The organism is Nakamurella antarctica, assembly GCF_003860405.1.
In the GTDB taxonomy this organism is placed as follows: Bacteria; Actinomycetota; Actinomycetes; order Mycobacteriales; family Nakamurellaceae; genus Nakamurella; species Nakamurella antarctica.
Genome location: NZ_CP034170.1, coordinates 400,228 through 630,913 on the forward strand (window position 1 = coordinate 400,228; position 230,686 = coordinate 630,913).

181 protein-coding genes, 8 tRNA genes, 1 other RNA gene and 4 pseudogenes (1 of these 194 cut by a window edge) are annotated in these 230,686 nt (G+C 61.2%); 106 read left to right on the top strand and 88 right to left on the bottom strand.

Annotated features, from left to right (window positions below):
- Positions 1 to 184: 184 nt before the first annotated feature.
- From EH165_RS01820 to EH165_RS01845, 6 genes are all read left to right on the top strand, one after another.
- Entirely contained in the window at positions 185 to 1,228 is a 1,044-nt protein-coding gene (locus tag EH165_RS01820; RefSeq protein ID WP_124797773.1) for a hypothetical protein, read from the top strand.
- A gap of 255 nt (positions 1,229 to 1,483) precedes the next feature.
- Positions 1,484 to 1,915: a hypothetical protein gene (locus EH165_RS01825; protein ID WP_124797774.1), complete on the top strand. Its 432-nt coding sequence runs from the start codon at positions 1,484 to 1,486 to the stop codon at positions 1,913 to 1,915.
- 27 nt (positions 1,916 to 1,942) lie between these two features.
- On the top strand, positions 1,943 to 2,374 hold the full coding sequence (locus tag EH165_RS01830; RefSeq protein WP_124797775.1) for a nitroreductase family deazaflavin-dependent oxidoreductase: 432 nt from the start codon (positions 1,943 to 1,945) through the stop codon (positions 2,372 to 2,374).
- A gap of 43 nt (positions 2,375 to 2,417) precedes the next feature.
- Positions 2,418 to 2,651, top strand: coding sequence for a DUF6480 family protein (locus tag EH165_RS01835; protein WP_124797776.1), 234 nt, complete (start codon positions 2,418 to 2,420; stop codon positions 2,649 to 2,651).
- Positions 2,652 to 2,710: 59 nt separating this feature from the next.
- Positions 2,711 to 3,334: a GOLPH3/VPS74 family protein gene (locus tag EH165_RS01840; protein ID WP_124797777.1), complete on the top strand. Its 624-nt coding sequence runs from the start codon at positions 2,711 to 2,713 to the stop codon at positions 3,332 to 3,334.
- Between the two features lie 75 nt (positions 3,335 to 3,409).
- A complete protein-coding gene (locus EH165_RS01845) occupies positions 3,410 to 5,617 on the top strand; it encodes a RecQ family ATP-dependent DNA helicase (protein ID WP_124797778.1) in 2,208 nt (735 codons plus the stop codon).
- A gap of 89 nt (positions 5,618 to 5,706) precedes the next feature.
- Here EH165_RS01845 and EH165_RS01850 read toward each other — a convergent pair whose 3' ends face one another.
- On the bottom strand, positions 5,707 to 7,041 hold the full coding sequence (locus EH165_RS01850; RefSeq protein WP_124797779.1) for an MFS transporter: 1,335 nt from the start codon (positions 7,039 to 7,041) through the stop codon (positions 5,707 to 5,709).
- A gap of 245 nt (positions 7,042 to 7,286) precedes the next feature.
- Here EH165_RS01850 and EH165_RS01855 point away from each other — a divergent pair, with 245 nt between their 5' ends.
- Positions 7,287 to 8,702, top strand: a complete 1,416-nt coding sequence (locus tag EH165_RS01855) for a neutral zinc metallopeptidase (protein ID WP_124797780.1) — start codon at positions 7,287 to 7,289, stop codon at positions 8,700 to 8,702.
- 3 nt (positions 8,703 to 8,705) lie between these two features.
- Here the strand turns inward: EH165_RS01855 and EH165_RS01860 are convergent, their stop codons facing one another.
- The 6 genes from EH165_RS01860 to EH165_RS01885 all read right to left on the bottom strand — a co-directional run bounded on the left by EH165_RS01860 (position 8,706) and on the right by EH165_RS01885 (position 16,858).
- Positions 8,706 to 10,016: a lysylphosphatidylglycerol synthase transmembrane domain-containing protein gene (locus EH165_RS01860; RefSeq protein ID WP_164479073.1), complete on the bottom strand. Its 1,311-nt coding sequence runs from the start codon at positions 10,014 to 10,016 to the stop codon at positions 8,706 to 8,708.
- A gap of 134 nt (positions 10,017 to 10,150) precedes the next feature.
- A complete protein-coding gene (locus EH165_RS01865) occupies positions 10,151 to 10,978 on the bottom strand; it encodes a YigZ family protein (protein ID WP_164479074.1) in 828 nt (275 codons plus the stop codon).
- On the bottom strand, positions 10,968 to 11,768 hold the full coding sequence (locus tag EH165_RS01870) for an MOSC domain-containing protein (RefSeq protein ID WP_124797783.1): 801 nt from the start codon (positions 11,766 to 11,768) through the stop codon (positions 10,968 to 10,970). The genes EH165_RS01865 and EH165_RS01870 overlap by 11 nt, the downstream gene beginning before the upstream one ends.
- A complete protein-coding gene (locus tag EH165_RS01875) occupies positions 11,765 to 12,790 on the bottom strand; it encodes an alpha/beta hydrolase (RefSeq protein ID WP_124797784.1) in 1,026 nt (341 codons plus the stop codon). The genes EH165_RS01870 and EH165_RS01875 overlap by 4 nt, the downstream gene beginning before the upstream one ends.
- 100 nt (positions 12,791 to 12,890) lie before the next feature.
- The gene (locus tag EH165_RS01880; protein WP_124797785.1) at positions 12,891 to 16,418 is read right to left on the bottom strand and encodes a TM0106 family RecB-like putative nuclease; all 3,528 of its coding nucleotides are present in this window, start codon (positions 16,416 to 16,418) and stop codon (positions 12,891 to 12,893) included.
- 158 nt (positions 16,419 to 16,576) lie between these two features.
- Positions 16,577 to 16,858 (bottom strand): DUF427 domain-containing protein, encoded by a 282-nt coding sequence (locus EH165_RS01885; RefSeq protein ID WP_124797786.1) that lies wholly within the window; start codon positions 16,856 to 16,858, stop codon positions 16,577 to 16,579.
- Positions 16,859 to 17,061: 203 nt separating this feature from the next.
- On the opposite strand from EH165_RS01885, the gene pta reads away from it, so the two are divergent.
- Complete coding sequence (pta, locus tag EH165_RS01890; RefSeq protein ID WP_124797787.1) at positions 17,062 to 19,143, top strand: phosphate acetyltransferase; 2,082 nt, start codon at positions 17,062 to 17,064, stop codon at positions 19,141 to 19,143.
- The gene (locus EH165_RS01895; protein WP_124797788.1) at positions 19,143 to 20,342 is read left to right on the top strand and encodes an acetate kinase; all 1,200 of its coding nucleotides are present in this window, start codon (positions 19,143 to 19,145) and stop codon (positions 20,340 to 20,342) included. The genes pta and EH165_RS01895 overlap by 1 nt, the downstream gene beginning before the upstream one ends.
- Here EH165_RS01895 and EH165_RS01900 read toward each other — a convergent pair whose 3' ends face one another.
- From EH165_RS01900 to EH165_RS01915, 4 genes are all read right to left on the bottom strand, one after another.
- Positions 20,343 to 21,185, bottom strand: a complete 843-nt coding sequence (locus tag EH165_RS01900; RefSeq protein WP_164479075.1) for a phosphatase PAP2 family protein — start codon at positions 21,183 to 21,185, stop codon at positions 20,343 to 20,345. It lies immediately after the preceding gene.
- Between the two features lie 42 nt (positions 21,186 to 21,227).
- Positions 21,228 to 22,211 carry an alpha/beta hydrolase family protein gene (locus EH165_RS01905; RefSeq protein WP_206426055.1) on the bottom strand — a complete coding sequence of 328 codons (984 nt, stop codon included), beginning with the start codon at positions 22,209 to 22,211 and terminating at the stop codon, positions 21,228 to 21,230.
- Positions 22,105 to 23,541, bottom strand: coding sequence for a TPM domain-containing protein (locus tag EH165_RS01910; protein WP_124797790.1), 1,437 nt, complete (start codon positions 23,539 to 23,541; stop codon positions 22,105 to 22,107). The genes EH165_RS01905 and EH165_RS01910 overlap by 107 nt, the downstream gene beginning before the upstream one ends.
- Before the next feature lie 65 nt (positions 23,542 to 23,606).
- Positions 23,607 to 24,818: an alpha-hydroxy acid oxidase gene (locus tag EH165_RS01915; RefSeq protein ID WP_124797791.1), complete on the bottom strand. Its 1,212-nt coding sequence runs from the start codon at positions 24,816 to 24,818 to the stop codon at positions 23,607 to 23,609.
- A gap of 152 nt (positions 24,819 to 24,970) precedes the next feature.
- On the opposite strand from EH165_RS01915, the gene EH165_RS01920 reads away from it, so the two are divergent.
- Positions 24,971 to 26,902 (top strand): sensor domain-containing diguanylate cyclase, encoded by a 1,932-nt coding sequence (locus tag EH165_RS01920; protein ID WP_124797792.1) that lies wholly within the window; start codon positions 24,971 to 24,973, stop codon positions 26,900 to 26,902.
- A gap of 88 nt (positions 26,903 to 26,990) precedes the next feature.
- On the opposite strand, the gene EH165_RS01925 is transcribed toward EH165_RS01920, so the two are convergent.
- Positions 26,991 to 27,078: transfer RNA gene (locus tag EH165_RS01925), tRNA-Ser, on the bottom strand.
- A gap of 111 nt (positions 27,079 to 27,189) precedes the next feature.
- Here EH165_RS01925 and EH165_RS01930 point away from each other — a divergent pair.
- The 6 genes from EH165_RS01930 to EH165_RS01955 all read left to right on the top strand — a co-directional run bounded on the left by EH165_RS01930 (position 27,190) and on the right by EH165_RS01955 (position 32,824).
- On the top strand, positions 27,190 to 28,326 hold the full coding sequence (locus EH165_RS01930; protein WP_164479076.1) for a phosphotransferase: 1,137 nt from the start codon (positions 27,190 to 27,192) through the stop codon (positions 28,324 to 28,326).
- The gene (locus EH165_RS01935; RefSeq protein WP_164479077.1) at positions 28,323 to 28,742 is read left to right on the top strand and encodes an aminotransferase class III-fold pyridoxal phosphate-dependent enzyme; all 420 of its coding nucleotides are present in this window, start codon (positions 28,323 to 28,325) and stop codon (positions 28,740 to 28,742) included. Before EH165_RS01930 ends, EH165_RS01935 begins: the two co-directional genes overlap by 4 nt.
- A gap of 68 nt (positions 28,743 to 28,810) precedes the next feature.
- On the top strand, positions 28,811 to 29,488 hold the full coding sequence (locus EH165_RS01940; RefSeq protein WP_277870541.1) for an aminotransferase class III-fold pyridoxal phosphate-dependent enzyme: 678 nt from the start codon (positions 28,811 to 28,813) through the stop codon (positions 29,486 to 29,488).
- A gap of 83 nt (positions 29,489 to 29,571) precedes the next feature.
- Positions 29,572 to 29,919, top strand: a complete 348-nt coding sequence (locus EH165_RS01945) for a cytoplasmic protein (RefSeq protein ID WP_124797796.1) — start codon at positions 29,572 to 29,574, stop codon at positions 29,917 to 29,919.
- Between the two features lie 137 nt (positions 29,920 to 30,056).
- Positions 30,057 to 30,154, top strand: an RNA gene (gene ffs / locus EH165_RS01950) — signal recognition particle sRNA small type.
- A gap of 51 nt (positions 30,155 to 30,205) precedes the next feature.
- On the top strand, positions 30,206 to 32,824 hold the full coding sequence (locus tag EH165_RS01955) for a DNA polymerase III subunit gamma and tau (RefSeq protein ID WP_124797797.1): 2,619 nt from the start codon (positions 30,206 to 30,208) through the stop codon (positions 32,822 to 32,824).
- A gap of 96 nt (positions 32,825 to 32,920) precedes the next feature.
- On the opposite strand, the gene EH165_RS01960 is transcribed toward EH165_RS01955, so the two are convergent.
- On the bottom strand, positions 32,921 to 33,550 hold the full coding sequence (locus EH165_RS01960; protein WP_124797798.1) for an MBL fold metallo-hydrolase: 630 nt from the start codon (positions 33,548 to 33,550) through the stop codon (positions 32,921 to 32,923).
- Between the two features lie 195 nt (positions 33,551 to 33,745).
- Between EH165_RS01960 and EH165_RS01965 the strand changes: the two genes are divergently transcribed.
- The gene (locus EH165_RS01965; RefSeq protein ID WP_124797799.1) at positions 33,746 to 34,390 is read left to right on the top strand and encodes a hypothetical protein; all 645 of its coding nucleotides are present in this window, start codon (positions 33,746 to 33,748) and stop codon (positions 34,388 to 34,390) included.
- A 101-nt stretch (positions 34,391 to 34,491) separates the two neighbouring features.
- Here EH165_RS01965 and glyA read toward each other — a convergent pair whose 3' ends face one another.
- A complete protein-coding gene (glyA, locus tag EH165_RS01970) occupies positions 34,492 to 35,814 on the bottom strand; it encodes a serine hydroxymethyltransferase (RefSeq protein WP_124797800.1) in 1,323 nt (440 codons plus the stop codon).
- A gap of 417 nt (positions 35,815 to 36,231) precedes the next feature.
- On the opposite strand from glyA, the gene EH165_RS01975 reads away from it, so the two are divergent.
- The 5 genes from EH165_RS01975 to EH165_RS01995 all read left to right on the top strand — a co-directional run bounded on the left by EH165_RS01975 (position 36,232) and on the right by EH165_RS01995 (position 42,478).
- Positions 36,232 to 38,013: an ABC transporter substrate-binding protein gene (locus tag EH165_RS01975; RefSeq protein WP_124797801.1), complete on the top strand. Its 1,782-nt coding sequence runs from the start codon at positions 36,232 to 36,234 to the stop codon at positions 38,011 to 38,013.
- A gap of 265 nt (positions 38,014 to 38,278) precedes the next feature.
- Positions 38,279 to 39,289: an ABC transporter permease gene (locus EH165_RS01980; protein ID WP_124797802.1), complete on the top strand. Its 1,011-nt coding sequence runs from the start codon at positions 38,279 to 38,281 to the stop codon at positions 39,287 to 39,289.
- A gap of 10 nt (positions 39,290 to 39,299) precedes the next feature.
- Positions 39,300 to 40,238: an ABC transporter permease gene (locus EH165_RS01985; protein WP_124797803.1), complete on the top strand. Its 939-nt coding sequence runs from the start codon at positions 39,300 to 39,302 to the stop codon at positions 40,236 to 40,238.
- A 6-nt stretch (positions 40,239 to 40,244) separates the two neighbouring features.
- Complete coding sequence (locus tag EH165_RS01990) at positions 40,245 to 41,273, top strand: ABC transporter ATP-binding protein (protein WP_124797804.1); 1,029 nt, start codon at positions 40,245 to 40,247, stop codon at positions 41,271 to 41,273.
- Entirely contained in the window at positions 41,270 to 42,478 is a 1,209-nt protein-coding gene (locus tag EH165_RS01995; RefSeq protein ID WP_124797805.1) for an ABC transporter ATP-binding protein, read from the top strand. The genes EH165_RS01990 and EH165_RS01995 overlap by 4 nt, the downstream gene beginning before the upstream one ends.
- Positions 42,479 to 42,493: 15 nt before the next feature.
- On the opposite strand, the gene EH165_RS02000 is transcribed toward EH165_RS01995, so the two are convergent.
- On the bottom strand, positions 42,494 to 43,285 hold the full coding sequence (locus tag EH165_RS02000) for an N-acetylmuramoyl-L-alanine amidase (protein WP_206426056.1): 792 nt from the start codon (positions 43,283 to 43,285) through the stop codon (positions 42,494 to 42,496).
- On the opposite strand from EH165_RS02000, the gene EH165_RS15615 reads away from it, so the two are divergent.
- The 6 genes from EH165_RS15615 (at position 43,263) to EH165_RS02025 (ending at position 48,967) form a co-directional block, all read left to right on the top strand.
- A complete protein-coding gene (locus EH165_RS15615; RefSeq protein WP_206426057.1) occupies positions 43,263 to 43,718 on the top strand; it encodes a hypothetical protein in 456 nt (151 codons plus the stop codon). The two genes, EH165_RS02000 and EH165_RS15615, sit on opposite strands and share 23 nt — an antisense overlap.
- 72 nt (positions 43,719 to 43,790) lie before the next feature.
- A complete protein-coding gene (locus EH165_RS02005) occupies positions 43,791 to 44,141 on the top strand; it encodes a YbaB/EbfC family nucleoid-associated protein (RefSeq protein ID WP_124797807.1) in 351 nt (116 codons plus the stop codon).
- Positions 44,142 to 44,149: 8 nt separating this feature from the next.
- Positions 44,150 to 44,749, top strand: coding sequence for a recombination mediator RecR (gene recR / locus EH165_RS02010; protein ID WP_124797808.1), 600 nt, complete (start codon positions 44,150 to 44,152; stop codon positions 44,747 to 44,749).
- A gap of 82 nt (positions 44,750 to 44,831) precedes the next feature.
- Positions 44,832 to 45,401 (top strand): uridine kinase family protein, encoded by a 570-nt coding sequence (locus EH165_RS02015; protein WP_206426058.1) that lies wholly within the window; start codon positions 44,832 to 44,834, stop codon positions 45,399 to 45,401.
- 140 nt (positions 45,402 to 45,541) lie between these two features.
- Entirely contained in the window at positions 45,542 to 47,179 is a 1,638-nt protein-coding gene (locus tag EH165_RS02020) for a TerD family protein (RefSeq protein WP_124797809.1), read from the top strand.
- Between the two features lie 18 nt (positions 47,180 to 47,197).
- The gene (locus tag EH165_RS02025; protein WP_124797810.1) at positions 47,198 to 48,967 is read left to right on the top strand and encodes a TerD family protein; all 1,770 of its coding nucleotides are present in this window, start codon (positions 47,198 to 47,200) and stop codon (positions 48,965 to 48,967) included.
- Here EH165_RS02025 and EH165_RS02030 read toward each other — a convergent pair.
- Entirely contained in the window at positions 48,964 to 49,494 is a 531-nt protein-coding gene (locus EH165_RS02030) for a TetR/AcrR family transcriptional regulator (RefSeq protein ID WP_124797811.1), read from the bottom strand. The genes EH165_RS02025 and EH165_RS02030 overlap by 4 nt on opposite strands.
- A gap of 109 nt (positions 49,495 to 49,603) precedes the next feature.
- Between EH165_RS02030 and EH165_RS02035 the strand changes: the two genes are divergently transcribed.
- Positions 49,604 to 50,809, top strand: coding sequence for an MFS transporter (locus tag EH165_RS02035; protein WP_124797812.1), 1,206 nt, complete (start codon positions 49,604 to 49,606; stop codon positions 50,807 to 50,809).
- A gap of 235 nt (positions 50,810 to 51,044) precedes the next feature.
- Entirely contained in the window at positions 51,045 to 51,668 is a 624-nt protein-coding gene (locus EH165_RS02045; protein ID WP_124797814.1) for a C40 family peptidase, read from the top strand.
- Positions 51,669 to 51,699: 31 nt separating this feature from the next.
- On the opposite strand, the gene EH165_RS02050 is transcribed toward EH165_RS02045, so the two are convergent.
- On the bottom strand, positions 51,700 to 52,878 hold the full coding sequence (locus EH165_RS02050; RefSeq protein WP_124797815.1) for an MFS transporter: 1,179 nt from the start codon (positions 52,876 to 52,878) through the stop codon (positions 51,700 to 51,702).
- A 161-nt stretch (positions 52,879 to 53,039) separates the two neighbouring features.
- The gene (leuA, locus tag EH165_RS02055) at positions 53,040 to 54,842 is read right to left on the bottom strand and encodes a 2-isopropylmalate synthase (RefSeq protein WP_124797816.1); all 1,803 of its coding nucleotides are present in this window, start codon (positions 54,840 to 54,842) and stop codon (positions 53,040 to 53,042) included.
- Between the two features lie 323 nt (positions 54,843 to 55,165).
- Between leuA and EH165_RS15275 the strand changes: the two genes are divergently transcribed.
- The 3 genes from EH165_RS15275 (at position 55,166) to EH165_RS02065 (ending at position 57,022) form a co-directional block, all read left to right on the top strand.
- A complete protein-coding gene (locus tag EH165_RS15275) occupies positions 55,166 to 55,333 on the top strand; it encodes a hypothetical protein (protein ID WP_164479079.1) in 168 nt (55 codons plus the stop codon).
- Positions 55,334 to 55,410: 77 nt separating this feature from the next.
- Positions 55,411 to 55,923 (top strand): LppU/SCO3897 family protein, encoded by a 513-nt coding sequence (locus EH165_RS02060; protein WP_124797817.1) that lies wholly within the window; start codon positions 55,411 to 55,413, stop codon positions 55,921 to 55,923.
- A 292-nt stretch (positions 55,924 to 56,215) separates the two neighbouring features.
- Entirely contained in the window at positions 56,216 to 57,022 is an 807-nt protein-coding gene (locus tag EH165_RS02065; protein WP_124797818.1) for an LppU/SCO3897 family protein, read from the top strand.
- 146 nt (positions 57,023 to 57,168) lie between these two features.
- Here EH165_RS02065 and EH165_RS02070 read toward each other — a convergent pair whose 3' ends face one another.
- A complete protein-coding gene (locus tag EH165_RS02070) occupies positions 57,169 to 57,867 on the bottom strand; it encodes a metal-dependent transcriptional regulator (RefSeq protein ID WP_277870518.1) in 699 nt (232 codons plus the stop codon).
- 86 nt (positions 57,868 to 57,953) lie between these two features.
- Positions 57,954 to 58,151 (bottom strand): hypothetical protein, encoded by a 198-nt coding sequence (locus EH165_RS02075; RefSeq protein ID WP_124797819.1) that lies wholly within the window; start codon positions 58,149 to 58,151, stop codon positions 57,954 to 57,956.
- Between the two features lie 350 nt (positions 58,152 to 58,501).
- On the opposite strand from EH165_RS02075, the gene EH165_RS02080 reads away from it, so the two are divergent.
- The 3 genes from EH165_RS02080 (at position 58,502) to EH165_RS02090 (ending at position 62,170) form a co-directional block, all read left to right on the top strand.
- A complete protein-coding gene (locus EH165_RS02080) occupies positions 58,502 to 59,767 on the top strand; it encodes an aspartate kinase (RefSeq protein WP_124800238.1) in 1,266 nt (421 codons plus the stop codon).
- 2 nt (positions 59,768 to 59,769) lie between these two features.
- Complete coding sequence (locus EH165_RS02085) at positions 59,770 to 60,810, top strand: aspartate-semialdehyde dehydrogenase (RefSeq protein WP_124797820.1); 1,041 nt, start codon at positions 59,770 to 59,772, stop codon at positions 60,808 to 60,810.
- Between the two features lie 61 nt (positions 60,811 to 60,871).
- On the top strand, positions 60,872 to 62,170 hold the full coding sequence (locus tag EH165_RS02090; RefSeq protein ID WP_124797821.1) for a TolB-like translocation protein: 1,299 nt from the start codon (positions 60,872 to 60,874) through the stop codon (positions 62,168 to 62,170).
- A 54-nt stretch (positions 62,171 to 62,224) separates the two neighbouring features.
- Here the strand turns inward: EH165_RS02090 and EH165_RS02095 are convergent, their stop codons facing one another.
- Positions 62,225 to 62,986, bottom strand: a complete 762-nt coding sequence (locus EH165_RS02095; RefSeq protein WP_164479080.1) for a hypothetical protein — start codon at positions 62,984 to 62,986, stop codon at positions 62,225 to 62,227.
- Between the two features lie 427 nt (positions 62,987 to 63,413).
- Here EH165_RS02095 and EH165_RS02100 point away from each other — a divergent pair, with 427 nt between their 5' ends.
- Positions 63,414 to 65,150 (top strand): AMP-binding protein, encoded by a 1,737-nt coding sequence (locus EH165_RS02100; protein WP_124797823.1) that lies wholly within the window; start codon positions 63,414 to 63,416, stop codon positions 65,148 to 65,150.
- 82 nt (positions 65,151 to 65,232) lie between these two features.
- Here the strand turns inward: EH165_RS02100 and EH165_RS02105 are convergent, their stop codons facing one another.
- The 6 genes from EH165_RS02105 to EH165_RS15280 all read right to left on the bottom strand — a co-directional run bounded on the left by EH165_RS02105 (position 65,233) and on the right by EH165_RS15280 (position 87,516).
- Positions 65,233 to 67,128, bottom strand: a complete 1,896-nt coding sequence (locus EH165_RS02105; RefSeq protein ID WP_124800239.1) for an alpha/beta hydrolase family protein — start codon at positions 67,126 to 67,128, stop codon at positions 65,233 to 65,235.
- A gap of 350 nt (positions 67,129 to 67,478) precedes the next feature.
- A complete protein-coding gene (locus EH165_RS02110) occupies positions 67,479 to 72,746 on the bottom strand; it encodes a hypothetical protein (RefSeq protein WP_124797824.1) in 5,268 nt (1,755 codons plus the stop codon).
- 1,016 nt (positions 72,747 to 73,762) lie between these two features.
- Entirely contained in the window at positions 73,763 to 78,235 is a 4,473-nt protein-coding gene (locus EH165_RS02115) for a hypothetical protein (RefSeq protein WP_124797825.1), read from the bottom strand.
- Positions 78,236 to 78,852: 617 nt separating this feature from the next.
- Entirely contained in the window at positions 78,853 to 79,341 is a 489-nt protein-coding gene (locus tag EH165_RS02120; RefSeq protein ID WP_124797826.1) for an LAETG motif-containing sortase-dependent surface protein, read from the bottom strand.
- 91 nt (positions 79,342 to 79,432) lie between these two features.
- Positions 79,433 to 79,984: a hypothetical protein gene (locus EH165_RS02125; RefSeq protein WP_124797827.1), complete on the bottom strand. Its 552-nt coding sequence runs from the start codon at positions 79,982 to 79,984 to the stop codon at positions 79,433 to 79,435.
- Positions 79,915 to 87,516: a hypothetical protein gene (locus EH165_RS15280; RefSeq protein WP_164479016.1), complete on the bottom strand. Its 7,602-nt coding sequence runs from the start codon at positions 87,514 to 87,516 to the stop codon at positions 79,915 to 79,917. Before EH165_RS15280 ends, EH165_RS02125 begins: the two co-directional genes overlap by 70 nt.
- 596 nt (positions 87,517 to 88,112) lie before the next feature.
- Between EH165_RS15280 and EH165_RS02130 the strand changes: the two genes are divergently transcribed.
- On the top strand, positions 88,113 to 89,318 hold the full coding sequence (locus EH165_RS02130) for an IS481 family transposase (RefSeq protein WP_124797828.1): 1,206 nt from the start codon (positions 88,113 to 88,115) through the stop codon (positions 89,316 to 89,318).
- Positions 89,319 to 89,354: 36 nt separating this feature from the next.
- On the opposite strand, the gene EH165_RS02135 is transcribed toward EH165_RS02130, so the two are convergent.
- From EH165_RS02135 to EH165_RS02145, 3 genes are all read right to left on the bottom strand, one after another.
- Positions 89,355 to 89,428: transfer RNA gene (locus EH165_RS02135), tRNA-Pro, on the bottom strand.
- Between the two features lie 77 nt (positions 89,429 to 89,505).
- Positions 89,506 to 90,420 (bottom strand): metallophosphoesterase, encoded by a 915-nt coding sequence (locus EH165_RS02140; protein ID WP_239020656.1) that lies wholly within the window; start codon positions 90,418 to 90,420, stop codon positions 89,506 to 89,508.
- On the bottom strand, positions 90,417 to 92,774 hold the full coding sequence (locus EH165_RS02145; RefSeq protein ID WP_164479081.1) for a transglycosylase domain-containing protein: 2,358 nt from the start codon (positions 92,772 to 92,774) through the stop codon (positions 90,417 to 90,419). The genes EH165_RS02140 and EH165_RS02145 overlap by 4 nt, the downstream gene beginning before the upstream one ends.
- Before the next feature lie 422 nt (positions 92,775 to 93,196).
- Here EH165_RS02145 and EH165_RS02150 point away from each other — a divergent pair, with 422 nt between their 5' ends.
- A complete protein-coding gene (locus EH165_RS02150; protein WP_124800241.1) occupies positions 93,197 to 93,484 on the top strand; it encodes a WhiB family transcriptional regulator in 288 nt (95 codons plus the stop codon).
- Between the two features lie 23 nt (positions 93,485 to 93,507).
- Here EH165_RS02150 and bagB read toward each other — a convergent pair.
- The 3 genes and pseudogenes from bagB to EH165_RS02165 form a co-directional block, all read right to left on the bottom strand.
- Positions 93,508 to 94,676, bottom strand: a pseudogene (gene bagB / locus EH165_RS02155) (ATPase BagB).
- Positions 94,673 to 95,692: an ATPase BagA gene (bagA, locus tag EH165_RS02160; protein WP_206426060.1), complete on the bottom strand. Its 1,020-nt coding sequence runs from the start codon at positions 95,690 to 95,692 to the stop codon at positions 94,673 to 94,675. The pseudogene bagB and the gene bagA overlap by 4 nt, the downstream one beginning before the upstream one ends.
- 44 nt (positions 95,693 to 95,736) lie before the next feature.
- Positions 95,737 to 95,967, bottom strand: coding sequence for a hypothetical protein (locus EH165_RS02165; RefSeq protein ID WP_124797830.1), 231 nt, complete (start codon positions 95,965 to 95,967; stop codon positions 95,737 to 95,739).
- A 117-nt stretch (positions 95,968 to 96,084) separates the two neighbouring features.
- Between EH165_RS02165 and EH165_RS15285 the strand changes: the two genes are divergently transcribed.
- From EH165_RS15285 to EH165_RS02180, 4 genes are all read left to right on the top strand, one after another.
- Positions 96,085 to 96,258: a Sp36 family protein gene (locus EH165_RS15285; RefSeq protein ID WP_164479082.1), complete on the top strand. Its 174-nt coding sequence runs from the start codon at positions 96,085 to 96,087 to the stop codon at positions 96,256 to 96,258.
- On the top strand, positions 96,255 to 96,737 hold the full coding sequence (locus EH165_RS02170; protein ID WP_164479083.1) for a RidA family protein: 483 nt from the start codon (positions 96,255 to 96,257) through the stop codon (positions 96,735 to 96,737). Before EH165_RS15285 ends, EH165_RS02170 begins: the two co-directional genes overlap by 4 nt.
- Positions 96,738 to 96,923: 186 nt before the next feature.
- Positions 96,924 to 98,558, top strand: a complete 1,635-nt coding sequence (locus EH165_RS15290; RefSeq protein ID WP_164479084.1) for an MBL fold metallo-hydrolase — start codon at positions 96,924 to 96,926, stop codon at positions 98,556 to 98,558.
- Positions 98,558 to 99,451 carry a putative RNA methyltransferase gene (locus EH165_RS02180; RefSeq protein WP_124797831.1) on the top strand — a complete coding sequence of 298 codons (894 nt, stop codon included), beginning with the start codon at positions 98,558 to 98,560 and terminating at the stop codon, positions 99,449 to 99,451. The genes EH165_RS15290 and EH165_RS02180 overlap by 1 nt, the downstream gene beginning before the upstream one ends.
- A 115-nt stretch (positions 99,452 to 99,566) precedes the next feature.
- Here EH165_RS02180 and EH165_RS02185 read toward each other — a convergent pair whose 3' ends face one another.
- Together EH165_RS02185 and EH165_RS02190 are read right to left on the bottom strand one after the other, a co-directional pair.
- The gene (locus EH165_RS02185) at positions 99,567 to 100,241 is read right to left on the bottom strand and encodes a Crp/Fnr family transcriptional regulator (RefSeq protein WP_124797832.1); all 675 of its coding nucleotides are present in this window, start codon (positions 100,239 to 100,241) and stop codon (positions 99,567 to 99,569) included.
- 139 nt (positions 100,242 to 100,380) lie between these two features.
- Positions 100,381 to 100,635, bottom strand: a complete 255-nt coding sequence (locus EH165_RS02190) for a hypothetical protein (RefSeq protein ID WP_124800245.1) — start codon at positions 100,633 to 100,635, stop codon at positions 100,381 to 100,383.
- 92 nt (positions 100,636 to 100,727) lie between these two features.
- Between EH165_RS02190 and nth the strand changes: the two genes are divergently transcribed.
- Genes nth through EH165_RS02205 form a run of 3 tightly spaced genes read left to right on the top strand, consistent with a single transcriptional unit; the run spans position 100,728 to position 103,344 of the window.
- On the top strand, positions 100,728 to 101,474 hold the full coding sequence (gene nth / locus EH165_RS02195; RefSeq protein WP_239020660.1) for an endonuclease III: 747 nt from the start codon (positions 100,728 to 100,730) through the stop codon (positions 101,472 to 101,474).
- Positions 101,471 to 102,166: an NUDIX hydrolase gene (locus EH165_RS02200; protein ID WP_239020661.1), complete on the top strand. Its 696-nt coding sequence runs from the start codon at positions 101,471 to 101,473 to the stop codon at positions 102,164 to 102,166. The genes nth and EH165_RS02200 overlap by 4 nt, the downstream gene beginning before the upstream one ends.
- Positions 102,163 to 103,344 carry a MarP family serine protease gene (locus tag EH165_RS02205; RefSeq protein ID WP_124797834.1) on the top strand — a complete coding sequence of 394 codons (1,182 nt, stop codon included), beginning with the start codon at positions 102,163 to 102,165 and terminating at the stop codon, positions 103,342 to 103,344. The genes EH165_RS02200 and EH165_RS02205 overlap by 4 nt, the downstream gene beginning before the upstream one ends.
- 33 nt (positions 103,345 to 103,377) lie before the next feature.
- Here the strand turns inward: EH165_RS02205 and EH165_RS02210 are convergent, their stop codons facing one another.
- The 3 genes and pseudogenes from EH165_RS02210 to acs form a co-directional block, all read right to left on the bottom strand.
- The gene (locus EH165_RS02210) at positions 103,378 to 104,361 is read right to left on the bottom strand and encodes an alpha/beta fold hydrolase (protein ID WP_124797835.1); all 984 of its coding nucleotides are present in this window, start codon (positions 104,359 to 104,361) and stop codon (positions 103,378 to 103,380) included.
- Between the two features lie 41 nt (positions 104,362 to 104,402).
- Entirely contained in the window at positions 104,403 to 104,897 is a 495-nt protein-coding gene (locus EH165_RS02215) for a phage holin family protein (RefSeq protein WP_124797836.1), read from the bottom strand.
- Positions 104,898 to 105,093: 196 nt separating this feature from the next.
- Positions 105,094 to 107,090 (bottom strand): annotated as a pseudogene (gene acs / locus EH165_RS16730) (acetate--CoA ligase).
- A gap of 293 nt (positions 107,091 to 107,383) precedes the next feature.
- On the opposite strand from acs, the gene EH165_RS02225 reads away from it, so the two are divergent.
- The 8 genes from EH165_RS02225 (at position 107,384) to EH165_RS02260 (ending at position 114,513) form a co-directional block, all read left to right on the top strand.
- Positions 107,384 to 108,190: a Fic family protein gene (locus EH165_RS02225; RefSeq protein WP_239020663.1), complete on the top strand. Its 807-nt coding sequence runs from the start codon at positions 107,384 to 107,386 to the stop codon at positions 108,188 to 108,190.
- A gap of 990 nt (positions 108,191 to 109,180) precedes the next feature.
- Positions 109,181 to 110,299 (top strand): septum site-determining protein Ssd, encoded by a 1,119-nt coding sequence (gene ssd, locus EH165_RS02230; RefSeq protein ID WP_124797837.1) that lies wholly within the window; start codon positions 109,181 to 109,183, stop codon positions 110,297 to 110,299.
- Positions 110,300 to 110,364: 65 nt separating this feature from the next.
- A complete protein-coding gene (locus tag EH165_RS02235) occupies positions 110,365 to 111,519 on the top strand; it encodes a TadA family conjugal transfer-associated ATPase (RefSeq protein WP_124800248.1) in 1,155 nt (384 codons plus the stop codon).
- A gap of 198 nt (positions 111,520 to 111,717) precedes the next feature.
- Positions 111,718 to 112,443, top strand: coding sequence for a type II secretion system F family protein (locus EH165_RS02240; RefSeq protein WP_124797838.1), 726 nt, complete (start codon positions 111,718 to 111,720; stop codon positions 112,441 to 112,443).
- A gap of 24 nt (positions 112,444 to 112,467) precedes the next feature.
- Positions 112,468 to 113,265 carry a type II secretion system F family protein gene (locus EH165_RS02245; RefSeq protein ID WP_124797839.1) on the top strand — a complete coding sequence of 266 codons (798 nt, stop codon included), beginning with the start codon at positions 112,468 to 112,470 and terminating at the stop codon, positions 113,263 to 113,265.
- Positions 113,266 to 113,567: 302 nt separating this feature from the next.
- Positions 113,568 to 113,720: a DUF4244 domain-containing protein gene (locus EH165_RS02250; RefSeq protein ID WP_422392122.1), complete on the top strand. Its 153-nt coding sequence runs from the start codon at positions 113,568 to 113,570 to the stop codon at positions 113,718 to 113,720.
- 2 nt (positions 113,721 to 113,722) lie between these two features.
- A complete protein-coding gene (locus EH165_RS02255) occupies positions 113,723 to 114,133 on the top strand; it encodes a TadE family type IV pilus minor pilin (protein ID WP_239020665.1) in 411 nt (136 codons plus the stop codon).
- Between the two features lie 5 nt (positions 114,134 to 114,138).
- Positions 114,139 to 114,513, top strand: coding sequence for an Rv3654c family TadE-like protein (locus EH165_RS02260; RefSeq protein WP_206426061.1), 375 nt, complete (start codon positions 114,139 to 114,141; stop codon positions 114,511 to 114,513).
- Positions 114,514 to 114,689: 176 nt separating this feature from the next.
- Here the strand turns inward: EH165_RS02260 and EH165_RS02265 are convergent, their stop codons facing one another.
- On the bottom strand, positions 114,690 to 118,280 hold the full coding sequence (locus tag EH165_RS02265) for a DUF5979 domain-containing protein (protein WP_164479085.1): 3,591 nt from the start codon (positions 118,278 to 118,280) through the stop codon (positions 114,690 to 114,692).
- Positions 118,281 to 118,874: 594 nt separating this feature from the next.
- Here EH165_RS02265 and EH165_RS02270 point away from each other — a divergent pair.
- Positions 118,875 to 119,453: a DUF2510 domain-containing protein gene (locus EH165_RS02270; RefSeq protein WP_124797843.1), complete on the top strand. Its 579-nt coding sequence runs from the start codon at positions 118,875 to 118,877 to the stop codon at positions 119,451 to 119,453.
- Between the two features lie 15 nt (positions 119,454 to 119,468).
- On the opposite strand, the gene EH165_RS02275 is transcribed toward EH165_RS02270, so the two are convergent.
- Entirely contained in the window at positions 119,469 to 119,777 is a 309-nt protein-coding gene (locus EH165_RS02275; RefSeq protein WP_124797844.1) for a Dabb family protein, read from the bottom strand.
- Positions 119,778 to 119,838: 61 nt separating this feature from the next.
- On the bottom strand, positions 119,839 to 122,190 hold the full coding sequence (locus tag EH165_RS02280; RefSeq protein WP_124800250.1) for a DEAD/DEAH box helicase: 2,352 nt from the start codon (positions 122,188 to 122,190) through the stop codon (positions 119,839 to 119,841).
- 236 nt (positions 122,191 to 122,426) lie between these two features.
- On the opposite strand from EH165_RS02280, the gene EH165_RS02285 reads away from it, so the two are divergent.
- The gene (locus EH165_RS02285) at positions 122,427 to 124,718 is read left to right on the top strand and encodes a sodium-translocating pyrophosphatase (RefSeq protein WP_124797845.1); all 2,292 of its coding nucleotides are present in this window, start codon (positions 122,427 to 122,429) and stop codon (positions 124,716 to 124,718) included.
- An 85-nt stretch (positions 124,719 to 124,803) separates the two neighbouring features.
- Here the strand turns inward: EH165_RS02285 and EH165_RS02290 are convergent, their stop codons facing one another.
- Entirely contained in the window at positions 124,804 to 125,514 is a 711-nt protein-coding gene (locus EH165_RS02290) for a VIT1/CCC1 transporter family protein (protein WP_124797846.1), read from the bottom strand.
- 243 nt (positions 125,515 to 125,757) lie between these two features.
- Here EH165_RS02290 and EH165_RS02295 point away from each other — a divergent pair, with 243 nt between their 5' ends.
- The 5 genes from EH165_RS02295 (at position 125,758) to EH165_RS02315 (ending at position 132,717) form a co-directional block, all read left to right on the top strand.
- Positions 125,758 to 126,342 (top strand): hypothetical protein, encoded by a 585-nt coding sequence (locus EH165_RS02295; RefSeq protein ID WP_124797847.1) that lies wholly within the window; start codon positions 125,758 to 125,760, stop codon positions 126,340 to 126,342.
- Between the two features lie 263 nt (positions 126,343 to 126,605).
- Positions 126,606 to 129,413 carry a type I DNA topoisomerase gene (gene topA / locus EH165_RS02300; RefSeq protein ID WP_124797848.1) on the top strand — a complete coding sequence of 936 codons (2,808 nt, stop codon included), beginning with the start codon at positions 126,606 to 126,608 and terminating at the stop codon, positions 129,411 to 129,413.
- 143 nt (positions 129,414 to 129,556) lie between these two features.
- Entirely contained in the window at positions 129,557 to 130,471 is a 915-nt protein-coding gene (locus EH165_RS02305) for a PAT1 family protein (RefSeq protein ID WP_124797849.1), read from the top strand.
- Between the two features lie 163 nt (positions 130,472 to 130,634).
- Positions 130,635 to 131,831: a DNA polymerase III subunit delta' gene (locus EH165_RS02310; RefSeq protein ID WP_124797850.1), complete on the top strand. Its 1,197-nt coding sequence runs from the start codon at positions 130,635 to 130,637 to the stop codon at positions 131,829 to 131,831.
- 64 nt (positions 131,832 to 131,895) lie between these two features.
- Positions 131,896 to 132,717 carry a PSP1 domain-containing protein gene (locus tag EH165_RS02315; RefSeq protein ID WP_124797851.1) on the top strand — a complete coding sequence of 274 codons (822 nt, stop codon included), beginning with the start codon at positions 131,896 to 131,898 and terminating at the stop codon, positions 132,715 to 132,717.
- Here the strand turns inward: EH165_RS02315 and EH165_RS02320 are convergent.
- Entirely contained in the window at positions 132,696 to 133,913 is a 1,218-nt protein-coding gene (locus tag EH165_RS02320) for a glycosyltransferase 87 family protein (protein WP_164479086.1), read from the bottom strand. The two genes, EH165_RS02315 and EH165_RS02320, sit on opposite strands and share 22 nt — an antisense overlap.
- 75 nt (positions 133,914 to 133,988) lie before the next feature.
- On the opposite strand from EH165_RS02320, the gene EH165_RS02325 reads away from it, so the two are divergent.
- Positions 133,989 to 134,064: transfer RNA gene (locus tag EH165_RS02325), tRNA-Thr, on the top strand.
- Positions 134,065 to 134,116: 52 nt separating this feature from the next.
- On the opposite strand, the gene EH165_RS02330 is transcribed toward EH165_RS02325, so the two are convergent.
- A complete protein-coding gene (locus EH165_RS02330) occupies positions 134,117 to 134,614 on the bottom strand; it encodes a MarR family winged helix-turn-helix transcriptional regulator (RefSeq protein ID WP_124797853.1) in 498 nt (165 codons plus the stop codon).
- A gap of 51 nt (positions 134,615 to 134,665) precedes the next feature.
- Positions 134,666 to 135,772 carry a bifunctional diaminohydroxyphosphoribosylaminopyrimidine deaminase/5-amino-6-(5-phosphoribosylamino)uracil reductase RibD gene (gene ribD, locus EH165_RS02335; protein ID WP_124797854.1) on the bottom strand — a complete coding sequence of 369 codons (1,107 nt, stop codon included), beginning with the start codon at positions 135,770 to 135,772 and terminating at the stop codon, positions 134,666 to 134,668.
- A gap of 146 nt (positions 135,773 to 135,918) precedes the next feature.
- On the opposite strand from ribD, the gene EH165_RS02340 reads away from it, so the two are divergent.
- The gene (locus EH165_RS02340) at positions 135,919 to 137,136 is read left to right on the top strand and encodes an MBL fold metallo-hydrolase (protein WP_239020667.1); all 1,218 of its coding nucleotides are present in this window, start codon (positions 135,919 to 135,921) and stop codon (positions 137,134 to 137,136) included.
- Between the two features lie 21 nt (positions 137,137 to 137,157).
- On the opposite strand, the gene EH165_RS02345 is transcribed toward EH165_RS02340, so the two are convergent.
- The 3 genes from EH165_RS02345 to EH165_RS02355 form a co-directional block, all read right to left on the bottom strand.
- On the bottom strand, positions 137,158 to 137,757 hold the full coding sequence (locus tag EH165_RS02345; protein WP_124797856.1) for an NADPH-dependent FMN reductase: 600 nt from the start codon (positions 137,755 to 137,757) through the stop codon (positions 137,158 to 137,160).
- Between the two features lie 288 nt (positions 137,758 to 138,045).
- Positions 138,046 to 138,118 (bottom strand) — tRNA-Lys (locus EH165_RS02350).
- Positions 138,119 to 138,227: 109 nt separating this feature from the next.
- A complete protein-coding gene (locus EH165_RS02355) occupies positions 138,228 to 138,875 on the bottom strand; it encodes a TetR/AcrR family transcriptional regulator (RefSeq protein WP_124797857.1) in 648 nt (215 codons plus the stop codon).
- 101 nt (positions 138,876 to 138,976) lie between these two features.
- On the opposite strand from EH165_RS02355, the gene EH165_RS02360 reads away from it, so the two are divergent.
- The 6 genes from EH165_RS02360 to EH165_RS02385 all read left to right on the top strand — a co-directional run bounded on the left by EH165_RS02360 (position 138,977) and on the right by EH165_RS02385 (position 143,156).
- Entirely contained in the window at positions 138,977 to 140,080 is a 1,104-nt protein-coding gene (locus EH165_RS02360; protein ID WP_124797858.1) for an ABC-2 transporter permease, read from the top strand.
- A 175-nt stretch (positions 140,081 to 140,255) separates the two neighbouring features.
- A complete protein-coding gene (locus EH165_RS02365) occupies positions 140,256 to 140,864 on the top strand; it encodes a MarR family winged helix-turn-helix transcriptional regulator (RefSeq protein WP_206426062.1) in 609 nt (202 codons plus the stop codon).
- Positions 140,861 to 142,627, top strand: coding sequence for an MDR family MFS transporter (locus EH165_RS02370; protein ID WP_124797859.1), 1,767 nt, complete (start codon positions 140,861 to 140,863; stop codon positions 142,625 to 142,627). Before EH165_RS02365 ends, EH165_RS02370 begins: the two co-directional genes overlap by 4 nt.
- 188 nt (positions 142,628 to 142,815) lie before the next feature.
- Positions 142,816 to 142,888: transfer RNA gene (locus EH165_RS02375), tRNA-Glu, on the top strand.
- A gap of 73 nt (positions 142,889 to 142,961) precedes the next feature.
- Positions 142,962 to 143,038 (top strand) — tRNA-Asp (locus EH165_RS02380).
- Between the two features lie 44 nt (positions 143,039 to 143,082).
- Positions 143,083 to 143,156 (top strand) — tRNA-Phe (locus tag EH165_RS02385).
- Positions 143,157 to 143,201: 45 nt separating this feature from the next.
- Here the strand turns inward: EH165_RS02385 and EH165_RS16735 are convergent.
- Positions 143,202 to 143,459: pseudogene (locus EH165_RS16735) on the bottom strand (helix-turn-helix domain-containing protein); the annotation flags it as partial.
- A 90-nt stretch (positions 143,460 to 143,549) separates the two neighbouring features.
- Between EH165_RS16735 and EH165_RS02395 the strand changes: the two are divergent.
- The 4 genes and pseudogenes from EH165_RS02395 to EH165_RS02410 all read left to right on the top strand — a co-directional run.
- The gene (locus EH165_RS02395; protein ID WP_124797860.1) at positions 143,550 to 143,849 is read left to right on the top strand and encodes a hypothetical protein; all 300 of its coding nucleotides are present in this window, start codon (positions 143,550 to 143,552) and stop codon (positions 143,847 to 143,849) included.
- A complete protein-coding gene (locus tag EH165_RS02400; protein ID WP_124797861.1) occupies positions 143,846 to 144,802 on the top strand; it encodes a hypothetical protein in 957 nt (318 codons plus the stop codon). Before EH165_RS02395 ends, EH165_RS02400 begins: the two co-directional genes overlap by 4 nt.
- Positions 144,799 to 145,932, top strand: a complete 1,134-nt coding sequence (locus EH165_RS02405) for a hypothetical protein (RefSeq protein ID WP_164479087.1) — start codon at positions 144,799 to 144,801, stop codon at positions 145,930 to 145,932. Before EH165_RS02400 ends, EH165_RS02405 begins: the two co-directional genes overlap by 4 nt.
- 10 nt (positions 145,933 to 145,942) lie before the next feature.
- Positions 145,943 to 146,257 (top strand): annotated as a pseudogene (locus EH165_RS02410) (transposase); the annotation flags it as partial.
- Between the two features lie 22 nt (positions 146,258 to 146,279).
- Here EH165_RS02410 and EH165_RS02415 read toward each other — a convergent pair.
- Complete coding sequence (locus EH165_RS02415; protein WP_124797863.1) at positions 146,280 to 147,011, bottom strand: hypothetical protein; 732 nt, start codon at positions 147,009 to 147,011, stop codon at positions 146,280 to 146,282.
- An 864-nt stretch (positions 147,012 to 147,875) separates the two neighbouring features.
- Entirely contained in the window at positions 147,876 to 148,058 is a 183-nt protein-coding gene (locus EH165_RS02420) for a helix-turn-helix domain-containing protein (RefSeq protein ID WP_124797864.1), read from the bottom strand.
- A 368-nt stretch (positions 148,059 to 148,426) separates the two neighbouring features.
- Between EH165_RS02420 and EH165_RS02425 the strand changes: the two genes are divergently transcribed.
- From EH165_RS02425 to EH165_RS02455, 7 genes are all read left to right on the top strand, one after another.
- Positions 148,427 to 148,648 (top strand): hypothetical protein, encoded by a 222-nt coding sequence (locus EH165_RS02425; RefSeq protein ID WP_124797865.1) that lies wholly within the window; start codon positions 148,427 to 148,429, stop codon positions 148,646 to 148,648.
- Positions 148,633 to 149,235, top strand: a complete 603-nt coding sequence (locus tag EH165_RS16740; protein ID WP_124797866.1) for an RNA polymerase sigma factor — start codon at positions 148,633 to 148,635, stop codon at positions 149,233 to 149,235. The genes EH165_RS02425 and EH165_RS16740 overlap by 16 nt, the downstream gene beginning before the upstream one ends.
- Positions 149,236 to 150,071: 836 nt before the next feature.
- Entirely contained in the window at positions 150,072 to 150,812 is a 741-nt protein-coding gene (locus EH165_RS02435) for an ATP-binding cassette domain-containing protein (RefSeq protein ID WP_124797867.1), read from the top strand.
- A complete protein-coding gene (locus EH165_RS02440; protein ID WP_124797868.1) occupies positions 150,809 to 152,050 on the top strand; it encodes a DUF7224 domain-containing protein in 1,242 nt (413 codons plus the stop codon). Before EH165_RS02435 ends, EH165_RS02440 begins: the two co-directional genes overlap by 4 nt.
- Positions 152,047 to 152,628, top strand: a complete 582-nt coding sequence (locus tag EH165_RS02445) for a hypothetical protein (RefSeq protein ID WP_124797869.1) — start codon at positions 152,047 to 152,049, stop codon at positions 152,626 to 152,628. The genes EH165_RS02440 and EH165_RS02445 overlap by 4 nt, the downstream gene beginning before the upstream one ends.
- A 76-nt stretch (positions 152,629 to 152,704) precedes the next feature.
- A complete protein-coding gene (locus tag EH165_RS02450) occupies positions 152,705 to 152,899 on the top strand; it encodes a hypothetical protein (RefSeq protein ID WP_124797870.1) in 195 nt (64 codons plus the stop codon).
- A 174-nt stretch (positions 152,900 to 153,073) separates the two neighbouring features.
- Positions 153,074 to 153,607 (top strand): AAA family ATPase, encoded by a 534-nt coding sequence (locus EH165_RS02455; protein WP_124797871.1) that lies wholly within the window; start codon positions 153,074 to 153,076, stop codon positions 153,605 to 153,607.
- Positions 153,608 to 154,143: 536 nt separating this feature from the next.
- On the opposite strand, the gene EH165_RS02460 is transcribed toward EH165_RS02455, so the two are convergent.
- Positions 154,144 to 154,338, bottom strand: coding sequence for a hypothetical protein (locus EH165_RS02460; RefSeq protein ID WP_124797872.1), 195 nt, complete (start codon positions 154,336 to 154,338; stop codon positions 154,144 to 154,146).
- Positions 154,339 to 154,368: 30 nt separating this feature from the next.
- Here EH165_RS02460 and EH165_RS02465 point away from each other — a divergent pair, with 30 nt between their 5' ends.
- Positions 154,369 to 154,923, top strand: a complete 555-nt coding sequence (locus tag EH165_RS02465; RefSeq protein ID WP_124797873.1) for a hypothetical protein — start codon at positions 154,369 to 154,371, stop codon at positions 154,921 to 154,923.
- Positions 154,924 to 154,945: 22 nt separating this feature from the next.
- On the opposite strand, the gene EH165_RS02470 is transcribed toward EH165_RS02465, so the two are convergent.
- Both EH165_RS02470 and EH165_RS02480 read right to left on the bottom strand, forming a co-directional pair.
- Positions 154,946 to 155,674, bottom strand: a complete 729-nt coding sequence (locus EH165_RS02470; protein ID WP_164479089.1) for a HipA domain-containing protein — start codon at positions 155,672 to 155,674, stop codon at positions 154,946 to 154,948.
- A gap of 36 nt (positions 155,675 to 155,710) precedes the next feature.
- Complete coding sequence (locus tag EH165_RS02480) at positions 155,711 to 156,208, bottom strand: HipA N-terminal domain-containing protein (protein ID WP_164479090.1); 498 nt, start codon at positions 156,206 to 156,208, stop codon at positions 155,711 to 155,713.
- Between the two features lie 77 nt (positions 156,209 to 156,285).
- Here EH165_RS02480 and EH165_RS02485 point away from each other — a divergent pair, with 77 nt between their 5' ends.
- From EH165_RS02485 to EH165_RS02495, 3 genes are all read left to right on the top strand, one after another.
- Positions 156,286 to 156,843 (top strand): hypothetical protein, encoded by a 558-nt coding sequence (locus EH165_RS02485; protein WP_124797876.1) that lies wholly within the window; start codon positions 156,286 to 156,288, stop codon positions 156,841 to 156,843.
- Positions 156,844 to 157,155: 312 nt separating this feature from the next.
- Positions 157,156 to 157,779 carry a DUF6088 family protein gene (locus EH165_RS02490; protein ID WP_124797877.1) on the top strand — a complete coding sequence of 208 codons (624 nt, stop codon included), beginning with the start codon at positions 157,156 to 157,158 and terminating at the stop codon, positions 157,777 to 157,779.
- Positions 157,776 to 158,774: a nucleotidyl transferase AbiEii/AbiGii toxin family protein gene (locus tag EH165_RS02495; RefSeq protein WP_124797878.1), complete on the top strand. Its 999-nt coding sequence runs from the start codon at positions 157,776 to 157,778 to the stop codon at positions 158,772 to 158,774. The genes EH165_RS02490 and EH165_RS02495 overlap by 4 nt, the downstream gene beginning before the upstream one ends.
- Before the next feature lie 948 nt (positions 158,775 to 159,722).
- Here the strand turns inward: EH165_RS02495 and EH165_RS02500 are convergent.
- Complete coding sequence (locus EH165_RS02500) at positions 159,723 to 160,025, bottom strand: hypothetical protein (RefSeq protein ID WP_124797879.1); 303 nt, start codon at positions 160,023 to 160,025, stop codon at positions 159,723 to 159,725.
- A gap of 3 nt (positions 160,026 to 160,028) precedes the next feature.
- A complete protein-coding gene (locus EH165_RS02505; RefSeq protein WP_124797880.1) occupies positions 160,029 to 160,505 on the bottom strand; it encodes a hypothetical protein in 477 nt (158 codons plus the stop codon).
- 217 nt (positions 160,506 to 160,722) lie between these two features.
- Here EH165_RS02505 and EH165_RS02510 point away from each other — a divergent pair, with 217 nt between their 5' ends.
- From EH165_RS02510 to EH165_RS02545, 9 genes are all read left to right on the top strand, one after another.
- Complete coding sequence (locus tag EH165_RS02510) at positions 160,723 to 161,736, top strand: zinc-dependent alcohol dehydrogenase (RefSeq protein ID WP_124797881.1); 1,014 nt, start codon at positions 160,723 to 160,725, stop codon at positions 161,734 to 161,736.
- Positions 161,737 to 161,752: 16 nt separating this feature from the next.
- Entirely contained in the window at positions 161,753 to 164,092 is a 2,340-nt protein-coding gene (locus EH165_RS02515; RefSeq protein WP_239020668.1) for a heavy metal translocating P-type ATPase, read from the top strand.
- Between the two features lie 191 nt (positions 164,093 to 164,283).
- Complete coding sequence (locus tag EH165_RS02520) at positions 164,284 to 164,847, top strand: DUF2231 domain-containing protein (protein WP_124797882.1); 564 nt, start codon at positions 164,284 to 164,286, stop codon at positions 164,845 to 164,847.
- Between the two features lie 189 nt (positions 164,848 to 165,036).
- Positions 165,037 to 165,180, top strand: coding sequence for a DUF6307 family protein (locus EH165_RS15295; protein WP_164479091.1), 144 nt, complete (start codon positions 165,037 to 165,039; stop codon positions 165,178 to 165,180).
- 56 nt (positions 165,181 to 165,236) lie between these two features.
- The gene (locus tag EH165_RS02525) at positions 165,237 to 166,082 is read left to right on the top strand and encodes a slipin family protein (RefSeq protein ID WP_422392123.1); all 846 of its coding nucleotides are present in this window, start codon (positions 165,237 to 165,239) and stop codon (positions 166,080 to 166,082) included.
- A gap of 63 nt (positions 166,083 to 166,145) precedes the next feature.
- Complete coding sequence (locus EH165_RS02530) at positions 166,146 to 166,331, top strand: hypothetical protein (RefSeq protein ID WP_124797884.1); 186 nt, start codon at positions 166,146 to 166,148, stop codon at positions 166,329 to 166,331.
- Positions 166,332 to 166,398: 67 nt separating this feature from the next.
- Positions 166,399 to 168,237, top strand: coding sequence for a tyrosine decarboxylase (gene tdc / locus EH165_RS02535; protein WP_124797885.1), 1,839 nt, complete (start codon positions 166,399 to 166,401; stop codon positions 168,235 to 168,237).
- A complete protein-coding gene (locus tag EH165_RS02540; protein ID WP_124797886.1) occupies positions 168,234 to 169,754 on the top strand; it encodes an amino acid permease in 1,521 nt (506 codons plus the stop codon). The genes tdc and EH165_RS02540 overlap by 4 nt, the downstream gene beginning before the upstream one ends.
- Positions 169,751 to 171,109 (top strand): APC family permease, encoded by a 1,359-nt coding sequence (locus tag EH165_RS02545; RefSeq protein ID WP_124797887.1) that lies wholly within the window; start codon positions 169,751 to 169,753, stop codon positions 171,107 to 171,109. Before EH165_RS02540 ends, EH165_RS02545 begins: the two co-directional genes overlap by 4 nt.
- A 598-nt stretch (positions 171,110 to 171,707) precedes the next feature.
- Here the strand turns inward: EH165_RS02545 and EH165_RS02550 are convergent.
- The 9 genes from EH165_RS02550 to EH165_RS02590 form a co-directional block, all read right to left on the bottom strand.
- Entirely contained in the window at positions 171,708 to 174,056 is a 2,349-nt protein-coding gene (locus EH165_RS02550) for a glycoside hydrolase family 65 protein (RefSeq protein WP_124797888.1), read from the bottom strand.
- The gene (locus EH165_RS02555; RefSeq protein ID WP_239020669.1) at positions 174,053 to 174,880 is read right to left on the bottom strand and encodes an HAD family hydrolase; all 828 of its coding nucleotides are present in this window, start codon (positions 174,878 to 174,880) and stop codon (positions 174,053 to 174,055) included. The genes EH165_RS02550 and EH165_RS02555 overlap by 4 nt, the downstream gene beginning before the upstream one ends.
- Positions 174,877 to 175,314: a PRC-barrel domain-containing protein gene (locus EH165_RS02560; protein ID WP_206426063.1), complete on the bottom strand. Its 438-nt coding sequence runs from the start codon at positions 175,312 to 175,314 to the stop codon at positions 174,877 to 174,879. Before EH165_RS02560 ends, EH165_RS02555 begins: the two co-directional genes overlap by 4 nt.
- A 49-nt stretch (positions 175,315 to 175,363) precedes the next feature.
- Positions 175,364 to 177,895 carry a plasma-membrane proton-efflux P-type ATPase gene (locus EH165_RS02565; protein WP_124797889.1) on the bottom strand — a complete coding sequence of 844 codons (2,532 nt, stop codon included), beginning with the start codon at positions 177,893 to 177,895 and terminating at the stop codon, positions 175,364 to 175,366.
- Positions 177,885 to 180,290, bottom strand: a complete 2,406-nt coding sequence (locus tag EH165_RS02570; RefSeq protein WP_124797890.1) for a phosphoketolase family protein — start codon at positions 180,288 to 180,290, stop codon at positions 177,885 to 177,887. Before EH165_RS02570 ends, EH165_RS02565 begins: the two co-directional genes overlap by 11 nt.
- Before the next feature lie 602 nt (positions 180,291 to 180,892).
- Positions 180,893 to 182,464, bottom strand: coding sequence for a GAF domain-containing sensor histidine kinase (locus EH165_RS02575; RefSeq protein WP_124797891.1), 1,572 nt, complete (start codon positions 182,462 to 182,464; stop codon positions 180,893 to 180,895).
- A gap of 91 nt (positions 182,465 to 182,555) precedes the next feature.
- Complete coding sequence (locus EH165_RS02580) at positions 182,556 to 183,188, bottom strand: response regulator (protein WP_124800254.1); 633 nt, start codon at positions 183,186 to 183,188, stop codon at positions 182,556 to 182,558.
- A 190-nt stretch (positions 183,189 to 183,378) separates the two neighbouring features.
- Complete coding sequence (locus EH165_RS02585) at positions 183,379 to 183,963, bottom strand: hypothetical protein (RefSeq protein ID WP_124797892.1); 585 nt, start codon at positions 183,961 to 183,963, stop codon at positions 183,379 to 183,381.
- Between the two features lie 154 nt (positions 183,964 to 184,117).
- Positions 184,118 to 184,972, bottom strand: coding sequence for a GAF and ANTAR domain-containing protein (locus tag EH165_RS02590; RefSeq protein WP_124797893.1), 855 nt, complete (start codon positions 184,970 to 184,972; stop codon positions 184,118 to 184,120).
- A 330-nt stretch (positions 184,973 to 185,302) separates the two neighbouring features.
- On the opposite strand from EH165_RS02590, the gene EH165_RS02595 reads away from it, so the two are divergent.
- Positions 185,303 to 186,202, top strand: coding sequence for a universal stress protein (locus EH165_RS02595; RefSeq protein ID WP_124797894.1), 900 nt, complete (start codon positions 185,303 to 185,305; stop codon positions 186,200 to 186,202).
- Positions 186,202 to 186,759 carry a CBS domain-containing protein gene (locus tag EH165_RS02600; protein ID WP_124797895.1) on the top strand — a complete coding sequence of 186 codons (558 nt, stop codon included), beginning with the start codon at positions 186,202 to 186,204 and terminating at the stop codon, positions 186,757 to 186,759. The genes EH165_RS02595 and EH165_RS02600 overlap by 1 nt, the downstream gene beginning before the upstream one ends.
- Positions 186,760 to 186,815: 56 nt before the next feature.
- Here the strand turns inward: EH165_RS02600 and EH165_RS02605 are convergent, their stop codons facing one another.
- From EH165_RS02605 to EH165_RS02615, 3 genes are all read right to left on the bottom strand, one after another.
- Positions 186,816 to 187,274, bottom strand: a complete 459-nt coding sequence (locus EH165_RS02605) for a pyridoxamine 5'-phosphate oxidase family protein (protein ID WP_124797896.1) — start codon at positions 187,272 to 187,274, stop codon at positions 186,816 to 186,818.
- A 150-nt stretch (positions 187,275 to 187,424) separates the two neighbouring features.
- The gene (locus EH165_RS02610; RefSeq protein ID WP_124797897.1) at positions 187,425 to 187,787 is read right to left on the bottom strand and encodes a cupin domain-containing protein; all 363 of its coding nucleotides are present in this window, start codon (positions 187,785 to 187,787) and stop codon (positions 187,425 to 187,427) included.
- Between the two features lie 134 nt (positions 187,788 to 187,921).
- Complete coding sequence (locus EH165_RS02615) at positions 187,922 to 188,704, bottom strand: (2Fe-2S)-binding protein (RefSeq protein ID WP_124797898.1); 783 nt, start codon at positions 188,702 to 188,704, stop codon at positions 187,922 to 187,924.
- Positions 188,705 to 188,818: 114 nt separating this feature from the next.
- On the opposite strand from EH165_RS02615, the gene EH165_RS02620 reads away from it, so the two are divergent.
- Entirely contained in the window at positions 188,819 to 190,066 is a 1,248-nt protein-coding gene (locus EH165_RS02620; protein WP_124797899.1) for a cytochrome P450, read from the top strand.
- Here the strand turns inward: EH165_RS02620 and EH165_RS02625 are convergent.
- From EH165_RS02625 to ilvD, 5 genes are all read right to left on the bottom strand, one after another.
- Positions 190,056 to 190,916, bottom strand: a complete 861-nt coding sequence (locus EH165_RS02625; RefSeq protein ID WP_124797900.1) for an ATP-binding cassette domain-containing protein — start codon at positions 190,914 to 190,916, stop codon at positions 190,056 to 190,058. The genes EH165_RS02620 and EH165_RS02625 overlap by 11 nt on opposite strands.
- Complete coding sequence (locus tag EH165_RS02630; RefSeq protein ID WP_124797901.1) at positions 190,913 to 192,724, bottom strand: dipeptide/oligopeptide/nickel ABC transporter permease/ATP-binding protein; 1,812 nt, start codon at positions 192,722 to 192,724, stop codon at positions 190,913 to 190,915. Before EH165_RS02630 ends, EH165_RS02625 begins: the two co-directional genes overlap by 4 nt.
- Positions 192,721 to 193,662 carry an ABC transporter permease gene (locus EH165_RS02635; protein WP_124797902.1) on the bottom strand — a complete coding sequence of 314 codons (942 nt, stop codon included), beginning with the start codon at positions 193,660 to 193,662 and terminating at the stop codon, positions 192,721 to 192,723. Before EH165_RS02635 ends, EH165_RS02630 begins: the two co-directional genes overlap by 4 nt.
- 46 nt (positions 193,663 to 193,708) lie before the next feature.
- Positions 193,709 to 195,361 carry an ABC transporter substrate-binding protein gene (locus EH165_RS02640; protein WP_124797903.1) on the bottom strand — a complete coding sequence of 551 codons (1,653 nt, stop codon included), beginning with the start codon at positions 195,359 to 195,361 and terminating at the stop codon, positions 193,709 to 193,711.
- Positions 195,362 to 195,688: 327 nt separating this feature from the next.
- A complete protein-coding gene (gene ilvD, locus EH165_RS02645) occupies positions 195,689 to 197,422 on the bottom strand; it encodes a dihydroxy-acid dehydratase (protein ID WP_124797904.1) in 1,734 nt (577 codons plus the stop codon).
- 192 nt (positions 197,423 to 197,614) lie between these two features.
- Between ilvD and EH165_RS02650 the strand changes: the two genes are divergently transcribed.
- The gene (locus EH165_RS02650) at positions 197,615 to 198,394 is read left to right on the top strand and encodes a DUF6308 family protein (protein ID WP_124797905.1); all 780 of its coding nucleotides are present in this window, start codon (positions 197,615 to 197,617) and stop codon (positions 198,392 to 198,394) included.
- On the opposite strand, the gene EH165_RS02655 is transcribed toward EH165_RS02650, so the two are convergent.
- Complete coding sequence (locus EH165_RS02655; RefSeq protein WP_206426064.1) at positions 198,391 to 198,978, bottom strand: TetR/AcrR family transcriptional regulator; 588 nt, start codon at positions 198,976 to 198,978, stop codon at positions 198,391 to 198,393. The two genes, EH165_RS02650 and EH165_RS02655, sit on opposite strands and share 4 nt — an antisense overlap.
- 694 nt (positions 198,979 to 199,672) lie before the next feature.
- Between EH165_RS02655 and EH165_RS02660 the strand changes: the two genes are divergently transcribed.
- The 4 genes from EH165_RS02660 to EH165_RS02675 all read left to right on the top strand — a co-directional run bounded on the left by EH165_RS02660 (position 199,673) and on the right by EH165_RS02675 (position 210,858).
- Positions 199,673 to 201,811, top strand: coding sequence for a DUF5979 domain-containing protein (locus EH165_RS02660; RefSeq protein ID WP_124797907.1), 2,139 nt, complete (start codon positions 199,673 to 199,675; stop codon positions 201,809 to 201,811).
- A 27-nt stretch (positions 201,812 to 201,838) separates the two neighbouring features.
- Positions 201,839 to 202,129, top strand: coding sequence for a hypothetical protein (locus tag EH165_RS02665; protein WP_124797908.1), 291 nt, complete (start codon positions 201,839 to 201,841; stop codon positions 202,127 to 202,129).
- A gap of 504 nt (positions 202,130 to 202,633) precedes the next feature.
- The gene (locus EH165_RS02670; RefSeq protein WP_239020765.1) at positions 202,634 to 210,529 is read left to right on the top strand and encodes a DUF5979 domain-containing protein; all 7,896 of its coding nucleotides are present in this window, start codon (positions 202,634 to 202,636) and stop codon (positions 210,527 to 210,529) included.
- A 252-nt stretch (positions 210,530 to 210,781) separates the two neighbouring features.
- Positions 210,782 to 210,858 (top strand) — tRNA-Thr (locus EH165_RS02675).
- Between the two features lie 118 nt (positions 210,859 to 210,976).
- Here the strand turns inward: EH165_RS02675 and EH165_RS02680 are convergent.
- Positions 210,977 to 211,276 (bottom strand): cupin domain-containing protein, encoded by a 300-nt coding sequence (locus EH165_RS02680; protein ID WP_124797910.1) that lies wholly within the window; start codon positions 211,274 to 211,276, stop codon positions 210,977 to 210,979.
- A gap of 378 nt (positions 211,277 to 211,654) precedes the next feature.
- Here EH165_RS02680 and EH165_RS02685 point away from each other — a divergent pair, with 378 nt between their 5' ends.
- Positions 211,655 to 212,407, top strand: a complete 753-nt coding sequence (locus tag EH165_RS02685; protein WP_124797911.1) for a hypothetical protein — start codon at positions 211,655 to 211,657, stop codon at positions 212,405 to 212,407.
- Positions 212,408 to 212,458: 51 nt separating this feature from the next.
- On the opposite strand, the gene EH165_RS02690 is transcribed toward EH165_RS02685, so the two are convergent.
- Complete coding sequence (locus tag EH165_RS02690) at positions 212,459 to 213,343, bottom strand: hypothetical protein (protein WP_124797912.1); 885 nt, start codon at positions 213,341 to 213,343, stop codon at positions 212,459 to 212,461.
- A gap of 79 nt (positions 213,344 to 213,422) precedes the next feature.
- Positions 213,423 to 213,569: a hypothetical protein gene (locus EH165_RS15300; RefSeq protein ID WP_164479092.1), complete on the bottom strand. Its 147-nt coding sequence runs from the start codon at positions 213,567 to 213,569 to the stop codon at positions 213,423 to 213,425.
- Between the two features lie 181 nt (positions 213,570 to 213,750).
- Here EH165_RS15300 and EH165_RS02695 point away from each other — a divergent pair, with 181 nt between their 5' ends.
- Positions 213,751 to 215,214 carry an NAD-dependent succinate-semialdehyde dehydrogenase gene (locus tag EH165_RS02695; RefSeq protein ID WP_124797913.1) on the top strand — a complete coding sequence of 488 codons (1,464 nt, stop codon included), beginning with the start codon at positions 213,751 to 213,753 and terminating at the stop codon, positions 215,212 to 215,214.
- Positions 215,215 to 215,273: 59 nt separating this feature from the next.
- Here the strand turns inward: EH165_RS02695 and EH165_RS02700 are convergent, their stop codons facing one another.
- The 8 genes from EH165_RS02700 to EH165_RS02735 form a co-directional block, all read right to left on the bottom strand.
- A complete protein-coding gene (locus EH165_RS02700) occupies positions 215,274 to 215,831 on the bottom strand; it encodes an HdeD family acid-resistance protein (protein ID WP_124797914.1) in 558 nt (185 codons plus the stop codon).
- Positions 215,832 to 215,863: 32 nt separating this feature from the next.
- Positions 215,864 to 217,168: a DUF4032 domain-containing protein gene (locus EH165_RS02705; RefSeq protein WP_124800255.1), complete on the bottom strand. Its 1,305-nt coding sequence runs from the start codon at positions 217,166 to 217,168 to the stop codon at positions 215,864 to 215,866.
- Positions 217,169 to 217,232: 64 nt separating this feature from the next.
- Entirely contained in the window at positions 217,233 to 217,952 is a 720-nt protein-coding gene (locus tag EH165_RS02710) for a gamma-glutamyl-gamma-aminobutyrate hydrolase family protein (RefSeq protein ID WP_239020670.1), read from the bottom strand.
- A gap of 36 nt (positions 217,953 to 217,988) precedes the next feature.
- Positions 217,989 to 218,756 (bottom strand): 3-oxoacyl-ACP reductase, encoded by a 768-nt coding sequence (locus EH165_RS02715; protein WP_124797916.1) that lies wholly within the window; start codon positions 218,754 to 218,756, stop codon positions 217,989 to 217,991.
- A gap of 55 nt (positions 218,757 to 218,811) precedes the next feature.
- Positions 218,812 to 220,185 carry an aldehyde dehydrogenase family protein gene (locus EH165_RS02720; RefSeq protein WP_124797917.1) on the bottom strand — a complete coding sequence of 458 codons (1,374 nt, stop codon included), beginning with the start codon at positions 220,183 to 220,185 and terminating at the stop codon, positions 218,812 to 218,814.
- A gap of 6 nt (positions 220,186 to 220,191) precedes the next feature.
- Entirely contained in the window at positions 220,192 to 221,565 is a 1,374-nt protein-coding gene (locus tag EH165_RS02725; RefSeq protein ID WP_124797918.1) for a glutamine synthetase family protein, read from the bottom strand.
- Between the two features lie 123 nt (positions 221,566 to 221,688).
- Positions 221,689 to 223,263 (bottom strand): amino acid permease, encoded by a 1,575-nt coding sequence (locus EH165_RS02730; protein ID WP_239020671.1) that lies wholly within the window; start codon positions 223,261 to 223,263, stop codon positions 221,689 to 221,691.
- Positions 223,264 to 223,344: 81 nt separating this feature from the next.
- Entirely contained in the window at positions 223,345 to 224,277 is a 933-nt protein-coding gene (locus EH165_RS02735; protein WP_164479093.1) for a choline/ethanolamine kinase family protein, read from the bottom strand.
- Between the two features lie 241 nt (positions 224,278 to 224,518).
- Between EH165_RS02735 and EH165_RS02740 the strand changes: the two genes are divergently transcribed.
- On the top strand, positions 224,519 to 227,005 hold the full coding sequence (locus tag EH165_RS02740) for a GcvT family protein (protein WP_164479094.1): 2,487 nt from the start codon (positions 224,519 to 224,521) through the stop codon (positions 227,003 to 227,005).
- Here the strand turns inward: EH165_RS02740 and EH165_RS02745 are convergent.
- Positions 227,002 to 227,784, bottom strand: a complete 783-nt coding sequence (locus EH165_RS02745; RefSeq protein WP_124797921.1) for a GntR family transcriptional regulator — start codon at positions 227,782 to 227,784, stop codon at positions 227,002 to 227,004. The two genes, EH165_RS02740 and EH165_RS02745, sit on opposite strands and share 4 nt — an antisense overlap.
- Before the next feature lie 377 nt (positions 227,785 to 228,161).
- Between EH165_RS02745 and EH165_RS15305 the strand changes: the two genes are divergently transcribed.
- Positions 228,162 to 229,145, top strand: coding sequence for a hypothetical protein (locus EH165_RS15305; RefSeq protein WP_164479095.1), 984 nt, complete (start codon positions 228,162 to 228,164; stop codon positions 229,143 to 229,145).
- Positions 229,146 to 229,291: 146 nt separating this feature from the next.
- Positions 229,292 to 229,591: a DUF3263 domain-containing protein gene (locus EH165_RS02755; protein WP_124797922.1), complete on the top strand. Its 300-nt coding sequence runs from the start codon at positions 229,292 to 229,294 to the stop codon at positions 229,589 to 229,591.
- A 143-nt stretch (positions 229,592 to 229,734) separates the two neighbouring features.
- Here EH165_RS02755 and EH165_RS02760 read toward each other — a convergent pair whose 3' ends face one another.
- Both EH165_RS02760 and EH165_RS02765 read right to left on the bottom strand, forming a co-directional pair.
- Positions 229,735 to 230,658 (bottom strand): CDP-alcohol phosphatidyltransferase family protein, encoded by a 924-nt coding sequence (locus tag EH165_RS02760; RefSeq protein ID WP_124797923.1) that lies wholly within the window; start codon positions 230,656 to 230,658, stop codon positions 229,735 to 229,737.
- Positions 230,655 to 230,686, bottom strand: the end of a protein-coding gene (locus EH165_RS02765) for a phosphatidylserine decarboxylase (protein ID WP_124797924.1). The gene runs 724 nt beyond the window's last position; the window shows 32 of its 756 coding nt (coding positions 725-756); its start codon lies beyond the right edge, outside the window — the gene reads right to left on this strand; it ends in the stop codon at positions 230,655 to 230,657. The genes EH165_RS02760 and EH165_RS02765 overlap by 4 nt, the downstream gene beginning before the upstream one ends.

The window sequence follows — 230,686 nt, forward strand, 5'->3', positions numbered from 1 at the left end:
GATCTGGCCTATAAGTCCAGGTCAGGGGGTTTTTGTCTGAGATGACCAGGTGTGGAAGGTGTGTTGGTGCTCACCTTTGCCCACAACCCGGCTCTCTCGTTCGCAGGTGAACGCATTTGCGTGGCCCGCCAGCACGGACGCGACGTAGGTGGCCTAGTGGGACTGATGCGAGGACAGTGGGTCCATGTCTGATCAATTTGCCTGGGTGCCCGACGTCGCACGCGGCGAGTGGCTTCGCCAGATGGAAGCAGCGCCGTTTGGCAGCATCGCGTCAATAGTGCCTCCGGGTTTCGAGTCCTATGCCCGTATATTCCATCCGGCCGGTCGGGACCGCCCGACCGGAACGAAAACGTGGCACGGCTTTGACGGGCGGACGTTGTGGGACGGCGCCTCGGACGCAGAATCGGTTCTCGATACAGAGCGAACCAGCTGGGCGAATGCCGCCGAATCGTTCGGCACCACCATGCACTCCCAGGCGCAATTCGCGCGGCTCGTGCGATCCGCCTCCGAAGGCGCTCATCAGGTGGTAGCGGCCGACGGCTGGCGCTACAACGAACCATCGGAAGGGTCGCTGGACGCAGACACCCTCGCTGCAGTCGCGAGAATTCTCGCCCGTCACACCGACACCCAGGACCACGGGATCGCGGCAATCTGGGACGGCTGGGGCGGCCTTGTCAGTTCGGCGGGATTCGTTAGTTTCGGGTTCAGCCCTGCTTACGGAATGCCTGCCCGATACCGCGATGAGACCGGTGGGCAGGGAATGGGCCCGTCGCTGGGCGAGCGACTTGCGGCATCGGCCCGGCTGGGGATCGCAAGGCTGCGTTCGGTAGTCGGCGCACGCCCGGGAGTGGCCCACCACCATCCGAAACCCGGTACCGGGCTGCTGACTGAAGAGGTTGCGGCTGGGTCAAGGTTTGAACTACACGCGGCTACCGGGCGGCGCTACGTCTTGTTCGAAGCGGGGGCAACCGATTTCTCGGATGCTGAGTTATGGCCGGATAGTGCTCCGTGGGTCGGCAACACCGTGCGGCCGCAGTCGCCAAGCATCCTGTGGCCCGACGATCACTCCTGGGTGCTCGCCACCGAAATCGACTTCGATTCGACTCTCGTCGGGGGGACGGCGGCGCTCATTGACGAGCTCGTATCGGACCCGTCGCTCGAAGTGCTCCCCATCGATGTTGAGGCTGATTTATCCTGCGAGGGCGACGGGCTCAATTGCATCGACTAGTTCACCGGTCTTCACCGCAGTACCAAAGATGGCGATGGCAGCGGCAAGGCCTCTCGGGCAGGTAATACTCTGAGCCAAATGCGTCCTGCGGAACTGCTCATAGGCAGAATTGCCCGCCCCGGGCCCGGACACCCTAGGGCCGAGTGTGACGGTTAGGCATGAATAACGTCACGCGTCTTCCGCGACAGCCAGGGCAAACCCGGCATGACGAGGGGCCACAATAGAAATGGTTGTTGCTCCCGCCAGCCTTGACGTTTGGATCAGAAGATTATGAAGAAGCTGCTCCCCAGCATCGCGATCGCCGCGCTATTGCTCACCGGTTGCGGGCAAAGTTCCGACGAGGCCGGTGCGAGCCGGGCGTGTGCGCTGCTTGCCAGCAGCGAGAACTCCGTTTACGACGCAGTCTGGCGGTGGGTCGAAGCAGGTAAGCCAGCTGGCGGCACCACCGCTATTTCTTCCGCGCTTTTGCAACTGCCAGCTCGGGTGCACAGCGCTGCGCAGGCGGCGCCGGACACACTGCTACCCGCCTTCCGCGACCTGGAGACTGCTGCGGAGCAGTGGAAGAAACCGAGCGATGACGTTGCCGCGCAAAAGTTCTCCAAGGCCGCCGCGACCGTGAACACGGCGTGTGAAGCCGCGGGCGCACCGATGAATATTCGCAACCCCACCAATGGCACCTTCGAGTAAGGCGAGGACGGGTCTAGCGTTGTCGTTATGACTTTCGACGCTGAGTACGAACCGAGCCCTACCAAGTGGGTACGCGACCAGGTCGCTGCCATTGAAGAGTCCGGAGGCACGGAGGGAACGATGATGCTCGGCATGCCCGTCATCATCGTGAACACCATTGGCGTCAAGACCGGAAAACTGCGCAAGATTCCCCTGATGCGAGTAGAACATGACGGCGTCTACGCAGCTGTCGCATCGTTGGGCGGCGCCCCGAAGCACCCGGTCTGGTACTTCAATGTCACAGCAGACCCCAGGGTTGAGGTCCGAGACGGACAGCATGTGGCGCGATTAACCGCACGTGAGGTTTTTGGCGACGAGAAGGCTGTGTGGTGGGAGCGCGCAGTGGCTGCGTATCCGCCGTACGCGGAATACCAACAAAACACCGAGCGCGTCATCCCGTTGTTTGTGTTGGAGCCGTAGATCACGCGGTTGGCCACACCCGAAGATGGGTAGGAACTTAGTCATGACCGCGCTGCCTCCCGACCCAGATCCCACGAACGATCCCGACCTCGACGCCGGCGGGAGCGTGCTGCCGGGCAGCACCCCGCCGGATTCAGGCTCCGCGACAGTGGGGCTGAGCCACAAGCCGAAAGAAACTCCCAAGAACCTGGGGCCGATCGTCATTGGGATCACGATCACCCTCGCCGTGATGATCTCCGTATTCCTCATCCTTGACGCCTTGGGGCGGTTCAAGTAGCGGCAGTTAGATCTGTCGGTGTGACCGGTGTCCTGCCCGGGGTGAAGTACCGTCGGGGTATGGGTGAGACGAATCTGTCGCTGATCGACGAATTGGCTCTTCTGGCGCTGCGCGAGGAGAACGGGCGTCCGCTGATCGGCAAGATGGAGCTCGACTGCGCTTTTGCGGGCGCCTTGCTGGCTGAGCTCGAAATCGCCGGTCGGATCGCGCTGGTGAACTCTCTTGTCCTGCTGGTGGATCAGGCCCCCGTGGGCCACGACGGTGTGGATTCGTTGCTGCGTCAGATCGCGGCTGATCCGGAGCCGCACAAGCCTGAGTTCTGGGTCCGCACCCTGCAACCGCACCACCCTCGCACGGGCGTGTTGACTTCGTTGACGGAGCAGGGCTTAGTCAAAGAGCAGGAAACTAAAATCCTCGGGTTGTTCACTCTGAAGCGCTACCCGCAGATCAGCCGAGTGCCCGAGGCTGAAATTCGCGATCGGATGAGCGCCGCTATTGACGGGCAAGAGGTGCCCAGCCGGGTACTGGTACTGATTTCTCTGGTAACGGGGTGCGGCCTCGCCCGCAAGCTTTTCACCCTTGCCGATCGGCCGAAGGTGCGAGAACTGGCAAAACAGCACTGGTCCGGGCTTGCCGTCCGCTCGGTGATCGATATGAACTACACAGAAGTTGCCGCGGGCTAACTTCACCGGCCGCGCTCCGAGGCGCTGACCTTGGCCGTTGCTCGGCTGTCGGTGTGGTGCGGCACTGTTATCCATATGACGAAACCCGACCAGGCTGAGCGCCTCGCATCTGGTGGCCTCGCATCTGGTGGCCCCGCATCTGGTGGCCCCGCATCTGGTGGCCCCGGTGTGGACCGCATTGAGCTGCGGGAGCGGGCAGAACACCACCTGCGCGACCTTGTGCAGTCGCAAGAGGCGGTGCTCCGCGCGGATCAGTGGGTGGCGATAGAAGCTCTGGTCGCTGACCGCAGGCGGGCGCTGGTGGTTCAGCGCACGGGCTGGGGGAAGTCTGCCGTGTACTTCGTGGCGACCGCCCTACTGCGCTCGATGGGTGCTGGCCCCACCGTGATCATCTCACCGCTACTGGCGCTGATGCGGAACCAGATCTCGGCCGCCGCTGCGGCCGGCATCACCGCGGTGACGATCAACTCTGCCAACGCCCAAGAGTGGGGCCAGACCTACCAGCAGGTGCGGGCCGGCGAGGTGGACGTACTTCTGGTGTCGCCGGAGCGGTTGAACAACCCGGGTTTTCGAGACGAGGTCCTGCCCGGACTTGCGGCCAGCGCGGGCCTGCTGGTGGTGGACGAGGCGCACTGCATTTCCGATTGGGGCCACGATTTCCGACCGGACTACCGACGGATCCGCACCATGTTGACTCAGTTGCCCGCCGGTATTCCGGTGTTGGCGACCACGGCTACAGCGAATGAGCGCGTGATGACGGATGTTGCCGAACAATTGGAGACCAGCGCTGCGGGCGTCGGGGCAGATGTTCTCGTGCTGCGCGGGACGCTGGACCGGGAGTCTTTGCACCTGGGTGTCGTAACACTGCCCAGCCAACCGGCGCGGTTGGCCTGGTTGGTCGAGCAGCTGCCGAAGCTTCAGGGGTCGGGGATAATATACTGCCTCACGGTCGCCGCCACCGAGCAGGTGGCAGATCACCTGCGGGCCAACGGTTTTGAGGTTGCAGCCTATTCTGGCCAGACGGATCAGGCGGAGCGATTGGACGCCGAGCAGCGACTCCTCGGCAATCAGGTGAAGGCCTTGATCGCTACTTCTGCTCTCGGAATGGGTTTCGACAAACCAGATCTCGGTTTCGTGATCCACCTGGGGATGCCTGCATCGCCGATTGCTTATTACCAACAGGTGGGCCGCGCCGGCCGCGGTGTCTCTCGCGCCACCGTGGTGGCATTACCCGGCACCGACGATCAGCAGATCTGGGAGTACTTCGGGTCGCTGGGATTTCCGCCGGAGTCCGCAGTGCGGGAAACGCTCGCCGTACTCGGTGCTTCGCCCACACCGATCTCGGTTCCAGCTCTAGAAGCGCAAGTTTCGCTGCGCAGGTCGCGGTTGGAAACCATGCTGAAGGTCCTCGATGTCGACGGTGCGGTTCGTCGCGTGGCCGGCGGGTGGGTCGCGACCGGCCAAGCCTGGGTGTACGACGCGGATCGGTACGACCGCGTCAATACTGCGCGCCGCGGTGAGCAGAACTCGATGCTGGAATACCTTTCGACCACAGAGTGCCGGCTTCAGTTTTTGCGTCGCGTGCTCGACGATCCGGGTGCCGGCCCCTGCGGTAGGTGCGACAACTGCGGTGGGTTGGCGCTCGCGATGCAGGTTGACGCCGCCGATGTCGCCCGGGCCGCCGAGCGATTGAACAAACCGGGTGTGCCGGTGGAGCCGAGGGCAATGTGGCCGACCGCGATGAGCCAGCTGGGTGTGGCATTAAGCGGCAAGATTGCCCCCGGTCAGCGCCCCGAGCAGGGTCGCGCCGTCGCGCGGCTGGACAGCCTCGGACATGGGTCTGCGCTCCGAGAGCTGTTCTCTAGCAACACCCCCGATGGTGAGGTCCCGATTCCGTTACGGCATGCCATGGTCGCGGTCCTCGACGATTGGGACTTCCCGGCTGGGCGCCCCGCCGGCATCGTTTTCATCGACTCGGCGTCCAGGCCACTGTTGGTGGCCCACATCGCGCAGGGGCTGGGGCGCTTCTTGAAGCTGCCCGTCCTTGGGTCTTTCGTTCTCGCCCAAGACGGGCCGTTGAACACAGGTCAGAGCAACTCGGCGCAGCGCCTCAAAACTGTGGTGAACCGTCATCATCTGCACCTGGAAAGCAACCTTGGTGCGGGGCCCGTGCTGTTGGTGGACGACTACACCGACTCAGGCTGGACCCTGACAGTGACCGCGAAAGCGTTGCGCGAAGCCGGCGCCACGGCGGTCTATCCCTTCGTTCTGGGTGTCCGGTAATGGCGCGGCGGGCGGGCCCGGCAATTTTTTGGGCCCGCGACAACTGTGCGGGAGAAGAGTACTGCCAATCAGCGCGGGGTGCTGCTCGGTTAGTGGGTGAGCGCTGGTTGCGGTGAGCGGACTCGCAGCAACATCAACAGCCCGGCAGCGATCACCAGCATGATGCCGTACCCGCCCACCCGCTCGTTGTCGGTCACGCCAGCCCCAAGCGCGTAGAGCGCCGGTGCCAAGAAGGCGACGGCCCGACCGGTGGTGGCGTAGAGACCAAACATCTTGCCTTCGTTGCCCGTGGTGATCAGGCGCGCCATGAACGTCCGGGAAGCCGATTGCGCTGGACCGACAAATAAGCACAGGATCAAACCGAACACCCAAAATGCGGTCGGGCCCGAAAGCGCCAGCAGGATGCAGCCACTGACCAGAATGCCCAGAAGGGAATAAATGATCACTTTTTTGGGGCCGAGGCTATCGTCGAGGCGCCCTGCGGCTAATGCCCCGATGGCGGAGATGACGTTCGCGGCAATGCCAAAAATGAGCACGTCCCCAGTGGGAATATCGAACAACGAAACCGCCAGGATTGCGGCGACGGTGAAGATGTAGGACATCCCGTCGCGGAACACCGCTGAGGCGAAAAGGAAATACAGGGTGTTGCGGTCCTGTGCCCACAGTCGCTTAATGTCGCCGATCAGCATTTTGTAGGAGTCGACGAGCGATTGCCTGCCCGCCCCTGGGTCGGCGGGCTTCTCCGGAACTTTGAACAAAACGGGCAGCGCGAAGACCGCGAACCACACCGCTGCAAACACGGCAATTAATCGGATGTTGAGGCTCTCGTCCGTGGAGATTCCGAACAGACCCGCCGTGGGTGCGTTGTCTTCGCCTGCGATGAAGCCGACGTAGGCGATCAGTAGTAAAACGATGCCACCGAAATAGCCCATTGACCATCCGAGTCCGGAGACCCGGCCGACCGTTTGCGGGGTGGAGATCTGCCGCAACATCGCGTTGTAGGACACCTCCGAGAATTCGAAGAACACCAAGCCGGCCGCGTACAAGACGATGCCGAGGAGGAAGTAGGAGGGATCGGGTTTGACGAAGAACAGCCCAGCCGAGCACGCCACGACTGCCGCCGTCCAGATGGCGACCGATTGCCGTCGCTTACCGAGCGCATCGGCGCGCTGGCCGGCGACCGGAGCGAATAAGGCGATCAGAATGCCCGCAATGGCAACAGCGATCGAGAGTCGCGCGGATGCTTGCGCTTCCGACATATCGCCAGCGACATTGCTGGTGGTGAGGTAGCGCGAAAAAATAAAGGTGACGACGACGGTATTGAAGGCCGCGGAACCCCAGTCCCAGAAGGCCCACGCAACTATCTGACCCCGGCTGCCCACCGGCTGCGCTGGACCCGACACCGACGAATCGATTTTGCTCATACCCCGGCAGCATAGGTGCCCTACCGGGATTAGCGGAACAGGTGCTCGTGTCACTCGCTAGGGGTCCTTGAGGTTCGGCGCTGCCGTTGTGGGGATAACCCCTGCCGCGCGGCCCGCATTAGGGCACAATTACGGTGTGGCACGGCGGCTCAGTGCGCCTTTGTTGGCCGTCGGTGCTGACTAGGTACACGGCGGGGCGGGAAGTTGCAGTCTCGGCCGTGTGGCCGGGGTTAACGGAGGAAAACATGGCTGCCCAGGGCGCTACTCAATTCCGGTCCCGGGCGGGGCGCGTGATGCCCGCGGTGCTCGCGACAGCGCTGTTGCTGAGTGGGTGCGCGACGACCATTTCTGGCAATGCCTCCAGTGATCCGATGGCGGTGCCGTCTACTAAGCCCGCCGGGTACACGCCGTCCTCCTTTCCGATCAGGTTTGCGTTGGATGACGGGCCGGATCAGGTGGTGAGGGATTCCTTGGATGACATCAACCGTTACTATTCCGAGTTCTTCCCGCAGGTGTACGGAATCGATTTCGAACCGCTTCGGGGCGGCTATTACTCCATTGCGCCAGGGGAAGGGCATGCCTCTTCCTGCATGGATGGCCCTAACGACGAAGCCGTGGTCGACAATGCTTTCTACTGCCCAGCATTCGACGAGATTGCCTACTGGCGCCCGCTGGTGGACGAGTTCGCGAGCAATTACAGCGATCTTCAGGTGGCGTTGGTGATGGCGCACGAGCTGGGGCACGCCATTCAGGCGCGTGTTGGCGACACCAGTAACCTCTCAATTGTAATGGAAACCCAGGCTGACTGCTTTGCGGGCACGTGGGCCAAACAAGTGCAAGAAAAGAAGGCCCCGCACTTCAGTTTCAACGAAGAAAACCTGGACCTGACCCTTGCAGCGTGGGCTTTGGTGTTGCCGGACCAGGTGGGTTCAGATCCGAACGACCGTAGCGCGCATGGAAGCGCCTTCGACAGGGTCAGCGCCTTCCAGGAGGGTTACCAGTCCGGGCCGACCGCTTGCCGTGACGATTTCAACGACGCCAGGGTCTTCACCCAACAGGAGTTCAGCTCGGACAACGCCAGTACTGATGGCCTTGGAAACGCCACCTACGAGGAGACGCTTAAATTCTCCGAGAGCTCCCTCAACGAGTATTTCACCACCAAATTCAAGGAATTGGGAGTGGAGTGGAAGCCGCCGACGCTCACTGTGGGTCCGACCGGTTCGGATGGGTGTCCCGAAAAACACATTGTCTCCTATTGCCCAGATTCCAACACCGTGTTGATTTCCGATGAGGTCAGCTTGCGCGAAGTGCACCGAAAAAGCGGTGATTACGCTGTGCTAACAGCGCTGGGATTGGCGTACGGTTCTGCGGCTCTGGTGCAGCTGGGATATTCCCTCACCGACCAGCGCGCTGTCAGCGCAGTGAGCTGCTTGACGGGAATCTTCAGCGGGGAGGTTCTCCGCGTTCCGGGCACCTACGGTTTACAAATTAGCCCGGGCGATTTCGACGAAGCGACAGTGTTGCTCCTGCAGGCTGATTCGGCCAACCACTTGGTCAACACAGGCAGCGACCCCGCCTTCGACCGACTCGATCAGTTCCGATTCGGTGTTATTCAGGGCGCGGGAGGCAGCATCACCGCCTGCGGTCTCCGGGCGGGGTGAACGTCAGACGAGTTCGGCGGTGCTGGCGGCTTCCCGCCGTGCATCACGGCGCTTCATTTCGGCCAACAACGCGAAACCGATCGGAATAATGATCCACGCCGATAGGACGCGATAGATGAGAACGGCGGCTGTCGCTGTGCCGTAACCGGCGCCATAGGTAAGCAGCCCCACGAGAAGTGCCGTCTCGACGGGGCCGATACCACCGGGGGTCAACGGGATTTGCCGGACCAGTTGAACCGACAGATACAGCCCGGCCAGCTGGAGAAGGTCGATCTGGATATCGAACGCCAGGCAGCACATCAGCAGGCAAACTCCCTCGAGCGCCCACTTTCCTGATGTGGCCAAAATTGCCCACATCCACTCTTTGAACTTGACGTGCTTCGCCTGCCTGAGTGTTTCCCTCCCATCCCGGATGATCCCGGCGATTTTGGGCCACTTGATTTCGAACTGATCCAGTCGCGGTGTGGACCGAATGCCGTCGAGGGAGGCGGGGCCCCTGATGGCCCGCCGGAGGATTACCGCTACCAGCACTACGAAGATCACAGCGATAACGATGATGAGGGCACGGTTTTCCGTCACCAGAGTGATGAATGATGTAGCGGCGGTGGCGCTGAGCACCACCAGGTAGAGCAGCACCAAGGTGGCGATTGAGATCAGGCCGGAAAGAACCATCACGGTGGCTGCGGTTGCCCTGCTGGCGCCAGCGGCACGGTATTGATTGAAGGAGAATCCGGCGGATACCGCGGCGCCGGCGGGCAGGCTATTGGTCAGCGCGGTGCTGGCGTAGGTGATCGCCGTGGTGCGACGCCGGGTAATGCGGGTTTCGAAGGCTTTCAAGAGCTGCCGTTGTTGTTCAGCAAACAGCGATATGGACGCTGCAGTGCAGATTGCGGCGACGACGATCCATTCCCAGCGAGCTTTTTGCAACGCCGCGCCAATGGAGGCCAGCGAGGGCAACTTTCCTCGGAGTACGAAGAACACCACAGCGACCGCCGCAACGACAATGATGATATTGAGGCACTTACGCCATGCTGGCTTTGCTGCCCTGGCTTGGGGGTCTGTGGGAGGGGTACTTGCCGGGCTGGCGCCGTCCACCGGCCAGCGGTCATCCCAGCTGCCTTTGCGGATCGCGGGGTTGGGGGCCGGCTCCAGAAAGGTGCCCTGCGGTGCTGAGCTGTTGCCTTCCAGTGGGGTATCAGGCGCCTCGATCGGAGCTGCCTCGATCGGAGCTGCAGAGTGCGCGCCTGTGCCGCGGTCCTCGCTTCGCTCCGTAGTCACTCTCTGATCGTGCACGCTCACCAGTGGTGCTGTCACCTCGCACACGCTATTTGGCGCGGGAGTGTGCCAAAAAAGGAAGTAATGCCGGGTGATCTGTCCCACTTCGGGGGCACCTCACTCGCGTTCGGCCCGTTACCGACCCCACTCGGGCGGGTTCATCGCAGCGTGAGTCATGACTGCACCCAGGCGTACCCCACGGGTCGGAGGGTGCCTGCGCCGGCAGTGATGCCGGCAACTATCGAGGTGAGTTCGGCTGTGTGGTGAGGCTCGACCGCAAGTGTGAGGACGGCATTTGTTTCGTACTCGACGCTGTGTATCCGCACGCTGCGATTACGTAGTTGCGCTTCGACCTGCCCGGCCCTGGCGTGATCAACTGCAACGGCAAACAGCTGGAACAAGCTGCGCCGTAATGGCTTGGCCTCTTTGCACGCCGCGGAGGCGGCATCGGAGTAGGCCCGGACCAGACCGCCAGCTCCGAGCAAGGTGCCGCCGAAGTAGCGGGTGACCACCGCGATGACGTCCATCAGCTGAGCTCCACGCAGCACATCGAGCATGGGCATGCCGGCCGTGCCGGCAGGTTCGCCGTCGTCGTTGGCCCGTTCCGTGGCAAGGCTCAGCGGCGCGGAGCCCTCGGAGCTTGCGGGGCGCGCGGGGTTAACGCCGGCGGCGCGGGGCCGGTCGAGGGTAGCTGCGGCGTCTAAAGCTGGCGCGCTGCCGATAGGACGGTCGGCCGAGATGTACGACGCAAGGATGTTCGGCGCAAGGATGTTCGGCGCAAGGATGTTCGGCGCAAGGATGGTTGGCGCAAGGATGTAGGCCGAACAATGATGACGGGCGGCGTGGTGGAGCCGCCGTTGCCCGTCGATGATGGCCTTCGCGGCTTGATCGGAAGACACGGGAAGGATCACCGCGACGAAACGGGATCGTTTGACGTCGATCTCGGCCGTGGCGGTCCCAGAAATGGTCAGGTAGGAAGGGCTGTTGTTGCTAGGCGTCACGGGGCCCCAGGAGTCGAGCGCTCTCTCCCGAAGCGACAGGCGATTCGGACGCAGCAGCGGAAGCTGCCGCATCGAAACCGGTCTCGGGTGGGCCTTCCATGAGCTCGGCGAGATCACTACGCAGGCCGGGCACCCAGCGCTCGGGAAGCACCGAAGCAGAGCGCAAGACCCTTCTCAGCAGAGCGATCCGATCCTCTCGGAGGAGTCCTGCCTTTGCGCCGTTCATCGCTTGGCTGACATCTCGGACACTCACCCCTACCGGGCTGACATCCGTGAGTGTTACCGGGTCTTCCTGCTGCACGAACCCCGGTTGCAGGACCCGGAAGTAGAAGCCGGTCCGCAGGCTGTCCTCGACCAACACTGCGAGATCTTTTCGTCGGTGGATGGCGGCGATTTTGAAGCACGGGCGGCGCGGCTGGCTGACCTGCACCACCGCAGTACCCCAGGTGAAGATGTCGCCGAGAAAAACCTCCGCCTCGAGAAGCCCTTTGCTGGTGATATTTTCACCAAACGCTGGGGGTGACAAGGGCACGCCAAGGAGCGCCTCCCAATGCCCGTAGTGCTCCAGAGGGTAGACGCAGACTGCCTTTTCGGGACCGCCGTGCACGGTGAGGTCGGCCTGGGTGTCACCGGCGAGGCCTGTGGGTCCGAGCTGTGTCCGTCCGTGGGTCTGAAGTTTTCGAAACGCCGTGGGAACTTCGACGCGCCCGTGCTGCACGGCATCGACTGGGCCCACGGCTAGCGATGCGATTGCGCCCAGCAGGTGAGTCTGGTGGGGATCGCGGCTCATGTATCGAGGCTGCCGGTGTCGAGGCTGCCGGTGTCGAGGTTGCCGGTGGAGGCGGGCTTGTCGGGAAGGTGGGTTTTCGCCCAGGCGAAAACCTCGTCGAAGAACTGTGTTCGGACAGGAAGAGCCGAAAGCGCTAGATCGTGGATACCGCCGGGGATGTGAACGAGGGTGACGTCCTTGCCCAACCGAGGGGCGCCGTCAACCATGTGCTGCACGTTGAGGACGCAGTCGGTGTGCGTGAGCTCGGGGCTTGCACGTCGATGGTTACCGCTGGCATCGGAGGCGCACACCAAAATTGGTACATCGATGGAGATTCCCGCGTTCAGCTCCGCGTGCGCTTTCCTGATAGCGCGAAGCCAACCGGCACGCACCGGGAAGCCGTTAAATGGCTTCCAGGCAAGATTGAAATCCCAGGTTCCGTTGGCGCTCTGGTGCAATGACCGGGCGTAGTGACTGGGGAGCTTTGACACAATCTGCTTCGGACGGAATCTGCCAATCACATTGACTATTCGCGTGAGAATGGTTTGTTCGAAACGGTTGCCGTTCAAATCGAACCAGGGGCTGTTCAAAATGATGCCGTCGATCTGGTGCGGCCCACGTCGCCGGTTGGCCCACAGCGGGACGATAAGGCCCCCGGTGGAGTGCGCCATGACGACGACTACGTCGTGTCCGTCAGCACGAATGATGCGAACTGCTTCGTCGAGTTCCTCGTCGTAGGCGGCAAGATCGGTGATGTAGTTCGGTGTTTGGTGCGCGCGCAACGAACGACCGTATTTACGCAGGTCCAACGCGTAGAAGTCGTAACCGTGATCGGCCCACGCGTCGCCGAGGTGGGTTTGGAAGAAGTAGTCGATGTAGCCGTGGACGTACAGAACTGCGCGTCGGCTGGGCGTTTTTTGCTCCCCTTCCCTCGACTCTCTTCGGACCAACGTGGCGGTGACGGGTCCTTCGGAGTCCGGAGCGAGCTCCAAAGTCTGAGCGCTCCAGCCTGGACCAAGAACGTCGATTGGATGTGGGCTCATTCGCCGATCCTAGCGATGCTGGCCGGCGAGTTTGCCAGGGCCAGTTGGTCCGGTGATGACGGTCTGGACCGGCGCCCCTCCCCGGCAAATGCCGATGCCGTCACGTGGCCTCACCATCCGTGCCACCGCGAGCCGATCTGCAGAGGGTCAGGAACGCACCCAGCTCGCCCAAACCGGCTGGGGTGGTGGGTAGGAAGTCGGTCAATCCGGGGGAGGCAATGATGATCGCCGACCACTGCCCCCGCGAAATGGCGACGTTGAGACGGTTGCGCGAAAGGAGGAAGTCGATACCGCGTGGCACGTCGTCTGCGGCAGAGGCCGTCATGCTGACGATGACGACCGGTGCCTCCTGGCCCTGGAACTTGTCGACGGTTCCCACCGGAATGTGCGGGTATTTTGCTTCGGACAGCACCTTTTTGATGCAGGCCACCTGAGCGTTGTACGGGGCCACTACCAGGAAGTCGGACTCTTCCAGCGGTCGTGGGGGTGCGCCGAGTGCCGAGGTCCAATCTCGGCCCAGGAGTAGCTGAACCTGCCGCAGAACCTTCGCTGCCTCCTCGCTGCTGACGACGGAATTGCCCTCGTGCAGCACGCTTTTGATCTGCACCCCGGGCCTGACCCCTTCCAGCTTGCGGTCCGAGGCGGAGTGCTCGGAGGACAGTTTCCCGTCATAGGAAAGGTCTGACACGGAAGTGCACAAAGCGGGATGCATCCGCCAACTCGTTTCGAGGAAATAGCCGTAGCGATCAGGCAGTACCCGCTGCCCGTCGGCGAGCCATCCCAAAGCTGACAGGTCCACCGGTTCGGGGTGGATTCCCTGGCTGACCTGTGGCAGTTGCGCAGGGTCGCCGAGCAGTAATAATCGCTGCGTTGCCCGAGAGACGGCGAGAGTGTTGGCGAGGCTGTATTGGCCTGCCTCGTCGATGACGAGGAGATCGAGCGTGCCCGGCGGGATCTTCTTCTCGCTTGTCAGATCCCAAGCGGTTCCACCCATCACCCAGCCACCCTGCTGCAGGTGAATGAACTTCGCCCATTCAGGTGCTTTATCGGGCTGTTGCCACGGGACGGGCTTGGTGCCTTTAATTTTCTTGGCAATCTGGGATGCCGGCACGCCCGCACTCACCACGGCCTCGAGGACGTTCTCCACCGCCGCGTGCGATTGGGCGACCACACCGATCTTCCACCCCTGGGCTACCAACGTGGCTATGACGCGAGAACCGACGTAGGTCTTTCCAGTACCGGGCGGCCCTTGGACAGCGAGGTAGGAATTGTCGAGAAGCTTTACGGCGTCGGTGATTGCGGTGATGTAGCCGTCAGGGCTTTCAGCTACGGCAGGGAGACTGGCGTCGCCACGCAGCCGGGGAGGTCGCCGCGCAAGGATGTCGATGGCGGGTTGAGCGGGAAGATCCGGCATCACCTCCGATACCTGCTGGGCGAGTGCGCGAATTGCGGCACGCTGCGACGTGGTGGGCAACGGGGCCCCCGGCGTCACTGCCATGGGCAGCGTGTCGAAGGGGTCGGCGTCTTTGCCGACGCTCTCTTGTATGTACACGACGTCGATCCCGTCGGTGCCGGGTTCGATCTGAGTGATTTTGGCACCGATCCAGCCGCGCCCACCATTGGCGCCGACCTTCATCGGCTCGACGGGGTTGTCGTAGAGGGCGTACATATCGTCCGCCACGGCCAAATTCGACCCTGGAGCACGGGTTCCTGTGAGCTTGACGATTCGCTTTTGGGTGCGCGCGCCCTTGGGCACGTTCCAGTCCTCGTGAATCTCGGCCCCACGGTCAGCGACAAGAGAGCCGCGTTCGTCCATCCATTCGTCCGGAGGTTGGATGAGCCGTGCATAGTGAGCCCACCACACCGGTTTGTCCTCGCGAGCGTGGTACCCGAGCGCGGCCCCGGCCATCGCAATAGCCTGGTTGATGTCGGACCGCTTGCCCTCGCCCGCAGCGGAAAGTAGCGCCTCAGCAAGCTCTGTGGTTTCGGTGGTTTCCGAAGTCGCTTCGATGGCACTGATATCCGACTTTGACGGATCAAAGGTAGACGCAATTCCTGCGTCAGCGGCGCGCTCCAGCAGCCATCGGTGCAGCTTGAGAGTGGATTTGCAGTCGTAGAAGTTGTAATCGCCTATCTCGCTGAGCCGGGTCAGCGCACCGACGGTGTCGCCACCGTCGCGCATTTCGCAGTACTCGTGATACCCGACGATCGAATCAGCAGCGTTTGTCACCCCGTCTTCATTCCGCAGCTCGTCGCCCATGTAGAGCGGTTCAAGCTTTTTGATGGAGTAAGAGGGTTGCGAAACGCGCAGTGACGAACGCACGACGCCGTAAAGGTCGACGAAAACACCCTGGCGCAGGAGGTTGTCGACGGAATCTTCGCCCGTACCGTGGCGCAACGATAACCTTTTCAAAGCGGTTGTCTCGTAGGGCGCGTAGTGATAGATGTGCATGTTGGGGTAGCGCGCTCGGCGAGCTTCGACGTAGGCGAGGAAGTCTTGGAGCGCCCGCTTTTCTTCCGCGCGAGTGTGCGCCCAGAAGGGCTTGAATTCTCCGACCTCGGCTTCGGGGAGACCTTCGATGCGCTCGACAACCCCGAATAGGTACTCCAGTCCCCAGACGGGGGAGTCGTTCTCGGCCCAGAGCGGATCACCTTCGAAATCAAAGTAGATATCGCCAGCGTCCGGCGGTGGCAACTCAGCTAGAACCGCTGGATTGAAGACGTCGTAGAGAACATCTGTGCCCGTGTCACCGGTGAGGTTTCGGCACTGCAGCAACGCCTGCGCTTGCAACGTCTTGAGAGTCCGCTCCGGAATCTTGGCGTCAATATCCTGCCTTGACGCGAGTTCGTGCATGGTGCGGATACCGCACGCCATCAGCTTCCGGCGTTGCGCCATCGTCATCTTTGCGACGCGGCGAAGGTCGTCATGGGCCAGGACCTCAACAGCGCAGATATCGCACGAGCCGCAGGCGACGTACTCCGCGCTGTTCCACTCGATTTCCGATGTAGCGAGGTGGCGGTCGGCAATCATCTCCTCGAAACGCCGCCTGCGGTCGAGGTAGACCGCTCGAATCTCTGCGATGTCGTGAAAATCGCTCGTGCCATCACCGCGGATGAGCCGGATCTGCTTCGAGGTTGAGAGTCCTGCCTTGATTAGTTGATCGGCGTAGGCAGCAATCTGAAGCAGCGCAGGAATTTTGGTGGATCTCGCCAGCTTGGTGTCGACGACTTGGTACCCGTCTTCCAGGCGGACCAAGAAGTCTGCGCGACCGTAGAAGGTGCCATCGAAAAAGGTTCCCTGGTAGACGATGTCGGTGCCAGCATTGAGCGCCGCAACTGTTTGGGCGTGTTTGCTCAGGAGCTCGTCATAGGTCCACACGCGGGGAAATTCGATCTCCACGAAAGACGGTGCCACGCCGCCGCCGTCGCCTTCTCGGAGTTGGGCGAGGACCCGCTTCTCGTGCGCGAGTCCTAGTTCTGCGGTCCGGTCCATCATTTTGTCGGTTGGAGTGGTGTGTTTGTCATGCCGGAGCAGCCCATCCAACTTCCTGGCAGCAGCAAATTCGCACGATGCGGCTTCCGTCAGGTCGCTCGCGCTAAACCCCACCACGCTGTCCAACAAAAACATGGGCTGCCTCTTCACATTTGGCGTCAGGAACTCCGACGCATCGTGAAGGTAGCAAGCCCAGCCGACAGTCCCGCAGAAAACCGGCACGCCCGGTGGTGACCTACTGCACTAGAACTTGCGAGCACTAGGCCACCGCTCGGCGAGTACAGCAAGAGGCCTCAGGCCTCGATCTTTACCCCGCGCCAGAACGCGACGTGATCCTTGATTTCCTTGGCCGCATCCTTGGGGCTTGGGTAATACCAAGCGGCGTCGGTGTTTTCCTGTCCGTCAACTACCAGGCTGTAGTACGACGCGGTGCCTTTCCACGGACACGTGGACTGGGTCTTGCTCGCCTTCAAGTATTCCGGCTTGACGCTGGTAAGGGGGAAGTACTGGTTGTTCTCGACCACGACGGTGGCGTCCGACTCTGCGATGACCTGGTTGTTCCATACTGCGCGCATGACGTGCGACCTCTCTGAAGGCGGATTGCGAAGAAGTGGCGACAAGGCCACACCGGTACAACACGGCCGGCGTGGCGATAAGTCCCCGGTGAGTGGTGCTGCAATTAACGGTACCCACCCACCGCGCTGCGGCGCCTGTGACGTCTGCCGTGGCGCACGGCGGTAGGCATGATCGGTATGCCGACTACCGATAACCTGGATCCATGTCGCGCAGCGTGTACGTCGCCTCCGGCGAAGGCAATTCCGGTAAGTCAACGGTGGCGTTGGGTCTGCTGGATCAGCTAGCGCATCAGGTGGGCAGGGTCGGGGTTTTCCGACCGGTAGCCAGAGCAACCGACGAAGCCGATTACGTGGTCGAGATGCTGCTCGCGCACCCTGCGATGGATCAGCCCTACGACAGCGCGATCGGAATCACCTACGCCGAACAGCACCGCAACCCCGAAGGTGCGTTATCTGCCATCATCAATCGGTATCACCAGATGGCTGCAGGTTTTGATGTGGTGCTCATTCTCGGCAGCGACTACACGGACGTGTCGACCGGTAGCGAGCTTGCTTTCAACGCTGCCGTAGCGGCGAACCTCGGTGCCCCTGTCGTGCTGGTGGTCCACGGTAGTAACAGGCAGCCGGCGGATGTTCGGTTGGCGGCAGATCTTGCGCGGGCCGAACTCGATGCCTCACACGCCCACCTCGTGGCCGTGATCGCGAACAGGGTCCGCCCGGAAGATCTCGGCGCGGTGCGCGACGCGCTCGCAGCCGACAACGGCTTGGGAGTGGGAGCGATCCCGGAGGAACCCGTACTGGTGGCGCCCACGGTCAGCGCTCTGATGCATGCGGCTCAGGGGCATCTGGTCCGTGGCAACCCCGAGTGGCTCGAGCGGGAATCTCTCAATTTTGTGGTTGCTGCGATGTCGTTGCCCAACGTGCTGATCCGACTGCGCGAATCCACCACGGTGATAGCCCCGGGCGATCGGTATGACCTGCTACCGGGCCTGATGATGGCCCACCATTCCGCGACGTATCCGGCGCTGGCTGGCATTGTGCTTACCGGCGGCTACACGCCACCGGAGCCAATCCAGCGGCTGCTCGAGGGTTTCAAGGATGATCTGCCGGTGATGGTCAGCGATCTCGACACCTTCAAAACCGCCTCGACGCTGGCGCTGGTCCGCGGCAGACTCACCGCCGCGTCACGGACCAAGAAGCAGACGGCCTTGCGCCTCTTTGCGGAGAACGTCGACGTGGCAACTCTTTTGAACGCCATCGATCTACCGCCTGATACCACCGTCACGCCGTTGATGTTCCAATTTCAGCTCATCGACCGGGCCCGTGCCGACCGCAAACGCATCGTGTTGCCAGAGGGGTCTGACGACCGAATTCTGCAGGCGGCGGACTCTCTCCTGCGGCTCGGTGTTGCAGACCTCACTATCCTGGGCAACGAGGCCGAAATCCTCGGTAGGGCAACGTCCTTGGGTCTGAGCTTGACCTCCGCCCAGATCGTGTCTCCGAACGACCCAGAGTTGGTCGAGCGGTTTGCCGAGGAGTACACCCGGATCCGTGCGCACAAGGGGATGACTCTCGAGCGGGCTCGCGAAATCGTCTGTGACGTATCGTATTTCGGTACCATGATGGTGCATGTGGGGTTGGCCGATGGCATGGTCTCGGGGGCCGCTCACACCACCGCCCACACCATCAAGCCGGCGTTCGAAATAGTTAAAACGGCGCCAGGAACGAAGATAGTTTCTAGCGTCTTCCTGATGTGTCTGGCTGATCGGGTGCTCGTGTACGGGGATTGCGCCGTGAACCCTGATCCAACGGCAGAACAACTTGCAGATATTGCGATCTCGTCTGCCGCGACCGCCGAACAATTTGGTGTCTCGCCCCGGGTTGCGATGCTGTCGTACTCAACCGGCACCTCCGGTACGGGAGCAGATGTCGACAAAGTCAGGGCCGCAACCGGTTTTGTCCGCGAACGGATGCCGAACCTACTCGTAGAAGGCCCGATCCAGTACGACGCCGCAGTTGATCCAGATGTTGCGCGCAGCAAAATGCCTGATTCGGCGGTGGCGGGCCACGCCACTGTGTTGATCTTCCCCGACCTCAACACGGGCAACAACACCTACAAGGCCGTGCAGCGCAGCGCTCACGCGGTGGCGATCGGCCCAGTTCTGCAGGGACTGAACAAACCAGTGAATGACCTTTCTCGCGGCGCCTTGGTCGTCGACATCGTCAATACTGTTGCCATCACTGCGATTCAGGCTCAGGCTGGCAACGGAACACGGGAGACCTGATGGACTGCAACGTATTAGTTTTCAACTGTGGATCCTCGTCGATCAAATTTCAGTTGTTAAAAGTTGACACTGAGCAGGTGCTGGCGAAGGGCAGTGTGGAACGGGTCGGATCGATTGACGGCACCATCACTTTCGAATCCGCCGCGGGCGAAACAACCGCCAACGAACCGGTGCCGGATCATGCAGCCGGGATGACGTTGATCCGAGAAGCCTTCAAGCGCGGTGGTTTTGACCTTGATAATGCGGGAATTGTGGCTATTGGCCACAGAGTGGTGCACGGCGGGGCGGCGTTTTCCGCGCCCGTACTCATCAATGACGAAGCGCTGACAGCCATGAGAGACGTCTCGGTGCTCGCGCCACTGCACAATCCGGCAAATATCATCGGAATCGAAAGGGCCAGTGCGGCATTCCCGAAACTGCCGCAGGTAGCAGTGTTCGACACCGCCTTTTTCCAGAATCTGCCCGCCGCTGCGTCCACCTACGCAGTGGATCGACAGCTAGCGAGCGACAACGGGATTCGCCGGTACGGGTTCCACGGAACCTCCCATCAATACGTCAGCGGGCGGGTGCCCTTGATGCTGAATCGTGACCCCTCGGAGCTCAATCAGATCGTGCTTCACCTGGGCAACGGAGCTTCGGTGGCGGCGATCCGAGGGGGAGCGCCGGTGGAAACCTCGATGGGAATGACGCCGCTGGAGGGACTCGTGATGGGGACCCGATCGGGCGATATCGACGCAGGAGTGATCTTCCACCTGCACAGGGTTGCGGGTATGAGCGTGGACCAGATCGATACCGCGCTGAACCGGAAGTCCGGGATGGTGGGCCTGAGTGGCGTCAACGATTTCCGTGACCTGCACGCACTTGTCGCGGGCGGCGATCACGATGCCCAGCTCGCGTTGGATGTTTACATCCATCGGATCAAGAAATATGTGGGGGCCTACTCCGCGATTCTCGGGCGGCTTGACGCAATTACCTTTACCGCTGGTATCGGCGAGAACGATTCGATAGTAAGGTCTTTGGCGCTCGCAGGGCTTGAAGGCTTCGGAATTGTTATTGATTCCGAGCGCAATAACGCAAAGACTCGCGGGGCTCGAGTGATCTCTGCTGACGATTCTCGCGTCGCTGTGCTGGTGGTACCCACCAACGAGGAGTTGGAGATAGCCCAACAAACGCTGGATGTGGTGAAGAAAAGGATGTAGCTACGGGGCAGGTGCCGATGCACCAAGGGCCCCAGGTCGGCCCGTGCGCATCTGCGCGGCCCGGTAAAAGGCCAGGGTGCCAGCGACGCCGCTGGCACCCAAGAGCCCGCCAGCGACCACATCGGTGAACCAGTGCACGCCGAGGTAGAGGCGGGTCAGTGCCACCAGTGCCGAAACCAGCGCCGCTGCAATGCCTATCCCTACCTTCGCGGGGCGGCCGAGGTCGGCTGTGAAACCGGCGAACAGTACGACGCAAATGCACCCGAGCAGTGATACGGCCCCCGTGACATGCCCGGACGGGAACGAGGGATCCAGCGTCCGAACAAGCTGCTCTGCGACGTTCGGCCGATTTCGCGGTACCGCGTATTTCAGCAGCCGGACGCCGAGACCAGTGACGGCGGGACCGATGAAAATGACGGCCGCTGGCACCCACGATCTGGTGCGTACTGCAAATATGGTGGCCACCACAAAGCCGATCACCGTGGTGCCCACGGGGGAAAAGGTGTTGGTAACAGCGATAACGACGGGCGTGAGCCAGCTGGCACGGTTGCGGACAAACCATTCGTGGACGCCTGCATCGAAGGTGTTGGTGATGAGACCGTGCTGATCCACATCGAGGAAAAGCGCGAAGACAGCCAGTAGCGCAAGACCAGCAAGGAGCGCGGGGACCCTCCGTTGGCGCCGGGAGTAGCTGGCAGTGTCCGTCAGTCGTGGTTTGCCTGATTCCCGTCCCCTCCGGATGGCGAGGCTAATCGCCGCAAGGCCAACTCCGGCTATCAGCAGCGCGCCCAGTAGACGCAGCCAGAGGGGCACACTCGCTGAGATTGAGACGTCGGGTTCCACCCCACTACTGTGCCCGATTGAGCCGATCTTGATCGTCTTCGATCAGAATGCAGCCAGTAGTTCCACGCATGCCCGCCAGGCCGCCGAGTCGATATCGATGAGCGCGAAGTGATTGCCGTCGACCGTGGTCAAAGTGGCGTTATCCCCGGCCAACACGGCGGAGGCGACGTACGTCTGGCTTTGCTCGTAGGGGACGACCCCGTCATCGCGAGAGTGGACGCACCGGACCGGAACTCCGATCGGAACCATTTCTAGGGGATCCGCGGCGCGGTACCGCTCCGGGTACCGGCTCGGTGAGCCGCCCACCAGGCCGGCCACCGCGCCGCCGCCGAGGCCGAGCTTGTCTGCCGTCGTGAGATCCAGAACTCCAGCCTGCGAAACTACGCCCGCGACGGCAACTTTCGGCTGCGCACCAGGTTGGCCCACTGGCAGCGTGTGCCTGCCCGCCGCCCAGACGGCAAGTTGACCGCCAGCGGAGTGCCCGATGACGAGCACTTTTCCGCGCGGCACATCCTGCATGCTTGCAAGGAGGTCGATTCCTTCTGCAACGTCGGCGAAAATGTTCGGCCACTCGCCGCCATTACCATTGCGCCGATATTCCAAGTTCCAGCAGGTATAGCCGCGGGCCTGGAGATCGAGCGCGAGGGGTGCGCCCAAATCCAGTCCGTAACTTGAGAACCAGTAGCCGCCATGGATGATCACCACCAGGGTGTTCGAACCCGCGCAGCGGTAGAGGTCACCGAATTGGGATGCGTCGACGCCGTAGGCGAGGCGCTCCGCAGGGGCAGCATCAGGCGCAGCTCGATTCACAGTCGTGGCAGCACCGTCGCAAGAGGTCATAGCGGCGGCGCTCAGGGCTGACAAACCTGCCAGGAGATTCCTGCGGGAGAGGCCCATCATGCGAGTGCGCTTCCCGCCACTAAAAACCCCGACTACCGCCGCCACTGTGACCGCCGCCTCCGCTGAAGCCGCGACTGCCACCCCCGCCCCCACCAAAGCCGCCGCCGCCGCTTCGACTACCGCCACTGCCCAACATTCCTCCGAGGATGCCGCCGAGCACTGCGCCTCCGAAGCTGCCGCTTCCGCGGCTCCGTGCGGATCCCGACCAGCCGCCGTAGCCGCCGCCCATCCAGCCGCCGCTGCCGTGGGAGTTATCGTCGTCATCCCACTGGGAGTTGCGACGACGAGCTTCTGCTTCGGCTTTGGCTTTCGCCTTCGACAGTTCCGCGCGCCGCGCTGTTTCGAGTTCTGCCAATCTGGAATCGATTTCGGAACGCTTGGCCCATATCTGTTTGCTGATGGTCGTCAACTGGGCCAAGCCGTCAGCGATCGGTAGCTGGTTCTCGAGGACCTGGGGCAGCAGTTGAGCGAGTTGGTTTTCCAGTGGTGCGATGTCCAGTGGTGAGAACCCGGGTTGGTCGATGAGCCCGCCTTGATTGGTGCCGACGGCTATTGCCATTTGACGAGCGGCAGAGATCTCTGACTGCCACTGTTCCCGCCACCCAGAATCCTGTCGCAGCAGCGAGAGTCGATTAGCGATGGAGCCCATCTTGAGCGACAGTGTGGCAAATAACTGCTTCTCGGCGTTGTGGTTGGTGCCAGCTTCGGAAACCTCCACCGCACTGCGGCTTTCGCGTGCTGCGAGCGCGACATCGATGTCATTGAGGTCCGATTGCAGTGATTGCTGCGCCGCCCCCGGCGGCACCGTGCCCATCAATACGGTGAGTTGGTCGACTTTTTGTCGCAAGTCCACCATCGCGAGTTGATTTTGCGCGATGACAGATCGCTCCAGCTCCTTAGCCACGGCGGCAGCCCGTCGCCGCTTGATGAGTTTGACGAACATGTATACGAGGATCAGCGCGCCCAGCGCCAGCAAGACCCACAGCCAAGTATAAGAAGTCTTGACGGTGGATGCGACTTTGTCGACACCCGCGAGAAGGCCTGCGCCCCAAGCGCTGGAACTGAATTCGTTGCCCATGGCGTCGCCGATGGCAGTCTCCGCGGAGCCAACTTTGCTCTCGGCCGCGCTGCCGTAGAAGACGGCAAGCCGGCGACTTTGAACGTCGACAGCCAAGATGACGGAATTGCTGAGCCAGTCGGTGCCGCCCCAGCCACCTTTTTCCTTCAAGGCAACAAGCTGCTTTTTGAGGTCGGTCGATCCACCGTTGAGCGTGACCACTACAACGTTGACCTTGTCAATCTGCGCCGCCGCCGATTGGATGGCTGCCGATTCGCTGGCGCTGAGAACTCCAGCGTTGTCGGTCAGGGTCACAGACGCCAAAGCCGTCCCGACCACCAGGGACAACCACAACAAGGTTGCAATGAGCGCAGCGCCGAGCCTGCTGAAAGTCTTCATACCGGGTGACTTTAGTGCCACCAACTTTGCAGCTTCGGAGCCAGCCTTAAAACTGCTCGGAGCGGCTAGGGCAGTCTGACATGTTGTGGGCCGAGATCGGAGATCTTGTTGACGCCCAGTAGTTGCATGGTGCGGGTGATTTCCTTGGTGAGAATCTCGGCGGCCCTATCAACCCCGCGCTCGCCGCCCGCCATCAGGCCGTACAGGTACGCGCGTCCGATCATCGTGTGGTTGGCGCCCAAAGCAATAGCGGCGACAATATCGGCGCCGCTCATGATGCCAGTATCAACGCATATCTCAGCCCTGCCACCGATCGCTTCGGCCACATCGGGAACCAAGCGCAACGGAACGGGTGCGCGATCAAGCTGACGACCGCCGTGGTTTGACAGCACAATTGCGTCGGCGCCCGCGTCGACTACCCGCTTGGCGTCCTCGACGGTCTGGATCCCCTTGACGATGAGGGGCCCGTCCCAAAAGGAACGGATCCAGTCGAGGTCCTTGACCGTCATGGTCGGGTCGAAGAGCTTGTCCAGCAGTTCGCCGATAGTGCCGCTCCAAGAGCTCAGGGACGCAAAAGTCAATGGGGCTGTGGTGAGCAGATTGATCCACCAGGCCGGATGGATTGCTGCTTCCGCAACCGTCTTGACCGTCAGCTGGGGTGGGATCGAGAACCCGTTGCGGGCATCGCGAAGGCGAGCTCCGGCCACCGGGACGTCGACCGTCAGAATAAGCGCTTCGTAGCCCGCGGCTTTGGCTCGCAGCATCAAGTCCTCGCCCGCAGCGCGATCCTTCCAGACGTAGAGCTGAAACCATTTGCGGGCGTGTGGTCCCGATGTGGCGACGTCTTCGATAGAGGTAGTGCCCATGGTGGAGAGGGCGTACGGAATATTGCGGCGTTCGGCGACGCGAACTACGGCGCTTTCGCCCTCGTGGTTCATCAACCGGGTGAACCCGGTGGGCGCGAAGGCGAAAGGCTGGCTCGCGGGCTTACCGAGGATGGAGGTGGTGGTGTCGACCTGAGAGACGTCATGCAGGATCGACGGACGAAACTCCAGATCGCCGAAGAGCTCTCGCGACCGACGGATGGTTATTTCACCTTCGGCGGCGCCGTCCGTGTAGTCGAAAACGGACCCGGGCGTGCGTTTTTTTGCCGCTGTCCGGAGGTCATTAATGGTCAGCGCCTTGCTGAGACGACGCTTGGTCCCGTTCAGTTCAATGGGTTTGGCTTTGATCAGCGGCTTGAACTCGGACCATTTGGGAATTTGGCGCTTTGTCATCGGAGTCTCCAGCGAAGGTGGTGTGGTCAGACCACAGTAGCTGGTGTGGTCTGACCACACCAGCAAAAGCGAAAAAGAACAAAAGATTCTGTGACTTTGCCCTGCCCGATATGCTTTCCGGGGGGAGAGGGAGATAAGTCCGAGGTGGGCACGTGATCGCAATCTCTGCGCGGCTAGAACTGCGCCGGGCCATCCTGCAATGGTGTGCGGCTGCCCTTGCTTGCGTGTATCTGATTGCGATTGCTGCTCGTCTGTTTTGGCTCAACATGTCGCATACCACTGTCACCGCCCTACTGGCAGGAGTGAGCGCTCTGGCATTGGGCTCGCTTTTTTGGTACGTCGTCGCGCATCAGCGAACCGCCAACGTGGAAGTGGTTGCAGTCGTCCTCGTGCTGATTCCTGCCGCAGATTCGTTGCTTGGCATCCTCCTGACGCGAGAAATCACCGAAACCGCAATCCTGCTGTTGGTGATTCTCGGCGCCGGTGCGGTGACCACCACCCTGCGATCCATGTCCACGGTGGCGGGCAGCACCGTCGCGTTATGGGCAGTGGTGGTGTTTGTCGGGAACTTGGGCCAGGGATCGGAACGACTCAATTACGCCTTGTTGATGGTGGGCGCCGCTGGGATGTCGTTCTTGATCTTTTTGATCAGAGCCGGCGCTGAGCGGGACCTGGTCGCTGCAGCTTCTCAGGCCCAGCTTCAAGTAGCCAGGCTCGAAGCCGCCGCGACAGCCAATGCGGAGGCGGAGAGGCGGTACCGAAAAATCTTTATGGGCAGCCCCGTGGCGATGGCTCTTGCAGACGAAAACGGTCACTTTATCGAAGTGAACCCCGCACTGTGCGCACTGCTCGCTCGCGATCGGATCGAGCTGATCGGGCGATCTTCACGCCCGTTCACGCATCTCGACGACCTTCCGATTCACCATTCCATGTCCGATCGAATGCGGGACGCCGGTGACGGCGGCGTCGTTCGGGTGGAGAAGCGTTACGTACGACCGAGCGGCGAGATCCGATGGGCGTGGCTCTCAATTTCGGCGGCTCGCGGGCCCAGGGGTCAGACGTGGACTCTCATGCATGCCGAGGACGTCACAGACCGGAAAGAAACTGAGGAAGCCCTCCGGAGATCGCAGCTGATCGTCGCGTCAGCAGGCCACATCGCACGCAACGTGCAGAGCGGCAAGGATATGCACGCGGTGATCGTTGCCGCCGTGCAACATGTGTCCGGCGCAGACATCGTGTTGCTCCTCGAGCCGGCGGACGGAGGCGACTTTAGAGTTGCCGGAAATATCGGGATAGAGCCCGCCCAGAAGGTTCTCTCCCCGCCGTGCTCGCATCTGCGAAAGACGTGGGCCAATGGACAACCAGCTTTCGCCAATCGCCCAACCGCGGATGAGTCTGTTTCCGCCCCGTGGACGCTATATCCGCAACTGCAGACCATCCTGTGGGAGCCGATTGTGGACCAAGGCACCGTGATCTCGTTGATGATGGTGGGATTCTGCCGGCGAATTGAGCGGCTCGACGATTGGTCGGTTACCGCTGCGCGCGGGCTGTCGGCAGAAGCGGCATCGGCACTTACGGCTACTCGGATGCGGTTGGAGCTGGAGGTAATGGCGCAGACAGACCCTCTGACGGGGCTGGCAAACCGACGGGGCTGGACCTTGCGATTACAGGAATTGGCCGCGCGCGTGCCACGCGTCGAGGTCACTATTGGGTTGATAGATTTCGACAACTTTAAGAAGTACAACGACACGTTCGGCCACGAGCAAGGCGACCTGTTGCTTCAAGATTTTGCCAGGCGAGCGCGTGCGTGCCTAAGGTCCGAGGATGTGATCGCTCGCTGGGGCGGTGAGGAGTTTGTGGTCGCGTTGTCCGCCGCGGAAGGCCGGAGCGAGGTTGCAGTATTTCAACAGCTTCGGGCTGCGATGAGCGACGGCCAAACGTGCTCAATCGGCTACGCGCAGATGGGGGTCGACGAAACACCCGCCCACTGCGTACGGCGCGCAGACGAAACCCTCTACCTCGCCAAACGCTCCGGACGCGATCAAGTGGTGGGGGCTGAGCTTCTCCCCGCCCGCAGCACCTGAACGAGAGGCTGTTGAAACCGCGGCATGGTGGAAAAGAACTTTTGCCCCTGACCCGGCGCAAAAGCGCAGATCAGGGGCAAAAGCTCCGTGGCGGAGGATAGGGGATTCGAACCCCTGAGGGAGTTACCCCAACACGCTTTCCAAGCGTGCGCCATAGGCCACTAGGCGAATCCTCCGCTCGGAAGTCTACCGGGTGCGGCAGGGTGCTTTGCACCGCTGGAGCCGCCGAGGTGGCGCCAGCGGAGCGGGTGAGGATGTCGATCCGAAGCAGTCAACGGGAGGTTGGTATGGCAGACGAGACGAATGTGCTCCGGGAACCGCGACCGGTGATGCGGCCTGGTGCAGCGGCAGATTTACTGCTTTCCGCTTATGGCGAATGCGGCATCGACGTGCGGGAGCTGGGCGGCGAGCGCGACCGAAACTTCATGCTGCGCTTGGTTTCCGGCGGGTGTGTGGTGTTGAAGATTTCCAACTCGGCGGAAAGTCGCGCGGTGCTGGAAATGGAAAACGCGGCCATGGCTCACGTAGCTCGAGTAGATCCCGAACTCCCGATCCCGCACGTGTGCGATGCGCTTGACGGGGAGAAGATAGTGAGCTTTTGCGCCGACGACGGACGGACGCACATGGCGCGGTTGATAACGGTGGTGCCGGGACAGCACCTCCAAGGCAGCACTATTAGCGCAGACCTGGCAAGTCGGATCGGACAGTGCTGCGCTCGGATTCAGGTGGCGCTGCAGGGCTTCTTTCATCCTGCGGCTGGCCGGACTCACGACTGGGATGTTCGGGAGTGCGGTTCGTTGGCGGTGCGCAGCGCACTCATTACGGATGGAGATCGAAAGCGCCTGGTGGTACGAGCATTTGACCGGATCAAGCCCGCTCTTTCGCAACTTCCCGCACTTCCGGCCCACATTCAGCACAACGATGTGACGCTCACCAACATTCTGACCAGCGATGATCAGATCTCGGGGCTCATAGATTTTGGAGATATCCAACACACGGCAGCGGTATGCGACCTCGCCGCGTCTTTAACCTCGGTTTTGCGGAGCGTGCACCACCAGAGCTGGAATCAGATTGTTTGTGTGGCAGCAGGTTTCATCGATGGCTATCAGCGCGTGCGGCCGATGGAGCCGGCCGAAGCCGTCGTCATCGGTGAATTGCTGATCGCCAGACTGCTTACCACCGTGATGATTTCAGCAAAGCGCAGTCTCGACCATGGCGAGAACGTCGACTACATCGAACAATATGATGACGCTAGTTGGGCACTGCTTGAGCAGTTAATGGCTATCGAACCTGGTGCCATGCAGCAACTGTGGGCGCGGCTTTGCGGGACATCCAGGGTGTCGCAACAACTCCCGGATGTGGCGGCTCGTCGGGCCAAATCTATGGGGGGTCGCTCGCACCGCTCTCCTATGCCCAACCATTGACACTGGTTCGCGGGGAGGGGGTCTGGCTGTATGACGACCATGGAAACCGTTACCTCGACGGATACAACAACGTGCCGGTGCTCGGGCATGCCCATCCCGCGGTGGCGCAAGCGATCGGGCGACAGCAGGCGCTACTGAACGTCAACACCCGATACCTGCACCCGAATGTCGTGGAACTCGCCGAGCGGCTGATCGCCACGATGCCACCGGGTCTGGACACCTGCATATTCGTCAACTCGGGTACCGAGGCCGTGGACCTGGCATGGCGGATGGCAACAGAGTTCACCGGCTACACCGGAGCCATCATCACCGACTGGTCGTATCACGGCATATCCGCTGCCGTGAGCGACTTCTCGTCCAATGACTGGCCCGCAGGCTTCTCGCCCGGGCATGTGGCCACCTTCGCCCCCAGTTAGACCCCAGTGTCGCAGTCACCGAAGCGATCGCCGAGTTGGCAAGTCGCGGACACATGCCAGCGTTACTGATGGTGGACCCCATGCTCACCAGCGCAGGCATTGTGGATCTCCCCGATGGTTACCTGCAAGAGTTGGCAGCAGAAGTTCGAGCTTCGGGCGGACTGTTCCTCGCCGACGAGGTGCAGTCGGGTTTTGGCCGCAGTGGCCCCACTCTGTGGCGGTTCGCCGCTAGTGGCGTGGTTCCGGACTTGGTGACACTCGGTAAGCCGATGGGGAACGGCTATCCGGTGGCCGCCGTTATCACCAGGCGGGAGATCGCCGATCGTTTCGCCCGTCGGCAGGAGTACTTCTCCACCTTCGCCGGAAGTGCCGTGTCGGCTGCCGCCGCACTGACGGTGCTGGACATCTTGGAGCTTGCCTCAATACCGCAGCAGGCAGTGCAAGTTGGAAACTACCTTCGAGAATCCCTGCACGCAATCAATTCTCCCGCTATTCGACAGGTACGGGGAGCTGGGCTACTCGCCGGAATTGAACTAACGGGTGATGCTGAGATGGCGGATCGGGTGGTGGAGCGGTTGAAGATCGCCGGGGTGTTGATCGGGACAACCGGGCGCGCGGGCAACGTCTTGAAGGTTCGCCCGCCGCTGATCTGGACTGCCCCGAACGTGGACTTCTTCGTGAACCGGCTCCGGGCCGCGCTGGCCGCAGAGGCGAGCCTCGGCACGTTCCACAACTTCGAAACGTGAATTGTTCTTCCAGCAGCGGGGAGCTCCTCGGAAAACCACTTCTGGCCCTATCCGCTTCAGCTTTAGGGGAGTAGGTTCCCCACATGAACGCCGATCCGGTGTCGACCAATCCCCACCTCTACTCCGTGCTGTTCGAAAACGAGCGTGTCCGCGTTCTTGAATACCGTGATCAGCCGGGGGAGCGGAGCGTGCCGCACGCGCATCCCGATTCGGTGATGATCACGCTGAGCACGTTCGACCGCCGGCTGCACTCGGGTGAGCACAGCGTGGATGTAACCATCCCTGCTGAAACGGCTCGATGGGTGGGCGCTCAGAGCCACAGCGGTGAGAACACGGGGTCTACCCAGACTCACGTGATTTTTGTCGAGCTGAAGGAACCGCGAGTCTCGGCGCCACTGGCACAAACCCTGCTCGGCCCGACTGCTTCGTAGCAAGCGGGCACCGGGGGCGCCGCGGTGAGTGCGCTGGCGTCACTCGTTCTTGTGCCGGCTTGGTTCTCGGCTGCCACCCGGTTACTCGGACACCCGGTTTCTCGAATCTCGCGTGCTGCTGCATGTCAGTTATGCTTATCCCGGACCCCCGCGGCGTCCATCTCCTTAACTCCCCAGGGCCGGAAGGCAGCAAGGGTCCGGGAGCTCTGACGGGTGCGGGGGTCCCCTTGTATCTGCCCAGAGGTGCATTCCACCTCTGTCGGTGCGACCACGTAACCTTCGGGACGTGGCTCTAGCGCTCTATCGCAAATACCGTCCGGCAACTTTCTCCGAGGTTGTCGGTCAGGAGCACGTCACTGAACCGCTGCGCACCGCGTTGGCCGCTGGCCGAATCAACCACGCCTATCTATTTTCGGGCCCGCGTGGATGCGGCAAAACCTCTAGTGCGCGCATCATGGCCCGATCCCTTAATTGTGTTGAAGGCCCGACGCCAGATCCGTGTGGGGTGTGTAACTCGTGCGTCGCTCTCGCTCCGGAGGGTCCCGGTTCACTTGACGTTGTCGAGCTTGATGCCGCCAGCCACGGCGGGGTTGACGACACCCGCGATCTGCGTGACAGAGCCTTCTACATGCCCGCGGAGTCCCGGTACCGCGTATTCATCATCGACGAGGCCCACATGGTCTCGACCCAGGGGTTCAACGCGCTACTCAAAATCGTCGAGGAGCCACCCGAGCACCTCGTTTTCATCTTTGCGACCACGGAGCCGGACAAGGTGATGACGACCATCAGGTCGCGGACGCATCACTATCCTTTTCGGTTGATTCCGCCCGCTACGCTGCGAAAATTGCTGGAAAAGCTCTGCCATGAAGAAGATGTCACCGTTGAAGCGGCGGTTTTCCCTTTGGTGATCCGGGCAGGTGGCGGGTCCGCTCGTGATTCGCTGTCCATCCTTGACCAGCTCCTGGCTGGCGCTGGGCCCGGCGGGGTCACCTATGCCAGCGCTGTCGCGCTCCTCGGCGTCACAGACTCAGCACTGCTCGACGAGATGGTCGATGCGTTTGCTGCTGGCGATGGTGCGTCAGTTTTCGGCGCGGTCGACAAGGTGGTCGAGGCGGGACATGATCCCCGTCGATTTGCTGCCGACCTGCTGCAACGGCTACGCGATCTGGTGATTATCGCAGCGGTGCCCGACGCTGGCGAGAAGGGCCTGATCGATGCTCCCGCAGACCAGATTGTCGCGATGTACGGCCAGTCGGAACGGCTCGGCGCCTCGACGCTGACCCGGTTGGCAGACGTGCTGCACACCGGGCTCGTCGATATGCGAGGGACCACCTCACCGCGGTTAGTACTCGAGTTGATGTGCGCCCGCATGCTGCTGCCGGCTACTGCCACCGGTGAGGGCGCCATGCTGCAACGTATCGAACGGCTGGAGCGCTCGCTGGCATCCGGGGTGGTGCCTGCTGGCCTTGCGCTGGGTGCTGGCGAACAGGCGCCTCCGGGCGCGGTTGATTCCGGTTCCGGTACTGGTGTCGGATCCGAGGAGAGCCGTTCGACGAGCTCGGGCAACGTCGATGGCGCTGCAGGACGCAGCAAGCCCGCGTATCGGCGCCCGTCCCTCCGATCCGAGAGTGGTCGCGGCAGTGTGGCTGACACGACCGCAGTTGTGCCGACCGCAGTTGTGCCGACCGCAGTTGTGCCGACCGCAGTTGTGCCGACCGCAGTTGTGCCGACCGCAGTTGTGCCGACTGCCTCGCACACTGAACCTCAAGCGGCTGTGGAGGTAGTTTCCTCGGACTCGGCTGCGAGTGCAGTGACGGAGAGCGGTGGCGAAGAAAGGGTTACTGCTGGACCTGACGATCTGCCCAGCCTGCTTTCGCCCAACCTCGATCCTCCTGGTGGGGCGGCCGGGGCGCGTCCGGAACCTGCACCAGTACCGGCACAGTCTGCGCCGGATGCGTCTCAACGTCCGACTCAGAGCCCCGCCGTGAGAGCCTTGGGCTTGCCGGCGCGTCCCGTGCTGTCAAGCTCGGCGAAGACCCCGGCTGCGCCAGCGGTACTAGAGGACCCCGGTGCGCTGTCACCGGTCAGCTCGCTTGCTGCGACGTTAGCGCCCCAACCGGCGCCCACACCTGCACCAGCAGTGCCTCCTGCTTCGACTTCTGCTCGTGGGCTGGCCTCACCGCTCCCGCCCCTAGCGACAACTGCCTCAAGTGGCGCCGAAGAGTGGCCAGCACCTCCGGAACCTCCTCTGGATGAGGAATACGACGACATCCCCGTGGACCCCGGCTCTGCTTCGCGGACGCGCATCGCCCCCGGGGTTAGCTCGCCACCAGTGGCAGCGACACCCCAGGCGCCGGCGTTACGACCATCGCCAGAACCGGATGTCTTGATAAAAGTATCCGCGGCCGGTGAGCCAGCGGCGCACTCGTCACCGGGGGCGCGCGCTGCCGATGCACTGGGCGTCACCGATGTGCGACGGCTCTGGAAAGAAATTCTCGCAGCGGTCCAAAAGCGTCGTCGAACGACGCAGATCCTGCTCGAGGGCACCACCGTGATTGACGTGAAGAACAGAGTTCTCTACCTGACGATGCCGTCACCGGGGATGGCACGTCGAGTGGTCGAATCAGCAAACGCGGAACTTTTACGAGAAGCCTTACGAGAAGTGATGAACGTCGATTGGACGATCCGATGCGATGCCGCGGGCGACGCCCCGCCGTCACGGCCGGCGACTTCGTCGATGTCGAACCAGACTGAATCCGCCGCAAGGGCAGAGGAGGACGACACCCCCGACGACTACGATGCCTCTAGGCCAGATCCGGCGGGTCGCTCTGCCCCGCGCGACCCTGAAGAAGTGGCAATTGAGCTACTGACCCAGCACCTTGGCGCCACACCCATCGCCGAGTAGCCCGCGCAAGTCGGGTGGACGCCTCAAGTCGGGTGGACGCCTCAAGTCGGGTGGACGCTCCCACCAGCGAAGCACTCGAAAGTGAAACCGGGGACGCTAGTGCCCCCGAACAATCCAGTCCTCGAGCGATGGGGCTTCTTCGCCGATCGTGGTGGAGTCGCCGTGGCCGGGATGCACCACCGTGTCCGACGGCAATCCCAGTAGCTTCGACGAGATCGACTCCACGATGGTGGGGAAATCGCTAAATGAGCGCCCAGTTGCGCCGGGACCGCCTTTGAACAACGTGTCGCCGGAGAAAACTGTCTTGAGTTCGGGTACATAAAAACAGACCGCACCGGGCGCGTGGCCGGGCGTGTGTAGAACCCGAATCTCGGTTCCAGCGACGTCAATCACTTGGCCGTCGGCCAGATCGTCGTCGGGTCGCCGATCCGGGTGCGCCATGCTCCACAGCGGCGCATCGGCAGGATGCAGCCAAATGGGAGCGCTACAGGCATCTGCCAATGCTGGTGCTGCATCGACGTGATCGTTGTGTCCGTGGGTGCACAGAATCGCCAGCAGCCGTCGCGAGCCGATCGCAGCGGCAATCGCGGTGGCGTCGTGAGCTGCATCGATGACGACGACTTCTTGGTCGTCTCCGATGATGTAGACGTTGTTGTCGACGTCCCAGGTGCCGCCGTCGAGGCTGAATGTGCCTGAGGTAACTAGCTTTTCGATCTGTGCGCTCATGTAACCGCTCCCGAGTAGTGTGCGTGTGCCGCTAGTTTTCCACGTTTAGGTCTGTGACCGCGAGGCAGGTGCGCCTGAGCCGCGGCAGCCTCGACGCCTTTTCGCCGATTGTGCTGCGGCGTGGGCAGGATTTGCTTCATAATCACCACAACGAGTTGCCTGGAAATCCAGGCACGGAGGGCAAGGTTGCACGTCATGCGAAAAATGGTCTTTCTGCTGTTCCTGGGGTTATGCGCACTCGCCGGGTGCGCAGGAGTCGAGGTGGGACGTGCCAGCCCCGATGCAGCAGGTGTAGCTTTCGCGTCGTCGAATGCCAGCGCAAGCGCCAAAGTCCTAGCGGACACGACGGCGCCGGAGAGTGCAACGAGCGTGGCCACGACCGCCGAATCGATGCCGGGTGGCTCCGAGGGCCCCAAAACAGCGCCGCCCCCGTCAAGCACCTCTGCCGAAAGTGCGGCGCCGGAGTCAAGCGGAAGTCAATCTTCCCCTGGCCAGGTGGTCACGGGCCTCGACGGCAAGATCCTGATCGATGGCGTCGAGTTCTTTGATTACTACGATGGCACTTATCTGCGCTGGGCTAGCGACGCTGAGTTCACCTGCGACGATAAGCAGACTTCGGGTTGCTGGGGCATCATCGCGTTCTCCGCGGGAGGCTGCAGCGGAGGGGTTCGGGTCGACCTGTCGATTGTCGACGAGAAGCAGAAAGCCCTGGGTGACGCCTCGGGAGTATCCACGGCGATACCTGCAAATTCCCAGGCGCTCATTGTTATCGGGGACCCCACTGGATATCAGGGCGATCCGGAAGCTGACGTCAAGAGCGCCGCCTGCGTAGCGCCCTAGCGATCCCGCTTATAACTCGGACCTTCTAGCAAATAAACACCTCAGACGCCCAAGCGCCCGCAACCCAGAGTCAGGGTTGCGGGCGCTTGGGTGGGAACGACTTACAGATTCTCGTATAAGGGCCGGCTTGCCGCAAGAGCTGAAACTCGTTCGCGTAGCGAAGCTTTCAGTTCTGCGTCGAGTTCGCCCACCGGTGCGATCAGTGCCAGCGCGATGATGTCGGCAACTTCAACAAAGTCGGCGTCATCGAACCCGCGGGTGGCCAGTGCCGGTGTGCCGATGCGCAACCCCGAGGTCACCATCGGCGGCCGCGGGTCGAACGGAACAGCGTTGCGGTTGACGGTGATGCCCACCTCGTGCAACCTGTCTTCTGCGGCTTGGCCATCCAGCTCGGAATGGCGAAGGTCGGCCAACACCAGGTGGACCTCGGTGCCGCCGGTCAACACGGAGACTCCCGCTGCTGCAACGTCGGCCTGTGTGAGACGCTCGGCGAGCACCGCAGCGCCCCGAACCGTACGCTGGGCGCGTTCGATAAATGCCGGGTCGGCCGCCATCTTGAAAGCGACCGCCTTTGCGGCGATCACGTGCTCCAACGGTCCGCCCTGCTGCCCCGGGAACACCGCCGAATTGAATTTCTTCGCCAGCGCCGCGTCATTGGTCATAATGACTCCACCGCGCGGTCCGCCCAGCGTCTTGTGTGTCGTGGTGGTGGTGACGTGCGCGTGCGGGATAGGACTGGGGTGCAGGCCAGCCGCGACAAGCCCGGCGAAGTGAGCCATGTCCACCATCAGGTAGGCGCCAACGGAGTCGGCGATGGTGCGGAATCGCTGGAAATCAAGGTGACGAGGGTAGGCAGACCAACCGGCGATGATGAGTTTCGGCTTGTGTTCGAGCGCCAAGCGCGCCACCTCATCCATGTCAATGCGGTGGTCTTCTTTGGACACCTCGTAAGCGACAACGTTGTAGAGCAGGCCCGAGAAGTTGATCCGCATACCGTGGGTGAGGTGCCCGCCATGAGCCAACGACAGCCCCAGGATGGTGTCGCCCGGCTTGATGAGAGCCTGCATTGCGGCGGCGTTCGCCTGTGCTCCCGAGTGCGGTTGAACGTTGGCGAATTCGGCGCCGAAGAGCGCTTTGATGCGCTCGATCGCCAACGTCTCGATGACGTCGACATATTCGCAGCCGCCATAGTAGCGGCGTCCGGGGTAGCCCTCCGCGTACTTGTTCGTCAGTACGCTTCCTTGTGCTTGCATCGCAGCGACGGGCGCGAAGTTCTCCGAGGCGATCATTTCCAGCGTGTTCTGCTGCCGGGCAAGCTCCAGCCCGATGAGTTCAGCGACCTCGGGATCGGCCTCGGCCAAAGAAGCGTTCAGACCTGGCCACGCCGTGGCTGGCAAGTGAGTTTCTACCCCGTTGTACGTCATCGAGTTGTGTCTCCTCATAGGTGGCGCTGTGGCGAGCGCGCGAATGGCGATGCGTCATCACGGTCCTGGTGTTTCACCGTGGCCCGCTATGAGTACACGGTAGTGACGTTTCGCTCCTGACGTGCAGTCGGGATCGGTCAAGTAGGAGTTCGAGGACTCTTTCTCCGAAGATTCGAGGCAATTGCGAAGGTCTGGGATTGGTAACGATCCGCAGTTTTGGCTGCGCTCAGACTGCAACGCCTACTAGCGTCCCCCAGACGTGCTCTACGTCTCACCCTGCCGCTCACCACGCATTGCTCACAGTCGGTACCGGAAAGAACCGCCTGAAGATCGTGGTCGCAAAGGTGTGGGCGTGTCGGTGATCGAGCCGGTTGCAACCCCGGTTGATCAGTAAGAACCAACGAGAGGAATTCCCGCGTGAAGCTCTATCGACTGCTTTCGGCAGCGACGGTGGCCACCTTGGCCGTGTCGCTGTCCTCCTGTGCGTCATCTCAACGGGACTCAGCCAGCAGTGGCAACACCACTGCCGCCAGCCCCGAAGCCAGCTCCAGCGCGGCCCCATCCTCAGATGCAGGTTCCAGCGAAGCTCCCAGTGCGTCCTCAAGTGCCAGCAGCGACGGCGGCGCAGGTGATGGGACATTTATCTTCGGCAGCGCTGGCGCCCCCAGCATGTTCGACCCCCTGTACGCGACAGACGGCCAGACTTTTATCGTCACGCGTCAGATGACGGAGGGATTGCTCGGCTTTAAGCCGGGTACCACGGAGTCCGAGCCTGCGCTTGCCGAATCCTGGACGTCGACCCCTGACGGCCTTTCGTGGACCTTCAAGATCCGCCAGGGTGTCACGTTCTCCGATGGTGAGAAGCTCGACGCAGAGGCTGTTTGCTACAACATCGAGCGCATGTACACCCAGACCGGCGCTGGCGCCACGCAGGCCCAGTACTGGTCGGACACTCTCGGCGGGTTTAAGGACCAGAAGGCCGAGGACGGCACAGCCATTCCTTCCTTGTACAAGTCTTGTTCGGCGAGCGATCCGGCAACGGTCGTGATAGATCTGAATAGCTTTACCTCCAAATTTCCATCCATTCTGGGTTTACCGGCCTTCTCTATTCAGTCGCCAAAGGCCCTGAAGCAGTACAACGCCAACGACGTCAAAGCCGAGGGTGACTCGTTCTCCTACCCGGAGTACGCCTTGAAGCACCCGACGGGCACAGGCCCGTTCACCTTCACCAAGTACGACAGTGCAAACCAGACCGTCGAGCTGACGCGCAATGAGAATTACTGGGGCGAGAAGGCCAAGTCAAAGACGCTGATCTTCAAGATCATTGCTGACGAAGCTGCACGCAAACAGGAGTTCGACGCTGGCACGATCGATGGATACGACACTCCAAGTTCCGGAGACTGGGATGCGCTCACAGCTGCGGGTGCGCAGGTTCTCGTACGGCCGGCTTTCAATATTTTGTACCTGGGCTTTAATCCGACCAATAACCCGGCCTTGAAGGACCTCAAGGTTCGTCAAGCCCTTTCCTACGCACTGAATCGACCTGACTTCGTAAGCAGCCAGCTGCCTAACGGTGCGAAGGTAGCCCTTAACTTCTACCCGGACACCATTGAAGGCTGGACCCCGGACGTGGAGAAGTACGAGTACGACCCGGCGAAGGCCAAGGCATTGCTGAAGGAAGCTGGGCAGGAAGCTCTGACCGTTAACTTTTGGTGGCCGACCGAAGTGACGCGCCCGTACATGCCGAACCCGAGCGCAGTGTTCCAAGCATTTAAAGCTGATCTTGAAGCCGTGGGTGTCAAAGTCAACGAGACCTCCAAACCGTGGAACGGCGGGTACCTCGACGGTGTTGAAGCTCAAAGTGCAGATTTGTTCCTGCTCGGTTGGACAGGCGACTACGCGACCCCGGACAACTTCATCGGAACGTTCTTCACGAAGGCAAAGAATCGGTTTGGAACGGCTGACTATCCCTGGGGCACCACACTTTCAAACGAGCTGATCGCAGCGGACGCCGAGGCCGACACCCCCAAGCGGGTAGCGATGTACGCCGACATCGACAAGAAGCTGATGAGTGACTACCTCCCAGCCCTGCCGATTTCGCATTCGCCGCCTGCTCTCGTGGTTGCCGGCAACGTCAAGGGCATGGTTGCCAGCCCGTTGACCGACGAGCACTTCTCCACCGTCTACAAGACCTCGTAGTTCCACCACGGGTGCGGCGGGCTCGTTGACGCTGCAGCACCCGGGGCTAACTTCGAAGAGGCCGGCGGCGACCACTACGGTGGCCGCCGGCCCCTCGGTCCGCAGTCCATGAACGCGTGTGGGCTGTAGGTCTCAAGACCAGGAGGAAGTGGGTGCGGAAAACGATGGATTGGTATCGGGTAGAGAGGCTTCTGGCTGCTGCTCGGCAGCAGCTGAGGCAGCAGGGCCCGAGCCGGTGGCGCAGCAACGGGGGTGTTGGTAGCCCATGCTGAGGTTTACCGTGCGCAGGCTCGGCCAGATGGTGCTGGTGCTGTTCATTTTGTCGTTATTGCTCTTCATGTGGCTCCGCGCACTTCCCGGGGGCCTCGCCTCATCTATCTGCGGAGAGCGTTGTACGCCCGAGAAAGTGGCCAACCTGAACAAGGTGCTGGGGCTGGACCAGCCGATCCTCGTGCAGTACGGGAAGTTTTTGGGCCGTGCTGCTCAAGGTAATTTCGGCACATCCGCCAAGGTAATACCGGGTAAGCCCGCCCTTGATGTGTTCTTGGAAAGATTCCCTGCCACCATTGAATTGGCTTTCGGCGCCCTCTTATTCGCTATCGTGATTGGCATCCCGCTGGGCTATCTCGCGGCCCAACGCAAGGGTGGCGTCTTCGACAACCTTGGCGTCATCGGCACTTTGGTGGGTATTGCGGTGCCAGTCTTCTTCCTGGCTTACCTGCTCAAATACATCTTTGCGGTCAAGATGGGGTGGCTTCCGCCCTCTGGCAGGCAGGACCCCACCATGAACGCCACCCGCGTCACCGGGTTCTTCTTTCTTGACGGGCTACTGACAAGGGAGTGGGACGCCGCGTTGGATTCTCTGCGGCATCTGATTTTGCCGTCAATCGCATTGGGCACCATCCCGCTCGCTGTCATCTTCCGGATTACCCGCTCGTCTGTGCTCGATGTGCTCGGCGAGGACTACGTGCGGACTGCGCAGGCCAAGGGCCTAGCCACACAGGTAATCCGCCGCCGCCACGTGCTGCGCAACGCGCTTCTCCCGGTGGTCACCACCATCGGACTACAAACCGGCGGCCTTCTCGCTGGTGCCGTGCTGACCGAAACCGTCTTTGCCTACCCGGGTATCGGCGCAGCGCTCGCCCAATCTTTCCGCGAGAAGGACTACCCCGTCTTGCAAGTCGTGATCCTCGCCGCTGCCGCCACCTACGTCATCATTAACTTGATTGTCGACTTGTCTTATGCCCTGATCGATCCGCGAATCCGGACCAGGTAGGGGGAGAAGCATGATTGGAACCGCCCGCAAAGGGCGCATTGATGCACTTGCCGAAAGCCGCAACACCAAGGACGAAGGTGGCGTCAGCCTTCTCGTCGATGCCTGGCGGCGGTTGAAAACATCTCCCGTGTTCTGGGTCGGACTTGTCATCATCGTCGCGTTTATTTTGTTGGCGCTCTTTGCCAACTTGATTGCGACCCAAGACCCAGCCGCACAGTTGTTGCGCAGTCAGGTGAGCGTCGCCAAAAACCGTCTCGCACCCTCGCAGCCCGGGTATCCCTGGGGGAGCGACTTTCTCGGCCGTGACTTCTTTTCCCGGATGGTGTTGGGAAGCAGGCAAACGCTGGTAGTCGGTGTTGCAGCAACACTGCTCGGCTTGACGGGTGGCCTCATCCTGGGCGTGCTTGCCGGGGCATTCGGTGGCTGGATAGACACTCTCGTGATGCGCATCGTCGACGTCATGTTGTCGATTCCCTCACTGCTGCTGGCGATTTCGATTGCGATCCTGTTCACCAGCCCGAACCAACTCTCGGTCATCATCGCGGTGTCGGTGGTCCAGATTCCTGTGTTTGCTCGGTTGTTGCGCGGCCAGATGTTAGCTCAACGCAATTCCGATCACGTACTGGCCGCGACCGCTTTGGGCGTCAAACGCGGACCAATCGTGTTCCGACATATGCTGCCTAACTCGTTGTCGCCGGTGATCGTGCAGTCGACCATTGTGGTGGCTACCTCGATCATCGACGCCGCGGCATTATCCTTCCTGGGGCTCGGATCTCAAGATGCATCAGCCCCTGAATGGGGACAGATGCTCGGCGAAGCCCAACTGAAGATCGATTACCAGCCGCACTTGGCCTTTGTCCCCGCCGTGGCCATCATCATTGTGGCCTTGGGCTTCACCCTGCTCGGTGAGTCCATGCGCGAAGCCCTCGACCCGAAGAACAGGAGGTAGGCGAACATGGCGTTGCTCACGGTTTCCGACCTCACAGTGAAATTCACCCAACGTGGTGCGCCCCCCTTCACCGCCGTAGACGGCGTCAGCTTCTGCGTGGAACCCGGTAAAACCGTGGGGCTCGTCGGCGAATCTGGCAGCGGCAAATCCGTCACATCCCTTGCCATCATGCGTCTTTTGGGAACCCGCGGGGTCCTAGTCTCCGGCAGCGTGGAATTTGAAGGCACCGACCTGCTGGCACTGCCGCTGGGTCAAATGCGCGATCGTCGTGGCCGCGATCTAGGGATGATTTTTCAGGACCCCCTGAGCTCGTTGAATCCGGTAATCCCCATCGGCATCCAGGTGAGCGAGGTGCTGGAGCGCCACCGCAAGTTAAAGCGTTCCGCAGCTATGAAGAAGGCACGTGAGCTGCTTGACCAAGTCGGGATTCCCGACCCCACCAGGCGCTTGAAGGAATACCCGCACCAACTTTCCGGGGGTATGCGCCAGCGCGCGCTGATTGCCATGGCTCTTGCGTGCGAGCCGCGACTGTTGATCGCTGATGAGCCCACGACCGCACTGGATGTCACCATCCAGGCGCAGATTCTGGCGCTACTAAAAAACCTGGTGACCGAATCCGGTACGGCTCTGATCATGATCACGCATGATCTGGGTGTGGTGGCCGGTCTGTGTGATGAGGTCAATGTGATGTACGGCGGCCGGATCGTCGAGAGAGCTGAACGGCACGAACTTTTCGCCCGCCCGCGGCATCCCTACACCCACGGTTTGCTCGAGTCGATTCCTCGGTTGGATGCCCTGCCAGGAGAGCGGCTCCGCCCTATTGCAGGATCCATGTCGGATAACATTCCCTGGGTTGGTGGGTGCGCTTTTGCACCCCGTTGTCGCAACGAAATCGCCACGTGTCGCACTGATTCGCCTGCTTTGATGCAAGCCCCGAAAGCTGACACGAGCCATCTACTCAGGTGTTTCAACCCTGTCCTTGACAGTCATCAAGTGGCCCCGCTGGGCGCCGAGAGCGAAGGGGCGAGCACATGAGCACGCCGACCGGAACCGAAGCAGCGGCGACAGAATCGGACCAGCGGGCTCACTCCTCTGGGGGCACAAAAGTGACCGCGGGCGAGGTCCTCTTGGATGTGCAAGATCTCAAGGTGCATTTTCCCATCAAACGGGGAGTTATCTTCGACCGGACGGTCGGATACGTGTATGCCGTCGATGGCGTCAATATGACGGTCCACAAGGGGGAGACCTACGGACTGGTGGGCGAATCCGGCTGCGGTAAGTCCACCCTCGGGCGCGGAATCCTGCGACTGTCCGAGCCGACATCTGGCAGCGTGATGTTCGACGGCGTCGACATCGCATCGCTGAAAGGCGAAGAGCTGCGCAAAATGCGTCGCCGGATGCAGATGGTCTTTCAAGACCCACTGGGGTCACTCGATCCACGGCAATCGGTGCAATCGACGTTGGTCGAGGGGATGCAAGCCCACGGTCTCGCGGGCGACCGGTCGCAAACCGGAAAGCGGTTGCGGGAGTTACTCTCGGCCGTCGGTCTGGCAGAATCTGCGCTTCGCAAGTACCCGCACGAGTTCTCCGGTGGCCAGCGTCAGCGGATCGGGATTGCGCGGGCGCTTACGGTAAACCCGGATCTGATCGTTGCCGACGAACCCGTTTCGGCGCTGGACGTTTCGGTTCAAGCGCAGGTGGTGAACCTGCTTAACGATCTCCAGGAATCGTTGGGTCTGACATACATTGTCATCGCCCATGATCTCGCGGTGGTCAAACACATTTCTGATCGAGTGGGCGTCATGTATCTCGGCGGGATTGTCGAAGAGGCACCCTCGGTCGACCTGTACGCACAACCGCTGCACCCGTACACCATTGCGTTGATGTCGGCAGTTCCCGTGCCAGACCCCATCGTGGAGGACAATCGTGAGCAAATCCTGCTCACGGGAGACCTCCCATCGCCGGCGAATCCGCCGTCGGGTTGTCGGTTCCACACTCGTTGCCCTTGGCGTCAGCCGACCAAATGCGATACCGACCGGCCTGTGTTGGTGGAACTTCGTCCGGGACACAAGGTGGCGTGCCACTACGCCGAAGACATTGCGGCTGGCAGAATTTCACCTAGCGCTTCGATGAATTCGGCAGAAATCGGGGACGACGACCTGCTTGCGCAGCGGATTTCGGATGAAGTCCTCAAAGCTCGGGAGACGTCCTCGTCACCGTTCGAAAACTTCGGCGCCTAAATAGCTGACGATTTCCTAGTGTGCGGCTAGGTAAGCCAGAACCCCATTGCCGATGCCGGTGGCGAATTGCTGACGGCCCTCGGCGGACTTCATCAACGCGGAATCCTTGGAGTCTCGCATGTTGCCCATCTCCAACATGACAGTCGGACGCACCGACAGGTTCAACCCCGCGAGGTCGCTGCGCTTCCAGAGACCGTTAGAGCCAAGGTAGTTGGCCGGCGAGGAGCCGTTATTCACTAACGCATCGCGCACGGTGCCAGCAAGGTTGAGGGAAAGCGCGGCCATATCGCTCCCGGCCGGCGCTCGCTCGGACGTCATTACGTAGAAGCCGCGGTCGCCCTCGCTGGAGCCGTCACCGTGGATGGAAATCACGGCGTCGGCCTTGGCGTCATTGCCCTTGGCGGCGCGAACGTTGACGCAGGGGCCTACTCCGTCATCGGAGCTCCTCGTCATGACGACGGTCACGCCCTGCGCTTCCAGCTGAGCCTTCAGCGAGTTCGCCACTGACCAGGTGAAAGAGTGCTCGGCGTACCCGTCGTTGGTTTGGGTGCCCGTGGTGTTGCAGGGTTTGGTTTCACCGAAGCCAGCATCGACCAGGGCATTGATCGTGCTGGGGTTGGCTCCGTTGGCGCCATTGTGCCCAGGGTCGATCAGGACAACCTTGCCGGAAACCTGACCATTCGCCACTGGGGTCGCTGGCGTCGAAATGGGCGGCGGCGCCTCGGGGGTCTTGGAGGGCGCGGGTGTTGGCTTCGGGGGAGCTGGCGGCGCGGCAGGTGCGGGAGTGACGGTGGTGGTGGTCGTCACGGTCGTAGTCGTGGGCGGCGCCTCTGAGGTGACGGGCACAGGAACAGGCGCCGGTACTGGTACTTGTTCCGTGGAGGGTTCCGCGGTGCTCGCGCCGGTGTCCGCACTCGCGCTCAATGCGGGGGCTGTCACACGGGTTGCGGAAGCCGGACTCGGTGCGCTCGCCGCACTGCTGGATGCGCTGGTATCTGCCGACAGCGATCCGTCGGACGGGGACGCGACCTGGGTACTTGCCGCACACGCGGAGACAGCGGCGGCGGCAAGCGCCGCGGAAACCACAAGGGACATCAGCGGCATCAGCCTTCTACGAACATGCATGTTTGCAAGAATGCCAGCAAATACAGTCCGCGCTTCGCAGGCTGACCGCCGTGGCACGGCTGAAATCGAACCGAGAGGCCGCCGGCAGCCCGGTTTTGTCGGCTTCCACGCCTAAGGTGGAGGTTCACGGGCTGTAGATAGCCCACCGGCAGTTGTAAGAATTGCGAACAATCAAGGGAGTCACCATATGCAACCGGGCGGATTTGATCTGCAGCAGATCGTGTTGAAGGCACAGCAGATGCAGGACCAGATGGCGAAAGCGCAGCAGCAACTCGCGGCGGCGACAGTAACCGGCACCTCCGGCGGTGGTCTCGTCACGGCCACAGTTACTGGCACAGGGGAGCTGACCGCGTTGAGCATTGACCCGTCGGTGGTGGACCCAACGGACACCGAAACCTTGGCTGATCTGGTGCTCGCTGCGGTCCGCGATGCCAGCCGAGAAGCCCGCGAGCTGACCGAGAAGACCATGGCGCCCGTTACCGGGGGACTCGGCGGTATGGCAGGCGGACTGGGCTTGACCGGCCTGCCGGGAATGTGAGCTGACAAGTGTACGAAGGTCCAGTTCAGGATCTGATCGACGAGCTGGGTAGGTTGCCAGGAATTGGCCCAAAGTCTGCCCAGCGCATCGCTTTTCACATGTTGACCATGGACCCGACAGATTTGACGAGGCTCCAGGTGGCTTTGCAAAGGGTCAAGGACGAGGTGAAGTTCTGCGAACTTTGCGGCAACGTAGCGGCCGACGTACTCTGCCGGATCTGTGCGGACCTGCGCCGTGATCCGTCCGTCATCTGTGTCGTTGAAGAGCCCAAAGACGTTGCTGCCGTAGAACGGACGCGCGAATTCCGCGGGAAATATCACGTCCTGGGTGGCGCCATTTCGCCCATTGACGGAGTGGGGCCAGAGCAATTACGCATCGCGCCGCTACTCAAACGTCTCGCCGATGACGTCGTGACAGAAATCATCATCGCCACCGACCCCAACATGGAGGGCGAGGCGACCGCGACTTACTTGATTCGGTTGCTGCGCTCGTTCCCGGGTTTGGCGGTGACGCGGTTGGCATCTGGTCTACCGGTCGGTGGGGACTTGGAATATGCCGACGAAATCACGCTCGGGAGGGCTTTTTCCGGCCGTACCAATGTCGGCTGATGTGGGGCGTATGTTCCTTCCCCCGCTGTCTGATGATCCGGCTCCTACGCACTCGATAGATCCTCCTGCGAACCACGAAATCGTGAGGGACACAGTGTTTTCACGGTGGTGCGGAGATGTCGCACGACGCACACTGGCGGGCCCGGCATTGCTCGGCGGGACTCGGCTGCTCACTATCGATGGCCCGTCCGGCTCTGGTAAATCGACCATCGCGGCCGAGCTGAGACGGTATTTCGACGACGGTGTGGCGGTGCTACCTACCGACGACTTCGCCACGTGGGCGCACCCCTTTTCATGGTGGCGTCGATTGGAGGCGCAGGTGCTGGATCCGATAGCTTCGATGCGGCAGGTGCACTATCTGGCCAACGACTGGAGCACTGGGATGCCACAGGCAACCATTTCGAAATCTATCGCGCTACCAACAGTTCTCATCTTGGAGGGCGTGTCGGCTGGGCGCCGAGAGGTTTCGACCCGCACCACCATCAGCTGTTGGGTTGAGCTACCCGATCGCGATCTGCGACTGGAGAGGGCAGTGGCACGAGATGGCGAGAGCTCACGGTTGTATTTGCAGCAGTGGCAGCGGGACGAGGATGCGTGGTTTGCAGCTGACGGCACCCGCGACCGAGCTGACATCACGCTGCGGGTGAGTTGACCCGACGCCCCCACTTGGTGGAGCCCGGGTGGGCGCGGGCCTCACGCAAAACCGCCCGCGTGGTTACGGCACTGGATAGAGTGGGACGAGCCTGCTGATGCATGCCGCAGCATCCCGCAAGCAACACACCACCCACGACGATGAGTGAGGCGACTGAGTTGATTTCACCTACTGCCGCAAACCTAGTTAAAGGCCAGAACGCCCCGATTCCCACCGAAACGGTGATGGTGACGGTGAGCCTGCCCGTTGCCGCAGATCTATCGGCCCTGTTGGTGACGAGTAGCGGGAAGGTGCGCTCCGACGATGATTTTATTTTCTATAACCAGCCGAGCGGCCCGGGAGTTACCTGCTTGAAGCCGGAAGGCGGCGCACCTTGGCGGATTAAGGTTGATCTTCCGTCGGTCCCGGCGGATGTCGACACTGTCCGCGTGGTGGTCTCGCTCGATGACGCGACCCAGCGGTTCGGGTCTTTTGCTGCCCCGCAAGCTAGTGTGACCGGCGCGAATACCGCGGAGCTTGCACACTACGAAATCCTTGGTTTGGCAGCGGAGAGCATCGTCGTGGCGCTGGAACTTTATCGCCGCGGCTCTGACTGGAAAGTGCGCGCCGTGGGCCAAGGCTACGCGGGCGGCTTAGCCGATCTGATCAAGGACCATGGAATTTCCGTGGAGGAGTCAGGGTCTGCTGCTGCACCTCCTTCACCTGCACCACCACCAGCTGCAACTCCTGCACCTGCAATGTCAACCCCGCAGGCGCCTTCTTGGCAGCCGCAAAATCCACAATCCACACCCGCCCCCGGCGCCCCATGGCCGAACGTCCCGGCCACGCCGGCGCAGCCTGCAGCGGCGTGGCCACCCCCATCCCAGCAGCAACCATCCCAGCAGCAACCATCCCAGCAGCAGGCAGGTTGGCCGCAGCCTCAGCAGCAGCCCCCAGCTCAGCAGGCAGCCGGGTGGCCGCCCGCTCAGCAGCAGCAACCAGCTCAGCAGCAATCAGCTCAGCAGGCAGCCGGGTGGCCGCCAGCCCAGCAGCAACAACCAGCTCAGCAGCAACCAGCTCAGCAGGCAGCCGGGTGGCCGCCAGCTCAGCAGCAACAACCAGCTCAGCAGCAACAACCAGCCCAGCAGCAGCCGCCGACCCAGCAGCAGCCGCCAGCCCAGCAACCGCCGGCCAGCGGTGGCGAGGTGTCGCTGACGAAAAATAAGCCGGTCAGCCTAGTGAAAGGCCAGCGCGTCACGCTCAAGAAAGACGGGGGAGTCAGCCTCACCGTCATTCGGATGGGACTGGGATGGGATCCGCTGCAGCAAAAGCGCGGCATGTTCGGCAACCGCGATGTCGCGATCGATCTGGATGCGTCAGCGGTCGTCTTTGCCGACAAGCAGCCAGCCGACATCGTTTTCTACAACAACCTCCGCAGCGCCGACGGTTCCATCATGCACAACGGCGATAACAGGACGGGGGAGGGCGATGGCGATGACGAGACGATGATCGTTGATCTCACTCGCGTGCCTGCCCACATAAGCACCATCTTTTTCATTGTCACCTCCTACGAGGGCCAGACCTTCGAGCAAGTACAGAACGCGTTCTGTCGCTTGATTGACCACACCAGCGGCGCCGAGTTGGCGCGGTACACGCTGGCCGGCGGGATGCCGTTTACCGGGATGGTGATGGCCAAGGTGTACCGACAGGGCAGCGATTGGAAGTTGCAAGCTATCGGTGAGGGTGTGGCAGCGCGTTCGCCTAACCAGTCCCTCGAAGCCCTTGCCCGCTTCCTGTAACCGCGCTGGTGAAAAAGCATGACCACGACGGTGCTCTCGAAGGGGCAGAACATTGTGTGGCCTGCCCTGGGATGTCGGATCGAGGTTGAGGCTGAGTCCACTATTGATGTCTCGGTGCTGCTCCTCGGACCGGACGATCGAGTCCGGTCCGAGGCAGACTTCGTGTTCTACAACAATCCACAAGCTGCGGGCGTAACTCTGCAGTCGACCGGCGAGGTCGTGATCGATCTTGACGCTGTCACGGGTACCTCCCTGTTATGTCTGATGAGCGTCGAACCGTCGTCGGCAGCTTTTGGCGCCGCTCTGACGCCGACCGCGCGGGTGGTGAGCATAGATGGATCGCATACAGCCGAGTTCGAGATTGCCGGGCTAACTACCGAGCGCGCCGTCATCACTTTTGAGATCTATCGGCGAGGAACCCAGTGGAAAGTGCGAGCCGTCGGCCAAGGCTATGAAGGTGGACTTGAGGCGGCGATCACCGAATACGGTGTCAAAGTGAGAGCAGAGGCGGCGACAAATACGGAAACGGGCAATCCTCAAGCTGGCCAACGCAACTCGGCCCCCCAGGGTTTTTTCGCGGGCCTGATGGCGCCACTTCCGCCACCCACTCCGATCCCGGAGAACCTCGTCGCACCCGCACCGCCCGGCACCTCCGATCAGGAGCGGCTATTTCGACAAATCCAAGGCATTTTTGAGGATGCTGCTCGCTCAACTGCCGGGCTGCGCGCTGCAGCATCGTTTGCCAACAGCCGCAGGGATGGCGAACTTTCCGAACTTGCCGCCGATGTGACGAGGCGAAATTCAACCCACACTGACGCTGCTCGCCTCGCTGTCGAAAGCCGCTACCGATCGCTGATGGAGCGCGCACGGGCCGACCACCGCCGAGATGTAGACCAGCTCAAAGCTGAACTGGCGCAACTGGAGTCGTTACTTCCGGCGCCGATGGCCGGCTGGGCAGCGACTGCCTGGCAGTCGTGGTCACCGCCCCCGGAATCCGTCATGGCAATGCGAGCGGGGACGCTCAGTGTCGAGGAAGCGCCGGACCTGCGCTTGCCGCTCGTGATAGGTGTGCCGCTTGGCAGGCCCTTGTGGATCGATACGGGAGGCGCTTTCCCCTCGGGTACGGACACAGGCACGGAAGTGTTCCAGATCCCGGACACCCCGGAAGAGCTGTTCAACCCGACTACCTCTCGGGTGCAACCGATGTCGATGGTCCGTGCGTTACTAACGAGGCTTCTAGCCTGCGCGCCAGCAGGGAGCGTGAAGGTGCTGATGGCAGATCTCGGTGGCAGGGGGAAGGCGGCTGTCGCGCTGCAGCCCCTCGGCGCGGGCGGGTGCGCCGTATTCAATCGCGCGCCAGCCACAACGCCTTCGGAGCTGGCGGAGTTGCTCGACGATTGCGTGGCATACGTCGATTTGGCGCAGATGGCCGATCAAGCGTCGGGCAGGTACAACCGTGATCCCTCTCTGAAACAGATCCTTGTGTTGAACGACTTCCCCTACGGGATAGACGATGTGGAGATTGGCAAGGTCCGCTTCCTCATAGAAGAAGGAGCAAATGTTGGCTTCGCCGTCATCGTGGTGGGAGACCACGCGGAGGCCTCTGGACGAGGACCCCTGGTGTCGGCTCTCTTTCGAAACTTCGTGAGGTTGCCCGTCGAGCCTGATTCGCACCTCGCTGATGCGTGGACGGGGAGCGCGTGGAACTTCCAGCCGGATGCTGGACCCGACGACCAGATCGTTATCAACAGTGCGCTGGCGAAAATCGGGCGAGCAGAAGCACTTTAGGCGTCGATCTTTTCGATGAGACTGTCAAAAACTCTTGCCATCAAATCTTTGTCGGGAATGGGGAGCCCAGCGATGGCTCCCAAATAGAGACCGAGACCGACGAGGCGAATGGTCTGCGCGGCCACCGGGTCGGCCACTGATTCCAGCAACGGTGCATCCCAACGGTTAAACACTTCGGTGAGAAGGTCGCTCGCATGAGTGCCCAAGCACTCGTCACTGCGAACGGCTGCGATCAATGCGGTGATGTAGTCGGCCTCGAACTGATTCTTGGGAAGTGAAAACTCCAAGTACCCGCGGGCGGCACCCGTTTCTGGTGACACAGAACTCATCGCCGTGGTGATGTCCTCGATTTCCAGTAAGAGAACGCCTTCGTAGAGGGCCTCCTTGGTGGGGAAGTGGTACAGCAGGCCACCTTTGGACACGCCAGCCTCGGCGGCGACGGCCTCAAGGGTGACGCTTGAAGCGCCCCCACGTGCCAGAACGGTGCGGAGGGCGTGCAAAATTCGGTAGCGCGTATCGGAAGCCACAGGTTATAGTGTACCGGCCGGACGGTATAAGAAAGACTGGTTGCCGGTCACCAGCGGTATGTGGTGGGAGAAGAACACAATGTTTTCGAAGTACGCCCAAATTTTTCAAGTGCCCGGTTCACTCTTGTTTTCGCTCACCGGTCTCTTTGCTCGGCTGCAAATGTCGATGGCTGGGATGGGTGCGACGCTGCTCATCGTGCACGAGCGCGATTCCTATTCCCTTGCTGCACTTGTGACGGCCGTCTTTGCCTTGGCGGCAGCTTTTATTGGGCCGCAGGTCTCGCGTCTCGTCGACCGTTTCGGCCAACATCGCATCGTGCCTTTGCAGCTTTCGGTGCATGTTCCTGCGATCCTCGCGCTGATTTTTGTGGCCTACGGCGACGGACTGGAGCCACTGTTGCTCGGGCTCGCGTTGGTCGCGGGTTCCAGCCAGCTGTCCGTGGGAGCGATGATCAGGGCCCGGTGGTCGAAGATTTACACTGGCACACCCCTGTTGCGCACCGCTTTCGCGGTGGAATCTCTCGTTGACGAGGTCGTCTTCATCACCGGGCCGCCTCTAGCAACTGTGCTCGCACTCCAGGTCGCCCCGAGCGCGGCCTTGCTCGTCGCCACCCTTATTTTGACCGTGGGATCTGTCTTGCTGATTTTGCAGCGCTCCACACAGCCGGTGCCCAGCGGTACGACACACCCGGCGCCCAAGGGCAGCGCGCTTTTCCTGCCCGGAGTCGGGGCACTTGCGGGGATCATGGTTTTCGTGGGGGCAGTATTCGGTTCGTTCGAGATCACCACGATCGCGGTCGCTCAAGATGCGGGCGCCGCAAATTGGACCGGACTGCTGCTGGCGGTCTACTCGTTCGGTTCGCTCATCGGCGGATTCGCCTACGGGGCTCGGGAATTCCGGGCGCATCTGCCCAGGCAGTTCATCATCGCCGTGACAGCTCTGGGAATCGTCACGCTGCCGCTTGCAGCAATGGGCAACTTGGTGCTGTTAGGAATTGCCGCTGCCGTCGCAGGTTTTGCCGTAGCGCCGGTCTTAATTTCCGTCATGTCGCTGGTGGAGTACATCGTCCCGGCGAAACGGCTTACCGAGTCGATCACCTGGGCCACCGGCGGCCTTTCGGTTGGTCTGGCTGGCGGGCTGCTCATCTCTGGCGCCATCGTGGATAATTTCGCGGCGTCGAATGCCTACCTCGTCACGTCTGGCGCTGCAGTGCTGGCGTTTGTGAGCGCCTACCTCATCCGCGGTGTCGTCGGCCGTGCCTACCAGGCTGCGTACTTCCGAGGCGCGCAAGCGCTCCAAACTGCAGCACTCTAAGCCAGCGGCGCGGGGACTCATCTGCTGGGCCCGGCTCGGAAACTGGGAGCCGCGGCGCCGCAGCCGAAGCGCGTTCCACTAGCCGAGCGCGAACGTCATCGGGGGTGTACGCGCGGCGCTGCCGTTCGTTGCGGGCGATAAGCACCCCCGTGGCAGCCACCCCTGCCGCCCCTGCGAGGCCGACCCACTTCACACCTTTGAATTTTCGCTTCGCCATGTGGCTTACCTTAGTCAGATGCGCGTAACCGAAACCCGTATCAACCTCACCACCGCACTGAACGAGGTGCGGACTGGCGATGTGTGGCTCTTCCGCGGTTCCACAGTCGCTGACCGAGCGATCCAGACGATGACCAACTCGCCTGTCAACCATGTGGGGATGGCTGTCGCTCTCGACGATATGCCCCCGCTGCTGTGGCATGCAGAGCTCGGAAAGTCGTTGACCGACATGTGGACAGGGAAGAAGCAGCGAGGCGTCCAGCTGCATGATCTTGGCGAAGCAGTCCGGACCTGGGACCAGAAATATCACGCCCGGGCGTGGGTGCGGCAGCTATCGGTGGACGTGACGACCGAGATGGAAGATGCTGTGCTGCGCACTATCGCGCGGATGGATGGAAAGCCGTTCCCCACCACCAAGGCCCTGGCGCAGAATTGGCTTTCTGGCCGCGTGCGATTTCATCGGTCGAACGAAACCATTTACTGCGCCGAGCTTGTCGCTGTTACCTATCAGGAGATGGGCCTGCTGGCCGGTTCCCGCCCGCAGAATTGGTATGACCCCGGCCGCTTTTGGAGTGGTGACAAGCTCAGGCTTCTGCAGGGAGCCACATTGGGTGACGAGATTGCTATCAACGCTCAGATGTGAGGCAGGGGCGCCGCCTGATTCGGTGCGCAGATTACTGGTGGGCCGGTGTTTTCTTGGGAATCCAGTAGCCCATGACAGCGGCCGCCGCGAGCCCCACGCCGCCGAATGCGGTGATCGCGAAGCCCAACGAGGCTGCCGCTGTCAGGCCGGCTAGCGCCAGTGGCCCAACGCCGTTTCCGAAGTCGCCGAGTAGGCGCCACACCCCAAGAAACCGGGCCTGGTTGCCGGGCGGTGCGAAGTCGGCGCCGAGCGTCATGATCAAGCCGGACCCGATTCCGTTGCCCAGCCCCATCACGATGCCGACTGCTGCCAAAGTGAAGGCGCTATGAGTAAGTGGAAGCAGGGCAAGGGATATCGCGACCACCGTCATGGAGGGGATGGCAGCGGCTGAGCGGCCGAAGCGGTCCATCATTTTGCCCGCCGGGTAGAACAGCAGCATGTCGGCGGCGCCGGAAATACCGAAGATCACCGCGATCGCAGCCGGTGTCAGTCCGAGGTGTTCGCCCCACAACGGCAAAACCACCTGCCGAGCACCCCGGACGGCGCTCACCAAAATGACGCCGACGCCGAGGGTGCGCAGCACGGGTGCCTGCGCTCTTGCCAGAGCGAAGGTGCTGGATGCGGTGGGGAGGGGAACGTCCTCGCGAAGGTCCTTGGCACTGAACAACACGGCGACGGCGAGCACGCAGCACACCAGGAAGACGGCGTACGCGCCGGCCAGCGAGGTCAGGTGCACGACCAGGGAGCCGAGGAAGGGGCCGATGAACAATCCGATCCGATAGACCCCGCCCATCGTCGACATCGCGCGCGCCCGCATGTGAAATGGCACCACCTGTGTCACGTACGCCTGACGGGCGAGCAACCACACCGCGGTCCCCATGCCGGTGGCGAACATCGCGGCAGCAAAAACTGCCAGGTTGGGCCCCCACATGCACAGTGCCAGCGCCAGTGAGGTGAGGATCGCAGCGCCCAGCATCGCAGCGCGATCGCCGAATCGGGTGGCCAAAACTCCGGCGGGGATGTCGGCGACGACCTGGCCGATGCCAGCCAATCCGACCACCATGGCCGCGGTGGCCGGTGAGGCGCCAAGTTGCCCGGCAGTGATCACCACGACCGGCGCGATGGCACCTTGGCCGATGGAGAAGAGGGTCGGCGGTACGAACGCGCTGGCTGCTATCGACCACAGCGACATCTCGGGGGACCGGTTCATGTCAGCCAGGACTGGTGAGGTGCAGCAACGCCAACCCCAGAGTCGTTAGCCAGCATCACGTTGGGCCACGCTACCAGCCTCGTTTCGGGCTGCGGCCAGGATACGAAACGGGGCGGGACCGGCTATCTTGCAAGCCCATCCCGCCCCGCTCCACACCAAGGTCAGGAAGCAAGCACCGCCGCGCGGTTGTAGGCCGAAACGACGGCCTTCATCGACGCGGTCATGATCGAGGAGTCCACCCCAACCCCCCAGACGACGACGCCGTTCACGGCGCACTCCACGTACGCGGCGGCGCGCGCGTCACCGCCTGCTGATAATGCGTGCTCCACATAGTCAAGCACTCGGACGTCGACATCCACTCCGGCAAGCGCGTTGCAGAAGCTGGCTAACGGGCCGTTGCCGGTGCCGTGGATCACGGACTCTTCGCCGTCAACGACAACCCGAGCCGCGATCTGGTCGTGGCCTTCGTCTGCGTCTTCCGGCGTTTCGATGCGTGCGCGCACCAACGTCACGGGAGCCGTGCGCTCCAAGTATTCAGCAGAGAAGTACTGCCACATCCCTGCGGGCGAGACCTCGCCGCCCTCGGTGTCGGTGAAGCCTTGGACCACCCGCGAGAACTCGATCTGCAGGCGCCGCGGCAGGTCCAGCCCGTACTCGCTCTTCATGATGTAGGCGACGCCGCCCTTGCCGGACTGCGAGTTGACGCGGATAACGGCCTCGTAAGAACGTCCGACGTCATGCGGGTCAATGGGCAAATACGGTACGGCCCAGGTGAAGTCGGCCACGGGCGTGCTTGCGGCGGCGGCGTCCCGGTCCATATGTTCGAAGCCCTTTTTGATGGCGTCCTGGTGCGAGCCGGAGAATGCCGTGTAGACCAAGTCACCGCCATACGGATGACGTTCCGGCACCTTCAACTGCGTGGCGTATTCGACGGTGCGACGGATTTCGTCGATATCGGAGAAGTCGATCTGCGGATCGACGCCTTGGCTGAACAGGTTCAAGCCGAGTGTCACGAGGCAGACGTTGCCGGTGCGCTCGCCGTTGCCGAACAGGCACCCCTCGATGCGGTCGGCGCCCGCCATGAACCCCAGTTCGGAGGCTGCTACCGCCGTCCCGCGGTCGTTGTGCGGGTGCAATGAGATGAGCAGGGACTCTCGCCTGGCCAAGTTACGGTGCATCCACTCAATGGAGTCGGCGTAGACGTTGGGCGTGGCCATCTCGACGGTCGCGGGCAGGTTGACGATCATCGGGCGGTCGGGGGTCGGCTGCCAGATTGCGGACACCTGATTGCAGACGTCAACCGCGTATTCCAGCTCGGTGCCGGTATAGGACTCGGGGGAGTACTCGAAGCGCCAATCGGTTTCCGGATACTTCTCCGACCACTTGAGCACCTCCTCGGCGCCTTCGGTCGCGATGCGGGCGATACCGGCCTTGTCCTGGTTGAACACCACGCGGCGCTGCAGCGTCGACGTGGAGTTATAGAGGTGCATGACCGCTGAGTGGGCACCTTCCAGCGCCTCGTAGGAGCGAGCGATCAACTCGGGACGAGCCTGCGTCAACACCTGAATGCGGACGTCCTCGGGGATGGCCCCCTGCTCGATGATTTCGCGGACGAAGTCAAAGTCGGTCTGCGAGGCAGCGGGAAAGCCCACTTCGATTTCTTTGTAACCCATCGCCACCAGCATGTCGAACAAGCGTCGCTTGCGTGCGGGCGTCATCGGGTCGATCAGCGCTTGGTTGCCATCTCGCAGATCCACCGCGCACCAAAGAGGTGCCTTGGTGATGACCTTGGACGGCCAAGTGCGGTCCGGCAGGTCGATGGGGGTGAAGGCCGGGTAGCGGTGCATCGGCATCGACGTGGGTCGCTGCTGGTTCCAACTTGGCTGGCCGGCGGGGATGTCGCCAACGGGGGGCGAATTCCGGAGATGCGGGGTGTTCCCATGGTCTGAAGTTCCTATCGGCATCGGTGAGCCGGTGCTCTGGGCAGATGCGCCGGCTGGGTCTGAGAAGGAGATTGACCAGCAGCAGCATTCAGCCCCGCGACGAGGAGGCCGGTCTTTCAGGCCTCGTCGCGGCAGCTAAGAAGCAGGACGAAATCAAAAAGTCCGCGTTCAGCGATGCGCTCCACGTCAGGAACCCTACCCCCGCATGGATGGGAGATTGCAAACCGGACATCGCCACCCAAAAGATGACAGCCAGCCATAACAGCCGGTTTCAGATACGAGGGAGAGTCATTAGATTGTGCTAACTTCAGCCTCCAGTTACACCACAAGGAGGGAGTACTTCCGTGACAGATCCGAACAATCCGTTGAGTAGTGGCCCAGGGCAGAATCCAGACCACTTCAACCAGGTGCCGGGGACCTTCAAGATTCTGAACATCAGCCGCCGCCGCGGGCTCCCGGTGGCCCCCTGCAGTTCGGGATGGGTATTCCTGGGCAACCCGCTCCGGATGTAAACCCTCCCCCTGCGCCTGCGCCGGTTCCGGCGGGTCCGCCGCCGACCCTGAAACAATCGGTGGCATCTTTTCGAGGAATGCCCAAACTCTATAAATACGTTATTGCTCCCGTCTTACTGGTGGGTCTTGTTCTCGCAGTGGGATGGTGGAAAGCAGGATGGTTCACCAGCACTCCCCTCGAAAAAGTGGCGCTGGGCGACTGCGTTCAAATCACTGGAACTGGCAGTGAACTCGCTCCGGAGAGCGTCGATTGCGCTTCGATGGAGGCCACGTTCAAGGTAGTTGCCAAAGGGGAGAGCATCAGCTGCGGCGAATACGATTCCGAGTTCTCCGAATTTGGGAAGGGTGCCTCCTCGGAGAAGCTATGCCTCGGCCTGAATACCCTTCAGGGCGACTGTTTCAGGGTGGGGCTGACAGCGTTTGAACGAGAATTGAAGGTTGATTGCAAGACCAACCTTGGCCGCAACTCGGTTATTAGAATCACCAAAGTTGCCGCGAACAGTACGGATCCGAGTTTTTGCTCCGAAACGGACTCGGTTCGGGTGTTGGCTGATCGCAACAGTGTGTTTTGCTACCGCCCGAACGAGTAATTCGGGGCTGGTGCGTCGGCGACTTTCGCGGCGACCAGCCATCCGGCAAAGCAGGGGGCCACGCGTTTTTCGCCCGCGCGGCGCAGCAGGCGATGGCACCCTTGACTGCCGAAGTCTAGGCATCCTGGCTGGTACGCATCGCAGGAGGCGGCGAGAACAGCGCTCCACTGGTCGAAAACGGGAAAACCGGATAAAGGCCTGAGGAAGTGGGTATGTTCATCTGGATTCGCTTGAACCATTTCGCAGGGACTACCCCAATTTCAAGCGCCGATCCGTAATTTAGGAGATTTGAATGACTGACCCGAACAATCCGTTCAGCGCCGGCCAACCGCAGCAACCAGCCCAGCCCTACCAGGCCCAGCCCGGTCAGCCGCAGCAGCCTTATCAGGGCCAGCCTTATCAGGGCCAGCCGGACTCGGCCCAGCAGCCTTATCAGGGCCAGCCGGAGCAGCCTTATCAGCAGCAGCCGTATCAGCAGCCTCACCAGGCCCAGCCCGGTCAGCCGCAGTTCGGAATGGGATTGCCCGGAGAGCCGGGAGCGGCTTCGCCGTTCGCGCCGGTGCCGGCGTCCTCTACCCCTTCGCGTAACGCTGCTCTGCTGAAGAGGTTTCTTGTGCCCGTTTTGGTGATTGTTGTTGCCGTGGTCGCATTTGGGTGGCGGCAGGGCTGGTTCACCAGCACGCCGGGCGACAAGCTGGCCGTCGGAGACTGTGCACAGATGACAGGTACGTCGGTGAACGTGGATATCACCGGCGTCGATTGTGGTTCGGCGAAGTCAACATTCAAAATTACGGCCAAGGGCGAAGGCATCACCTGCGACGAGTACGAGTCCGAGTACACCGAAAGTGGAACGGGAGCCTCGAAGGACAAGTTGTGCCTCGGGCTGGATGCCAAGGTCGGTGACTGCTTCAAGCTGGGAATGACGTCGTTGGATCAAGACGCGAAGATTGACTGCCAAGCGGGCGCTAGCGATACGTCCGTCTTCAAAATCACGGAGGTCAACCTCACCAGCGCGGACGAAAGTCTTTGTCCTGCAGGTGATCAACCGGTTGGCTTCCCGAAACGAAACACTCTTCTGTGTTTCGGCCCCAACCAGTAAACCACCTCTTTTGGCAGTGATTGCCTGAAGTAGAGCCGGATTCTCTTCGTCGCTCGGGTTGGCATCAGGGTCCCTCGCATCGTGGGATCTGGTGCTGGCTCGAGCGGCGTTTTTTGTTTCCAGCTCGGCCTAGAATTCGTATTCGGTCAACGAGACTGCGTGGTCCCGAGCCAAATAGCCTCCGCGGCTTGGTCGCCCAGGTCCAGGCTGTCCCCGCCCGCCCCGCCAATCCTCATCGACGTTCCTGCCCCGAACGGCAACCGGGCAAGCACCTCGATGTGGGCATCGAGGACGATCTTTTTCTCCTGGAAGTACCGCAGCATTTCGGGTTCGTCATCGGAGATCCGGACTACGAGCCCGCTGTCGCCGGGCTGCAGCGCTGAAAGTTGTTTGGCTGGTGGGATTTCCATGGTTCCATCGGCACCGGGGATGGGGTCGCCGTGGGGGTCCCGTCGCGGGAAGCCGAGTTTTGCATCCATGCGCGCCAACATGCGGTCGGAGATGGCGTGCTCGAGTATGTCCGCGTCATCGTGCACTTCGTCCCAGGTGTAGCCGAGCTCCGCCACGAGGAACGTCTCTACCAAGCGGTGCCTCCGGACCACGCGAAGCGCTATTGCACGGCCCGGTGGGGTCAATTCGACGGCGCCGTAAGGCTCGTGTCGCAGGTAGCCGAGGAGAGCAAGCTTGCGGACCATTTCAGAAGCTGACGAGGCAGAGACTCCCACCCTGCTGGCGATAACTGAAGTGGTAACCGGGGTGTCGTCCCACTCTCCAGCGTTGCAAATCGCCTTCAGGTAGTCCTGCATCACCGCACTGAGCGCTGGGGGATTTTCGGAGGCTTCCACGCGGCTAAGGGTACGGGTAGCGGTGCTCACCCGGCTCACCCGGCGTGGCGGGTTGCCGAGGAGCGGATGTGTGGCGTGTCGGTTAACTACGCGAGCGAGGAAACCAGCAGCGCGACGCAGACGATGGCTGTCAGCACCATGATGCTGCCTTCAATCCACGATCTCGTGGTACTTGCCGACTGCGCGGGGGTGCGGTGGGCAGCGCCGCACGGAATGGAGTGGACTGGTCGCGAACCCCAAAGCCTGGGGTTGTTGAGGCTACCCATCGGCTGTAAGTGCGGCATGCCGAAATCATATATCAGGAAAACCTGTAACGCCATGATTTTCCTCCCCGAGCTGCGGAAGAGGAATGCTGGCTCGGCGTGTGCAACAAGATTTACCGAATGACGCCCAGGGCACCGTCAGAGTTCCGCTCGGAACAGCGTCCACCGAGACGATTGTTGGAAAGCGCTCTCAGGGCACCGTGCTGCTTTTGCGACGGGAACTTGTGCTGTTGCCGACCGGTATTCTCATGGCGTCGGACTGTCACGTCTGACCTGGCACGCCTGACCTGGCACGCCTGGGTGTGAAGGTAAGCAAAGCGTGTTCAGTTCCTGATGTTGCGAACTGATTTCAGATGAGAAAGGCAGCACCAGTGAGCCTCGTGGTCCAGAAGTATGGCGGATCCTCTGTAGCAACTGCGGAACGTATCAAACGCGTCGCCGAGCGCATTGTCGCCACCCGCAAGGCTGGCCACGACGTCGTGGTGGTCGTCAGTGCGATGGGTGACACGACCGACGAGTTGATGGACTTGGCGATGCAGGTCTCGCCCGTACCGCCCGCACGTGAGCTGGATATGCTGCTGACCTCGGGCGAACGCATCTCGAATTCCTTGGTAGCCATGGCGATTTCTGCGCTCGGGGCCGAGGCGAGGTCATTCACTGGATCCCAAGCTGGCGTGCTCACCACCTCTGCCCACGGCAGGGCGCGCATCATCGACGTGACGCCCGGCCGCATTCGGGAGGCGCTGGACCAGGGTTCGATCGCGTTGGTTGCAGGCTTCCAAGGCGTCTCACAGGACACCAAGGACGTCACGACCTTGGGTAGGGGCGGGTCCGACACCACAGCTGTGGCGCTCGCCGCCGCGCTGAATGCCGATGTTTGCGAGATCTATACCGACGTCGACGGCGTTTACACCGCCGACCCGCGCATCGTGCCAGACGCGGCCAAACTCGACACGATCACGTACGAAGAAATGCTCGAAATGGCAGCCAGCGGCGCGAAAGTACTGATGCTGCGATGCGTTGAATACGCCCGCCGATACAACGTTCCGGTACATGTCCGGTCGTCATATTCGGATAAAAAAGGCACTCTCGTCACTGGCAACATGGAGGATCTGACCGTGGAACAGGCATTGATTACCGGCGTCGCACACGACCGAGGCGAAGCGAAGGTGACCGTCGTTGCAGTCCCTGATCACCCCGGAGTGGCAGCGAAGATTTTCCGCACCATTGCCGACGCAGAAATTGATATCGACATGGTTGTTCAGAACGTGTCCATCGCCGATCAGGGCAAGACAGACATCACCTTCACCCTCCCCAAGGACGAGGGACACCGCGCCGTTGCCGCGCTCGAAGCCAAGAGGAGCGAGATCGGCTTCAGCAACGTGATTTACAACGACCATGTGGGCAAGGTTTCTTTAGTCGGCGCGGGGATGCGCTCGCACCCAGGCGTCACCGCGACCTTCTGCGAGGCGTTGGCCGAAGCGGGCGTCAACATCGACATCATCACCACCTCAGAAATCAGAATCTCGGTTCTGGTACGCGATACCGAACTGGACATCGCCGTCCGCGCATTGCACAAGGCCTTCGACCTCGGCAGTGACGAAGAAGCTGTCATCTACGCGGGCACAGGGCGATAGCCATGGCCAAAAACTTGGTGGTCGCGGTGGTGGGGGCTACAGGGCAAGTGGGCGGAGCAATCCGTGACATTTTGGCGAAACGAAATTTTCCACTGACCGACATTCGCTTCTTTGCCTCCGCTCGGTCGGCGGGTAGTGCGCTGACCTACCTCGGCCGGGACTACACCGTGGAAAATGCCGACGACGCAGATCTGAGCGGTATCGACATCGCGCTGTTCTCGGCCGGAGGCTCGACGTCGCTAGCGCAAGCACCACGATTCGCAGCTGCGGGGGCAATCGTCATCGACAACTCCTCCGCGTGGCGGATGGACCCAGACGTGCCGTTGGTGGTTGCTGAAGTCAACCCGGACGCCATTTCCGATGCCACCAAAGGCATCATTGCCAACCCGAATTGCACCACCATGGCAGCGATGCCGGTGCTGGCTCCACTGCACGCGGAAGCGACCCTGAAGCGGATGATTGTTTCTACCTACCAGGCGGTTTCGGGTAGCGGGCTCGCCGGAGTTGCTGAACTGGCCGGACAAACCCGCCAAGTCGTCGATCGCGCCGAAGTGCTGGTCTATGACGGCGGCGGCGTCGAATTTCCCGAGCCCGTCAAATACGTGCGACCCATCGGTTTCAACGTCATTCCGATGGCCGGGAACATCGTCGATGACGGCAGCTTCGAGACTGACGAAGAGCAGAAGCTGCGTAACGAATCCCGTAAAATCCTCGATATCCCGAACCTTCTGGTCTCCGGTACATGCGTCCGCGTTCCCGTCTTCACCGGACATTCGCTTTCGGTCAACGTCGAATTCGAAAGTCCTCTCAGCGTCGAACGTGCACTTGAAATTCTTGCCACCGCAGAAGGTGTTGAACTCTCCGCAGTGCCGAATCCGCTCCAGGCCGCAGGAGCCGACCCGAGTTTCGTGGGCCGCGTGCGCAGCGATCCGGGCGTGCCGGACGGACGCGGGCTCGCGTTGTTCATTAGCAACGACAACCTGCGTAAGGGCGCGGCTCTCAATGCCGTGCAGATCGCGGAACTGGTCGCCGCCACTTTGTAGCAGAGCGGGGTGACCGGGCTGGTCCGAAGCGCGAAACCCTGAATGTCGTAGTGTCTGCGGCATGAAACACACGGCTGACAGGGGCAGTTCCAGGGTCGCAGCGGTGGGCGCCTTGGCCGCGGGCGCCTTCCTGGTAGTCGCTGCGTGCTCCTCCACCATCGGAGGATCGGCCTCGGCGGTCGCACCTGGTTCGATGCGTATTGGACCTACGAGTTCTGCCAGCCCCACCTCGTCGGCCCCGACCTCGTCCCCGTCGGCCCCGACCTTGTCATCATCACGGGTTACCCCAGCCCCGTTATCGCCAAGCTCTAGCGCGACCACCAGTCCGTCCAACGGAACCCAAGGGGGGAAATGGGCGACGGAAGTATTCACCGCTGGCCGCGAGAATCTTGCCGCGGTTTCAGCGGATGGCTTTCTAGGTGCGGTCAACACGGACGGCCAGATGTGTATTGTCGAGCTCTTCGACCCGGTCCTGTACCCGGACGGTAAGTTCTGTGCGCTTCCGGTTCCAGCAGATGCGAGCCTCGTGTTCCCCGTTTTCTCACCCGATGCGTTGCATCTGGCGGTTGTAGTGGTTCAGGCTGATGCCGTTCTGTATTTGGTGGACGTGGTCACCCAGGAAGTGAAAGTTGCCACTTTGCAGGGTCTTTCGGCCGACCCTGCCGCTGCGGAGCGTTTTTCGGTTTCCAGCGCAGTCTGGGACACCGCTGGCGATGCGTTTTATGTAATCCCGCAGCCGACGGGTGCGTCAGGAGAAGTGGTGGCCTGGTCGGTGAGTGGAGACGCCCCCAAAAGCATCAACGGGCTGCCTATCACCGTTGCGAACAGCACACCGCAATTGTGGGCTTCGGAAACTGGACTCGCGATCGCTCCCAACACGGGGCCCTCGCAAGGCGAGCTGTGGTACACCGACTTCAACAGCGCAGCAACCACTTTGGTAGGCCGCTATGCGCCAGAGGGAGGAACCTTTCTGCTGCAGACCATCTCTCCCGACGGGGCCGAGGCGTTGATTTGTCCCGCAAACGGCGCCACCATCGGGGCGCTGACGCGGGTCGTTATGGCGACCGGCGAAACGAAGCCCGCAGTGGACTCCGCCCCTGGGGCGACCGGTACCCCCTGCACTGGAGCAACCTTCTCTGCGGATGGAAAGTACGTCGCTTTGGCTGGCGCGCTAGATGGCGGGTTTGGCCTCATCGTCTACAACATCGAAACGGGCGACCCCGAAATTGACCTGAACTTTGACGCCGCAACCCTTGCAGCGCCACCGCTTGTCGCCTGGTACGAAGACGTGATTACGGTACACCGCGTCGACGCCGGTGCCGGATACAAGCAAGTCACTGTTGTGGAGTTACGCCGCTGAACCAACGGCTAGCCGGTGATGTCCCGATCCGCAGAAACCGCTGTCGCTTTCGGGCTAGAGGCAGGCTACTCCTCCGAGTGCGGCGCCGGATGTGCCACCCGATTCAGAGATCACCGCATAGCCGCAGGCCGGGACTCCCGCCGCAGCAAGGTAGGTGACGCCCTCCGACTGCCATTGCGCAGGAGTCGGCACTTGTCGATGCGGCCAGTCGGCGAATAGGGCAGGGTCTGCGCCGGGTGTGGGCGCCACATACTCGATCGCCTGATCGTAAGTGAGCAGTAGAACTCGCCCAGCTACCATGCTGCCGTCGGTGACGACATTGCCCACGAGGAGCGACTGGGCCGGATGTATTGGGGCCGGCGGTTCGAAAGTGTTCACTAACAGCAGCTCTCCGCCTCCTGCTGCCCCTTCGTAGACCCGGTGGGTCTTGGTGCCCCTGTCTGGTTTCGTGACGATAATGATCGATCTGTCCTCTGCCACCAACAGCGTTTCGGCGTCGTGTGCACCGTCCGGATAAGTGAAGTTCCATCGTTGGGCAGCTGCGGGAGCGGGAGCAGGCTCCTGCGTTTCAACAACAGGTTCACGCAGTTGGTACACGGACACACTTTCTCGGCGCGCTCGATTATCGCCGATATCGCCGATGTACAAGCACCTTTCGCTGCTATCAGCCTCGCAGGGGCCGGTGGACAGCGCCTCGGCATTCACGGCGTCCATCCCCTCGACCGGGATTGCGGCGAGCACTGCCCCGGCGCTGTTGATTGCCCAAATCCCATCGGTGCCCGTGGCGTCGTCAACCACGAAGAAGACATCGGGCACGCTGGCCGCGGCGATTCCACTTGCCTCCGGCGCGGCGGTCTCCGGGAGAGTGCCCCACGACCTACCGGCCGCATAACAGGGCGCACCATCGCATACGGCAGGTGCGGAGCTCGCAGTAGTTGGCGCAGTGGCGACGACAGCTGGGGGCGGTTGCGGGGCAGGTTCTGTCGGGGGGCTGGAAGTGTGCGGGGCGGGTCGTCCGGTCGGGGAGGATGTGCCGCTGCCCGCGACCTCGCCCGAGCCATGGGTGGAGCTGCAGCCGGTAAGCGCAGCGAGAATCAATATCGCAGATACACCTGTTGCGCAAAGGCGAAAATACAGGCACCGATTCGTCATAGACAGCAAGGATATTTCATTCCGCAGGGTGCCGGAGAAACTGATGCGACCGGGTAGTGACAAGGTGTGTCTAGCACTGGAAAGGACAATCATGGCCGCGCAGACCACCGAAGCCACCGCAACAATCAAGCAGGCACGTGAGCTTTTGCTGCGCTACCGCTCCGACTACGACGCCGCGATGGCGAACTTCACGTGGCCACAGCCGGACTCGTTCAACTTCGCACTCGAGTGGTTCGACGTACTGGCGCAGGAGCACCCGGAGCGACCGGCCCTGAAGATCGTCGAGGAGGACGGGCGGGTCGGTGAGTGGACCTATACGGACCTTTCCGCGCGTTCTGACCAGGTTGCTCAGTGGTTCACCAGTGTGGGTATCCGGCGGGGCGATCGCGTTGTTGTCATGCTGGGTAATCAAATAGAACTCTGGGAGTCCATCCTTGGCCTGATCAAGGTGGGGGCGGTGTTGATTCCCGCCAGTACTCTCTTGGACACCGAAGATCTCATTGACCGTGTTGATCGTGGCGCTGCTAAATATGTCATCACCCGGTCAGTTGACGCTCCGAAATTTGACCGGGTTGGTGGCGACTTCACCAAGATTTGGGTCCGTGACTATGGCAGCAAAGATTTGGTTCCGTTAGGGTGGAACGACTTTGCACTATCGGCGGACGCCGAAGCGGAGTACGTGGCGGTAGAACCCACTCCGGCGGCCGATTCGCTGCTGCTCTATTTCACCTCGGGTACAACAGCTTTGCCCAAACTGGTCGAGCACACGCAGGTTTCTTACCCCATCGGCCACCTATCGACGATGTATTGGCTCGGGCTGAAACCGGGCGATGTACATCTGAATATTTCGTCCCCGGGCTGGGCAAAACACGCTTGGTCCAACGTTTTTGCGCCTTGGCTGGCGGGTGCGACCGTGTTCGTCTACAACTACACCCGCTTCAACGCCCAAGCCTTAATGCAGGTAATGCAGGACAACGGGATCACCACCTTCTGTGCGCCGCCCACCGTGTGGCGAATGCTGATCCAGGCCGACCTTTCGTGGTTGAAAACGCCTCCGCGAGAACTGATCGGGGCCGGGGAACCGCTGAATCCTGAAGTTATTGAACAGGTTCGACGAGCCTGGGGCGTGACTATCCGAGACGGCTTCGGCCAGACGGAAATGACGGCTGCAATCGGAAACCCACCGGGGGCCAAGGTTCGGGATGGCTCGATGGGCCGGCCGCTTCCCGGGTATGTCGTCACGCTGGTGGATCAGGCCACGGACGAACCCGGCGCCACAGAAGGCGAGATCTGCTTGGACCTGGCGCACCGGCCGGTAGCGTTAATGGCTGGTTACTTGGGGGATGCCGAAAAGACCAGCGACGCAATGAGTTCCGGCTTCTACCACACCGGCGATGTGGGATCGGTGGACGCGGATGGTTACATCACCTACGTGGGTCGTGCCGATGACGTCTTCAAGGCTTCCGACTATCGAATTTCGCCGTTCGAGCTGGAATCGGTATTGGTCGAACACCCGGCCGTGGCGGAAGCCGCTGTGGTGCCCTTTCCGGATGCGTTGCGGCTCTCGGTACCCAAGGCTTACGTCGTCCTGATCGACGGCTACGGCGACAACGCTGACACGGCGAAGGAGATCTTCACCTACACCAAGTCGCGGCTGGCTCCGTACAAGCGCATTCGGCGGCTGGAGTTTGTGACCTCGGAGCTGCTGCCCAAAACCATTTCGGGCAAGATCCGACGGGTAGAGCTGCGCCGACGGGACGCACAGCTGGTGGCCGACAACGTGCGCGCCGCCTCGGAGTACCGGTGGGAGGATTTTCCCGGGATCTAAGGGGGAGCAATAGGTGCAGACCCTCAACAGGTGCAGACCCTCAACAGGTGCTGGGCACTTCGGTGCGCGCTGAGAGCTGGTTTCAGGCCCCTACGCCGTGGGCGAGCGCTCGACGCACAAAATCGATCTCTACCAGCACCTGACGCAGCCTCTCCTGGACCACCATCGAACCGTGCCCCGCCTCGTAGCGATACACCTCGTAGGGCGAACCTAGCTCGGCGAGCTTGCCGAGATAGTTGTCGATTTGCCGAATGGGACACCGTGGATCGTTTTCACCAGCCAACACCAACACCGGCGCTCGCACCGCGTCGACGTAGGTGATGGGGGAGGAATCGGCGTATTTATCCGGAACCTGGGCAGGTGAACCGCCGAAAAGTGCGCGGTCGTACGCGCGTAGCGGTTCCATCTCATCCTCATAAGCGGCCACGTAGTCGGCGACCGGCACCCCAGCCACCACGGCCGCCCATCGGCTCGGCTGGGTTCCTGCCGCCAACAAAGCGAGGTAACCACCCCAGGAATAGCCGGCGATGACGCAGGCGTCTGCGTCGGCCAGCCCCTGCACGAGTAGATGGTCATAAACAGCGGCGATATCTGCCAATTCGGTATGGCCCATCCGCTGTGTGAGGGCATCGCGCCACTGGGAGCCGTAACCGGTTGAGCCCCGATAGTTGACCTGGACGGTGGCAAACCCGGCATCCAGCCACGCTGCTCGGGTGGCGTCATAGTCGTCTTCGTCTGCGGCGGCTGGACCGCCATGGACGAAGAAAACTGTGGGCAACGCGCCGCCGTTGGCCTCGACGCCGTTGGCAACACCACCGGGTGCTGGCCTCGCCATAAGTGCGTGGATGCGGCCACCGGGACCGTCAACCCAGACGTCGGCAACCGGCTGGGATGCGGGCGCAGGCTCACCCGGGGGCCGCAGCAGTACTCGGTCGCCGTCGGTGTCGAGGATCCGCACGGTGGCGGCAGTCTCAGCTGACGAATGGCGGTACCAGAGTGCGCCGCCGGCTCGAACAGTGGCACCTGAGACCACCCCGGGAGCACCCGGCAGGTTTGTCAGCTCGCCCGTCGTCAGGTCCCAGCGGTGCATGCTGGTACGCGCTGCGTGGGTGTGGATCAGGAGCAGCGCGGTGGCGTCGGGATAAAAATCGCCATCGATGTCGCCCGGCAGATCAATACGAAGTTCTGTGACTGCCCCGGTCTCCAGATCCCAGATCAGCAACTCCTCGCGGCCTTGCCGCTCGTGACCGACGAGCAGCCGTTGGTCGCCAGCGACGGGCGAAAAAGCCAGTGGGTTAAGACCTTTGCCTGGCGCATCAGACAACTCGGCGAGCATTGCACCGGAACGGACGGAAAGTGCCCGCAGCGCTGGGTACCTGGAGTCGCCATGCTCGGAATGGGAGAGCACCCAGATGGTCTCGTCGCGAGACAGCGCGCCCACTCCGGCGTCCTCGGCGTGCGAGTACACGACAGTGCTTGGGCTGCCGTCCACGCATAAATGAATCCGCGTGCCTTCGTCATCGGAGAAGCCCGCGATAGTCACGCTCGCACCCACCTCGAGGCCAGCGGGATAACCCGCGCCAACCTCGGGAAGGGCGAGTGGTGCGACGAACCCTTCACCGGGGGCAGAACCGAATGGCTGGATGCGCCAGCTACCAAACTCATCGCCCGCGCTGTCATCAAACCACCATAGATTCGCGCCATCGGGGGAGAGCGTCCCCTGCGTCGTGCCGTCCTGGCGGGATGTCGACTGGGTCAATGTGTCGGTGCTGGGCTGCCAGCAATACAGCTCGTATGCACCGGACATGTTCGACACCAAGACCGTGTGATCAGCGGCGTCTCGCGCCTGGTCGGGGAGTCCCATCCGGATCGCTGCAAACCTTGCGCGCCAACGAGTCTCCGCGACCGGGTCGGTGAAAAGTGCCGGTGGAATCGACGCACTGTGGTGATCGGAGGGGGTCAGTTGTGCTTGCGGCATCGTCTCTGGTGCGCCGTCGCGCGGCCGGGCATTCTTTGCCGTCATATCGACTATTTCCACCATCTCGCATCGTCCATCAGGGCTGCCGGGAGTCTGCAAAATTGGCCGACGGTGGCGATCTATGTATTTTGCCAGACTCGGGTTTACTTCGGCGACAGCTTCGCGGCGCTGAACAACACGAGCCGCCCTCTCGCGGTCAAGCCTGGCGGGGCACGAACCGTTCGGGCGGCAAATAAGTCGGGATCCAATTTACTTCGGGCACATACAACTCGGTGGTGGGGTCCACGTCGAGTTGACGCGGGCCCCACCACCGGTGGTCTAACTTGGCAAGCTGCTAGGCAGCGTGGCTATTACGCCTTCTTGCGCTTCCGGCCAATAACCAGGAAGGCGCCTCCCACCGCGAGAAGAACGAGGCCGAAGCCTAGAACGAACGGCGTGGACTGGCTTACACCAGTGAAAGCGAGGTTGTTCGGAATGATCACCGTTGCTGCTCCCGCGCGGCCACCCACAACTCCGCCTGCACCTCGGACAGTGGTGACCTGCACGAGCGTGGTTTCACTTGGCTGGGGGTAGCTGGTCGGCTTCCACGGGTTGTGGAAGGCATCGCCTGGGATCGTTTCGTACCACACGTAGTACCCAGCAGCCGTCAGCGTGAGCGCCGGGGTTACGTACTTACCACTGCCAGTCACGGTGGTGGTAACAGTACCGACCTTCGGATCATTAACTCCGGGGCCGCTGGACGTAGCGGGCAGCGCGGCGTAGGGGCCGTAAAGCGTGCTGCTCACAATGACAGATTGGGTGGGGTGAACGCCGGTGACGTTGAGGGTGTCAGTCAGCTTCGTGCCGATGGCGGCATTCGCCACCGAGGTCACGGTGCTCACTGCCGGGGACCACTTGACGACAGTGGTTTCCGGCACCTGCGGGAAGGTCGGGGGCTTCCAAGGGGTGTTGTACTGATCCCCTGGGATTGTCTCGTACCAGACGTAGAAACCGGTAGCAGGCAAAGTCAGAGCCGGGGTAACGAACGTTCCCGGACCTGTGACGCTGGTGGTGACTGTCCCGACCTGGGGATCGTTCGCGCCGGGCCCACCGGAAGTTGCAGGCAGAACGGTGTACGGACCGTAAAGCGTGCTGGTGATGGTGACCTGGTGATTCGGGTTGACCCCGGCCACCAGCAGCGTGTCGGTCAGTTGGGTTCCAATGCTGGCAACAGCCACAGAGGTCACGGTGGTCACCGACGGAGTCGACTTAACCACGGTGGTCTCGTAAGTCTGCGGGAAGGTGGGCGGGGTCCACGGAGTGTGGAAGTTATCGCCCGGAATCGTTTCGTACCACACGTAGTAACCAGCCGACGGCAAGGTCAGAGCCGGGGTGACGTACGTCCCCGGACCGGTAACGGTGACGCTAACGGTTCCGACCTTGGGTGCATCCGCTGCCGGCCCGGTGGAGGTGGCAGGCAGTTCGGCGAATGGCCCGTACAGCGTGGTGCTGATGGTCACTGGCTGCGTGGGGTGAACCCCGGTCACGGTCAGTGTGTCCGTCAACGCGGTGCCCGCGCTGGCAATAGCTGCCGAAGTCACCGTCGTCACCGAAGGGATCCACTTGACGACTGTGGTTTCCGGTGCCTGCGGGAACGTCGGAGGCGTCCACGGAGTGTTGTACGTGTCACCTGGAATCGTTTCGTACCACACGTAGAACCCGGTACTGGGCAGCGGAAGTGCTGCCGTGACATAGGTTCCCGGTCCGGTCACTGTGGTTTGAGCGACTCCGACCTTAGGATCGTTAGCACCCGGACCATTGGAGGTGACCGGAAGCGTGGTGTAAGGACCATAGAGCGTGCTGGTAATGGTGACGGGGTGATTGGGGTTGACCCCGGTCACGACCAACGTGTCACTGAGCAGCGTGCCCTTCGTGGCGATTGCCACTGACGTCTTGGTGGTGACCGACGGGGCCCACTTGACAACGGTGGTCTCGTACGTCAACGGGAACGTCGGCGGCTGCCATGCGTTATTGAAGTCATCGCCTGGAATCTTCTCGTACCAGACGTAGAAGCCAGGAGCATTAACCGTCACACCCGGGGTAACAAACTTGCCCGAGCCGTTGACCGTGATGCTGACAGTGCCAGCCTGAAGAGCGTCTGCAGCCGGCCCGGTGGAGGTGGCAGGCAGTTCGGCGAATGGCCCGTACAACGTCGTCGTGATGACCACTGGATGCGCCGGGTTAACCCCGGTCACGGTCAGGGTGTCTGTCAATACTGTTCCCGGCGTAGCGATCTGTGCCGAGGTCAGTGTCGTCACCATCGGTGTGGCTTTTGTCGGAGGCGTTACCGGTGTGGGGACCTGGGTGGTCTCGTCGGTGACGCCGTATTGGCCGGTCCATGCTCCGCTGTTGGTGCCGGCGGGGATGGTTTCGTGCCAGACGTAGTAGCCCGCTGCTGTGAGGGTGACCGATGGGGTGGTGTAGGTGCCGGCTTTGTCGACCTGGGTGGTGACTTTGCCGGCGATGGGTGCGCCTGCTGGGACGGTTGCTGATAGCACCGGTGCGCTGGTGAACGGTCCGTAGAGGGTGCTGGTGACCGTGAGTGGGCCACCGATCCATGGGGCGTTGTTAGCGGTGGTGACGACCAGGGTGTCGGTCAGTTGGGTGCCGATGGCAGCTGTTGCAGCGGAGGTTTTGGTGGTGACCTGTGGCTGGAACGAGGTGGGTGTTACCGGTGTGGGGACCTGGGTGGTCTCGTCGGTGACGCCGTATTGGCCGGTCCATGCTCCGCTGTTGGTGCCGGCGGGGATGGTTTCGTGCCAGACGTAGTAGCCCGCTGCTGTGAGGGTGACCGATGGGGTGGTGTAGGTGCCGGCTTTGTCGACCTGGGTGGTGACGGTGCCGGCGATGGGTGCGCCTGCTGGGACGGTTGCTGATAGCACCGGTGCGCTGGTGAACGGTCCGTAGAGGGTGCTGGTGACCGTGAGTGGGCCACCGATCCATGGGGCGTTGTTAGCGGTGGTGACGACCAGGGTGTCGGTCAGTTGGGTGCCGATGGCAGCTGTTGCAGCGGAGGTTTTGGTGGTGACCTGTGGCTGGAACGAGGTGGGGGTTACCGGTGTGGGGACCTGGGTGGTCTCGTCGGTGACGCCGTATTGGCCGGTCCATGCTCCGCTGTTGGTGCCGGCGGGGATGGTTTCGTGCCAGACGTAGTAGCCCGCTGCTGTGAGGGTGACCGATGGGGTGGTGTAGGTGCCGGCTTTGTCGACCTGGGTGGTGACGGTGCCGGCGATGGGTGCGCCTGCTGGGACGGTTGCTGATAGCACCGGTGCGCTGGTGAACGGTCCGTAGAGGGTGCTGGTGACCGTGAGTGGGCCACCGATCCATGGGGCGTTGTTAGCGGTGGTGACGACCAGGGTGTCGGTCAGTTGGGTGCCGATGGCAGCTGTTGCAGCGGAGGTTTTGGTGGTGACCTGTGGCTGGAACGAGGTGGGTGTTACCGGTGTGGGGACCTGGGTGGTCTCGTCGGTGACGCCGTATTGGCCGGTCCATGCTCCGCTGTTGGTGCCGGCGGGGATGGTTTCGTGCCAGACGTAGTAGCCCGCTGCTGTGAGGGTGACCGATGGGGTGGTGTAGGTGCCGGCTTTGTCGACCTGGGTGGTGACGGTGCCGGCGATGGGTGCGCCTGCTGGGACGGTTGCTGATAGCACCGGTGCGCTGGTGAACGGTCCGTAGAGGGTGCTGGTGACCGTGAGTGGGCCACCGATCCATGGGGCGTTGTTAGCGGTGGTGACGACCAGGGTGTCGGTCAGTTGGGTGCCGATGGCAGCTGTTGCAGCGGAGGTTTTGGTGGTGACCTGTGGCTGGAACGAGGTGGGTGTTACCGGTGTGGGGACCTGGGTGGTCTCGTCGGTGACGCCGTATTGGCCGGTCCATGCTCCGCTGTTGGTGCCGGCGGGGATGGTTTCGTGCCAGACGTAGTAGCCCGCTGCTGTGAGGGTGACCGATGGGGTGGTGTAGGTGCCGGCTTTGTCGACCTGGGTGGTGACGGTGCCGGCGATGGGTGCGCCTGCTGGGACGGTTGCTGATAGCACCGGTGCGCTGGTGAACGGTCCGTAGAGGGTGCTGGTGACCGTGAGTGGGCCACCGATCCATGGGGCGTTGTTAGCGGTGGTGACGACCAGGGTGTCGGTCAGTTGGGTGCCGATGGCAGCTGTTGCAGCGGAGGTTTTGGTGGTGACCTGTGGCTGGAACGAGGTGGGTGTTACCGGTGTGGGGACCTGGGTGGTCTCGTCGGTGACGCCGTATTGGCCGGTCCATGCTCCGCTGTTGGTGCCGGCGGGGATGGTTTCGTGCCAGACGTAGTAGCCCGCTGCTGTGAGGGTGACCGATGGGGTGGTGTAGGTGCCGGCTTTGTCGACCTGGGTGGTGACGGTGCCGGCGATGGGTGCGCCTGCTGGGACGGTTGCTGATAGCACCGGTGCGCTGGTGAACGGTCCGTAGAGGGTGCTGGTGACCGTGAGTGGGCCACCGATCCATGGGGCGTTGTTAGCGGTGGTGACGACCAGGGTGTCGGTCAGTTGGGTGCCGATGGCAGCTGTTGCAGCGGAGGTTTTGGTGGTGACCTGTGGCTGGAACGAGGTGGGTGGCGGTGGCGGTGCGGCATCGAAGGAGATCGATCCCGAGACCTCCGTGGTGCCTCCCTTGGAGATGACACCCTGCTTATTCACGCCACCTGGTGGCGTCCACTTAATTACGGTGCCATCGTTCAATCCCTTGAACGTGACCGTCACGGTCGCTGGACCGGTGCCGTCGAGGACGACGGGAATGTTCAGCGCGTCGCTGGGGCTCCGCCCGTCGCCCGGGGTTTCGATCATTAAGGGACCGGGGCCGATGTTCTGTCCCTGGTAGATCAAGGATCCACCGGTAATGCTGATTGAGCCCTTTACTGCGCCCACGTACTGGTCCTGAGCAGATTTGACACCGACGGTGACAGTCCCATTTGCGCCGTCTTGCGTCTTGCTGATCTTGACGTTGTAAGGACCCGCATAGCGAGCAGCGAAAGTATCTAGTGTCTGCAAATTATCGGCTAGTTGCTGGACATTGGCCGTAGCCGCCTTGGGCAGCTTCCAATCTGGCGCGTAATTATGCTCAACCTCAGGCGACTTCAACGCAAATTCGTACAACGCTTCGTAAGCGACGTCGTCGCCCGAGCCTTCGTCAGCATTTCCGGTATCAAACTGATTGAGAACCGCTGCGAGCTGCGGGGCGTTGAGGGTGGACTTGCTGTAATTGTCGTTATTTGAAGGGCGGGGACGGCCACCGTCGACACAGAATGTGTAGATATTGCCGCCCGATCCAGCCCAGCTACTGATGAAAGCGCCGTGGTGGATCGAGGCGAAGTCATTGGTGCCCGATCCTCCCATTTGGCCGGGGCCATCTCCGTCTGCCAGAGCGACGCCGGCGCCGCTGACGACGGAGGCGCCGATCGCGAGAGCGGCAAACGCCGCTCCAAGGCGACGGGCTCTACCTTCCGGGCGGCGATGCCGCGAACGGGCTTGCGTTGCTACATCAGGGGATGGGGTGCGCCAGCGACTGAGCGCCCCCTCCGGGCGTGGGTGCGAAAATTTCCAACTCACAGCGTGGCTCCTTCAGGACGAGTAAACACTTTCTTAACCGAGTGTCACCATACCCCGCCGCATCACTCATTTGGCCCATAAAGTTGCAGCAAATTGGGCAAATTAGCCGCTTTGAGTAACTTCACTCTTCCGGGATCACTCCATAAGGGTGTCGAGACTGCAATATCGGTGACCCTGAGTAAATGCTGATTAGCAGTCCGTAAAGTTGTAGAGCTGACATTGCGGACGCGCCTCGTGGAGGCGGATTCGGTTCGACGACGTGCAGCCAAGCGATGTATGTATGGGTCAGGGGTATCGGTTGCCAAAGGCAGACGGATCGGGAGCGATTAGGCACGTCCACGCGCAAGCGGCGGCACGCCTCGGGGAGTCGGCGAACCTGCGGCGCTGCTTCTGTCAGCGCGAAGTGAACCCGGGTGGGCGACTTGATACTAAGGGGGAGGCGGTCCCGAGGTCCGGGGGAGGGCTCGCTGCTGAGCGAAAAACGAAAGCTTGCCGTCCGTCGTGCACTTCCGCTCACGGCAATTTAGCGGACTTGATTCGGAGCCGCGGTGCCGGTGGCCGGGGCCGGTGCAGGAAACCCTCATTAGTTGGGGCAGGCGGGCCGATTTCACCGTATCGGGCGATCGCGTTGCAGAGCAGTGACTCCTCTGCGGGTTCCGCTAGTCGGTCGGCCGACTCTGGGATGAGGGGTCTCTTCCCCTCGAAAGCACTGCCGTGCAGCGGCGGTACCCGTTCACGGCTTCTTGGCCCATCCCTACGGAGAGCGGGCGCGCCTCCCACTGGCGTCAGGCACCGTGGCGGGTCCCAGGACCTCCGGTGATCTGCGTGAACATAGCTGCGCGGGTGCATGAGGCAGGCATTGCGCTGCGCCATTGAAGGAGGCGGTGTGAGTCTAGTGGCGGGTTGCTCTGGTGTGTTTTGGTGCTGAATGCACTCGGTGGTGGGGTCCTCGTCATGTTTGACGGGGACCCCACCACCGGTGGTTTAACTGTGCTGGCTGCTAGGCAGCGTGTTTATTACGCTTTCTTGCGGCTCCGGCCAATGAGCAGGAACGCGCCTCCGAGCATCAGCAGGACCAGGCCGAAGCCCACCACCAACGGCGTGGACTGGCTCACACCAGTGATCGCCAGGTTGGACGGTCGGATAACTCCGCCCGCTCCTGTGATCCCGTTACCACTGATAACACCCGTGGATGTGACGTAGGTGGTTTCGCTGGTTTGGGGGAATGTTGGTGGTTTCCATGAGTTGTGGAAGTCGTCTGCGGGGATGGTTTCGTACCAGACGTAGTAGCCGGCTGCTGGTAGGACCAGTGCTGGGGTTACGTAGGTGCCGCTTCCGGTGATGGTTGTTTGGACGGTTCCGACGGCCTTGTCGTTTGCGCCTGGGCCGTTGGATGTCGCGGGCAGTGTCAGGTACGGGCCGTAGAGGGTGGAGCTCACGATGAGCGAGACCGAGGGGTGAACTCCGGTGACGGTCAGGGTGTCGGTGAGTTTGGTTCCTTCTTTGGCTGTTTTCACCGAAGTTACGGTGCTCACGGCCGGGGACCACTTAACAACGGTGGTTTCCGGTGTTTGCGGGAACGTCGGTGGGGTCCACGGGTTGTGGTACTCATCGCCGGGGATCGTTTCATACCAAACGTAGAAGCCGGTGCCTGGCAGCTTCAGTGCCGGGGTGGTGAACTGGCCGTTTCCGTTAACGACTGTTTGGACGGTTCCGACCTTGTTGTCGTTTGCGCCTGGGCCGTTGGACGTTGCGGGCAGTGTCAGGTACGGGCCGTAGAGGGTGGAGCTGACGGTCACTGGGTGGTTCGGGTTGACCCCGGTCACGTTCAGTGTGTCGGTGAGCATCGTGCCTTCGGTGGCGATAGCCGCTGAGGTCACGGTGGTCACTGCCGGGCTGGACTTAACAACGGTGGTTTCCGGTGTTTGCGGGAACGTCGGTGGGGTCCATGGGGTGTTGTAGGTGTCGCCGGGGATCGTTTCGTACCAGACGTAGTAACCCGGGCCCTTCAGGGTCAGGGCGGGCGTTTGGTAGGTGCCGGGTCCGGTGACGGTGGTGGAAACAGTTCCAACCGCAACGTCCATCGCGCCAGGTCCGTTGGACGTTGCTGGCAGTTCGGCGTACGGGCCGTAGAGGGTGCTGGTGATGGTCACTGGGTGGTTCGGGTTGTTCCCGGTCACGACCAGTGTGTCACTGAGCATCGATCCCGCTGCGGCAATGGACGCAGACGTCTTCGTCGTAACCTGCGGGGCCCACTTGATGATCGTGGTCTCGTAGGTCAGCGGGAAAGTCGGCGGGGTCCAGGCGTTGTTGTAGGTATCCGCCACGATCTTTTCGTACCAGACGTAGTAACCAGGTGCGGTGATAACAACGCCCGGGGTCACGTACGCGCCGTCCTTCGGAATTGCAACGGTCACGGTCTTGACCTGAAGGTCAGTGGCGCCAGGACCAGTGTTCGTCGTTGCTGGCAACTCCGCATACGGCCCATACAAAGTGGTACTGATCGTCACCGGATGCAACGGGTTAACCCCAGTCACATTCAACGTGTCAGTCAACACAGTGCCCGGGGTAGCGATCGCCGACGAAGTCGTCGTCGTCACCTGAGGAGTGGCCTTGATCTCGATCTCGCCGGGGACGAGTGTTGTTTCGGTGGAGACGCCGAATGGGGCGTTCCAGGCGGTGTTAGATGTTCCGGCCGGGATCGTTTCGTGCCACACGTAGTAGCCGGAGACGGTCGGGGTGATGGACGGTGTGGTGTAGGTGCCGGGGCCGGTCACGGTGGTGGTGACTGTGCCGACGGCGAGAGCTGCAGAGCCTGGCGGCAGGGTTGCCGTTTGTGTCGGTGCTGCGGCGTATGGGCCGTACAAGGTGCTGGTGACCACAACGCTGACGCCGGTGGGCCAAGCAACGTTGCCTTGGGTGCTAACAACCATTGTGTCCGTTAGCGGCTGGTTCACACCGGAGGCATTAGACGTCTGGGTGGTAACCACCGGTTGGAACGTTGTCGGCGTGACGTCGCCGGGGACGAGTGTTGTTTCGGTGGAGACGCCGAATGGGGCGTTCCAGGCGGTGTTGGATGTTCCGGCCGGGATCGTTTCGTGCCACACGTAGTAGCCGGAGACGGTCGGGGTGATGGACGGTGTGGTGTAGGTGCCGGGGCCGGTCACGGTGGTGGTGACTGTGCCGACGGCGAGAGCTGCAGAGCCTGGCGGCAGGGTTGCCGTTTGTGTCGGTGCTGCGGCGTATGGGCCGTACAAGGTGCTGGTGACCACAACGCTGACGCCGGTGGGCCAAGCAACGTTGCCTTGGGTGCTAACAACCATTGTGTCCGTTAGCGGCTGGTTCACACCGGAGGCATTAGACGTCTGGGTGGTAACCACCGGTTGGAACGTTGTCGGCGTGACGTCGCCGGGGACGAGTGTTGTTTCGGTGGAGACGCCGAATGGGGCGTTCCAGGCGGTGTTGGATGTTCCGGCCGGGATCGTTTCGTGCCACACGTAGTAGCCGGAGACGGTCGGGGTGATGGACGGTGTGGTGTAGGTGCCGGGGCCGGTCACGGTGGTGGTGACTGTGCCGACGGCGAGAGCTGCAGAGCCTGGCGGCAGGGTTGCCGTTTGTGTCGGTGCTGCGGCGTATGGGCCGTACAAGGTGCTGGTGACCACAACGCTGACGCCGGTGGGCCAAGCAACGTTGCCTTGGGTGCTAACAACCATTGTGTCCGTTAGCGGCTGGTTCACACCGGAGGCATTAGACGTCTGGGTGGTAACCACCGGTTGGAACGTTGTCGGCGTGACGTCGCCGGGGACGAGTGTTGTTTCGGTGGAGACGCCGAATGGGGCGTTCCAGGCGGTGTTGGATGTTCCGGCCGGGATCGTTTCGTGCCACACGTAGTAGCCGGAGACGGTCGGGGTGATGGACGGTGTGGTGTAGGTGCCGGGGCCGGTCACGGTGGTGGTGACTGTGCCGACGGCGAGAGCTGCAGAGCCTGGCGGCAGGGTTGCCGTTTGTGTCGGTGCTGCGGCGTATGGGCCGTACAAGGTGCTGGTGACCACAACGCTGACGCCGGTGGGCCAAGCAACGTTGCCTTGGGTGCTAACAACCATTGTGTCCGTTAGCGGCTGGTTCACACCGGAGGCATTAGACGTCTGGGTGGTAACCACCGGTTGGAACGTTGTCGGCGTGACGTCGCCGGGGACGAGTGTTGTTTCGGTGGAGACGCCGAATGGGGCGTTCCAGGCGGTGTTGGATGTTCCGGCCGGGATCGTTTCGTGCCACACGTAGTAGCCGGAGACGGTCGGGGTGATGGACGGTGTGGTGTAGGTGCCGGGGCCGGTCACGGTGGTGGTGACTGTGCCGACGGCGAGAGCTGCAGAGCCTGGCGGCAGGGTTGCCGTTTGTGTCGGTGCTGCGGCGTATGGGCCGTACAAGGTGCTGGTGACCACAACGCTGACGCCGGTGGGCCAAGCAACGTTGCCTTGGGTGCTAACAACCATTGTGTCCGTTAGCGGCTGGTTCACACCGGAGGCATTAGACGTCTGGGTGGTAACCACCGGTTGGAACGATGTCGGCGGCGCTGCCTCGAAGGTGGCCGTACCGTCCTTGGTTACCAGACCTGGGGACTTGGAGATGACCGCTTGGGTATCTACCGACGTGGATCCGGGTTCTCCCGGGATTGCTTGGCTTCTCGGGTTGGGCGTGTACACCCGCACTTGGCCGTCGGAGAGACCTGCGAAAGTCACCGTGACCACGGCAGGTACAGGCCCGGTCTTAGTGATGGGCAGATTGTACAAAGCGTTGGTAGTGAGGAAGGAAAGAGTCTGCGCAGAGTTCGCATCAAAGGTTGCGTCGCCGGAAATGCTGGCAACGGCCGCGATGTCGGGAACGTAATTGCCTGGCGACGACTTGACGCCAGCCTGTGCCAATCCCGTGGTTGAGGTTTGGGAGGTAGCGGTCACATCAGCGGTGTAGGGACCGTAGTAGAGGTTGCCGTACGCAATAATTTCCGCGATCTTTGCATTGACTGCGCCCGCTTCCGCTCCAACAGGAGGAGGGGTGTCCCAGTTTGGGTCGTCTTGATGGGGGAACTCGGCTGAGTCGTGGACCACGCGGTAGAGCGCTGCGTAGGTCACGTTGTCTGCGGCGCTCGCGGCGCCTCCGGGGCTCACCGTGTCGTACTTCGCTAAAATAGCCGACATTTTTGGGTAAGAGCTGGTCAACCTATCAAAGGTCTGCCCGTTCTCAGGAGGAGCCAGTCCGCCATCGATGCAAAAGAACATCTCGGTGCCATAGCCTAGATTGACGACATAAGAACCTCTGTTTGCAGTAGGACCGCCCGGGGATCCCGAAGGAGAGTCGAGGCCGGGTCCATCCTGGGAGGCGAAAGCTACGCCCGCACCGTTGAGTAGTGTGGCTCCGAGTGCCAGCACAGCAACTGCGGCGCCTGCACGTCGGAAGCGGCCGGACGGGCGGATCTGCCCTTGGCTTTCCACCGCGCGGTGGCTGCGCGGAGAGCCCGGCGTCCCCCCCGGCGGTGAGATAACAGATTCCAGTTCACGACGTGACTCCTTCTAGCGTAGAAATGTTGACCCAAACGAGTTGGACTGTATCCCATAAGAAGCGTGACCTCACACGGTTCTCACGATGTGAATGGGTTTCATAGAATAAATGGGACACTACGGCCGAATTGGGTGAATTACTACCCCCCGCGTTCGGGTGTCAGCGAATCCCCCATAGGTGTAGTAGCTGCTGTCGGATGCGAACTGCGCGTATAAGACACCAACCCTTCGGGGGAGGCAGCCGCCAAGAGTTGTCACGCTTGGGTCGCGAGGCGTGTATAGAGGTGACTGAAGGGGAATCTGCATAACGATTTCGCACCAACAACTGCCGTGCCTGTCAACGACCCAAGGAATAGTGGCGTTCAGGAACTGACCTGAAGTTCTCGCTTTCGCGGTCCGGTGGGGCGAGCTGCTTTTCTAGGGCTGTGCTTCGAAATTCCTAGAGCGTGTGTTTTGGTGCTGAATGCACTCGGTGGTGGGGTCCTCGTCATGTTTGACGGGGACCCCACCACCGGTGGTTTAGCTGTGCTGGCTGTTAGGCAGCGTGTTTATTACGCTCGCTTGCGGCTCCGGCCAATCAGCAGGAACGCGCCTCCGACCATGAGCAGGATCAGGCCGAAGCCCACCACCAGCGGGGTGGACTGGCTCACACCAGTGAACGCCAGATTTGTGCTTGTCATGATCGGAGTTGCTGGAGCTGTAGGAGTTGCAGGCGCAATCGGTGTGGTCGGTGCAACGGGAGTGGCCGGAACGAAGCCGCCGCTCTGGTCCCCTTCTCCCCCCACGTTAGTGGATGTGACGTAGGTGGTTTCGCTGGTTTGGGGGAAGGTTGGTGGTTTCCATGAGTTGTGGAAGTCATCTGCGGGGATGGTTTCGTACCAGACGTAGTAGCCGGCTGCTGGTAGGACCAGGGCTGGGGTTACGTAGGTGCCGCTTCCGGTGATGGTTGTTTGGACGGTTCCGACGGCCTTGTCGTTTGCGCCTGGGCCGTTGGATGTCGCGGGCAGTGTCAGGTACGGGCCGTAGAGGGTGGAGCTCACGATGAGCGAGACCGAGGGGTGAACCCGGTGACGGTCAGGGTATCGGTGAGTTTGGTTCCTTCTTTGGCTGTTTTCACCGAAGTTACGGTGCTCACGGCCGGGGACCACTTAACAACGGTGGTTTCCGGTGTTTGCGGGAACGTCGGCGGGGTCCACGGGTGTGGTACTCATCGCCGGGGATCGTTTCATACCAAACGTAGAAACCGGTACCTGGCAGCTTCAGTGCCGGGGTGGTGAACTGGCCGTTTCCGTTAACGACTGTTTGGACGGTTCCGACCTTGTTGTCGTTTGCGCCAGGGCCGTTGGACGTTGCGGGCAGTGTCAGGTACGGGCCGTAGAGGGTGGAGCTGACGGTCACTGGGTGGTTCGGGTTGACCCCGGTCACGTTCAGTGTGTCGGTGAGCATCGTGCCTTCGGTGGCGATAGCCGCTGAGGTCACGGTGGTCACTGCCGGGCTGGACTTAACAACGGTGGTTTCCGGTGTTTGCGGGAACGTCGGTGGGGTCCATGGGGTGTTGTAGGTGTCGCCGGGGATCGTTTCGTACCAGACGTAGTAACCCGGGCCCTTCAGGGTCAGGGCGGGCGTTTGGTAGGTGCCTGGTCCGGTGACGGTGGTGGAAACAGTTCCAACCGCAACGTCCATCGCGCCGGGCCGTTGGATGTTGCTGGCAGTTCGGCGTAGGGGCCGTAGAGGGTGCTGGTGATGGTCACTGGGTGGTTCGGGTTGTTCCCGGTCACGATCAGTGTGTCACTGAGCATCGATCCCGCTGCGGCAATGGGCGCAGACGTCTTCGTTGTAACCTGCGGGGCCCACTTGATGATCGTGGTCTCGTAGGTCAGCGGGAAAGTCGGCGGGGTCCAGGCGTTGTTGTAGGTATCCGCCACGATCTTTTCGTACCAGACGTAGTAACCAGGTGCGGTGATGACAACACCCGGGGTCACGTACGTGCCGTCCTTCGGAATTGCAACGGTCACGGTCTGGACCTTCAGATCACCAGCGCCGGGGCCGGTGTTCGTCGTTGCCGGCAACTCCGCGTACGGGCCGTACAAAGTGGTGCTGATCGTCACCGGATGGGCCGGGTTAACCCCAGTCACCGTCAACTTATCCGTCAACATCGTTCCGACGGAGGCAACAGAAGCTGACGTCACCGTTGTCACCTGGGGGGTGGACTTCACGACGGTGGTTTCCGTGGTTTGCGGGAAAGTGGTTGGTGCCCAACTGTTGTGGTAGGTGTCGGCGGGAATCGTTTCGTGCCACACGTAGTAACCGGGGGACAGCAATTCCAAAGCGGAAGTTTCGTAGACGGTTTGGCCGGCGATGGTGGTGACGGTGACGGTCCCGACGCTGGGGTCCGCCGCACCGGGCGCGGTGGTGGTTGCCGGCAGTTCCGCGTACGGGCCATAAAGGGTGGAACTGATCGTTACCTGATGGGCTGGGTTGACCCCGGTCACCGTCAACTTATCCGTCAACATCGTTCCGACGGAGGCAACAGAAGCAGACGTCACCGTCGTCACCTGGGGGGTGGACTTCACGACGGTGGTTTCCGTGGTTTGCGGGAAAGTGGTTGGTGCCCAGCTGTTGTGGTAGGTGTCGGCGGGGATCGTTTCGTGCCACACGTAGTAGCCGGGGGATGGCAGCTCCAGGGCTGGTGTGGTGTAGACGGTTTGGCCGGCGATGGTGGTGACGGTGACGGTCCCGACGCTGGGGTCCGCCGCACCGGGCGCGGTGGTGGTTGCCGGCAGTTCCGCATACGGACCATACAAACTGGTACTGATCGTTACCTGATGGGCCGGGTTGACCCCGGTCACTGTCAGCTTGTCGGTGAGCATCGTTCCGACGGAGGCAACAGAAGCTGACGTCACCGTTGTCACCTGGGGGGTGGACTTCACGACGGTGGTTTCCGTGGTTTGCGGGAAAGTGGTTGGTGCCCAGCTGTTGTGGTAGGTGTCGGCGGGAATCGTTTCGTGCCACACGTAGTAACCGGGGGACAGCAATTCCAAAGCGGAAGTTTCGTAGACGGTTTGGCCGGCGATGGTGGTGACGGTGACGGTCCCGACGCTGGGGTCCGCCGCACCGGGCGCGGTGGTGGTTGCCGGCAGTTCCGCGTACGGGCCATAAAGGGTGGAACTGATCGTTACCTGATGGGCTGGGTTGACCCCGGTCACCGTCAACTTATCCGTCAACATCGTTCCGACGGAGGCAACAGAAGCTGACGTCACCGTTGTCACCTGGGGGGTGGACTTAACGACGGTGGTTTCGGTGGTTTGCGGGAAAGTGGTTGGTGCCCAGCTGTTGTGGTAGGTGTCGGCGGGAATCGTTTCGTGCCACACGTAGTAACCCGCCGATGGCAGGGCGAGGCCGGGTGTGGTGTAGACGGTTTGGCCGGCGATGGTGGTGACGGTGACGGTTCCGACCTTCGGGTCCGTCGCGCCCGGCGCGGTGGTGGTTGCCGGCAGTTCCGCATACGGACCATACAAACTGGCACTGATTGTTACCTGATGGGCCGGGTTGACCCCGGTCACTGTCAGCTTGTCGGTGAGCATCGTTCCGACGGAGGCAACAGAAGCTGACGTCACGGTTGTCACCTGGGGGGTGGACTTGACGACGGTGGTTTCCGTGGTTTGCGGGAAAGTGGTTGGTGCCCAGCTGTTGTGGTAGGTGTCGGCGGGAATCGTTTCGTGCCACACGTAGTAACCGGGGGACAGCAATTCCAAAGCGGAAGTTTCGTAGACGGTTTGGCCGGCGATGGTGGTGACGGTGACGGTCCCGACGCTGGGGTCCGCCGCACCGGGCGCGGTGGTGGTTGCCGGCAGTTCCGCGTACGGGCCATAAAGGGTGGAACTGATCGTTACCTGATGGGCTGGGTTGACCCCGGTCACCGTCAACTTATCCGTCAACATCGTTCCGACGGAGGCAACAGAAGCTGACGTCACGGTCGTCACCTGGGGGGTGGACTTCACGACGGTGGTTTCCGTGGTTTGCGGGAAAGTGGTTGGTGCCCAGCTGTTGTGGTACTCATCGGCGGGGATCGTTTCGTGCCACACGTAGTAACCGGGGGACAGCAGCTCCAGGGCTGGTGTGGTGTAGACGGTTTGGCCGGCGATGGTGGTGACGGTGACGGTCCCGACGCTGGGGTCCGCCGCACCGGGCGCGGTGGTGGTTGCCGGCAGTTCCGCGTACGGGCCGTAAAGGGTGGTACTGATTGTCACCGGATGGGCTGGGTTGACCCCGGTCACTGTCAGCTTGTCGGTGAGCATCGTTCCGACGGAGGCAACAGAAACGGAGGTCACCGTGGTCACCTGGGGGGTGGACTTGACGACGGTGGTTTCCGTGGTTTGCGGGAATGTTGGTGGGGTCCAGGGGTTGTTGAACTCATCTCCGGGGATCGTTTCGCGCCACACGTAGTAACCGGGGGACAGCAATTCCAAAGCGGAAGTTTCGTAGAAGGTTTGGCCGGCGATGGTGGTGACGGTGACGGTCCCGACGCTGGGGTCCGCCGCACCCGGCGCGGTGGTGGTTGCCGGCAGTTCCGCGTAGGGGCCATAAAGGGTGGAACTGATCGTTACCGGATGGGCTGGGTTGACCCCGGTCACCGTCAACTTATCCGTCAACATCGTTCCGACGGAGGCAACAGAAGCTGACGTCACGGTCGTCACCTGGGGGGTGGACTTCACGACGGTGGTTTCGGTGGTTTGCGGGAATGTTGGTGGGGTCCAGGGGTTGTTGAACTCATCTCCGAGGATCGTTTCGCGCCACACGTAGTAACCGGGGGATGGCAGCTCTAGGGCTGGTGTGGTGTAGACGGTTTGGCCAGCGATGGTGGTGACGGTGACGGTCCCGACGCTGGGGTCCGCCGCACCCGGCGCGGTGGTGGTTGCCGGCAGTTCCGCGTACGGGCCATAAAGGGTGGAACTGATCGTTACCGGATGGGCTGGGTTGACCCCGGTCACCGTCAACTTGTCGGTGAGCATCGTTCCGACGGAGGCAACAGAAGCTGACGTCACCGTTGTCACCTGGGGGGTGGCCTTCGCGGGGGCGGGAACGACTGTGGTTTCAGAGGTTTGGGGAAAAGTCGCTGGCGTCCAACCGTTGTTGTAGGTGTCTGCCGTAATTTTCTCGTGCCACACGTAGTAGCCGGTGCCTGGCAGAACCAGTCCGGGTGTCACGTAAACGGTCTGCGTGCCGGAGGTGGTGACGGACACAGTTCCAACGCTGGGGTCACCAACAGCTGGGCCAGAAGTGGTCGCCGGCAAAGTTGCGTAGGGGCCGTAAAGGGTGGAGCTGATGGTGACTGGGTGCGCTGAGCTTGCCCCGGAAACCGTCAAGGTGTCGGTGAGTGTTGCACCTGCGACAGCAGTCGCCGCGGAGGTCACGGTGCTGACAGTCGGAGACCACTTCACAATCGTGGTTTCAGAGGTTTGGGGAAAAGTCGCTGGCGCCCAACCGTTGTTGTAGGTGTCTGCTGTAATTTTCTCGTGCCACACGTAGTAGCCGGTGCCTGGCAGAACCAGTCCGGGTGTTACGTAAACGGTCTGCGTGCCGGAGGTGGTGACGGACACAGTTCCAACGCTGGGGTCACCAACGGCGGGGCCAGAAGTGGTCGCGGGCAAAGTTGCGTAGGGGCCGTAAAGGGTGGAGCTGATGGTGACTGGGTGCGCTGAGCTTGCCCCGGAAACCGTCAAGGTGTCGGTGAGTGTTGCACCTGCGACAGCAGTCGCCGCGGAGGTCACGGTGCTGACAGTCGGAGACCACTTCACGATGGTGGTTTCGGTGGTTTGGGGAAAAGTCGCTGGCGCCCAACCGTTGTTGTAGGTGTCTGCTGTAATTTTCTCGTGCCACACGTAGTAGCCGGTGCCTGGCAGAACCAGTCCGGGTGTTACGTAAACGGTCTGCGTGCCGGAGGTGGTGACGGACACAGTTCCAACGCTGGGGTCACCAACGGCGGGACCAGAAGTGGTCGCGGGCAAAGTTGCGTAGGGGCCGTAAAGGGTGGAGCTGATGGTGACTGGGTGCGCTGGGTTGACCCCGGTCACATTCAACGTGTCGGTGAGCATCGTTCCGACGGAGGCAACCGAAGCAGACGTCACCGTCGTCACCTGAGGGGTGGACTTCACGACGGTAGTTTCCGTGGTTTGCGGGAACGTGGTTGGTGCCCAACTGTTGTGGTAGGTGTCGGCGGGAATCGTTTCGTGCCACACGTAGTAACCGGGGGATGGCAGCTCTAGGGCTGGTGTGGTGTAAACGGTTTGGCCGGCGATGGTGGTGACGGTGACGGTTCCGACCTTCGGGTCCGTCGCGCCCGGCGCGGTGGTGGTTGCCGGCAGTTCCGCATACGGACCATACAAACTGGTACTGATTGTCACCTGATGGGCCGGGTTCACCCCGGTCACCGTCAACTTATCCGTCAACATCGTTCCGACGGAGGCAACAGAAGCAGACGTCACCGTCGTCACCTGAGGGTTGGCCTTCGCGGGGGCGGGAACGACTGTGGTTTCAGAGGTTTGGGGGAAGGTCGCTGGCGTCCAACCGTTGTTGTAGGTGTCGGCGGGGATCGTTTCGTGCCACACGTAGTAGCCGGTGCCTGGCAGAACCAGTCCGGGTGTCACGTAAACGGTCTGCGTGCCGGAGGTGGTGACGGACACAGTTCCAACGCTGGGGTCACCAACAGCTGGGCCAGAAGTCGTCGCCGGCAAAGTTGCGTAGGGGCCGTAAAGGGTGGAGCTGATGGTGACTGGGTGCGCTGAGCTAGCCCCGGAAACCGTCAAGGTGTCGGTGAGTGTTGCACCTGCGACAGCAGTCGCCGCGGAGGTGACGGTGGCAACCGTCGGAGACCACTTCACGATCGTGGTTTCCGTGGTCTGCGGGAACGTCGAAGGCTTCCAAGCCCTGTAAGTCGTATCCCCCGGAATGGTTTCGTACCAGACGTAGTAGCCCGGGGTTGTGATGGTAACGCCCGGTGTCACGTACTGTCCCGAGCTGGCGACGTTAACCGAAACAGTGGTGACCGAAGGGTCAGTCGGGCTGGGAGCGGTGGTGGTTGACGGCGGCGTTGCATAGGGACCATAGAGAGTGCTGCTGACGACCACAGGATGATCGGGGTCTATCCCGCTCACCTGCAAGGTGTCGGTTAGCACCGTTCCAGGAGTTGCTATCGCGGTGGATGTCTGGGTGGTAACAGATGGCCTGAGTTTGATCAGGGTGGTTTCTGCCGCCGCGGGGAAGCTGGGGGGCTTCCAAGAGTTGTAGTTTGCATCACCCGGGACGGTTTCGTACCAGACGTAGTAGCCCGGGGAGGAAATGGTCACCGATGGCGTCTGGAATGCCCCAGAGTAGGGGGCGGTGATGCTGACAATTCCCGCAACTGGGTCGCCAGCGGCGGGGCCTGTCGAGTTCACCGCAGGCAGCGTGGAATACGGGCCGTACAGCTTGGTGGTGATGGTCAGTGGATGGGCCGGGTCAACACCGTCCACGGTCAAGGTGTCTTTGAGTTGCGTAGTCCCGTTTACGAGTGCGGCAGACGTCTGAGTGGTAACCGTGATGCTTGATTTGACTATCGGCGGCAGGATCCGGGTAGTTTCCGCTGCCGCGGGGAAGCTTGGCGGGTTCCACGCGTTGTAGAAGGCGTTGGTTGCCGGAATCGTCTCGTACCAGACGTAATACCCGGGTGCGTTGATAGTCACGGGCGGGGTGGTGAATACCCCAGAGGAGGGGGCCGTGATGCTGACGGTACCCACAACTGGGTCGCCGACGGCGGGGCCTGTGGAGTTCACTGCAGGCAGCGTGGCGTACGGGCCGTACAGCTTGGTGGTGATGGTCAGTGGATGGGCCGGGTCGACACCGTCCACGATCAGGGTGTCGGTTAGTTGCGTTCCCGGCGTGGCGATTGCCGTCGACGTTTGAGTCGTGACAGTGACGCTCAATTTTGTCGGCGGGGCCGCAGGAACATTCACGATTTCGGAGGGAACACCGAAGGGGGCGGACCAGGCGCTGTTGTTCGTCCCGGCGGCAATGGTTTCGTGCCAGACGTAGAAACCTGGGGCTGTCGGAGTAATGGGAGGGGTGCTGTATGTGCCGGTTCCATTCACGGACGTGGACACCATCCCGACAACGGGTGCCCCTACCGGAACGGAGCCGGTCTGTGCGGGCGCGGAGAGATAGGGGCCGTACAGCGTGCTCACAACCGGTACCGAGACACCGCTGGTCCAAGATGTGCCGCCTTGAGTGGTGACGGTGAGCGCATCCGTGATCTGCTGGTTGGGTCCGGTGACGGAAGTGGTTTGAGTGCTCACCTGGGGTTGGAAAGTTGTCGGCGGCGCAGCGGGGAATGAAATCGAGGGAATGAGCTGGCCATCAGCGACCGTCTTCGTGATGACATTCTGCACAGCGCTCAGCGGCGTATTCCACTTTTGGATTTGACCGTATGGCAGGTTGCTAAACGTGACTGTCACGGTGGCCGCAGAAACCCCGGTCAAATTAATGTTCGGGGTGACAGCGGCCGAGCCGCCATCGTAGGCGCCGGGTGTGACGCCCGTGAGGGTCGTCCCACCGCCGGAGAATGTTCCGCCGCCGGTGATGGTCGCGGTGTAGGGAACTCCCGAAATGAATTGGTTCGCCGCCGATTTCACGCCGAACTGGACTTGCCCGGTTGAGCCTGACTGCGTTTTGGTGAGGTAGGAAGTGAAGGGTCCGCTGTAGAGACTTGCATAATTTTTGAGGGCAGAAACACGGCTGGCAACGTTAGTTGCATTCGCAGGATACTCGGCGGGATCGCTCCACAGCGGATCGTTGGCGTGACCGTAGTTCGGGCCCACTGTGGTGATCGGCTCCGTGTGGATGATGTGGTAGAGCGCGGCGTAGTCAAGGTTCTGCTGCGTGGTAGCGGCGGCACCTGGGGAGAGGATGTCAAATTTCCAGAGCAGGGTGGCTATTTGCCAGTTGAGGATGGAGGCGCCAAGCGTGAAACTGTCGCTGTTCAGCGGGGCGCCCTTGCCGCCGTCGATGCACCAGAAGAACTTGTTGCCGCCGCCGCCGAAGTTGTTGATTAACGCTCCGTGGTTAATGTCGGGGCGCCCCGAGACACCGGAATAGCCGGTGATTCCTGGGCCGTTTCCGTCTGCTGATGCCACGCCGGCGCCGCCGACTAGCGACACCCCCAGCGCGAGGGTTGCAATCACAGCGCACGCACGACTGAAGCCACCGACGGTACGACGGGCGCTCTGGACTGTTGATCGGGCTGTCCTGTGTCGACCTGCGGCGACGATCGGACGACGAGGCGAAAAGTTCCAAACCACGGTGCAGCTCCTAATGGCGTAAAAGAATCCTCAAGCGAGCAGGACGTTACCCCGGCTGAAGCTGCACTTGACACGGTCCTTACATCCCAGGTCTGTTTTTGGTCTCAAATAGACCAATAAATACGAAATGATCAAAATACTAACTTCACGGCCGAGGCGTTGTGCACCCTAAAGGATTATTCTCTGGCAGTAGTGCCCACCGAGAGTTAGGGGCAGGTAAATTTCTCCGGTATTTTCCCAGGATCGGAAGCGCGAGAGGGAATGGCTGACTGCCGGTGGTCACCCACCGCAAAGCCGTATAACGATTTTGTATCGAGAACAAAAAAACCGGCTTCCTGTATTGGAAACCGGCTCTTTCTCGTCAAACACATTGTCGGGGTGACAGTGTCTTGGTTCAGGACATCGGAATGGGGTGTCTCAAGACATCGGAATGGGTGTGTCTCCCGTCATCGGAATACTCATCCCGGTACATCCAGGACATGTCGAAAAGGAAGCTTGTGATCACCGCCGTTCTGACCGGCACCTCGCAAACTGAGGTTGCCTGCACCTACGGGGTGTCCCAGGGGTGGATCAGCCGACTGATGGTCCGCTACCACGCCGAAGGTGATATCGCATTCCAACCGCTTTCTCGACGGCCGAAGTCGTCGCCGAACGTCACACTGGAGTCCACTCTCACGTTGATCGTAAAACTGCGGGAACAGTTAGCGGGCCAAGGCTTAGACGCCGGACCGGACACCATCAGATGGCACCTGGCCCAGCATCATGATGTGACCGTGTCCCGAGCCACGATCAGCCGCCACCTCGCCCGCGCCGGACTCATCACCCCCGAGCCAAAAAAGCGACCGAAATCTTCCTACATCCGCTTCGCCGCCGAACAACCCAATGAATGCTGGCAATCCGACTTCACCCACTACCGACTGACCCAAACGAACGGTGCCCCCGGGACAGATGTTGAGATCATCACCTGGCTTGATGATCACTCACGTTACGTTCTGCATCTATCCGCGCACGCCAGGATCACCGGCATGGTCGTCACCACCACATTCGGCGAAACCATTGCCGCGCATGGAATCCCAGCGTGCACGCTGACCGACAACGGCATGGTCTACACCGCTCGATTCGCTGGCGGCAAAGGCGGACGCAACGGTTTCGAAAACGAACTGCGGCGCCTGAACATCACCCAGAAAAACGGCAAACCCAACCACCCGCAAACCCAAGGCAAAGTCGAGCGGTTCCAGCAAACCCTCAAAAAGTGGTTACGCGCTCAGACGCAGCAACCATCCACCGTCCCGGGCCTGCAAACCCTGCTGGACACGTTCGCCAAGGATTACAACCACCACCGCCCACACCGATCGCTGCCGCACCACGCCACCCCCGCGGCGGCATACGCCCTACGGCCCAAAGCCACCCCGACCAGCAACCGCACCGCCGATACCCACGACCGGGTCCGCGATGACCGTGTCAGCAAAGCAGGAACCGTCACCCTGCGCCATAACGGGAAGCTGCACCACATTGGTATTGGCCGAACCTACGCCGGAACCTACATAAAGTTGCTCATCCAAGACCTGAACATCAGCATCGCCGACGCCACCACCGGGCACATCATCCGCGATCTCACCTTGGACCCGACCCGCGACTTCCAACCCATCCCACAACGACAAATGGCTGAACCTACAGATCTGTAGGTTCAGCCATTCCGATGTCCCGAGACATCACAATTGTCGGGGTGACAGGATTTGAACCTGCGACCTCTTCGTCCCGAACGAAGCGCGCTACCAAGCTGCGCCACACCCCGGTGTGACCGTTAGAAGTCTATCCGATCCACGAGGGTGGTACGCACCATCGCGACTATGTAGTCAAGCGAAACAGCGGCTATCCCGCCGGTGCCTGCTTCGCGATCAGTGTCAACAAAGTCGCCTCTGGGCGACATAAAAACCTCACCGGCAGATATGGATTGGCGCCGATACCAGCGGAAACATGGAGCCATGATGTAGATCCCCACCGCGAGAGGCCACGAGCTCGGCTGCGATCAATCCCGCAGTTGGTGACGACAGCCCCGATCCCTGGAACCCGGACCTGGCCACCGTGTGTGTGTCCAGCCAGGAGGAGGTCGTAACCGTCTGTGGCGAAGCGGTCGAGGAGTTCTGGCTCCGGCGCATGCAGCACACCGATCCGCACACTGGCGTGAGAGTCAGCGGCGCCTGCTATGTCGGTGTATCTGTCGCGATCAGTGTGTGGATCATCCACACCGCCAAAGGCAATCTGTTGCCCCCGGATGGTGATGTCGCCGCGCTTATTGGACAGGTCGAGCCAGCCGTGCTCCAGCTGAGCGGCCCGCAGATCGCGCCAGGGAAGCGCCTTGCCGCTCAGGCGCGGCCCCCTGGGCAAGAAATATCGATGCGGGCTCCGACGAACCGGTTCGGTGTAGTCGTTGTTGCCGAAAACGAAAACTCCGGGCACATCCAACAGCCCACCAAGAGCTGTCACTGCCGTGGGCACCGATTTACTGCCGGACAGCGTATCGCCCGTATTAACGACGATGTCCGGGTGCAATTGAGCCAGGCCGCTCAGCCACGCAATTTTACGGTGCTGGCTCGGCAGCAAATGCAGATCCGAAAGGTGCAGGACCCGCAGCGGCCAAGATCCTGGCGCCAGGATAGGCAGCTCGATCCGGCGTAGGGCGAACAACTGCGGCTCGACAAAGCGGGCGTAGCCCGCCGTGGCAATCGCGAACCCAGCAGCCCCGGCTACGGCGATGCCGAGTCCGGAACGCGAAATGCCGGTCACCCAGTAGCCGCCTTCCCCTTCGAAACGATAAGTGTGACGATGGCGCCCTGCACCGCCGACTCGCGCGGGTGGTAATCCACCACCTGCCCGACGGGAGCGTCGCTGAAGACGTCAATCACCGAAGTCGGATCGTTTATGTATCCCTGGGTCACCAGTTCGGCGCGCGCGTCGTCGGTGGATTTGCCCAGCAGGTCCGGGACTTTTTTGGTCAGACCATTCTTGTATTGCGCAGTGGCCGCGCCGAAAAACTCTTTGGCGCGATCTTTATACAGCGGAGCCATGGCATCGACCCAGGTTTTCGCCGGCACCGACCCGCCGCTCATCCCTTTTTTACTGCCAGCGGTGATCTCGTCAAATGTGCAGGTGCTCAGCGGGTCTTGGCAGATTGGTTGGGGGCTAGGTTCGAAATCCCACACCAAGCTGGCACCGGAATAGGCGGGAGTAAATCCGAGGAAAGCTGACGACTTGTATTCCTGGGTGGTGCCTGTCTTCCCCGCGACGGTGTTGTTCATATTCCAGCCGCCTGCTTCGAAACTGGCATGGGCTGTTCCGGTGTAGCCCTGGCTACCATCAGCGGCGATGTCACCCTCCATTGCCAATGCGAGGGTTTGCGCCAGTTCCTTTGGGACCACCTGTTCGCAGGGAATGGTGCTCCAGTCGACGGGCGCATCATTGCGATCGGTGATGGACCCCACGGGTGTGGGCGGACACCACATCCCGTTTGAGGCAATGGTGGCGCCCACGCTGGCGAGATCCAGTGGGCTGACGGGAGTGACACCGAGGGTGAATGACGCTATCGCCTGCTGAGTTATCTGGTCTCGATAGGAGCCAGCCAAGTCAGCGAAACCGGGCTCGACCTGGCCGGCGTCCAGACTGTAACCCCGAAGGCCCATGGCTACGGCCATGTCTGCCACCGCTGCAAGCCCGACTTGATCTTCCAGTGACACGAACGCGGTGTTGGGGGACGTTGCCAGCGCCTGCTCCAGCGGCATGGTGGCAGGGAATTCGCCCGCGTTTTTGAACTCTTTATTCTTCGCCAAAGGGCTCGTGTAGACGGGGGGCGAATCGATGACGTCGGCGGTTCCGACCCCGTTATTCATCGCAGCGGCCGCAGTGAAGATCTTGAACGTGGATCCGGCGCCCAGCGGCACGAAGGTGGTGGCAAGTTTCTGAACTGTCTGCCCCTCCTTCAACCCGTAGGGGCGGTTGACGGCAAGAGCGAGAACCGGGCGCCCGCGCGTGGTGTTAGTGGTGCCGGGTTCAACGATGGCAAGCACGTCGGCAATGCGACTTGCCGCGCCAGCCACATCACCCGCGTTGGTGTTGACGGACGTGAGCGCCTTAGTCATCACGTCGGGGTCCAACGTGGTGGTGATGGTGTATCCACCAGTTTTGAGCTGCTCCTCGGTGAACGGCTTGTCCGGCAAGGACGTGAGGTAATTGAGCACGTATTGGCAGAAATAGCCGATTCCCTGGGTGCCCAATGTTGAATTGGTATCGGCGGAAATGCAGCCATTCGGGATGTCGGTTTGGTTAATCGGAAGTTTACTGCCGAGCAGGGGGGCGATCGTCGCCTGGGAGTACTTCTTATCCCGGACGAGAGCGTTGAGGACTTTGTCGCGGCGCGACATCACGTCGTCAATGCGGTCAGGGTTGAAAGGGTTGTAGCGGTTGGGGTTATTGACCATTCCGGCGAGCATGGCAGCCTCCCCCAATTCGAGGTTTTTTGCGCTCTTGCCGAAGAAGTACTGAGAGGCCGCCTCTGCTCCGTAGACCGACGGCGCGAATGCCACGGTGTTGAGATACGACTCGAGGATTTTGTTCTTGGAGTTGACAGTTGCCTCGAGATTGATCGCGATGCGGGCTTCTTTGAGCTTGCGGATCGGAGTGCTCTCGATCGCTTGCGCTTTGTCGGCGTCGGTCTTGGCCGCAATCAGGTAAAGGTAGTTCTTCACGTATTGCTGGGTGATGGTCGAGCCACCGCCAGCGCTTGACTTGCCGGCAACCTGCCCCAGCGCCGCGCGCGCGGTTCCACGCCAGTCGACACCGAAATGATCGAAAAAGCGACGGTCTTCGATGGAGACGATGGAATCCTTGAGGTACTGCGAAATATCGCCAAATGGCACCCACGTGCGGTTTTGGTCGTACAGATACGCAAAGGGCTTGCCGTTTTTGTCTTGGATGACGGTTCGTTCTGGAGCCGGCAGGTTCATGTTGACGGTGTCGGTGCCTTCCACCGCTTGCGCAACTTGGGTGGCACCCAAGCCAGCCGCAGCCGCGTAAGGAAGTAAAAGGATCGCCACTAACACGCCGCCGATAAGGCTGCCGACGGTCAGTCGCCCAAGATTGCTCATCACTCGCACCGACTTAGGGTACGTGGTTTTGATGGGAGACCCCTGGTTGTTGGAACTTTTGCCCTCTCCGTTGTGGGCTACATCCGAGGTACCAACGCGCCCCGGGAAATAACGGACATCCGGATCACCGTTACCGATCTGCAACATAAAAACGGACGAAGCGACACAACCGCAACCGATCCGTTGGCGTCTGGTCAACAGACAGACCCGCCCGGGAAGGGAAAACGCTGAGCGCAGGATGCGCCTGCGTACAGGTCACAAAGAGGAAGGTGGACACCGTGAGTGCTCGGTCACTACATGCGGTCCCGGAGATTATTAGCGCCCCGTCGGACGTTCCGCTGGGTGGAAAGCCCGTGCGAGTCCAGCCATCGGCTTCCTGCGATGCTCGCCTCACGCCCCACCAAGTACCGGCTCAGCTTCTGCTGAGCTCCGGAGCGTGGGCGCGGAATGGATTGTGTGTGGGACGTGATCCCGATGCGCTCTTCGTCACGGGCGCCGCCCAGCGGGAAGCTGTCAAGATCTGCAATGGCTGCCCGGTCCGCCTGGAATGTGTTTCGGACGCGTTGGACAACCAGGTTGAGTTTGGCGTGTGGGGAGGCCTCACTGAGCGCCAACGGCGGGCGCTGTTGCGGCAGCGACCCGACGTCACCAGCTGGCTCGACCTTCTTACCCAAGCTCGAGAGGCGGCAGTCGCTTCCAGCGCAAGCTGAAAACCATTTCGACTCTGCGGAGGCTATTCGGTGTGTTGACCTGCGAGTTGTGCGCCGATGCGGCGCAGGTCAGGCAAGGCGTAGACATCCCGAGCTGACGCTGGCACCGAGATAATTGGCAGGTCGGGGTGGGCTCGAACGAATCGTGCCTGCATTTTGGTTTCCGCCGTGTGCAGGGTCATTCGCTGTGCGTGCAAGTTGAGGACTGCTGCGGTCAAACTTTCCGGATCCAACGTGCTTGCCACCGACTCTGCCGCGGACGCTGACAAATCAGCCAGCGGAGGGTGAGTGCGATTCAAGATAAGGCCAGCAAGTGGCATGTGGTCTGACTGCAGTCGGTCGGCGAAGTACGAGGCCTCGCGCAATGCGTCGGCCTCGGGAGTGGCGACGACCACGAATGTCGTTCCCGCATTGCGCAACAATTGGTACGTTGCATCAGCTCTCGCCCGAAAACCGCCAAACATGTCCTCGAAGAGCTGTACAAATTTTGCGGCATCGGAGAGCATCTGCCCCCGATCACGGCGGTCACCGCCTTGGTAAAGAGCGCAAAGCCCGCCCCGACTATTTTCAATACGCCGCGCCCCGGGCTGGTCAGTAGCCGGATTGTCCGGCCGTCTAAGAATGACGAAAGACGTTGCGGTGCATCAAGAAAGTCAAGGGCAGAGCGACTAGGTGGGGTGTCGACCACTATCAGGTCCCACTCCTCGGTCGCGGCGAGACGACCAAGTTTCTCCATCGCCATGTACTCCTGCGTTCCACTGAAAGAACTGGAAATCGTTTGGTAGAAGGGGTTTTCGAAGATCTGCGCGGCGCGTTCCGGGGCGGAGTGGGCGGTGACCATGTCGTCAAAAGTGCGGCGCGTGTCCAGCATCATCGCCCACAGCTCACCCGTTGCCGCCGAGCCGATGTCGACGCGGCGGGGCGTGTTGTCCAGAACATCAAGGCCCAAGGATTGGGCAAGACGCTTGGCCGGATCGATGGTGAGTACGGCGGTTCGACGGCCAGCGTCGGCGGCCCGGATGGCGATCGCAGCCGCGGTAGTCGTTTTGCCGACACCGCCGGAACCGCAGGTGATCACGATTTTGGTTTCGGGGTCCAAGATCAGTGCATCGATATCCAGCGGGCGCACTGTAGACGTACCCGTAGTTGCCTTACTCACAGAGTTGCCTAGAGATGCGGCGGAGGGGCTCATCGGACGCCTTGTTCTGTCAGTTTTTCGGTGAGATCAAAAACGCCGCCGAGGTCGACGCCGTCCGTCAAGTATGGCAACGTCATTACTGGGAGACCCTGGGCTGCAACAATTTCCGCGCATTCTGCTTCCGCCATCACCTTGATGGCGTGTTCTGCTGCTTCGGCCATGAGCCCAGTAGCCAGTGCCGGGTTGAGGCCTGCTTTTTTCAAACCCGCCGCAAGGTCTGTTTCGTCCAGACCGCTCTGGGCGGCGGCAGCGAGCGCGTGTTCGGGGAGGTAATCGCCCGCTGCGGCGTTCACAATCAACGTCCCGACAGGAAGGCCGACCTCGCCCAACTGCGCGATAGCTTCGATCGTTTCGCTCACCGGCATCTCCTGGAGCAATGTCACCAGATGCACCATGGTGTCTGGAGAATGTAAGAGGTTCACCACCCCATCAGCTTGATTGCGAATAGGACCCTTGCGCGCGAGGTCGGACATGGCGACGGTGACGTTGAGGAAGGACACAATGCGCCCAGTGGGAGGCGCGTCCATCACGACGGCGTCGTAGACATAGTTGCCGTCTTTCGTTTTGCGGTTGACACATTCTTTGGCTTTGCCGGTGAGCAGCACGTCACGCAGGCCGGGAGCGAGCGTGGTGGCGAACTCGACGGCGCCCATCTTTTTCAGTGTGCGCCCGGCGAAGCCAAGGTTGTAAAACAGCGCAAAGTACTCCATCAGAGCTGCTTCCACATCGATGGCGAGAGCGCGGACTTCGCCGCCACCCGGGGCCAGCGCCACTTTTCGTTCTTCGTAGGGCAACGGGGGTAAGTCGAAGAGCTGTGCGATCGCCTGCCGTTCTTCGACTTCGATCAGGAGCACCCGCCGGCCACCGCTCGCCAGCGCCAATGCAAGTGCGGCGGCGACGGTAGTTTTTCCGGTGCCGCCTTTGCCCGAAACGATATGCAGGCGGGCCTGCCTCGCATTGTCGGGCCAACCGAGCAGGGAGGGGGCTTTGCCATCGGCAGCGTGGGACACAAGAACAGCCTACGTGTGCGACCAAAGAAGCCAGGTGGGTCCGCTTAGTCGGCGAGCGCCATGGCAGCGATGGCCAAAGCCGGCCCGGCGATGAGGATGAGCACCATCCACCAAGGCGTCAGCAGCACAGCGATAACGATGACGGGCACCGCGGCGCTGTACGGAGCGAGGGCCCGCAGCGCTCGCATCGGGGTCCAACCGACTCGATCGCGCAACGTGTCCAGCCGAAGCAGCAAGAGAACGAGGACCAGCAGAGCAGCGGTCGCTGCGGCCACCCAGCGCCACCATTGCATGCGCCAACCCTAGTCTTGTAAGGGCCGTTTTAGCTCTCTGCGGCCAACTTTTGCCCCTCGATGAGCACTCCCGGCGGGCGACAACTTAGAGTGGGGGTCATGTCTGCACCCACACCGCGTCGCACCTGGGAATACGCCACCGTGCCGCTGATCAGCCACGTCACCAAACAAATTTTGGACACCTGGGGAGAGGGCGGCTGGGAACTCGTCAGCGTCATCCCCGGTCCGAACCCCGAGCAGCTTGTCGCCTACCTGAAACGGGAGCGAGTATGAGCGCCCCGATGACGGCATCTGCCAAACTGGCCGAGATGGGCATTGTGCTGCCGAAGGTTGCGACCGCCGCCGGTTCCTACCTGCCGACGATGCGCACTGGCAATCTTATCTTCACCTCCGGCCAGCTGCCGTTCCAGGACGGGAAGTTGGCAGGGCTCGGAAAGGTTGGTGCCGAGGTCACGGCTGAGGAGGCCAATGGTTACGCGAAGATCTGCGCGCTTAATGTGCTCGCAGCCCTTGACGCAGCCGTCGGTATCGACAACGTTGTCCGCGTGGTCAAGGTGGTCGGTTTCGTTGCATCGGCCGACGGATTCACCGGCCAACCCGGAGTGATTAACGGCGTTTCCGATTTCTTCGTTGAGGTTTTCGGTGACAACGGCCGCCATGCACGGTCGGCAGTGGGAGTTGCCGAGCTGCCCTTGGGCGCGCCGGTTGAGGTAGAAGCCATCGTCGAAGTGCGCGCGGTCGAAACCCACTAATTCATTCACGCATCTCTCGCGTTATTTCACGGCAGGGCTTGGGCGATCGCCCAAGCCCTGCCGTTCTTTACGGATTCGTGATGTCGGGTTCGCTGCTGTTTTGAGGCACGCGGAACGGGGATAGCGTGGGGCTATGAATACTTCGGACAGGTTGGGCCCCCCGCCGGGTCGCCACCATCAGGGGATGTGGTTCCGGTCCGACCCGCAGCGACCGTCGTCCTACTGCGCGATTCATCAGGTGGCCCAGAGGTTTTCCTCCTGCAGCGAGTGGCGGAGATGGAGTTCGCTGGTGGAATGGCGGTGTTCCCCGGGGGCGCTGTTGACCCCAGTGATCGTGATGCGACGTTGCCCTGGGCGGGTCCGTCCGCCGCGTGGTGGGCGCGCGCGATGAATGTCGATGCTGAGCAGGCGCGCGCTATCCTCGCCGCTGGCGTGCGGGAACTGTTCGAAGAAGCGGGAGTCGCGCTTGCCAGCAAGCCCGGCGAGCAGCTGCCAACTTTTGAGAAGCCCATGGCAGCAGGGCTTCTCGCGGTGCGGAAGGATCTAGCGCAGCACCGGACGGGGCTGGGCGTCGTGCTGGACGCTGCGGGCTATCAGCTACGGTCCGACCTGATGCGCCCCTGGGGACGCTGGGTCACGCCTGCGTACTTTCCCAAACGATACGACACCATGTTTTTTATCGCCAGAATGCCAGCTGGACAGGACGCGGACGGGTTGACATCTGAAGCGCTGGAGGGCTTTTGGCGAACGCCAGGGCGGGCGTTGGCGGCAGCCGAGGCCGGGGACCTGGCTTTGATGCGCCCTACTGAAACGGTGCTGCGCGAACTCTCTGCCTTTGCCTGTGTCGACGACATCTTCGCGGACACCGTTGGTTGGTGTCATGAGGGTGCGGCGCCCTCGAACGAGAGTGTTTTGTACGGCAGCCCCAACAGCGTGGGTGAGGATGACCCTGATGTAGGCGGACGCGGTCTTCGGTTGCGCGCCCCCGTCTGGATCGCCATCGGCGACTGCCACACACCGCCGTCAGCAATTTTTCGCACCAGCGAATTCACCGAGTGCCGGTTGGCTCCCAACCCAGGGCCTATGACGCTGGATGGCACAAACACCTACGTGATTCGGCACCCCGGCGCGCGCAGCGTGGTGGTGGTGGACCCGGGTCCGCTCGACGCGGACCACCTTGCCGAACTGGCTGGCGGATACCCGGTGGAACTGGTGCTCATCACGCATCACCACCTCGACCACACGGAGGCGGCACCAGTGTTTCACGCGATGACGGGCGCGCCCGTTCGCGCACTCGATCCGGAGCAGTGTCACGTCGGTGAAGCACTTGTCGACGGCGAAATGATCACTGCAGCCGGTGTCACCATCTCGGTACTCGCTACCCCGGGACACACGGGTGACTCGGTGTGTTTTGTACTGCCCGATGACGGGCCGACGGGCGCGGTCGTGACCGGGGACACAATTCTCGGGCGCGGAACCAGCGTTATCGACTACCCGCACGGCCGGTTGGGTTGGTACTTGGAATCGTTGGCCCGTCTCGCAGCACTGGGCCCAGCACTAGTGCTGCCTGCCCATGGCCCGACCCTGCCGGACCTTGCACAGGTGGCGCAGCAGTACGGCCAGCACAGAGCGCAGCGGCTTGATCAAGTGCGCGCTGCTGTCGCGCGATTGCAGGGGCAGGGGCAGAGCGTGACGTCATCGGCGGTGACGGATCTCGTTTACACCGACATCAACGAAGCGGTGCGAGGGGCAGCCACCTTGTCCGTCATGGCGCAGTTGGAATACCTGCTCGGCTCTGATTTTGCTGCAGGGAAGCTCTGATGAGCTCTGAGCTGCCCCCTGTGGTTGCCTATTTGCGCTGCCCGCATTGCGGTTTTTCGCTAGGACCAGCACCGGCAGCGAAGCCAGAGCAGAACTGGTCGGGAGTGATCTGCGAACAGGGACACCACTTCGACGTGGCTAAGCAGGGCTACCTTTCGTTGCTGGGGAAGAAGTCCCGCACCGATACAGGCGACTCTGTGGAAATGGTTACCGCCAGGGCGAACTTTCTCAAAACCGGTCTCTATCAACCGATCTCAGATGCTGTCACCGCTGTGGCGCACGAATACCGCGGCTCGCACCGCCTGTCGATCGAGATTGGCGCGGGCACCGGCTACTACCTGGGCCGCGTCCTCGATAGCAGGCAGCAAGATCACGGCATCGCCGTAGACTCGTCGGTACGAGCTGCCCGTCGCGCGGCGAAGGCTCACCCAAGAATGTTCTCGGTGGTGGCAGACGCTTGGGATGCCCTGCCGATCCGAAGTCACTCGGCCGGCGTGCTTCTGAGTGTGTTCGCGCCGCGGTCGGTAGGCGAAATTTGCAGGCTGCTGGCGCCCGGTGGAGTATTCATTGCAGTGACGCCCGAACCTTCGCACCTGACTGAGCTGGTGAGTCAATTCGGGATGTTGACCGTGGATGCGGGCAAAGCCGAGAAGTTAGGCAGGGATTTCGCCGCGGAACTCGAAGTGGTTTCCGCGGTTTCGACAACTTTTGAGATGGCGCTGGACCCTGTAATGGTGCGTGACCTGGTGATGATGGGACCATCCGCGCGGCACGTCGATCCTGAATCGTTTGAACGCCAGTGGCGCGCGCTGCCCCAGGCTATCTCGGTTACGGGGGCGGTCACCGTGACGGTTCTCAAGAACCGGACAGTGTCGGGATCTGCACGCACCTGAGGTGCTTCGTCATGCTCGCTGACGCGTGTGGGAGTTCAGCCTGCGGCGCTGACACCGAGTGCGCCAGCGCCGAAGACCAGACCGTCCGCCTTGGCGAACTCGGACTTCTTACCCCTCAGCGTGCGCGACGCGAAAGGCGCTCGGAATCCAAGATGATGACGCTCTTGCCTTCGAGGCGTAGCCAACCGCGATGGCCAAAATCGGCCAGCGCTTTGTTGACCGTCTCGCGAGAGGCCCCGACCAGCTGCGCCAGCTCCTCCTGGGTGAGATCGTGGGTAACACGCATGGCTGTTCCCTCCGACTGGCCAAACTGCCTGGCCAGCTGAAGAAGGGCTTTGGCGACGCGACCCGGTACATCAGTGAAGATCAAATCAGCGAGCGCGTTGTTGGTGCGACGCAACCGACGCGCGAGCACGCGCAGCAACTGCTCGGCGATCTCCGGGCGTTTGTTGATCCACTCGAGAAGTGCAGCGCGATCCATGGTGGCCAGCCGCAAGTCGGTAACCGCAGTGGCGGTCGATGTGCGCGGGCCCGGATCGAAGACAGAAAGCTCGCCGAACATATCCGACGGGCCCATGACGGCGAGCAAATTCTCCCGGCCATCGGGGGAGTGGCGGCCCAGTTTCACTTTGCCAGCCAGAATTACATACAGCCGATCGCCGAGCTCTCCTTCGCTGAAGATCGCGCTACCGCGGGGGTAGTCAACCGTCTCCAACTGCGAACCAAGAGCCAAGGCTGCATCCGGGTCTACGCCCTGAAAAATGCCCGCCTTTGCGAGGGTCTCTTCCACCTGTCCTCCAGACAAGGTATGACCAGTATCACGCTACTAATCGTTTGCTTCCGAGCGCCACTCTAGTGGAGGTTTTGGGCATTGGCACAGTTGCCTTGCCGCGCCATGCTGAACAACCTCAACAACGCAGGTAGAAGTTTCAGGATTTGCTAAATCTGCCTAGGATCGCGCGCCGTCCACGACGTGGCTTGCGACGCAGCCGGAAAACGGCCAATGCACGGCCCCAGCCTTCGCGGATAAAGGTGTTTACCTCGTCAGGCTGCGCCTGGTCGAGGAATTCCTCGATATCGCCTTCGCTCATCGAGACATTGCGCAGTCTGCTTTCCAGCCGCTCCATGAGCACGGCAAAGACCAACAGCATCAGGGGGAAGAGGAGTACGAGGAACACAGTCATGATGTAGGCATCATCCCCCATGGGCCGCTTAGATGCCATCGACTGCACAGTGTTTCTGCACATTGCTCGCACCGATATGGCAATCTTGTGCTGTGAAAGCGACGCGCGCGAAGGTGCCCAGCACGCCGCTGGCACGAACCAGACGGGCGAGGCGCCTCAACGCAGAATTGTCCCTCGGCTACCCGGATGCTGTCTGCGAATTGGATTTCACGACGCCACTAGAACTCTCCGTGGCGACCATTTTGTCTGCTCAATGCACGGACGCCCGAGTGAACGTGGTGACGCCAGCACTTTTTGCCCGGTATCCCACCGCCAGCGACTACGCGGGGGCCAGCGTGGAAGAGCTTGAGGAGTACGTGCGCACCACCGGTTTTTTCCGGAACAAGGCTGCGTCCTTGAAAGGTTTGGGCCGGGCGCTCGTTGAAGAGTTTGACGGCGAGGTGCCTCGCACCCTCGCGGAGTTGGTGACGCTCCCCGGCTTCGGCCGCAAGACCGCAAATGTCGTGCTCGGCAATGCGTTTGGCATTCCAGGAATCACAGTAGATACGCACCTGGGTCGTCTCGTTCGGCGCTGGGGGCTCACAGATGAGGAAGATCCGGTCAAGGTGGAACGCGACCTCAACGCGATGCTGCCGCCCGCGGTGTGGACTGACTTTTCGACCCGGGTGATCTACCACGGCCGACGAGTGTGTGATGCCCGCAAACCCGCCTGCGGGGCGTGCTATTTGGCGCCGCTATGCCCGTCATATGGGTTGGGACCCACCGATCCGGTGGTGGCCGCGGAACTGGTCAAAGGGTCCGAACGTGATCACCTGCTCGCCTTGGCTGGAATAGCGTGAGCGATCCGGCAGTGGCCACGCTTCTCGCCGACCCTGCGACGGTGCCGGCGTGGATGCAGCCGTTAATTCACCGCTACCGGTCGGGACCGGTGCCATTGTTGGCCGACCGCGGATTCCGGCCGGGCACGCAAACGCAGCGACGATCCGCGGTGCTGATGTTGTTGGGGGAGGGGCCAAGCGGGCCGGATCTGCTGTTGACCCAGCGTGCGGCAGGCATGCGAACACACTCCGGCCAACCGGCCTTCCCGGGCGGCGCGGTTGACGTGGGCGAAGACGCGGTCATGGCGGCGCTGCGGGAAGGGCAGGAAGAGACCGGCCTCGACCCCGCCGGAGTGACTCCAGCCATGGTGTTGCCCGAACTTTTTCTTGCCGCATCAGGTTTTGTTGTCGAACCGGTGTTGGCGTATTGGCATCGCCCCGGCCCTATTCGTTCGGTCAACGCCGCTGAGACGGTTTCGGTGGCGCGGGTGCCGATCGCCGAATTGGCAGACCCGGCCAACCGGGTACAAGTCCGGATCCGTCACTACACGGGTCCGGGGTTTGTAGTCGCGGGTATGACGGTATGGGGGTTTACTGGCGCCCTCGTCGACTCGGTACTCGATATGGGTGGTTGGGCTGTGCCGTGGTCCACTGACCGCGTGATAGATATTGAGCAGAACCCCGCGCTAGGCATTACTAGGTCCACCCGATGACGTTTATCGACGCCATTGTCGTGGTTTTGGTTGTCGCGGGAGCGTGGGCTGGGTTCCGCCAAGGTTTCATCACCGCGGTGGTGTCACTGTTGGGGGCGGTATTTGGCGCACTGCTGGCCCTGACCATCGCCCCGAAACTTCTTGCTAGTGAGTCGGAGTGGGGCCGCACAGCCATCGGCCTGATCATTCTGCTCACCGGAATTTTGCTGGGTGAACTGCTCGGCGATTGGGCCGGGCGGGTGCTCTCGCAGCAGATCACATGGAAGCCGGCGAAAGCCGCGGACCGTGCACTGGGTGCGGTCGGGCAAGGGTTGGCGGTGCTGGCATTGGCCTGGCTGGTAGCCCTGCCGCTGGCATCAGTGCCTGCACCGACCCTGACGTCTGCCGTCCGGAATTCGGTGGTCCTCACCCAGATCAACAGCCTCCTACCCAATGGTGCGTCAGCCGTTTCTGCGCAACTGCGAAACCTGCTCGACTCCACTGGATTCCCACAAATTCTCGACCCGTTGGCGCCGACTCCGATCACACCGGTCGACACCCCCGACGCCGAATTGGCAGGCGGCCCGGTCGCCGCTGCTGCCCAGATTTCAGTCCTCAAAATCCGCAGCAATGCCCCGACATGCGGAAAGTTGTTGTCGGGCAGTGGTTTTGTGATCGGGCCCGAGCGGGTGCTTACCAACGCGCATGTGGTGGGGGGCGCCACCCGCACTGTCGTCGAAACCCCCGAAGGGATCCTTGAGGCGACGGTAGTTTCCTACGATGCCGACCGCGATCTGGCCGTTCTTTACGTTCCGGGCCTTACGGCTCCCGCGTTGAAGTTCAGCACGGAAGGGGTGAATTCGGCAGATGACGCCATCGTGATCGGCTATCCCGGAGGCGGCCCCTATACGGCCTCGCCCGCCCGCGTTCGGTCCGAATTCGATCTGCGGGGTCCCAATATCTACGGCACCAGCACGGTCGAGCGGAACGTGTACATCCTGCGCGCACAGGTGCGGCCGGGCAACTCCGGCGGACCGCTACTCGACCCGGCCGGCGACGTGATTGGCGTGGTGTTCGGTTCCGCCATTGACGACTCGGAAACAGGCTTTGCGCTGACGGTCGACGAGGTGTCCTCCACCGTGGCGGCAGGGCTGACTGATACTTCCGCTGCACCAACAGGAGCTTGTGCGCTGCACTGAGGGTGCGGTGCCCGCGAACGAGCGGCCCTTGAACTAGCCGCCTGCGGGGAGCGCCTCGAGCTCTTGTAGAAAATGCACGAGCAGCGCGGTGACCTCTGCCGGCGCTTCCTCCGCCGGGTAGTGGCCGATTCCGCGAAGCCATTCCTGCCGGTAGCTACCGTGGCAGAGGGCGCGCGCTTCTTCGAGCAAACTGACGGGGATGACGGGGTCGCCTTGACCGCCGATGTGGAGAACGGGAGCGGACACCGGCCTGCGCGCTAGAGCCTCACGGTGCCGCAGGCCATCGGAGCGCCAGGGGGATCGGGCTACCCACCGCAGATGCTCCACGGCTGCATGCGTGGCGCCAGCGATACGGAACGCCTGTCGGACTCGCGGCATTGCTTGCGCAAACTCGGCAGACGCGGCCCACGCCGGCCCACTGCCCCTGCGAATAAGTTTTTCCAGGCCGGCGCCACCGCCCGCGGCAAACTTTCGTTCAGCAAAAAAAGGCAGCCGCACGAGACGCAACAACCCCTGGTAGGTGCCAGGTATTTCGCGCCATCGCAGCCGAGCAAGTGAGAGCGGATGCGCGGCAGCGATGGCGACAACAGCACGGACTTGAGCTGGCCGAATCGAGGCAGTGTTGAAGGCCGTCATACCGCCGAAGCCCGTCCCAACCAACACTGCGTCACGCTCACCGAGGGCTCGGATCAGGCCGGAAATATCGCCCGCCAGGGTGAAGGCGTCGTAACCGCGAGGGGGGTTGTCAGTGTCCCCATAACCTCGAAGGTCGACCGCCACGACGCGATAGCCGTAGGCCGGAAGGTCTGTGAGCTGATGCCGCCACGACCACCAAAACTGGCCAAAACCGTGAAGCAGCAGTACAAGTGGACCATCGCCGGCCTCGGCGATGTGGAAGCGGATGCCGTTGGCGCTGATATCGCGATGCTGCCACGGCCCGGAGTGTCGCACCACCGAGGGGTCCGGCGTAGTGCCGTTTTGACTTCCACGCTGGTGGTGTTCTTCGGGGGGCGACATCAGATCCGTTGGGTGTCAGCTGCGGGGCGCGCGCGCTGCGTTTAGGCCTTGGTGTCGGGAGCCGGGTGGGTAGCCGCAGCCTTCAAAGTTGTTGCCGTGGTCTGCAGAGAGGCGATCGTCCGTTCGGGCTTGCCGATCTTCTTTACTTTCTTGATTCCCAGAAACACCAGGCCGCCGACCATCACCAACATGACGCCCCAAGTGATGAGCGAGGCGGACCAACGTGGCAGCCAGATGTCGAGCAGGTCGGCGAAGAAGAAGAACATAAAAAATAGGCTGAACAGACCAATCACACCCGCGAGGATGAAAAATACGGCTCCCACGATGCCCTGCTTCGCCGACGCCATGATCTCGAGCTTCGCGAGCTCAATTTCCGCGCGCACCAGCGTCGAGACGTGTGTGGTGGCGTCCTTGACCAGAGCTCCGATAGAACCTTGCGGATCGACATCTAGCTCGGGCGTCAGCGGAATCGACGGTTGCGAGAAGCTGGTGGTGGTGCGGTTGGAAACCGCTGGCTTGGTCCCGGGGTAGGACATGGGCTTTTCTCCTGATCGTGGCGCGTCACATGATTGATTCTGGTTGTGCTTGATGTCGCTTGTGAGTGGCAGCGTGAGTGGTCGTCTTCACCGTTGTGCTGCCGTGACCTATCGTGCCACGTCCGCCCGCGATCCGAAGAGCGCGGGAACGTGAGGATCTATACCCCGATCAAGCAGAACTACGCCTCGCGTGCCTTCAGTCCTGCTTTCCCGCAGCGAGCCCGGTGTTGATGAGGCCCATCACGCCGGAATCTTGCAACGTGCTGACGTCGCCGAGGTCGCGGCCCTCAGCTACGTCGCGGAGCAGTCGCCGCATGATTTTGCCGGACCGAGTTTTGGGAAGCTCGGGAACGATGAGGACCTGCCGTGGTTTGGCGATTGGTCCGATCTCTTGTCCCACATGGTTTCTCAACTCGACGATCAGGGCTTCGTTGTCGGCGGTAGACGCTGAACCGCGCAAGATGACGAAGGCAACGATGCCTTGACCCGTCATCGCATCTGTTGCACCAACTACCGCCGCCTCGGCGACAGAAGGGTGCGACACCAAGGCCGACTCGACCTCGGTGGTGGAAATCCGGTGCCCGGAGACGTTCATCACGTCGTCGACTCGGCCTAGAACCCACAGCGCGCCGTCACTGTCGTATTTGGCGCCGTCGCCAGCGAAGTAATAACCCTGATCAGCAAAACGAGACCAGTAGGTGTCTCTAAACCGCTCGTCATCTCCCCAGATGGTGCGGAGCATGGACGGCCAAGGGCGGTCGATCACCAGATAGCCGCCCTCGCCTTTACCGACGGGGACGCCCTCTTCGTTGACGATTTTGGCGCTGATTCCTGGAAGCGGCAGCATCGCGGATCCGGGCTTCGTGGCGGTCACGCCGGGGAGGGGGGAGATCATGGTGGCGCCCGTTTCGGTCTGCCACCACGTGTCGACGATCGGACAATTCCCGTGCCCGATCATCTCCCGGTACCACATCCACGCCTCGGGATTGATCGGTTCGCCTACTGAACCGAGCACCCGCAACGATGCAAGGGAGTACTTCGCGGGGATCTCGGCGCCCCACTTCATGAAGGTGCGGATCAAGGTCGGCGCCGTGTAATAAATGGAGACCTTGTACTTATCGATAATCTCCCAGTGTCGGCCTTCGTGGGGGTATTGGGGGTGCCCTCGTACATCACCTGGGTTGCGCCGTTGGCCAGTGGGCCGTACACGATGTAGCTGTGGCCGGTGACCCAGCCGATGTCAGCGGTGCACCAAAAAACGTCTGTGCCCGGTTTGTGATCGAACGTCACATGGTGGGTGTAGGAGGTTTGGGTGAGGTAGCCGCCGCTGGTGTGCAGGATCCCTTTGGGCTTACCGGTGGTGCCCGACGTATAGAGCAGGAATAACGGTTGCTCGGCGGGGAATGCTTGCGGCGTATGCGTGTGCGGCTGGGCGTCGACCAACTCGTGCCACCACACGTCCTTGTCGGTCCAGGTGATGTCGAAGTTTGTCCGCCGGACCACGAGGACATTCTCCACGGTTGACCCTTCGGCAGCCACGGCCTTGTCGACGGCGTCCTTCAACGAGACAGCCTCGCCCCGTCGGTACTGACCGTCCGCGGTGATGATGAGGGTGGCTCCGGCGTCTTCGACCCTGGACCTAATTGCCTCGGCGGAGAACCCCCCGAAAATGACGGTGTGGGTGAGTCCGAGACGCGCGCATGCCAGCATGGAATAGACGGCCTCGGGGATCATGGGGAGGTAGATCGCCACGCGGTCGCCAGCCTGTAATCCCAGGGCGGTTAACGCATGTGCAGTTTTGCTGACGTGGGCCAAGAGGTCGGAGTAGGTGATGGCGAGGCTATCGCCAGGCTCGCCTTCCCAGTAAATGGCCACCCGGTCGCCGTTGCCATCTTCCACATGACGGTCCACGCAGTTGTACGCCACGTTCAGCGTCCCGTCCGCAAACCATTGGGCATGGGGGGCGTTCGACCAGTCCAGGGCGGTCGTGAATGGGGTTATCCACGTCAAGCGGCGGGCCTGTTCGGACCAGAAGGCGTCAGGGTCTGCCTCCGCCCGGGCATAGGCCTCTTCGCCCAGGTTCGCGTGCGCGGCGAACTCGGCCGTGGGGGCAAACGTGCGGTTCTCAGCGAGCAAGTTGTCCAATGCGGCACCCGATGTCGGGTCCCCGGCAGATGGTGAGCTGTGAGTCATGGTGAAGGCCTTTCCGAACGCTGTTTTCCAAGCAGTGACTTTGCGACTCGGGTCAGCGTTCCAACTGATCGATCGTGCAACTCTGCGCTGAGTTCGCGGTACATAACTCCAATTGTTGAGTACCGCCCCCAGACTGTTGTTGTCGGGGCGGCCGCAGAGCAAGTGTGCACCATCGCCATGGCGATTCTCGTTCGCATGTGAGCCGGTCCGGACAGTGCAGTGGGGGAGTGAAACTTTTGTCGTCCTGACTACCTCAGAGTCCCGAAAGGGCCATGCCGTCTACGGTGGTGGACGTGACACCAACTCCTACGGACGCATCAACAGCTAGTTTCTCGAGTGGGTCGTCGCAAAAGAACCCCTCGCTCGAATGGCCTGATTTAGCCGCGTTAACCGGGGTGGCCGAAGCGGTCGAAGAGGCTCGCCGAGCCGTCGCAGAACTCCGCAGGCACCCGGCGAATACGCGTGGTTGGGCGAAATCAGCTGCTGCCGCGGCGGTTCGAGCGTCAAGAGCATCGGCGGCGTTAGATGGCGGCGACCCCGGGATCGATGCCTTAGCCGAGATAGTTTCAGACCCGGTCCTCGCCGGGGCGCTTCGATGCAATTCGGCGCTGGCAACTATGGCGCCAATCTGGGAACGGGCTCCTCTCCAAGCTCTGGCCCGTTTACATACCCTCGCTGGCGCAGATCTGGGCTCACAAGTCGGTTTGGGCCGCCCGCGTCCAACGGATCCGTTGCTAGGCCCGCGGCTCTCCGGCCTCGCGACAGTTGCGGTATCAGCACCGTGGCCAGCCCCCATCAAGGTAGCGATCGTGCACGCGGAAGTGTTGGCGCTGCAACCATTTGATTCTGCCAATGGCGTGGTGGGCCGCGCTGCCGCCCGCTTGACTGCCATGTGCTCCGGTTTGGATCAGCAAGCACTCACTGTCCCCGAGGTTCACTTCTTTCGGACGGAAGCAGACTATCGGCGATTGTTGCTGGCCTACGGGTCCGGTAGCGAGGACGGGTTGGCTCAATGGCTGGTGTATTGCTGTGAAGCGCTGATCGCTGGCGCACGTGAGGGGACCTCGATCGCCAACGCTTCCCGAACCGATGGCCCTTAGCTAACGCCGAGTGTGCTGCGCCGGGTGGGTGGGTGGCTGAGTGGGTTGGTGGCTGGCTGTGCCGGCTGCGCTGCGCCGGCTGCGCTGCGCCGACTGCGCTGCGCTGGCTGCGCGCGCTGCGCCGGCCGGCTGGCTGGCCCCGGGTGGCTGGCTGGCTGGTGCCGAGTGAATGCTGACCACGCAGATTTGGGCACTTGAGCGAGGAATGTGGGTGGTGATGCTTCACTCGAGCTGTGTCGGCGCCAAGAGAAAGACGGCGCCAAGAGAAAGACGGCGCCAAGAGAAAGACGGCGCCAAGAGAAAGACGGCGCCGCCTCGAGGGGCGACGCCGTCTGTACAAGTGTCCTGGCTACCAAGGCTTCACCACTGAGTCGAGAATGGGGCCGCGAGTTTCGCGAAACACCCGCATCGACGTACCTACCGCGGTTATGGCGGTGAGTGGGTACCGGGGGCCTGTACGCGGAGTTCCGATCGGGGTGAACGGTATTTCTCTTCCACACCGTCCCTGGCTAACGGGAAGTCCGTCATTTAGGTGTACTCCTGTCGGATTGCGAAGGCAAGGAGTGATCACACTTAGGAGTGATACGAGCTAGGCGCAAAGGCGACCGGTCTGAATCTGCGTGTGTGTAAGACAGGAATCGGGTGACATTCGATTGCTAGACGTGACGACGCAGGTTCGGAGCGCTACTGTTAAGGAGTTGGTTTCACCCCCCTGAAACCGACCTGGTCCGACTCACCCCCCCCGAGTCGGGCCCCGCGCCCCCGCCTACCCCCCCTGGCGGGGGGCGCCCTTATTTTCTCCCTGTCCCAGGGCCTTACAAGGAGGCCCAGTGCGGCCCCTGCGCGTCACGCGAGATCTATCCACAAGTCGAATTTCATCCACAAATCTTGTCCAAGCCCACCAACGCGCGATTGCTCGCGGTGTGCTGAACGCATGCAACCGGCCGCTGCCGGTCTGCACCGTCTTTCAAGATCAGTGGGGATGTATGCATGGAGCACCGGCCACTCGTCATCACCGAAGATCCGTCCTTGCTCGATGACCTGCTCCGAGTGGCCGCGGCCGCCGGGGTGGAGGTGGCACACGCTACAGCCCCCACTTCCAAGACCGTGTGGCGGGCGGCCCCGATGGTCGTCATTGACGCGGCTGCCATCCGGTTTGCAATCGCTTCGGGGATGCCTCGACGTCCGGGTGTGGTGGTGGTCAGCCATGACGAGCTGGCCGCCCCGATCTGGGAGCAGTGCGTTGTCCTCGGTGTGGAGCGGACGCTGGTGCTCCCCATGGACGAGGAAGCCCTCGTGGCGGCCGTCGCCGACGCGTTGGAGCGCGGTCCGGATGACGGGCCGCTGGTGGCATTCATCGGTGGGCGGGGTGGTGCGGGGGCGTCGGTGCTGGCGGCTGCCGTAGCGGTTGCTGGTCTGAAGACTGGGAAGTCGGTGCTGCTGGCCGACTGCGACCAATGGGGCGCAGGGCTGGATTTGTTGCTCGGCATCGAGGCTGCTTCCGGCGTCCGGTGGGATGATCTCGCGGCCCCCTCGGGTCGCGTGCCCGTGGAGGCCCTGCATTCCGCCCTGCCCTGCGTTCCAGGGATCACCCAACGGCGGTCCCTCCGGATGGCCGGTCCCGCTCCACTGCGCGGAGTCCTGTCCGTTCTTGCCCACAATCGCGACCTTGAAGTGAACGTCTCCCCAGACGTGCTGGACGTCGTGCTCGATGCGAGCCGGCGCGCAGGGGAACTGGCAGTGGTAGATCTGCCGCGGACCCCGGACCCGGTATCCGATCGAGCGTTGCAAAGGGCCGATGCGGTCATCCTCGTGACGCCAGCCGATCTCGCGTCCTGTTTTGCCGCGCGACGGTTGTTGAACAGAATCTCGCGCCACAACACCGAAATCGCGGTGGTTGTGCGCGGTCCGGCGCCCGGCGGACTCGGCGCAGACGATGTTGCCGAAGTGCTGGGCCTGCCGCTTGTTTGCCAGATGCGGCCGCAACCCAACCTCGCGCGCGACCTCGAGCAGGGAAGGCTGCCGGGGAGTGATGCCCGTAGCCCGCTGGGCCGGGCAGCAGCTCAGGTTCTCGTTCATCTTGACCAAATTGTGGGGCAACGCCGGTGACAGCGGCTGCTTTACATGTCGATATACCTGAGGGCGTTCGTGACGACCGAAATGCGTCGGCGGGGATCCCCGCAGGGCTCGTGGAACGCGTCCAGGCTCGCCTTGCTGGCGAAGGAGGTTCGCTGACGTCGGCCTCTGTTGCGCGGGCGGTACGGGCAGAAACGGGCGTGCTGGTAAGCGATGCCGAAATGCTCCGGCTCATCCGCATGCTGTTGCGAGAGTTGGTCGGCGCTGGGCCCTTGACCTCATTGTTGAGCGACCCGTTGACCACAGACGTGGTGGTCAACGGACCAGACGATGTCCGCGTCGACCGCGGTGACGGCTGGGAACGAGTGAGTGTCACCTTCTCTGGCGAAGAAGCGGTGGCGCGGTTGGCCCGCAGGCTTGCCGCCGCCGCCGATCGCAGACTGGATGACGCACACCCCTACGTCGACGCCAGCCTCGCTGACGGCACCCGCTTGCACGCGGTTCTGGCGCCGATGGCCGCCTCTGGAACCTGCCTCTCGTTGCGCGTATTGCGCCCCACTCGCTACGACCTGGCGGCGCTGCAGCATCAAGGGACCTTCCCGGGTCTCGTGCTTCCGGCCTTAAGGGCGGTGATCCAGGCCCGACTGGCTTTTCTGGTGTCGGGCGGGACCGGGACCGGCAAAACCACGCTGTTGGCGGCGCTTTTGGGTGCAGTGCCGGAGAGCGAGCGCATCGTCACGGTCGAAGATGCGGGCGAGCTACGCCCCAATCACCCGCATGTTGTTCGTCTGGTAGCCCGGCCCGAGAACGTAGAAGGCGCCGGAAGTATCGAACTTCGGGAGCTGGTACGACAGGCACTAAGGATGCGGCCAGACAGGCTTATCGTCGGAGAAGTTCGCGGTAGCGAGGTCGTCGACTTGCTGGCTGCGCTAAACACGGGTCATGAGGGCGGCGCGGGCACGGTTCACGCTAACGCTGTTGCTGAGGTCCCCGCTCGGTTGGAGGCGTTGGCCTCGCTCGGCGGACTCGACCGATGCAGTCTGCACGCGCAGCTGCGGGGAGCTGTGCAAGTGCTGATCCACCTTCGGCGCAGTGTGACCGGGCGTGTGGTCTCCGAGATCGGGGTGTTGGTAGACAACGGCTCCGGGCTTGTTCAGTCGATGACGGCTTTCGATGCCTCGGGTAGGCCGGGACCGGGCGCCGAGCGGCTCGGGAACATGCTGATGGCAGCGGAAGTCGACGTGCCGTGGTGATGCGCAGCTGTCGGCTTGCGCTACGGCTGCTGTCCGGCTCAGAACGGTGAATACCGTTGCAACCCTAATCTTGTCGTCTGCTGCGTTGGCGGTCTACCCGATAAGCTCTGCCAGTTGTTTCGCGCTGGGCGTCTGCGCAGGCTTAGGGATTGGGGGGCGAGGACGAGATGGGGCAGACGGCGGTTCGATGACGGCATCGTGGCTTCCCTCGAGAAAGACGCGGTGCGGGCGCAGGCGCTGTCTCTTCGAACCCTGGGCGGTCGTCTACTTGTCGCGACGGTCTCCGCAACGGCCGGCATCGGCGCGGGACCGTTGGTGGCTGTTGCGACGGTGATCGTCATGGCAACGGTGCTGCACCTCGTTTCTGCATCCAGAACGAGAACCCGCGCGGTCACCGCGCGTACTGAACTCATAGAGGCGGTTCGGACACTCGGCAGGGAGCTCGCCTCCGGAGCCTCCATGGTGGCTGCCTGCGAGTCCGCCGCGACCGTTACCGGCGCCGCCGCCGCACCATTGATGCGCGAATTAGCGGCTGCGGCACGGCTTGGCGCCGACGTTGTTAGCTTCGCCGACCTCGGGGCTCGGCCCGATCCCGCTCAGGTCTACGTACGCGCCAGGCTTCAGGCCGCGTGGACGTTGTCCCGGGAACACGGAATAGCGTTGGCAGCTCTCGTAAATGAGGTGGCCACTGGCTTGCAATCGCAGGCGGAAATGGACGATAAGCAATCGTCACTGCTGGCAGGGCCGCGGCTATCTGGCTACCTGTTGGCCGCCTTACCGATCCTGGGAATTGGCTTGGGCTTGGGAATGGGGGCAAACCCTGTGCCGATACTTTTCGGAGAGGGAGTGGGTCCGATACTGCTGGTAGTGGGATGCAGCCTGACGTGTGGTGGGCTGTTGTGGGCGGCGAGAATTGCTAGGTAGCAGGATGTTCGCCGAGGGCCAGACGTGCTGAGCGCGACTGCGTCTGCCTTCCTGCTGGCCTCCGCGGCGATCGCGTTCTGGCCGGACCCACCTTCTCCAAGGTGGGGGTTACTCCGCCGGGCGACCGTCGATCGACGCATTTGGGACTTGGCGCCAGCCGATCGTCGAGCTTTGGTGATTGTCGCTGGGTTGCTCGGTGTCGCGACATTATTTGCACCCCAACAACTGCTGGCAGCAGTCCCGCTCGCGGGCGTCATTGGAGTTGCCAGCCGGCGGCTTCCGGTAAAGCCCGACCGCTCCGTGGTCACTGCAGACAGGGCTCAGCTGATCAGCTACCTAGACCTACTGTCCGCATGTCTTGACGTCGGACTGCCCACTGCAACTGCAATCGACTCGGTGCTGCGGGCCTCTGGAACGCTGCCCTCGACCGAGGAGATCGACACGGCGGGGAGCAATACCGGTGTTGCGAGAGGCGCCTGCTTGGACCCAGCTGGGCGAGCACTGGCCGAGGTGGCTGGCCTCTTGATGCTTGGTGCGGAGCCCGCGCGGGCGTGGCAGCCAGCAGCGAGCGTTCCTGATCTCGCGGCGATCGCGGCGGCGGGGAGGCGATCCGCCCTCGGCGGTATCGCTCTCGCGCAGGCGCTGCGCGATCATGCAGTCGTCCTTCGGGCAGCGTTGGACTCGGACCTCGAAAGCAAGGCCGGACGAGCTGGGGTTCTGATGGCGGCGCCGCTGGGGCTGTGTTTCCTCCCCGCCTTTATCTGCCTGGGGCTGGCGCCGGTGGTCATCGCATTGCTCGCCGACCTGGGCATTGGTCTGTGACTGCTTCCGTGCGTTGTCCACAAGTGGTTTTTAATCCACACCCAAGGTGATGGGTCGCGTCGCCGCATTGCCCGCGGACAAGCTTTATGAGAGCCGGCACCCGCCGGTGGATCGCACCAAAAAATGAGGGGGTCCTTTCGATGCTGCAACAATTTCGACGAAGAATATCGCTGCATTCAGAGAGCTGTAAACAGGTAGAACCGAGGCTGTTGGTAGGCAAGGCAGATGTCGAGACGGTCCCTGCGGGCACCGCGTATCCAAGCGCGAACAGTAGGGCTGAAACTGGCTGCGGTGATTCGGATATCGGCGACGCCGGTATGAGCACGGTCGAGTACGCGGTGGGAACCGTTGCTGCTGCGGCTTTTGCTGCGGTGTTGTATCGGATCGTGACGGGCGACTCGGTGGTGACGGGGCTGACCGATTTGGTGAATTCGGCTTTGAACACGTCGTTCTAGTCGTGGGTAGGTTTCGGTCGGGCACTGCTGGTGCTCCTTCCCAGCGCGAAGATCCTGATATCGGCAGCGTCACGGTCGAAGCGGCGATGCTGCTTCCTGTTCTTGTAGTGGTGCTGATGCTGTGCCTGGCCGGAATCGGTTGTCTCACAACGCAGTTGCGGTGCGCGGACGCCGCGCGGGAGGGGGCTCGGTTGGCCGGGAGGGGTGATATGTCGGCTGGTAGAGAGGCGGCGGCTCAGATAGCGCCGGACGGAGCGAGTATCTCCATCGAGTTCAGGGGTGACTTCGTGCATGTGACGGTGTCGGCTCAGCCGTATTCCGGTGTGCTGCCGGGGGTAACGATGGCGGCGACCGCAGTGGCAGCCAACGAGGAGTTGGCGAGTACCGCTTTTTTGGGCGGGGCTCCGAGGTGAGTTGGGTGGTGAGGCCTGTGGTGAGCTCGGCGATTGATGACGATGCCGGTAGCGCAACGGTTTTCCTTGCTTTCGCGGTGGCGATTCTTATGGCGCTCACCGTCGCGGGAGTGCAGTTGGGTTCGGCGATGATCGCCCGTCAGCAGGCTGAGAACGCGGCTGATCTCGGGGCGCTGGCGGGCGCAGCGCTGATCTTTTCCGGCGAGGCTGCTGCCTGCGCAAAGGCGGGTGCAACAGTTACTCGGGGGGGCGCCTCGTTGGAGAGCTGTCGCACAGACGGTTTAGATCTTCTGATCGAAGTCAGTGTCGCGGCAGGCTTTCTCGGTGGCCGTGCTCCGGCGAAGGCCCGGGCGGGGCCGGTGGGGGTCACGGTCGGTTGACAGGCGCCACGTTCCGACTAAGAAGTGTGACCGCTGTAGGCGGTGTATTTTGCGCCTTGGTGGATAGTTGTGGGTTGAGTGGTGGTTCATTCTCAGTAGAAAAAGAGTGTCATGGGATCGACTCTGCCCGGCGGTCAACAGTGAGAAGACCGTCGGGCAGAGCGACAACAAAGAGCCTAAAGAGCCCTGCGCCTGCGGCTTGCTCGCAGCATTATCGCGCCGAACCCCAACAGCAACAGTGCAGTAGCGACCTGGGGTTCCACCCAGGAAACTCCTGTGCTGGCGAGATATGGGCGGTCGGGCTGCGGGGCTGTAAGAGGTGCTGCCCGTCCAAGGGGGGTGACGGGCACTGGGCGGGTGACGGGAACTATGGGCGCCGCGGGCACTACAGGCACGGCGGGGATCACAGGCACGGCGGGGATCACCGGCACCTCGGGTTTAACGGGGGCATCCGGGACAACCTCTGTCGCGATGAGTGGGTTGGTCACCGTGACCGTAACGACAGAGCTTGGGGAAGCTTGCACCGTGTTCACCGAGTACATCGGGAGGGACCACGCAAAACCTGCTGGCGCAGCAGATTTGCTCGTTTCGTTCACGGAGCAGGACCTTCCCACCGGGACGTTCCCCAGACGGGCGCTGCCGGTGAGAGCGTCGGTCACTGTGATGGCGGCCTCAAAGGTTCCTGCATCGCCGCAGGACAACGTGACGGTGAAAACCCCGTTGGCCGAGGGAACCCCTGTCACGATCTTGACGATGTCGATGGAGCCGACGGTTGCCGGCACTTCCACTGCCGTGAGAAACGAAGTGGCAGTAAAAATGGCGCTGGCGCCTGCGGTCAGAATCGAGGATTGAGTAGGTGCGACAACCGGAGTGCCGGACCAGATGTAACCAGCGGGGGCTGCCGCTGTCACAGCATCCTCGAACACGGCGCAACTATCGCCTTCCGCCACGGTAATAGTGTTGGCCGAGGCAGACGATGACCCCGAAGGCACGGTGGCTGACCAGGACTGGACCGGTTGGTTCCCGCACACAATGGTGCCGGTGAACGTGAGGGATTGGGTGAGCCCAGTGCTGGTGATCCCGGTGATCTGCTTGATGATGGTGATGCCCGCTTGGCCCTTCTGGACTTCTTTCAGCTGACCGGCCACCGTAATAGTCACAGGCGTGGCGTTTCCGAGCTTGGCGATGGTCGCCGGGGAAATTGTGGAGGCACCGGTCCAGGTTGTCCAGGCCGGGGTACCCGGCAGCGGACCTTCCGTGATCTCGCAGGATTCGCCGTCGAAGAACTGGACAGGAGTGGAAGTTGCAGCTGACGCTCCGGCGGGAACCGTGACCGACCACGGCTTCGATCCTTGTGTCCCGCAGCTGATCTCACCTGCGAAGACCATGGGGGCGGTGAGCCCGTTGGGTCCCAGGCCGGAGATTGTCTTCGTGACGCTGATGGGTGAGGTTGTGTTGAAGATTTGGAGGTTGACCTGGCTGACGTTCGTAGCAGGGTTGGGGTCGATGTATTTACTCACTCCGGGGGTGGGCGACGCCGTTGCGGTGTTGGTGTAGGTGCGGGGGATGGGCCCAGCGGTGCCGACGATACTGAATCGGAGCGTGTCGCCAGCGGACAGGGTGCTGATGGTGCTGGAGACCGTGCGGGTGGATACATCGAAGGAAACTGCACCGCAGGTTGCGCTGCCGGTAACGACGGCGCAGGTAGCGGACCCGTATCGGAACCCGTCCGGCAGCGGGTCGCTGACCGAAACAGAATCGGCAGTTCCTGCCGATAGGTTCGCCACATCGACGGTGTACGTGACAGGTTCGCCGGACCGTACGACTGCGGGGGAAACCGACTTGTTGACGGCAACGTCGGCGCAACTTCCGGTTGTTGCCACTACAGACTGCTGGTTGTTAGTGAGGTCGGTATCTGTCGTTCCGTAGGGAACGTTAATGATGGCCCTGTTAGTAATCGAGATTGGAAGGCCGCACGACGTGACGGTAGTGGCAGCCGGAAAAGTGACAGTGTGCTTTACAGTGATCGTGGAACCCGCCGGGAAGACCGGGATAGCCTCGTAGTACATGGACATCGAATCGACGGCACCGGACTGACTGAAATTAGGACACGCGGCGCCGCCAGTGGTCTCGCAACCGACTAACTGATAGGACGGGGAGTCGAAGAGCGACCTCCACTGGCCTTCGAGGTTCAATTGATCGATCAGGTATGCGCCGTTTGCAGCATCTGGTCCGTCGTTCAGGGCAGTCACTGTATAGGTGATGGAACCCCCGGGAAGGACGCTGTCTTGGGACTGAGTTTTCGTAACTCTCAGGTCAGTTTTGGGACACGAAGGCGGCTCGGGCGTGGTTGCGTAAACCGTGCTTGAGTTGTTAAAGATATTCGTTTCGAAAACCCCTGAAGGCGGGTCGATAGTTGCCGCGTTCGATTGAACCTGTCCGGTAAGGCAGAAAACACTGTTCGGGTCTTTAATGAAAGTCACTTGATAAGTGAGCTGCACCGTGGATCCTGCGGGGAATACCGGGATTTTTGTGTTGTAGAAACTCATTGAGTTTTGCTCAGGATTCAAAGTAACTACTGGGCACACAGCTCCGCCCGTAGCTACACATCCAACGACTGCCGAATCTGTCCGGTACAGAGGGGGACCAAATTGGCTTCCGTGGATCGTCGCATTGTCGCCGCTCGTATCTCCCACATTGGAAAAGGTCGCGGTGTAGACAACCGCATCTCCATATTGAATATTCGATTTGGACTGGGTAATTATAGCGACAAAATCGGTAAGGCGGCACGCGCTGATAGGGGCTGTTGCTACCAGCGTTGGCGTTTGGTTATTCGAGTAATCCGGGTCGGTGATGGTGTCCGGAGGGTAGATATTTGCCCGAGCCATGTACGAAGCCTCAGGTCCGCAACCACCTGGAACGGGACTAGCTGAGAATGCTATGTCGTAGGTCACAACTACGGACGACCCGGCAGGGAAAATAGGGATGTAACTGTAGAAAGGGGCCATAGTATCGGTGTTGTTTGAAAACGTGGGGCACACCGCTCCGCCGGTTGGCACGCAGCTGACAAACCGATTGTCTGGTTGCGCGAAGAGGGTATAGGCAGATCCACCCAGGTTAGACGGTTGGGTGATCCGAGCGCCGTCGGCTGCGCTCGAACCCGAGTTGGCGAAAGTCGTGGTGTACCTAATCTTTTCTCCAGCCGCGAAAGTGTTTTGCGACGCCGTGATGGTGGCAGACAGATTCGCATCGGTGGTAAGGGCGGTGCCAACCGAACTGGAGTTGGTCGAGAGGTCGGGATCGGTGGTGCCTGCTGGCGCGGCGACAGTGGCGGAGGCGGAAACGGACGTGACCCCCACGGGGTAGCGACCGGTAACCGTGATTGTCGCCGAAGCTAGATGCGGGAACAGGCCAAGGCTGCCACTAACGCCCATGTTAGAAGCGGAAGTACTCGACGGGCACACGGCGCCGCCAGCTGCCGTACAGCTCGCCGCTACGTTCGTAGCCCCCGAAGGTGGGGTGAAGGCGAAAGTAGCACCATCGGCGTCGGGGAGGCTGTTGTTCTGTAGCGAAAAGCTGTAGCTGAAATTCGAGCCGCCGGGCGCAGTTGTTGGACCGGACAAAGTCACTTGCAGGTCAACCGAGGAGCCCGGTATGACGTCTGCGGATGCGAAGTTCGCTGGGGTGATGAGCAGCGAGGTGGAAAGGAGCGCGACGATGGTCGATGCTTGGAAGACGGCGCGCGCGTGCGCGAAAATGTTCTTCATGTGTCTTTTCATTACCGGCTGGGGTCCTTTTGGTAGGTTCCAGGACGGTTCAGGCAGCGACAGTCCTGCGCTTAAGATAGCAGGACATTTACGACATTAATTATCAGTGTCGGGTGGGTGCTTGGTAGATGCAGCTGGGTTCGGCGCTGATGCTTTCCGGCGAGGAAGCGGCATGCGTGAAGGCATTTGCGGTAGCGGGTGCCGCCGACGCCAAGTCGTAAAACTGTTGCACTAAAGCTCTGGATGTGTTGCTTGAGACCAGTGTTACGGCTGGCTTTTCTAGGCTGCTGGGCACTCCAGCAAGCGTGCGCGGGGCTGGTGGGAGTCACAGTGGGTCAAGGACGGCAAGAGTGAGCCAGCAACATCCGCAAATGCGAGCCGCTTGAGAGAGTCGTCGGTCAGTCTCCTTGACCCAAACACAGAAGTGAATGAATTTGTTTGCCCATGGCCCATTGCCCATTGCCCTTTGCCCTTTGCCCTTTGCCCTTTGCCCTTTGCCCTTTGCCCATTGCCCTTTGCCCACTGCCCATTGCGCCACGGAACGCGTGATAGTTTGCCGTTCACTGAGGTGCAACTCTCTTAGACAAGGTGACCATGACTCAATTTGTTCCTGAAATCGGCAATGCTTCCAGTACCAAGGCACCAAAAGGCGTTGGTTTTGCTGCCGCGGTCAGCGCGTGCTTCGGTGTGGTTTATTTTGCTATCGGGATGTACGTGATCCTCGCCTCTTCGGCAGCGTTGGCTGCCACTCGAAGACTTGGAGCATTCCGCGTTGATTTGCTGGGTGATAAGGGTACGGGGATCATCCTTCTTGCCATTGTTGCCGTGACACTAGGTCTTACCCTGGTATGGGGGTCTTTCCTTGCTCAAGGGCGTTCAACTCCTGTGCCCGCAATTGTCGGTCTAGGGATCACCACTGTCCTTCTCTTCATTGCAGTCGTGGAGATCCATCCGTTGATGCTTCTGCCGATGGCACTTCCCATTGCTGCGATTTTGACGGTGACGCGGCCCTTAGCGCGGCAGTTCTTCCAAGGCGACCGTGTTGACCGGCCAGCCCTCCAACGCGACCATGTTGATCAGCCAACAATCGAGGGCGCCTGGCACGCTGACCCTATGGGCCAAGCTCAGTACCGCTGGTTCGACGGCGAAAAGTGGACAGAGCACGTCAGGTGAGCACGCAGGCCCTGCTCAGTGCAGTTCGAGGTCAACCACCACTAAGCCGTCCACCCCACCCAGGGCGCACCCCACGATGCGTTGGCCAATAGCCCTGTGTTCCGCGTCATCGGCGTATAACTTTAGTGCGTCGTGATCAACAAAATCGATGCATAGCCCGTGGGTAAATCCGCGCTCCAACGCTTCAGGACTGCGGCTCGGCCCGAACGCGAGACCCGTCGCACCGGGCAAGCGATCGACCACTGCGCGCAGGTCGTCAAACGATTGCAACATAGCTTTCTCGGACTCCGTGGGGACCTGAGCCAGGAGGATATGGCGAATCATGCGTTCACGATACGCGGGCCAGTGGCACTGCCCACCAACGTATGTCGCGCTGTGCGAGACCTTAGCTAATGCCGTGTCCTAATGCACCGGCAACAACCGTCAGCACCGCGATCGCACCGGCTTTATCCAATGGATTGTTCCCATTTCCGCATTTCGGTGACTGCACACATGACGGACAGCCTGCGCGGCACGGGCAGCCGCGCACCGCATCGCGGACGGCACTGATCCACTCCCCGAGGATCTCGTGACCGCGCTCGGCGAATCCAGCGCCACCGGGGTAACCGTCGTAAACAATGACGGTTGGCAGGCCCGTATCCGGGTGCAGGTTGGTGCTCAAGCCGCCGATATCCCAGCGGTCGCAGCCAGCAAACAGGGGAAGCAGGCCGATGGCGGCGTGCTCGGCAGCATGGAGAGCACCCGGGATGCTGGCCTCGGAAACTCCCGCCGCAGCTAGTACCTGTTCGTCAAGGGTGTACCAGACAGCCTTCGTCTCCAGGGTGTGCTCGGGCATCTCCAGCGGCACCATGTCGATCAGCTCGCCGTTCGGCCGCCTGCGGAGGTATCCGACTACTTGCTCGGTGACCTCCACGGAAGCAAAACCCACGCGAAGAATGTCGCTGTGCAGCTGTTCTGAGTGAAAATTGGTAATTCGGACAGTCGAAGTTGAGCGAGCAGATGTTGTCCAATCGGGGCGTTCTTGATGGACCAAGGCAACGTGATGGCGCAAGTCCAAATCGTCGACCAGGTAAGTAGAGCCGCGATGCAAGTGAACGGCCCCTGGGTGCACGGTGGCTGGCGCGCGCGCCGAATCGACCGTGCCCAAAAGTCTTCCGGTGTCTGATTCCACGATGGTGACCTGGCCACCACCACCGCCGCGCAGGTCTACCTCGCTCGCGGGGTGAAACCGCTCGCTGTAGTACCAACCGGTGGCGCGCGCTCGGAGAACGCCGTCCGCGACCAATTCTGTGATAACTGCCAGTGCCTTGTCGCCACCAAAAACTTCGAGATCCGCTGTGGTTAAATGAGTTTCAGACGCAGCGCACGACAGATGCGGGCGCAGAATATGCGGATTCGTCGGGTCGGTAATCGCGGCCTCCACGGGCTTGCCGAACACCGCCTCCGGGTGGTGGACTAAGTACGAATCGAGTGGATCGTCTCGGGCGATGAACACCACCAGCGCCGGGTCGTCGCCGCGACCTGCGCGGCCCGCCTGCTGCCACAGTGAGGCAATCGTTCCGGGGTAACCAGCGAGGATAGCGGCGTCGAGCCCGGAAATATCCACTCCTAGTTCAAGGGCGTTGGTAGAGGCAACACCGAGCAGTTCGCCTGTGGCCAAGGCCTTTTCGAGCGCCCGGCGCTCCTCAGGCAAGTACCCGGAGCGGTAGGCGGCGATGCGGTCCACCAGAGCTGGGTTGATATCCAGCAGTCGACGCTGGGCGCTCATGGCGGTTTGCTCCGCGCCGTGTCGTGACCTGACAAACGCAAGAGTCCGAGCACCGGAGGACACGAGATCTGCCAGCATCCGTGCCGCTTCGCTCGGCGCGGAACGCCTTACCGGAGCTCCATTCTCGCCGAACACGTCGGGAATGATGCCAGGCTCCCACAGCACGAAATCGGCGCCGGGCCGGGGCGCGGTGTCCTGGGTAATCGCCACCACCGGGGCGCCGATGAGCCGCGAGGCAGAGACTGCGGGGTCGGCCACCGTCGCTGAGGCCAGAATGACGGTGGGTGCCGCACCGTACATCCGGCAGATTCGGAGCAGTCGGCGTAGCACCAACGCCACATGCGAGCCGAAAACGCCGCGGTAAGAGTGGCATTCGTCCACCACGACGTATTCGAGATTGCGCAGGAGTCTGCCCCAACGCGCGTGTTGGGGGAGGATCCCGCGGTGGATCATGTCCGGGTTGGTCAGGATCCATCGGGAGTGGGCCCGCACCCAATCCCGCAGGTCCATTGACGTGTCGCCGTCGAAGAGTGCGGGATGTACTCCGGGCAGGTCGAGATCGGTCAACGACGACAGTTGATCGGCTGCGAGTGCTTTGGTCGGCGCCAGATACAGAGCGCACGCCTTCGGTTCGGCCAGCAGATCGGTGAGCACCGGCAACTGGTAGGCGAGTGATTTGCCGGACGCGGTGCCCGTAGCGACGACCACATGCCTACCGTCGTGCGCCAACTCCGCTGCCTGGGCTTGGTGGGTGAACGGTCGCTCGATACCGCGCCGGGTAAAGCCATGAACGACCAAGGGATTGGACCAGCTCGGCCAGTCCTGCGTCTGGCCCGCTCGGCGGGGCAGGCTCTCGACATGCCGAACGGGATCTTCCTCCGAAGAAACTGCAAGTAGTAAAGACTTGAGCAGGGCTCCGCTGGCGCCGCCGGGTTCTCGCAAGCCGGGAGTGTCGGGAGCAGCGGGCATACCGCCATTCTCGCAGTTCCCAGCGCTGGATCCGGCCCCATTTGATGCGCCGATGGTGAACGCGTATCCCGGTCCCATGTCGAAGTCTGGGCGGATTTACTCGCCGGTAGATGTATGGCTTACAGTGTGCCCAACAGCGCGCAACGATGAGGTGGCGCGCTGCCACTATGTGTCGACCAGCGCCGGTCAGGCTCCTTGAGGGCAGCGGCGGACTTCAAGGCCGGATCAGGAGCCGCATGAGAACCCAGCTCGCAGCAGCAGCAACCAGCGACATCACCATTGACGGCAGCGACAAAGCGATCGTCATCGCCGTCGCCGTAGTCGCACTTATTGCCCTAGCGATAGCCTTCGCACTCCGAGCTGGAGTGCTAGCGGCCGACAAAGGCACAGCCAAGATGCAAGAGATCTCGGAGGCAGTCCAAGAGGGCGCTGCTGCCTATCTTGCCCGCATGTTCAAGACGCTCAGCGTCTTCGTCGTGGTGGTCTTTGGACTACTTTTCCTACTGCCAGGCGAGGCCTCGGAGCGCATCGGCCGGTCCGTCTTCTTCCTCGTAGGTGCGTTGTTCTCGGCGAGCATCGGCTACCTCGGTATGTGGCTCGCGACCCGGGCCAACGTTCGCGTGGCGGCCGCAGCGAACACCACCGGACGCGAAGAGGCGATGAAGATCGCCTTCCGCACCGGCGGGACCGTCGGCCTAGCAACCACTGGCCTCGGCCTTCTCGGCGCGGCCGTCGTTGTACTGGGCTACGGAAGTAGCGCCCCGAAGATCCTCGAAGGCTTCGGCTTCGGCGCCGCCATGCTCGCCATGTTCATGCGAGTTGGCGGTGGGATTTTTACCAAGGCCGCTGACGTCGGAGCGGACCTGGTCGGCAAGGTCGAACAGGGCATTCCCGAGGACGACCCCCGGAATGCTGCGACCATCGCCGACAACGTCGGTGACAATGTGGGCGACTGCGCGGGTATGGCCGCGGACCTTTTCGAGTCCTACGCCGTTACCCTCGTCGCCTCGCTGATCCTTGGTAGCGCCGCTTTCGGCACCAAAGGCCTAATCTTCCCGCTGATCGTTCCCGCTATCGGTGTGCTGACTGCCATCATCGGCGTCTACATCACGAAGGCGCGCGCCGGCGAACCCGGACTCAAGGCGATCAACCGGTCGTTCTACATTTCCGCTGTGATCTCCGCTGTGCTGTGTGGGGTGGCGTCATTCGTCTACCTGCCGACAACGTTTGCTGGTCTGGGGTTGTCGCCCGAGAAGCTCCAAGAGCTTGGCGTTTCAGACGCTGCCAACCCGGCACTTATCGCCATCGTCGCCGTCGTCATCGGTATCGTCCTGGCAGCCGTGATCTTGTGGCTGACCGGGTACTTCACCGATACGAACTTCAAGCCCACCAAGGACATTGGGGAAGCATCCTCCACCGGACCGGCCACCGTTATCCTCGCCGGTATCTCCCTCGGCATGGAGTCCGCCGTCTACACCGCCATGGTGATCGGCGCCGCCGTCTACGGAGCATTTTTGCTCTCCGGTTCGCTGATCGTAGGTCTGTTCGCTATCGCGCTGGCTGGTTGCGGCTTGCTGACGACAGTCGGCGTGATCGTTGCGATGGATACCTTCGGTCCAGTGTCCGACAACGCCCAAGGCGTCGCCGAGATGTCCGGCGAAGTGTCCGAAGAGGGCGCACTGATTCTCACCGAGCTCGATGCGGTGGGTAACACCACCAAGGCCATTACCAAGGGAATCGCTATCGCCACAGCTGTTCTGGCCGCTACTGCTCTCTTCGGTTCGTACTCGGATGCGATCAGGAACGCGCTAGCCGAGGCCGGTGACGTAGCCGGTGACGCAACTGGATTCGTCGTGGCGGTGGTGTCACCGAACGTCCTTGTGGGCGCTCTGCTCGGCGCGGCCGTCGTGTTCATGTTCGCGGGCCTTGCCATCAATGCGGTGTCGCGCGCCGCAGGCGCCGTGGTGTTCGAGGTCCGTCGCCAGTTCCGCGAGATTCCGGGCATTATGGAAGGCACGACCAAGCCCGAATACGGCAAAGTTGTTGACATCGTGACCCGAGACTCGTTGCGCGAGTTGACAACCCCGGGCTTGTTGGCCGTGTTGGCGCCAATCACCGTCGGCTTCGGTTTGGGAGTTGGCCCGCTCGCCGGCTTCCTCGCGGGCACCATCGTCACCGGTACCTTGATGGCGGTCTTCCTGTCCAACTCCGGTGGTGCGTGGGACAACGCCAAGAAGCTGGTAGAGGACGGCAACCACGGCGGCAAGGGCTCTTCGGCGCACGAGGCGACCATCATTGGTGACACCGTCGGTGACCCGTTCAAGGACACTGCTGGCCCCGCGATGAACCCCCTGATCAAGGTGATGAACCTAGTCTCGCTGCTCATCGCTCCTGCAGTGGTCGCCCTCTCCGTGGGTGATAGCGCCAACACCTTCCTTCGCATTCTGGTGGCGTTGCTTGCCTTCGCTGTCATCGTCGTTGCCGTGGTGATCTCGAAGAAGCGAGCCTCGGTACTGCACAACGTCTGACGCGTTACCCACCACCGCACCATAGAAACTGCGCCGGTCGACCCAGAAGTGGGCGACCGGCGCAGTTTTCGGTAGGGAGGTGGAGCTACATGATGAGGCTGCCTGCAAGTGATCCAAGCCCGTACGTAATCACCATCGCCAGCGCTCCGCCGCCCACGTTGCGCAGTAGTGCTGGCGCGAGGGCCGTCCGGCCCAGCACGGAGCTAAACCAGCCGGTGAGCGCCATTGCGACGCCCACGGACACCGCGATCATTGCGGCATTGGCGCCGAGAAGTACCGCGAGCAAGGGGATCATGGCGCCGGTGACGAAGGAAAGGAAGCTCGCAAACGCGGCATGCCACGGATTTGTCAGCTCGTCAGGGTCCAACCCGAGCTCGGCCTCGGCGTGTGCGCGGAACGCATCCTTCGCAGTCAGCTCCACCGCCACCCGGCTGGCGAGCTCGGCAGAAAGCCCCTTGGCTTGGTAGATCTGGGTCAGTTCCTCTAATTCTTGCTCCGGCCATTCGGCCAGCTCGCGTCGTTCTAGCGCGAGCATCGCTTGCTCGCTGGCACGTTGGGTCGCAACAGACACGTACTCACCTACGCCCATCGACATCGCTCCTGCCAGCAGGCCAACGATGCCAGCGAGCAGCAAGGCCGACCTGTCAGACGTGGCGCCGGCAAACCCGAGAACCAGCGCGGCGGTGGAAACGATCCCGTCATTGGCGCCGAGGACCGAAGCCCGCAGCCAGTTCAGGCGCGAAGAGGAAAAATTGTCGTGTGGCTCCACCCCTGTGGCGCTCAGATTAGTGCTCATGATGACCACTGTGTCGGAACGTGACCTGCCTGTATAGGAAGGTTTGTCTGCCCTTGGAAAGGCTGCGGTAACCGAAAGAAGACCAAAAACTCCATTCGGTGCAGCATCGGGAGTTAGGCAGCGCTCAGCAAACTGCAAAAACTTCACCCGTTTGGGGTAAGGGGCGCTAGGACTGGAGGACTCCACCGAGCTTTCGCAAGCCACCTCGCGGAGATCGGGCCGTCTGGGCGTTAGCGTGAGCGGGTGGCTCAGCTCTCCTTCTACTCAGCCGACGTCAACGAGCCGCAACTTGTCGACCTCGGTGGGATTCTGGCTGCCCACGGGCAGGTGGTCGTGCATGGCTCCAGCGCGCGCCTGTCCATCCTGGTGGCAGATCGGTGGCGGGCCACCGCCTTGCAAGAAGAATGCACGGTGCGCGGCGTTGCGGCAAAGGTGATCGAGGTGGAAGGACCGGCCCCTTTTCTCCTACAGACCGAGAAAGAACCGCAGCTCGCGGGGCTGGCGTCGGCCTGGACAAGAGGAGCTGTCAAGAGCGTTCCGGATGGTCTCATCGCAGACCCAGGGCTGCTGCGATGCTGGGCGATCAGCGCGGGACGCACGTTCTCGCCTGGGTACATCCTGGGGCTTGATCCGCATGCTCCAGATACTCATGACGGCTTGTCCACGGCATGCGCGAAGGCTGGATTAGCGGGTTCGCTGATTGGGGTTCGCGGCGGCGGCCCCGGTGTCCGCATCGTCGGCCATCGGCGATTGGTGCGTCTGGTGGAATACCTTGGACAGCCGCCGGAAGGCGCGCGCGACGCAGATTTCCCGGTGGCCGACTATTAGCTCGGACAGGGGAGTACGGGCATCGCGCAACGCGGCCCCGGACGGGCTGCGACTTGCGCTTACGCCAACTCGTGGCATTCTCACAGCAGATGACACTGAGGTGCTTGGAGTGCAGCGTGAGCTCACTCATAACCCTCACAGCATTAAATGAAACAAGTAACACTGACAACATCGTCGGTATCGAGCCCATCGGGGCGCGTGTACCGGTGGCGCCGGGGACGAGATCGGAATCCGGTTTATATACAAGGAGAACGTGACCGCGGATGGCCGTACGAAAATCAGCTTCCAGCGCTACCGGTGACGGAGGCGTCCGCTTGGTGATCGTGGAGTCCCCCACCAAGGTGAAGTCCATCGCCGGATACCTCGGCGACGGTTACATCGTGGAGGCCTCCGTCGGCCATATCCGAGATCTGCCGCGCGGCGCCGCAGACGTGCCCGCGAAATACAAGGGCGAGCCGTGGGCGCGACTCGGAGTCAATGTCGATAAGGGTTTCGAAGCCCTGTATGTCGTCAGCCCGGAGAAGAAGGCCCAGGTAGCCAAGCTCAAGGCATTGCTGGCTGGCGCCACCGAGTTGTACCTCGCGACCGATGAGGACCGCGAGGGCGAGGCGATTGCCTGGCACCTGTTGGAAACCCTGAACCCCAAAGTCCCGGTCAAGCGGATGGTCTTCAACGAGATCACCCGCAGCGCCATCCAGGAAGCTGCGGCTAATACCCGCGACCTCAACGAACATTTGGTGGACGCCCAAGAAACGCGACGCATCCTCGATAGGCTCTACGGCTACGAGGTTTCCCCCGTCCTGTGGAAAAAGGTGATGCCCAAGCTCTCAGCCGGGCGTGTGCAGTCGGTGGCGACCCGCGTCATCGTGCAGCGTGAACGGGCTCGGATGGCGTTCGTCTCCGGTAGTTATTGGGGCATCGACGCCATGCTTTCCGGCGAAGATCAGGTGTCCAAGGAGACGGCCACCTTCTCCGCGTCTTTGCAGGCAGTCGATGGTCAGCGACTGGCAACGGGTCGGGATTTCGACGAAAATACCGGCAACCTGAAGGACGGGTCCAAGACCCTGCTCCTGAACGAGGCCAACGCGCGTGACCTAGCGACCTCGCTGACGGGAAAAACCGCCACGGTGATCTCGGTGGAGGAAAAGCCTTACACCAGAAAGCCTTACCCGCCATTTATGACGTCGACCTTGCAGCAGGAAGCCGGTCGCAAGCTCGGGTTCAATTCCGAACGCACCATGCGTACCGCGCAGCGTCTGTACGAGTCCGGCTACATCACCTATATGCGAACCGACTCCACCACACTGTCTGTGACGGCGCTGGATGCGGCGCGTTCGCAGGCCCGCGAGCTGTACGGCAACGAATATGTTCCGCCGGAGCCGCGGCAATACACGCGCAAGGTCAAGAACTCTCAAGAAGCTCACGAGGCGATCCGTCCGGCTGGCGAGGTCTTCCAGACCCCCGGTCAGGTCGCTTCCCACGTCGGTTCGGACGAGTTCCGGCTCTACGAGTTGATTTGGCAACGCACTATCGCCTCGCAGATGGTGGACGCCCGCGGTTTGACGTTGACGATCCGCGCCGTCGCTGATGCTGCGGGCCGTGAATGCACCTTCGGTGCCTCGGGTCGCACCATCACCTTCCCGGGATTTTTGCGCGCCTATGTCGAAACAGTGGACGCCGAAGCTGGCGGCGAAGCAGATGACGCAGAGCGGCGTCTGCCGAATCTCGTTCAGGGCCAACAGGTCCAGGCCCGTGAGCTCAACCCTGGTGGGCACACGACCTCGCCGCCCGCCCGGTATACCGAGCCGTCGCTGATCAAGGCGATGGAAGAGATGGGCATCGGACGTCCCTCGACGTACACGTCCATCATCCGCACCATTACCGACCGCGGCTACGTCTGGCGCAAGGGCCAAGCCCTGGTTCCTGCCTGGGTTGCCTTTGCTGTGATCGGTTTGCTGGAACAGCATTTTGCCCGGCTGGTGGACTACGACTTCACCGCTGCCATGGAGGACGAACTCGACAGCATCGCCGGCGGAAGGCTGGGCCGGACCGAATGGCTTTCAACCTTCTACTTCGGCGGCGACGCGGGAGCCGAGGGTTCAGTGGCTCGTTCCGGTGGCCTCAAGAAGCTGGTGGGGGAGAACCTCGAGGAAATCGACGCCCGCGAGGTTAACTCGTTGCCGATCGCGAAATCCCTTGATGGGCGTCAGGTGATGGTCCGCGTCGGCCGTTACGGTCCCTATCTTGAACGTTCGGGTCTGGTCGAAGGGGAGCTCGAGCGAGCCAATTTGCCTGAGGAGCTCGCGCCCGACGAGGTGACACCCGAATTGATCGAGGAGCTCTTTGCCAAGGCCGAAACAGGCGATCGTGAACTGGGTGTCGACCCCGAGGTCAACCGTCCTATTGTTGCCAAGGACGGTCGCTATGGTCCCTACGTCACCGAAGTACTTCCAGAGGACACTCCGACCAAGGGCAAAAACGCCGTAAAGCCGCGTACGGCATCGCTTTTCAAGTCGATGACGGTGGAGAGCGTCACCTTGGAAGAGGCGCTGCGCTTGCTCACACTTCCGCGAGTAGTCGGCGTTGATCCTGAAACGAACGCGGAGATCACCGCGCAGAACGGCCGCTATGGTCCGTATCTGAAGAAGGGAACCGACTCTCGGTCGCTTACCACCGAGGAAGAATTGTTCACTGTCTCGCTCGACGAAGCGCTGGCGATCTACCTGTTGCCCAAGACTCGTGGTCGCACCGCCGCCACCGCCCCGCCGTTGCGCGAGGTGGGGGAGGATCCGGAAACGAAGAAGCCGATGGTGATTAAGGACGGACGATTCGGTCCGTATGTCACCGACGGCGAAACCAACGCTTCCCTGCGTAAAGGCGACGAGGTTGACGAGCTGACGATCGAACGTGCTGCAGAACTGTTGGCCGACCGGCGCGCGAGGGGGCCGGCACCGAAGAAGGCCCCCGCCAAGAAGCCGGCGGCGAAGACGGTCGCAGCAAAGAAGACGGTCGTGAAGAAGACCGTCGTGAAAAAGCCCGCAGCCAAGAAAGCTCCGGCCAGCAAGGCATGAGCTTCGAAGTAGGCGGCGCTGGGCCACCGGTTCGCGCCGTTTCGCGAGCCGGTGGTTAGATTTTGTCGGCCGGCGGCTAATGGGTGGTGCCACATGGTGCACTGGCCCGCGCGGGAGCCGACCGGCAGGCCTAAGATCGATCCATGAAGCCGAGCCCCCACCGCTATTACCTCGATGCGCTTACCGGCGCCGACGGTACTGCGGCGGTGCGTGCGCCGCTCGCGAAGACTCGGGTGTTCCCGGATCCTGCCGCAGTTTCCTCGCCATCGGGTCTTGTTTCTACATCGGTGGATGCGCAGGCAGCTAAGAGTCACGCTGAAGCCGACTCCGCCTTGGTAGGACCAAGGATGACGGCTTCCGTGCCCGCACTCCCTCTTGCTACCGCCAGTGCCGAACAGGTCGCGGCTACCTATCTTGCCCAGCACCCTGCTGTCGTTCCGCGTCCAATTCGTCAGGCGGCTCCGCGGGCCCCCCTGCTGACGTCACAGACTTTTGGGGCAACGCAGATTCCCGTTGTGGCGCAATCGGTTCAGAATCAAGTTCGTCCGCACGCGGCGCCCACCCAGGCCTATCAGAATCAGGTTCGACCGCCAGCTTCGCAGGCGCAGGCCTATCAGAATCAGGTTCGACCGCCAGCTTCGCAGGCGCAGGCCTATCAGAATCAGGTTCGACCGCCAGCTTCGCAGGCGCAGGCCTATCAGAATCAGGTTCGACCGCCAGCTTCGCAGGCGCAGGCCTATCAGAATCAGGTTCGACCGCCAGCTTCGCAGGCCCAGGCGTTCCAAAATCGCGTGGAGCGGGCGGCCCAGGTTTTCCAATCTGCTGCGGCACAGCAGACGGGAGCGTTCTATTCGCCGCAGGCCTCGGCCCCTGCACCGCCCAGTTACGGAAGCCGCGCTCAGTCACGCGCGGCTCGGCCCGCATCACCGGCGCGCACCGGAGCGCGCGGCAAGGGCAGTAATTTTGGCTTCTTCCTGCTCTTGATCATTGGCTTTTTGGTCTTTAGCGGCACGGGGCGCGACATAGTGGAAGAAATCCTGAAGCTGGTGAATCGGTAACTCTGCTGCTAACGAGCTCGGGCTCGGGCACGGATTGTCGGGGTCGGGAAGTACGGTGAGCGATGATCAATTCGAGGTTGGCGGACTCCCATAGCGGCAGTTCATTGCGCGGCGTTTTCGAACAAGTACCGCGGCTTTCTTTCGACTAACAGGGGGTGGGAGCGTGAGCACGGTGCTGGCAGGAGCCTTCGCCTCGGTAGTCGGGCAGGCTGAGGCCGTCGCGACGCTTAGCTTGGCCGTGTCCGCCTCGCATGGTGACGAAGGCGTCCCGAGCTCCGCAATGACGCACGCGTGGTTGATCACTGGCCCGCCGGGCTCGGGTCGTTCCGTGGCCGCTAGGGCCTTCGCTGCGGCGTTGGAATGTCCTGACCGTGGGTGTGGGCAATGCGTGCACTGCCGCACCGTGCGGTCGGGAACACACGGCGATGTTCGGTCTTTCAATCCTGAGGGTCTCACGATCGGTGTCAAGGAGATGCGTGAGGTGGTGAAGCTGTCGGCTCGACGGCCGACCACAGGGCGGTGGCAGATCGTGTTGATTGAGGACGCGGACCGGTTGACGGAGGGAGCGTCAAACGCTCTGCTGAAAGCCGTCGAAGAGCCGTCGCCGCAGACCGTGTTTTTGTTGTGTGCTCCGTCAACGCATCCTGACGATATTTCGGTGACGATTCGATCCCGCTGCCGTGTCGTGAACCTGGTGACGCCTAGCGTGGCGGCGATAGCGAACGTCCTTGCGCGACGGGATGGGATCGACGCCGAACAGGCACTGTGGGCAGCCTCCGTTTGTGGTGGCCACATTGGCCGGGCCCGGAGGCTGGCAACGGACGAGCAGGCGCGGGAGAAGCGGACCGCTGTTTTGCAGATTCCTGCGGAGCTGCGAACAATCGGCGATGTTTATGTGGCCGCGGCAAAGCTGGTGGACTCTGCCAAGGCCGAAGCAAAATCAGCATCACTGGAGCGAGACGACGCCGAGATGGAAGCGTTGAAGATGGCCCTGGGCGCCGGTGGTACCGGAAAAGGGGCCGTAGGGGCTGCTCGCGGGACGGCCGGCGTACTCAAGGATCTAGAGCGCAAGCAGAAGTTGCGTGCTACGAGGACACAACGTGATGTCGTAGATCGCGCATTGATTGATCTGTCGGGTTTTTATCGCGATGTAATCGCGCTTGCCTTCGCCCGCAACGGCCCCGTCACATTGATCAATCCGGATATCCGCGCCGATCTGGAGATCGCCGCTGGCCGGATCAAAGCCGAAGGGGCATTGCGCCGATTGGATGCCATCCTTGCCTGCCGGGAATCAATCGAGCGCAGCGTCAAACTGGAGATCGCCGCTGAGGCATTGATGATGCGGCTGTTGACCGGTTGACTCTGGGCGGGCCCCGGGATGTCGCGGCTAGGAATCAGGGCGTGGTAGCGCGTACGGTCTGAGCATGGGAATGCTGTGCGCCGTCGTGTTCACGAAGAACGGCCAACTTTTCTACGCCAATCCGGGGGAGATGAAACTCGCCGTTGGCGACTACGTTCTCTACCCGACCGAGCAAGGTCCGGTGGCAGCGACCGTTCTGTGGGCGCCGGAATACTCGTCGGAAGACACGGATGGCTTCCCGGTTCTGCAAGGCATGGCGACGAAAGCCGACACCGAGCAGGTTGAGGATTTGCGCAAAGTCAAAGCGCGCACTTTGGTTGCCACTCGACGACTCGTCCGCGCCCATAATCTCGCGATGAAGATTCTGGCGGTCGACCCGCAACCAAGCAACAAGAAGACGGTGGTGTACTACTCATCGCCCGAGACGGTCGATTTCCGGTCCCTGCTTCGCGACCTTTCGTCGACCCTGCACACCAGGATCGAGCTTCGGCAGATCACCGATCGTGATGCGGTGCGGGTGACCGGCACCGTTGGTTCGTGCGGCCGGGATACCTGCTGCTCCACTTTTCTGCGGGACTACGAGCCCGTCACTCTCGCGATGGCACGCGACCAGGATCTGCCAGCCAACCCGATGAGGATTTCCGGTGCCTGTGGCCGATTGATGTGCTGCCTGAAGTACGAACACCCGCTCTATAGCGACTTCAAGAACACGGCACCGGCTATCGGCGAGACGGTGGATTCGCCGCACGGAGAGGGAATCGTCATAGGGCACAACGTCCTTGACGATTCGGTGGTCCTGAAAATGGGAGCCGACGGGACCAAGGAGGTCTGTTCCAAGGCTTCGGTGTGTGGCGCTCGGAAGGCTTACAACACCCGATCTGTGTGACTGGATGTGGACGACGCCCTTCGCGGGGTGACCGCTAGGTAAACAATCACGGCTACGCAGATCAAGAGATAGCTGTTCGCCAGTAGGGCGGCGCCTATTTTGCTGAACCAGTCGTTCGCAGTAAGTGAGAAGTCTCCGCCCAAGCGGTGTGTGCGCGCCAGCAGAGCAACTGTGATGACGATCGCCACCACCTGTTCCCCGCGTCGCCTGCTGGAGACCAAGAGCACCAGTAGCGGGATCAGCCAGACTAGGTAATGGGTCCAGCTAACGGGGGAGACGACCACCACCAAGAGCCCGATGACACAGGAGCCCGCGAGGTCGCCTCGATTCTGAAAGACCCTGCGGGCGGCCCATAAGCCGGCCAATCCGGCGACGGCCACCAGGACGGGCCATAGCATCTTCTCAGTGTCTGGGCCGAGGAGCCGCAGCATCGCTCCTTGAAGCGATTGGTTGCCGATGACCGCGTTGTTGCCGAGCCCGACGCGTTCGCCTAAGTTCCAGAAGACATCGCCGAAGAATTTACTGGTGGCGTGAGGGGAGAGCGCAGCCGCGACGACAGTGAGCGCTATCGCTCCGGCCGTTGCTATTCCTGCCGCCCGGTACCGCCTGGTGATCAGCAAGTACACGATGAAGATGCCGGGGGTGAGTTTGATCGCGGTGGCGAAACCGATCAACAGTCCCTGAGGCAGGCGGCGAGATGTGCGGCGCCCTGACCCAACCACATCGTAGACACACGCAGCCATCAGCGCGATGTTGATTTGACCAAATCCGAGGTGGTCGGCCACGGGTGCGCTGACCGAGGACAGAGCGACAATCCCGCTGATGGTCAGGCTTTCTTGTGCTCCCGTGAGCGAGGGCGCTGCTACCAGCAGAGCCCGGTGGACGACCCACGCGAGCAGCAGGAGCGTGATTACAGACCACAGATACGGGGTCACCGACCAGGGCACTGCCGCTAGGGGCGCGAAGAACCAGCCAGCTGCGGGTGGGTACGTGAAGGGCAGCCGAGCCAATAATCCGGGTCCGTAGGGATCGATTCCGTGCAGTACGGCCTGGCCAGCTGCCCGGTACACGGCCAGGTCGAGAAACCTGATCACGGACACAGCGGTAAAGATGGTCGCGACAAAAGCGCAGAGCACACCCGTGACCAGCCACCATCGAACTCGGTGCTTATCTGGGGCTGAAGGGGTGTTTGCCATGGCGTGTGCTGACTTTACCGGCCCTGCCAGCGGGGTTTCGAGCATCGACTCTGGGCGGCTAGACTCGAACGCGCTGCCGCTTTAGCTCAGTCGGTAGAGCACTTCACTCGTAATGAAGATGTCAACGGTTCGATTCCGTTAAGCGGCTCCAGCATGGCAAGGCCCCCGTATGGTTCACACCAACGGGGGCTTTGCTATCCCGGCTAATCTGTCGGCCTGGGAGGGGTGTCTTTCTCGCCCTCTGTCTGAGGCTCCATGTGTGCCAACAGTTTTCCGTAGATTCGGCCGAGGTCGGCAAGATCTTTCTCGTCCAAAGCATCAAACATGATGCTGCGCACGGTTTCTGCGTGGTCTGGAGCGACCAGCCGCAGTCGGGTCCAGCCCGCATCGGTAAGGGTAGCGCTTTGGCCTCGGCCGTCACTCGGTGTCGCTTCTCGGCGAATCCAGCCGTAGGACTCTAATTTGGTCACAGCATGTGAGGTGCGAGATTGTGAGGCACGCAGCACGTCTGCGAGCTGATTCATTCTCAAGGAATGGTCCGGGGCTTCGGAGAGCATCGCGAGGATCAAATAATACGCTTGGGGCATTCCGCCATCTCGCTGCATATTTCTCTCGACGCGATCGTTCAACAATCGGGAGATGGCGAGATATTGTCTCCAGACGTGCTGCTGGTCCTGGGTGAGCCACGGGTCCTTTTCCATGACTGGCACCCTATCCCATATTTTGTTGAAAGTTCATATACTTTAGGCCTCTCAGTCTCGGCGAACCGTGTAGCGCAGCCGGACGTCTGCGTCGAATGTGGTGACGTCGCGAAGTTCTAAGCGGTGCCCCTGCGCGAGGGTGTTCACGGAGCCGCCGTCAATAGCATTCTTGCCGGCGCCGAGAGCGAGAGGCGCGATGTAGAAGATGATCTCGTCCATGAGCCCCGCATCGAGCATGGCCGCGGCGAGCCGGGGTCCGCCTTCGAGGAGCACGTGGCGGCGGCCGAATCCGTAAAGCTTGGCCATCAGCAATGGCAGGCTCAGCCGGCCGTCCGATCCGGCACCCACGTCTGCGGTGGTGGCGACCCAAGTGGGCGCTTCATCACCCAAAATCTTTGCGCTTGCGGGTGTTTGTCCTAGTGAGTCCGCGATAACCCGCAGCGGCTGACGCATCGCCAAGCTGCCATCTGGGTGGCGGACGGTGAGCATTGGGTCGTCAGCAAGGACTGTCCCGACACCGACCAACATCGTGTCCACCTCGGAGCGCAGGCGATGGACATCGCCTCGGGACGCGGGCGAGGTGATCCATTTGCTGGTGCCGTCGACTGCGGCGACTCGGCCGTCGACTGTGGTTCCCGCCTTGAAGCTGACGTATGGGCGCTGGGTGGCTAGAACACCGAGCCAGACTCGATTGACATCGCTTGCTTCTTTTTCCTGTACCCCTGTAACGACTTCCACACCCGCTTTTTGCAGCGTGGCGACTCCGCCGACCGCAGCCGGGTTTGGGTCGAGGACTGCGATCACCACTCGCGCCACGCCCGCGTTGATCAGTGCCAGCGAACAAGGCCCCGTGCGGCCCTGGTGGTTACACGGCTCGAGAGTGACGACGGCAGTCGCTCCGCGGGCGCGTTCGCCTGCCTGATTCAACGCATTCACCTCGGCATGGGCGCCGCCCGCCTGCTGGTGCCACCCTTCGCCAATGACGGCGCCGTGCTGATCGAGCAGTACGCATCCGACAACTGGGTTAGGCAGCACTGTTCCCGCGCCGCGCGCAGCCAATTCCACGGCCCGACTCATAGCAGCGATTTCGGTGGCGGAAGCGGCGGCCGCAGGAGAGGCGGTGCTGATGTTTCCGGTGCGGATCTGTCCAGAGCTCATGTCCCTAGTGTGCAGTAAACGCATCGCGCTGCTGTAGCCAGCCAGACGCTGCCGCCGTACAGGCGTATTCCGAGAGGATGTCTCGGGGAGACGACTGGATCACCTACTCTGCCAGGGCAAAAGTGTGGCCTGAGTACGCTAACAACGTGACTCACCAGGCGCTATGGCGACAAATATCCCGGCTTGCAGCTACCGGCGCTGCCACTGCGAGCGCCATTGCGGCCGCCTCGTGGATCGTTCCCGCTGTTCGCGGGGTGCGTCCAGCCCTGGGTGCCACCTCGAGGGAGGTCAGGGCCGACTTGGCACAGCGCTCCGGCGCCGTCCCTGCCACTGGATCTGCCAACACTCATCCGAGTAACCGCAAACCCAACGGGAAGTTCCGCAACGCGCTGCCGCCTTCGGAGATAGCTGAAGGTGCCAAGCGGGATGCTGTCGGCGACGTGTTGACGAAGCGTTCAGCAGGGCGCCCCGACCGACCGGTGCCGCTGGCCCACGATGATTTCCCTGATGCAGCAGCACCTTTGGCACTCACCTGGCTAGGCCATGCCAGTGCCGTGGTGGAGATCGACGGTTTCTTCGTTTTGGTAGATCCAGTGTGGAGCGATCGCGTTTCGCCGTCGAACACCGTCGGTCCACAGCGACTGCATGCGGCGCCCACGCCCTTGGCGTCGCTCCCGCAGGTCGATGCAATCGTGATCTCGCACGACCACTATGACCATCTTGATAAGGCCACGGTGATCGCATTAGTCGATCAGCATCAGGCTCCATTCATCGTCCCGCTCGGGATTGGGGCGCATCTGCGCCGCTGGGGAGTGCCGTCGGTGGTGATCGTGGAGTTGGATTGGAATCGCGAGCACGTGATTAGTCGCTCCGATGGCGCGGAGCTACGTGTGGTGTGTACGGAGGCTCGGCATTTTTCTGGACGCGGACTGACGCAGGACGACACCCTCTGGGCGTCGTGGGCATTGATCGGCCCCGAACACCGGGTGTTCTTCGGCGGCGACACCGGTCCCACCCCGGGGTTTTCGGCCATCGGCCGCGATTATGGCCCGTTCGATCTGGCCCTGCTCCCGATCGGGGCTTACAACCCGTTGTGGCCCGATATTCACCTCAACCCGGAGGAAGCTGTAGCCACCCACCTGCAAGTGATGGCGAAGGTGTTGCTGCCGATCCATTGGGCGACTTTCAATTTGGCTTTCCACCCGTGGGTCGAGCCAGTGCGAAGGCTCATTGCGGCGGCCGAAGTGCATGAAGTTCCGCTGGTGATCCCGCGACCAGGCCAACGAGTGGTGCTCCCGGGGAATGACGGGGACGGCTTCCCACCGTTAGAGCCTTGGTGGGAAGCCGCAGTCGGTTCCGATTAGAGATTGCGGACTGGGCAGGCGTTACTGTGCTGCGCCAGCCACGACGAGATCGTCTGCGATGCGGGCAGTTTTGAGTGCGTTGCCCCACCACAGCAGGTCTGCCAGCATCGCATCAACGCCAGCCTCTAGGTGCGTTAACTCGGACAGCTGCCCACCGTGCTTCCACACCTTGAAGAAGTCGGCGCCCTGAATGAGGACGGCGGCGTTGATCGGAACCATTTGGAAGGCAACTGCGACGAGGCGCAGTGCTTCGATGGACCTGGCTGCTCCCACTGATCCGTAGCCAACGAATGCTGCTGGCTTTCGGTTCCACTCCTTGTACGAGTAGTCCAAGGCGTTTTTCAGCACGGCCGTCGGTCCGTGGTTGTATTCCGGGGTGAGGAAAATGTAGCCGTCAAATTCGGCAATCTTGCGCTGCCAGTTCTGCGCCATTTCGTTGGTGCTGGTCACGAAGTTGCTGGAGGCGACCTCGTCGAAAAACGGCATCGGGTAGTCACGCAGGTCGACAATCTCAAGATCGATGTCGTCGCGCTGGGCAACGATATCGCTGAGCCATGCCACGGGGGTGTCGGCGAAGCGAGCGGCGCGAGTGCTGCTGACGATCAGGGCAATTTTGAGCATGTAATGACCTCATCTAGGGGGTCGAGAATCGTCGACCATTTCAGGGTGATGAGCGGAGAATACGTCCGCTATGATGTTGAACGTTCAACATGATCGTATACATTCCGGTCACGGAGGGGCCTGCCCGCAACGGAATTTTCTGGCGATATTTTTCACACTGTGGGCAGTGGCTGGACGCGTGTAAGTGGAAAGATTCGGGGTCCGGATCCCGGAAACGCCCTCGCAAAATTACTGCTTGTTGGCCTCGCGCGCCACCGTAATTCCCGGAGAATAGGGGTGAGACGTGGGTGGGCCCCGTGGGACTCGAACCCACAACCCGCGGATTAAAAGTCCGCTGCTCTGCCAATTGAGCTAGAAGCCCCGACTCGTTGCCAAGTCAGTCGATGCGAGTTGAGCTTACCGGTTGCGGGCACCGTGTGTGGACACTCAGGCTTCGGAGCACGAGGTCCTGTGGCGCAGCGCAGTAAGAGCTATGCGCGGAGCTGTTCGGCGGCGTCAGCCAGGATCCTTGTGATCAGCGTCGTTCGTGCGCGCGGGAGGCGCTGATCGGCGGGTTCAAGCAGCTCCTGAAAGTACATCCCGTCCTGAACAGCGACAATTGCTCGGCCGAGAGCTTCGAGTTGCGGCGCCGATACCCGCCGAACTCCGAGGCCGACTCGCAATATCGGGGCGAGGGCGCTTCGGAGGTCGCGTCGATGGGCGGCCAAGGCGAGCGCGACCGGGGGATTGCGCAGTGCGTGCGCGAAGAATTCGAGGTTCAGCAGGTGAGATTGCCTGCTGACGGTCAGGGTGCTGAGCACGCGGTCGACCACCGTGGAAATGGGCGGATCGGTGCCGAGCTCGGCGACAGCATTGCTGACGGCAGAGCCTGCTGCCTGGACCAACTGCTCGGCTCGCTCGACGTACAGAGCGAAAAACAACTCGTCGAGGCTGACAAAATTCGAATAGAAGGCGCCGCGGGTGTATCCCGCGTGCTCGCACACGTCCTCCACAGTTGCCCGGCCAAAACCATGTTCGGCAAATATCGTCGCTGCCGAAGCAATGAGTCGTGCTCGCGTCTCACCCCTGCGTTTGGTGACCCTGGCGGGTGGCGACGGATGCGGCGCGTCGATGGCCATGTAGCCCTCCCCGGTTCTCATCGCAATCAAATACGTTTATGTATTAGATACGATAACGTATTAGATAAAAGCAAGAGAGCCAAACCCAACAGAGGAACGAAATGACCCCCACGACGTCCGGCGGCCGCCACGCCACACCGGAGCAATCCCTTGCACCTCAGGGAGTGTGGGCTGAGTTCAAGGACGCCGTTGCGCTTCGCACCGTCGGGCTGATTCTGGGGGTCCTGTTGTTGCAGTTGGCCTTCGTCCTCTCCTACGTCGGCGCGTTTCACGCTCCGACGCCGCACCGGATTCCCGTAGGTGTAGTCGCTGCGTCGGCATCCTCGGCGGGCCAATCGGCTGCGACGCAGACGGCAGCCGGGCTGAATGCCCTGCCCGCGTATCCGATTGACGCACGAGTGGTGGCTGACGAAGGCTCGGCACGCAGCCTTATTGAGCGGGGCGATCTCTCCGCGGCGTTGGTCATTAACGGCACGAGTACTCAGGACACTCTGCTTGTTGCCTCCGGTGGGGGAGCCTCGGTGGTCTCAGCTGTAACCGAAGTGTTCACCGAGGTGGCGAGCGGTCAGGGTAGAACGTTGGTGGCGCAGGATATTGTCCCGCTCCAAAGCGGGGACGGTCGCGGGCTCACGGGCTTTTACCTGGTGATCGGCTGGATTGTCGGTGGCTACCTGGTGGCCGCGCTGCTCGGCGTGGCGGCGGGTTCGCGGCCCGCCAATCCGAGGCGAGCCTATTTCCGCTTGGCGGCAATCGTGCCCTATTCGATTCTTTCCGGCTTGGGTGGAGCGCTCATTGTGGATCAGGTTCTTGGTGCGTTGACCGGGCATTTCATGGCGCTCTGGTGGATCGGGGCGTTGCTGGTGGCGGCCGCGGCAACGGTGACCATGGCGTTCCAAGTGCTGTTTGGCGTGATCGGAATCGGCCTCACGGTCCTGGTCTTCGTCATACTTGGAAACCCCTCTGCTGGCGGCGCTTATCAGGCGCCGCTCCTACCGGCGTTCTGGCGTTCGCTGAGTAGCGCATTGCCCAACGGCGCTGGGACCGACGCGGTGCGGCGGATCGTTTACCTTGGCAGCAATGGCATTTCGAGCCACCTGTTGGTGATCGCCGCATATGTGGTCATCGGCGCGGTGGTTGCTGCGGGTGCCTCGCACCTTCATCACCGGCGTGGAGCCGCCCCGGCCTCACCGCTTCAAGCGCCCTGAGGAAGGTTCTCAGTATCTCCGCGCCTGCCCGGCCAGCTGCCCGGCCGGGCGGTCTTTGTGTGATCTGAGCAATACCGGTTGCGGATCGTCACAAGTTCGTGCATCATTGCGGACGGCAACTAGTTGCATGATGCATGCATATTACTTTCGCTTTACTTGAGAGGCGGTGTTAACGGTGACCACCACGCAGGACCACCGAACCCTGGTAGACGTCATAGGTGCTTCGCATGCTGGTTTGACGCCTGCAGTCGTGGACTTCCTCGCCGAAATCGACGCCACCGACCAAACCGACCGCGACTACGCCACGGACCTCTGCAGTCAGGTCGTGGATTTGGTCAAGACCATCAACGTCACCAAGGCCAAGGCCCTGAACGCGCAAGACTCGGACCACTCCGACTACGTGCTGCTCGTAACCCTCGTGAAAGAGGGTCCGCGCAGGGCCAGTGATTTGGCTGGGCACGCGTGCGTCGATCCGTCGACAGTGTCGCGTCAAGTCGCCTCATTGGTGAAGGCCGGATGGGTGGAGCGTCAGGCGGACCCGGATGACGGGCGCGCCTCAATTTTGGTGCCGACAGCAGCAGGGGCAGCCCGGGTGGAGAACAACATCCGGCTGCGCGGAATGGTGATGGCGCCCGTCATTTCAGGATGGTCCCACGCCGAACGCGACACTTTTGCCCGACTCCTCAGCGAATTCATCGACGGAGTGACCGGCAATTTCGACATTGTTAAAGAAACCGTGGCCCTGCTCGTTGAGTCAGGTCACACAGCAGGGAGAAACGAATGAAGGCAACAACTCCAGACGTGGCGGCATCGCCGACAGGTCTGACACACAAGCAGATTCTGACGATACTTGGCGGGCTGCTGGCGGGCGTTCTGCTCGCAGCGCTCGATCAGACCATCGTCGCCACGTCCATCCGCACCATTGCTGATGATCTGGGCAATCTCTCGGGCCAGGCCTGGGCAACCACCGCCTACCTCATCACCTCCACCATCACGACCCCGCTGTACGGCAAGTTGTCGGACATCTACGGTCGGCGCCCGTTGTTCCTGGCCGCCATCAGCATCTTCGTGCTGGGTTCAATCGCGAGTGGTTTCGCCACTTCCATGGATCAACTCGCAGTCTTCCGTGGGGTCCAAGGTGTGGGCGCCGGCGGGCTGATGTCGCTCGCCTTGGCGATCCTCGCCGACATTGTTTCCCCACGCGAGCGAGCCCGCTACCAGGGCTACTTCCTGGCGGTCTTCGGCACGTCTTCGGTACTGGGCCCGATTGTCGGTGGCTTCTTCGCTGGCGCCAACTCCATCTTCGGTATCACCGGATGGCGCTGGGTCTTCCTCATCAACGTCCCGATCGGGATCATCGCGCTCGTGGTCGTGATGAAGGTCCTGCACATTCCGCATACCCGTCGCAATCACCGCATCGACTGGTACGGCGCCGCAGCACTGGTGATCGGAATGGTGCCACTTCTGCTGGTTGCCGAAGAAGGTAACAAGTGGGGCTGGACCTCGGTCGCCACGCTGTCGATGATCGCCCTCGGAATCGCCGGAATCGCCGCATTCGTCGTCATCGAAATGAAGATGGGCGATGACGCGCTGATCCCTACGCGTTTGTTTAAGAACGGCAGCTTCAGCCTTGCCCTGGTGATCAACCTGGCAATTGGCCTCGCGATGTTCGGCGCGCTGGCGTGTCTGCCGCTGTACCTACAGCTAGTAAAGGGCGCGACGCCGACTGAGTCGGGTCTGTGGCTCCTCCCGTTGATGCTCGGACTGATGGGCGGCTCCCTCGGTTCTGGTATCGCCACCTCCAAGACCGGCCGGTACAAGATCTTCCCGCTGGCCGGAACAGCAATCTTGGTCGGCGCCTTCGCGCTCATCTTGACGCTGACCCCGACCACCCCGTTCCCGATGCTCGCGCTGATGTTCTTCCTCGTCGGTCTCGGCCTTGGCCTGAACATGCAGACCATGGTGATGGCCGTGCAGAACGTCGTTCCTGCAAGGGATATCGGGGTTGCCACCTCGTCGGCCACATTCTTCCGTGGCACTGGCGGAACCATCGGTACCGCTGTATTCCTATCGCTGTTGTTCAACGGTTTGCCGGAAAACGTGGCCACCAAGGTGGCTGCTGCGTCGAAGACCCCTGAGTTCCAGGCCGCGCTGGCAGCCTCGGGTGAAACGCCGGCCGAGTATGGGGCAAAGCTCGCGAACTTGGGTAACGATTCCCAGTTCCTGAACACCCTGGATCCCACCCTCGCCCAGCCGATCAAGGACGGGTTTGTGCAGTCCACCCACATCGTTTACATCCTTGCCGGATGCGTGGCTGTGCTGGCCTTCCTGCTTGTACTGAAGATGAAAGAAGTTCCGCTGCGCACCAAGTCCGCGCTGCAGGAACGGCAAGAAGAGGAAGCAGCCTCCGCTGCAGAAGCTGCCGCTGGCGCTGTGGCGCTCGGTGGCGAGCTGGCCATGGACAACTCAGACGCCGTTGCCGAATCCGACAGGGTGCGCGCTGGCTCTGTAGGTGTCATGACAAAGTTGGATAAGAACGAGCTTTAGCGTTCCCACGCCCAAGCTGCCCCTGTGCCGAGGTCTGGTGCGGGGGCAGCTTTGATTTCACAGTGAATTAGACGGTCCTCACCTGCACCGATGGTACTGATTTGAGAACTGGTGCCCCCCTGCCATATAGTTGCAAAGCTGCCAACGAAGTGCGTGTTGGGGGCGGATTTAAAGATGCAGATCGCCCAGCCCCCATCGTCTAGTGGCCTAGGACGTCGCCCTTTCACGGCGGTAACACGGGTTCGAATCCCGTTGGGGGTACGCAGTAAAGTAGTGCAGCGGATCGGTAGTACAGCAGTGTTTGGTAGTTCAGCAGTGTTTGGTAGTACAGCAAGGCCCTGTAGCGCAGTTGGTTAGCGCGCCGCCCTGTCACGGCGGAGGTCGCGGGTTCGAGTCCCGTCAGGGTCGCCAAACAGGGGCCGGGTTCAGGTAACTGAACCCGGCCTCTTGTTTGAGGCCAGGTAGCTCAGTCGGTACGAGCGTCCGCCTGAAAAGTGGAAGGTCGCCGGTTCGATCCCGGCCCTGGCCACACATTCCCCCGAACGGCTCCGGCCGCGCGGGGGTTTTGTGTATCCGGACTGCTTGCGAATCTGCCCCCAAGGCCGTCAAACAAGTCGGTCACTGGAACCTGGAGCACCTGAGACAGGGCAGCGACCTCCCTTGCTTTCCACGGAGCTTCGCCTGAGAGCTTCCTATAGAACTGCGCGACGCTCACCCCAATCTCGCGTGCGACGCTTTCGCGCTTGCCGCCGCGGCCCGCGATGAGCGCATTTACAGCTGCCGATATCAGGGCGTCGGTTTCGTCAAAATCGATCTCGTATGCGCTGGTCATCGCTCGATTATGAGGGTCAAATACTCATTTAGCCAGTTTGACGCGCGTTTGTGTTTGTTTTTTCGTGAAAACAAGAACATCATGACTTTCATGAGAAGAAACAGAACGGCGAAGTACTTACTCGCTGACCTCCTTCTGGAGCGCGAAGGCGGCCTTCTGCGATTTGTCGCAGCGCGTCGAGTCCGGATACGGCCCGTCAGCTGGAGCGCGATCGCTACAGAAATTGAGAGCAAGTCGGGCGGCCGAATCAAGTTCACGGGCCAGTCCCTGCAATCGTGGTTCACCGATGCCGACCTGCAAGGCGGGATTGAAGCGACGAACGAACCGGCTTTGTTACAGCCCGGTGGAGAATTGGCCGCCGCCGCCGAATCTGCGCGGGTCGCGTCATGACAACTCTGGAAACGGCAGGACCCCGCGCGCTGTCTACTTGGAGGCAGGAAGCTCGCGGGGTCCTTGTCGGATATCAGCACGAAGCTGATTCGGCTACTACACCGTCCCACGGAACAAGCCTGTGGGGCATCGTCCCGTCGGGTGACACGCTCATGGACCTTTTGGAGCGGGTGCGTTCGCACCATCGTGGTTGGGATAGCGCCGCTGGCGTCGAGGTACTTGCTTTAGTGCGTTCTCGTGTCCGTCGTGCCGAAACCCAGTGGATACACACGGCAGGCGATTTGGGTGAGGCTTCGGTTTCCGAGGTCTGGGAGGAGCTAGACCGCTGGGTGCGGTCCGGTGCGGATACTGACCCCGGCCCGATTCTGACCGCTCAGGCTAGGAAGAAAACAGCTGCGCACGCGGCTGCGGCGCAGACAGGCATGGGGTCGTCTCGAACCAAGGGGCTGGTGGCTCTCGCGAAGGAACGGGCGATCATGCTCACCGAACTTTCTGCCGCTGACCAACTCTGCGAGCGTGACCTGACACCTACTGAGCACCTGGGTTGTCCCCTTTGGATGCAGACAGTGACCTTGATGCTGACAAAAGCGGGTTGGAATTGGCCAATTTTGCCCGATGATGCGCTCATCGCCGCAGTGGAGCAGGCCGTTTACGGCCACCGACGCGCTCGGTCATCCCTTGTTCGTCACGGGACTGGGTTGCCAGCGGGTGTGTGGTCGGCGCTGGAACTTCTGGTGGATGGATCCGCGCCGTCGTGCCGAATCCAGACAGCTTGGGTGCCGCCAATTCAGACTTTCGCGATTGCCGGGGTGGACGCGGTGAGTTCGTGCCGCGAGGTTCGGCGTTTGGTCGCTGCCGCTGTGGCTGGTGCGCCCTCGCGAACGGGCAAGGACTGGCGCAAACCAGTCGTGGGCAGTGTTTCTTCTTCGACTGATCAGGGGGTCGCATCATGACCATTCAATCCATGTCCAGCACGCCGGGCGATCCGATCCTGCGGGTCGCCGCGCAACTGGAATACCCGGACGGCACTACTCGAACGATCACCGCCAGTAGCGAGCGGCAGGCCGCTTTGGCCGAGAAAGTTGAGGGCAGTGCGTTCACATTGGCTGAGGCCGCACAATTGACCGGCCGTATTCAGCAGGGAATGGACCACGTACAGGCCCTCGTGGTCGAGGGCTTCACGGGTCGCATCTGGATCGCCCTCGGGTTGGGAACGTGGGATGCATGGGCCGACAAGTTCTTCGGGAACCGCCCCATGCTGGCGTTCTCCCGCGAGGAACGCCCCGCCCTGGTGTCCACCTTGAGCCAGGCCGGACTATCGACCCGCGCAATCGGAGCCGCGATTGGCACGGACCAGAGAACTGTGCGTAGAGACCTCGATTCAACTGCGGCAAATGCCGCAGTTGACACCACTGGTCACGGCGTTGAGGCACGTGACAAGATCGCAGGCACTAACGGGAAGGACTACAACCGGCCCACACCGAAACCTAAACCAGAATTCCCGCAGTGCCAGGTGTGTGGGGAGTTAAACGAACGTTGCCACGGCGGTTCCACCTGCACCCAGTGGCAGGACTACTTGGATAACAAGCGGAAGACTGTTCCCCCTGGCCCTCCGATGCCGCCGTTACCGCGCAATGCGCCGCATGTCCCGAATGTGCTGGGACACAACACGATCTATTCCAACGGCAAGGGACTGAGTAGCACTGCTGATTTCGAGGAAGACGTGCTGGAGCCCGATGAGGAATCTGAACCGCTCGCGGATGCGGTCTCGTGCTCATCGTTGTCGGCTCAAGAAGCTGATGACGCCGAGATTATCGCTGAGGGCCGTTCACGCTTTCAAACCACACTGAAGCGCTTACAAGCGGTCCTCACCGACGGACTCGGCGTGACGCTCCAGTTATCCAGGGACATTCAGGTCCTCGCTGATGAAGCGACGGTATCGGGCATGTTTCCCCTCGACGCTGACCTGATGCAAGGGCTCCAGGATCGACGCGAAGAGCTGGCCCTTTTTAACGCTGAACTGCCAGTGGCCCTATGCCGCTTGGACGCAGCACAGCTTCAAGGCCAGGGGGGCAACGGATGACCGGCAGTGACTTTCCCACGACCTGGAGATTCGCACCATGATCTGCTCCACTAACGCCATCGAATCGCTCAACGCACGGTACCGGCGCGCAGTCCGAGCAAGGGGTCATTTCCCGACCGAGCAAGCCGCCTTAAAGTGCCTATACCTCGTCACCCGTAGTCTCGATCCCACCGGACGCGGCCGCACCCGATGGACCATCAGGTGGAAACCCGCGTTCAACGCATTCGCGATCACCTTCGCCGACCGCTGGCCAGCACCAGAAACCTACTCACCAAAAATGCTGGAAACACCGTTAACGAGACAGTCCCACCGATATGGTTCATGAAGCTAATGTGCAGCAGTTGGTACTAAGAATTAGGCTGCTTACTTTTGGCCGCTCGATTCAGTGCGACCGCTTCGTCGAGCGTTCGGTATGGTCCCTCCCAGATGAAGGCTGTAGCCGGGATCTTCACGCCTGTTGACACTTCCGTCCACTCATATCCTGGGGGGCTGTTTTCGTCGCCGTAGCGAGAATGGATTAGGTACCCGGTCTTTGCGTCGATGACATAGATGGGGCCGGGCCGACGGTCGTGAGAGCTTCGTGGCAAGGTGTACTCCCAAGCAGCTCGGCCGTTGACATCCGTTGCACGGATGGGACCGAGAGGCTGTAGAGGTCCTCCTTGTCCGATGTGGTCGGGGCGTGGGGGCAGCCCAAAGTAGCTTGGTCTACTGGATTGTGGTTTACAAACGCTGCGAATGGCAGTGAGTTCCTTTTCGTCTATGAAGGCAAAATCTGTTTTCTCGTGGTGAAACTGCCACCGGAACTGACCGTCAGAAACATCCATTGGTCGTCCATCTAGATGTTCGTGACGAAACTTCTCCCCCTGACGCCACATGTTGGAGCGGTCTTCTATAAGTTTGCTCGCCGGTTGGTCTGCCGCGTTCTCCGAATCAGCATTCGGTCCGTAGATCAATGAGTTGGGATCTGGATAGAGGTAGCGGACAGTGACGCTTCCGAAGAAGGTCTGATGAGATTCCTCGATCTTGGGAGCGAGCAGTAGGTCGAGCTCTCGGACCGTCAATGTTTGTGATGTTGTCAATTTCACTCCGGTAGTTGCGACAGGATCCACAGGCGGTGCGAATTAAGATACAGGCCTGGAATTCATAGGTGGTTGACCGAACGCGTCATGACTTCAGGCTGGCTAGATCAAGTTCTTGCATCAAGTCCACTGATTCGTTGCTCTGCCGTTGGTATACGCCGTCACAATCGAGTTGGCTAGTGGAGGTCGACCAGGAAGATACACCACTTCGGCTATAATCCCTCCGACCTCTAATTGGCGCTTTCGATTAGGTGAGTTGGCGGGCAGATCTTCTCCGTACTTAACTACGTCTGCAATACAGAGAAGCGCAACTCTGCGTTCGTGGGTAATCGATCCCGACTAGACGACCTTGAATTCATGTGCTGATTGTGGTCATGATCAGGCTCTGAATTCCTCTGTTGAGGAGTCTCCAGACCCACCGGGGATCCAAATCGGGAAGTTGCAGCGAGCTAGGACTACGGTGGTGACATTTTCGGAGAGCAGGTGCTTGTCCAGGGGCGATAGAATGCTTCCAACCACGCTTTTCGTGTAGCCCACTGGTGTTCGGCAAGCTGCGGGCCTCCACGTCCTCCGGATTAGTGGTGGTGGGCCTTTGCCTTACCTACCAATTGTTTTGGTTTGGAACGCGGAGGCGTTCATTGGCCAAAGGCGCGTGAGCGCTCACCCAGCGCGGTGTCGATTTGGAGGGTAGGCCGTAGGCGGGAAAGTCGGCCCGGATGGGTGGGTGCGGAAGCGGCGACGCCGATAGCCTGGAGTGGGCCAAACCAAATAATTGACTGGGTTGCTGTGTGCCGCAGGCACTTCGGATGAAACTAGATTTGGCAGTGCTGCCGGCCTTTTCGGCAGTGTGGTGATGGAGCCGCTTTACCGGTTGTTGGCTGTCGGTGCGTCGAGATGGCGGTAGATGGTGGGTCGGGTGACGCCGAACTCGACGGCGATCTGAGCGACGGTGTATTTGTCGCGGCCGGTCTCATCGGCTTCTTCGTACATCTGGCGCGGCAGCCGCACCGGCGAGAGCGTGCAACGGGATGATTTGGTTTCCATCATTGACACCAACACCGTCCAACTGCTCCAAGAACATTCGTCGGGCTGGCTCAGCACCTACGAGAGCCAAGGCCCAGCCACGTCAGCCCCTACAGCCACCAGACGCTAAATGGTCAGCAGCAATTGATACTGCGGCCGATCGGTTTGGGGTTTACTTCGTTGCCGGAGATATTGCTCGATTGCGACCGCGGGCAGCCGTCGCGGTATTTGGAGACCCTAGAAACATGATGCGTATGCTCCTGCCCACATCGAAGGTGATCCTGCGCAGCTGCGTCAGAACCTAAGGCAGGCAGGGCAGATGGGAGATGCGTGACGGTGTCTCGCGGACTGGTCGGACTTGAATACAGCTGCATGTTGGGTGGCCTTCGGAAGTGACATCTCGACGATCGCCTCGGCTAATCCGGGTCGCAGCGATGGGGCAGCGATGGGGCAGCGATTGGGTATTGGACATCGGATATGCCTTAGAGGGCAAGATGTCATCACGGGTAGTGCTCCGCCAGGTAAGTCCCACTCGATTGATGCCGAACTTTCGCCTGGAATACCGCAACGCTGATGAAGTAGCGGCCATTGACTTGATATGGACCACGGTGTGACCGACGACAGACACTTGCTAGCCGAGTTGCAGGCGGGCAGAACCTTGGCATTTCATGAGCTTTACGACCGCCACTCATCGCGAGTGTTTACGCACTGCTACAGGCGAACGTTGTCCCGTTCGGATGCCGAAGATCTAACAGCCGAAGTCTTTGCGGTGGCGTGGCGTAGGCGAGAAGATTTGAGGATATACAACGGATCTGGGCTCTTGCCCTGGCTCCTGGTGACGGCCAACAACGCGCTCCGGCACCAGAACCGGTCGGCCGCGAGAGCCCGCAGGTTATGGGCGAAGTTGCCGCCGCCTATGCACGTCGGGGACATTGCAGACGAAGTCGCTGCCCTCGCAGGCGACAGTCACGACTTAAAGGTTCTACATGAAATTCTGGCGCATCTCCGCAGAGCTGACCGTGAGGTAATCCAACTTTGCGTATTGGAAGGTCTGCCTCCGACTGTGGTGGCGGAGGCTACTGGTCAACTTCCCGCAACTGTTCGCTCGAGGCTAGCCCGAGCTTTAGCACGAACCCGCAAAGCATATGAACGCGTGGAGTCTGAACCTCCACGTGCCCTCCAGATACAGGCAAGGAACTAAACCAATGGACCCTCGATTTGATCGTTTCGCGCACGGGTTGGCTCAGTACCAAGTTAGCGAGAAAGCCTCCGCCCAACATCGTAATATGCTCACCCAGCTCACCACAGTAGGTGTGCATGCTCGAAGGGAGCAGCCTAAGACGCGTCGTCGAAGTCTCACCTTCGTGTTAGCTAGCGTTAGCGTCATTGCTGCGGGAACGGGGACAGCAGCAGCGTTGGGTGTATTCACGTCTGCGCCCCCTACTGATAGAAACACCGGAAGCTGTTTCGCTACCGCGGACCTGACCGACCCGGGTAATCACACCAATTTCGCTTTAGGCCTCGAACCCGGCACCGACCCTTCGACCGCGGATGCCGCGCTGCATGCAATCGAGGTTTGCAGCGGAGGCTGGCAACAAGGGCGATTCAGTTCAATCGAACCGAAGGTGATTGATCCGCGTCCGTCGCCTTGGGACTACCCCGTGCCTGACCTGGTTGCTTGTGTTTTGCGCGACGGGACCGTAGGGGTGTTTCCGGGGAAGGCTGATGTCTGCCTGAAGCTAGAACTTGCGAACGCTTTAGTGTGATGTAAATCACACTTGGAAACTTTGAGATCGTTGGCTTCGTGATACCCGAAGGTGGCTATTTGGAAAGATATTTCGGTATTCTCCGACTCCCGCTAGGGTGGTGTGACGCACAACCAATACTCGTGTTTTGGTCCGGGGTGGTGGGGTTTCAACGTCGGGCGAACGAGTGCCGGATCCTTCTACGTAAGGGTTGAAGAGACGAACCTCAGCGCCACATTAAGGCCACTGGCGCCAACATCGTCTGGTAGAGCTCTGTGAGGAACCTTTGTCTGTGCTTGCATTCGAAAATGTCACGTTTGGTTATCGGCGCCGTAGTCCTGTGCTGGCTGGTGTCTCTGTAGATCTTGGTCCGGGGGTCACAGTGTTGCTTGGGCCGAACGGTGCGGGCAAGTCAACTTTGCTGTCGTTGGGATCGGGCGCGGTCTGCCCTCGAAGCGGCAAAATTAAGGTCGGGACCTTGGATTCCACTGTAAGAGGCGACCGCGCCCGGTTCCGCGCGAAGGTTGGTTGGGTGCCTCAGCAGTTGGACGTAATTCCATCCTTCACGGTGCGGGAGCAGACTGCATTGGCGGCGTGGCTCAAGGGGGCTACCCGCTCCGAGAGTTGGGTAGAGGCGGAGGCGGCAATTGCCAAAGTGGGCCTGACTGCCAAGTTGAATCGGAAGGCGTCGAGTCTTTCCGGGGGACAGCTGAGGCGGATGGGTATCGCAGAGGGGCTGGCACACAGAGCCGAAGTTCTGCTGCTGGACGAACCAACAGCTGGGCTGGATGCGGCACAACGATCCGTATTTCGTGAGCTCATCTTGAACCTGCGGGAGTCCTCCACGATCGTGATTGCCACCCATCAGACGGAGGATCTCGCTGTCCTGGCTGATCGAGTGATCGTCATGGAAAACGGCAGGTTTGTCTTCGATGACATTTCCACTAAGTTCCTTAGCCTTGCGGGGGCCGATGCGGGCAACGCCAATGCTGCAGAGTTGGCGTACCGGACGCTCACAGAGGCTGAGGAATGAGTCCTAGGTTCTCCGGGTGGTTTCTAGTCATTAGACGCAACTGCATCAAGGTCGGAGCGGGAATTGCTCTGCTGTTTGCGGTCCTGGCTGTTCTGGTGATTGTGGACCCCGGTACCTACAACGTCTATGCGACTGCTGGCACCGGAGCCGCATCGTTCACGATCAACATACTAGGCCCCATCGCTGCGGCATGCGGGGCGTACGAGGCTCACCGTCTACAATGTGCGCGCCTGCTTCTGACGGTCCGCGTACGGTCGAGGGCAGTCGTGGTGCTGTGGCAGTTAGGTCCGATCGTGGTTGGCATGTTCCTCGTCTTTTTGATCTGCACACAACTTGTAGGTGTGTTGTCGGATTTAGGGTTCTATATACCGGATGTGGCCGTGGCATTGTCGGCTCTCGCTGGGTTGGTCATCTACACCGGGATAGGTGCAATCCTGGGCGCCGTGCTAGTTCCGGCCATCGCGGTTCCGGCGGCCTTGGTGGGTGTCTATCTATGGCTGGCGTTCAGCCCGACGTCCGAACTGCTGTGGTTGCGTCACCTGACCGGCGTGTCGTTCGACTGCTGTGTGAATGAATTCGAACTAGACGGAGCCGTCCTAGCGGCCACCGTGCTCCTAGCGGCTGCCACAGTCTTTGCTGCCTGCACTGTTGTGGGTGGACGGTTCGCCCCTAAAGGTCTGGTGTCTGCTGTAGTAGCCGTAATCGCTGCGCTGCTCGTGGCAGTCCAATTGGTGGACCATCTGGGTCCCGCTCCTGTTGCTCCGAGGTCAACGGCGATGGTGTGCGCGGGGGAGCATCCTCGGGTATGTCTGTGGCCAGAGCATGCAGCTGAGATCGACGCCACAGTGCTTATGGCAACGGCCATCTCGTATGAGTTTAAGGAGGCTGGCATACAACTTCCCGCCACCGCGAGCGAGGCGATAGCGGATCCGGAAACTACGTGGCCGTTCGCGGTCCATCCCCTGGACATGAGCGAGAGTGCGCTACGGCGGCGGCTCGTGATGGGGCTGATCCCGGCCGATACCTGCGCGGGCGTGAGAGGACTGACAACGCCAGACATCACGCTCATGGCGTGGGTCATGTTGAAGGCGGGCATGAGCCGGGAGGACCTCGATTCCAACCCGATGGTGGATCAGCTGGTTGCCGATCAGCTCAAGATCATCGACGCCATGTCACCTACTGAACGCGGCGACTGGTGGCGCACGGCCCGGAGTGCACCACAGACCTGCGTCCAATGAGTACCTGGTTTCGCGCCCGGCAGATCGTGTGGGCAACTGTTCTGTGCGTTCTTACCCCGGTGCTAATAATGCTGACCGCTGGTGCCGATCTACCGCTTCCATTCAAACCACCACTGGCCATTCCAGTCAGAGTCGCGCCGCAGGTAGCCATCATGGTCGCCTTCGGGTGCGGTCTGATCATCGCCAGCCGTCGACGTGCTGAAGCGGTCGCGAGTCGTCCCGTTCATATGTTGGAGCTGATGACAGTTGTCGGTCTGGCCGGCCTTACGGCGGCCACTTGTGCCGCGCTCGAGGCCTTCGCACTGTCTCCGTTCGGATACGCCGCTGCCCGAGATGCAATCGGGTTTACGGGTCTGCTCCTCATCGGCGCCAGGTTCAATTCTCGACTAGCGACGGTTGTGCCGGCCTCTGTCGCTGTATTCATGGTACTTTTCGCGCGATCCCTCGATAGCGAACCTGAACGGTGGGCTTGGTCGGTTGCTGATGCCCAAAACTGCATCTCCTGGTGGTGGGCAACTGGATTCTTCGTAGTGGGCATCGCCACGCACGCCCTATCCTCTACGAGACTGCTGAATTAGTGGCTTTTCAGGGTCGCCTTCGGGCTGTGGCAGGGAGCTGGCGTGTCGGTTGGGACGCAGAGATATTTTGCTGCGTATGACAGACGACCAGCCGGTCGTCGGCGTTACCCGCGCTGGTGACCGCCTCAACGTCGAGGATGCTCTGACCCAACGGTCTCGTAACGCATGGGCGGCTAGGCACTTTACCCTCCAAGGTTCCGCCCTGGGGGTGGACGGTTATAGGCGGGTGGGTTCTAAGAACGAAATTATGACCGCACTTAGAAAGGCGTAGTACCTCATATCAATGTGCCCGCGAAAAAAATGCGGATGACCGCTGTCAGTTCGTCGATGATCATTGTCCGGTCAGGGATCCGCAATCGGGCATCTCCGGCAACTGGTGCGCGCGCGGCGAGGTCGATCCCGGGAGACTACCGCCTGATAGACCCGGCGGACTTAAAGTTCTCGTATGACGGAACGAGGTGGGCGGTGGGCGTCGCTTTTGATCACCGGCACGGTTGGCGTGGGCAAGACGACCGTCGCGGAGGCGGTCGGCGATTTGCTGGCCGTTCGGAATGTGCCGCATGCAATGGTGGATCTTGATCAGCTGAGCCGGTACTGGCCGCCGCCGGACGGTGACAGGTTCAACTACGCGACGTTGTTACGCAATCTTGAATCAGTGGCGGCGAATTATCGAGCCGCGGGGGCGTTGTGTCTGGTCTTGGCCGGCGTGATCGAGCAGCGATCTGAACTTCAGGACTACGAGCGAGCTCTGGGCTGCCCTATCAGCATTGTTCGGCTCCGGGCCGATCCCCTTGTCCTGGCCGACCGCCTTCGCGACCGACACCGCAACGACGCTGATGGACTGGCGTGGCACCTTGCCAGGGCGCCAGAGCTGACCGCAGTCCTGGATCTGGCTGACGTCATGGACGCCGAGGTGGACACGACCGGACGGCTGATCCCCGAAGTCGCGGCCGACGTCCTGGCATCAGTCGGTTGGTAGTAAGACCCCACGGCCGCCGATGCACGACGACGTGAAAAGAATTTCGCCGAACGTTTGAATTGTCTTTGAATGGGACGAAGACAACTTCGTAAAGGAAGATCTTTGCGCCTGGCCGCCCGGTCGCCCGGTCGCCTGGACCCGGGGTCCGCATCACCGCGCACCTGTTCGTAACATGGACCTATCAGGTCGGCGAACTCATTGAGCAGCACCCAGAGGCACAATCTCATGGTCCGCCGGCCAGCAGGACCGGCGCACACGGGAGGCCGGCCAGCGCCGCAGCCTCCGGCTGTTCCGCTTTGTCCCCGTCGACGTTCCCTTAGGGTTTGGGTCATCCTGCTGATCTGATCTGTTCTAGTCTTGCGCGGATGACGCGGCATCAAAGGACCGGCCATGAAGGTGCTGCTGTTCCAAACGTCCAGCAATGATTGACCACGACAAGGACTTCAGCATTGTCCGCGTCGAATCAGTGCTGTCGCCGTTCCGGATGACGATGGGTAACCGGGCACTGAAGTTGCAGCCAATTGGTCATTGAAGGGCTAGCGGTATTCCTGCCATACCGAGCAACTGGATTCATCGTTCCACGCAACCGGTGTGACAGTGCCCTGGCGCCAGTCTTCCTTGAGGATGGCGTAGCCGACGGCATCGTAGATTTTGGAACCATCTTGTGCTGGCCATGACGCTCGGTAGTGGGCCTCTTTGACGCACCGACAGCGCAGCAGTGTGCGACGCATTGCCACATTGTCCGAACGTGCGGCGAGGATTTGGCGATTAATGTTTTCAGCGCGGGCGAGGTGAATGCCACTATGCGCCGGGATGAGAATGGTGTCTGCCATTTCGCGGTGACCGGCTTAGACAAATTCACTGACACGGAAATTTTCGACGTGCTGCCCAGCATCTTTGAAACAATGCAACATCGCTTGAGAATTTTCGGTGGCAGCCGGGAACCCGAATCAGAGGCCGATCCGGCGACGGAATACACCGACCTGCCGACCGGCTGGATTCCCATTATGGAAGATTTAGTGGAAACTCTCTGTTTATTTTCACCGGAAATTCCTGTCCCAGCTGTGAAAGAGAAATCTGGCGAACTTCGCGTCACACGACCCGTTTTCGAGCCTGACCCCCGCGAACCGGACGAACAAATTTTTGATGCGATCGTGGAAATGGCCGGACTTGCAGCCAACCGAACCTGCCAGATCTGCGGCCTGCCGGGCAAAATGACCAGAGTAAGCGGGGGGATTGTGTGGAAAGTGGCCTGCCCTGCTCACGAAGGAAACGAATCAGGTCGCGGGTATCCGAGTCAAAGTGACGTGGTCTAGGTGAGTAACTTCCAGAAAACCCCTAACGCGGAGAGACGCCGCCTGCAGGGTCACTTCTTAGCAGGGAAGCGCACCGCTGTCTGACGACTGAAAGCACAGCCGGGGATCCGTCGACTTCACTGGCAGCTGCCTGCAGATTCGAAATCGTCTCCGAAACGAGGCCCATGGAGACCTGCGTATTCAAATTTCCCCACGATGACACCTCTACAGCAATATCAGCTGCAGTCACGGAGTTGATATTCTGCACGCCATTTACAAATTGGCCCATTCGTGCGGACGCACTCAGTGAGACACCCCGCTCAGAAATGTTGCCCAGCGCCACCGTAGATAGGAGGTCGTACCCGGGCGCCAATTTGATCAAACCGTCTGGATAGTGCAGCAACGAAAGGTTTTTCGCATGTGCATCGGAATTACCGAGCACGATATTGCAGACGACCCGCCGAGCCAAATCAATCGCGTCGTCAACAGACGAATATTTCTGCAAGATTGCTGCCACTTGCCTCAGCGACGGGCCCTGCTGAAACTCATATTTTGCCATCGGAGGAGCCCCGGTCGCCTGGCAAAAATCCTCCTGATGGATCCGACCTATAACCCCGTCGGTATGAGTGCGGTCGTACCGGGCCACAGCGAGCGTCAAACGGTCACCAAGACGAAGCAGGTGGCGCTCAACAACCGAGATACCGGCGCCTGCTGCAACGGCTAAGCAGCTGAATTCGTTCGCGGCGTATTCGACATGCCTATCCGGCTTCAAAATCCACGTTGATGCAGCCCCGCCAACCGGGATAGATCACCCGGTTTGATCACGATGGACCATGAGCTTCGGCTGAAAGCCAGCCAGTGTCGAGCGATAAGCGCCGTGAGAGAAATCAAACGCGGCCGAATCAGTGCCATCAAGAAGGGCGGCCAGTTCCGCATCAGAAACCGGCAGGTATGCGGGCTCACCATCATCTAGTGCTTCACCTGCCGGGGCCACTCGGATTGCGCCCGCCAAGTCAGCCCCGAAGTGCCCCACAAGTGCAAAAGTGTCCTCGGCGTGAACCCGCGCACCTAAAGCCATTGAAGCTTTAGTCGGACCGTCTGGAAGGAGATTTTCTAAGAAATCCAGAGCAACCTGATTTCTGCCAGATACATCTACCCCGACGGGTAGAGAGGCGGAAAGAATACGACTTCTATCCGGCCACCGGTCAGCGCCGTCCCGCCACGTCAACATAATGTTGTAGCGTCCTGACCTGTATAAATCCGCAATCCTGGTCCCGTACAGCCACAGTCCAAGAATGTTACTCATCGCAAACGAAGCTACAGTCCATAGAGACAATTCCATCTCGGTGTAGTCAGCGCTGCGTGGCGACGGAGGAGTATCTGGTGCCTGAAATTATGACCGACGCCCTTCGAGATGCCATGGCTCAGCTGAGCTTGGATCAGGAGCGCGTAACCGCGATCCTGGTCGAGGTGGCGAATCAAGCCAGAGCAGCGAAAGACCATCCGGCGGCAAGCGATGCACTGGCTCGCATGGGCGCCACGCTCGGTGTTGAGCTGGACATCCCGAGCAATGGCAAAATGGATCACGATCGAGCAGTCCAAATTGTGCAGGTTCACACCGGCTTCCCGCTATCTGAAGTAGCGATGAGAAATGAGCTCACCGTCAGCGATCTGCTTCAGATGTGCGCCGCACAGCAGCTTCTCTCATACCGGGTGGACGACACCTTTCGGATGCCCCGATTCCAGTTCGACGACTACGGTGTGCTCCTTCCGGGGATCCGGGAGCTGATCAAGACTCTGCCGGACACGATCAATCCGATGGCATTGTCCAACTTCCTCATCGAGCCCCGTCCGGAATTGGGGTATCTCACTCCGCGTCAGTGGCTGCTGAATGGATCCGACACCGAAATTTTGGTACGCATCGTCGGTGTGCTTCTGTGAGTGACTAGCTAGATCAGCCCGCCCCGGTTTCGGTCAAGTTCCCGTTGAGAGGTTGAGTGTTGATCATCGGCCCCATCGGGGTCTCAGCATCACTGAGTTCGCTGCCAAAACTTTGCGCCCGCCACTACCAGACCCCATGGAACTGGTGGATCGTGACTGGGCTGTCGGGGTTCACCCGGTGTCAGGGTGGGGTGGGGCTGGCCGCAAAATACTCCAGGTTGGGGGGCACTTTGGGTGACACTGGTCCTGAACTGCGGCAACAAACCCGAGGGGTGTTTGCAAAGTGTCACGTTCTCTGTAGACTTTCATGACATGAGCACCTTGACTGGAACCCGCCGAAGCTGGCTGGATAGCTTTCCAGCCGGTTCGTTTGTGCACGTCCAAGATGTTCCAGGCTCATCGGATGCTGCTCGTGCCGCCCTGTCCCGGGCGGCCAAGCGCGGATCAATCGTTCAGATACGACGAGGCTTGTACTACCGAGGTGAAATGACCCGCTACGGGATGACTCATCCAACCGAAGTGGAAATTGTTCACGAGGTCGTCGGGACTACCGGTGTCGGGCCAGCCGGGTACGCCGCCGCCCGAGCCCTGGGTGTCACCACTCAGGTTCCCGCAAAGCTGGAGTACTCGGCGGTGGGACCGCTTCCGGAAAACCTACCTGGCGTCATCTTGTACAGCCGTTCCAATCGGGCCAGGCTTAGGCTCAACGAGCCAGAGATCGCGCTGCTTGAAGTCCTTCGGTCCTGGAAGACCCTCGTCGAGGGTGGCTGGAAAGCACTGGTGGATGCAGTTCGCCGGTTGACCAGCCGAGGAAAGCTTCGGATCGACAAGGTGCAAAGTGCCGTCCGAAGTGAGCACAATTCTGCGATCAGAGAAGCCTTCACGAGGCTGATCGAGTCGCTTCAGACTGGTACTCCTGCCGCGAGCGTTGGATGATCCGACGACCTTCGCTGGTCCGGAGCGGCAAGCCGCTCGGGGAACTCGTCGCCGCAGCAGCCCGACATCTGTCAATCCCGGCGGCCTACGTCGAGAAGGACTTCTGGGCGATGGAGGTACTGCGGTCGGTGTCGACTCCCAGAACGGTGACGCTGAACGATAAAGTGACCCCGGTCCAGATCATCTTTAAGGGCGGAACAAGCCTGAGCCGGGCCTTCAAGATCACCGAACGCTTCTCGGAAGACATCGACATAATCGCGGTGTTCGACCCGTCCGTCGGCGCAGGTACTCGCAACACAGCTTTGAAAGGCATCTGCAACGACGCCCAAGCACACCTCGGGCTGCCAGAGAGCAAGAGAATCCTGGTTGAGTCGACGACGGGTTTCAAACGAAACGTTCGGTTCAGTTACCCGCGCACGAGTCAAAGTGCTGGGGAAACCGAGTCTGTTCTGCTAGAAATGGGTACCCGGGGTGGTCCTACTCCCTCCGAAATGCGAATGGTCCAGTCACTTCTTGCCGAGTATGCGATCGGGATTGCCGGTGAATCATCCGATGCCTGGGATGAGTTCGTTCCATTCGAAGTCACTGTCCTGGCACCCGAGCGAACGCTGCTGGAAAAGATGTCAAGGCTCCATGCCGGTGCGGTCCAGTTCCTCAAAAACGGTGATGACGAAATCCTTCGCGGATCAGGCCGTCACCTATATGACGTTTGTCTTGTGCTCCAGCACGAACGAACTTTGTCCTCATTGAGAACCTTGGGTGAAGCCGGTGTGAGCGACCTTTGTGCCGATATTGACAGCCGTAGCGAGAAAGCTGGCTGGCCTTACGAGCCCAGGCCAGCCGCCGGATTCGGCAGTAGTCCACTGCTGATTGACCCCTCGTGTGCGCAGCCGCTTCGGATTGGCTATGAAACTGCTCGCGCGCTGATCCACGGGCGAAGACCATCCTTCGAAGAATGCTTGGACACCATTAGCAGAAATAGCAGTTTGCTCTAGTGAAGCTTCTGAGTATGCCGACAAATGAGGCGGCTCTCCTGCTTCAGGTCTCCCAGTGTCAGGGGCAATAGTATTTGCGCGCTGGGACTCGGCCGAATTTTGGGCGTCTTGGGTGACACTTTGGGTGACACCTTTGCGATTCTGGCGGGTTCAGGGCTACTTTAAGCTTATGAAACCGCAGGTCAGTACGGTATGGAATGATATAACACCCCTACACGCATGCCTGAAAAGTGGAAGGTCGCCGGTTCGATCCCGGCCCTGGCCACACATTCCCCCGATCAGCATCAGCTGAGCGGGGGTTTTGTGTATTTGAAGCACTCGCAAATCGGCCTCCGAGGCCGTCACACTGCCTGCTCAGCTGGAGAAGTTGCTGGACATTATTGAGCCGCGCTCCAATGAGCTGTGGGAGCTTTCAGCCCTGGGGTATGAGGCTCGGTGGTGGTGTTACATGGGTTCCTCCGCCACTGAGCACGCTTTCGAAATCAGCCGCGCTTTGATGGGCCAGCTCCTCACTGTTCCGGGAGAACTGATCGCTGATTTCTACGACGACGAGCCAGAAGGCTGAGCAAGGCCCACTTCTTGTCATCTTCGCCGCACTCGTTGACGTCACGCTTAACCGGGCGGCAATAGCTGGGAATACTGATCTGGTGGATAACGCAGATTCGACGGATAAGACGCGGAGCGAGACTCTAGCTGACCGGAGATACCTTCGAAGGGAGGCTAAGCCGCTCCCCAAAGCTGAGGATGGAACCGAGTCACTTCGACACGCCGATCGCGGCTCCACAGCCGTAAAGGAACTCTTGCCACGCCGGTCTCGTCAATGGCCAGCGCAGACTCTGTATTCAGGCCAAGGAATTTATAAAGATTACAAATGAATCAAAGGGTATTTCGACGCGGAATCCTTTCCAGACGTCAGTGGGAAGGTCCGGCAGCGTGGGCGTCAGCACGTCACTGCGCGACAGACGCGCGGCCAGCGTTTCGCTTACGCCACAGCTCGGGCATTGCCAACGCCGCTACCACTACCACGGCCATTGCGACGCGCTCAATCGAGAAGAACGCGCCCGGCACCATCATCATCACTGCCACCAAAGCGCCCGGGATGGGACGCGAATAGGAACGGGAGGATTCAGCAGTAGAGATTTGACCGAAACGCCAAGCTAGACAGGCGAATCCGATAAATTGCACCGCCGAGGCGATGACCCGCAGGTCGGTCGTACCTGGAATCGCCAGTCCAGCAAACACGATGAGCACGACTCACTGCGGCGCATTCCGCGTGCGATACAGGCCGATGGCCAAGACGAGTAACCCCAGCGAAAGAGCCAAATCCCAACTGTCCAAGGGTGCGAGCACGCTCTCAGAGACACGTTTATGGACGCTCGTGGCGAGGGAACGACCCATCGGAGCGATAGCACCAAGAACGAAATCAACGCCCGTGATCAACCCGTTAACAACGATTCCGACCGCGGTGAGAGCGCCGCCCACAACACGAAAGCCCCACCCGCCTCGCCCCAGTAATTGCCAGATGGCGGCAAGTGAGGGGATGAGGAGCACTAGCCACGTCGCGAGCAGTAGGTGGCTGATCAACCACGTCGACGAGTGTGCGTCCAGGGTCGCAAACAGGGACTTTTCGCGCGGCACCATCGCGAAGATGATTTGCGCGAGGAGATACGCGGCGGGCGCACCCACGAGGGCCGCGCTCAGTGCCCACCGCTCGGGACGAGCTAGAGCCATGGCAGTGAGTGGCCCTTTGTGAGAGGGAATTGTTTGCGAAGTGTCAGGTTAACTGAGCGCCCGTGCCAAAATCCGCTCACCACAGGGACGCAGGACCATCCGACTGTATGCGGGGGGTCCTTGGACCCTTACGGACACAGACACCCTCGCGTTGAGTGGAGGTAGTGAGAGGTCTGAAACGCTCACGGCCACCAGTGCGTTCGAAGGGGAGTTCATCATGAAAGCTGCTGTCGTCACGGGGTTCACCGCACCGCTGGAGATCCAAGACCTGACGGTCCCTGAGCCTGGTCCGGGTCAAGTACTCGTCCGCATCGAGTATTCGGGTCTGTGCCACACCGACATTCACGCGGCGCACGGAGACTGGCCGGCCAAACCATCACCGCCCTTCATCCCCGGCCACGAAGGCATCGGCTTCGTTGAGAAGCTTGGCAGCGGTGTTACCGAACCGGCCGTTGGCGCGCGCGTGGCAATCGCCTGGCTCGCTGCTGCCTGCGGCCACTGCCGTCATTGCATCGGTGGCTGGGAAACGCTGTGTGAGTCCCAACAGAATTCCGGCTACTCCATAAACGGAACCTTCGCTGACTATGTGGTTGTCGATGCCGCGTTCGCCTGCCCGGTCCCCGACGGCGTCACCTCCAGGGACGCAGCCCCGCTCACGTGCGCGGGTGTCACCACATACAAGGCGATCAAGGTCGCGGGTGTTGCCCCTGCTGAGATGGTTGCCGTCTTCGGAATCGGCGGCCTCGGCCACCTTGCCCTGCAATACGCGCGCATCGCGGGCGGCTTTGTCGTAGCTGTCGACATTCAAGATGACAAGTTAGCAATGGCAACGGAATTGGGCGCTGACCATGTGGTGAATGCCAAGACGACCGACCCGGTCGAAGCGATCCAGGCACTCGGCGGCGCCGACGTGGCTGTCGCGCTGGCGGCCTCGGCGGAATCGTTTGACCAAGCCTTCCGATCCCTGCGCCGCGGCGGCCGCTTGGTATGCGTCGCAATGCCAGCCAACGATGGCGTCATCGACGTGCCGATCTTCGATCTGGTCATCGGTGGCAAGTCGGTGATCGGATCGATTGTCGGCACCCGCAACGATCTAGCCGACGTTTTCGCGCTGCACGCCGCGGGTCGCACCAAGGTCGTCATTGTCGATCGCACTTTGGATGAGGTCAACGAAGCTATGGCTGACGTGTTGTCCGGCAAGATCGCCGCCCGCGTGGTGTTCAAGCTGTAGCCAGCGCAGGAGCGTGGTGACCTCAACGATGAAAAGCATGTGGGCGGCGAACAAAGAACGTGTGCTCTTCGTCGTCTCCACTGCGCTCCTGCTCGCCGGGATCATCGCCTGGTCGTTGTCGGCATCTGCCACATCAGCGGGGCTGTGGATTACTGGAACTGTTCTAGGGCTCGTGTTCTCGCTGGCGTGGACAATTCAAGCAGTCCGCGCTGGCCAGTGGAGCGTTGACGTCATCGCGGTCCTCGGGCTTGCTGGCGCGTTGGCGGTCAACGAGCCTTTCGCCGGTGCGATGATCACCGTGATGCTCGCCAGCGGTCAGTTGCTTGAGGCCAGGGCATCGGCGCGGGCGCGCCGGGAGCTGAGTTTGCTCATCCAGCGTGCCCCTCGGACCGCCCGGCGCCGAAGCGAAGAAGCAGTAACCGAAGTCCCGGTAGCCGACGTCGTAGCTGGTGACCGACTCCTCGTCGGCACCGGCGAAGTAGTTCCCGTGGACGGCCGCCTGTTGTCGACCGCGGTTCTCGACGAGTCCGCGCTCACCGGCGAGCCGCTTCCCGTGGAGCGGGTCACGGGCGAAGACATTCGCAGTGGTGTGGTGAACGCGGGGCCACCTCTTGATCTCCTGACAACAGCCATCGCGGCCGAGTCCACCTACGCCGGTGTGGTCCGCCTGGTGGAACAAGCGAAAGCGTCCTCGGCGCCTTTCGTCCGAACCGCCGATCGATTCGCCATCATCTTCGTTCCGTTGACACTTCTCCTAGCGGGCCTCTCGTGGGCCTTGAGCGGCGATGCTGTACGGGCGGTGGCGGTCCTCGTCGTGGCCACCCCATGCCCCCTGCTGCTGGCAGCGCCGATCGCCATCATGTCGGGGATATCCCGCGCCGCACATCTGGGCGTTGTGATCAAAGGTGGTGGGGCACTTGAAGCCTTGGCCGGTGGGCAGATCATGTTGTTCGACAAGACTGGCACTCTGACCCAGGGCCGGCCGGTACTGGCGGAGGTGATCCTCGCCCATGGCTATGAAGCCGACGATGTGCTGCGGCTGGCCGCTTCCCTTGACCAAGTGTCCCCGCACGTTCTGGCCAGCGCCATCGTCACGGGTGGAACGCGGCGTGGGCTGGTCCTGCAGATGCCTGAGAACGTCGAGGAAGTGCACGGCTACGGCCTCGAAGGAACCGTCGATGGCAGGCGGATCAGGCTCGGCAAAGCCTCCTGGACCGTCGGTGAAAACTCGCCTGCCGATACTCCGCCATGGGTGCGTCAAGCGCGTCGGCGGGCTGACTTGGACGGTTCCCTTACGGTGTTCATCTCTATCGACGGGAAGCCCGCGGGTGCCTTCTTGCTCCAGGACGCGATTCGGCCTGACGCCCCCAGGATGGTGCGAGCATTGCGTACCGCTGGCCTTACTCGCGTCGTGTTGGTCACCGGCGATCGCGCCGAGACGGCGGACATGGTGGGCCGGATCGTGGGCGTTGATGCTGTTCTAGCTGACCGCGACCCTGCCGCCAAACTTGCAGCGATCGAGCACGAAAGCGCCCGTGGCAGCACGATCATGGTGGGAGACGGCGTCAATGACGCCCCCGCGCTCGCAGCAGCTGGTGTGGGAGTAGCGCTGGCGGCACGAGGCGCCACCGCGTCATCGGAAGCGGCTGATGTCGTGCTCACCGTCGATCGGATTGACGTACTGGGCGATGCGATCCTCATCGCGCGCCGGTCGAAAAGAATTGCGCTGCAATCAGTTCTCGTTGGCATGGGGCTGTCGGTGGTGGCAATGATGGCTGCCGCCCTTGGTTTCCTGCCGCCAGCAGTCGGCGCCCTGGTGCAAGAGGTGATTGATCTAATGGCGATTGGGATCGCGTTACGCGCTGTCCTGCCCGGGGCCGTCCACACCATCAGCATGCCGGCGGCCGACATTGCCACCGCCATTCGCCTCCGTACGGAGCACGACGCCACCTTGCCGCTCATCGAGCAAATCCGTTTGGTGGCAGACGGTTTGTCGTCTCTAGACTGCGATGTGTCACCGGTAAAATCGCTGCTGCACAGCCTGGAGACAGAGTTACTTCCGCACGAGCGCGCAGACGAGAAGCTGCTGCTTCCTCTCGTCGACAGGGCATTAGGAAGTAGCGACGCGACGGCTGCAATGAGCCGAACCCACGCCGAAATCGAGCATCAAGTAGCGCAACTTGCCAGGCTCGTCCACATCCTGGAGGGCCACCCGGCGCAACCAGAGGACGCGATCGAGTTGCGACGCCTGCTCTACGGGCTGTATGCCATTCTTCGTCTCCACAATGCCCAAGAGGAAGAAGGCGCCTTCAGCCTGGTGCCCGACGCGGCGCTTCGCTCCAAGGCGTCGCCGTAGGTAGGGATAACCGCACCTGCGGAGTCAACTCCGGAAATGGGCCTCTGCGAGAGTTGCTGCTGCGAAACCATTTCGCTGTGCGCACCGAGCTCCCAGCCATCCGGATGCTTCTCGGATCACCAATACTCGACACTGACGGGGTCTCCACTTCACAGTGGCCGAGCCCGCCCACAAAGAAACAAGGCACACCAATGACGACTATCAATGGGCTTCCCGCGCACATCCTGCTTGTGCATGCGATCGTGGTCCTCCTCCCGCTCACCTCGAATATTCTTGTCCTCACCGCCGCGTGGTCGGGTGGGCGACGCCGGTTCGCTGGGGCAAACGTTATTTTGGCTGCAGGCGTGGTGATCCTTGTCCCCATTACGACGGACGCCGGTGAGTGGCTCGAGAGTCGGGTGGAGCGCAGCGCTTTGTTGCACGAGCACACCGAACTCGGCGATACCGCACTCTACGTGGCGATTCCGGTAGCAGTCCTCGCATTGGTCATCTGGTGGCGTGGACGTGAGCAGGACACCGCGACCGGGGAGCGCAGCGTCAAGGGCCCGCGGGCGAGTGCCTGGGGTGGAACCACTTTGACGCAGCTTCGGGCGAGGACCTTCCTGGCTCCGGCAAACCGCGTGGTCACGATTGTCCTGATCGTCGCGTCGGTTCTAGCCGCCGGCGCAACAATGTACGACACGTACCGCATCGGCGACTCGGGCGCCCAGGTGACCTGGCAGGACAGAGCGACGTCCGACGCCAGCAACTCTTAACCCACGCCCCGGGGACAGAAGCCGGCCTGTTCAGGGGTAGGCGAGAGAACAAATCCGCATCACCGGGGCCTTTTTGCCCTGTGTCGCGAGCAGCACGGAAGTGATTATTGAGGAACCGGCCAGATGTGACGACCGGCGCAGGCTTCGCGCCCCGCAATCATCCGCCGCACCTCTCCCCCAGGGAACCCCATGAATCCGTACGAAACCCGACTTGCCTTGGTTGTCAGCGCGCTAAAGGCCGAGAAGGTCCATCTAGCAAGCGGTATGACTCTCATCCAGACCGCCGTCACCGTGCTCGCCGCGATCGACAAGACCCCGTGGAGCCTTCGATGAGCACTTTTGTCACTGTCCTAGTAATCGCTGCCGTATTCGTGTTGGTCATTCTGGGGATGGCACTCAAGGTGGTCCAACAGTACGAAGAAGGTGTGTTGTTCCGGCTTGGACGGGTCATCGGAGTGCGAGCGCCCGGGCTGCACCTCATCATTCCAGTAATCGACGTGATGCGGCGAGTGTCTCTTCGCATAGTAACGATGCCCATCCAATCGCAAGGGATTATTACCCGGGACAACGTCAGCGTCGATGTCTCCGCCGTCGCCTATTTCCGCGTGGTAGATGCCGTCAAGTCCGTCGTCGCAATCGAGAACGTCTACTCCGCAATAGATCAGATCGCGCAAACTACCTTACGCAAGGTTGTTGGTCAGCACACCCTCGATGAGACCTTGTCGGAAACAGACAAGATCAATCTGGACATTCGCGAGATCCTGGATGTCACCACCGTGGAGTGGGGCGTCCAGGTGACTCTCGTCGAACTCAAGGACATCCAGCTTCCAGAGTCGATGAAGCGAGCGATGGCCCGGCAAGCCGAGGCGGAGCGGGAGAAGCGCGCGAAGATTATCAACGCCGAGGGTGAATCAATGGCGGCCGCAGCACTCGGTGATGCGTCGGACATAATGATGGCGCATCCACTGGCATTGCAATTACGGAATCTGCAGTCGTTGGTCGAGATTGGCGTGGACAAGAACACCACCGTGGTTTTCCCTGCCCCATTGATGACGACCATCGCCGAGCTTGGGTCCTTCTTAGCGCGCGAATCTGCCGCGTCTACGTCCGTCGGGGCGCCGACCATTAAACCCATCATCACGCCGGCCGCAGCGCAAGGCGCGGCACCCACCGCCCCTACAACGGTGAAGCCCGACCACCCAGCCACCACCAATGGAGCTGCCGTCGGGGTATGAGGGGCGCCTTCGAATGACTCACACGTTCATAACCCGTAGATTTGCACACCCAGAAAGCACTTCATGAACTCATCGCAGAATCAACCCACCCAATCTGTCAGCCCGGGTGCTGACCCGTACGAGATGAAGTACGAAGGTCAGTCCAACCCCTTCATGATCAATCCCCTCAACGCTGCCGCCGCCGAATTTGAGTCCGGTCCGGCCTCTGTCCCTGTTGAGTCCCCGCGGGACGAGGATCGACCAAAATGACAAGTGTGTCTCAGAGTCGTTGCCTAGAAAGCATTCTCGCAGCACGTCAAAGTCAGGAGTAGACAAGATGAGTGACATCGACTACAGAGCACTGTTCATTGGAGACCAAGCGGAGAACGGCCCCATCTTCAAGGAGCTTCTCGAAAAGTTGGTTGACGAGCACATCGGTTGGCGTCAGAACTACATGCCGGGGGATCGCCCCGGCATTGCCGTCCACGATAAGTCGATGCCGGAATATGAGGCGGCCCAGGAACGGATGCGCGAAGTGATGTCGGAATTGTCGCAGCGTCTCCGTGCTGGCTCGGTGCCGTGGAACAGCGCGGGACGCTACTGGGGCCACATGAACGCCGAAACGCTCATGCCCGCCATTCTGGCCTATACCTTTGCCATGTTGTGGAATCCCAACAACGTGGCGCTGGAGTCGTCTATGGCTACCTCCAAGATGGAGGCCGAGGTCGGTGCGGACTTCGCGAAGCTCTTCGGATTCGACGAAGGCTGGGGCCACATCTCAGCTGACGGCTCCATCGCCAACCTGGAGGGGCTTTGGTACGCAAGGTCCCTCAAGTCCATTCCCTTGGCGCTTGCCGAGACTCTGCCCGAGACCGTTGCTGGCAAATCCGAATGGGAACTGCTAAATATGAGCGTGGAGGAAATCCTTGACCTACTCGATACCTTGACCCCGGAGCAATACGACGAGGTGAAGGGAGCTTCGTCGCGCTCCGGTCGCAATATTAATCGGCTCGGTAAATGGCTGGTGCCTGAGACGAAGCACTACTCCTGGCTGAAGGCAGCCGACATCATTGGCGTCGGTTTGGACCAGCTGGTCGCCATTCCCGTGTCTGACAACTACCGCATGGACATCGAAGCTTTGACGAAAATTGTCGAGGAGATGGCTCAATCGCGCACGCCCATTTTGGGCCTCGTTACCGTCGTTGGCACCACCGAAGAGGGGGCGGTCGATGAGGTTGACAAGATCATTGCCCTTCGCGACCGAATGCGGGCCTCCGGGCTCTACTTCTACATCCATTGCGACGCCGCCTACGGTGGATACGCGCGTTCGCTCTTCTTCGACACCGACGGCAGATTCGTTGACTACCCTGAGCTTTCGGAATTGCATCAAAGCCACGGGATTTTCTCGCGCGATCTCCTAGTCTCCGAGGAGGTGTACGCCGGCTTCAAGGCCATCTCGCAAGTGGAGTCGGTCACGGTTGACCCGCACAAGATGGGCTACGTGCCCTATGCCGCTGGGGGAATCGCAATCCGCTTAAAGAAGATGCGCAACGTCATCTCATACTTCGCGCCCTATGTGTTCGACAAAGGCGTCGTGGCTCCGGACATGTTGGGAGCCTTCACCTTGGAGGGATCTCGCGCCGGTGCCACCGCCGCATCTGTATGGGCGGCTCATCGCTGTCTCCCTCTAGATGTCTCTGGTTACGGACGCCTCATCGCCTCTGGAATGCAGACGGCACACAGGTTCCGGGATTTCCTCGCCGATCTAAAGTTCACCGTCGCCGGACGAGTGGTGCGGGCTTTCCCGCTTCACGATCCGGACTTCAACATGGTCGATTGGGTGTTCAAAGCCGACGACATGACCACTCTCGAAGAGGTGAACGACCTCAACCAGAAGATGTACGACCTTTCGTCCTACCTCGCGGGCCACGAATACAACAATATTTTTATTACCTCACACACAACGTTCTCCAGACAGGACTACGGCGACAGCCCCGCAAAGTTCATTCACTCACTGGGTTTTGACGATTCCGAATGGGGACGAGTGAAATCCGTGACCCTGCTGCGCGCGTCGATCCTGGACCCGTATCTCAACTCCAATGAACTGTTCAGCTACTACACGACAGCGATTGAGGCCGCCTTCAATGAGCGTTTGTCCGAGGTGCTTTCAGGATGAGCATCAAGGAAGCATCGCCCAATGCCGGTTCGCCCAGGGCCAGTCCCCAGCAGACCGCCGGGCGCAAGACCGGTTCGTCCAGGACCGCAGCGCTCAAAACAGTCGGTGTCCTGACCTTCTTCGGGATGACTGTTGCGATCGTCGCCAGCGTCCGCAATATCCCCAACGTGGCCGCGACCGGCTGGACAATGTTCTTCTACATGCTGGTAGCGACTTTGCTGTTTGCGCTTCCCATCACGTTGATGTCTGGCGAATATGCGGCCAAGTTCCCGCGCGCCGGCGGGCCTGAACTATGGGTGACCAAAGGCCTTTCGCCGCGCTGGGGTTTCACCACCTCCTGGCTCCTCTGGGTACAGATGTTTCCCGGGATGGTGATGGTCGCATCGGTGGTGGCGCCACTGGTCGCCGTCACGATCGGGGACACCCAGCTCGGCTCGAACAGCATCTTCACGTTGATCTGCATCGTCGTTACCTACTGGACCATCACGATTCTCAACTTGTTTTTTGACATGGCGCGCATCGGGGGACGGATCGGTGTGATCTTAGGGCTTTACTTACCGGTCGCTTTCATGATGGTGCTCGGCGTCATCGCGCTCTTCAAAGTCGGCATCCAGAAGGATAGTTATCTCGGCGGCGCCGCTACCGGAAGGGTGTTGCTGCCCTTCTCCTCGCAATCGGTGAGCACGCTCGCATTCTTCGCCTCGATTGTCTTCATCTATTCCGGAATTGAGATGTCGTCGGTGTACATTCCCCGGCTGAAGACACCTGTCAAGACGTACCTCAGGGGCATTTTCATGGCCCTGATCTTCATGTTTGCCTTCAACACACTGCTGGCATTTGTCACTGCCAACGTCATCCCGAAGGGCACCATCGACCTCAACAACATCGCACAGGCGCCGGTCATCATCCTCGGCATTTTGGGCCTGCCCTCGTGGCTCGGAAACGTCTTTGCCGCGTCCGTTCTCGTCGGTGTCGTGGTGCAGCTCTCGGCATGGGCCTCAGGCCCGTCCAAAACCATCACCTCCAGCGCCCGTCGTGGGCTGTATCCACCGAAACTGCGATTCTGGAAGACCAACCAATTCGATGTCGCACCAACGGTTCTCATTACTCAGGCCACCGTCATCTCGTTTTTCGCACTGATCTTCATCCTTATCCCAGGCGTCAACAACGCGTTCCTGCTTCTGGTGACAGCCACGGCCATCATCTACATCGTTGTCTACGTTCTCATGGCGATCGGTATCCTCCGGCTCCGGTCGACGCAGTCGTCGACGGAGCGGGCCTTTCATATGGGCAATAAGCGTGTCGCCTGGACTGTGATGGTGGTCTTCCTGATCACCGTCTTCGCGTCGAGCGTCGCGACGTTGTGGTATCAAGGCTGGACGAACGCCTTCATCATCGTCGCCATCACCGCCGTCCTCACGGCCGCACCCTTGATCATCTACCGCAGGCACAAGCCCTCGTGGGCAAGCGATGTCGCGGTTGCTCTGCACGCAGAGGGTGTCGATGTCACGTCATGAGTGTCGACGGAGAATCAGATGGCCATCAGATCGGGTTGGTCGCCGCCATAGCTTTGTGTGTGGGGACGATGGTGGGCGGGGGAGTCTTCGCTCTGTCAGGGATCATTCTTAACGACACTGGCCCGCTAGCGATGGTTGCCTACTTCCTCGCCGCGGTCGCTGTGCTGTTTAGTGCGTTGTCCTTCGCCGCGGTCGCCAGCCGAGCAAAGGACGGCGACTCAGGATACGGCCCGATCGCTCAACATCTGGGGCCTCGCTGGCGCTTCGTGACGATGTGGGCCTTTTATGTGTCTGCAATCGCGGGGGGCGCGTTCATGCTGGTGGCGTTTGGATCGTATCTACGATATTTTCTCGCAGCGGCCAACCCCCTGCTGATGGGCCTCGCGGCTGCGCTCGCGCTGGTTCTGCTGAACCTGGGCCCGATCGATCTGGTCGGCCGCACTGAGACAGCGCTGGTGGTGTTCAAGTTGACCGTTCTCGTCGGTCTCATTGGAGTCGGCCTCGCGTCGTTCAAGGTCGATCTCTTAGTTCCGTTCGCTCCGCACGGCTTGGGGGTCGTCCTGACGTCGAGCGGACTGCTGTTCAGCGCCTACCTGGGGTTCAGCGTCGTCACCAATGTGGCCGGGGTAGTCAAGAATCCCCGCCGCACGGTGCCGCTAGCGATCCTGGTGAGCTTGCTGATTGTGGCAATCGTGTATGTAGGGATCACGGTGGCCATGCTGATGAGCGGTCAAAAGGCTTTCGGAGCTGCGGGTGTGGCGCAGGCCGCGAATAGCCTCATAGGGCCTTGGGGTGGGGCGATCATCGCCATCACAGCATGCGTTTCCACCCTCTCAGGTGCGAACGCGGTAATCCTAGGCAACAGTCAGCTGCTCATCAAGATGGCGGCTAACGGCGATATCCCCGCCCGGATGGGCCACATCCGTAAGGGCGGCCACGCCTACGCAAGCGTGTTGCTTACCGGAATCGTCGCGGTCGTTCTGATGCTCACCGGGGGCCTCCAGAGCATCGTCGCCTACTGCAGTGTTGCCGGAATCGTCGGGCTCGTGCTCATGAATGTCACAGCCTTACAAATGGCTCGAAATGGTTGGCCCGGAGCGGGTTTGAGACTTCCCTTCGGAATCGCCATTCCGGCCCTGGGGACAATTTTGGCGCTCGCGCAACTGCCCTCGCTCGGCTGGAAGAACGTGCTTATTGGCCTGTCGCTGGTCGCGGCAGGCTTGGTCGTCTACGCAGTGCGCGAGCGCTCACTTCGAACACGTCGAAGGTCGAATGTGCTGGGACCAGTTAATTTGTTCCCCCCGCAGCGGCCGTCGGTCCCACCAACACAGTCGAGAAGTGCAGGTTCTGCTTAGTGAAACCGGTTCTTTTGCCACTGTGAACGCCGAGCCTGAGACGGGTGGACTGTTGCGGTCTTGGCGTTGGCGCTTCAGAGGATTCGCAGAGGTCAGCCCCATAGCTTCCGCGATTTGCACCACAGGAGGCTTCGTCCTTTCGCTGGTGGCGCTCATTCTGGTCCCGATCACCACCGATGCAGGGAGTGGCTCGAACACCGGGTTCCGCGCACCGACCTCCTCAACACTCATATCGAGCTGGGGGCACCGCACTGTATGTCGCGATTACGGTGGTTGCCCCGGCTATCGTGATTGAGTGGCGAGGCCGGCAGCAGGCAGATCTCCAACAAAGTGCGGCCGATGGGTGTGCCGGTGGCGGGGGGCGAAGTGTTGGGGGGCGAAGTGGTGGGGCACCAGGTGGCAACATGCTGACGAAACCAGACCAAAAGTTATTGCTGGCAAAGGCTAATTAGATAACCAGATAATAAGCATCTTTGTCATCGTCTTGTCAGGTGCCGCCACCGGGACCGCAATTTTCGACGTCGATCGAATCGGCGACACAGTCGCGCAGGCAACCTGGCAGGGCTAGGTCACTGGAGCTGCCGTCGGCGCGGAGTGATCAGGGGTGCGGCATGGGTGCGCGAGACTTCGGCTGAGTGGGAGCTGGGCCGGCTGGCCGCTCGTGGTTCGGCAAGAAGATCGGGCTGTCGATGGCCACCGTCATCGGCTGCCCATAGTGCAGCAATTCCAGGGGCTGCCCCTCGAGGACGCGGTAAGTGGTTGCCGTAGGGGCAATTTCGACCTTGAGTCTGCTACCCCGGATGCAGACTTTTGCCGTCAGGCGTGTGATGCCTGTTGGAAGGCGTGGGGTGAAAGCGACCGTCCCTCCGTGGTCCCGCATGCCAGCGAAACCGGGAACCAGCGCCGTCCACACTCCTGCAAGGGATGCGAGATGTAGCCCATTACGGGTGTTGCGGGCCAGATCTCCGAGGTCCATCATCGCGGCCTCGGTCAGGTAGTCGTATGCCAAGTCGAGATGGCCCGTCTCAGCGGCCAAAACCGCTTGAGCGCAGACGGACAGGGAGGAATCCCGGACCGTAAGAGCTTCGTAATAGGCAAAATTGCGGGCCTTCTCAGCGCTCGAAAAAGATTCACCGCGCAGGTGCATTGCCAACACCAAATCTGCCTGTTTCACTACCTGCTTGCGGTAGAGGTCAAAATAGTGGAAGTGCAGCAGTAGGGGGTATTGATCGCTGGAGGTCGAGTCAAAATCCCACACCTCGTGGCGGGTAAAGCCTTCCGACTGGCTGTGGACTTCGAGTTCGTGGTCGTATGGCAGGATCATCGCCTTCGCTGCCTTGTGCCACGCGTTGACCTCCAGCGCCGTGACGTTGAGTTCTTGGGCGCAGTCGGGATTGCGCTGCACCGCCTTCGCCGCGCTCACCAGGTTGTGCTGGGCCATCAGATTTGTGTAGATATTGTTATCGGCAATGGCCGAATATTCGTCGGGGCCGGTCACTCCGTCGATCCGAAACCCGCCACGTGCGTCGAAGTGGCCAAGCGAGGCCCACAACCGCGCGGTCTGAACCAGGATTTCCATTCCGACGTCCCGCTCAAAGTCCTCGTCGCCAGTGATGTGGACGTAACGGACTACCGCATCGGCGATATCGGCAGCTACGTGGAACGCGGCTGTGCCGGCAGGCCAGTATCCAGAGCACTCGCGACCATCGATGGTTCGCCACGGGAAGACCGCACCCGCCAGGCCGAGTTGTTTGGCGCGGATCTGGGCCTGCGGCAGGATCGAATGCCGCCACCGCAACGCGTCGGCGGCCGCGCGCGGCGCGGTGTAAGTCAGTACCGGCAGCACGAAAGTTTCGGTGTCCCAGAAGGCATGGCCGTCATAGCCGGGACCGGTCAGCCCTTTCGCGGCAATCGCGCGACCCTGCGCCCGAGCGCCCGCCTGCATGACGTGGAACAGGCCGAACCGCACCGCTTGCTGGACCCGAAGGTCGCCTTCGACTTCGACGTCGGCGCCTCCCCAGAAATCATCCAGATACGCGCGGTGCTCTGCGACCAAACCATCCCAGCCCGTTTGAACGGCTGCGGTCAGCGCGGCAGCGATCTGGTCGGCGATTGCCGATTGCGAACGAATCGCGGACCATCCGTAGGTCACAAACTTGATCAGCCGGAGGCGTTGCGCAGGCTCGAGTTTCGCTGTAACCGTAACTCGGGCCAGATCCTCGGCGCTTTCACTTGATATCTGCACTGATGGCGGTCCCTCGATCTGGTGATCCATCGCCGCCCCTAACTGCAAATTGCTGACGCTCGTGCGGTGCACCAAAGATGCAGAACCCGCCTCGGATCTGTGCTGTTCAGAGTGCAGCGTGGTCTGAAGCGCCGCTGCCTCCCTCGGGTCGCGGCCGCCACCAGGGGGTAGGGGCTCGTTAGCCACCAACTCCGACTGGAGTACTACCCGAGCGGCAGTATCGAGAGCCTCCACCTCGTAACAGATGGCGGCCACCGAACGCTGTACCAGAGACACCAGCCGCGTCGATCGAACCCTGACACCCTGCCCACTCGGAGACACCCAGGACGCCTCGCGGTGCAGTAACCCGGTGCGGAAATCCAAAACCCGCTCGTGTTCGAGGAGGCGCCCGTACCGGATATCGAAAGGCTCGTCGTTAACGAGAAGGCGGATCAATTTGCCGTTGGTGACGTTGATGACGGTCTGTCCGGCCTCGGGGTAACCAAAGGCCACTTCGGCGTAGGGCAGCGGCCGCTCCTCGAAAAACCCGTTGAGATAAGTCCCCGGGAGGCCGTGCGGCTCGCCCTCGTCCAGGTTCCCACGCCAGCCAATGTGGCCATTGGACAAAGCAAACAATGACTCGCTGTGCGCTAAGCCATCCAGATCGAGCGAGGTCTCTCGCAGGCACCACGGTTCGGCCGGGTACCCGGGGCGTCCGATCACGAGGGAGCATTCTTGCTGAGCAGGTCGCCGAGGTCCAGTACGACCTGGTCGGCGCCATCGGCAAGTAAGTCTTCGGTCTGGCCGACGCGGTCGACGCCGACCACCCAGCCGAAGCCGCCGGCCCGCCCGGCCCTGACACCGGGGAGGGAATCCTCAAATACCGCGGCTGCGCAGGGTTCGATGCCCAACGCCGCGGCCGCGGCCAAGTACGGGTCCGGTGCTGGCTTGCCCGCGAGGCATTGCGCCTCGATTGTGACGCCATCGATGCGCGCTTGGAAGAGGTCTGCGATGCCTGCGGACAGGAGCACCTCCGCGCAGTTCGCGCTGGAGGACACCACGGCCGTCTTGAGACCAGCTGACCGCACAGCTTGCACGTAGTAGACGGAACCTGGATAGGGCTCGACCCCACCGTCGCGGATCCTGCGCATCACGATGGCATTCTTGTACTCACCGAGTCTCGTGATCGTCATATCGCCTTGATTTCGGGTGAGATCGGATGTTTGGTAGCTACTGTCACTTGTGAGCCGCACTCCTCGCGACCCCAGTGGGAGCTCGATGCCGCGCGAGTGTAGGAACGATATCGTTCCGTCGCTTCTGCTCTTTCCGTCCACGTAGGCGGCGTAGTCCGCGAGTTCATCGAACGGGGCAAAGGCAGCCCCTGCTTCGTTGGCGCGGGCTTCAAGATAGGCGTCGAACATTTCCTTCCATGCCGCTGCGTGCAGCCGCGCGGTGTCGGTGAGCACGCCGTCCAAGTCGAACAGGCATGCTCGGACCGTCGCCGGCAATCCCAACGGGCCTTTCGCAGCGGCTCCCCTTGCGATCAAGGGTTTTCCTTACCCAAAGCCCAACTGACGTGCAGGGGATAGGTATGGGTAGCGCCCCAGTACGGTTCGTTTCCGAAGTAGCTGTAGACATGCGCGTGGTAGGGCCGATCGTTGACGAAGGTCGCGTCGTACTCCGGCGCCCCCGCAACACCCGCGCCCGCTTGATCGATGATCACCTCGTCCTTGGTGATGTCGGTGACGGCGTCGACCGGCACGAGGGTCTCCTCATCACCGACGCCGAGGAACCCACCATGTTCGACGAGGAGAAAACGAACTTTCTCCTGTTGTTCATCGATGATGAGGTCGGCACCCTGCCAATGCCGACGCCGTCTTTGTCCATCACGTGACGGCCGCGGATGTCGTCGGCCGGCCCGTCGACCGTTTGGCCTCGATCGCCGAGTGCGTACATCGCGGGAGTAGCTAATGCTGGCCATGGGTTTTTGCTCCTTCGGGCAGTATGTGTGAAGCTCCGCCGGTTGCGGATCACGTGGTTAATGCAGCGGTCAGGGCGGGCTTGTGCCCGCTCAGATGGCCACTTGCGCCCGGGCCGGTTGGCTTCTTGTCGGGGTCCAGGATCCGATAGGCGAGCAGTTTGGCGCGGTCGTTGACGAGGAACCAGAGGAGCGCGTAGCCCCATACAAACGCCGCCCAGCCCCAGCCCAGCGGCGTCATGAACAACCCGTAGACGGCGATCAGGGTCGCGATTGCTTGGGTGCCCAGTACGGCCAAAAACACTATGCGGGCGGGTCGGATCGACCAGAACGGGCCGCGGGTGCGGGTCAGGAAGATGGTCAGGTGTCCCGCGACCGAAAGCTTGAGATACATCAAGGTTTGGACCTGGTCGCGGCCTAGGTGGAAGACCCTTTCCCCCAGGTAGAAGAGCCCGAATGCAGCGACGACTCCGGTGATGCCCAGGACGGTCGAGATGCCGAGCACGATGCGCATGTTCCAGGCTTCTGGCTTCATTTTGTACCGCACGTTGTCGTAAGCGATGGATAGGATGGCGCCGTCATTGAGCAATGCCAGCATCACGATCATGATCGCGGTGACCGGATAGAAGTTGAAGACCAGGATCGCTAGTGTCATAAACAGCAGCACCCGAAGTGTTTCCGCGATCCGGTACATAGCGTAGGAGTTCATCCGCTGGAAAATCTTCCGGCTTTCCTTGATCGCGTCGATGATCACCGACAGACCTGGTGTGAGCAGGACGATGTCGGCGGCGGCGCGGGCGGCGTCGGTAGCACCTGAGACGGCGATTCCGCAGTCGGCCTGCTTGAGTGCTGGCGCGTCATTGACTCCGTCACCTGTCATCCCGACGATGTGGCCGCGCTCCTGCAGGACGTCGACAATGTGGAATTTGTGTTCGGGAAATACCTGCGCAAACCCGTCAGCGGCCTCGATCGACTCGGTGACGGCGGCGGTTTCTTGCTTCTTCACTTCGCCAAGGCCGGACGCGTCCAAAATCTCTGTGCCCAGGCCGACTTTGGCTGCGATCTCTTTGGCGATGGCGAGGGCGTCACCGGTCACCATCTTCACTTCCACGCCCATTGCCTTTGCTGTGGCGATGGTTGACGCGGCGTCTTCACGTGGCGGGTCGAATAGCGGCAGCACCCCCAGGAACTTCCACCCGTCGGTGCCTTGTGCGCGGGCTACACCCAGCGCGCGAAAGCCCTTGGTAGCGAATGTATTCACGGCCTTGTCGACGGCAGTCTTGATGGCTGCCGAGTCCGCTGCCAGCGCCAAGATGACCTGCGGGGCGCCCTTACTGACCTTGAACGTTTCACCGTCGTCGCCGGTGACGGCGGCTTCGGTCCGCTTGTCGACCGGGTTGAACGGCTCGAAATGGGTCACCTTGTAGCGGTTGAGAGCACTCTTATCGTCCAGGCTGCCCAGGACTGCAAGGTCGATAGGGTCGTTGTTGTCGGCGAGGGAAGCCAGAGCCCCCGCGAGGATCACGTCCGAAGCTGTGACACCTTCGAGGCTGAACGGGTCGCCGAGGGTGAGCGAGTTCTGGGTCAGCGTGCCGGTTTTGTCGGCGCACAAGATATCCACGCCAGCGAGTTCTTCGATCGCCACCAACTTGCTGACGATGGCCTTCTTTTTGGCCAGCAACCTGGCGCCGACGGCCATGGTCACCGACAGCACGGTGGGCATCGCGACCGGAATCGCGGCAACGGTCAGGACCAGCGCGAATTGCAGGGTCGTCAAAATCTTGTCGCCGCGCAGGATCGCCACCACAAGGATCACCGAGACCAAGGCAACCGCAAGCAGAATGAGGTAGTTGCCGATTTTCAGGACGGCCTTCTGGAAGTGGCTCACGGTGTGTGCGTCTTGGACTAATTCAGCGGTCTTGCCGAAATAGGTGTGGGTGCCGGTCGCGTAGACCAGCGCGCCGATCTCGCCGCGGCGGATGATCGACCCCGAGAACACCGCGTCACCAGGCTGGCAAGTCGTCGGCAATGATTCCCCGGTCAGTGCGGACTGGTCAACTTCGATTTCGTCACCGTCCAACAGCCGGGCATCTGCTGGCACGATGTCACCCAACCGCAGGCGAATCACGTCGCCGGGCACCAGGTCTCGAGCCGCGGGCGTGACCCACTTGCCGTCGCGCCGGACGCGAGCATTGATGGCAAGCTTGGCCTTGAGCGCCTGGATGGCGTTTCCAGCCTGCCGCTCCTCTGAATATCCCACGACGGCATTTGCCAACAGCAGAACCAGGATGATGAAAAAGTCTGCCCAGTGGCCCACAGCCCCGGACAGAACCACCGCCACTTCGATCATCCACGGAATCGGACCCCAGAAGTACGACAGGAACTTCAGCAGTGGGTTGGTCTTGTGCTCGGCTATCTCGTTGGGGCCGTAGTGTTCGAGCCGCTTGGTGGCCTCGTCCTGGCTGAGCCCGTCCGGTGAGGTCTGGAGATGCTCCAGGACCTGGGCCATCGGCAGGGTCTGCAATTCGTTCTGCGATTGGGGCGACGTGCCTTGTGCCGGAACCCGTTTAGCATCAGTGTTCATCGGGAGCCCAGACCCAGTTACGGATCTCCGGGAGATCCTGGCCGTGCTTGTTGATGTACAGGTTGTGTTCCACAAGCTTGTCGACCATCGTCTGCTTCAGGTAATCGCCGGTGGCTCCGAGCTGAGGGAGCCGATCGATCACGTCCTGCACGAGGTGGAATCTATCGAGGCGGTTTTGCACTCGCATATCGAAGGGAGTGGTGATGGTGCCCTCCTCGTTGTAACCGCGGACGTGGAGGTTCCGGTTGGCTCGACGGTAGGTCAGCCGGTGGACCAAGGTCGGGTAGCCGTGAAAGGCGAAGATGATGTGTTTGTCCCGGGTGAACAGCGCGTCGTAATCGCCGTCGGACAGCCCATGCGGATGCTCAGTGTCTGACTGAAGTTTCATCAAGTCCACCACGTTGACCACCCTGATTTTGAGCCGCGGCAGATGTTCGCGCAGGATTGACACCGCTGCGAGCACTTCGAGAGTGGGTGTGTCGCCGCAGCAGGCCAGCACCACGTCCGGTTCTGCGCCGCCGTCGTTGCCAGCCCACTCCCAGATCCCGATGCCTTCGGTGCAGTGAACTTCTGCCTGCTCCATAGACAACCATTGCGGCATAGCATGTTTGCCAGCAACGATGACGTTGACATAGTGACGGCTGCGCAGGCAGTGATCGGTGATCGAAAGGAGACAGTTGGCATCCGGGGGGAGATAAACGCGAACGATGTCGGCCTTCTTGTTCACCACGTGGTCGAGGAACCCGGGGTCTTGGTGGGTGAACCCATTGTGGTCCTGTTGCCACACGTGCGAAGCGAGCAAGTAGTTCAGCGAAGCGATGTCGCGCCGCCAAGGTAGGGCTTTAGTGACCTTGAGCCATTTCGCATGTTGGTTAAACATGGAGTCGACTATGTGAATGAACGCCTCGTAGCAGTTGAACAATCCGTGTCGTCCCGTGAGCAAATAGCCTTCCAACCAGCCTTCGGACTGATGCTCCGAGAGCATCGAATCCAACACCCGTCCGCTGGGCGCGAGGGACTCGTCGCCATTAACCGTGCGGGCCTCCCACTGCCGGTCTGTGACTTCGAAAACTGCGCCGAGCAGGTTAGACAGGGTCTCGTCGGGACCGAAGATCCGGAAGTTGCGCTGGTCCTCATTTAATGTGACGACGTCGCGGAGGAACTTGCCGAGAACTTCGGTGTCGTGGGCTTGGACGCCTCCGGGGACTAGGACCGTGACGGCGTGTGCACGAAAATCGGGCATGCGGAGGTCGCGAAGAAGCAAGCCGCCATTGGTGTGTGGGTTGGCGCCCATCCGCCGTTCCCCCTGAGGGGCAAGGGAAGCCAAATCTGCGACCAGTCGGCCGTCGCGGTCGAACAACTCTTCGGGCCGGTAGCTGCGCATCCAGCTCTCGAGGAGTGCGATGTGCTCCGGGTGAGCCTCATCGACAAGCAGTGGCACCTGGTGCGCATGGAAGGTGCCCTCGATCTGCACGCCGTCGACCACCTTCGGTCCGGTCCACCCCTTGGGAGAACGGAGCACAATCATCGGCCACCGAGGCCGCATCGTCGTGCCGCCGCCACGGGCGCCTGCCTGGATTCGTTTGATGGCCTCGATGGTGTGGTCCAGGACGGACGCCATCATTTCGTGCATCATTTCTGGATCATGGCCTTCGACGAAGTAAGGGTCCCATCCGCAGCCGCGCAGATACTGGTCCAGTTCCTCGTGTTCGATACGGGCAAGCACGGTCGGGTTGCTGATTTTATAACCGTTGAGGTGCAGGATCGGCAGCACAGCTCCATCACTGGCCGGGTTGAGAAACTTTGTGGAGTGCCAAGCCGTTGCCAACGGTCCTGTTTCTGCCTCCCCGTCGCCGATCACGCAGGCGACGATCAGGTCAGGATTGTCGAATGCGGCCCCGAACGCGTGACTGAGTGAGTAGCCGAGTTCGCCGCCTTCGTGAATGGAGCCAGGGGTAGTGGGGGCGACGTGGCTTGAGATGCCGCCGGGAAAAGAGAACTGGGTGAAAAGCTTCCTAAGGCCGTTTTCGTCCTGACTGATGTCCGGATAGATCTCGCTGTAGCTGCCTTCCAGGTAGGTATTGCCAACCAGTGCGGGACCGCCGTGGCCCGGTCCGGCCACGTAGAACATATTTACGTCATATTTTACGATTGCCCGGTTGAGGTGGACGTAGATAAAGTTTTGTCCCGGAGTGGTGCCCCAATGCCCAACTACCAGAGGCTTCACATCCGACAGCGCCAACGGACGTTTCAATAGCGGATTGTCGTAAAGATAGATTTGCCCCACCGATAGGTAGTTGGCTGCCCGCCAATAGGCGTCCATGTGGTGCAGGAGCGCTGGATCCAGTGTGCCTGCAGCCGTGATGATCGCTGTATTCGTCAGAGTATTTGTCATAGCGTTGTCTTCGTTTCTTGCAGTTGGGGACTTTGGGGAGAGTCGTCACGGCAGGATGGTGGTACCCGATGTTCCTGCTACCACCTTGGCGGCCGCAGCCAGCTTCCCGGCCTGCCGTTGGCGGAGGCAAAGCGTTGGCGCGCTTCAATTTTCGGACCCATTGAGCCCAGTGGAAAGGATGCGGCCGCCAGCATAGGGCCGTTAGCGGAGGTGGCAACCGCTGGGAATTCCTGGTTGGTGCTTTTGCTCGGGAGAAAGCGGCTACCCACGATGGTCCTCTCGTTGACGACCACGCCACGTGGTCTTCGCTCACGAGAATTCATCCCCGGCAGCGCAGCATCAAGGGCCGAAAAGTCCGCACCCCAGGGGCTTTGGTCATAGACCCGGCCCCGGTCATCGGTGACCGGGGCCGGATGGGCAAGCCAGCTTATGACGCCGGCGCGACGGTGGGCCAGTAACCGGGGGTAGCGCAAAGTTGCGCGTCAATCGGCACCCGCGGTCTGTTCCATAGGTCAATGGTCCTCGACGTCCCGAAACAGGGGTAGGGGCCAAGGGCACGCGTCCTATGCCAAAGGACCCTACAAACAAAAACTGAACCACTATCAAACGAATGGCGCTTGCCAAGTCAGCTCTGTGCCTCCGTCGGGGTGGTTCCCGATGCTGAAACTTCCGCCCGCTTCTTTTGCTCTGTACTCGAGATTCTTGAGACCGCGGGGCGTAGAGCTGGCAGGAATCCCAATTCCGTTATCCCGCACATTGATAATCAGCTCGTCCGCGACCTTGATGGAGACCGTCACACTGCTGGCGCGCGCATGACGCACAACATTGCTCACCGCTTCCCGCACCACCGCTTGCGCGTCGCTGCGAAGTCCCGCTGAAACAATTCCGATAGGGCCAGAGATTAGTACCGTCGGGAGCACCCCAGAGTTTTCTGTTAGCTCGATAACCGCTTTGTTCAACACCACTCGCAATTTGGGTGGTTGTGCCGAGTCGATTTCGAGATCGAAGATGGTGCCGCGGATGTCGGCTATCACCTCCTGCAGCCGGTCGATGTGCTCGTCCAATCGCTGCGAGACCTCGATACTCGCTGTGCGCCGCTGGGTGCCTTGCATTGCCAACCCAATGGCAAAGAGCCGCTGAATCACTTGGTCGTGCAGATCTCTCGCGATCTGCTCGCGGACTGCTATGACGCTCGCCTCCTGCCGCTGCGCCTGGCTCTGGGCGCGCTGCAGAGCCAGCGCAGCCTGGACGGCGAAGGACGCAGCGATTTGCAGTTGCTCAGGATTGAACAACTCTGAGCTGGGTGCCCGAACTGCCAACAACACACCGGAAATAGTGTCGCCGGTACGCAGGGGTACAGCCATGGCGGGGCCAAAAATCTTGCTTTCGCCCACGCCTACGTCATACGTGAGGCGGGGCACGCTCCGAGGGACACCGTCGGAGAAAACCATCCCTGTCGTAGATCCGGCGACCGGAACAATGCGGCCGATGACTGCGTCACCGTCTTTCCCCACGCTCATCGCAATGACGAGATGCTTTGCCGAGCATGCGTTCTCGGGTGGGTCCGGAAGTAAAATTGCAGTCTGATCTGCGCCGATAAGTTCTAGTGCGCGTTCGGCAATGAGGCGCAGCGAATCGTCAGTGGTAGTGCCATCAAGGATCTCGATGGTGATTTCACCAGAAACCTCGAGCCACCGTTGGCGCTGCCGGACTGCTTCGTACAACCGCGCGTTTTCGATCGCGATGCCGGCCGCGGTGGCGAGCGCGTGAACAAGCACCTCATCGTCGGCCGTGAAACCGCCCTCGTCGTGTTTCTCGGTGAGGTACAGGTGTCCGAAAAGTTGACCGCGTACGCGTAAGGGTACGCCAAGAAATGTTGTCATTCTGGGGTGGTGAGCCGGAAAGCTAACGTGGGCAGGGTGCTGGGTGAGGTCGTGCATTCGCATGGGAGCGTCGTTGGAGAAGACAATTCCTAGAATCCCGCATCCGGTGGGCAGAGCCCCTATCCTGTCGACGGCTCCTGGTTCCATTCCACAGTGAATAAACTGCGAAAGCGTGCCGTCTGGCGCTAGAACCCCTAGCGCCCCGTATCGGGCACCTACCAAATCAGTCGCAGCTTCGACAATTCGCTCGTAGGTCTGTTCCAGTTCTAGACCTGTAGCAACGGAAAGCATTGCCTCGAGGAGGTTTTCGTTCCGCTGCCGTCCGAGGGGGGTTGACAGATGGACATGTCTGGAGGCGATCACCAGCCACTGCAATCCGCGGTCATGGCGACCGAAGTTGCGTCGAAAGAACCGCAATCTGGGTGCGCCTAGCCATCCCCAGTTTTGTCAGCAGGTGCGAAACGTAGTTCTTCACAGTCTTTTCGGCCAAGAACATCCGCTCAGCAATTTGCCGGTTCGTCAGGCCTTCCCCGATCAGGTCGAGGAGCGTCCTTTCTTGAACGCTCAGACCTGCTGCAGGGCCAGGGTTCTCAACGCTCTGGCGTAACCGATTCATCAGCACAGCAGCTGCGCGGTTATCGAGCAGCGATTTACCGGACCCGACGGTGCGGATCGCCGAGATCAGGTCCAGGCCGCGGATGTCCTTGATGACGTAACCGGCGGCCCCCGCCAACACGGCGTCAACCATGGCTTGTTCGTCGGGGTAGGAGGTAAACATGAGGCAGCTCAAGTCCGGCATCATGGAGCGCAGCTCGCGGCACAGTTCCACCCCATTTCCATCCGGAAGTCTGATGTCCAGCACGGCCACATCAGGCTTGGCGGCGGGTATCCGCGCCAGCGCTTCGGCAACTGAGCCGGCTTGTCCCACGACGGTCATATCGATCTGTTCCTCGAGCAGATCGGCGACACCGCGGCGCACCACCTCGTGGTCATCGACCATGAAGACTTTGAGCACCCGAGCAGACCCAGCCCGAAGCGCGCTTTCTTGGGGTGCGGAACTGGACTCGATTACCACTGCTCGCCGTTCACTGTGGGCGGGCACAACCGTTTCCATCATGACATGAGTGTCGCTGCGAGCGCCGGCCAGCGCCAGGGGAGAAAGTCCTGTTCTTTGTTGGTAAACGGGACGAAGCGGGCAGGGGTCATTAGGGATCCATGAAGTCATTGCAAGCGAGCAGAAGCTCCGCCATCTCGGCGGCTGTTCCACCGAACGCGGCCGTTCGGTTCTCCAAGTTGCTTCGCGCCCCTTCTATCGAGAGCCCCGTTTCCATCAGCACGCCCAAAACTTGGTTGATGGCATCGAAGTCCAGGAGAGTGGCTGCTGGATCGGGTATCTCAACCATATCTTCGCCGTCTAGATCGAACCCGCCGGTAAACTCCGTCCAGTTTTGCGCATCAGTTGCGAGCGCGGCGAAGGCGCGACGGCGCGATGCGTAAAACGTCATCCGGGTACTTGACTCAACGTGTGCCGCGGGCATAGCCAACGAAGCAGCGACAGCGACACCCCGATCGGGATCCATCGTGCTAAACGTCAAGGTGGTCATGCCCACTCGGACATTGATCGTGAGTCCGAGAAATGAAGGTACCGCAGCCGTTAAGTCATCCGCCAGCACCCCAAGCATCGCTTCGAGGTCGCCGCCGAGCGGCCCGAGGTTTTCGCTCAAGGTCGCTAGGACGGCAGAGAGGGCTGCGGGCATTTCCTTCAAGGAGTGCTCCGGGGCGATCCGCATAGCCCGATAGTTCGTACGTGGATCCGGCGGCCAGGAAACACAAGACACCCGATCCCGGATGGTTCACGGAGGGTGCCATGAAACCGATCCGGGTAGCGCCGAGGGTACGCCCCTATCACCCCGTAGGCATTATCCCGCTCGATACTTGATCCGATTAGGACGCCGAGGGAAGCTGCCCCGCATCTTCGACCACAGTCCTTGCAGCGTCCACAAGTTCGACCGAAGCAGATGCGGCGAGCCGGGCCAGCTCGGAGTGCCCTTCTTCGCTGGAGAGACGGTGGCGTTTGCGCAGAATACCCACAGCTTGAGCTACACAAGCGTGCGCGTCGGCCGCAGTTTGGAGGTGCTCGGCAGAGCGCAGCGCCTGAGCCAGGATCTGTGCGTGGCGCACCGTCACGGCAGCGGGCACCGCAAAAGACATGCCCAGCATCTCAGCCCGAGCATCGAAAGAATCTGGGGCGTGCGCATACACGTTCATGGCTCCCAGAGACTTGCCGTCGGTGATTAACGGCAATGAAAGAACGCTGTGGACCCCCAGGGCAGCCGCCTGCGGCCCAAATTCGGGCCAACGCACGTCTGTGCGTAACGAACCTGAACGCATCACCGTGTTCGCCGCCGCCGCGCTGATGCACGGGCCTTGACCGAGACCGTACTGAATGGTGTCGATCGGCTCGACAAAGTCGGTAGTTTTAATAATCACGTCCGGGAGTCCGGCTTCAGACAGGGTCAGACCAGCCCCATCGGCGCCAGGTATCACTCGAACAGCGAAAGTTGCGACTTGTACCAAGAGATCGCGCAGTGTCATCTGGTCGACCGGCAATTGGCCCAAGGCTTCGACCTCTGTGGCCAGACCGAAATCTTGGGCCCGCCGGGTGGCGACAGCGGATTCGGTGGAGGCAGCGGCGGCTGTTGACGGGGTGGAGGTATCGGGGACATTGCTTGATACAAAGTGTGAGGGCCCTGGACCGGAGTCGCCCGGCGGTGTCTCGCCAGAAATTGCGTCCGGCATGGTGGCTCCCTCGTAGATCTGAGATCAGGCTGCGCCAGACCGATCGGCCCGGGGCGTTCCTTTATCTATCGGGTCGACACAAGTGATCGACAGGCATGGCAACGCTTCGCAGCATCCGACCTGAACTATAGCCCCGGCGTGTGGGCACCCGGTAAGCCTGTGACCGCCGCTCCGTGATCTGGCGCAGCGATCCGAGGGGTAGAAGTGACTTTCAGCGCCGGCGACGGGACCACCGACCCTGTAAATGTCGGCGCCAATCTCGCACGATGGGGGAATCGTCCAGCACAGAGACGTTAGGGCAATACCCGCTTCGTGGGAGGGACTAGGACTATGAGTATTCAGTCGCTTCAGCACCCCGTCCGTGACGTTGTGGTGGGCCTCGACGGTTCAGATTCGTCTCACCTGTCGCTCCCGTGGGCTGCCGATCTTGCGCACCTGCACAACGCTCGCCTGGTGCTGGTGCACTGCGAGCCCGACGGACATCCACATCTGACGCCCCACGAGATGCGGACGTTCCTCGACAATTGCCGCAGCACCGTGCGGATCTACCACCCGGATCTTGAGGTCCAGATCGGGGAGCATCCCGGCTCATCCGCCGAGGCGTTGCTGGCGGCCTCGGGCCCGGCGATGGTGACGGTGTTGGCCCCGGGAGCCAGAGCCGACGCCCATCGAAACGTTCTTGGCACAGCGGTTCTGGAGATGGCTTCCGGGGGCGCCAGTCGATCTGTCGTTGTCCGGGCGGCGCTGGGCGGTCAAGCGCTGGGCGGTCAGCTGACGGGAACCACGGGACCGATCGTCGTAGGTGTCGATGGTTCGCCAGATTCTGAACAGGCATTGGGTTTCGCTTTTGCCGAAGCCTCCTTGCGTCGCCTCACCTTGCTCGCCATCCGCTGCCACGACGACGCATCGGAAAGTTCAGATTCTGCCGGAGCCATGCGCCCACAACAGAGCCGAGATCAGTTGTCAACGCTGCTTTCTGAGCAACTTGCCCCCTGGTCGAAAAAGTATCCAGAGGTTTTGATCCACCAGGTGGTGCGGGATGGGGCGCCCACCCCGACCCTCCTGAGCGAAGCCCAGGGCGCCAGAAAAAATGGGGTGGCAGCAATGCTGGTGGTGGGCAGCCGCGGACGCCTGGCTCGTTCCGGGCCGACCCTCGGATCTACCAGCGCCGCCGTCTTGGAGCAGGCGGGATGCCCGGTGGCGGTCGTCCACGCGAGTGACTCAGCCTGATGACAAGCACTTTATTGCCCCACCTTGCGGCAGCGGATCAGAAAGCGCGTAGCCAAGTACTTCCGAGCCAGCTGACCACGAGCCAGCTGGCAGGCCACCTAGGCACCCAAGCGATGAAAGCGCCGGAGATAGCTCGCCCGGTGCCACTTCACCAGATGCCGATTCAGGAGGTGATGACCAGCCCGGCCGTGACAGTGGGCCGCGCAACGACTTTGGCGCAGGCAGCTGCCCTCTTGACCTTCTGGCAAGTAAGCACTGCGCCAGTGGTGGACGAGGGGGGTGTGCTCGTGGGGGTTGTCACCGCTACCGACCTGATTCGCGGCGTCTTGGCCCCTGCTTCGCATCAAAACGATGCCGGCGGAGTCTGGTCCATGAGAAACCCTCCGACCACGGTCGAACAGGTGATGTCTTGGCCAGTGGCTACGGTGGAGGTCGGCGACGACGTTGCTTTCGCCGTATTTCTCTTCCTCGACCCGGAGATCCGCTGCTTACCGGTGACCCAGAATGGTTGCGTGGTGGGGGTGGTGACCCGTCAAGACCTCCTGGGCGCCTCGTGACACGTCGCAGGGGAGCGCACCCCATCGTGCGCCGTCGCTGGGCTTGCCCAGTGCGACTACATGTATGCCGCGGTACCGAGATCCCAGTCGGTGTCGCGTAATCGGGTGATGCGTCGACCTGAAATACCGTGCGGGATGATGCGGACCCAGCTGAAATCGGGGCCAGGCACCCACGGCGTTACACCGGTGGCTTTGGTCCGTCTGATCAAGTCTTGGTCGTGCGCGGGAGTGAGTTCTTCCGCCTGCCCGCGGAACAGCACGCTCCACCCTGTACGGGTCGCTTCGTCGATGCTGTCCACCTCGAACGTGACGTTGGCATGGTTGGCATGGGTGAGCTTTCCGCCAGATTTACTCCGGATAACGATCACCTCGCCGTCGAGAGAGAAGCTGACTGGCACCACTACCGGCCAATGGTTCACCACCACGCCCAGGCGGCCCACGCTCTGCGTGCGGATGAGCGAATAGCACTCCTGCGTCGACAAAGTCGAAACAGCACTGTGGTCGATGACCTGCATGGTGATGGCCTCCCCGTGAGAGCAGCTTAGATGCGCAGAACGCTGTCTTTTCCATCGTGACTAGAGCTGGAGGTGAAAATCAGGGGATGTCGGTACCTCACTTAAAGGACTAAAGTCCCTAAAGCGATATCGCCCACGCGGTGCGGCGGCTTACCCTTTTTCCGTGTTCAGAACAGGGGAGGCGAGGACTTTTGCAACGGTCAGCAGCACCGCAGAGTCCTCGACAGCCTCCAAGCTGTGCCGAGAGTTGGGCACGATCAAAAGGTCGCCGGTCCGGCCATCCCAGGCGGCGGCCTCTGAGACTAATCGGACCCGTCCAGCTAGTACGTGAACCGTTGCTTCGCCGGGGTTTTCGTGTTCATCAAGTTTGTGGCCCGCTGCAAGTGCGATCAGGGTTTGCCGAAGGACGTGTTCGTGGCCACCGTAGACGGTCGCGGCGCTGCGTCCGCTCGATGATGTTTTTGCGACCTCGAGATGGTTGCGGACAAGCGCGGTAAGTGACGATTTTTCCATGGGATCTTCCTTTCGCAGGGACAGCGGTGATGCCGCACAATGGGACCCCCGCGGCAGCCGTCGGCGGTTCCCCTGTCCCCACAAGACTCTGGAGTCGGGTCGATGTCAAGGCCAGCCGTCGCTAGGCCGACTATTCATTCCGGCGTGGACAGCGGTGTGCCAAGAGTGTCTCTGCGTAGATCCGGATGCCGTCGTGGGCAGGATGAGCACAGCGATTCACCGGGAACCCGGTACAGCAGGCAACACGATTGACGATGTACGAGGCGCCGACGGAGAATGCCCAGGGGCGGTGGGGCGACATCGATGAACCGCGCCGGAGGCATCGGGCGGTCAATCGCCTCGATGAGCGCGGACACGGTGCGGGTCGCCGCTGGCACCTGATGGAGTGCCCGGCCGAATAGCAGCGCTTGGCTGGCTAGCGAATCTGTGGCCAGCGCCCACATCGCTTGCTCCGAGCGGCGGGCAAGGGAGGCTACCTGGGGAATGAGCTCGTCAAACATTTCAGCCAAAGTTATTGCTAACGCCTGTATTTGGTCGCCCGGCCCCGCGAGCGCGGTGGAGGAAGCCCCACTCACTCGTGAATCTAATTGGTGGTGCACCATGAGGTCTTCCAACCGCGGCGAGAGAGCCCGACCCGTGAGGATCAGGGAGGCAATGGAAGGCGTCACGAGGAAGTGGCTCGCCGAGTACCACCACAGAGTTGCCAACACGGGAACATCGGTGGTGCGCCATATTTCACCGCGAAGCCCTAGTTGGTTTTCCATCCATGTGGCGTCCCGAATTTTTGTGGCGCTGACTTTCCTGGCGTCAGGTCCGCACACCAGAGGGCCGTGGGCGTCAATGGGAAGCTGTCTGAGTAGTTCGCGGTTGACAGCTTCTACCTCGGGAGTCCCATCCGCCGCCACTTTTGCCGACACTCCTCACGCCATAGACAAAATTTCACCGCGTACGCGCACCTCTTGCGGCCATTGGTAGCGATGGTATACCGGGCCAGTCAGGCATACTCATGGACGATACGTAGGGTGAGGTAGATGAGCGACGAAGAATTTGTCATTGATAACTCTGCTTTCATGCCGTTGGTGCGTAACGGTTTTGACCCGGTTCCGGAGCTAGCGCAGCGGCGTCGGGAACAGCCCGTGAGCAGGTTGGAATTCCCGTTCGGTATTGGTGCCTGGTTGGTAGCCGGGTACGCCGACACTAAGACGGTGTTGGGCAGCGTCGATGCGTTCAGTAATGATTTTGCCAACCTCACAGCGGCCACCGGTGGCCAAGCAACCCAGGATCAGGATCCCGGAGGTCTGGGGTTCAGCGACCCGCCCAAGCACACCCGGTTGCGAAAGCTTCTCACCCCAGAATTCACGATGCGACGCCTGCAGCGCCTCATCCCGCGCATCGAAACGATCGTGAATGACCGGATCGACGCCCTTATCGATGCCCGGTCACGCACGGGAGACGCAGTCGATCTCGCCGGACTGTTCGCGACTCCCGTTCCGTCATTGGTGATTTCGGAATTGTTGGACGTCCCGGTGCCGGACCGCGAAGCCTTCGCCAGGTTGTCGGCGGACCGTTTTGACATGTTTGGCGGCGCTCTGTCGGGGCTGGACGCCATGACCGAGTCACTTCAGTTCATGACCGATTTGGTACAGCAGCAACGGAAGAGCCCGGGCGATGGACTCCTGGGAATGCTCATTCGCGAGCACGGCGATGAAGTAACTGATCGCGAACTGGCGGGGCTGGCCGACGGGCTCTTGGTGGGCGGTCACGAGACAACAGCCAGCATGATCGCCCTCGGCGCGCTGATTCTGCTGCAAAATGACGACTACGCCGAGTTGGTTCGCACCGGTGATAGCCACACGGTCGCCGGCATCGTGGAGGAGATGCTTCGCTATCTTTCCGTGGTCCAGGTATCGTTCCCGCGGTTCGCGCGCGAGGACATGATGATCGGCGACACCCGAATCGCCAAGGGGGACATGATCCTGTGTTCGTTGAGCTCCGCCAACCGAGATGACGACCTCACCACCTCCCGCACGGCAGGCCCCGGTGGATCCAGCCCACTGGAAAGCTTCGACCCACTGCGCGCACCCACCCAGCATTTCGCCTTCGGCTACGGCTTCCATCGATGCGTCGGCGCGGAGCTCGCAAAAATCGAATTACGCATCGCGTATCCGCTTCTGCTGCAACGGCTTCCCGGACTCCGGTTAGCCGTGCGCAACGAGGAAATCATCTTTCGAGAGATGTCGATCGTCTACGGGCTGGAGTCGCTGCCCGTCACGTGGTGATGGCCGTTTCAGGAACCCCCACACCCAGTGGCCGTTGCGGCAGGGCTTTCCATGCGGCTCTGCGCAGCGCCTGCCGTCCGGGGTCGGCGACGGGGGAGGCGAGCAACAGGCGTTGGGTGTACAGCTCTGTGGGCGTGGTGGTGATGACGTCGGCCGGGCCCGATTCAACTATCTCGCCTCGGTACATCACCGCGACGTCATGACTGATGTAGCGGACCACCGACAGGTCGTGGGTGATGAAAAGGTATGCGACACCGGTGGTGGCTTGGATTTCTATGAGCAATTCGAGAATTTTGGCCTGAGTGGACATGTCGAGCGCGCTGACCGGCTCGTCACACACCAACAACCGTGGGCTCAGCGCCAGCGCTCGAGCCAGGGCGATCCGCTGACGTTGGCCCCCCGAGAATTCACTCGGATAGCGACTGCCAGCATCGACGGGAAGCTGTACCTCATCCAACAGAGATCGGATCCTTATTACTGCATCCCTTCGACCCGTTCCCGCCGCCTGCAGGGGTTCGGCCAGGATCGACTCGACCGTCATGGCTGGATTGAGTGAAGAGTACGGGTCTTGAAACACCACCTGGATATCAGTGGACAGCGCGCGCCTTTTCCTGCGCGACAAGCCCAGCACGCTGCGTCCCTCGAACTCAATTGCCCCGCCCGTTGCGGGTGTTAAGCCGAGGATTGCCCGGCCGAGAGTCGTTTTACCGGAGCCGGATTCGCCTACCAGGCCCAACGTTTTGCCGCTCTCGATCGAAATCGAGACCTTCTGTAAAGCCTGGAAAGGAGGGGCCCGGAATCCGCGTCCCGCAAAGTGCACGTCCAGATCGCGGACGCTCAGCAGGCTCACGGCGCAAAACCCGTCGGCGGCGCGGAAGCGGCCCTGCCCGGAGCATCGTCTAATGTCGCAGCCAGCAGCATTTTGGTGTACTCATGCTGGGGGTGCGCGAAAAGCTCTGCTACGGAGGCGGTTTCAACTATTTCGCCGGACTTCATTACTGCAACCCGGTCGCAGATATCGGCAATGACTCCTAGATTATGAGTGACGATGATCAAGGCCATGTTGCGCTCCTTTTGTAGTTCACGGAGCAACTCCAAAACCTCAGCCTGCACTGTGACGTCGAGGGCGGTGGTGGGTTCGTCGGCGACCAGCAATTCAGGATCGCAGGATACCGCCCCGGCAATCAGCACCCGTTGGGCCATCCCACCACTGAGCTCGTGCGGGTAGGCCGCCATCGTGCGCTGCGGGTCCGGAATTCCGACGCGCTCCAGGAGGGCGATTGCGCGCGAACGGGCAGCCGATTTGGAGATCTTGAGCTTGTAGCGCATTGGCGCGATCAGTTGGCTGCCCACGGTGAAGGAAGGGTCAAGGTTCGACATCGGCTCCTGCGGTACGTAGGCCATCGCGCCGCCGCGAAGTTGTTGCAGCGTCTTAGCCGATGCATCGATCAGGTTCACCCCGCCCAGCACCATCGATTGCGCATCCATCTGAGCTTCCGGCGGGAGTAGACCGAGGATGGCGAAGACGGTCTGGGACTTGCCTGATCCCGATTCGCCAACGATTCCAAGCGCCTCACCCCGGTTAACTGTCAGGCACACCGATGACACCACGGTGCTCCTCCCGCCGCCGGCGCTCGGGTAGCGGACGCTTAACCCGCGCACGGTCAGCAGGTCACCTGCGGAATATTCCATCCCGTCGTCGGCGAGTTCTCGTTGCTGCCAATCTCGTCCAGCGTCCTGATGGCGCGCGGGCATGCGGTGATTTCTCTTTCGCCGACTGGCCCGACCTACCCCCAGGCTGTCTGCAATCGCCGCGCTGACCAGCACGAGACACATTGCCGTGACGCCGATCATTGCGCCGGGTGCATATACCAAGTGGGGTGCCTTGTAGATCGTGGCGAAGGCGTCGCTGAGCATGTTGCCCCAACTGGGCCGGGTGGGGTCGCCGAACCCGAGGAACTCGAGGCCCGCTTGCACGATGATGGCGAGTCCGAAAACGAACGACCCCAGCACCACCACGGGGCCGGTGACCACGGCAAGCACATGCCGGAAGATGATCCGCGGGTCGGAGAGCCCGGAAACCCTTGCGGCATCGATAAACAATTCGTCGCGGACGCCGATCACTACTCCACGGGTTAACCGGAAGATGTCGGGTGATGCGAGTACGCCCAGCGCGATCATGGTCGGGGCAAGCCCACTACCCAGCGAACTAATCACCACCACCAGAATCAGGATTTGGGGCAGCGACATCAGCAGGCCCGCGACCCAGGAGGCCAGGGAGTCGAACCACTTCGAGTAGTACCCAGCCAGAAGGCCCGTTGGCACCCCGATAGCCATGGCGGTAGAGATCATGATGATTCCGGCCCGAAGGCTCACTCGGCCGCCGTAAAGCAATCGGGACAACACATCTCGGCCCTGGGTGTCGGTACCCAGCCAGTGCTGCCAACTGATCGGCTTGAGCTGGTCGATGAGCGTGATCCGCAACGGGTCGTACGGTGCGATCAGCGGCGCGAGCAGGCAGAGGAGAACAATTAACAGCAGGACGCTTGCCGCAACCACTCCCACAGGGTTGCGCAGGAACGCTTTCAGCCGCCTTCGCTGGGGGAGGGACTCGGCTGCGACCGGGCCGGAAACAGTCTCGTCCAAGGGCACCGTCATGTCATTCTCACTTTGGGATTCAGTGCGCCGTAGGCAATGTCGACGAGCAGGTTGACAACCACCACGGTGACGACGGTGAAAAGTAGCAAACCCATGATCACGGGCAGATCCGATTCGGCGCTGGCATTGATTGCCACCGAGCCCAAACCCTGTAGACCAAAGACTCTCTCGACGATCGCCGCCCCGGAGAGAGCAGCAATAAATTGCAAACTCAACATCGTGAGTGCGGGCGGCGCGGCGTTGCGCAGCACGTGGGTGAGCAAGATGGTGCGATTGCTCAAACCGCGGCTGCGAAGCGTCCGGATGTAGTCCTGAGCGCTTACCGTAATGATTGAGTTGCGAAGCTGCTGGGCGATGGAGGCAATGGAGCCAATGGCGATCGCGACGACGGGCAACGTGATCGACTGCAACCATCCAGCCGGGTCAGACCCCAACGAGACGTAGCCGGTAGCCGGGAACCATCGCAGCCCTACGGCCAAGGTCACGGCCAGGATTATTGCGACCCAGAAGTTGGGCAGTGCAAACCCGAAAACCATGACGACCTGAAGGAAGCGATCGAAAAGCCCTGGCTTAACAGCAGCCAACGTGCCCAGGAGCACACCAAAGAAGGCCGCGACCCCCACCGCTCCGATGGCCAAGGAAAGGGTCACCGGGAAACGGTTGGCCATTAACTCGGCCACCGACGACGTGGACGAAAAAGATGTCCCGAGATCACCGCGCAGTGCGTGGCTGAGCCAATCCCAATATTGAGAGAAGATTGACCGGTCCAGACCCAGCTGTATACGTTTCGTTGCGACCTGTTCCGGTGTGGCATAGAGCCCGAGCGAACCCCGGGCTGGATCGATGCCGGTGAGCTGCAGGAAAAAGTACATTCCGGTGAGAACCACGAAAGCCAGACCTACCCCAGAGAGCAGCCGCTTGAGGATGAAGGCGCCCATGCGGTGATGTCCTTTCGCTCTCGGTGGGTGGGGTCGGTGCGGAGTTTTAGCTAGCGGGCTTGAAGAATCTCAAACTCGGTACCAACTGCGACTGCTGCATCGTCACATCGATCTGCGGCGACCAGAGGTAGATGTTCTGGATAGTGGCGATGGGGGCAAACCAGGCCTGGTCCACCAAGTAGGTATTTAATTCCTTGTACAAATCGGCTTGCTTCGCGCCGGCGTTGTTCGGAATGTCGGTGAGAAGTTGGGTCACTTTCGGGTCCTCGTACTTAAAGTGGTTCCACAGCGAGGTGGGAGTGATCTTGTTCAGCACGTCCGTCCAGGCCGGAATGTTGGTGGAGAAGGACAGCATGTAGACAGGGTTGGCCAGCAAGGAGTCGAGCCCCCCATTCGAGAAGCCATTGATGGGAACCGGTTTCACCGTGATACCGATGTCGCCCAGATACTGGGTCACGATCGCCACCAGCGGATCCATGAAGCCGGTGGAGTAACCAATGGGTAATTCGAATCCATTGGGGTAACCGGCCTCGGCCAACAGCGCCTTAGCCGCGGCGGGGTCATACGGGTACTTGGTGTTAAGTGCATCCACCCACGCTTCGCTGGCGGGGTTGAACGTCTGCTCCGAGACCTGCGCGAAGCCGCCGTAATAGGTATCGACGATGGTTTGACGATCGAATGCCATGTTGATCGCCTGTCGCACCCGGACATCAGCGAGCGCGGGCAAGACGGTCCCCGCGCGGTCCTGCATAATCACGCCCTGCCATTCGCCGGGCACGGTGCCGACGGTGAGTCCGCTGGCTTTGGCTTCGTCGACCATGTCGTTCTTGCCGTACATGAACTGAATCTGGCCAGTTTTCAAAGCATTGAAGCGGGCAGTGAAATCCTCGAAGGGCTTGATGACCACGCTGCCGAAAGGAAATGCCTCGGAGTTCCAGTACGCAGGGTTCTTGGTGAAGAGATAGCTGCTCGCCTTCTGCGAATTAGCAGCATCCAAGACGTACGGCCCCGTGCCGATGGGCTCAGTGGCCGCTGTACCGGCGGCGAGAGCCTTCGGGCTCACCATGAAGCCGGCGTAGGTGGCCAGAGCGGACAGCAAGCCAGGGTTGGGCGCGGCGAGCTTCAGCACCACAGTGCTCGGATCGGTGACAGAAACGGAACTGATCGATTTGGCTGCTTCAGCAGCAGATCCCGCAGCCTTCTGGGCGTGTTCGAGGTTGGCTTTAACCGCTTCGCCATCAAATTTCTCGCCATCACTGAAAACAACCCCGTCGCGCAGCTTGAGCGTGAGCTCGGTGAGGGTGTCGTTGTAGGTGAAGTCGGTGGCCAAGTTGCCCTCAATTGTGGCGTCTGCCTTCTTCCGCAGCAGCGGGTCGTACACCGCCTCCGCATACTGAATGACGGCGCCCTCCTTCATCTCTGACGGGTCCCAAGTGGGGATGTCGCCGTTCTGGCCGAGCACCAGTTGCTTGTCTGCCCCCTCGACGGCGGGTGCCGCCGAGGTGTTGGCATCGCTGGACTGCGCCGCGGGGCCGGCGCTAGCGCCAGCCCCTCCCGACTCGGAAGTGCTGGCCGATGTTGCGGAAGAAGGCGCGGGGGTTGGGCTGTCACCCGTACCGCCCTCGCTGCTACTGCACGCTGATAACACCAGGGCTCCGGCGATCAAGAGCCCACCAAACGTGGTGGTGGTGGTGCGCACGTTGTCCTCATTCCTGTGGCCGTGAAGCCACTGGTAATTTTTCTCGAAATGGATTGCGGGGGCAGGTACCGATCACATTCCACGTAGGTGGAACGACTCCCCACTTAGACGAAACAACCATGACGAACGATCCGCTCGCGCCGGAGTCCGGACCGAGAGAACCCATGGAGATAGTTAAACCATTGTGCAGATCGGCCTCAGTCGCCCCGCACTGGGGCCAGGGTGTCTCAGGGAAAACCTTGATGAGCAGGCGCAGCGCCCTGCGGAAAATGCCTGAGGCCGCCCACCGATAGGTGTGCGGCCTCAGGCGCGATGTCAGCTCTCCCGCTACTCGGTGATCGCGCCTCTCGCAGCAGAGGTGACCAACTTCGAGTACTTGGCCAACACCCCCCGGGTGTACCTGGGAGGCAAGGGTTCCCAGCCCTCGCGTCGTTCGGCAAGTACCTCGGGGGTCACCAGCAGGTCTAGCGTTCGAGCCTGGATGTCTACCCGAATCATGTCCCCGTCCCGAACAAACGCGATGGGGCCGCCGTCCACCGATTCGGGTGCGAGGTGCCCAATGCACAGGCCCGTGGTGCCGCCGGAGAAACGTCCGTCGGTAACGAGCAAAACATCCTTGCCGAGCCCAGCGCCCTTGATAGCGCCGGTGATGGCGAGCATCTCCCGCATCCCCGGTCCGCCCTTGGGTCCCTCGTACCGGATGACGACGACGTCGCCGGCTTTGATGTCTCCGTTGGTCAGTGCATCCATCGCAGCGCGTTCGCGTTCGAAAACCCTTGCGGGGCCCTCAAAAACCTCCAGATCGAAGCCGGCAGTTTTAACCACCGCTCCTTCAGGTGCTAGCGATCCGCGCAGGATGCTCAAACCGCCGGAGGGGTGGATCGGGTTATTGAACTTTCGAACGACCTCACCATCGAGCGCGGGCAACGTGAGTTCCGCCAGGTTTTCCGCCATCGTCTTACCGCTCACAGTGAGCGCGTCGCCGTGGACGAGCCCTTCGTCCATCAATGCCTTGAGCACTACGGGCAGGCCACCGACCCGGTCTACATCGTTCATCACGTACCGGCCGAACGGCTTGAGATTACCCAGGTGCGGCACCTTGTCGGCGATCCGGTTGAAGTCGGATAGCTCAAGGTCGACGTCGGCTTCGTGGGCGATTGCCAGCAAGTGCAGGACGGCGTTGGTGGAGCCACCAAACGCCATCAAAACTGCGATTGCGTTCTCAAACGCCTTGCGAGTCATGATGTCTCGCGCCGTAATGCCCAAGCGTAATAGGTTGACAACGGCCTCGCCGGAGCGGTGCGCGTAGTAGTCGCGGCGGCGGTCTGCCGAGGGCGGCGAGGTGGATCCTAGGACTGCCATGCCCATCGCCTCCGCGATGGAGGCCATGGTGTTAGCGGTGTACATCCCACCGCAGGCACCCTCGCCGGGACATACCGCGCGCTCGATCCGGCCTAGATCCTCTTCGCTCATCGTGCCCGCTTTAGTGGCCCCGATCGCCTCGAAGGCATCGATCAGCGTGACGTCCTTTTCGGTGCCATCGGTCAGCTTGACCCAGCCCGGAGCAATCGAACCCGCGTAGAGAAATACCGACGCCAGATCGAGCCGGGCCGCGGCCATCAGCATGCCCGGCAGCGACTTGTCGCACCCGGCAAGCAGGACGGAGCCGTCCATGCGCTCGGCCTGCATCACGACCTCCACCGAGTCCGCGATTACCTCTCGGGACACCAGGGAAAAGTGCATTCCCTCGTGGCCCATCGAGATGCCATCGGAGACCGAGATGGTGCCGAACTGCAGCGGGTAACCGCCAGCGGCATGCACCCCCTCCTTGGCTGCCTGCGCGAGTCTGTTGAGAGAGAGGTTGCAAGGGGTGATTTCGTTCCACGAGCTGCCGATACCGATCTGGGGTTTAACCCAGTCCTCGTCGCCCATGCCGACCGCCCGGAGCATTCCGCGGGAAGCGGCCTTCTCGATGCCGTCAGTGACATCTCGGCTCCGGGGCTTAATGTCGATCTGCGAATTGAGCTGGACATCTGATGGGGGCGTGCTGTTATCGGTCACCCGGGCATTCTATGCGCCTGTCTGCAGTGGGGAAAAGACGCTCGGTTTAGCGGGGCAAAGACGCTCGGTGGAACGGGTAAAAGATGCAGCACAAATAGGTCTGGCCTCCCCAGCCGGTCTACCAAATAGGTTCCGCTCTACGCTGTTGAGGAGTTCAAGTGCAGTAGCCGCACCCACCACCAAGGAGTTTTTGTGTCCGAAGGCGCCAACCAGACTGACAAAACGCTCATCCATATCGGCGGCGTAGGTATTGGCCGTGAGCTGGTGTTGACGGCAGCTCGCGAATACCTTGCGGCCCAGGGTGGGCGGTTCGGATACCCGGCGTATGACGCGTTCGAGGCTGGCGGTGGCCCGGGCCGGATCAGCGACGGAGACTTCCTCGCGCCCGCTCTGCTGAACGCCCCAGTCAACATCAAAGCCTTCTATTCTCTGGAATCGATCCGCCTGCAGCTCGAGGGGTGGCTGAAAAAGGTCCCGGTTGATGCACGGTTGGTGGATGCGGGCTCCGACGGGCTCGCCTTGCTGGGCGAGCTGTTCTCAGTTCTTGACGCAAAGCCGCGGCTGCCGCACGCGCGCGGTTCTGTGCTGGCCAAAGTGATGCACCGTAAGCGCCCGGCCTTCGTGCCGCTCTACGACCGCTACGTCGACTTCTGCTACCGGGGCAGTGAAAATGCGCCGATCAGTGTCGACCGCGGCCGCACCTGGCAGCAATTTGCGCCGCTGCTTGGCCAAGCGATGATCAACGATCTTCAGCGCGAGCGTGACTTCTTGGCCGAGGTGGTCGCGCTCGCCCAAGGGCCGGTAATTACGCCGTTACGCGCGCTGGATATCCTCGCCTGGCAAGCTGGACGCACCAGTAGTCCGAAGCCTGGTCTCTGGACGAAATCGCTCGCCTCAGGCGAAGCGGCGGGGGATTCCGAAGCCTCGGATCCGTTCGTCGACGAGGTGGACGAGGACGACGAGGCTCACTAGTCTTTGCAGCCGACCATTCTCAAGGCCAAGTCGCCGTAGAGGACCGCGACGTCATGTGGGGAATTCAGGTTGGCTGCTGGGAACCATCGGGCGACGTCCACGCATAAAGAGGTGACGGCAAGCGCAGTGCCGGGAAGATCGTTGACTTCGAAGGAGCCTGTCGCTAACCCCCTCTCGACAACGCTCGATATCTGTGCGTCTATCCGGCGCCGTATCGAAGCCACAGCCTCAAAGTTGTCTCGGGTGAGCGAGGTCAATTCGTACTGCACAATGCGCGCCGTCGTGTGGTTCGCCGCGTGCCATGCGGCGAAAGCGCCGATCATTGCCCGCAGCTGCTCTGCCGGGCCACGCGCCTGCGCCAAAGCGGTCGAGACCACCGTTTCGCATGCCTCGTGGCCGAGCAGGCTCAGCTGAAACAGAAGATCCTGTTTGGAACGGTAGTGGATGTACATCGCGGCGGGGCTCATCCCGGCCCCTGCGGCGATTTCTCGCGTCGTGGCAGCGTGATACCCCTTGGCGGCAAACACATCGTGTGCGGAGAGCAACAGACGTCGGGCTGCGGCAGGCTGAAGATGTGAGAACACCGCGTCGGCGATAGAAGGGGCGCTTGGGGAGTGACTGAGCGGCCGAACCCCAATCTGCTGCCTTTCGGCGGAGCTATGGGACGCTATTTCGGCCCCCCAACCAACACTCCATTGGCGCCCCGGGGCGCCTTAGTCGAGCCTTCGCTCCCGCCCAACGGGTGGCTACCGGGAGGTCGGGGAGTGAGGGCTGCAGGAGGGGACATCGAGGTTAACAATGTCGCATGGTTGCGCTCTGATCAACTCCCCGAGCGCCACCAATTGTGAGGCACTGCGTGCAGGTCGAATGGAGCCAGAAAAGCTCAATGGGGTTGAGGAAGCCCTTTCACTCCTTTGGGTGATCATCCTCCGCTTCGCATCATCAAAACGAGGGCATAAGGTAAAACTGCAATAAAGTCATCTGGTGAGGAAGTTGCCGGGCTTATCCAGCCGCGACACAACTTCAACTCCAGGGCGGAATGGCTCGGCAGAAGGTGCGGCGGTAGTTTCGTAGCCCTCCCCTCGCCGGGGACCGACCTCAGGCGCCGCCGGCCCGAAACAGACCGCCTCGGGCCCTGTCGTATCGGGCCTTCACATTATGGGCCCGGTAGTACCGGCCAAGTCCTACGGGACTCGGCCTCTTTTTGCCCGAAGGCGCTCACTCTCCGTGGGGCTTTCGTAACCATTTGTAGTCGTCCCACGTGAGCAGGAGTAGTGAGTGAAAACACCACAGCACACCGTCCCCCCATCCGGCCGTTGGGCGAGATTGAGGCGGAGCGGCTTCGTCCTGAGCGCTGCCCTGGCGCTCGTCCTCGGCATGGTGTCGGTCCAGAACGCTGCGGCAGACGTCCCCACCAGCGTCTTACTGGTGTCGCCCAAAGTCACCTCCGATGCTGTCAATGTGACATATGCACCGTTTGAAGTCACTGTGACCTGCAGGCTTGGGGGCGTCGGCCTTGAAGGTGGAGATTTCGTCAATGGAAGGTTCGTTTTCCCCGTCAGTCGTGATCAGTTGGTCCAAATTGTCGTTCCAGTAGGAGCGCAGTGCTACGTCGACGAAACCAAACAGGGTGGGGCCAACCCGGTCTCAATCGTTTACAACGGGAAAGGGTCCAGCAAGTTCACCGACGGACCCGAGGCGATCCTCGAGGACGGCGACCCGATCACCATCCTTGATGCAGATTCCAACGTCGCGGTCATTACGAATAATTTTGACGCCGGAGTGCTCTCGGTCAAGAAGTCCGTCGCTGGTGACGGCGCGAGTGCCTACGGGTCTGGGCCGTTCGCCGTACAGGTGAGCTGTTACTTCCAGGATTCACTCCTGACCGAAGGAGAGATCTCGCTTGTCGGCGGCGAAGTTAAACCGTTCTCCGGAAAGCTCCCAGCAGGAACCGTCTGCTCGGTTTCGGAAACTGCAAACGGTGGTGCCACCAGCACAACCGTCCAATTGGGCAACGAAAATATCGAAAGCGTCACCATCGGCGCCTCCGACGTGTTGGTAGACATCACTAACTACTTCAACGTTGGATACGTAGCGATAACCAAAGAAGTGACGGGCGAGGGGGCCACGACCTACGGCGCCGGCCCGTTTACCGCGCAGGTGACATGTACCTACGACGTGGACGATGAGGCCACAGTCGTTGCGCTGCCCAATAGTGGCGAAGTGATTCTCAATGCTGCAAACAACTACAGCGCCATGGTCTCTGACGGAGATGGGCCCTTCGGTATCCCTGCGGGCTCGGACTGCACTGTGACGGAGCCGAAGAGTGGCGGAGCTACCCAGATTATGACGGGTGATTCAGTCTCAGTCGTCGGCAACGAAACAGTTGATCTGAACCTGAAGAACGTCTTCGATGTCGGATCGATGGAGATCATCAAGGAGCGTAAGGGTGACGGAGTAGACATCTTCGGTGCCGGACCGTTCACGGTCACTGTGAACTGCACCTACCTTGTCGACGGGGTATTGACGGGCTTCACCCGAGAAGCCGTGTTAAACAACGGCAACGGATACGAAGCAACCATCGATGATGTGATTCTCGGTGCCCGCTGCGTCGTGGAGGAGTCCGACGATGGTGGAGCGACCTCCAGCGAGATCTATTCCGACGGAGAAGTTTTCCCCGTCGAGGGTGTCGAAATTGTTCCGGATACCTTCATCGAAAAAGGCAGCGGAGATTTGATCTCTCTTGTCCGCGTGCCCGGAACTTCGGTCACTGTTGTCAACACGTTCGACGCAGCGGACCTCGTCATCGTCAAAAAGCGGGACGGCGACGGCGCCCCGCAGTTCGGTGCCGGGCCGTTCACCGTAGGTGTGTCGTGCCTGTACAACGGCAATACCTACAGCCTCGGCGCGGCTGGCAGTCAGGTCCTGTCGCAGGGCAACGGATATGTAGCAACCATCACCGGCTTGCCAGTCGGCGCAGCCTGCACTGTGGTGGAACCCGATAACGGCGGGGCAGTCAGCACCGTCATCACCCCGAACAACAAAGACGCCACCAGAGGGGCCGTGGTAATCAGTAGTGCAGGAAGCACTGTTCAGGTCGTGAACACCTTCAAGATCGGCCGTCTGCAGATCTCGAAGGTGGTCGACAAGAATCAGGTGGCACCGGGCGGCGCGGCCGCCTACACGGTCACAGTGACCAACATTGGTGCTGTTGATTTCGTGGACGGCCAGGCTGACGACACGCTGCCCACCGGCGCCGTTCTGGTCTCCGCAACAGGTTCGCCGGTGGTGACCGGGATGAAACTGAACTGGACGATCGCGTCGCTGCCTATCGGAAAGAGCGTCAGCTTTACGGTGCTCGCCACGTTCCCGAACAGCGGTAGCTACACGAACTCCTTTGGTGTGGAAGCAAAGTAGTCGTTCGACCAGCCCAAGGTCGACAGCGTGTGCTTGGACGACATGAACAGGTCGTGTGTTGCGATCGAAGTCGACGACCGTTTCAAGGAAATCGTGGGTCAGGGGGACGCGGTTCCGCCGATACTGACGCCGCCTCCTGTGACGCCGCCAGTGGTACTGCAACCGGCAGTGCCAACACGCACATTCCCGCTGGCTGCCACCGGAGTGGACGCAGAAGCCTTCGGCTCGGCAGGGTTGTTGATGTTACTGCTGGGTGCTGGGTTCCTGATGCTGGGCGCTCGTCGCCGACGCACTAACGCTGGTAGTCAGACGACGTAGTTACCCTCGCCGCTCACGCGGCCGAGTGAAAGAAGGGGCTAGGCGAGGTTTTCTCGCCTAGCCCCTTCTTTGTGTTGCTCACCGTCACCTTTTCGGCAGACGTCACCCAAAGGGCAAGATGATGCAACACGAACATGCAGATACCTCGGACGCCGGGCAAACACGAAAGAGTGAAATTGAATTCTCAATAGTTACTTATTCGTTCGGCTGCCACTACGGTGACAGGACAGCAGACCACGCCAATGGGCCAATCTGTGAAGCTAAAAGTAATCAATGTCCGATTTGACGCAAAATTCACGGTAGTGGCGGCTGCACCGTAAGGGTGATGGCTTCGCTACAGAGTGCAAAGATCTCCTCGTTTCACGCGTGAGATTTGCGGAGTCTGACCGTCCTTTCTGATCGAGCCTTTTTTGAAGCTCGTATTCGCGGAAGTCCGGGTTGTACATCGACTGCACGAGGTAGTTGATCCATCGAAGTCTGTAGCCGCAGGAGCTGGAAGTGAACATGCACAACAAGGGATCCCGAGGTCGCCCTCACTTGTTCGGTCGAGCTGGAATAGTGCTCACCGCCGTCATGGCGCTGATTTTTGGTCTGGCTTCGAACCAGACCGCGTCAGCAGACCCGGGCGAAGGCACCGGAGTGATGAGCCTGTCTAAGACGGCCTCATCCTCGGTGGTGAAGCCAGGCGAAACTTTCACTTACACACTCGCGTTTACGTGTTCCTCCGTCGACGACGGGTGCGCGAATGCGGTTCTCACAGACTCCATCCCCCTTCCGCTGGAAGTAGTTCCCGGACCCAATAACCCCGCGGTGACCGCCGCGGCGAAGTTCGGGTTCGACTGGGACGGTGCAGGCGCCGTTGCGGTAGCCGGGTCGCGCAAACTGACCATCACGTTCGAGGATGAACTCCCCAACAGCCCTGGGGTCTTGGGCCTGGTCGCAGGACGGTCCGGGACCGTTCAGATCCAGGTTCGCTTCCCCGCGAATACCCCAAAGACCGCTGATGGAACCAGCGTCTCCAACACCGCCTCCCTCGATTCGACCAACAGCCCCTCGCAGTCTGCAACTGCGCCGGTGGCGGTCAATGTTGTCTCCGTGCTTGCGGCAAGTGACACCAAGACGTGGGCGCCCGCCAGTGCTGTGTACGCACCCGGAGCGAGTTCCGACATCACTCTCGGAGCGAAGAACGACTCCAACGTCCCAGCCTCGGCGATTACGATCCTGGAACCATCCGCGGGAGCCAACCCGTTCAATGCGGTGGCACTGACCGGCCTGGGCGCCGTTGTTTTCCCGACGGGCGCTGACCGCGTTCAGGTTGACGCACTCGTTGGTGGCACGTGGGTCACCGGCACCCCAGCAGCGGCAGCGGCCCTCCCCGCTGTCGCACTTGCCAGCGTTACAGGCCTGCGCATCATCTTCACCTCGAGCAACGGGGCGATTGCCGCCGCTGGCGCAGCCGGATCCATCGTCGTCAATGTTGCGCAACGAGCAGTGGGAGTCGACGGCGCCGTCCTCAGTGACGGTGAAGCCGTGACAAACACCGCCCAAGCCACTGTCACCACGGCCGACGGACCAGCTGACGCTCTACCGGTCACAGCCCCCTACACCATCACAGCTCTCACCGCTTCAGTGCAGGCAAAGAAGTCTTTCGATCCGATTCCAGCCCTGCCTGACGGCACCATTCCTTCCAGCATTGCCGCAGGTTCTTCCCGGGGCGTGACCGTCACCGGCACCAACACTTCCTCCGGAAACCTGCAGACGCTGACCATCTCTGAACCTGGCAGCGGCAACACCTTCTTCGATGGCACCAACGTGAAGCTCACCAACTGGGGAGCTTCTACCTGGCCCGCAGGCGCGACAAGCGCTGCCTTCACTTTTAATGGCGCATCGCCCGTTGTGTCCAACACGGCGGGTACCTTCCCGGCTATTCCTGCCGGAACGACCTCGTTCTCGGTGACCTTCACCGGCGAGATTCCGTCCGGTGCTGCCGCGACACTGAAGTTCGGCGTCGTGACCGGCCCCAACTCTGGCCCACCCATCACCGATGGCCCGCAGGCTGTCAAGGTCTACACCAACGCTGTGGACGTCACCGGAGCCAATGCGGGTGGACCCGCACCAGTGAAGACCGCCACTGCCGATCTGGCCGTGAAGTCACCATCAATCGGCGTCGACCTGAAAAAGATCGCTACCCCCTCCGCTGTCCGCCCCACTGCGCGGACCGTCATTCAACTCCCCGCGACTGTTCCCGCGGCCACCACCACGGTGCGCCCTACGCAGATCGTCATTAACGAGCCACAAACCGTTGGTGCCAGCGACTTCTGGAATGCGTTCAACGCCGTCTCCATCGCGCCGACCTCGGTCCCGGCTGGTGCAACACTGAAGATCGAGTACTACACGGCAGCGGGCGCGCCGCAGCTGCTGACAACAGTTACCGGGCCACAGGTATTCTCGGCTGGCTTGAGCTCCTTGCTGCCCGCCAATGTCCTACCCAGTAGCTTGGTGGGCCTGCGCTTCACGTTCGAGGACCTAGCTGGTTTCGCTCCCTCTACGAAAGTCCAGCCGAACATCGGGTTCCGGGTTCGTCCCGCACTGCGTAACGCACCCGGAACGTCCACCACGGTGCCGACTCCCGCGCCAGCACCCAAGTACACCAACTGTGCGACGGCCACTGCCACCGATGGCACGATTACCGCCGCAGCATCGACAAGTTGCACCGACATTTCTGCACTCTTTGAGGGTGGCTCGGGTACCTTCCCGATCGACAAGGATTGGGATCTGCCCTCCTCGGTACCGTCACGCTCTGGAGCGAAGATCGGCACCATGTTGAGCTGGGGCAGTGACCGCGACGGTCTTGCTTCGGTAGCAATCAGCGATCCGGCCGGCACAACACCTGGTAACACGGTGAGTACCGCCTACGAAGCATTTGACCTGCTCAAAATCGACGCGATTTCGCCGACGGCTGCGATCGTCGCACCTGGTAAGTCGAGCAACGCAATCACCACGTACGGCGATCCGCTGATCCGCTGGGATGCGGTCAGCAAGGTCGAGCTTTTCAATGGCGTTGCATGGACAGATGTCACCTCGGTGGCCTGTGCGGTTGCCAACTCGTGCAACGGTAAGTTCCCGGGTTACACGCTGACGCCAGCTCAAGTGGCCAGTACCACGGGCGTGCGGGTGACCTTTGTTGAGAATCCCAATCGCGCGCAGGAACTGAAGAACACCACGGACGTGACCGCGCCCGAGGTCGGGTCCGGAGTTTCCGTCGGTGGCAATCGGCCGCTGCACCTCACCTACCAGGTCCGCGATACGGTTCGTGTCTCGGAGCCTGGCCGCACGGACCTCGCTGCCGGTGCTCGGCTGTACAACACCAGCGACAAAGGTCTGGTCAACAACACTGTTGGTGCGGTGGCTGTTCCAGCCGACGGCTCAGCGAACATCGTGGGGTCTGAGTCGGATTCGGTCCTGATCCTGGACCAGCCGTTGACGGTCAAGGCAACAAAGACCGCTACTCCCGGCACTCTCGCAATCCCCGCGCTGGGAACCCCAGCGGCAGCCTTCCCGAGCAGCGTCTTCGCTTTGACGGTGAAAAATACTTCGCCGAGCCGCGTTGACAAGCTGTCCGTGACTGATCCCATCGATGGCGCCAGCCCCTACAACGCGTCAAATGCTTTCGAGAAGTTCACGCTGACCAACATCAAAGCCACGTTGCCTTCCGGTGCCACGCTTGCCGCGTCCACCGTGAAATTGACGTACTTCGATGGGACCACCAACACTGTCAGCCTGGCTGCTGCGCAGGCACTTTCGGCGGCGGCGTTGCAAGACGTCGTAGGCGTAAGCGTCAGCTTTGCAGGACGCATTGATGCTGCAGCCGCGGGCGTGGTGAGCCTCACAGCTCAGCTTCGACCGACAGCTCGCTCCACGGCCGCGGTGATTGCGGTGGTCGACAGTCCCATCACGAACACGATGACCGCCCAGCTCGACGATGCGATCCTTGAAGTTCGCACCTTGGATCTTGACAAGGTTGCCGACACCGCAAGCGCACAGGTCACGCTGACCGCGGCGTCCCTCCAGGTGGTTGCCGGAAAGACCTTTACCCCGGACAACACGCTGGCGGCAACGCCTGTTAGCCCCATCAAGGTGGCGTTGCAGGCTCGGTCCACCGGTTCGGCTAGCCCCAAGGTGCTCACCCTGACCGATGTTTCGCCTGAGTTCTGGAACACCTTCAACCTGCAGACGTTGGCAATCACCGCACTGCCCACAGGTGCAGATCAGGCACAGATTGACTACCAGACCAAGACAACCGGAGCAGTGTGGCAGATAGGAGCTCCTGCTGCCGCACCGGTGTTGCCAGCCGGCGTAGGAGCTGACGTCACCGGTATTCGGGTCACCTTCTCCAGGTCTGACGGCGCTGCCTTCTTGGCAAGTGCCAACGCCATCGTCACGCTCGATGTGGTGTTGCGCTCTCAGTTGCGCGACGCCTCCGGTCCAGTCCTCCCGGGCGTTACCCCCAACACGGTATCGGTCACAGCGACGGCGGGCGCATTGACTGCCCCCTCTGCCGAAGCGACTGCCAATTTCACCTTGAACGCCGGCACCACGTCGGTGGCAGTTTTCAAGGATTCGGTGCAGCAGTCTGCGCCGGGTGAAGAGGTCCCCTATAGCTTGATTTTCAAAAACACCGGTACTGCGAACATCATGAACCCGGTCATTGTGGACACGCTCCCAGTCGGCGGCCTCGTGTACTTGCCGTTCCGCAACCCCACCCTGAGCACCTCGATGGGCGGTACGCTTCCCACCACCCTCGGCGTGGGCGGAGTCGCGGTCAATTACACCGCAGCCACGAACAAGATCACCTTTACCTTCCCGGCTGGCGCAAAGATGGCACCCGGTGAAACCTACAAAATCACGGTGTTGGTGATGGTCTCTCCCGGCCTCGTGCTCGGAACCCCCATCGAGAACTCCTTCGGCGTGAAGGGCGACGTGCCTTTCGCCGCAGCGACCTGCAAGCCGCTGGCACCATCAACGAGGCCTGCCGCACTGGACGCGGATGGCTTCTGCACCACCACTGCAACCCTCACGACGCTCAAGGCTGGCGGCCTCGTCACCGGCAAGGGCGTCAAGGCTGCAGCGAATCTTGGAGCCCAGAACGTATTGAATCCGGCCACCGCGTGCACACCTGACGTGGACGGCTATTACCGCTACCCATGCGCGGCCAACTCCGTCGTCGGAGGCGTCGACAATTGGAAGCTAGAAGTCATTAACGGTGGAAATATTCCGTCTGACCGCTTGCGGTTCGTCGATATTCTGCCCTTTGCCAACGACAAGGGCGTCATCGCGACGACACCTCGCGGGTCGACCTACCGCCCGGCATTCAACGGCAACGTGTCCCTCATGACGGACACGCTCAGCGCTGGCACGACGTACGAGTGGTTCTACACCACAGCGGCGACGCCTTGCTCGCTCGATTTGTACCTGCCCAATGCCAGCACGTGTCCTGCTGGATCGTGGTCGCCATCGGCAAGTTTGGTCGACCCCAGCACTGTGACGGGGTTGAAGTTCATCTTCGCGTTCGACAATCTTCCTGGCGCCACTTTGCCGCCGGGAGCAGCCCTCAAGGTGCTGTTTGACACCAAGAACGTCCCGACAGGACCCGGCCGCGCTTCGGTGGCCGTATCCAATGCTGCGCAGCAGGCTTGGAACTCGTTCGCCGTCGGTGGATCCTTCAAGGAGCCCAACCAGGAGCCGACCCCTCGTGCACCAGCAGAGCCGAATAAGGCTGGTGTCTCGTTGGCAACCGGTCCGATCAAGGTGATGAAGTCGGTGACCGGCGCTGCGAAGGACAGCGCTCCCACTTCTTTCGATGCCACCGTCACGTGCAAGATTGATGGACTCGACGTGACCTTCCCCGCTGGTACGGAGAAGATCACGCTGAATGCAGCGAATCAGTACACCGTGCGGCTGGATGGTATCCCGGTCGGTGCCGTGTGTTCCGTGGTGGAAGCTGGCTCGACTGGCAAGTACGGAGAGACCACGCGCACCGTTTCGGGCCCAGTGACCATCACCATGGCCGGTGTGACAGCCGAAGTGCCGAAGTCGTCAGATGTCACCATCACGAATGATTACCCGGCGGGCAAGCTGATTGTCTCCAAAGAGGTTGTAGGTAGCACTTCTGGCGTCATCTTCGGACCGTTCACCGTCGAAGTGTCGTGCACCTTCAACTCAGTGCCCGTCAACACCGGAGTTTTTGTCAATGGCAAGTTCACGTTCTCCATTGCCGGCGGAGCGTCGCGCTCCATGGTGGTTCCACTCGGAAGCTCCTGCGTCGTGACCGAAACTGGCACGGACAGCGCCATTGGCGTAAGCATCTCGGTGGATGGCGCCAAGGCAGTGTCGGGCATCTCTGCTCCCGTGGCAGTGAAGACTCCCGTTGACCACACCGCAGTTATCACCAACGATTTTGGCGCAGGCCAACTCTCGGTGATGAAGTCGGTGGCGGGCAGTGGAGCAGGTACCTACGGCACGGGCACCTTCACGATTTCGGTGACGTGCGATTTCAGAGGCGTCAACCTGTACACCGGGAACCTGACGGTGAAGGGCGGCGAGACCACGTTGGTGCCGAAGACCTTCCCCGCGGGTACCAAGTGTGCTGTGGTGGAAACCGATAAGGGCGGAGCTAACGAAGCCACGATCGACAAGCCGTCGGTCATCATTACCAACTCGGTAACCCCGATCCTGGTGGACGTCACCAACACCTTCAACACGGGCACCGTGCAGGTTGTGAAGACTCGCGATGGTGGCGGCGTGGCTAACTACGGGGCGGGTCCGTTCACGGTTCAGGTGTCCTGCACCTATCCGGTGCAGGGTGTCACCCCGAACCCCACGGTGGCACTGCCCAATGGTGGTGTCCTTGTCCTGAATAAGGACAACGGTTACAAGGCAACGGTTTCTACTGGTTCAGGAGCTTTTGGTATTCCCCAAGGCGCCACCTGCTCAGTAACCGAAACCGCTACCGGGGGCGCCACCAGTGTCCTCATCGGGGCTCCTGTCATCGTCGTCAAGGACGAGCTGTCCGACTTGACGGTGAAGAACACCTTTGATGTTGCCGATCTCAGCATCGTGAAGGAGCGAGTGGGCGACGGAGTCGATATCTTCGGGGCTGGCCCGTTCACTGTCGGTGTGAGCTGCACCTACCTCGTTGACGGGGTTGTTACTTCTATCGATCTGGGCGATAAGGCCACGCTCGAACTGAATAAGGACAACAAGTACGCCGCTACTATCCAGGGTTTGCTCAGTGGAAGCCTGTGCAAGGTCGTGGAAACCGATATGGGCGGCGCTACCAGCTCCGCGATAACGGTCTCCGCAGACGGCGCCCAGGTACCGCTCCCCGTTGCGGGCGTCCAGGTGACGTCTGGAACCGCGGTTGGTGTCACCGTGACAAACACCTTTGACGTCGCTGATCTGGTGATCACCAAAGTTCGGCAGGGTGAGGGCGCAGCTGAGTTCGGGAACGTGCCGTTCACGGTTGTTCTCTCATGCACCTACAACGGCAAAGCGTTTGACCTCGGAGATCGTGGCACCCAGGTGCTTTCGTCCGAGAACAAGTACACCGCGACAGTTTCTGGTCTGCCTGTCGGTACTAAGTGCTCGGTGACGGAAACCGTCAACGGCGGCGCAGTGAAAACTGTCATCACCCCCAATGACGGAATCAACGCCAGCGTTGGCACCGCCACGGTGAGCAAGGACGGCGCGGCTGTTGAAGTTGTTAACACCTTCAACGTTGGTCGTCTACAGATTGACAAGGTTGTCGATAAGCCGACCCGTAACGCTGGCGAGAATGGCACCTATACGGTGCGGGTCACCAACATCGGCGACATCAACGGTGTCAACCTGTTGGCCGACGACAAGCTCCCCGAAGGCACTAACTACGTGTCCGCTACCGGCTCGCCGGCAGTCAATGGTCAGACACTGACGTGGAAGATTGCGTCGCTGCCCATTGGGCAAAGTGTGGAGTTCACCGTGGTGGCGACCTTCCCCAAGGCCGGCGTCTACGTGAACTCGTTCAGTGTGGTGAAACCGCAGTCGTTCACCACCACAGACGTACTCAATGCGTGTGCTGACAATGTGGCTCGCTCCTGTGCCACTGTCACGGTGCTGGAGGTTGTAGTCGAGAACAGCACCCAGGCGCTGCCGACCACTGCGACTGCATCGGTCACCCCCCTGCCAACCTCAACGTCCTCTGCGGTTCCCCCTCGCACGGGCCCGCCACTGGCGTACACCGGAATCGATGTATTCGGCTTCGGAGTCGCAGCATCGTTGATGTTGCTGGCTGGTGTGGCGTTCCTTCTGGTGGCAGCTCGCCGCCGCAAGGGTGAGGATGGCAACGGGACTCACGCCGCGTAGCACTGCGGTGCTCCGCGGGTGGAGCGCCACAACGGAAGAGTAGGCAAAAGAGGGGCAGTGCGAGAAGGTCGCGCTGCCCCTCTTTTCGTTCAATGGCAGAGCTACCGCCGATGCGCAACGGTTCGTGCTACGGCGAGGGATTTGGTTGACGTGGATCGCGGTACGGCCCGGCTTGTAGCAGTGGTGCTTCCGGCGCTGCTGAACCGTTAGAATTGAATGGTTGGTACGTCTGAGGGCGGGACCGACAGCATTGCCGCCTTAGCTCCAATTGGTAGAGCGCCTCACTTGTAATGAGATTGTTATCGGTTCGAGTCCGATAGGCGGCTCCATAAACGCAGGTCGCCGGCTGTCACAGCAGCCGGGTGAGCAAGTGCGCCACAAGGTCCGGGCCACTGGCGATGCCGGACTATTCTGGTTCAATTCGGCGGTTGCAGCTTTGCGATTTGACTATTCCTTCCGGGATTTAATCTCCAACTCCACAAAGACGGCGGAGCTGGCAGCTTCGACGTTATGTTCGGTCCCGGCCGTGCCCCGGTACACCGACCCTGCGACCTGCGTCATCTCGACGATGGTCCCGTCGGCACTGGTGACGTGGAATTGGCCGCCGGTAATTGGCACCACGACGTAGTCATATTCGTGGCGATGTATCCCAGTCGCAGCTCCCTGCTCTGCGAAGTTCCATGACGTGACACGTATGTCGTCGTCATCGATGGTGGTCGTGGGTGTAGCAGCGTCGGTCTGGTTCATTCGGTACTCCAGCGGTCGGTGTGGACAGGAGAAGGCATCGCATTACGAGTTGATCACGTGACGTGATAATTCAAGATCAGCGCCGTCTCTGACATATGACCCACTCACGGACGTTGCCATACGCTCCCAGCGCGAAGACGCTTGAGGTGGGGATGAACGTGTTTTCGGAACACCCGATGTGGGGACTCGGATACATTCAGAGGGGAATCGCCGGTCAGCCGCTGCTGCGTGGAGCTTCCTCAACGACGCGGGCGTGGGTGCGAAAAGTAGTGTTCGTTATCTGTCTCGCTGCTCTCATGGTGGCCTGTTACCTGGTTATTCACTGGGCTGCCTGACATTTGTTCAGCGTGTGCTTTTTCTTGAGGGGGATGAGACTTGGTGATTGACAGCAACGACCCAAAGGCGGGACCCGCCGTAGACCCTGGGTTGGTAGGCCAGCTGCCCGAGGGGCATATGCATCGCGGGGACGAACACATCGAATTGCTGTCGGCGGGAGCCCAGGAATCTTCGTCAGCGCCGGCGAAGAGAACTCAGCGGACCACGCTGTTTGCGGCTGGTGCGGCCCTGGTGGGAGTGATCGGACTCGCTTTCGCGATCACCGCGGTGAGTAAAAACGATCCGGTAGCTATTGCCGCGTCGCCGGTGGAAACCCAAGTCGTTGATGTTCGTTGGGGAGCACTTCAATTGCCTGCGCCCTGGACGGTGGTTGCCGCGGACGAATTGGCACGTACCTGGCGGTACGGGGAATCCTCGTGCGGTCTGACTCTGACGCACGGTTTCAATCAGCTTCCGCAAGAAGATGCTCGAACCGCTCAGGATGTTGTCGATTACGAGGTCAAGGTCGTTCAAACTTTTCTTCCGGCGGGCACTGATAAGACCGTTTTGGAAAGAAAAGGAACCACGTTCCCTGTCGAGATCAACGGCACCGGCGTTACCCAGACACTCGAATTTGATGGCGCCAGGGTAGCTTTCTACCCAGTCAATGCCGAGGCTCAGGTGTATTCCTACGTAGATGGTGGGCGCGATATCAACGTGATCGTGCTGTGCACCGGCGCGCAGTTCGCGAAAAATTATGATGTCAATTTTGCGCCGGTGATTACAGATCTGATCCTGACTGCAAATGCCCGCTAACAGGCCGCAGCTGCCCTCGTCGTGCCGCGGCTGTGAATGCAGGTGGGGTGTTCACTGAAGCGGCAGTGGTCCCGCTGAAATTCCCACCAAGCTTGCGGTCAACACGGTGCTGGCAGGTGCCTGGACGTAACACTCGGCGTTGATATCGAAACCGAGCAGTGTGCCCGTTGCGCCTTGCCACGTGGCGGAATTTCGCGAGTAACTCATCTTAAGATCAAGCCGGCCCGCAAACGTCGGGTCGGCGGTGGCCATCAGTTCTTTGCTGATAGCGGTGCACCGTTCTTTCATGCCGTCCTCCGGCACATACACGGGAAACCCTTCCGCGCCATCGGCAGTGCTATCTGAGGGAACGAAACCGTAGAAGCGGCTGAGGTATTCGCGCTGATGGGGTTCGGTGCAGCTAATCCGCTGTAGCCCGTCAGATGAGTAGCAGTCGCCGAAAGCCGACGGGGTGAGATCGCGCTCGAGTATGTCCTGCAATTTTCCGGAGTAGGGAGCGGCTGCGTAAGGCCCGGCTACGCAGACGTGCCAATCCCACTTGGTGGGTGCGCTGGCTACAGGACCTGAGGTCTGCGACCAGATCAGGTCACGACCAACGGGGTTCCAGGAGTCGTGTGTGGCCCTAAATAGACCGAACCTGTTGAGTTGGGCGGAGGTATGCAGCAGGGCGACGGCCGGGAGGGAACACGGGTCCGAGGCGGACGGATCGGGGCCGATCCCGTCAGCGCGCCACGCAGCGGTTACTTCGACGTCATGCGGTTGGTCGCACGCAATGACGCTGCGGGCCGGCATTTCCAGGCACGAACCGACAGGGGGAGGTTCCGGTAGCGCCGCCCTCACACCTTGTCCGGGCAAGCCGGGGTAAAGCAGGCGCGACCCCGTGAGAACCGCCAGGGCACACGCGATGACGATGAGGGCGCCCATCCGTCGGTGCATACGGCAAGCGTAGCTGCAGTGAAAGTGGCGTCCCGGGGGATTGGAGCCTGGTCAGCTTGTTCTCCGCGTTTGGCCAACGTCAGTCGGTCTCTTCTTCCGGTTCAAAAGTGCTCGGATCGGCCGAGGCTCCGATTCCGGCTCCTGTCAGCGTGTTGGGTACAGAACTCCCTTCCGACTCCGTGTTTGGATGGTCGTTCGTGGTTTCGGCTTCAGTGGGATCCGTCATTGCGAGCTTCTTTCCGTTGGGGGTAGTGCAGGCGCAGTGCTGTTGTAGTACCCGGCTCGGGCCGCGCTCTAACCCAACCGAGTGGCTGCGCCGTGTGCCCGGTGGTCCTCGTGGAAGAATCGCGAGGAGGTGGCGTCGCCCCATTCTTGGGTCTGCGCGGATAACGGGAAGAGTGCGCGAAATGAGTGTGTCAACCGAACGGATCTCGCAGGTCCTCGCTGGCGTCAATACCGGCTTGTTTATCGGCGGATCATGGCGATCGACGCCCAATACCGTTGCGGTGGAGGACCCTTCGACAGGCGAGGTGCTCGCCGAGGTCGCGGACGCTACACCAGCGGACGGGTTGGACGCCCTTGCCGCGGCAACAGAGGCTGGCCCAGCGTGGGCGGCAACGGACCCGCGCGTCCGAGGCGAGATTTTGCGTAAGGCGTTTGATCTCATGACCGCTCGCGCCGAAGACTTTGCCTTGCTAATGACATTGGAAATGGGCAAGCCCCTCGCCGAGGCAAGGGGCGAAGTCGCCTACGGCGCCGAGTTCCTTCGGTGGTTCTCCGAGGAGGCGGTGCGGATTACCGGCACCTACTCCGTCGCGCCCGCTGGCGGCACCAGGCTCCTCACGATGCGCCAACCGGTGGGCCCCTGTTATGCAGTGACGCCGTGGAACTTCCCGCTAGCGATGGGCACGCGAAAAATTGGACCAGCCTTGGCTGCGGGATGCACCATGTTGGTGAAACCCGCGAACCAAACACCGTTGACGATGCTGGCTTTCGCGTCGTTGTTGGCCGAAGCAGGCGTACCCGACGGAGTGGTCAACGTCATCACCACGTCACAGTCCGCCGCTGTCAGCGAACCCATCATCCGTGATCCGCGCTTGCGCAAGCTGACCTTCACCGGGTCCACTGGAGTAGGACGTGCATTGATCGAGCAGTCTGCCCAGCAAGTGCTGCGGGTGTCGATGGAGCTGGGCGGCAACGCGCCGTTCGTGGTTTTCGGGGACGCAGACCTTGACCGCGCGGTGAACGGCGCGATGCTGGCCAAGATGCGCAACATTGGTGAGGCCTGCACTGCCGCAAACCGTTTCATCGTTCACGAGTCGGTTGCCAAGGAGTTCGGTGCACGACTTGCGGAGCGAATGGGGGCGATGAAGATCGGGCGTGGTATTGACGACGACGTGACTGTCGGCCCGCTGATCGATGCGAAAGCTGTTGCCAAGGTCCAGGAGTTGGTGGCCGATGCCACGGACCGCGGCGCAAAGGTTCTCACCGGCGGCAACACGGTGGGGGATCGCGGCTATTTTTATCAGCCGACGGTACTCGTCGATGTCGACACCCAAGCGCAGATGTTCCGCGAAGAGATCTTCGGCCCGGTCGCACCCATCACCACTTTCAGCAGCGATGACGAGGGTGTGACCTTGGCAAACGATACCGAATACGGTTTGGTGGCATACCTGTTCACTGAAAATCTCACCAGAGCTTTGACGGTTGCCGAGCGTCTCGAAACAGGAATGGTGGGAGTTAACCAGGGCATCGTGTCCAACCCGGCCGCACCGTTCGGCGGGATCAAAGCCTCGGGGGTGGGCCGCGAAGGTGGCGCCGAGGGCATCAACGAATACTTGGAGACGAAATACGTGGGTATCGCCCTGTAACGCGATCCGGGCCGCACCTAAAACTTCCCGCGGCTAGCGAAAGCGTCGCGGGAAGTTTTTCACTCAGGTCGGGCAGCGAAGCGGCGCAGGCGGAATCCGCCCCCGACCAGCATCATCCCGCCGGCGAGGGCAAAGAAGCCGAAGAACCGCATGAAACCGACCGCACTGGATAGTGGCGCGAAGACCATCACGAGGCCAGCCACCACTGCGAGCACGCCAAGAGCGGCCAAGAAGATCCAATGGGGGGCGCCGACACTGCGCGAGCGCAGCGCAAACCCGATGGCGGATACCCCTGCCAGGGCGGTGAAAATACCAAAGATCACCAAAATTGCTGCCACTACCGACGCGGGCCAGATCACGGCGAACAGCCCAAAGGCCGCCAGCACCACACCTTGTCCGAACCACCCGGTACCGCGCGACATGCTGGTGCGGTTCCGGTAGCCGAAGCCGACAGCCACCGCGCCATCGACAATGGCGTAAACCCCGAAGATGGTCACCACGGCCTGCAAAGAAGATCCGGGAAGGATGATGGCCAGTACTCCGAAGAGGGCCATCAAAGCGCCGCGCAGAGCAAACATCCACCACACTCGCCCAGTGTTTACGGGGAAGCTCGTCACGGAATCACCTTTCAGCGGGCCTTTCTGGGGCGCTACAAGTTATCGAGGCGCCATTGCGCATCGTCGGATTCGGCGATCTCGCCGTCATCATCTACGGAGAAGTCGCCGATCTGACCGATTCCCATCAGATCCGGGTCCAGCATGGCTTTCTCGTCCCGGCGGGTCGGCAAAATATTAGCTACGTAGGATTTGACGGCGTCAGCGATGCTGACCTCTACGCCGGCGGCCTCGGAAAGGAACCAGCGGTGTTCCAACACTTCATGAAAAATTTCAGCTGGTTCTAGCTTTTCGTTCAATTGTTGCGGCACCGCTTCGATTACGGGCTCGAAAATATCGGTGAGCCAGTGCTGGGCAACGGTGTTCTCGTCGGCGTCGGTCTCGGGCATTACCGCCCGAGACCGATAGTTGTCCAAATCGTTAAGGATGCGTCGAGCCTGGTTTTCCTGCACCTTGAGACCGGTCAGTTCAGACAGGCGACGCCGATGATGGCCGGCTTCGACCACCTGTGTTTGAACCAGCACGTGTGGATTACCGTCGACCTCGTTGATGTTGAGCTGCCCCACGTCATACCCGAGCTCGTTGAGGCGGCGCAGGCGCTGCTCAATGCGCCACCACTCGTTCTCTGGCAGTGTCTGCTCGACGGTGAGCTCGTTCCAGAGGCTTTCGTACCGCTCCATCACAGACAGCGCGGTTTCCATCGGGTCAACGTGATCGGGGAGCAGCCCGGCCATCTGTAGGTCGAGAAGTTCCCCCGCCAAGTTGGTCTCGGCGATGTCCAGGTCGTTCATCCGCTGGCCCTTGGAAAGGACATCGCGCATGTCGCCGGTTTCAGCGTCGACGAGATAGGCGGACAGCGCTCCGGCATCGCGGCGGAAAAGTGTGTTGGACAGCGAGCAGTCGTTCCACGAGAAGCCGACCAGATGCAGGCGCACTAGTAGTTCGGCGAGCGCGTCTAGCAGTTTGGGTTCAAGATCTGGGTCGATTCGCCGGGAGTACAGCGCCCGGTAAGGCAGTGAGAACCGCAGATGTTTGGTGACAAGCGCTGCATCCAAAGGGGTGCCGTCAGCTGCGACGCGGTTCGACACCACTCCCACGGCCGTGACGCACGGGATGCCTTTCTTGGCCAGATCACGCAGTAGCGCATATTCGCGCTCGGCGAGGGCCGGAAAGATTTCTTTGATGGCGTAGACAATGCCGCCGATGCGGGCGAACCGAACGATGTGTCGGGAAATTCCGCGGGGCAGGCTGACCAAGATGTCTTTCGGCCAGTCTTCGAGCGGGGTCGTCCACGGCAGGGTCAGGAGGTCTGTCGGGTCGGGGCCCGATGAAAACTGCATGCGCACCGCATAAGCGTGGCACACCGGGAGCCCTGCGGGGGTGACGAACGCACCCGGCAGCGGATCAGGCGGTGCGGTAGGCGGTGGCCGCCGCGCTCAACGCGGTAAAGAGCCGCAGGTCAGTTCCTGTCTCTGGGTGCCATTGGACGCCGACCCAAAATTTCCTTGTCGGGTTCTCGAAAGCTTCGACGATACCGTCGTGGCTGTGGGCAGAAGCTCGAAATCCAGGATGGTTGTCCACCGATTGGTGATGGTGGCAATGCGCGAGCGCACTCTCGCCGAGCAGCGCTGCGACCATCGTCCCGGGAACTGTTGTCACCGGATTGTCCTGGTAGGCACCGGGTCCCGGGGAGTGGTCGTCAGTGCCCACCACATCGGGCAGGTGCTGGAGCAGCGTGCCCCCCGCGTGCACCGCCATCATTTGCATTCCCCGGCAAATGCCCAGGGTAGGTAGGTCGAGGTCGGCCGCGGCATTGAGCAATGCCAGCTCGGAAACGTCGCGGTCGTCGCGCCACCCTGCGGTGGGCGGCTCCGGATCGCGTCCGTACCGCGAGGGGTTGACATCCGCCCCGCCAGCAATGACGAGGCCGTCGAGCCTTCCGACCACCGAGGCCACGTCATCAGCGATACCGAAAGGGGCGAGCAACACCGGTGTGCCACCACCCGCCGACACGTGATGGGAGTACGCAGCGGGCAGCAGAGTGGCCTGAACGTCTTTCCACTGTCCCCACGACGCCGGTTCCCGATACATCGAAATCCCGATTACCGGCCGCGCTGTGCCCACTGCGTACTCCCTCATTGTTTCGTATACCGACCCGGCCTAGTTGGGGGTGACGTAGGCCCCAGAGATGCCGCCGTCAACCAAGAAGGTTGACGCTGTAATGAATGTCGACTCGTCGGAGGCGAGAAAGAGGACCGCGTTGGCGATCTCGTCCGGTTCGGCGAAGCGCCCGACCGGAATGTGAACGAGCCGGCGCGCAGCCCGCTCCGGGTCCTTGGCAAAAAGCTCCTGCAGGAGCGGCGTGTTAACCGGTCCGGGACAGAGCGCGTTGACCCGGATGCCTTGGCGGGCAAACTGAACGCCCAGTTCACGAGACATCGCGAGCACGCCGCCTTTGGACGCGGTGTAAGAGATCTGCGAGGTGGCTGCGCCCATCACTGCGACGAACGAGGCCGTGTTGATAATCGACCCGCTGCCCTGTTCGATCATGTAGGGCAGGGCCGCCTTGCAGCAGAGATACACGGAAGTCAGGTTGACATCCTGTACGCGCTGCCACGCTTCCAGGCTCGTTGTCAGGATGGAGTCGTCGTCGGGAGGGGAGATCCCCGCGTTATTGAAGGCGATGTCCACGGTGCCGTAGGCCTCGTTCGCCGCCTTGAACAGTGCGTTGACCTCGTCGGCGTTCGTGACGTTGGTGTGTACGTAGAGCCCGCCGAGTTCGTCGGCTATGCCTGGGCCGCGGGCGTCGTCGAGATCGCCGATCACGACCTTGGCGCCTTGGGCTGCAAACTTACGGGCGGTGGCTAACCCAATACCGGAGCAACCGCCAGTGATGACGGCGGTTTTGCCTTCTAAACGTCCTGACATGGTGTGTGTGTACTTCCTTTCAGAGGGGGCGCTTCAAGAACTTTCGATGGGAGCTTCAGGAATTGCTGATGAAGACATTTTTAACTTCGGTGAACGAGCCCGTGGCGTCCGGCCCGAGTTCACGTCCGATACCGGATTGCTTGAACCCGCCGAATGGGGTCCAGTAGCGGACAGACGAGTGCGAGTTGACGGACAGGTTGCCGGCTTCGACACCGCGAGAAACGCGCAGGGCACGCCCGATGTCTCTGGTGAAGATGGAGCCGGAGAGGCCGTAGTCGGTGTCGTTGGCGAGCCGGATGGCGTCCTCTTCGTCGGTGAATGGCATGACGGCGAGGACGGGTCCGAAGATTTCCTCGGTCCACACGGGATCGGTGAACGAACGAGGGAGCACGACGGTCGGTGGGTGCCAAAACCCTGCGCCAGCAACCGAACTGCCCTGGAATGCTACATCGGCGTCGGCCACATATCCCTGGACGGAGGCGAGTTGCTTCGCAGTGATCAACGGTCCCATCTCGCTGGCCGGATCGCTCGGGTCAGTTACTGAAAAAGCCTTGACCGAGCTTTCGAGCAAACTCAAAAACTTGTCGTACACGCTGGCTTGCACCAGGATTCGTGACCGTGCGCAGCAGTCCTGGCCAGCGTTGTCCAGGCCAGCACCCGGCGCTGCAGCCGCTGCCGCTTCCAGGTCGGAGTCGGCGAAAATAATATTGGCATTTTTACCGCCCAATTCCAGGGTGATGTTTTTAACCTGGTTGGCCGCCCCACGCATGATCTGCTTGCCGACATCGGTGGAGCCGGTGAAGCAGACCTTTTTAACCATCGGGTGATCGACAAACCTCTGTCCTACTACGGACCCCTTGCCTGGGATGACGGTGAACACGCCCTCGGGGATACCCGCTTCAAGAGCGAGTTCACCCAACCGGATGGCCGTGAGGGGGGTAACTTCCGCTGGTTTGAGGACCACGGTGTTGCCCGCCGCGAGAGCGGGGGCGAAACCCCACCCCGCGATCGGCATCGGGAAGTTCCAGGGAACGATGATGCCGACGACGCCAAGCGGCTCGTAGAACGTGATGTCGATGCCGCCAGCGACGGGGATCTGCCTGCCGGACATCCGCTCTGGCGCGGCCGAGTAGTAGTTGAGTACGTCCCGAACATTGCCCGCTTCCCAGCGGGCATTGCCGATGGTGTGGCCAGCATTCTGAACTTCCAGGTCGGCGAGTTCGTCGATGTGAGCTTCGACGACACAAGCGAACGCGCGGAGCAACCGAGCTCGCTCACCGGGCGCTAGGCCGCGCCAGGTGAGGAACGCCGAGGCTGCCCGTTCAATGGCAGCGTCAGTTTCTTCGGCACTGGCCAGCGCGACGGGGCGGAAGTCGGCGCCCGTGGCGGGGTTAATGGTGGTGAAAGTGCCACCGGCGGTGAAGTTCACGGTTTCTTACAGCCTTTCAAATCCGCGGCGGAGTTCCCAGTCGGTGACGGCAGCCTCGAAGGCGGCCAATTCGGTATCCGCCGCATGGACGTAGTGTTCCACGACATCGTCGCCCAGAGCGGCGCGGGCCACAGCGGAGGAGTTGAACAGATCGCGTGCCTCGCGGAGTGTGGTGGGCACCTTCGGTTTGCCGCTGGCGTAGGCGTTTCCGGCAGTCGCTTCCTCCAAAACCAGGCCTGACTCGATACCGTGCAGACCACCCGCCATCATTGCGGCAATCGCCATGTATGGGTTGACATCGCCTCCGGGCAAACGGTTTTCGAGCCTGGCCGCCTGGCCATTGCCAACCAGCCGCACCGAGCACGTCCGGTTGTCCAGTCCCCACGCCACAGTGGTGGGGGCGAAGGAGCCTTCGGCAAACCTCTTGTAGGAGTTGATGTTTGGCGCATACAGCAGGGTGAACTCGCACATGGTGGCTAAAACCCCGGCGATAAACTGCTCGTACAGCGCGCTCCGACCGCCGGTATCTGAGTCAACGAAGACCAATTCGCCGTCCAGTCCGCGCAGCGAGAGGTGAATATGGCAGGAGTTGCCCTCTCGCTGGTCGTATTTGGCCATAAAGGTCAAAGACTTCCCGTGGTTCGAGGCGATTTCCTTGGCGCCGTTTTTGTAGACGGAGTGGTCGTCGGCGGTGGTCATCACCTCCGCAAATCGGAAGGCGATCTCGTGCTGGCCAAAGTTGCATTCGCCTTTGGCGGACTCGACGATGAGGCCAGCGGCGTACATAGAGTTGCGAATATCGCGCAGCAGCGGCTCGACGCGGGTGGTACCCAGAATCGAGTAGTCGACGTTGTATTGGTTGGAAGGCGTCATGTTGCGGTAGCCGGAATCCCACGCCTGTTCGTAGGTGTCCTCGAAGACGATGAACTCCAGTTCCGTCCCGGCAAAGGCTTTGAACCCCGCAGCGGCGGCGCGGTCAACCTGTTTTTGCAACACTGATCGTGGTGACGGCGGAACGAGTGTGCCATCGAGCCATGTCAGATCGCACTGGATCATCACCGTGCTGGGGATCCACGTCAGTAACCGAATGGTGTCGAGGTCGAGTCTGAAAATCATGTCGCCGTAACCGGTTTCCCAGGACGAGATGGCGTATCCGGGGATGGTGTTCATCTCGACGTCCACCGCGAGGAGGTAGTTGCAGCCCTCAGTGTTGTGGCCGAGCACATCGGAGAGGAAGAACGGGGCGTGCAGACGCTTGCCCTGAAGGCGGCCCTGCATATCGGTAAACGCCACGACGACCGTATCGATTCCTCCGTCGTTGATCAGGTCGGTCAGAGCGTCGATGGTGAGCATTCGAGTGCTGCGGGGGTGTTCGGTCATCTTCAGCGGAACCCTTCGAAAGAGCGGGTGTTGCGTCATGCGCGACACGTACGTGAAATTCGCAACCAGCGGCACAAATGATGAAACACCTGTGCCGCTGGCTGCGTCGAAGCGGGGGTCTGACTACAGCACCTTCTCGCCCGGGGAAGTCGCGACGGGAGCGGCGAGGGTGATCTTGGGTCCGGTGAACCAGTTCTTGACGGAAAGGTGCCAAGAGATCCACAGGACCAGCAGCGCACCTCCGACTAACAGTGGCGTGTAGTTGACGTACTTCCACTCGAACGAGGGGTCCCAGGGCATCCCGCCGGCGCTCGTGGGGAAGAGGGCGACGACACAAGTAACCGCAATTTCGACGAGTGCGACGGGCGCCATCCACTTGTACTTGTTTCCGAGATTCCATGCGCCGACCTTGAATTTCGAACCCATCCTCCAGCGAAGGTAGATCGGGATGGCAAAGCAGATGTACAACCCGACTACACCGATGGACACCACTGCGAAGAACGCCACAGGCACGGGTGCACCGTTGATGTCGACAGCAACGAGCGCGGGCAGCGTGATAATCGCGGCAACCACAGCCGACAACATGACGCCGTTCGCGGGTACCTTGTTCTTGCTCAGGGTTGCCCACACCTTCGCGGCGGGAACAGCACCGTCGCGGCTGAAAGCGAACAACATCCGCGAAGCGGACGTCAGACACGCCATGGTGCAGAACAACTGGCCAGCGGCGGAGATGAGCAGCACGATTCCGGCCACCTGTGACGTAAGGGCCTGACTGAAGATGACGGCGACGGCCCCACCACCGGCTGAAACGCCATCCGCGTCCTGGACAGCAAACAGGAAAGACAGCAACAGGATCCAACCGCCGATAGCGGAATAGAAAATCGATCGCCAAATACCCTTGGCAGCCGCTCCCGCAGCGCTCTTCGTCTCCTCCGAAAGGTGAGCCGAGGCGTCGTAACCGGTGATGGTGTACTGCGTCAGGATGGCAGCCATCGGCAGCACGTAGAACAGGAATCCAGCTCCGCTGGTCTCGCCGCCAAACAATCCGGTGTTGTTGATGGTGCGGGCAAAGACATCGGAGAACGATGCGTGGTGATCAGGCACAAAAATCAGGATCAACACCACAACCGCTGCGCCAGCCACGTGCCACCACACCGAAATATTGTTGATGATGGCGAGCAGGTGGCTCGAAAAGATGTTTATTGCGGCTGCCAATATCAACACCATCAAGAAGATGATGAAGACCCGCGTAAGCGAATAACCCTGTGCCCACGAGTCGCTAAAGGTACTCAAGGTGAGGTCGAGGAAAGTCGCGCACCCGTAGGCGACGGAGGCGACGATCGCGATCAAACCGATCAGGTTGAGCCACCCGGTGTAATACCCGGCCTTGGGGCCGCCGAGTTTGGATGCCCACCAATAGATCCCGCCCGAGGTGGGGTAGGCGGACACCAGCTCGGACATACAGAATCCGATGATCAAGATGAATGCCGAAACGATGGGCCAACCCCACGCAATAGCAGCGGGACCGCCGTTGTTCCAGCCCAATCCGAAGCTGGTGAAGCATCCCGCCAGGATGGAGATGATGGAGAACGAGATCGCGAAGTTAGAGAAGCCCGACCACGAACGGTTCAGTTCCTGCTTGTAACCGAGGGACGCGAGATGTCTTTCGTCATCGGTGAGTTCGGGGACACCTGACACGAGGTACTCCTTTTGCTGTGAATGGTCACCGCGGTGCTGCTGCAACCGCAGGTACATCAAATGCCGGGCTGGTGGCCCTGATCAGGTCGACCCGCTAGCCACGTCCAACCAATCCGCAAAATGAGGATCGGTGAAATCGGCGATGGCCCGGTCGTATTTTTCTAAGCCCCACTGCCAGAAATCGAAGTCCATTTCTGAGGTGCTGTCCTGAATCGACGCCCAGAGCATCCAGCCGTATTTGGCCATCAGCGCCTGCAGGCGGGCCCGAGCAATTTTTACCGGGTGGTGTCCGCCGAAGTAATCGGTGACGAGCTGGATCAAGCTCGCCTCGTCCAGATTCGCTTCGCTCCAGATGTTGCCCAACTCGAAACACGGATCATTGTTCCCGGCGTATTCGTAGTCGATCAACCACAGCTTGGTCCCGTCGTCGATAAAGTTTGCGGCCAACAAATCGTTGTGGCAAGGCACGGTGGCAACCGGTCTCGCGTTCAGAGATTGCCAGATCCTGTTGACGTGGGGAGTGAACTCCATGTATCGATCAGGTAAACGAAACCCTCGATGCTGCACCAGTTGTAGATAAGAACGCTGCAAGCTGAACATATCGAAAGTGCCGGTAAATCTTGGCCCGGCGTGCAGTCGCTGACACGCGTTCGCGATTCGAGCCAACATCTCCGGCCGCCCAATGTCGGCATCCGTCAGAGTGTGGCCTTCGATCCATCGAATCACCAGGAGTCCCTGCCCCGGAAGGTATCCGACGACTTCAGGGGCGACATCGGCTGCTGCGGCAGCCTTCGAGTTTTCATATTCCGATTGGCGGTCGATGCTCAGCAGTTCTGTTTGGGGGCTTGACACCCTCGCTACATAACTGGCATTCCGGGTCGTCACCCGATAGTTCTGGTTCGTCAGTCCGCCGGGCAGCGGAGAGATCTCGCGGCCGGGATCATTGAGTGCCTCAATGGCATCGAGCCTTTTCTCAAGATCGGCAGAAAGCGGCGCCTTGCCCACAGTCGGCACCGCACCACCTCCGAATTTCGCTGGGGATGTGAACTCGGGCGAATAGGTATTCCCCAGAGGTAACGAGCGGAAGCGTAGGCCAGTCAGGGGCAATGAGTCCAGAGTTGGCGCGCAAAAAGATTTGTAGTTTCGAAAACGCCATTCGGTCTAGACCTAAAGCCCTGATCTGACTACGGTAAGCGCAGAACGGCACCCGCTCGTCGCGCTTCATTTCGTTGCCATCGGACTCAAAGGATTGCAAATGCAGCAAGAATCAGCTGTTCAGACCCAAAGTGACGTGCCCACGTCCGCCCGCATCGTCATCATCGGCGGCGGAGTGGCGGGTGCCAGCATCGCCTATCACCTGGCGGAGGCGGGCGAGAAAGATGTGGTGCTGCTTGACCGCAACGAGCTGACGAGCGGATCGACATTTCACTCTGCTGGGCTAGTCGGTCAATTGAGATCTGACCCCACGCTGACCCGAATGAATATGTATTCGGTAGAGCTCTACCGCAAGCTGCAGCAGGGCGACCACCCGCCGAGCTGGGTGGAAAGCGGCGGCATTCGGTTAGCTTCAAGCCCAGCCCGATTGGAAGAGATTCGCCGACAAATGAGCTGGGCCAGCACGTTTGGATTGCCACTTGAGGAGCTTTCGCCGACGCAGGCTCAAGAACTTTTCCCGCTGATGGATACCGCTGGTGTGCTCGGCGCCGTCTATCTCCCCACTGACGGCTACCTCGACCCCTCCCAGCTGTGTTACTCCCTGGCCGCGGGCGCACGAGCTGGCGGCGTCCGAATCTTCACCCACACCAGGGTTCTCGGTGTCGTGGCCGAGGGGGGCCGAGTGCGGAAGGTGCGGACCGACCGCGGCGACATCGAGTGCGAGGTTGTGGTCAACTGCGGCGGAATTTATGCGGCTGAAATCGCCAGGATGGTCGGCGTCCGGGTGCCGATTGTGCCGATGTCGCACCAGTACGTCGTCACCGAAGCGTTTTTACCAGTTGCTGAAAAGGTCCTGCCGTCGGTGCGCGACCCCGACCTGTTGGTCTATTACCGGCCCGAGGGTCGTGGCCTGTTGATGGGCGGCTACGAACGGCACAGCGAGCCATGGACAGCCACGGCTAATTCCTATGACGCGGTGCCGGCGGACTTCAACGCGAAGCTGTTGCCGGAGAATTGGTCTCGGTTCGAGGAGATCACTCTGAACTCCGCAATTCGCGTTCCGCAAATGGCAGATGTCGGCCTGCGCAAGATCATCAACGGGCCCGAAGCATTTACCCCGGATAACGAGTTCTGCCTGGGAGAATCTGAGGTGGGCGGCTTCTTCGTCGCTGCTGGATTCTGCGCACACGGGATCGCTGGTGCTGGCGGCGTGGGCGCATTGATGTCGGAATGGATCCTGCAGGGCGAACCCTCCATGGATGTCTGGCATATGGATATCCGCCGATTTGGCAAGCAGTACCGATCTCCGGCGTTCACGCTCGCCCGGACAGTAGAAAACTACGAAACCTATTACGACATAAAGTATCCCAATCACGAGTTGACTGCGGGCCGGCCTCTGCGAACGTCGCCGGCTTACAGCTGGCACCAAGCGCATGGCGCGTTTTTCGGGGAAAAGAGCGGCTGGGAGCGAGTCAACTATTACGAGTCCAACGCAGCCCGTGGTGATGAATCGCTACGTCCCCGGGGGTGGGCAGGCCAGAATTGGTCGCCAGCCGTTGGCGCCGAACATGTGCAGACGCGAGCTGTGGCAGGACTTTTCGACGAGTCGTCATTCGCAAAGTTAAGTGTGACGGGAGAAGGTGCAGCGGCGTTCCTGGAGTGGGTGTGCGCCAACAAGGTCGCGCGCGCAGTAGGCAGGGTCACCTACACCCAAGCACTGAACGCGCGGGGCGGAATTGAGTGTGACTTCACCGTGACGAGGGTCTCACCGGAAGCGTTCTTCATCGTCACGGGCACGGCCTTCGGCAATCATGATCTTTCGTGGTTGCGCAAGCAGGCGGCGGCCAGGGGGGCCAGTGATGTTGAAATCAGCGATATCACCGGACAGTATGCAACTTTCGCCCTCTGGGGTCCGAAGTCGCGGGAGATCCTCCAAACTTTGACCCCCACTGATTTGGGGATCGACGCGTTCCCGTTCATGTCCGCTCAAGAGATAACCGTGGGCAACGTCCCGGTGCGCGCTCTGCGCGTGACCTTCGCTGGCGAGATGGGCTGGGAGTTGTATGCCTCCAGCGAATATGGCGCAGGGCTTTGGGCGATCCTGTGGGAAGCGGGAGAACCGCAGGGGGTGATTGCCGCAGGTTATCGGGCCATCGACAGTCTCAGGCTTGAGAAAGGTTACCGAATTTGGAGTACCGACATCACCCCGGAGACAAACCCGTTTGAGGCAGGACTGGGATTCGCAGTGAAGCTCGATAAGCCCGGGGGCTTCCTTGGGCGCGACGCTGTGGCAGCAGTGAAGGCTGCGGGCGTGGCACGAAAACTTTGCTGTATCAGGCTATCTGACCCATTGTCAGTGGTGCTGGGCAGCGAGCCCGTGCGGGTGGCAGACGAAGTGGTGGGACGCGTCACGTCCGGTGGCTACGGCTACAGCGTCGAAGCCTCCATTGCTTACGCGTACCTGCCGGTTGCCTTTGCCGAGCCTGGAACCTCGGTGGAAATTGGAATCTTCAGCCTATGGGTCAGCGGAGAAGTATCAAGCGAGCCACTCTTCGACCCGAACGGAAGTAGGATCACCGCGAGCTAGCGCAGCGTACTGATTCCGCTGCGCACGGAAATCCGAATTTTGTCCGGCCGGAATAGGTCTCTCGCGTATTCGATAGGAAGACCCGCGGCGGTGCTCGCGGTTCTTTCCACCAGCATTACCGCATCAGAGGCCGACGCCTGGAGGAGCTGCGCCTGGATCGGTGTCAAAATGGCAGGCTCTAGGAACTCGACTGCGGTGGTTGGCTCCTGTTGATAGCTCTTAACCAACAGCTTGTACAGCGACCCCGTGAGCCGATGGTCGAGTAGGTCAGGGAAAATCGCAGCGGGAAAGTAGGAATGTTCAAGGGCCAGCGGTGCGCGTTTGGCAGACCGCACGCGGACTACCTCGTGAACCAAGGCGCCCGGAGCGAGGGCAAGTGCCTGGCACATCACGCGTTCCGCGCGGATAGTCTGGGCCCGAACAACTTTGGCGCTGGCTCGGAGCTGGGCTCGCCTGAGTTGTTCAGTGAAACCTGCAAATCCTGTGAGGTCACAGTCGATTTTGGGTTCGGTAATGAACGTGCCACCGGTGCGGCCCCGCAGGCGTTGCAGAACACCCCGAGACTCGAGCTCTGCCAGCGACTGTCGGAGCGTCATACGGCTGACGCCAAAATAGTCGGCCAAGTCGGCTTCGCGGGGGAGCCGATCACCTGCAACCAAGTTTCCGGCGCCCAGGGCCTCGCTGAACCACCGTTCAATCAATAGGTGAGCGGCGACACGAGAGCTGCGATCCAGGTCGGGCGGAAGAGCAAAAACTGAGTGCCCACCGGCAATCGACATAGCGTCCCTTCCGCCCAGATTGCCGGTGACCGGCTGCGTGGGTCCGACCGTACTCGCAGCTAATCGCCGTGCGCCTGCAGGCCCCCTTGGAGTTAATCCCCGGTTATCCGTTATCGAAACGTGACCTACGTCATGTCTGCACAACCTAGCCCGAGGGTCGTACGTCTTTCTAGCTCCATGCGAAACCAGGGCCGCATCGCGGCTGCCAATCCGAACCTTTGCGAGATCAACCACTCATGCCACGCTTGTTTTTTCGTCATACAGCCACCGCCGATCCAACCACCGCCGCAGTGATGGGTGAGATTCCAGGGCCTCTCGGGGATGGTGATGTTGTCAGCCCTGCAGCGACAAACGATCGCCCGCATTTAGAATTCTCGATGACACAGATGGTGGCCGGAACGGCCGCTGCTACCACCGCCGCGCTTCTGGGCTCCAGGCTTGGTGTGGCCGGAACTTTGATCGGCGCCGCGTTGGCCTCGACTGTCAGCATGATCGCCGCCACGATCTACGGCCACAGCATCAGAGCAGCCCGCTATCGGATGAAGCTTTCGGTCGCCGCCCGTTATCAGTCGGAGAGGGAGTTCGCCCAGGCGCACACCGGACCACTCGTAATTATGGAGCGGGAGGCTGTGGCTTCGCAGTCCACACGCTCGAGGCGGGGCATGGGGAGGCTCCCGGTGCTGGCGATGGCGGGCATAGGGGCTTTCGCCGCATTCGCCCTGTCGATCGTCCTCATCACAGGTTTTGAAACAGCCAGCGGCGGCTCGGTGTCGGGAGGCCAGCCCGGAAGATTGACCGTCTTTGGCGGCCAGAGCGCCGCAGCATCGGATACATCTACCTCCGGTGGCCCCCAGGGCGGCTCGAAAGGCGTTGACAGGTCACAAGTTGACGGGTCCCGGGCTGATTTGTCCCGGGTTGATAAGTCGCAGGGGGAAAACCTGTCGTCTGGCAGTGCGCCCGCAAGTTCAAACCCGATAGCTACCGACACCGGCACGCAGGCCGTCGCACCATCCGAATCAAGCGATACTCCCGCCACCGCCACTGGCGCCGATTCTCCCGAAACCGCACCAACAGGGCCGGTGGCAACGAGCCCGGAAGCGGGAATCGAAGCCCCGACCGCTCTGGCCCTCACGAGCCCCGGAGCGGCAATCGGAGCGCCGACAGCTCCTGCCACAACGAGTTCTGCCACAACGAGTTCTGCCACAACGAGTTCTGCCACAACGAGTTCTGCCGCAACGAGTTCTGCCACAACGAGTTCTGCCACAACGAGTTCTGCCGCAACGAGTTCTGCCGCAACAACTCGCGCAACAACTCGCGCACCGGCCGCTGGCGCCCCCGCCGCGGGTTACGGAACGCCGTAATCGGCGCGTCGGATCGCGACACGGTAGATCTGCTGGACCAATTGGGCTCGGCATGATCTGATGAACGAGCGAATGACATCACTGTGGTTCGTCGGTCAGGAGGTCCCCACGGGATCACCGTCGGCGGTCCCAGCGGAAGGAAACAGATGAACCACGCGGCAACTGCCGAAAGCCTTGCAGAAGGTACCGAAGCATCCGGACTGACCAGGGTGGAGCGGGAAGTTCTCGGTTTCGAAAAGCAGTGGTGGCAGTTTCCGGGCACCAAGGAGAAGGCGATTCGGGAAATCTTCGACTTGTCGCCGACTAGGTATTACCAGGTGCTGAACGAAGTGATCGATAAGCCAGCAGCGCTCGCGGAGGATCCGCTCTTGGTCCGACGGTTGCGTCGCCTGCGCGCTGCGCGCCAGAAGGCACGCTCGGCCCGTCGCTTCGGCATCGAACTGTAGCGGGCGTTCTGTAGCGAGCGTCCTGTATTTTACTCCGGGCTGTGCCCATCGGTTGCTGTGCCTACTAGTCGGTGCGCCCTGCATTTTTCACCAATCCCGGGCTGAGCTTGCACTCGGAACCCTCAGCACTGATCACCCACCCGTCACCGAAGCCTGCGACGCCCGCCTGCGCGAGCGCGCTTCTCAACCGGCAGCGCGGGTGTGCCGTCGGGTAACCTTCCGGCAACGCGAGCGCGCCGCGGCACCCGAACGTTGAGGCGCATCCGACGACCCGACGGCCGTGTCGAACGTGTCGAGCTCTTTTCTTGCCACAGCTGGGGATTGGCCGCAAGGTAGCGGTATCTGTATGAGGAGTAGGGCAAGTGCAGCAGATAGGCCAGCAAGCCAACCAGTGTTGTGAGCTGCGGTTCGAAGAAGAGGAACACCACCGCAACAACCATCAGCACGAGAAGCGGCACAAAGTAGGCAGGCGACACGCGCAGCGACTTCAGTGCGATGGTGGGAATGCGCGACACCATCGTGAGACCCACGAGCACGGTCCACGCCGCCACTACCCATATCTGGCTGAAGAAGGACGGACCAAACTGAACGTAGGCAAGAATCGGCGCCATTGCTAAGAGCGCCCCGGGGGGAGACGGAACTCCGGTGAAAAACCCTTTGGTGAACGGTTTGGGATCTTCGTCCTCAAGCAGTGAATTAAATCGCGCCAGCCGCAATGCGGTGCATACGGCGTACACCAAGCAGCTTGCCCAGACCAGCCAGGAGTACTCGGTAACACCGAGCCCACTGTGAACCTTGGTCTGCCAGATGTAGAGCAAAACGGCAGGGCAAATCCCAAAGCCGCTTAGGTCAGAAAGTGAATCGAGCTCCGCTCCTACCCGGCTGGCGGAGTTGAGAAGCCGTGCAGCCGGACCGTCGAGGGAATCCAGGACAGCAGCGGCGCCGATACAAATCATGGCATTCATCCACTGACCCTGCAGAGCGAAAACGACACTGGTCAGGCCGGTGGAGAGAGCTAGAACCGTGATGGCATTGGGCAAGAAGCGAACCCCGGGATACGCGCTCATAAAGCGGTGAAAGTTGCCGCTGCCCGCT

Excerpts from the sequence above, each read along its gene's own strand:
- EH165_RS02530 (WP_124797884.1), top strand. The coding sequence starts at position 166,146 with ATGAACTCATCGCAGAATCAACCCACCCAATCTGTCAGCCCGGGTGCT.
- EH165_RS01995 (WP_124797805.1), top strand. The coding sequence starts at position 41,270 with ATGAGCACGCCGACCGGAACCGAAGCAGCGGCGACAGAATCGGACCAG.
- EH165_RS02740 (WP_164479094.1), top strand. The coding sequence starts at position 224,519 with ATGCAGCAAGAATCAGCTGTTCAGACCCAAAGTGACGTGCCCACGTCC.
- EH165_RS02690 (WP_124797912.1), bottom strand. The coding sequence starts at position 213,343 with ATGCACCGACGGATGGGCGCCCTCATCGTCATCGCGTGTGCCCTGGCG.
- EH165_RS02440 (WP_124797868.1), top strand. The coding sequence starts at position 150,809 with ATGAGTCCTAGGTTCTCCGGGTGGTTTCTAGTCATTAGACGCAACTGC.
- EH165_RS01840 (WP_124797777.1), top strand. The coding sequence starts at position 2,711 with ATGGGTGAGACGAATCTGTCGCTGATCGACGAATTGGCTCTTCTGGCG.
- EH165_RS02450 (WP_124797870.1), top strand. The coding sequence starts at position 152,705 with ATGACAGACGACCAGCCGGTCGTCGGCGTTACCCGCGCTGGTGACCGC.
- EH165_RS02025 (WP_124797810.1), top strand. The coding sequence starts at position 47,198 with ATGACCACGACGGTGCTCTCGAAGGGGCAGAACATTGTGTGGCCTGCC.
- EH165_RS02600 (WP_124797895.1), top strand. The coding sequence starts at position 186,202 with ATGACAAGCACTTTATTGCCCCACCTTGCGGCAGCGGATCAGAAAGCG.
- glyA (WP_124797800.1), bottom strand. The coding sequence starts at position 35,814 with ATGACGTACAACGGGGTAGAAACTCACTTGCCAGCCACGGCGTGGCCA.
- EH165_RS16740 (WP_124797866.1), top strand. The coding sequence starts at position 148,633 with ATGGACCACGGTGTGACCGACGACAGACACTTGCTAGCCGAGTTGCAG.
- EH165_RS02495 (WP_124797878.1), top strand. The coding sequence starts at position 157,776 with ATGATCCGACGACCTTCGCTGGTCCGGAGCGGCAAGCCGCTCGGGGAA.
- EH165_RS02320 (WP_164479086.1), bottom strand. The coding sequence starts at position 133,913 with ATGGCAAACACCCCTTCAGCCCCAGATAAGCACCGAGTTCGATGGTGG.
- EH165_RS02060 (WP_124797817.1), top strand. The coding sequence starts at position 55,411 with ATGCCCAAACTCTATAAATACGTTATTGCTCCCGTCTTACTGGTGGGT.
- EH165_RS02575 (WP_124797891.1), bottom strand. The coding sequence starts at position 182,464 with ATGCTTTCCGTTGCTACAGGTCTAGAACTGGAACAGACCTACGAGCGA.
- EH165_RS01940 (WP_277870541.1), top strand. The coding sequence starts at position 28,811 with ATGGTGGACCCCATGCTCACCAGCGCAGGCATTGTGGATCTCCCCGAT.
- EH165_RS02275 (WP_124797844.1), bottom strand. The coding sequence starts at position 119,777 with ATGATTCGCCATATCCTCCTGGCTCAGGTCCCCACGGAGTCCGAGAAA.
- EH165_RS02705 (WP_124800255.1), bottom strand. The coding sequence starts at position 217,168 with ATGCAGTTTTCATCGGGCCCCGACCCGACAGACCTCCTGACCCTGCCG.
- EH165_RS02265 (WP_164479085.1), bottom strand. The coding sequence starts at position 118,280 with ATGAAGAACATTTTCGCGCACGCGCGCGCCGTCTTCCAAGCATCGACC.
- ssd (WP_124797837.1), top strand. The coding sequence starts at position 109,181 with ATGGAGCACCGGCCACTCGTCATCACCGAAGATCCGTCCTTGCTCGAT.
- EH165_RS01930 (WP_164479076.1), top strand. The coding sequence starts at position 27,190 with ATGGCAGACGAGACGAATGTGCTCCGGGAACCGCGACCGGTGATGCGG.
- EH165_RS01845 (WP_124797778.1), top strand. The coding sequence starts at position 3,410 with ATGACGAAACCCGACCAGGCTGAGCGCCTCGCATCTGGTGGCCTCGCA.
- EH165_RS01855 (WP_124797780.1), top strand. The coding sequence starts at position 7,287 with ATGGCTGCCCAGGGCGCTACTCAATTCCGGTCCCGGGCGGGGCGCGTG.
- EH165_RS02540 (WP_124797886.1), top strand. The coding sequence starts at position 168,234 with ATGAGCATCAAGGAAGCATCGCCCAATGCCGGTTCGCCCAGGGCCAGT.
- EH165_RS02590 (WP_124797893.1), bottom strand. The coding sequence starts at position 184,972 with ATGCCGGACGCAATTTCTGGCGAGACACCGCCGGGCGACTCCGGTCCA.
- EH165_RS02315 (WP_124797851.1), top strand. The coding sequence starts at position 131,896 with ATGGGAATGCTGTGCGCCGTCGTGTTCACGAAGAACGGCCAACTTTTC.
- EH165_RS02610 (WP_124797897.1), bottom strand. The coding sequence starts at position 187,787 with ATGGAAAAATCGTCACTTACCGCGCTTGTCCGCAACCATCTCGAGGTC.
- EH165_RS02630 (WP_124797901.1), bottom strand. The coding sequence starts at position 192,724 with ATGACGGTGCCCTTGGACGAGACTGTTTCCGGCCCGGTCGCAGCCGAG.
- EH165_RS02285 (WP_124797845.1), top strand. The coding sequence starts at position 122,427 with ATGAGAACCCAGCTCGCAGCAGCAGCAACCAGCGACATCACCATTGAC.
- EH165_RS02360 (WP_124797858.1), top strand. The coding sequence starts at position 138,977 with ATGACCCCCACGACGTCCGGCGGCCGCCACGCCACACCGGAGCAATCC.
- EH165_RS01875 (WP_124797784.1), bottom strand. The coding sequence starts at position 12,790 with ATGAGCCCACATCCAATCGACGTTCTTGGTCCAGGCTGGAGCGCTCAG.
- ribD (WP_124797854.1), bottom strand. The coding sequence starts at position 135,772 with ATGAGCTCTGGACAGATCCGCACCGGAAACATCAGCACCGCCTCTCCT.
- EH165_RS01830 (WP_124797775.1), top strand. The coding sequence starts at position 1,943 with ATGACTTTCGACGCTGAGTACGAACCGAGCCCTACCAAGTGGGTACGC.
- EH165_RS02480 (WP_164479090.1), bottom strand. The coding sequence starts at position 156,208 with ATGAGTAACATTCTTGGACTGTGGCTGTACGGGACCAGGATTGCGGAT.
- EH165_RS02065 (WP_124797818.1), top strand. The coding sequence starts at position 56,216 with ATGACTGACCCGAACAATCCGTTCAGCGCCGGCCAACCGCAGCAACCA.
- EH165_RS01915 (WP_124797791.1), bottom strand. The coding sequence starts at position 24,818 with ATGACAAAGCGCCAAATTCCCAAATGGTCCGAGTTCAAGCCGCTGATC.
- EH165_RS01945 (WP_124797796.1), top strand. The coding sequence starts at position 29,572 with ATGAACGCCGATCCGGTGTCGACCAATCCCCACCTCTACTCCGTGCTG.
- EH165_RS02370 (WP_124797859.1), top strand. The coding sequence starts at position 140,861 with ATGAAGGCAACAACTCCAGACGTGGCGGCATCGCCGACAGGTCTGACA.
- EH165_RS01990 (WP_124797804.1), top strand. The coding sequence starts at position 40,245 with ATGGCGTTGCTCACGGTTTCCGACCTCACAGTGAAATTCACCCAACGT.
- EH165_RS02280 (WP_124800250.1), bottom strand. The coding sequence starts at position 122,190 with ATGCCCGCTGCTCCCGACACTCCCGGCTTGCGAGAACCCGGCGGCGCC.
- EH165_RS02695 (WP_124797913.1), top strand. The coding sequence starts at position 213,751 with ATGAGTGTGTCAACCGAACGGATCTCGCAGGTCCTCGCTGGCGTCAAT.
- EH165_RS01910 (WP_124797790.1), bottom strand. The coding sequence starts at position 23,541 with ATGAAGACTTTCAGCAGGCTCGGCGCTGCGCTCATTGCAACCTTGTTG.
- EH165_RS02395 (WP_124797860.1), top strand. The coding sequence starts at position 143,550 with ATGAGAAGAAACAGAACGGCGAAGTACTTACTCGCTGACCTCCTTCTG.
- EH165_RS02680 (WP_124797910.1), bottom strand. The coding sequence starts at position 211,276 with ATGAACCAGACCGACGCTGCTACACCCACGACCACCATCGATGACGAC.
- EH165_RS02075 (WP_124797819.1), bottom strand. The coding sequence starts at position 58,151 with ATGCCGCACTTACAGCCGATGGGTAGCCTCAACAACCCCAGGCTTTGG.
- EH165_RS15285 (WP_164479082.1), top strand. The coding sequence starts at position 96,085 with ATGTCTGCACCCACACCGCGTCGCACCTGGGAATACGCCACCGTGCCG.
- EH165_RS02125 (WP_124797827.1), bottom strand. The coding sequence starts at position 79,984 with ATGGACGTTGCGGTTGGAACTGTTTCCACCACCGTCACCGGACCAGGC.
- EH165_RS15300 (WP_164479092.1), bottom strand. The coding sequence starts at position 213,569 with ATGACGGATCCCACTGAAGCCGAAACCACGAACGACCATCCAAACACG.
- EH165_RS15295 (WP_164479091.1), top strand. The coding sequence starts at position 165,037 with ATGAATCCGTACGAAACCCGACTTGCCTTGGTTGTCAGCGCGCTAAAG.
- EH165_RS02345 (WP_124797856.1), bottom strand. The coding sequence starts at position 137,757 with ATGCTCAAAATTGCCCTGATCGTCAGCAGCACTCGCGCCGCTCGCTTC.
- EH165_RS02050 (WP_124797815.1), bottom strand. The coding sequence starts at position 52,878 with ATGAACCGGTCCCCCGAGATGTCGCTGTGGTCGATAGCAGCCAGCGCG.
- EH165_RS02520 (WP_124797882.1), top strand. The coding sequence starts at position 164,284 with ATGACGACTATCAATGGGCTTCCCGCGCACATCCTGCTTGTGCATGCG.
- EH165_RS02445 (WP_124797869.1), top strand. The coding sequence starts at position 152,047 with ATGAGTACCTGGTTTCGCGCCCGGCAGATCGTGTGGGCAACTGTTCTG.
- EH165_RS02180 (WP_124797831.1), top strand. The coding sequence starts at position 98,558 with ATGAGCTCTGAGCTGCCCCCTGTGGTTGCCTATTTGCGCTGCCCGCAT.
- EH165_RS02400 (WP_124797861.1), top strand. The coding sequence starts at position 143,846 with ATGACAACTCTGGAAACGGCAGGACCCCGCGCGCTGTCTACTTGGAGG.
- EH165_RS02005 (WP_124797807.1), top strand. The coding sequence starts at position 43,791 with ATGCAACCGGGCGGATTTGATCTGCAGCAGATCGTGTTGAAGGCACAG.
- EH165_RS02100 (WP_124797823.1), top strand. The coding sequence starts at position 63,414 with ATGGCCGCGCAGACCACCGAAGCCACCGCAACAATCAAGCAGGCACGT.
- EH165_RS02510 (WP_124797881.1), top strand. The coding sequence starts at position 160,723 with ATGAAAGCTGCTGTCGTCACGGGGTTCACCGCACCGCTGGAGATCCAA.
- tdc (WP_124797885.1), top strand. The coding sequence starts at position 166,399 with ATGAGTGACATCGACTACAGAGCACTGTTCATTGGAGACCAAGCGGAG.
- EH165_RS02190 (WP_124800245.1), bottom strand. The coding sequence starts at position 100,635 with ATGACTGTGTTCCTCGTACTCCTCTTCCCCCTGATGCTGTTGGTCTTT.
- EH165_RS02560 (WP_206426063.1), bottom strand. The coding sequence starts at position 175,314 with ATGGCCAGCATTAGCTACTCCCGCGATGTACGCACTCGGCGATCGAGG.
- EH165_RS01980 (WP_124797802.1), top strand. The coding sequence starts at position 38,279 with ATGCTGAGGTTTACCGTGCGCAGGCTCGGCCAGATGGTGCTGGTGCTG.
- EH165_RS02210 (WP_124797835.1), bottom strand. The coding sequence starts at position 104,361 with ATGTCGCCCCCCGAAGAACACCACCAGCGTGGAAGTCAAAACGGCACT.
- EH165_RS02455 (WP_124797871.1), top strand. The coding sequence starts at position 153,074 with ATGACGGAACGAGGTGGGCGGTGGGCGTCGCTTTTGATCACCGGCACG.
- EH165_RS02330 (WP_124797853.1), bottom strand. The coding sequence starts at position 134,614 with ATGGAAAAGGACCCGTGGCTCACCCAGGACCAGCAGCACGTCTGGAGA.
- EH165_RS02270 (WP_124797843.1), top strand. The coding sequence starts at position 118,875 with ATGACTCAATTTGTTCCTGAAATCGGCAATGCTTCCAGTACCAAGGCA.
- EH165_RS02085 (WP_124797820.1), top strand. The coding sequence starts at position 59,770 with ATGGCCAAAAACTTGGTGGTCGCGGTGGTGGGGGCTACAGGGCAAGTG.
- EH165_RS02570 (WP_124797890.1), bottom strand. The coding sequence starts at position 180,290 with ATGACAAATACTCTGACGAATACAGCGATCATCACGGCTGCAGGCACA.
- EH165_RS02170 (WP_164479083.1), top strand. The coding sequence starts at position 96,255 with ATGAGCGCCCCGATGACGGCATCTGCCAAACTGGCCGAGATGGGCATT.
- EH165_RS01965 (WP_124797799.1), top strand. The coding sequence starts at position 33,746 with ATGCGAAAAATGGTCTTTCTGCTGTTCCTGGGGTTATGCGCACTCGCC.
- pta (WP_124797787.1), top strand. The coding sequence starts at position 17,062 with ATGTCGCGCAGCGTGTACGTCGCCTCCGGCGAAGGCAATTCCGGTAAG.
- EH165_RS02605 (WP_124797896.1), bottom strand. The coding sequence starts at position 187,274 with ATGCAGGTCATCGACCACAGTGCTGTTTCGACTTTGTCGACGCAGGAG.
- EH165_RS02045 (WP_124797814.1), top strand. The coding sequence starts at position 51,045 with ATGCGCGTAACCGAAACCCGTATCAACCTCACCACCGCACTGAACGAG.
- EH165_RS02725 (WP_124797918.1), bottom strand. The coding sequence starts at position 221,565 with ATGACCGAACACCCCCGCAGCACTCGAATGCTCACCATCGACGCTCTG.
- EH165_RS01880 (WP_124797785.1), bottom strand. The coding sequence starts at position 16,418 with ATGTTTTTGTTGGACAGCGTGGTGGGGTTTAGCGCGAGCGACCTGACG.
- EH165_RS02545 (WP_124797887.1), top strand. The coding sequence starts at position 169,751 with ATGAGTGTCGACGGAGAATCAGATGGCCATCAGATCGGGTTGGTCGCC.
- EH165_RS01885 (WP_124797786.1), bottom strand. The coding sequence starts at position 16,858 with ATGCGCGCAGTATGGAACAACCAGGTCATCGCAGAGTCGGACGCCACC.
- EH165_RS02090 (WP_124797821.1), top strand. The coding sequence starts at position 60,872 with ATGAAACACACGGCTGACAGGGGCAGTTCCAGGGTCGCAGCGGTGGGC.
- EH165_RS01835 (WP_124797776.1), top strand. The coding sequence starts at position 2,418 with ATGACCGCGCTGCCTCCCGACCCAGATCCCACGAACGATCCCGACCTC.
- EH165_RS02460 (WP_124797872.1), bottom strand. The coding sequence starts at position 154,338 with ATGCGTCGCACACTGCTGCGCTGTCGGTGCGTCAAAGAGGCCCACTAC.
- EH165_RS02305 (WP_124797849.1), top strand. The coding sequence starts at position 129,557 with ATGAAGCCGAGCCCCCACCGCTATTACCTCGATGCGCTTACCGGCGCC.
- EH165_RS15305 (WP_164479095.1), top strand. The coding sequence starts at position 228,162 with ATGACACAGATGGTGGCCGGAACGGCCGCTGCTACCACCGCCGCGCTT.
- EH165_RS02760 (WP_124797923.1), bottom strand. The coding sequence starts at position 230,658 with ATGAGCGCGTATCCCGGGGTTCGCTTCTTGCCCAATGCCATCACGGTT.
- EH165_RS02715 (WP_124797916.1), bottom strand. The coding sequence starts at position 218,756 with ATGTCAGGACGTTTAGAAGGCAAAACCGCCGTCATCACTGGCGGTTGC.
- EH165_RS02505 (WP_124797880.1), bottom strand. The coding sequence starts at position 160,505 with ATGGCTCTAGCTCGTCCCGAGCGGTGGGCACTGAGCGCGGCCCTCGTG.
- EH165_RS02670 (WP_239020765.1), top strand. The coding sequence starts at position 202,634 with ATGCACAACAAGGGATCCCGAGGTCGCCCTCACTTGTTCGGTCGAGCT.
- EH165_RS02145 (WP_164479081.1), bottom strand. The coding sequence starts at position 92,774 with ATGAGCAATCTTGGGCGACTGACCGTCGGCAGCCTTATCGGCGGCGTG.
- EH165_RS02620 (WP_124797899.1), top strand. The coding sequence starts at position 188,819 with ATGAGCGACGAAGAATTTGTCATTGATAACTCTGCTTTCATGCCGTTG.
- EH165_RS02585 (WP_124797892.1), bottom strand. The coding sequence starts at position 183,963 with ATGCGGATCGCCCCGGAGCACTCCTTGAAGGAAATGCCCGCAGCCCTC.
- EH165_RS02595 (WP_124797894.1), top strand. The coding sequence starts at position 185,303 with ATGAGTATTCAGTCGCTTCAGCACCCCGTCCGTGACGTTGTGGTGGGC.
- EH165_RS01820 (WP_124797773.1), top strand. The coding sequence starts at position 185 with ATGTCTGATCAATTTGCCTGGGTGCCCGACGTCGCACGCGGCGAGTGG.
- EH165_RS01960 (WP_124797798.1), bottom strand. The coding sequence starts at position 33,550 with ATGAGCGCACAGATCGAAAAGCTAGTTACCTCAGGCACATTCAGCCTC.
- leuA (WP_124797816.1), bottom strand. The coding sequence starts at position 54,842 with ATGCCGATAGGAACTTCAGACCATGGGAACACCCCGCATCTCCGGAAT.
- EH165_RS02405 (WP_164479087.1), top strand. The coding sequence starts at position 144,799 with ATGACCATTCAATCCATGTCCAGCACGCCGGGCGATCCGATCCTGCGG.
- EH165_RS02420 (WP_124797864.1), bottom strand. The coding sequence starts at position 148,058 with ATGATGGAAACCAAATCATCCCGTTGCACGCTCTCGCCGGTGCGGCTG.
- EH165_RS02290 (WP_124797846.1), bottom strand. The coding sequence starts at position 125,514 with ATGAGCACTAATCTGAGCGCCACAGGGGTGGAGCCACACGACAATTTT.
- EH165_RS02565 (WP_124797889.1), bottom strand. The coding sequence starts at position 177,895 with ATGAACACTGATGCTAAACGGGTTCCGGCACAAGGCACGTCGCCCCAA.
- EH165_RS02745 (WP_124797921.1), bottom strand. The coding sequence starts at position 227,784 with ATGTCGATTGCCGGTGGGCACTCAGTTTTTGCTCTTCCGCCCGACCTG.
- topA (WP_124797848.1), top strand. The coding sequence starts at position 126,606 with ATGGCCGTACGAAAATCAGCTTCCAGCGCTACCGGTGACGGAGGCGTC.
- EH165_RS02205 (WP_124797834.1), top strand. The coding sequence starts at position 102,163 with ATGACGTTTATCGACGCCATTGTCGTGGTTTTGGTTGTCGCGGGAGCG.
- EH165_RS02755 (WP_124797922.1), top strand. The coding sequence starts at position 229,292 with ATGAACCACGCGGCAACTGCCGAAAGCCTTGCAGAAGGTACCGAAGCA.
- EH165_RS02490 (WP_124797877.1), top strand. The coding sequence starts at position 157,156 with ATGAGCACCTTGACTGGAACCCGCCGAAGCTGGCTGGATAGCTTTCCA.
- EH165_RS02635 (WP_124797902.1), bottom strand. The coding sequence starts at position 193,662 with ATGGGCGCCTTCATCCTCAAGCGGCTGCTCTCTGGGGTAGGTCTGGCT.
- EH165_RS01895 (WP_124797788.1), top strand. The coding sequence starts at position 19,143 with ATGGACTGCAACGTATTAGTTTTCAACTGTGGATCCTCGTCGATCAAA.
- EH165_RS01870 (WP_124797783.1), bottom strand. The coding sequence starts at position 11,768 with ATGAGCCGCGATCCCCACCAGACTCACCTGCTGGGCGCAATCGCATCG.
- EH165_RS01850 (WP_124797779.1), bottom strand. The coding sequence starts at position 7,041 with ATGAGCAAAATCGATTCGTCGGTGTCGGGTCCAGCGCAGCCGGTGGGC.
- EH165_RS02355 (WP_124797857.1), bottom strand. The coding sequence starts at position 138,875 with ATGGCCATCGACGCGCCGCATCCGTCGCCACCCGCCAGGGTCACCAAA.
- EH165_RS02020 (WP_124797809.1), top strand. The coding sequence starts at position 45,542 with ATGAGTGAGGCGACTGAGTTGATTTCACCTACTGCCGCAAACCTAGTT.
- EH165_RS01985 (WP_124797803.1), top strand. The coding sequence starts at position 39,300 with ATGATTGGAACCGCCCGCAAAGGGCGCATTGATGCACTTGCCGAAAGC.
- EH165_RS02105 (WP_124800239.1), bottom strand. The coding sequence starts at position 67,128 with ATGCCGCAAGCACAACTGACCCCCTCCGATCACCACAGTGCGTCGATT.
- EH165_RS02215 (WP_124797836.1), bottom strand. The coding sequence starts at position 104,897 with ATGTCCTACCCCGGGACCAAGCCAGCGGTTTCCAACCGCACCACCACC.
- EH165_RS02130 (WP_124797828.1), top strand. The coding sequence starts at position 88,113 with ATGTCGAAAAGGAAGCTTGTGATCACCGCCGTTCTGACCGGCACCTCG.
- EH165_RS02525 (WP_422392123.1), top strand. The coding sequence starts at position 165,237 with ATGGCACTCAAGGTGGTCCAACAGTACGAAGAAGGTGTGTTGTTCCGG.